This window comes from Hymenobacter ruber (assembly GCF_054783255.1).
The window spans coordinates 2,055,686-2,282,969 of sequence record NZ_BAAGQX010000004.1 but is presented as its reverse complement, the minus strand read 5'-3'; the positions used below and the strand labels follow the sequence as shown (position 1 = coordinate 2,282,969).

The 227,284-nt window shown below is 60.6% G+C and carries 189 protein-coding genes, 3 tRNA genes, 1 other RNA gene and 1 riboswitch (1 of these 194 only partly in view); of the genes, 82 read left to right on the top strand and 111 right to left on the bottom strand.

Annotated features, from left to right (window positions below):
- Positions 1 to 222: 222 nt before the first annotated feature.
- On the bottom strand, positions 223 to 2,481 hold the full coding sequence (gene katG / locus ACYVM5_RS20295; protein WP_460619903.1) for a catalase/peroxidase: 2,259 nt from the start codon (positions 2,479 to 2,481) through the stop codon (positions 223 to 225).
- Positions 2,482 to 2,842: 361 nt separating this feature from the next.
- On the opposite strand from katG, the gene ACYVM5_RS20290 reads away from it, so the two are divergent.
- From ACYVM5_RS20290 to ACYVM5_RS20280, 3 genes are read left to right on the top strand one after another with little or no spacing between them, the layout of a single operon-like run.
- Entirely contained in the window at positions 2,843 to 3,769 is a 927-nt protein-coding gene (locus ACYVM5_RS20290) for a hydrogen peroxide-inducible genes activator (protein ID WP_460619902.1), read from the top strand.
- Positions 3,770 to 3,825: 56 nt separating this feature from the next.
- Positions 3,826 to 4,263: an NAD(+)--rifampin ADP-ribosyltransferase gene (gene arr, locus ACYVM5_RS20285; protein ID WP_460619901.1), complete on the top strand. Its 438-nt coding sequence runs from the start codon at positions 3,826 to 3,828 to the stop codon at positions 4,261 to 4,263.
- A gap of 38 nt (positions 4,264 to 4,301) precedes the next feature.
- Positions 4,302 to 4,967, top strand: coding sequence for a hypothetical protein (locus ACYVM5_RS20280; RefSeq protein ID WP_460619900.1), 666 nt, complete (start codon positions 4,302 to 4,304; stop codon positions 4,965 to 4,967).
- Between the two features lie 78 nt (positions 4,968 to 5,045).
- On the opposite strand, the gene ACYVM5_RS20275 is transcribed toward ACYVM5_RS20280, so the two are convergent.
- From ACYVM5_RS20275 to ACYVM5_RS20265, 3 genes are all read right to left on the bottom strand, one after another.
- Positions 5,046 to 7,286 carry a xanthine dehydrogenase family protein molybdopterin-binding subunit gene (locus ACYVM5_RS20275; RefSeq protein ID WP_460619899.1) on the bottom strand — a complete coding sequence of 747 codons (2,241 nt, stop codon included), beginning with the start codon at positions 7,284 to 7,286 and terminating at the stop codon, positions 5,046 to 5,048.
- A 163-nt stretch (positions 7,287 to 7,449) separates the two neighbouring features.
- Positions 7,450 to 8,475: an FAD binding domain-containing protein gene (locus tag ACYVM5_RS20270; RefSeq protein WP_460619898.1), complete on the bottom strand. Its 1,026-nt coding sequence runs from the start codon at positions 8,473 to 8,475 to the stop codon at positions 7,450 to 7,452.
- A gap of 25 nt (positions 8,476 to 8,500) precedes the next feature.
- Positions 8,501 to 9,094 (bottom strand): (2Fe-2S)-binding protein, encoded by a 594-nt coding sequence (locus ACYVM5_RS20265; RefSeq protein WP_460619897.1) that lies wholly within the window; start codon positions 9,092 to 9,094, stop codon positions 8,501 to 8,503.
- Positions 9,095 to 9,436: 342 nt separating this feature from the next.
- Here ACYVM5_RS20265 and ACYVM5_RS20260 point away from each other — a divergent pair, with 342 nt between their 5' ends.
- From ACYVM5_RS20260 to ACYVM5_RS20240, 5 genes are all read left to right on the top strand, one after another.
- Positions 9,437 to 10,117: a response regulator transcription factor gene (locus tag ACYVM5_RS20260; RefSeq protein ID WP_460619896.1), complete on the top strand. Its 681-nt coding sequence runs from the start codon at positions 9,437 to 9,439 to the stop codon at positions 10,115 to 10,117.
- Positions 10,118 to 10,168: 51 nt separating this feature from the next.
- Complete coding sequence (locus ACYVM5_RS20255) at positions 10,169 to 11,569, top strand: sensor histidine kinase (protein WP_460619895.1); 1,401 nt, start codon at positions 10,169 to 10,171, stop codon at positions 11,567 to 11,569.
- A gap of 181 nt (positions 11,570 to 11,750) precedes the next feature.
- Positions 11,751 to 13,394: a SulP family inorganic anion transporter gene (locus tag ACYVM5_RS20250; RefSeq protein WP_460619894.1), complete on the top strand. Its 1,644-nt coding sequence runs from the start codon at positions 11,751 to 11,753 to the stop codon at positions 13,392 to 13,394.
- A 69-nt stretch (positions 13,395 to 13,463) separates the two neighbouring features.
- On the top strand, positions 13,464 to 13,658 hold the full coding sequence (locus tag ACYVM5_RS20245; RefSeq protein ID WP_460619893.1) for a hypothetical protein: 195 nt from the start codon (positions 13,464 to 13,466) through the stop codon (positions 13,656 to 13,658).
- Positions 13,659 to 13,826: 168 nt separating this feature from the next.
- Entirely contained in the window at positions 13,827 to 14,564 is a 738-nt protein-coding gene (locus tag ACYVM5_RS20240) for a carbonic anhydrase (protein ID WP_460619892.1), read from the top strand.
- A gap of 109 nt (positions 14,565 to 14,673) precedes the next feature.
- Here the strand turns inward: ACYVM5_RS20240 and ACYVM5_RS20235 are convergent, their stop codons facing one another.
- Positions 14,674 to 17,157, bottom strand: a complete 2,484-nt coding sequence (locus ACYVM5_RS20235) for a M1 family aminopeptidase (RefSeq protein WP_460619891.1) — start codon at positions 17,155 to 17,157, stop codon at positions 14,674 to 14,676.
- A gap of 254 nt (positions 17,158 to 17,411) precedes the next feature.
- Between ACYVM5_RS20235 and ACYVM5_RS20230 the strand changes: the two genes are divergently transcribed.
- On the top strand, positions 17,412 to 19,391 hold the full coding sequence (locus ACYVM5_RS20230; protein WP_460619890.1) for a TonB-dependent receptor plug domain-containing protein: 1,980 nt from the start codon (positions 17,412 to 17,414) through the stop codon (positions 19,389 to 19,391).
- A 247-nt stretch (positions 19,392 to 19,638) separates the two neighbouring features.
- Positions 19,639 to 19,730: riboswitch (SAM riboswitch) on the top strand.
- A 232-nt stretch (positions 19,731 to 19,962) separates the two neighbouring features.
- Entirely contained in the window at positions 19,963 to 21,417 is a 1,455-nt protein-coding gene (locus ACYVM5_RS20225; RefSeq protein ID WP_460619889.1) for an amino acid permease, read from the top strand.
- Positions 21,418 to 21,544: 127 nt separating this feature from the next.
- On the opposite strand, the gene ACYVM5_RS20220 is transcribed toward ACYVM5_RS20225, so the two are convergent.
- Positions 21,545 to 22,003, bottom strand: coding sequence for a hypothetical protein (locus ACYVM5_RS20220; protein ID WP_460619888.1), 459 nt, complete (start codon positions 22,001 to 22,003; stop codon positions 21,545 to 21,547).
- A gap of 202 nt (positions 22,004 to 22,205) precedes the next feature.
- Here ACYVM5_RS20220 and ACYVM5_RS20215 point away from each other — a divergent pair, with 202 nt between their 5' ends.
- Together ACYVM5_RS20215 and ACYVM5_RS20210 are read left to right on the top strand one after the other, a co-directional pair.
- On the top strand, positions 22,206 to 22,934 hold the full coding sequence (locus ACYVM5_RS20215) for a hypothetical protein (protein WP_460619887.1): 729 nt from the start codon (positions 22,206 to 22,208) through the stop codon (positions 22,932 to 22,934).
- Positions 22,935 to 23,484: 550 nt separating this feature from the next.
- Positions 23,485 to 26,055 (top strand): type IA DNA topoisomerase, encoded by a 2,571-nt coding sequence (locus ACYVM5_RS20210; RefSeq protein WP_460619886.1) that lies wholly within the window; start codon positions 23,485 to 23,487, stop codon positions 26,053 to 26,055.
- A gap of 12 nt (positions 26,056 to 26,067) precedes the next feature.
- Here ACYVM5_RS20210 and ACYVM5_RS20205 read toward each other — a convergent pair whose 3' ends face one another.
- Positions 26,068 to 27,942 (bottom strand): prolipoprotein diacylglyceryl transferase family protein, encoded by a 1,875-nt coding sequence (locus tag ACYVM5_RS20205; protein ID WP_460619885.1) that lies wholly within the window; start codon positions 27,940 to 27,942, stop codon positions 26,068 to 26,070.
- Positions 27,943 to 28,119: 177 nt separating this feature from the next.
- Positions 28,120 to 29,625 (bottom strand): SDR family oxidoreductase, encoded by a 1,506-nt coding sequence (locus tag ACYVM5_RS20200; protein WP_460619884.1) that lies wholly within the window; start codon positions 29,623 to 29,625, stop codon positions 28,120 to 28,122.
- Between the two features lie 140 nt (positions 29,626 to 29,765).
- Here ACYVM5_RS20200 and ACYVM5_RS20195 point away from each other — a divergent pair, with 140 nt between their 5' ends.
- Entirely contained in the window at positions 29,766 to 30,626 is an 861-nt protein-coding gene (locus tag ACYVM5_RS20195) for a DUF2911 domain-containing protein (RefSeq protein WP_460619883.1), read from the top strand.
- An 89-nt stretch (positions 30,627 to 30,715) separates the two neighbouring features.
- Here ACYVM5_RS20195 and ACYVM5_RS20190 read toward each other — a convergent pair whose 3' ends face one another.
- The 9 genes from ACYVM5_RS20190 to ACYVM5_RS20150 all read right to left on the bottom strand — a co-directional run bounded on the left by ACYVM5_RS20190 (position 30,716) and on the right by ACYVM5_RS20150 (position 38,432).
- A complete protein-coding gene (locus tag ACYVM5_RS20190) occupies positions 30,716 to 32,062 on the bottom strand; it encodes a T9SS type A sorting domain-containing protein (protein WP_460619882.1) in 1,347 nt (448 codons plus the stop codon).
- 75 nt (positions 32,063 to 32,137) lie between these two features.
- Entirely contained in the window at positions 32,138 to 32,896 is a 759-nt protein-coding gene (locus ACYVM5_RS20185; RefSeq protein ID WP_460619881.1) for a slipin family protein, read from the bottom strand.
- Between the two features lie 68 nt (positions 32,897 to 32,964).
- On the bottom strand, positions 32,965 to 33,576 hold the full coding sequence (locus ACYVM5_RS20180; RefSeq protein ID WP_460619880.1) for a hypothetical protein: 612 nt from the start codon (positions 33,574 to 33,576) through the stop codon (positions 32,965 to 32,967).
- A 26-nt stretch (positions 33,577 to 33,602) separates the two neighbouring features.
- Positions 33,603 to 34,958 carry a zinc-binding metallopeptidase family protein gene (locus ACYVM5_RS20175; RefSeq protein WP_460619879.1) on the bottom strand — a complete coding sequence of 452 codons (1,356 nt, stop codon included), beginning with the start codon at positions 34,956 to 34,958 and terminating at the stop codon, positions 33,603 to 33,605.
- A gap of 79 nt (positions 34,959 to 35,037) precedes the next feature.
- Positions 35,038 to 35,526, bottom strand: a complete 489-nt coding sequence (locus ACYVM5_RS20170; protein ID WP_460619878.1) for a T9SS type B sorting domain-containing protein — start codon at positions 35,524 to 35,526, stop codon at positions 35,038 to 35,040.
- Between the two features lie 22 nt (positions 35,527 to 35,548).
- Positions 35,549 to 36,481: an enhanced serine sensitivity protein SseB C-terminal domain-containing protein gene (locus ACYVM5_RS20165; RefSeq protein ID WP_460619877.1), complete on the bottom strand. Its 933-nt coding sequence runs from the start codon at positions 36,479 to 36,481 to the stop codon at positions 35,549 to 35,551.
- Positions 36,482 to 36,705: 224 nt separating this feature from the next.
- Positions 36,706 to 37,071 (bottom strand): c-type cytochrome, encoded by a 366-nt coding sequence (locus ACYVM5_RS20160; RefSeq protein ID WP_460619876.1) that lies wholly within the window; start codon positions 37,069 to 37,071, stop codon positions 36,706 to 36,708.
- A gap of 192 nt (positions 37,072 to 37,263) precedes the next feature.
- Entirely contained in the window at positions 37,264 to 37,959 is a 696-nt protein-coding gene (locus tag ACYVM5_RS20155) for an SCO family protein (RefSeq protein ID WP_460619875.1), read from the bottom strand.
- Positions 37,960 to 37,973: 14 nt separating this feature from the next.
- The gene (locus ACYVM5_RS20150; protein WP_460619874.1) at positions 37,974 to 38,432 is read right to left on the bottom strand and encodes a hypothetical protein; all 459 of its coding nucleotides are present in this window, start codon (positions 38,430 to 38,432) and stop codon (positions 37,974 to 37,976) included.
- A gap of 393 nt (positions 38,433 to 38,825) precedes the next feature.
- On the opposite strand from ACYVM5_RS20150, the gene ACYVM5_RS20145 reads away from it, so the two are divergent.
- Positions 38,826 to 39,818 carry an aldo/keto reductase gene (locus tag ACYVM5_RS20145; RefSeq protein WP_460619873.1) on the top strand — a complete coding sequence of 331 codons (993 nt, stop codon included), beginning with the start codon at positions 38,826 to 38,828 and terminating at the stop codon, positions 39,816 to 39,818.
- Positions 39,819 to 39,955: 137 nt separating this feature from the next.
- Here ACYVM5_RS20145 and ACYVM5_RS20140 read toward each other — a convergent pair whose 3' ends face one another.
- Entirely contained in the window at positions 39,956 to 41,404 is a 1,449-nt protein-coding gene (locus ACYVM5_RS20140; RefSeq protein WP_460619872.1) for a diadenylate cyclase, read from the bottom strand.
- Positions 41,405 to 41,597: 193 nt separating this feature from the next.
- Here ACYVM5_RS20140 and ACYVM5_RS20135 point away from each other — a divergent pair, with 193 nt between their 5' ends.
- Positions 41,598 to 41,858, top strand: coding sequence for a hypothetical protein (locus ACYVM5_RS20135; RefSeq protein WP_460619871.1), 261 nt, complete (start codon positions 41,598 to 41,600; stop codon positions 41,856 to 41,858).
- A 117-nt stretch (positions 41,859 to 41,975) separates the two neighbouring features.
- On the opposite strand, the gene ACYVM5_RS20130 is transcribed toward ACYVM5_RS20135, so the two are convergent.
- From ACYVM5_RS20130 to ACYVM5_RS20120, 3 genes are all read right to left on the bottom strand, one after another.
- Positions 41,976 to 43,220, bottom strand: coding sequence for a BaiN/RdsA family NAD(P)/FAD-dependent oxidoreductase (locus ACYVM5_RS20130; RefSeq protein ID WP_460619870.1), 1,245 nt, complete (start codon positions 43,218 to 43,220; stop codon positions 41,976 to 41,978).
- On the bottom strand, positions 43,217 to 45,004 hold the full coding sequence (locus ACYVM5_RS20125; protein WP_460619869.1) for a chloride channel protein: 1,788 nt from the start codon (positions 45,002 to 45,004) through the stop codon (positions 43,217 to 43,219). Before ACYVM5_RS20125 ends, ACYVM5_RS20130 begins: the two co-directional genes overlap by 4 nt.
- A 187-nt stretch (positions 45,005 to 45,191) precedes the next feature.
- Positions 45,192 to 45,734, bottom strand: a complete 543-nt coding sequence (locus ACYVM5_RS20120; RefSeq protein WP_342295763.1) for a TetR/AcrR family transcriptional regulator — start codon at positions 45,732 to 45,734, stop codon at positions 45,192 to 45,194.
- Between the two features lie 713 nt (positions 45,735 to 46,447).
- Here ACYVM5_RS20120 and ACYVM5_RS20115 point away from each other — a divergent pair.
- The 10 genes from ACYVM5_RS20115 to ACYVM5_RS20070 all read left to right on the top strand — a co-directional run bounded on the left by ACYVM5_RS20115 (position 46,448) and on the right by ACYVM5_RS20070 (position 55,772).
- Positions 46,448 to 47,026: a TetR/AcrR family transcriptional regulator gene (locus ACYVM5_RS20115; protein ID WP_198070351.1), complete on the top strand. Its 579-nt coding sequence runs from the start codon at positions 46,448 to 46,450 to the stop codon at positions 47,024 to 47,026.
- Between the two features lie 2 nt (positions 47,027 to 47,028).
- A complete protein-coding gene (gene paaE, locus ACYVM5_RS20110; protein ID WP_460619868.1) occupies positions 47,029 to 48,108 on the top strand; it encodes a 1,2-phenylacetyl-CoA epoxidase subunit PaaE in 1,080 nt (359 codons plus the stop codon).
- A 60-nt stretch (positions 48,109 to 48,168) separates the two neighbouring features.
- A complete protein-coding gene (gene paaA / locus ACYVM5_RS20105; protein WP_460619867.1) occupies positions 48,169 to 49,119 on the top strand; it encodes a 1,2-phenylacetyl-CoA epoxidase subunit PaaA in 951 nt (316 codons plus the stop codon).
- Positions 49,120 to 49,197: 78 nt separating this feature from the next.
- Positions 49,198 to 49,485 carry a 1,2-phenylacetyl-CoA epoxidase subunit PaaB gene (gene paaB / locus ACYVM5_RS20100; RefSeq protein WP_198070354.1) on the top strand — a complete coding sequence of 96 codons (288 nt, stop codon included), beginning with the start codon at positions 49,198 to 49,200 and terminating at the stop codon, positions 49,483 to 49,485.
- Positions 49,486 to 49,496: 11 nt separating this feature from the next.
- Entirely contained in the window at positions 49,497 to 50,300 is an 804-nt protein-coding gene (gene paaC, locus ACYVM5_RS20095) for a 1,2-phenylacetyl-CoA epoxidase subunit PaaC (RefSeq protein WP_460619866.1), read from the top strand.
- Positions 50,294 to 50,803 carry a PaaD family protein gene (paaD, locus tag ACYVM5_RS20090; protein ID WP_460619865.1) on the top strand — a complete coding sequence of 170 codons (510 nt, stop codon included), beginning with the start codon at positions 50,294 to 50,296 and terminating at the stop codon, positions 50,801 to 50,803. The genes paaC and paaD overlap by 7 nt, the downstream gene beginning before the upstream one ends.
- A 117-nt stretch (positions 50,804 to 50,920) precedes the next feature.
- Positions 50,921 to 51,706 (top strand): Clp protease/crotonase-like domain-containing protein, encoded by a 786-nt coding sequence (locus tag ACYVM5_RS20085; protein ID WP_460619864.1) that lies wholly within the window; start codon positions 50,921 to 50,923, stop codon positions 51,704 to 51,706.
- Entirely contained in the window at positions 51,703 to 52,878 is a 1,176-nt protein-coding gene (locus tag ACYVM5_RS20080; RefSeq protein ID WP_460619863.1) for a 3-hydroxyacyl-CoA dehydrogenase NAD-binding domain-containing protein, read from the top strand. The genes ACYVM5_RS20085 and ACYVM5_RS20080 overlap by 4 nt, the downstream gene beginning before the upstream one ends.
- A 70-nt stretch (positions 52,879 to 52,948) precedes the next feature.
- Positions 52,949 to 55,012, top strand: a complete 2,064-nt coding sequence (gene paaZ, locus ACYVM5_RS20075) for a phenylacetic acid degradation bifunctional protein PaaZ (RefSeq protein ID WP_460619862.1) — start codon at positions 52,949 to 52,951, stop codon at positions 55,010 to 55,012.
- 1 nt (position 55,013) lies between these two features.
- On the top strand, positions 55,014 to 55,772 hold the full coding sequence (locus ACYVM5_RS20070) for an enoyl-CoA hydratase/isomerase family protein (protein ID WP_460619861.1): 759 nt from the start codon (positions 55,014 to 55,016) through the stop codon (positions 55,770 to 55,772).
- A gap of 81 nt (positions 55,773 to 55,853) precedes the next feature.
- Here ACYVM5_RS20070 and ACYVM5_RS20065 read toward each other — a convergent pair whose 3' ends face one another.
- The 3 genes from ACYVM5_RS20065 to ACYVM5_RS20055 are packed head-to-tail and all read right to left on the bottom strand — an operon-like array spanning position 55,854 to position 59,848.
- Positions 55,854 to 56,306: a nucleoside deaminase gene (locus ACYVM5_RS20065; RefSeq protein WP_198070361.1), complete on the bottom strand. Its 453-nt coding sequence runs from the start codon at positions 56,304 to 56,306 to the stop codon at positions 55,854 to 55,856.
- A 10-nt stretch (positions 56,307 to 56,316) separates the two neighbouring features.
- Positions 56,317 to 59,337 carry a PD-(D/E)XK nuclease family protein gene (locus ACYVM5_RS20060; RefSeq protein ID WP_460619860.1) on the bottom strand — a complete coding sequence of 1,007 codons (3,021 nt, stop codon included), beginning with the start codon at positions 59,335 to 59,337 and terminating at the stop codon, positions 56,317 to 56,319.
- 52 nt (positions 59,338 to 59,389) lie between these two features.
- Positions 59,390 to 59,848, bottom strand: coding sequence for a BLUF domain-containing protein (locus ACYVM5_RS20055; RefSeq protein WP_460619859.1), 459 nt, complete (start codon positions 59,846 to 59,848; stop codon positions 59,390 to 59,392).
- 176 nt (positions 59,849 to 60,024) lie between these two features.
- Between ACYVM5_RS20055 and ACYVM5_RS20050 the strand changes: the two genes are divergently transcribed.
- Entirely contained in the window at positions 60,025 to 60,969 is a 945-nt protein-coding gene (locus tag ACYVM5_RS20050) for a DUF3078 domain-containing protein (RefSeq protein ID WP_460619858.1), read from the top strand.
- Between the two features lie 167 nt (positions 60,970 to 61,136).
- Here ACYVM5_RS20050 and ACYVM5_RS20045 read toward each other — a convergent pair whose 3' ends face one another.
- The 7 genes from ACYVM5_RS20045 to ffs form a co-directional block, all read right to left on the bottom strand.
- Positions 61,137 to 62,162 carry a Gfo/Idh/MocA family protein gene (locus tag ACYVM5_RS20045; RefSeq protein ID WP_460619857.1) on the bottom strand — a complete coding sequence of 342 codons (1,026 nt, stop codon included), beginning with the start codon at positions 62,160 to 62,162 and terminating at the stop codon, positions 61,137 to 61,139.
- A 9-nt stretch (positions 62,163 to 62,171) separates the two neighbouring features.
- Positions 62,172 to 63,323: a DegT/DnrJ/EryC1/StrS family aminotransferase gene (locus tag ACYVM5_RS20040; RefSeq protein ID WP_460619856.1), complete on the bottom strand. Its 1,152-nt coding sequence runs from the start codon at positions 63,321 to 63,323 to the stop codon at positions 62,172 to 62,174.
- Positions 63,324 to 63,366: 43 nt separating this feature from the next.
- Positions 63,367 to 64,263, bottom strand: a complete 897-nt coding sequence (locus tag ACYVM5_RS20035; RefSeq protein ID WP_460619855.1) for a glycosyltransferase family 2 protein — start codon at positions 64,261 to 64,263, stop codon at positions 63,367 to 63,369.
- A 31-nt stretch (positions 64,264 to 64,294) separates the two neighbouring features.
- On the bottom strand, positions 64,295 to 64,981 hold the full coding sequence (locus ACYVM5_RS20030) for a cell division ATP-binding protein FtsE (protein WP_460619854.1): 687 nt from the start codon (positions 64,979 to 64,981) through the stop codon (positions 64,295 to 64,297).
- A gap of 4 nt (positions 64,982 to 64,985) precedes the next feature.
- On the bottom strand, positions 64,986 to 65,189 hold the full coding sequence (locus ACYVM5_RS20025) for a fructose-6-phosphate aldolase (protein ID WP_208174678.1): 204 nt from the start codon (positions 65,187 to 65,189) through the stop codon (positions 64,986 to 64,988).
- A 109-nt stretch (positions 65,190 to 65,298) separates the two neighbouring features.
- Positions 65,299 to 65,955: a transaldolase family protein gene (gene fsa / locus ACYVM5_RS20020; protein ID WP_460619853.1), complete on the bottom strand. Its 657-nt coding sequence runs from the start codon at positions 65,953 to 65,955 to the stop codon at positions 65,299 to 65,301.
- Positions 65,956 to 66,050: 95 nt separating this feature from the next.
- Positions 66,051 to 66,148, bottom strand: an RNA gene (gene ffs / locus ACYVM5_RS20015) — signal recognition particle sRNA small type.
- Between the two features lie 218 nt (positions 66,149 to 66,366).
- Here ffs and guaA point away from each other — a divergent pair.
- Together guaA and ACYVM5_RS20005 are read left to right on the top strand one after the other, a co-directional pair.
- A complete protein-coding gene (guaA, locus tag ACYVM5_RS20010) occupies positions 66,367 to 67,902 on the top strand; it encodes a glutamine-hydrolyzing GMP synthase (protein WP_460619852.1) in 1,536 nt (511 codons plus the stop codon).
- Positions 67,903 to 68,074: 172 nt separating this feature from the next.
- Complete coding sequence (locus ACYVM5_RS20005; protein ID WP_460619851.1) at positions 68,075 to 68,860, top strand: type 1 glutamine amidotransferase; 786 nt, start codon at positions 68,075 to 68,077, stop codon at positions 68,858 to 68,860.
- Positions 68,861 to 69,084: 224 nt separating this feature from the next.
- On the opposite strand, the gene dgt is transcribed toward ACYVM5_RS20005, so the two are convergent.
- The 3 genes from dgt to ACYVM5_RS19990 are packed head-to-tail and all read right to left on the bottom strand — an operon-like array spanning position 69,085 to position 73,791.
- The gene (gene dgt, locus ACYVM5_RS20000; protein WP_460619850.1) at positions 69,085 to 70,467 is read right to left on the bottom strand and encodes a dGTP triphosphohydrolase; all 1,383 of its coding nucleotides are present in this window, start codon (positions 70,465 to 70,467) and stop codon (positions 69,085 to 69,087) included.
- Between the two features lies 1 nt (position 70,468).
- Positions 70,469 to 70,759: a hypothetical protein gene (locus ACYVM5_RS19995; RefSeq protein ID WP_460619849.1), complete on the bottom strand. Its 291-nt coding sequence runs from the start codon at positions 70,757 to 70,759 to the stop codon at positions 70,469 to 70,471.
- 20 nt (positions 70,760 to 70,779) lie between these two features.
- Positions 70,780 to 73,791 (bottom strand): M1 family metallopeptidase, encoded by a 3,012-nt coding sequence (locus ACYVM5_RS19990; RefSeq protein ID WP_460619848.1) that lies wholly within the window; start codon positions 73,789 to 73,791, stop codon positions 70,780 to 70,782.
- Positions 73,792 to 73,954: 163 nt separating this feature from the next.
- On the opposite strand from ACYVM5_RS19990, the gene ACYVM5_RS19985 reads away from it, so the two are divergent.
- Together ACYVM5_RS19985 and ACYVM5_RS19980 are read left to right on the top strand one after the other, a co-directional pair.
- Positions 73,955 to 74,389 (top strand): DUF1810 domain-containing protein, encoded by a 435-nt coding sequence (locus tag ACYVM5_RS19985; protein WP_460619847.1) that lies wholly within the window; start codon positions 73,955 to 73,957, stop codon positions 74,387 to 74,389.
- A gap of 75 nt (positions 74,390 to 74,464) precedes the next feature.
- Entirely contained in the window at positions 74,465 to 74,968 is a 504-nt protein-coding gene (locus ACYVM5_RS19980; protein WP_460619846.1) for a DUF1648 domain-containing protein, read from the top strand.
- Positions 74,969 to 75,006: 38 nt separating this feature from the next.
- On the opposite strand, the gene ACYVM5_RS19975 is transcribed toward ACYVM5_RS19980, so the two are convergent.
- A complete protein-coding gene (locus tag ACYVM5_RS19975; RefSeq protein ID WP_460619845.1) occupies positions 75,007 to 75,684 on the bottom strand; it encodes a DUF1361 domain-containing protein in 678 nt (225 codons plus the stop codon).
- Between the two features lie 152 nt (positions 75,685 to 75,836).
- Here ACYVM5_RS19975 and ACYVM5_RS19970 point away from each other — a divergent pair, with 152 nt between their 5' ends.
- From ACYVM5_RS19970 to ACYVM5_RS19950, 5 genes are all read left to right on the top strand, one after another.
- Positions 75,837 to 77,693: an ABC transporter substrate-binding protein gene (locus ACYVM5_RS19970; protein WP_460619844.1), complete on the top strand. Its 1,857-nt coding sequence runs from the start codon at positions 75,837 to 75,839 to the stop codon at positions 77,691 to 77,693.
- A gap of 164 nt (positions 77,694 to 77,857) precedes the next feature.
- Positions 77,858 to 79,156, top strand: a complete 1,299-nt coding sequence (hemL, locus tag ACYVM5_RS19965) for a glutamate-1-semialdehyde 2,1-aminomutase (RefSeq protein ID WP_460619843.1) — start codon at positions 77,858 to 77,860, stop codon at positions 79,154 to 79,156.
- Positions 79,157 to 79,184: 28 nt separating this feature from the next.
- Complete coding sequence (locus ACYVM5_RS19960) at positions 79,185 to 80,087, top strand: hypothetical protein (RefSeq protein WP_460619842.1); 903 nt, start codon at positions 79,185 to 79,187, stop codon at positions 80,085 to 80,087.
- A 142-nt stretch (positions 80,088 to 80,229) separates the two neighbouring features.
- Positions 80,230 to 80,769: a dCTP deaminase gene (gene dcd, locus ACYVM5_RS19955; protein WP_342295817.1), complete on the top strand. Its 540-nt coding sequence runs from the start codon at positions 80,230 to 80,232 to the stop codon at positions 80,767 to 80,769.
- A 132-nt stretch (positions 80,770 to 80,901) separates the two neighbouring features.
- Positions 80,902 to 81,447 carry a hypothetical protein gene (locus ACYVM5_RS19950; RefSeq protein ID WP_460619841.1) on the top strand — a complete coding sequence of 182 codons (546 nt, stop codon included), beginning with the start codon at positions 80,902 to 80,904 and terminating at the stop codon, positions 81,445 to 81,447.
- A 111-nt stretch (positions 81,448 to 81,558) separates the two neighbouring features.
- Here the strand turns inward: ACYVM5_RS19950 and gldC are convergent, their stop codons facing one another.
- From gldC to ACYVM5_RS19915, 7 genes are all read right to left on the bottom strand, one after another.
- On the bottom strand, positions 81,559 to 81,903 hold the full coding sequence (gene gldC / locus ACYVM5_RS19945) for a gliding motility protein GldC (protein WP_460619840.1): 345 nt from the start codon (positions 81,901 to 81,903) through the stop codon (positions 81,559 to 81,561).
- Positions 81,904 to 82,040: 137 nt separating this feature from the next.
- On the bottom strand, positions 82,041 to 83,165 hold the full coding sequence (gene dnaN / locus ACYVM5_RS19940) for a DNA polymerase III subunit beta (RefSeq protein ID WP_460619839.1): 1,125 nt from the start codon (positions 83,163 to 83,165) through the stop codon (positions 82,041 to 82,043).
- 81 nt (positions 83,166 to 83,246) lie between these two features.
- Positions 83,247 to 84,764, bottom strand: coding sequence for an FAD-binding protein (locus ACYVM5_RS19935; protein WP_460619838.1), 1,518 nt, complete (start codon positions 84,762 to 84,764; stop codon positions 83,247 to 83,249).
- A gap of 4 nt (positions 84,765 to 84,768) precedes the next feature.
- Entirely contained in the window at positions 84,769 to 86,502 is a 1,734-nt protein-coding gene (gldG, locus tag ACYVM5_RS19930; protein ID WP_460619837.1) for a motility-associated ABC transporter substrate-binding family protein, read from the bottom strand.
- Entirely contained in the window at positions 86,502 to 87,227 is a 726-nt protein-coding gene (gene gldF / locus ACYVM5_RS19925) for an ABC-2 transporter permease (RefSeq protein ID WP_460619836.1), read from the bottom strand. The genes gldG and gldF overlap by 1 nt, the downstream gene beginning before the upstream one ends.
- A gap of 128 nt (positions 87,228 to 87,355) precedes the next feature.
- On the bottom strand, positions 87,356 to 88,264 hold the full coding sequence (gene gldA / locus ACYVM5_RS19920) for a gliding motility-associated ABC transporter ATP-binding protein (protein ID WP_460619835.1): 909 nt from the start codon (positions 88,262 to 88,264) through the stop codon (positions 87,356 to 87,358).
- A 1-nt stretch (position 88,265) separates the two neighbouring features.
- Positions 88,266 to 88,958 carry an SDR family oxidoreductase gene (locus ACYVM5_RS19915; RefSeq protein WP_460619834.1) on the bottom strand — a complete coding sequence of 231 codons (693 nt, stop codon included), beginning with the start codon at positions 88,956 to 88,958 and terminating at the stop codon, positions 88,266 to 88,268.
- A 27-nt stretch (positions 88,959 to 88,985) separates the two neighbouring features.
- Here ACYVM5_RS19915 and ACYVM5_RS19910 point away from each other — a divergent pair, with 27 nt between their 5' ends.
- Positions 88,986 to 89,783: a GIN domain-containing protein gene (locus ACYVM5_RS19910; RefSeq protein WP_460619833.1), complete on the top strand. Its 798-nt coding sequence runs from the start codon at positions 88,986 to 88,988 to the stop codon at positions 89,781 to 89,783.
- A 20-nt stretch (positions 89,784 to 89,803) separates the two neighbouring features.
- On the top strand, positions 89,804 to 90,244 hold the full coding sequence (locus tag ACYVM5_RS19905) for a GldL-related protein (RefSeq protein WP_460619832.1): 441 nt from the start codon (positions 89,804 to 89,806) through the stop codon (positions 90,242 to 90,244).
- Between the two features lie 7 nt (positions 90,245 to 90,251).
- Here ACYVM5_RS19905 and ACYVM5_RS19900 read toward each other — a convergent pair whose 3' ends face one another.
- Positions 90,252 to 90,983: an SDR family oxidoreductase gene (locus tag ACYVM5_RS19900; protein ID WP_460619831.1), complete on the bottom strand. Its 732-nt coding sequence runs from the start codon at positions 90,981 to 90,983 to the stop codon at positions 90,252 to 90,254.
- 90 nt (positions 90,984 to 91,073) lie between these two features.
- On the opposite strand from ACYVM5_RS19900, the gene ACYVM5_RS19895 reads away from it, so the two are divergent.
- On the top strand, positions 91,074 to 91,805 hold the full coding sequence (locus tag ACYVM5_RS19895) for an MlaE family ABC transporter permease (RefSeq protein ID WP_460619830.1): 732 nt from the start codon (positions 91,074 to 91,076) through the stop codon (positions 91,803 to 91,805).
- Positions 91,806 to 91,826: 21 nt separating this feature from the next.
- Entirely contained in the window at positions 91,827 to 92,642 is an 816-nt protein-coding gene (locus ACYVM5_RS19890; protein WP_198070392.1) for an ABC transporter ATP-binding protein, read from the top strand.
- A gap of 74 nt (positions 92,643 to 92,716) precedes the next feature.
- On the opposite strand, the gene ACYVM5_RS19885 is transcribed toward ACYVM5_RS19890, so the two are convergent.
- The 4 genes from ACYVM5_RS19885 to ACYVM5_RS19870 all read right to left on the bottom strand — a co-directional run bounded on the left by ACYVM5_RS19885 (position 92,717) and on the right by ACYVM5_RS19870 (position 96,054).
- Complete coding sequence (locus tag ACYVM5_RS19885) at positions 92,717 to 93,253, bottom strand: metal-dependent hydrolase (RefSeq protein ID WP_460619829.1); 537 nt, start codon at positions 93,251 to 93,253, stop codon at positions 92,717 to 92,719.
- Positions 93,254 to 93,365: 112 nt separating this feature from the next.
- On the bottom strand, positions 93,366 to 93,998 hold the full coding sequence (locus ACYVM5_RS19880) for a bifunctional nuclease family protein (protein ID WP_460619828.1): 633 nt from the start codon (positions 93,996 to 93,998) through the stop codon (positions 93,366 to 93,368).
- A 214-nt stretch (positions 93,999 to 94,212) separates the two neighbouring features.
- On the bottom strand, positions 94,213 to 95,190 hold the full coding sequence (locus ACYVM5_RS19875; RefSeq protein WP_460619827.1) for an electron transfer flavoprotein subunit alpha/FixB family protein: 978 nt from the start codon (positions 95,188 to 95,190) through the stop codon (positions 94,213 to 94,215).
- Between the two features lie 123 nt (positions 95,191 to 95,313).
- Entirely contained in the window at positions 95,314 to 96,054 is a 741-nt protein-coding gene (locus ACYVM5_RS19870; RefSeq protein ID WP_198070396.1) for an electron transfer flavoprotein subunit beta/FixA family protein, read from the bottom strand.
- 154 nt (positions 96,055 to 96,208) lie between these two features.
- Here ACYVM5_RS19870 and ACYVM5_RS19865 point away from each other — a divergent pair, with 154 nt between their 5' ends.
- From ACYVM5_RS19865 to ACYVM5_RS19840, 6 genes are all read left to right on the top strand, one after another.
- A complete protein-coding gene (locus ACYVM5_RS19865; protein ID WP_460619826.1) occupies positions 96,209 to 96,547 on the top strand; it encodes a tetratricopeptide repeat protein in 339 nt (112 codons plus the stop codon).
- Between the two features lie 253 nt (positions 96,548 to 96,800).
- Positions 96,801 to 97,562: a DUF937 domain-containing protein gene (locus ACYVM5_RS19860; RefSeq protein ID WP_460619825.1), complete on the top strand. Its 762-nt coding sequence runs from the start codon at positions 96,801 to 96,803 to the stop codon at positions 97,560 to 97,562.
- A gap of 140 nt (positions 97,563 to 97,702) precedes the next feature.
- Positions 97,703 to 99,010, top strand: a complete 1,308-nt coding sequence (locus ACYVM5_RS19855; protein WP_460619824.1) for a TolC family protein — start codon at positions 97,703 to 97,705, stop codon at positions 99,008 to 99,010.
- Positions 99,011 to 99,097: 87 nt separating this feature from the next.
- Positions 99,098 to 100,177, top strand: coding sequence for an efflux RND transporter periplasmic adaptor subunit (locus ACYVM5_RS19850; RefSeq protein ID WP_460619823.1), 1,080 nt, complete (start codon positions 99,098 to 99,100; stop codon positions 100,175 to 100,177).
- 113 nt (positions 100,178 to 100,290) lie between these two features.
- Positions 100,291 to 103,449 carry an efflux RND transporter permease subunit gene (locus ACYVM5_RS19845; RefSeq protein ID WP_460619822.1) on the top strand — a complete coding sequence of 1,053 codons (3,159 nt, stop codon included), beginning with the start codon at positions 100,291 to 100,293 and terminating at the stop codon, positions 103,447 to 103,449.
- A gap of 190 nt (positions 103,450 to 103,639) precedes the next feature.
- Positions 103,640 to 106,786, top strand: coding sequence for an efflux RND transporter permease subunit (locus tag ACYVM5_RS19840; RefSeq protein WP_460619821.1), 3,147 nt, complete (start codon positions 103,640 to 103,642; stop codon positions 106,784 to 106,786).
- Between the two features lie 54 nt (positions 106,787 to 106,840).
- Here the strand turns inward: ACYVM5_RS19840 and ACYVM5_RS19835 are convergent, their stop codons facing one another.
- The 12 genes from ACYVM5_RS19835 to pseC form a co-directional block, all read right to left on the bottom strand.
- The gene (locus ACYVM5_RS19835; RefSeq protein ID WP_460619820.1) at positions 106,841 to 108,319 is read right to left on the bottom strand and encodes an oligosaccharide flippase family protein; all 1,479 of its coding nucleotides are present in this window, start codon (positions 108,317 to 108,319) and stop codon (positions 106,841 to 106,843) included.
- An 89-nt stretch (positions 108,320 to 108,408) separates the two neighbouring features.
- Positions 108,409 to 109,719: a polysaccharide deacetylase family protein gene (locus ACYVM5_RS19830; RefSeq protein WP_460619819.1), complete on the bottom strand. Its 1,311-nt coding sequence runs from the start codon at positions 109,717 to 109,719 to the stop codon at positions 108,409 to 108,411.
- Positions 109,720 to 109,802: 83 nt separating this feature from the next.
- Complete coding sequence (locus ACYVM5_RS19825) at positions 109,803 to 111,110, bottom strand: glycosyltransferase family protein (RefSeq protein WP_460619818.1); 1,308 nt, start codon at positions 111,108 to 111,110, stop codon at positions 109,803 to 109,805.
- Positions 111,110 to 112,153: an N-acetylneuraminate synthase family protein gene (gene pseI / locus ACYVM5_RS19820; RefSeq protein WP_460619817.1), complete on the bottom strand. Its 1,044-nt coding sequence runs from the start codon at positions 112,151 to 112,153 to the stop codon at positions 111,110 to 111,112. The genes ACYVM5_RS19825 and pseI overlap by 1 nt, the downstream gene beginning before the upstream one ends.
- A 123-nt stretch (positions 112,154 to 112,276) precedes the next feature.
- Entirely contained in the window at positions 112,277 to 112,921 is a 645-nt protein-coding gene (locus ACYVM5_RS19815) for an HAD family hydrolase (RefSeq protein WP_460619816.1), read from the bottom strand.
- Between the two features lie 115 nt (positions 112,922 to 113,036).
- Positions 113,037 to 115,001, bottom strand: a complete 1,965-nt coding sequence (locus tag ACYVM5_RS19810; RefSeq protein ID WP_460619815.1) for an NAD-dependent epimerase/dehydratase family protein — start codon at positions 114,999 to 115,001, stop codon at positions 113,037 to 113,039.
- Positions 114,973 to 115,566, bottom strand: a complete 594-nt coding sequence (locus ACYVM5_RS19805; RefSeq protein ID WP_460619814.1) for a GNAT family N-acetyltransferase — start codon at positions 115,564 to 115,566, stop codon at positions 114,973 to 114,975. Before ACYVM5_RS19805 ends, ACYVM5_RS19810 begins: the two co-directional genes overlap by 29 nt.
- A gap of 121 nt (positions 115,567 to 115,687) precedes the next feature.
- A complete protein-coding gene (locus ACYVM5_RS19800) occupies positions 115,688 to 116,431 on the bottom strand; it encodes a class I SAM-dependent methyltransferase (protein ID WP_460619813.1) in 744 nt (247 codons plus the stop codon).
- A 108-nt stretch (positions 116,432 to 116,539) separates the two neighbouring features.
- Positions 116,540 to 117,430: a class I SAM-dependent methyltransferase gene (locus ACYVM5_RS19795; RefSeq protein WP_460619812.1), complete on the bottom strand. Its 891-nt coding sequence runs from the start codon at positions 117,428 to 117,430 to the stop codon at positions 116,540 to 116,542.
- Positions 117,427 to 118,161, bottom strand: a complete 735-nt coding sequence (locus tag ACYVM5_RS19790) for a cytidylyltransferase domain-containing protein (RefSeq protein WP_460619811.1) — start codon at positions 118,159 to 118,161, stop codon at positions 117,427 to 117,429. Before ACYVM5_RS19790 ends, ACYVM5_RS19795 begins: the two co-directional genes overlap by 4 nt.
- A complete protein-coding gene (locus tag ACYVM5_RS19785) occupies positions 118,161 to 118,814 on the bottom strand; it encodes a class I SAM-dependent methyltransferase (RefSeq protein ID WP_460619810.1) in 654 nt (217 codons plus the stop codon). Before ACYVM5_RS19785 ends, ACYVM5_RS19790 begins: the two co-directional genes overlap by 1 nt.
- 88 nt (positions 118,815 to 118,902) lie before the next feature.
- Complete coding sequence (gene pseC, locus ACYVM5_RS19780) at positions 118,903 to 120,081, bottom strand: PLP-dependent aminotransferase family protein (protein ID WP_460619809.1); 1,179 nt, start codon at positions 120,079 to 120,081, stop codon at positions 118,903 to 118,905.
- A 619-nt stretch (positions 120,082 to 120,700) separates the two neighbouring features.
- On the opposite strand from pseC, the gene ACYVM5_RS19775 reads away from it, so the two are divergent.
- Positions 120,701 to 122,503, top strand: coding sequence for a T9SS type B sorting domain-containing protein (locus ACYVM5_RS19775; RefSeq protein WP_460619808.1), 1,803 nt, complete (start codon positions 120,701 to 120,703; stop codon positions 122,501 to 122,503).
- 72 nt (positions 122,504 to 122,575) lie between these two features.
- Here the strand turns inward: ACYVM5_RS19775 and pseB are convergent, their stop codons facing one another.
- Positions 122,576 to 123,595 (bottom strand): UDP-N-acetylglucosamine 4,6-dehydratase (inverting), encoded by a 1,020-nt coding sequence (gene pseB / locus ACYVM5_RS19770; RefSeq protein WP_460619807.1) that lies wholly within the window; start codon positions 123,593 to 123,595, stop codon positions 122,576 to 122,578.
- Between the two features lie 232 nt (positions 123,596 to 123,827).
- Between pseB and ACYVM5_RS19765 the strand changes: the two genes are divergently transcribed.
- Both ACYVM5_RS19765 and ACYVM5_RS19760 read left to right on the top strand, forming a co-directional pair.
- Positions 123,828 to 125,300, top strand: coding sequence for an MBOAT family O-acyltransferase (locus ACYVM5_RS19765; protein WP_460619806.1), 1,473 nt, complete (start codon positions 123,828 to 123,830; stop codon positions 125,298 to 125,300).
- Positions 125,301 to 125,302: 2 nt separating this feature from the next.
- Positions 125,303 to 126,232 carry a hypothetical protein gene (locus tag ACYVM5_RS19760; protein WP_460619805.1) on the top strand — a complete coding sequence of 310 codons (930 nt, stop codon included), beginning with the start codon at positions 125,303 to 125,305 and terminating at the stop codon, positions 126,230 to 126,232.
- Positions 126,233 to 126,304: 72 nt separating this feature from the next.
- Here the strand turns inward: ACYVM5_RS19760 and ACYVM5_RS19755 are convergent, their stop codons facing one another.
- Together ACYVM5_RS19755 and ACYVM5_RS19750 are read right to left on the bottom strand one after the other, a co-directional pair.
- On the bottom strand, positions 126,305 to 129,706 hold the full coding sequence (locus ACYVM5_RS19755) for an FG-GAP-like repeat-containing protein (RefSeq protein WP_460619804.1): 3,402 nt from the start codon (positions 129,704 to 129,706) through the stop codon (positions 126,305 to 126,307).
- 48 nt (positions 129,707 to 129,754) lie between these two features.
- Positions 129,755 to 131,074 carry a glycosyltransferase family 4 protein gene (locus tag ACYVM5_RS19750; RefSeq protein WP_460619803.1) on the bottom strand — a complete coding sequence of 440 codons (1,320 nt, stop codon included), beginning with the start codon at positions 131,072 to 131,074 and terminating at the stop codon, positions 129,755 to 129,757.
- A gap of 158 nt (positions 131,075 to 131,232) precedes the next feature.
- On the opposite strand from ACYVM5_RS19750, the gene ffh reads away from it, so the two are divergent.
- The 3 genes from ffh (at position 131,233) to ACYVM5_RS19735 (ending at position 134,486) form a co-directional block, all read left to right on the top strand.
- Positions 131,233 to 132,597 carry a signal recognition particle protein gene (ffh, locus tag ACYVM5_RS19745; protein ID WP_460619802.1) on the top strand — a complete coding sequence of 455 codons (1,365 nt, stop codon included), beginning with the start codon at positions 131,233 to 131,235 and terminating at the stop codon, positions 132,595 to 132,597.
- A 314-nt stretch (positions 132,598 to 132,911) separates the two neighbouring features.
- Entirely contained in the window at positions 132,912 to 133,637 is a 726-nt protein-coding gene (locus ACYVM5_RS19740; RefSeq protein WP_460619801.1) for a cytochrome b/b6 domain-containing protein, read from the top strand.
- A gap of 15 nt (positions 133,638 to 133,652) precedes the next feature.
- Positions 133,653 to 134,486 (top strand): molybdopterin-dependent oxidoreductase, encoded by an 834-nt coding sequence (locus tag ACYVM5_RS19735; RefSeq protein WP_460619800.1) that lies wholly within the window; start codon positions 133,653 to 133,655, stop codon positions 134,484 to 134,486.
- Positions 134,487 to 134,598: 112 nt separating this feature from the next.
- On the opposite strand, the gene ACYVM5_RS19730 is transcribed toward ACYVM5_RS19735, so the two are convergent.
- Both ACYVM5_RS19730 and ACYVM5_RS19725 read right to left on the bottom strand, forming a co-directional pair.
- Positions 134,599 to 134,901: a hypothetical protein gene (locus ACYVM5_RS19730; protein ID WP_460619799.1), complete on the bottom strand. Its 303-nt coding sequence runs from the start codon at positions 134,899 to 134,901 to the stop codon at positions 134,599 to 134,601.
- 91 nt (positions 134,902 to 134,992) lie between these two features.
- Complete coding sequence (locus ACYVM5_RS19725) at positions 134,993 to 135,169, bottom strand: DUF2256 domain-containing protein (protein WP_460619798.1); 177 nt, start codon at positions 135,167 to 135,169, stop codon at positions 134,993 to 134,995.
- A gap of 154 nt (positions 135,170 to 135,323) precedes the next feature.
- Here ACYVM5_RS19725 and ACYVM5_RS19720 point away from each other — a divergent pair, with 154 nt between their 5' ends.
- Positions 135,324 to 136,067 carry a class I SAM-dependent methyltransferase gene (locus tag ACYVM5_RS19720; protein WP_460619797.1) on the top strand — a complete coding sequence of 248 codons (744 nt, stop codon included), beginning with the start codon at positions 135,324 to 135,326 and terminating at the stop codon, positions 136,065 to 136,067.
- A gap of 95 nt (positions 136,068 to 136,162) precedes the next feature.
- Positions 136,163 to 136,591 carry an acyl-CoA thioesterase gene (locus ACYVM5_RS19715; protein WP_233454631.1) on the top strand — a complete coding sequence of 143 codons (429 nt, stop codon included), beginning with the start codon at positions 136,163 to 136,165 and terminating at the stop codon, positions 136,589 to 136,591.
- Between the two features lie 61 nt (positions 136,592 to 136,652).
- On the opposite strand, the gene ACYVM5_RS19710 is transcribed toward ACYVM5_RS19715, so the two are convergent.
- Positions 136,653 to 137,225 (bottom strand): DinB family protein, encoded by a 573-nt coding sequence (locus tag ACYVM5_RS19710; protein WP_460619796.1) that lies wholly within the window; start codon positions 137,223 to 137,225, stop codon positions 136,653 to 136,655.
- 157 nt (positions 137,226 to 137,382) lie between these two features.
- Here ACYVM5_RS19710 and ACYVM5_RS19705 point away from each other — a divergent pair, with 157 nt between their 5' ends.
- Positions 137,383 to 138,786, top strand: a complete 1,404-nt coding sequence (locus ACYVM5_RS19705) for a hypothetical protein (RefSeq protein WP_460619795.1) — start codon at positions 137,383 to 137,385, stop codon at positions 138,784 to 138,786.
- A 71-nt stretch (positions 138,787 to 138,857) separates the two neighbouring features.
- On the opposite strand, the gene ACYVM5_RS19700 is transcribed toward ACYVM5_RS19705, so the two are convergent.
- Positions 138,858 to 139,871: a pyruvate dehydrogenase complex E1 component subunit beta gene (locus tag ACYVM5_RS19700; protein ID WP_460620206.1), complete on the bottom strand. Its 1,014-nt coding sequence runs from the start codon at positions 139,869 to 139,871 to the stop codon at positions 138,858 to 138,860.
- Positions 139,872 to 139,924: 53 nt separating this feature from the next.
- A complete protein-coding gene (locus ACYVM5_RS19695) occupies positions 139,925 to 141,733 on the bottom strand; it encodes a tetratricopeptide repeat protein (RefSeq protein ID WP_460619794.1) in 1,809 nt (602 codons plus the stop codon).
- A gap of 162 nt (positions 141,734 to 141,895) precedes the next feature.
- On the opposite strand from ACYVM5_RS19695, the gene ACYVM5_RS19690 reads away from it, so the two are divergent.
- Positions 141,896 to 142,114 carry a PspC domain-containing protein gene (locus tag ACYVM5_RS19690; RefSeq protein ID WP_198070428.1) on the top strand — a complete coding sequence of 73 codons (219 nt, stop codon included), beginning with the start codon at positions 141,896 to 141,898 and terminating at the stop codon, positions 142,112 to 142,114.
- Positions 142,115 to 142,326: 212 nt separating this feature from the next.
- Here the strand turns inward: ACYVM5_RS19690 and ACYVM5_RS19685 are convergent, their stop codons facing one another.
- The 11 genes from ACYVM5_RS19685 to ACYVM5_RS19635 all read right to left on the bottom strand — a co-directional run bounded on the left by ACYVM5_RS19685 (position 142,327) and on the right by ACYVM5_RS19635 (position 159,605).
- Positions 142,327 to 143,379: a glycosyltransferase family 2 protein gene (locus ACYVM5_RS19685; RefSeq protein ID WP_460619793.1), complete on the bottom strand. Its 1,053-nt coding sequence runs from the start codon at positions 143,377 to 143,379 to the stop codon at positions 142,327 to 142,329.
- Positions 143,369 to 143,707 (bottom strand): YbaB/EbfC family nucleoid-associated protein, encoded by a 339-nt coding sequence (locus ACYVM5_RS19680; protein WP_460619792.1) that lies wholly within the window; start codon positions 143,705 to 143,707, stop codon positions 143,369 to 143,371. The genes ACYVM5_RS19685 and ACYVM5_RS19680 overlap by 11 nt, the downstream gene beginning before the upstream one ends.
- 116 nt (positions 143,708 to 143,823) lie before the next feature.
- Complete coding sequence (locus ACYVM5_RS19675; RefSeq protein WP_460619791.1) at positions 143,824 to 145,380, bottom strand: T9SS type B sorting domain-containing protein; 1,557 nt, start codon at positions 145,378 to 145,380, stop codon at positions 143,824 to 143,826.
- Between the two features lie 578 nt (positions 145,381 to 145,958).
- Positions 145,959 to 147,452 (bottom strand): HAL/PAL/TAL family ammonia-lyase, encoded by a 1,494-nt coding sequence (gene hutH, locus ACYVM5_RS19670; protein ID WP_460619790.1) that lies wholly within the window; start codon positions 147,450 to 147,452, stop codon positions 145,959 to 145,961.
- A 217-nt stretch (positions 147,453 to 147,669) separates the two neighbouring features.
- Positions 147,670 to 149,103, bottom strand: coding sequence for a histidine--tRNA ligase (gene hisS / locus ACYVM5_RS19665; protein ID WP_460619789.1), 1,434 nt, complete (start codon positions 149,101 to 149,103; stop codon positions 147,670 to 147,672).
- A gap of 348 nt (positions 149,104 to 149,451) precedes the next feature.
- Complete coding sequence (locus ACYVM5_RS19660; RefSeq protein ID WP_460619788.1) at positions 149,452 to 151,392, bottom strand: M28 family peptidase; 1,941 nt, start codon at positions 151,390 to 151,392, stop codon at positions 149,452 to 149,454.
- A gap of 222 nt (positions 151,393 to 151,614) precedes the next feature.
- Positions 151,615 to 154,149, bottom strand: a complete 2,535-nt coding sequence (locus tag ACYVM5_RS19655; protein ID WP_460619787.1) for a TonB-dependent receptor domain-containing protein — start codon at positions 154,147 to 154,149, stop codon at positions 151,615 to 151,617.
- 568 nt (positions 154,150 to 154,717) lie between these two features.
- A complete protein-coding gene (locus ACYVM5_RS19650; RefSeq protein ID WP_460619786.1) occupies positions 154,718 to 156,163 on the bottom strand; it encodes a toxin-antitoxin system YwqK family antitoxin in 1,446 nt (481 codons plus the stop codon).
- Positions 156,164 to 156,286: 123 nt separating this feature from the next.
- Positions 156,287 to 157,471: an acetyl-CoA C-acyltransferase gene (locus ACYVM5_RS19645; RefSeq protein WP_460619785.1), complete on the bottom strand. Its 1,185-nt coding sequence runs from the start codon at positions 157,469 to 157,471 to the stop codon at positions 156,287 to 156,289.
- A 149-nt stretch (positions 157,472 to 157,620) separates the two neighbouring features.
- On the bottom strand, positions 157,621 to 158,628 hold the full coding sequence (locus tag ACYVM5_RS19640) for a hypothetical protein (RefSeq protein WP_460619784.1): 1,008 nt from the start codon (positions 158,626 to 158,628) through the stop codon (positions 157,621 to 157,623).
- Positions 158,625 to 159,605, bottom strand: coding sequence for a vWA domain-containing protein (locus ACYVM5_RS19635; protein WP_460619783.1), 981 nt, complete (start codon positions 159,603 to 159,605; stop codon positions 158,625 to 158,627). Before ACYVM5_RS19635 ends, ACYVM5_RS19640 begins: the two co-directional genes overlap by 4 nt.
- Before the next feature lie 229 nt (positions 159,606 to 159,834).
- Here ACYVM5_RS19635 and ACYVM5_RS19630 point away from each other — a divergent pair.
- The 7 genes from ACYVM5_RS19630 to ppk1 all read left to right on the top strand — a co-directional run bounded on the left by ACYVM5_RS19630 (position 159,835) and on the right by ppk1 (position 167,104).
- Positions 159,835 to 159,925 (top strand) — tRNA-Ser (locus ACYVM5_RS19630).
- A 75-nt stretch (positions 159,926 to 160,000) separates the two neighbouring features.
- A tRNA-Pro gene (locus ACYVM5_RS19625) sits at positions 160,001 to 160,074 on the top strand.
- Between the two features lie 19 nt (positions 160,075 to 160,093).
- A tRNA-Arg gene (locus ACYVM5_RS19620) sits at positions 160,094 to 160,167 on the top strand.
- A gap of 296 nt (positions 160,168 to 160,463) precedes the next feature.
- Positions 160,464 to 161,948 (top strand): T9SS type A sorting domain-containing protein, encoded by a 1,485-nt coding sequence (locus tag ACYVM5_RS19615; RefSeq protein WP_460619782.1) that lies wholly within the window; start codon positions 160,464 to 160,466, stop codon positions 161,946 to 161,948.
- 237 nt (positions 161,949 to 162,185) lie between these two features.
- Positions 162,186 to 164,180 carry a DNA topoisomerase subunit B gene (gyrB, locus tag ACYVM5_RS19610; protein WP_460619781.1) on the top strand — a complete coding sequence of 665 codons (1,995 nt, stop codon included), beginning with the start codon at positions 162,186 to 162,188 and terminating at the stop codon, positions 164,178 to 164,180.
- Positions 164,181 to 164,314: 134 nt separating this feature from the next.
- The gene (locus ACYVM5_RS19605) at positions 164,315 to 164,695 is read left to right on the top strand and encodes a RidA family protein (RefSeq protein ID WP_460619780.1); all 381 of its coding nucleotides are present in this window, start codon (positions 164,315 to 164,317) and stop codon (positions 164,693 to 164,695) included.
- 54 nt (positions 164,696 to 164,749) lie between these two features.
- Positions 164,750 to 167,104 (top strand): polyphosphate kinase, encoded by a 2,355-nt coding sequence (gene ppk1, locus ACYVM5_RS19600; RefSeq protein ID WP_460619779.1) that lies wholly within the window; start codon positions 164,750 to 164,752, stop codon positions 167,102 to 167,104.
- Positions 167,105 to 167,160: 56 nt separating this feature from the next.
- Here the strand turns inward: ppk1 and ACYVM5_RS19595 are convergent, their stop codons facing one another.
- The 3 genes from ACYVM5_RS19595 to ACYVM5_RS19585 form a co-directional block, all read right to left on the bottom strand.
- Entirely contained in the window at positions 167,161 to 168,150 is a 990-nt protein-coding gene (locus ACYVM5_RS19595; protein ID WP_460619778.1) for a Ppx/GppA phosphatase family protein, read from the bottom strand.
- A 103-nt stretch (positions 168,151 to 168,253) separates the two neighbouring features.
- Positions 168,254 to 169,477, bottom strand: a complete 1,224-nt coding sequence (locus ACYVM5_RS19590; protein WP_460619777.1) for a BamA/TamA family outer membrane protein — start codon at positions 169,475 to 169,477, stop codon at positions 168,254 to 168,256.
- A gap of 203 nt (positions 169,478 to 169,680) precedes the next feature.
- Positions 169,681 to 173,400: a BamA/TamA family outer membrane protein gene (locus ACYVM5_RS19585; protein ID WP_460619776.1), complete on the bottom strand. Its 3,720-nt coding sequence runs from the start codon at positions 173,398 to 173,400 to the stop codon at positions 169,681 to 169,683.
- Positions 173,401 to 173,512: 112 nt separating this feature from the next.
- Between ACYVM5_RS19585 and ACYVM5_RS19580 the strand changes: the two genes are divergently transcribed.
- Positions 173,513 to 175,009 (top strand): FAD-dependent monooxygenase, encoded by a 1,497-nt coding sequence (locus tag ACYVM5_RS19580; protein WP_460619775.1) that lies wholly within the window; start codon positions 173,513 to 173,515, stop codon positions 175,007 to 175,009.
- Between the two features lie 176 nt (positions 175,010 to 175,185).
- Here ACYVM5_RS19580 and ACYVM5_RS19575 read toward each other — a convergent pair whose 3' ends face one another.
- The 7 genes from ACYVM5_RS19575 to ACYVM5_RS19545 all read right to left on the bottom strand — a co-directional run bounded on the left by ACYVM5_RS19575 (position 175,186) and on the right by ACYVM5_RS19545 (position 182,383).
- Positions 175,186 to 175,737, bottom strand: a complete 552-nt coding sequence (locus ACYVM5_RS19575) for a metal-dependent hydrolase (RefSeq protein WP_460619774.1) — start codon at positions 175,735 to 175,737, stop codon at positions 175,186 to 175,188.
- Between the two features lie 171 nt (positions 175,738 to 175,908).
- Positions 175,909 to 176,151, bottom strand: a complete 243-nt coding sequence (locus tag ACYVM5_RS19570; protein WP_460619773.1) for a hypothetical protein — start codon at positions 176,149 to 176,151, stop codon at positions 175,909 to 175,911.
- Positions 176,152 to 176,228: 77 nt separating this feature from the next.
- On the bottom strand, positions 176,229 to 176,912 hold the full coding sequence (locus ACYVM5_RS19565) for a Sir2 family NAD-dependent protein deacetylase (protein ID WP_460619772.1): 684 nt from the start codon (positions 176,910 to 176,912) through the stop codon (positions 176,229 to 176,231).
- A 173-nt stretch (positions 176,913 to 177,085) separates the two neighbouring features.
- Positions 177,086 to 177,502 carry a pyridoxamine 5'-phosphate oxidase family protein gene (locus ACYVM5_RS19560; RefSeq protein ID WP_460619771.1) on the bottom strand — a complete coding sequence of 139 codons (417 nt, stop codon included), beginning with the start codon at positions 177,500 to 177,502 and terminating at the stop codon, positions 177,086 to 177,088.
- Positions 177,503 to 177,668: 166 nt separating this feature from the next.
- Positions 177,669 to 180,416, bottom strand: a complete 2,748-nt coding sequence (locus ACYVM5_RS19555; RefSeq protein WP_460619770.1) for a fibronectin type III domain-containing protein — start codon at positions 180,414 to 180,416, stop codon at positions 177,669 to 177,671.
- Between the two features lie 249 nt (positions 180,417 to 180,665).
- Positions 180,666 to 181,253: a hypothetical protein gene (locus ACYVM5_RS19550; protein WP_460619769.1), complete on the bottom strand. Its 588-nt coding sequence runs from the start codon at positions 181,251 to 181,253 to the stop codon at positions 180,666 to 180,668.
- The gene (locus tag ACYVM5_RS19545) at positions 181,250 to 182,383 is read right to left on the bottom strand and encodes an AAA family ATPase (protein WP_460619768.1); all 1,134 of its coding nucleotides are present in this window, start codon (positions 182,381 to 182,383) and stop codon (positions 181,250 to 181,252) included. Before ACYVM5_RS19545 ends, ACYVM5_RS19550 begins: the two co-directional genes overlap by 4 nt.
- Before the next feature lie 311 nt (positions 182,384 to 182,694).
- Here ACYVM5_RS19545 and ACYVM5_RS19540 point away from each other — a divergent pair, with 311 nt between their 5' ends.
- Positions 182,695 to 183,516 carry an alpha/beta fold hydrolase gene (locus ACYVM5_RS19540; RefSeq protein ID WP_460619767.1) on the top strand — a complete coding sequence of 274 codons (822 nt, stop codon included), beginning with the start codon at positions 182,695 to 182,697 and terminating at the stop codon, positions 183,514 to 183,516.
- A 161-nt stretch (positions 183,517 to 183,677) separates the two neighbouring features.
- Here ACYVM5_RS19540 and ACYVM5_RS19535 read toward each other — a convergent pair whose 3' ends face one another.
- The 3 genes from ACYVM5_RS19535 to ACYVM5_RS19525 form a co-directional block, all read right to left on the bottom strand.
- Positions 183,678 to 184,388 carry a pirin family protein gene (locus ACYVM5_RS19535; RefSeq protein WP_460619766.1) on the bottom strand — a complete coding sequence of 237 codons (711 nt, stop codon included), beginning with the start codon at positions 184,386 to 184,388 and terminating at the stop codon, positions 183,678 to 183,680.
- Positions 184,385 to 184,969, bottom strand: coding sequence for a nitroreductase family protein (locus ACYVM5_RS19530; protein ID WP_460619765.1), 585 nt, complete (start codon positions 184,967 to 184,969; stop codon positions 184,385 to 184,387). The genes ACYVM5_RS19535 and ACYVM5_RS19530 overlap by 4 nt, the downstream gene beginning before the upstream one ends.
- Before the next feature lie 204 nt (positions 184,970 to 185,173).
- Positions 185,174 to 185,890: a pirin family protein gene (locus tag ACYVM5_RS19525; RefSeq protein WP_460619764.1), complete on the bottom strand. Its 717-nt coding sequence runs from the start codon at positions 185,888 to 185,890 to the stop codon at positions 185,174 to 185,176.
- A gap of 167 nt (positions 185,891 to 186,057) precedes the next feature.
- Between ACYVM5_RS19525 and ACYVM5_RS19520 the strand changes: the two genes are divergently transcribed.
- Positions 186,058 to 186,726 (top strand): HAD family hydrolase, encoded by a 669-nt coding sequence (locus ACYVM5_RS19520; RefSeq protein WP_460619763.1) that lies wholly within the window; start codon positions 186,058 to 186,060, stop codon positions 186,724 to 186,726.
- On the opposite strand, the gene ACYVM5_RS19515 is transcribed toward ACYVM5_RS19520, so the two are convergent.
- The gene (locus tag ACYVM5_RS19515; protein ID WP_460619762.1) at positions 186,727 to 187,557 is read right to left on the bottom strand and encodes a DUF4846 domain-containing protein; all 831 of its coding nucleotides are present in this window, start codon (positions 187,555 to 187,557) and stop codon (positions 186,727 to 186,729) included. It abuts the gene before it with no gap.
- A gap of 101 nt (positions 187,558 to 187,658) precedes the next feature.
- Positions 187,659 to 190,154, bottom strand: a complete 2,496-nt coding sequence (gene topA, locus ACYVM5_RS19510; RefSeq protein WP_460619761.1) for a type I DNA topoisomerase — start codon at positions 190,152 to 190,154, stop codon at positions 187,659 to 187,661.
- 282 nt (positions 190,155 to 190,436) lie between these two features.
- On the opposite strand from topA, the gene ACYVM5_RS19505 reads away from it, so the two are divergent.
- The 7 genes from ACYVM5_RS19505 to ACYVM5_RS19475 all read left to right on the top strand — a co-directional run bounded on the left by ACYVM5_RS19505 (position 190,437) and on the right by ACYVM5_RS19475 (position 199,926).
- Positions 190,437 to 194,831, top strand: coding sequence for a methyl-accepting chemotaxis protein (locus tag ACYVM5_RS19505; protein ID WP_460619760.1), 4,395 nt, complete (start codon positions 190,437 to 190,439; stop codon positions 194,829 to 194,831).
- 41 nt (positions 194,832 to 194,872) lie between these two features.
- Positions 194,873 to 195,403 carry a chemotaxis protein CheW gene (locus ACYVM5_RS19500; protein ID WP_460619759.1) on the top strand — a complete coding sequence of 177 codons (531 nt, stop codon included), beginning with the start codon at positions 194,873 to 194,875 and terminating at the stop codon, positions 195,401 to 195,403.
- A gap of 70 nt (positions 195,404 to 195,473) precedes the next feature.
- Positions 195,474 to 195,860 carry a response regulator gene (locus tag ACYVM5_RS19495; protein WP_198068078.1) on the top strand — a complete coding sequence of 129 codons (387 nt, stop codon included), beginning with the start codon at positions 195,474 to 195,476 and terminating at the stop codon, positions 195,858 to 195,860.
- Between the two features lie 105 nt (positions 195,861 to 195,965).
- Positions 195,966 to 197,606 (top strand): chemotaxis protein CheA, encoded by a 1,641-nt coding sequence (locus ACYVM5_RS19490; protein WP_460619758.1) that lies wholly within the window; start codon positions 195,966 to 195,968, stop codon positions 197,604 to 197,606.
- A 67-nt stretch (positions 197,607 to 197,673) separates the two neighbouring features.
- Entirely contained in the window at positions 197,674 to 198,294 is a 621-nt protein-coding gene (locus tag ACYVM5_RS19485) for a chemotaxis protein CheC (protein ID WP_198068990.1), read from the top strand.
- Between the two features lie 175 nt (positions 198,295 to 198,469).
- On the top strand, positions 198,470 to 199,561 hold the full coding sequence (locus tag ACYVM5_RS19480; protein WP_460619757.1) for an agmatinase family protein: 1,092 nt from the start codon (positions 198,470 to 198,472) through the stop codon (positions 199,559 to 199,561).
- A 26-nt stretch (positions 199,562 to 199,587) separates the two neighbouring features.
- The gene (locus ACYVM5_RS19475) at positions 199,588 to 199,926 is read left to right on the top strand and encodes a phage holin family protein (RefSeq protein WP_460619756.1); all 339 of its coding nucleotides are present in this window, start codon (positions 199,588 to 199,590) and stop codon (positions 199,924 to 199,926) included.
- 76 nt (positions 199,927 to 200,002) lie between these two features.
- Here the strand turns inward: ACYVM5_RS19475 and ACYVM5_RS19470 are convergent, their stop codons facing one another.
- The 4 genes from ACYVM5_RS19470 to ACYVM5_RS19455 all read right to left on the bottom strand — a co-directional run bounded on the left by ACYVM5_RS19470 (position 200,003) and on the right by ACYVM5_RS19455 (position 205,566).
- On the bottom strand, positions 200,003 to 200,887 hold the full coding sequence (locus tag ACYVM5_RS19470; protein WP_460619755.1) for a DUF4349 domain-containing protein: 885 nt from the start codon (positions 200,885 to 200,887) through the stop codon (positions 200,003 to 200,005).
- 148 nt (positions 200,888 to 201,035) lie between these two features.
- On the bottom strand, positions 201,036 to 202,340 hold the full coding sequence (gene murA / locus ACYVM5_RS19465) for a UDP-N-acetylglucosamine 1-carboxyvinyltransferase (protein ID WP_198074137.1): 1,305 nt from the start codon (positions 202,338 to 202,340) through the stop codon (positions 201,036 to 201,038).
- A 124-nt stretch (positions 202,341 to 202,464) separates the two neighbouring features.
- Positions 202,465 to 203,202: a DUF4290 domain-containing protein gene (locus ACYVM5_RS19460; RefSeq protein WP_460619754.1), complete on the bottom strand. Its 738-nt coding sequence runs from the start codon at positions 203,200 to 203,202 to the stop codon at positions 202,465 to 202,467.
- A 114-nt stretch (positions 203,203 to 203,316) separates the two neighbouring features.
- Positions 203,317 to 205,566: an ATP-dependent helicase gene (locus ACYVM5_RS19455; RefSeq protein ID WP_460619753.1), complete on the bottom strand. Its 2,250-nt coding sequence runs from the start codon at positions 205,564 to 205,566 to the stop codon at positions 203,317 to 203,319.
- Positions 205,567 to 205,668: 102 nt separating this feature from the next.
- Here ACYVM5_RS19455 and ACYVM5_RS19450 point away from each other — a divergent pair, with 102 nt between their 5' ends.
- Positions 205,669 to 206,250 (top strand): DUF3109 family protein, encoded by a 582-nt coding sequence (locus ACYVM5_RS19450; RefSeq protein WP_460619752.1) that lies wholly within the window; start codon positions 205,669 to 205,671, stop codon positions 206,248 to 206,250.
- Positions 206,251 to 206,350: 100 nt separating this feature from the next.
- Here the strand turns inward: ACYVM5_RS19450 and ACYVM5_RS19445 are convergent, their stop codons facing one another.
- Complete coding sequence (locus ACYVM5_RS19445) at positions 206,351 to 206,809, bottom strand: peptidylprolyl isomerase (protein WP_460619751.1); 459 nt, start codon at positions 206,807 to 206,809, stop codon at positions 206,351 to 206,353.
- 196 nt (positions 206,810 to 207,005) lie between these two features.
- Between ACYVM5_RS19445 and ACYVM5_RS19440 the strand changes: the two genes are divergently transcribed.
- Positions 207,006 to 207,641 carry a fasciclin domain-containing protein gene (locus tag ACYVM5_RS19440; RefSeq protein WP_460619750.1) on the top strand — a complete coding sequence of 212 codons (636 nt, stop codon included), beginning with the start codon at positions 207,006 to 207,008 and terminating at the stop codon, positions 207,639 to 207,641.
- Positions 207,642 to 207,724: 83 nt separating this feature from the next.
- On the opposite strand, the gene rsgA is transcribed toward ACYVM5_RS19440, so the two are convergent.
- From rsgA to ACYVM5_RS19420, 4 genes are all read right to left on the bottom strand, one after another.
- On the bottom strand, positions 207,725 to 208,696 hold the full coding sequence (gene rsgA, locus ACYVM5_RS19435; RefSeq protein ID WP_460619749.1) for a ribosome small subunit-dependent GTPase A: 972 nt from the start codon (positions 208,694 to 208,696) through the stop codon (positions 207,725 to 207,727).
- Complete coding sequence (locus ACYVM5_RS19430) at positions 208,693 to 209,949, bottom strand: 3-deoxy-D-manno-octulosonic acid transferase (protein WP_460619748.1); 1,257 nt, start codon at positions 209,947 to 209,949, stop codon at positions 208,693 to 208,695. Before ACYVM5_RS19430 ends, rsgA begins: the two co-directional genes overlap by 4 nt.
- A 48-nt stretch (positions 209,950 to 209,997) precedes the next feature.
- Positions 209,998 to 210,582: a peroxiredoxin gene (locus ACYVM5_RS19425; RefSeq protein WP_460619747.1), complete on the bottom strand. Its 585-nt coding sequence runs from the start codon at positions 210,580 to 210,582 to the stop codon at positions 209,998 to 210,000.
- A gap of 163 nt (positions 210,583 to 210,745) precedes the next feature.
- Positions 210,746 to 212,053: an amino acid kinase family protein gene (locus ACYVM5_RS19420; protein WP_460619746.1), complete on the bottom strand. Its 1,308-nt coding sequence runs from the start codon at positions 212,051 to 212,053 to the stop codon at positions 210,746 to 210,748.
- A 172-nt stretch (positions 212,054 to 212,225) separates the two neighbouring features.
- Here ACYVM5_RS19420 and fbp point away from each other — a divergent pair, with 172 nt between their 5' ends.
- A complete protein-coding gene (fbp, locus tag ACYVM5_RS19415; RefSeq protein WP_460619745.1) occupies positions 212,226 to 213,284 on the top strand; it encodes a class 1 fructose-bisphosphatase in 1,059 nt (352 codons plus the stop codon).
- Positions 213,285 to 213,355: 71 nt separating this feature from the next.
- Here fbp and ACYVM5_RS19410 read toward each other — a convergent pair whose 3' ends face one another.
- The 3 genes from ACYVM5_RS19410 to yihA form a co-directional block, all read right to left on the bottom strand.
- Positions 213,356 to 213,985 (bottom strand): DUF5606 family protein, encoded by a 630-nt coding sequence (locus ACYVM5_RS19410; protein WP_460619744.1) that lies wholly within the window; start codon positions 213,983 to 213,985, stop codon positions 213,356 to 213,358.
- Between the two features lie 122 nt (positions 213,986 to 214,107).
- Positions 214,108 to 214,566, bottom strand: coding sequence for an energy transducer TonB (locus ACYVM5_RS19405; RefSeq protein WP_460619743.1), 459 nt, complete (start codon positions 214,564 to 214,566; stop codon positions 214,108 to 214,110).
- An 82-nt stretch (positions 214,567 to 214,648) separates the two neighbouring features.
- On the bottom strand, positions 214,649 to 215,269 hold the full coding sequence (yihA, locus tag ACYVM5_RS19400) for a GTP-binding protein (protein ID WP_460619742.1): 621 nt from the start codon (positions 215,267 to 215,269) through the stop codon (positions 214,649 to 214,651).
- Between the two features lie 436 nt (positions 215,270 to 215,705).
- On the opposite strand from yihA, the gene ACYVM5_RS19395 reads away from it, so the two are divergent.
- The 4 genes from ACYVM5_RS19395 (at position 215,706) to ACYVM5_RS19380 (ending at position 220,448) form a co-directional block, all read left to right on the top strand.
- Positions 215,706 to 217,952, top strand: a complete 2,247-nt coding sequence (locus tag ACYVM5_RS19395; RefSeq protein WP_460619741.1) for an OmpA family protein — start codon at positions 215,706 to 215,708, stop codon at positions 217,950 to 217,952.
- 178 nt (positions 217,953 to 218,130) lie between these two features.
- A complete protein-coding gene (ubiE, locus tag ACYVM5_RS19390; RefSeq protein ID WP_460619740.1) occupies positions 218,131 to 218,859 on the top strand; it encodes a bifunctional demethylmenaquinone methyltransferase/2-methoxy-6-polyprenyl-1,4-benzoquinol methylase UbiE in 729 nt (242 codons plus the stop codon).
- A gap of 5 nt (positions 218,860 to 218,864) precedes the next feature.
- Positions 218,865 to 219,611, top strand: coding sequence for a porin family protein (gene porT / locus ACYVM5_RS19385; protein WP_460619739.1), 747 nt, complete (start codon positions 218,865 to 218,867; stop codon positions 219,609 to 219,611).
- A gap of 90 nt (positions 219,612 to 219,701) precedes the next feature.
- Positions 219,702 to 220,448 (top strand): Rossmann-fold NAD(P)-binding domain-containing protein, encoded by a 747-nt coding sequence (locus tag ACYVM5_RS19380; RefSeq protein WP_460619738.1) that lies wholly within the window; start codon positions 219,702 to 219,704, stop codon positions 220,446 to 220,448.
- A gap of 57 nt (positions 220,449 to 220,505) precedes the next feature.
- On the opposite strand, the gene ACYVM5_RS19375 is transcribed toward ACYVM5_RS19380, so the two are convergent.
- Together ACYVM5_RS19375 and cdd are read right to left on the bottom strand one after the other, a co-directional pair.
- Positions 220,506 to 221,159, bottom strand: a complete 654-nt coding sequence (locus ACYVM5_RS19375; protein ID WP_460619737.1) for an alpha/beta hydrolase — start codon at positions 221,157 to 221,159, stop codon at positions 220,506 to 220,508.
- Between the two features lie 23 nt (positions 221,160 to 221,182).
- Positions 221,183 to 221,683 carry a cytidine deaminase family protein gene (cdd, locus tag ACYVM5_RS19370; RefSeq protein ID WP_460619736.1) on the bottom strand — a complete coding sequence of 167 codons (501 nt, stop codon included), beginning with the start codon at positions 221,681 to 221,683 and terminating at the stop codon, positions 221,183 to 221,185.
- 172 nt (positions 221,684 to 221,855) lie between these two features.
- On the opposite strand from cdd, the gene ACYVM5_RS19365 reads away from it, so the two are divergent.
- From ACYVM5_RS19365 to ACYVM5_RS19355, 3 genes are read left to right on the top strand one after another with little or no spacing between them, the layout of a single operon-like run.
- Positions 221,856 to 223,202 carry a saccharopine dehydrogenase family protein gene (locus ACYVM5_RS19365; RefSeq protein WP_460619735.1) on the top strand — a complete coding sequence of 449 codons (1,347 nt, stop codon included), beginning with the start codon at positions 221,856 to 221,858 and terminating at the stop codon, positions 223,200 to 223,202.
- Positions 223,203 to 223,251: 49 nt separating this feature from the next.
- Complete coding sequence (locus tag ACYVM5_RS19360; protein ID WP_460619734.1) at positions 223,252 to 224,220, top strand: hypothetical protein; 969 nt, start codon at positions 223,252 to 223,254, stop codon at positions 224,218 to 224,220.
- Positions 224,213 to 224,905: an ABC transporter ATP-binding protein gene (locus ACYVM5_RS19355; RefSeq protein ID WP_460619733.1), complete on the top strand. Its 693-nt coding sequence runs from the start codon at positions 224,213 to 224,215 to the stop codon at positions 224,903 to 224,905. Before ACYVM5_RS19360 ends, ACYVM5_RS19355 begins: the two co-directional genes overlap by 8 nt.
- Positions 224,906 to 224,972: 67 nt before the next feature.
- Here ACYVM5_RS19355 and ACYVM5_RS19350 read toward each other — a convergent pair whose 3' ends face one another.
- The 4 genes from ACYVM5_RS19350 to ACYVM5_RS19335 all read right to left on the bottom strand — a co-directional run.
- Positions 224,973 to 225,698, bottom strand: coding sequence for a tRNA1(Val) (adenine(37)-N6)-methyltransferase (locus ACYVM5_RS19350; protein WP_460619732.1), 726 nt, complete (start codon positions 225,696 to 225,698; stop codon positions 224,973 to 224,975).
- 7 nt (positions 225,699 to 225,705) lie between these two features.
- Positions 225,706 to 226,179 carry a ribonuclease H family protein gene (gene rnhA / locus ACYVM5_RS19345; RefSeq protein WP_460608307.1) on the bottom strand — a complete coding sequence of 158 codons (474 nt, stop codon included), beginning with the start codon at positions 226,177 to 226,179 and terminating at the stop codon, positions 225,706 to 225,708.
- 1 nt (position 226,180) lies between these two features.
- Entirely contained in the window at positions 226,181 to 226,741 is a 561-nt protein-coding gene (locus ACYVM5_RS19340) for a MarC family protein (protein ID WP_460619731.1), read from the bottom strand.
- Positions 226,742 to 226,875: 134 nt separating this feature from the next.
- A protein-coding gene (locus tag ACYVM5_RS19335) for an aminotransferase class V-fold PLP-dependent enzyme (protein ID WP_460619730.1) crosses the window boundary here: on the bottom strand, positions 226,876 to 227,284 show its 3' end. It continues 659 nt past the right edge of the window; only the last 409 of its 1,068 coding nucleotides appear in the window; its start codon lies beyond the right edge, outside the window; the stop codon is at positions 226,876 to 226,878.

Genomic DNA, 227,284 nt, shown 5'->3' with positions numbered 1-227,284 from the left:
AATCAAAAAGACTGGTCCTGCTGAGCGCAGCCGACGCACGACGGCCCAATGAATTGCTTACTTAAGCACGAGTGCACCAGTTCGCTCAACGAGAAGCTGCAAACCCGCGGGCGCTAACTAGCTGCTCAGCAACTGATTATCAATAAAAAAGGTGGCCTCTTGCAAGAGGCCACCTTTTTTATTGATAATCAGTTGCAGCTGTTTCAGCAGCGCCAGATGGGATTATGCCTGAGCCAGGTCGAAGCGGCCAAGGTTCATCACCTTGGCCCACACGGCCACGAAGTCCTTCACGAACTTCTCCTGCGAATCGGCGCAGGCGTACACTTCGGCCAGGGCGCGCAGCTCGGAGTTCGAGCCGAAAATCAGGTCAACGCGGGTGCCGGTCCACTTCAACTGGTTGGTTTTGCGGTCGCGGCCCTGGAAGCTGTTTTGCGCATCCGATGTGCTGGCCCAGGTGGTGTTCAGGTCGAGCAGGTTCAGGAAGTAGTCGTTGGTGAGCGCGCCGGCCTGGGTGGTGAACACGCCGTTGTTCGAGCCGTCGAAGTTGATGTTGATGGCGCGCAGGCCACCGAACAGCACGGTCAGCTCGGGGGCGGTCAGGGTCAGCAGCTGGGCTTTGTCAATCAGCAGCTCCTCGGCAGCGGCACGGTGGTGCGTTTTCAGGTAGTTGCGGAAGCCATCGGCGGCCGGCTCCAGGGCTTGGAACGATACCACGTCGGTTTGCTCCTGGGTGGCATCGGCGCGGCCGGGGGTGAAGGGCACGGTCACGTCGTGGCCGGCGTTTTTGGCGGCCTGTTCGATGCCGACTACGCCGGCCAGCACGATGAGGTCGGCCATCGAAACCTGCTTGCCGCCGGTCTGGGCCGCGTTGAACTCCTGCTGAATGCCGCCGAGCTTGTTCAGGATGGTGGAGAGCTGCGCGGGGTTGTTCACTTCCCAGTAGCGCTGCGGGGCCAGGCGCAGGCGGCCGCCGTTGGTGCCGCCGCGCTTGTCGGAGCCGCGGTAGGTGGAGGCCGAAGCCCAGGCGGTCGATACCAATTGCGGCACCGTGAGGCCGGCGGCGGCAATTTTGCCTTTCAGCGCGGCCACGTCCTGGTCGTCAATCATCTGGTAAGTAACGGCGGGAATCGGGTCTTGCCAGAGCAGCTCTTCGGTGGGCACTTCGGGGCCGAGGTAACGCTCCTTGGGGCCCATGTCGCGGTGCGTCAGCTTGAACCAGGCGCGGGCGAAGGCGTCGGCAAACTGGTCGGGGTTTTCGTGGAAGCGGCGCGAGATGGCTTCATAGGCTGGGTCGGCGCGCAGGGCAATGTCCGAGGTCAGCATGAAGGGGGCGTGCTTCACGGCCGGGTCGTGGGCATCGGGGATGGTGCCGGCACCGCCGCCGTTCTTGGGGCGCCACTGGTGCGCGCCGGCGGGGCTCTTGGTCAGCTCCCACTCAAAACCGAACAGGTTGTCGAAGTAGTCGTTGCTCCACTTGGCCGGTGTGCGGGTCCAGGCGCCTTCGAGGCCGCTGGTGATGGTGTGCTCGGAGTGGCCTTTGCCGAAGCTGTTGCGCCAGCCCTGGCCCAGCTCTTCGAGGGGCGCGCCGGCGGGCTCGCGGGCCACGAATTTGGCGGGGTCGGCCGCACCGTGGGTTTTGCCGAAGGTGTGACCGCCGGCAATCAGGGCCACGGTTTCTTCGTCGTTCATGGCCATGCGGCCGAAGGTTTCGCGGATGTCGCGGGCCGAGCGCTCGGGGATGGGCTCACCGTCCGGGCCTTCGGGGTTCACGTAGATGAGGCCCATTTGCACGGCGGCCAGCGGGTTTTCCAGCTGCCGGTCGTCCACGTAGCGCTTGTCGCCGAGCCACTCGGTTTCGGGGCCCCAATACACGTCTTCCTGCGGCTCCCACACGTCGGCGCGGCCACCGGCGAAGCCGAACGGCTTCAGGCCCATCGACTCGAGGGCGCAGTTGCCGGTCAGAATCATGAGGTCAGCCCAGGAAATTTGCTTGCCGTATTTCTGCTTGATGGGCCAGAGCAGGAGGCGGGCTTTGTCGAGGTTGGCGTTGTCGGGCCAGCTGTTGAGGGGGGCGAAGCGCTGCATGCCCGCGCCCGCGCCGCCGCGACCGTCGGCAATGCGGTAGGTGCCGGCGCTGTGCCAGGCCATCCGGATGAAGAAGGGGCCGTAGTGGCCGTAGTCGGCCGGCCACCAGTCCTGCGAGTTGGTCATCAGCTCGAACAGGTCCTGCTTCACGGCGTTCAGGTCCAGCTTCTTGAATTCCTCGGCGTAGTTGAAGTCCTTGTCCATGGGGTCGGTCAAGGGCGAGTGCTGGCGCAGAATGCTGAGCTTCAGCATATTGGGCCACCACTCGCGGTTGGTGCGGCCGCCACCGGCCGTCTGCTTCACCGCGCCGTTGAGGAAGGGGCACTGGGCGGCGTCCGCGTTCAGGTCGTGGAGGATGGAGTTGTCTGCGGGGAGGTCGTGCAGGTTGGCGCTCATCTTGAAAGTGGTTTTGGTGGTCAGCCTTGTAAATGGCCGGGTGAATTAAAAAGTTTGCGGACTTGCCTAAAGCGGTTATCAGGCCAGTGTACGGGATGTAGAGACGCAATATTTTGCGTCTCGTCGTTGAACGATTGGCACTGCGCAAAACCGCACAGAGTAAACAACATCAGCAACGACGAGACGCAAAATATTGCGTCTCTACATCCCGTACACTGATTTGAAATTGCTTTAGGAATCAGTTTGACAGTGTTAGAGCAGCAGCTTTGCACAAAGCTACTTGGTGTAAAAGCATAATCAAAATCGATTTTGTTTATAACTTTATAACCAAAACCTATCAATCGCGCGCTGCTCATTCGCCATGAATCTCCAACAACTCGGCTACCTCGTAGCCCTGGATACGCACCGCCAATTTGGCCTGGCCGCCGAAAAAAGCTTCGTGAGCCAGCCCGCGCTGAGCGTGCAGGTGCAAAAGCTGGAAGAGGAGCTGGGCGTGTTGCTGTTCGACCGCACCCAGCGCGGGGCCGAGCCCACGGCCGTCGGGGCCCAGGTGATTGCGCAGGCCCGGCGCGTACTGCACGAAGCCCAGCAGCTGCGCGAGCTGGTGCAGGTGGCCAAAGGCGAGGTGGTGGGCGAGTTGCGCCTGGGCGTCATCTCCACGCTGGCCCCGTACCTGGTGCCGCGCTTCCTGTTGGGCCTCAGCACGGCCTATCCCAATTTACGCGTTCACATCGAGGAGCTACGCTCGGAAGAAATTATGCTGCGGCTCAAGGACTACCGGCTGGATGTAGGGCTGCTGGTAACGCCGCTCGATGACCGGCTGCTGCACGAGCTGCCCCTGCTGGACGAGCCGTTCCTGCTGCTCGCCTCCGAGGACCACCCGCTGGCCGCCCGCGCCACCGTGAGCCCGGCCGACCTGGCCAGCCCCGGCCTGTGGCTGATGCAGGAGGGCCACTGCTTCCGCAACCAGGTCCTGAACCTGTGCGGCCGAACGGCTTCCACCGGCGCAGTGGCATACGAAAGCGGCTCCATCGAGACCCTGAAAGAGCTGGTGCGCCATCACCACGGCTACACACTGGTGCCCGAGCTGGCCGTGCTGGACGAAGTCGACAGCAACCCGCTGCTCAAGCGCTTCGTGGCACCAACCCCGGTGCGCGAGGTGAGCCTAGTGGTGCACCACGGCTTCGTACGAACGACGTTGCTCACCGCTTTGCGGGAGCTGATTCTGGCCAGCGTGCCCGCCCGGTTGCGCGCGGGGAAGGCGGGGGAGAAAATCAGGTGGCGGTGATGGGTTAAATTTGAAACCACTCAATGATAGGCTCTCGAAACACTGCGTTGCTAAAGATGAAAAACGAAAATACCATTTCTAACGAGCTTGATGTTCTGGATAGCGGCCCCTTTTACCACGGGACGAGAGCAGATTTGCCGATTGGGGAATTGCTGACAGCGGGGTTTAACTCGAATTATCACCCCGAAGTCATCATGAACCACATTTATTTCACCGCCTTAGCCAATGGGGCGGGACTTGCCGCGGCCCTAGCTAAGGGCGACGGGCACGAACGAGTTTACATTGTGGAGCCGACAGGCATCTTTGAGAATGACCCGAACGTTACGGATAAGAAGTTTCCCGGTAATCCGACTCGCTCGTATCGCAGTCAGGCACCCTTAAAAATCGTTGGCGAAGTGACTGATTGGGTAAGAATAACGCCTGAAGAGCTTCAAGTGTGGCGCGAGAGGCTGGCGAAGCTAAGAGCGGATTCGAATGCAAAAATTATCAATTAGTCCTATCGCGTGCCGATTTTATTACCAAAATAAGAATTATGACAATTGAACTGGTACCAGTAATTGAAATCGGGTATAATAATCAGGGCGTAACGGAACCTGAAAAATATCCATATTGGCAATACCCTGATATTTGGGATGCCTATAACGAGCAGAGTTATCAGCGAGCGGGATTTAAAGATAAATTGAAGCCATATGCAGGCGGCTCATCGATTTATAAACTCACTGATATCTCAGATAATAATTTAACAAAATTGACAATTGACCATACACAAGAATTGCGAGATGGAAAATATGAGCGGCAGCAAGCGTCTGCTTTTTTTGGTGGATATGTTCTGCGAGTAGATGGTCACGATACATATTTTCCCCAATGCTGTGGAGATTTAAGCGATATAAATTATTGGGAAAGACTTGCTGATGGCCAAGCTTCTTATTACAACGGGCATCCTGCCCCATATATCAAGTTTGAAGGTATAAATGCCCTACTCGACTTTTCAGTTGATGAATTTGATGAGCCATTTCAACCAATGCCGATAAAACGGATTCTGGCAGTGGACAGAAACGAACTCAAAAGAGCAGTTGAGAAAGCTAAGATGGAACTTCAAGTTTTTGAAGAGAGAATTAATCAAATAAACAAAATTGAAAACCTGAATATTGAGAATATTGGTGGGCTTTTGATTTGGGGTGAGGGGCGCAGCGAATAAGAAAAACAGAAACGCCCCGCAACCAACCAGTTGCGGGGCGTTTCTATGTCACTGCAGTGGCACCAACTGCCGGAGTTTCTACAGCAGCTTGTCAATCGTTACGGGCAGGTCGCGCACGCGCTTGCCGGTGGCGTGGTAGATGGCGTTGGTGACGGCGGCGGCTACGCCCAGCAGGCCCACTTCGCCGAGGCCTTTGATGCCGAGGGGGTTTACTTTGTCGTCTTCCTCGCTCACGAAAATCACGTCGATGTCGTGAATATCGGCGTTCACCGGCACGTGGTATTCGGCGTAGTTGTGGTTCATGTAGCGGCCGAAGCGGTGGTCCATCACCGATTCCTCCATCAGGGCCGAGCTGATGCCCCAGACGACCGAGCCGAGCACCTGGCTGCGGGCGGTTTTGGGGTTGATGATGCGGCCGGCGGCCACGGCATTCACCACGCGGGTAACGTGTACGGTCATCAGGTCGGGGTCCACTTTCACTTCCACGAACACGGCGTTATGGGCATGCATGGAGTATTTCGGCGGCTTCAGCATTTCCAGCTTGGCCAGCACCGTGGAGTTTTCGGCTTCAATTTTGGACTCGCCGCTGGCCTGTACGAGGTCGCGCAGGACTACGGCCTGGGTTTCGTCGGAGCGCAGACGCAACTGGCCGTTGGCAAACTGCACATCGTCGATTTTGGCGTCTTTGAACGCCGGGTGGTCCATTTTCTGGGCCTGTTTCAGCAGGGCTTCGCCAAGCTTGCTGCAGGCTTCTACCACGGAGTTGCCCACCGAGGCGGCCGTCCAGGAGCCGCCTTGCAGCGGCGATTCGGGCAGTGTGGTGTCGCCCAGCACAAAGGTGACGGCTTCGATGGGCAGGCCCATACTTTCGGCCGCAATCTGCGTCATGATGGTGTAGGTGCCGGTGCCGATGTCGTTGGTGCCGCTGCTTACGGTGAGGTGGCCATCTGCGTCGAGGCTGGCTTTTACTACGGCGGGCATTTTGGAGGCATCCCAGATGCCGCCGCCCATTCCCCAGCCCACCAGCATCTTGCCGTCGCGCATAGAGCCAGGCTTGGCGGTGCGCTTTTCCCAACCGAACTTGGCCGCGCCCTCGGCGTAGCACTTGCGCAGGGCTTTGCTGGAGTAGGGGAGGTTCTGGGCTTGGTCGAAATCGGAGTAGTTGCGAATGCGAAATTCGAGCGGGTCGAGGCCGGCGGCGTAGGCCATTTCGTCCATGGCAATTTCCAGCGCGATGGAGCCCGAGGCCGCACCGGGGGCCCGCATATCGAGCGGCGAAAACACGTCGACTTTGGCCAAGCGGTAGCCCAACTCTACGTTTTTGCAGTCATAGAGCGTGCCACTCCAGCCCACCACGTTTTCGGTGAAATCCTCAAACTGAGAGGTTTCGGCCACGGCAAAGTGGTTAATACCAGTGAGCGAGCCGTCTTCGGCGGTGGCCAGGGCTACGTGCTGCAAGGTTTCGGGCCGGTGGCCGAAGCTGAACATCTGCTCGCGGGTGAGCGACACGCGCACTGAGCGTTCGAGCTGCAGCGAAGCCATTACGGCCAGAAACAACTGATACTGCGGCCGCAGGCCGGAGCCGAAGCCGCCGCCGGTGTACTTCGAAATCACCCGGGCCTGGTCCTTGTTCAGCCCGAACACCTTCATTACATACTGTTGGCTGTTGAAGGCGCCCTGCGTTTTGTCGTAGATGTTGAGGTTCTTATCGCCCAACCATTCCACGGTGGAGGCAAACATCTCCATGGGATTGTGGTGCTGGGCGTGGTGCGAGTAGTTCGCCTCCATGTGCGCCACGCCCTGCTTCCAACCTTTGCTAAAGTTGCCGCGTGATTTTGGCGGCTTGTAGCCGGTTTTTCCGCGGCCGGGTTCGTAGGCCTCGTCGATGTGCTTAACCAACTCGGTTTCGTGTGCTGCTTCCTCATATTCAATGTGCAGGATGGAAGCGGCGTAGCGGGCCAACTCAAATGTGTCGGCCACTACCAGCGCTACGGGCTGCATGCTGTACTTAATTTCGGCGTCGTGCAGCGGGCGGAAGGGAGAGCCGCCAGGGGCCACGTCGTCCTTATAGCTGCGGTCGAGGAAGGCGAAGCCGGGCACGTTTTCGTGCGTAAAAACCTCCTGCACGCCGGGCAACGCCAGCACCGGGGCGCTGTCGATTTTCGTGATTTTTCCTTTGGCAATCGGGCTGCTCACCACGTAGCCGTAGAGCAGGTTGGGCACGTTGAATTCGGCGGCGTACTTGGCGGTGCCGGCCACTTTAGCCGGGCCATCGACGCGGTTGGTGGGTTTGCCGATGTAGTCGGTTTGGTGCGTCATGTGATTATTGGATGTAGAGACGCGACACTTCGCGTCTCGGCGTTCGCGTCGCTGAACTTCGTTTGCTGATAGTATTGTGGCTGGTGTCGTTTGACAGGGAGACGCGAAGTGTCGCGTCTCTACATCGTTCGGCCACAGTTCAATTACCCTAACCGGTGGACGGTTAAGGATTCGAGTTTTGGAATGCGTTGGTGTCGAGCACCTGATTCATTTCAGTGGCTTGCTTGAGGGCGCGCACGATAGCACACTTGGCCAGCTCAATCTTAAACGTGTTGGCGCCGTAGCCTTTGGCGTTTTCGAGCACCTTGGCTGCCACGCGGCGGAAGGTGTCGGCGGTGGCGCGCTGACCAATGAGCATGGCCTCGGCCTCCTTGTCGCGCCAGGGCTTGTGCGCCACGCCGCCCAGTGCCAGGCGGGCATCCTTGATGAGGGTGCCTTCCAACTCCAGCGCCGCTGCCACACTCACGAGAGCGAAGGCGTAGCTGGTGCGGTCGCGCAGCTTCAAGTAGCTGAAGTTTTTCTCGAAGCCCTTGGCGGGCAAGTCTAGGCCGGTGATGAGCTCGCCGGGCTCTAGGGTGTTGTCGCGCTCGGGGTGGTCGCCGGGCAGGCGGTGGAAATCCTCGAACTTGATGGTGCGCTCGCCGTTCGGGCCGCTCACGCGCACGGTGGTGTCGAGAGCAGCCAGGGCCACGCACATATCCGACGGGTGGGTGGCGATGCACTGGTCGCTGGTGCCCAGGATGCCGCACACGCGATTATAGCCGCCGATGGCTGAGCAGCCCGAGCCGGGCTCGCGCTTGTTGCAGGGCGTGGCCAGGTCGTAGAAATAGTAGCAGCGGGTGCGCTGCATGAGGTTGCCGCCGTCGGTGGCCATGTTGCGCAGCTGCGGGCTGGCCCCGGCCAGAATGGCCTGGTTCAGCAGCGGGTAGCGTTTTTCTACTTCGGGGTGCCAGGCGGTGTCGGCGTTGGTGGCGAGAGCGCCGAGGCGCAGGCCGCCATCGGACGTGGCTTCGATGGTGTCGAGACCCAGCTTTTTGAGGCCGATGAGGTGCGTGGGGCGGGCCACGTTTTCCTTCATCAGGTCAATCAGGTTGGTACCGCCGCCGATGTAGGCCGCGTCGTCGTGTGCGGCTTTGTCCTGCACGGCACCGGCCACGGCGGTGGCTTGGGTGAAAGTGAAACTATTCATCTTAACTGAAATGAGGAGTGAAGGATTATTTCTTCGGCGGTTCAACCGGGGCCATATCGGGCTTCGCCGCGCCGGCCGACCAGGCTTTGTCCTCAATGATTAATCCTTCGTTACTAAGTACTTCCATCACGGCGCTCAGGATGTTGCTGTAGGCGCCGCAGCGGCACACGTTGCCGCTCATCAGTTCACGCACTTGGGCTTCGGTTTTGGCCTTGCCTTCGTTGATAAGGCCCTGGGCCGAGCAAATCTGGCCCGGGGTGCAGTAGCCGCACTGGAAAGCGTCGTGGTCGATGAAGGCCTGTTGCAGCGGGCTCAGTTTATCCTCGGTACCGAGGCCTTCGATGGTCTGGATGTGCGAGTCTTCGTGCATCACGGCCAGGGAAAGGCAGGAATTCACGCGCTTGCCATCGACCAGCACCGTGCAGGCACCGCATTGGCCGTGGTCGCAACCTTTCTTGGTGCCGGTCAGGTCAAGGTACTCGCGCAGAGCGTCGAGCAGGGTGGTCCAGGGCGCGATTTGCAGGGTGTGGGCCTGGCCGTTAATGTTGAGACTGACGGGCTGGGTGGGGGCCAGGACCACTGGCGGTGGGGCCAGCGGAGCTTGGGTAACTTGGCTCATAATGAAGAATAGCTAGAAGATGGCAGGTACTGTTACTGCCTACGGGCGCTTTTTCCTCCTTGTTCTAGCCGGCGATGCAGTTGACTGCGATGTATTCTCAAGTAAGCACAACCAGGTAAACCAGAAGGGTTGAAAATCAATAATAACGGAGACCGAATGAAAATTCCGGCAATTCATAGAAACTCCTGCCGCTGCTTATATCGCAGCCGTAAAATGGTTGTATTATCGGAAATACAACGTTTTAACCCAGCTTCATTGCCTGCCTATATTCCCCTCATAACGCAGCTCGCCGATGACTGCCCACGCGGCCGGTTTTCCAAAACGGCGCTACCTTCCGGCCCCATGAAAATCCTTTTAGTTGAAGACGAACCCTCGGTAGCCGCCTTCCTGCACCAGGGCCTGACGGAGCAGGACTACACCGTCGACCTCGCCGCCGATGGCCTGCTGGGCCTGCGCCGCGCCCAGGAAAACCGCTACGACTGCCTGATTCTGGACCAGATGCTGCCCGGCCTCAGCGGCCTCGAAGTGTGCCGCCAGGTGCGCGCCCACGACCCCGGCGTGCCCATCCTCATGCTCACCGCGCTGGGCGAAACCGACGACAAAATCCGCGGCCTCGACGCCGGCGCCGACGACTACCTCGTCAAACCCTTTGCTTTCGACGAGCTTCTGGCCCGCCTGCGCGCCCTTGTGCGCCGCCGTACCGAAGCGCCTGCCCCCAAAGCCGTCCTGCATCTGGCCGACCTCACCCTCGACCCCGGCGCCAAGCGCGTGGAGCGCGCCGGCCAGGCCATCCAGCTCACCGCCCGCGAGTTTGCGCTGCTGGAATACCTGCTGCGCAACCAAAACCGCGTGGTTTCGCGGGCCGATTTGCTGGAGCACGTCTGGGATTTGAGTTTCGATACGGGCTCGAATGTGATTGATGTGTACATCAATTTCCTGCGGAAAAAGGTGGACAAGGGCTTTGAGCCCAAGCTGATTCACACGCTGGTGGGAATGGGTTACGTGATGAAAACCGAGGGATAAGCAGCCGCTTGTCATTGCCGCGCTTCGCTCGCAATGACAGACTATTAAAATATGTCCATTCGCCTCCGTCTTGCGCTCCAGTTTGGCTCCATTCTGGCCGTGACGCTGCTGTTGTTCACGCTGGTTATCTACTTCGCCACGCAGCAGTCGCGGCGTAATGAGTTTACGCAGAGCCTGTTCAAGCGCACGCTGGTGGTGGGGCACGCCTACGTAGCCGGTCAGGAAGGCCGCGCCGATGTGGGCGAAGAAGCCTCGTACCGCCGCTACCTGCGCCAGCTCTACCGCACGCTGCCCGCCGAGCAGGGGCGGGTGTATGATGCCCAAAACCGGTTGGTTTTTCGGGAAGGGCAGGGGGATGCCCGGCCCGCGCCGCCGGCCTGGCTGGCCGAGGTGCGCCGCACCGGCCAGGCCGTGCTGGAGCCCGAAACCAACTACCACGAAACCGTGGGCCTGCTCTACCGCGATGCCCGTATGGGGCCGCTGGTGGTGGTGGCCTCGTCGGTGGATGAAGACAGCCGCCAGCAGCTGGACGAGCTGCGGCAACTGCTGGCGCTGGGGTTTCTGGCAGCGGTGGCCGCAGCGGGCGCGGGCAGCTGGTTTTTTGCCGGGCGGGCCCTGCGCCCGCTGCGCCGAATGGTGCGCGAAGTCGACGGCATCACCGCCACCGACCTGAGCCAGCGCCTGACCCGCACCGGCGAAACCACCGACGAAATTGGCCTGCTTACTCAACGTTTCAACCGCCTGCTCGACCGCCTGGAGGCCGCTTTCGTGGGCCAGCGCACCTTCGTGCGCGATGCCTCGCACGAGTTGCGCACACCGCTCACGGCCCTCATCGGCGAGTTGGAAGTGTCGCTGCTGCAAGCCGAGCGGCCGCCGGCCGAGTACCGCCGCGTGCTGCAAAGCACCCTCGATTCGGCCCGGCAGCTCAACAGCCTCACCAACGGCCTGCTGCAGATTGCCCGCGCTTCCGACGACCCCTCGCAAGTGCCCATGGCCGCCGTGCGCCTCGACGAGCTGCTGCTGCAGGCCCACGAGCAGCTGCTGCGCCGCCATCCCACCTGCCGCGTCGACCTTGATTTTGGCGAGGCCGAATCCTTCATCGTGCGCGGCAACGAGGCGCTGCTGCTCTCGGCCGTGCTCAACGTGCTGGACAATGCCTGCAAATTCTCGAAGCAAAGCGGGGGCACCGTGACGGCCACCCTGTCCCGCACCCGCCAGCACCTCTCGCTGCTGGTGAGCGACGAAGGGCCGGGCCTCTCCGCCGCCGATTTGCAGCAGGTGTTCGTGCCGTTTTTCCGAGCGGCATCGGCGCGGGCGGTGCCGGGACACGGCATTGGGCTGCCGCTGGCGGCGCGCATCATGGCGCTGCACGGCGGCACGGTGCGGGTGGAAAGCGAGCTTGGGCAGGGCACGCAGGTGTGGCTGGAATGGCCGGTGCTGGAGCATACCTGAGTAGAACCGTCATGCCTCGGCTGCGCTCGACATGACCGGGCCTTTTGCCATTGCAGGCTTGCAGTCCGGTTTTAATTTCCTTTTAATTTCCCTTTAATTCGACCTTAATAGCGCCTCGGTAACCTTGTATTCAGAATTCCCTCAAAGCCAGGTTTTCGGCTTTGGCTGCACTTACAAGGCTATGACCCAAGTAATTTCTTCGCCGGCCCAAACCGGCACTCCCATTGCCGCTCCGGCGGCTCCCAGCGAGCCCCGGCCAAAGGCGTCGCTGTTTAGCACCATCGGGCAGGATGCGCCGGCGGGGCTGGTGGTATTTCTGGTGGCGCTGCCGCTGTGCCTGGGTATTTCGCTGGCCTCGGGCGCGCCACTGCTGGCGGGCGTGATTGCGGGCATCGTGGGTGGCGTGCTGGTGAGTCTGCTGAGCGGCTCGGCGGTGAGCGTGAGCGGGCCGGCGGCTGGGCTCACGGTGGTGATGCTGTCGGCTATTGCCACGCTGGGCTCGTGGCCGGCGGTGCTGGCGGCCACGGTGGTGGCAGGCGTTATCCAGATTATTCTGGGGCTGGCGCGGGCGGGCATCATTGCCCTCTACTTCCCGGCGGCCGTCATTCGCGGTATGCTGGCTGCTATCGGCATCATTCTCATTCTGAAGCAGCTACCGCACTTTTTTGGAGCCGATGCCGACTATTTTGAGGATATGAACTTCCTGCAGTTCAATGGCCTGAATACCTTTTCGGCCATTGGCGCAGCACTTAAGGGGCTGAGCCCCGGCTCGGTGCTGGTGGGCGTGGTGTCGCTGATTATCCTGCTGCTGTGGAACACGGCCCCCGTGAAGCGCCAGTCCTGGTCGCGGCTGGTGCCGGGCGCGCTGGTGGCCGTGCTGGCGGCGGTGGGCATCAACCAACTGCTGAAAACCGTGGCTCCCGCGCTGCAGGTGCGTCCCGAGCACTTGGTGAAGCTGCCGGTGCTGTCGTCGCTGGGCCAGCTGGCCAGCGAGATGACCTTCCCCGATTTCAACGCCCTGCGCAAACCGGTCACCTACGGCGTGGCCTTCACCATTGCCATCGTGGCTTCGCTCGAAACGCTGCTCAGTGTGGAGGCCGTGGACAACCTCGACCCACAGAAGCGCCACACGCCCACCAACCGCGAGCTGCTGGCGCAAGGCGCGGGCAACCTGGTGAGCGGCCTGCTGGGTGGCCTGCCACTCACGGCCGTTATCGTACGCTCATCGGCCAACATCGCGGCCGGCGCGCAGAGCAAAATGTCCGCTTTCATCCACGGCCTGCTGCTGCTCACGAGCCTGCTGTTCATGGGCGCGGTGCTGAACCTGATTCCGCTTTCGGCGCTGGCCGCCGTGCTGCTGCTGGTGGGCTTCAAGCTGACCACGCCCGCGCTCTACCGCAAGCAGTGGCAGCTGGGCTGGGCGCAGTTCATGCCCTTCATCATCACCATCGTGGCGGTGCTTTTCACCGATTTGCTGAAGGGCGTGAGCATCGGGCTGGTGCTGGGCTTCTTCTTCATCCTGAAAGATAATGCCAAGGCCGGTTCGTACCTGCGTCGCGACGACTCGGAGGACAACGCCGAAGACCCCGCCGCCCCGCTGCACCTGCGTCTGCCCGAGCACGTCTCCTTCCTCAACAAAGCCAGCATCGTGACCACGTTGGACCAACTGCCCGCCGACAGCCGCGTCATCCTCGACGGCACCCGCTCTGATGTTATTGACCACGACGTGCTCGAAGCCATCGAAGCCTTCCGGCAGGCGGCCCCGGCCCGGGGCATTATGCTTGAGTTGCGCGGCATTCGGCAGGTGGCGCTGGGGGCACACTAGCAGCTCCGGCGCTGACATCCTGGTATTTAATCAAGGCATTTGCTGACCTAATCTTAATGCTCATTATTTATGACCGACCAAAGCACCAGCCCGCCCCAGAAGCTGCCCGCTGATGCTCCGGTTTCTGGCCCCGAAGCTGGCATCAGTGGAATGCCCCCGGTGGCGGCCGCCGCGCCTGTGCTCACGTTTTCGCGTGGTACGCGGCCACTTGGCCCCCGCCGCACGGCCAATAACGGGCAAGATTACCGCCGCCGCATTGCCTGAACAGTGCCTACGCTCTCGCCGTAGAATGCTCCAGTAACGAATTCGCAACCACTAATTGGTGCTACCTTGGGCAGCGCCTTATTGCGCCGCCGTCCCACAGGGTTGCGGCGCACAATACGCCCGGCAGCTGTTTCAGCAGCGCAGCCGGCGCTAAAAAAACTCTCAATCATGGCTGGAATCAGCAAAATTCTCGAAAACAACAAGAAATGGGTTTCGGACCGCAACGCCTCGGACCCCAACTTTTTTAAGAATCTGGCCAATGGTCAGAAGCCGAAATACTTATTCATCGGTTGCTCCGATTCGCGGGTGCCGGCCTCCGGCATCACCGGCACCGGGCCGGGCGAGATGTTCGTGCACCGCAACATTGCCAACCTGGTGGTGCACACCGACATGAACCTGCTGAGCGTGCTGCAATACGCCGTGGAAGTGCTGGGCGTGCAGGACATTCTGGTGGTGGGCCACTACGGCTGCGGCGGTGTGGCCGCGGCGGCCGCTAATAAACAGTACGGCCTGATTGATAACTGGTTGGTGAACATCCGCGACGTAATTCGGACCCACGAAGCCGAGTACCTGCGCATTAAGGACGACACCCAGCGGGCCCGCCGCCTGGTGGAGCTGAACGTGATTGAGCAGGTGCGTAACCTGGCCAAAACCAACATCATCCAGAACGCCATGCGCGGCGACAACCCGCCCCGCCTGCACGGCCTCGTGTACGACATTGCCGACGGCGTGCTCAAAGACCTGAACGTGGACGGCGACGACGTGATAAACGAAATGGAGCACATCTACGCGACCGAGGCGGTGAGCTCCGCGCCTGATAAAGATGCCAATTCCTACGAAGGCCCCAAGCACGACCCGGCAAAGGAAGTAGTGGGTGATAAAAAAGCCGTAGCCGAAAAGAAATAGGCTCGCTCCAATCCTTTCGTTTTCCCCGATTACCTACCAACCACCCACAAAAAAGCCCTGCCGCACATTGCGGCAGGGCTTTTTTGCATTCTGGAAGTACGTCACGCGGCTACTTGGCTGCCTGCACGGCGGCCACAGCCTGGTCGACGGCTTGCTGGGTGCTGGCTGCCTGCGGGCGGCCGGCCTGGGCTTTGGCAATGCCTTGCAGATAGTTCAAAACCGGTTTGTCGGCACCATACATTTTGTATTTGATGCCCAAGTCCTTGAGGCGGGTGATGCCTTCGTTGATGGAAGCGGCATCGTCGAGGCGGCCGGTGATGGTGGCCAGCGGCTCCATCATGCTGAACTTGTTTTGCGGGCGGGCGGCGTCAAACTTATCGCGCACGAAGGCCCATTCGGCCTGGCCGCCGGCCTTGGCATACACTTCGGTTACGGATTGGGCTACGGAGCCTTGCGCAGTAGCTTCGAGGGCTTTGGCGCGGCTCAGGGCCTGAGCGGGCTGCACCGCGGCCAGGGCGCGCAGGGCAGCGCCCTGCACGTTGTACGACTGGCTGTTGAGCTGCTTGGTGATGTAGGCTTCGTCTTTTTTATCCTTTAGCTTGGCCATAGCGCCCAGCAGCGAAGCCTGCACCCAAGGTTCTTTTTCGGAAGCGGCGAGCTTGCGCAGGGCGGGAGCAGCCACTTTGGCTACGTCCTTATTATCCAGCTTCAACGCCTCCACGGCGGCCAGGCGGTTGTTGTAAAACTTGTCGTTGATGCCGGCCAGCAGCGTGGCGCGGTTGGCGGCAATGGTCTGGTCCTTGGCGGCAGCGTCGATAGCCTCGCGGCGGTCCACAAACAGGGGTGCGTGGGCGTACTGGAAGGCGTATTCGGCGGCGGTTTTATTGTCGGTTTTCAGCCACAGCGTCTTCTTGTTGGCGTCCACGTTCACCAGGTCGGGCTTGGCCGAAAGGGGCATGGTGAAGGTCTGGGTGGCCTCCGTCATGTTCACGGGCTGGTGCATCACCTTGCCGCCCACGTAGTAGTCGATGGTGAAGGGCAGGCGGAAGGTCTGGCCCGTCTGGGTCTGCTTCACGGTCACAGTTTCGGCCTTTTTGGCCGCATCCCACGCGTAGTCGATGGTTACGATGGGGTGGCCCGGCGCGAAGTACCACTGGTTCCAGAACCAGTTCAGGTCTTGGCCCGACACGGCTTCAAACGCGAGGCGCATCTGGTGCGCTTCGCCATTGCCGAGGGCATTGTCCTTAAGATATTTCTGGAGGCCGGCAAAGAACACGTCGTCGCCCAGATAGGTGCGCAACATATCCATAATAGCGCCGCCTTTCTGGTAGCTCACCAGGTCGAAAACCTCCTCCTGCTCGTCGTAGTGAAAGCGCACGAGGGTTTTGGCGGCATCGCGGGGGCTGGCCAGGTAGCGGCGCAGGTAGCGGTAGTAGTGAGCATCGGCGGCGTCCTTGCCGTACTTGTGCTCGGCGTAGAGGCCTTCCGAGAAGTCGGCCATCGTCTCGTTCACGGTGATGTTGGACCAGCTTTCGGCTGTCACATAGTCGCCAAACCACTGGTGAAACAACTCGTGCGCAATCACCGATTCGGAGCCGTACTCGCGGTCAATCAGCTCGCGGTCGGTCATTTGCACCTGCTCGCCGTGCAGCGTGGCGGTGGTGTTTTCCATGGCGCCGCTCACGTAGTCGCGGGCCACAATCTGGCTGTATTTATTCCACGGATACTCCACGCCGAGGCGGTTGGAGTAGAACTCCATCATGTCGGGCGTGTTGCCGAAAATCTGCTTGGCGAAGGGCGCGTACTTGGGCTCGAGGTAATAATTAACCTCCTTGCCGCGCCAGGTGTCCTTATAAATTTTGAAGTCGCCCACCGCCATCATGAACAGGTAGGGCGCGTGCGGCAGCTCCATTTTCCACACGTCGGTGCGCAGGCCGGGGCCGGCGGGCGTGCTGCTCACCATCCGGCCGTTGCTGAGCGTGACGTACTTAGCGGGCACGGTCATCGAGATTTCCTCGGTGGTTTTCTGGTTGGGGCGGTCGATGGTCGGGAACCAGGCCGACGAGCCTTCGGTCTCGCCCTGCGTCCAGATTTGCACCGGCTTGCCTTTCACGGTCGAGTCGGGGTTGATGAAGTACAGGCCCTTGGCATCGGTGATGGCAGCCGAGCCCTTCACTTTCAGCTCGTCGGGCTTCGACACGTAGTCGATGTAAATCGTGTATTCCTCGCCCGGCTTGAAGGTGCGGCCGAGGTTGATGCGCAGGTTCATGCCATCGGCGTAATCGTATTTGAGCGGCGTTTGCGCGGTGCCATTCATCAGGGCCACCGCGTTGATGTCCATGCCCTTGGCATCGAGGCGCAGCGAGTCGGTGGGGTAGGCGTGGGGCTTGAGGGTAATCCAGGTTTTGCCCAGCAGGTGGCGTTTGGCATAGTCAAAACGCACGTCGAGCTTGGTGTGCACCAGGTCGTTGACTTTGGTGGCCGAGGCGCGGTAGGGAGATTCGGGCTTGGCAGCGGGCGGGGTGGGAGCCTGCGCGAAAGCCGGCGTGGATGCCGCCAGGCTCAGCAGGCCCAGCGCGAAAAGGTGCTTCATAGAGAAACTTCGGGTGAGTGAAAATGGATTTCGCGCGAAGGACACGGCGGCGTGAGCAACGTTGCCTGACGCGAAGGCGAAAGTAGCGCGGACTTTGTAGTCCGCGGCTCGCTGCGCTACGGCGAATGCGAAAACGCAGAATATCTGGGCGATGGCAGTCGGTAATCATTCGCTGCGGGGCAGCGAGCCGCGGACTACAAAGTCCGCGCTACAAGCCCTACCGTAGCTTTGCATCCCCACCAACCCACCAATGAATGCGACTCACGCACTACGCCACCCCACTTTTCTGCACCTTTTTCACCTTTAACGCCCTCGCGCAAAGCACCCCGGCCGACAGCACCCGTGCCCTGAACGAAGTCACCGTTTACGGCACCCGCCTCGACCAGGTAGCCGGCCAGACCGGCCGCTACGTGACCGTAGTGCCCGGCCGCGCGCTCAGCCAGTACCCGGTGGCCTCGCTCGACGACTTGCTGCGTCTGCTGCCGGCCATCGAGATGCAAAGCCGGGGCAACTTCGGCACCCAGGCCGACATTACCCTGCGCGGCTCCACCTTCAACCAGGTGCTGATTCTGCTGGATGGCATGCGGCTGAACGACCCGCTCACGGGCCACTTCGCGGGCTACCTACCTATTACGCCGGCCGAAATTGAACAGATTGAAGTGGTGCGCGGCCCCGGCGCGGCCCTCTACGGCCCCGATGCCGTGGGCGGTTTCGTCAACATCGTCACCAAAACATTTGCGGCCACCCACCGGCCCGATGGCGTGGAAATCGGCGGCACGTTTATGGCTGGCGAGTACGATTTGAAAACCACCAACGCGGGCTTTTATGGCCAGGACAAAGGACTGCGCCTGGCCGGCGGCATCCTCAACAACACCGCCAGTGGCCAGCTGCTGAACCTTCCCGGCGGCCTGCGCAACGATTTCAAGCTAAACACCTATTCGCTTTCGGGCGCTTACCAAATCAGCCCCAAATTCAGCGCCGCCGCCCGCGCCAGCTTCGACCGGCGCGACTACAACGCCCAGAACTTCTATACCACCAATGCCGGCGACCGCGCCCGCGAAACCACCTCGCGCGACTGGTACCAGGGCCAGCTGCGCTACGAATGGAGCGCCCGCGCCCGCACCGAATTGCAGCTGGTGGGCACCAGCAGCACCGACTACTACGTGTACACGCCTACCTCGGCGGCCAGCGACCACCTCATGCACTACCTCAACGTGCAGGGCCAGCACCAGCTGCGCTTTTCCGACAAGGTGCAGTTGACCCTGGGCGGCCAGGCCGACCGCCGCAGCGTGCGCAGCAACGACCGGGGCGACCACGCCGTGTGGCACCAGGGCGCATTTGCCGTGGCCGGCCTCATGCCCACCGCCGGCCTGAACCTGACCGCCGCCCTGCGCCTCGACCACGACCGGGCCTATGGCACCGAAGTGCTGCCCCAGCTCACGGCCAGCCAGTTGCTGGGCGAGAAGCTGACCGTGCGCGCCGCCGTGGGCCGCGCTATCCGGGCGGCGAATTTTACCGAGCAGTACAACTCGGCCATCCGGCCCGGCATCGTGCCTAACGGCTTCAACGTGGGCAACCCCGGCCTCGAAGCCGAGCGCACCTGGAGCTACGAAGGCGGCTTGGACTTCCACCCGCTGCCGGCCCTCGTGCTGCGCGGCACCTACTTCAACCGCTACGGCCGCAACCTGATTGACTACGTGGCCACGCCCGGCACCGAAGTGCAGGCCGGCAGCGGCTTCACCAACCTGAACCCGGCCAGCACCTATCGCTACGCCCAGAACCTGTTTGCCGTGAGCACGCAGGGCCTCGAATTTGAAGCCAGCACCCGCGCCCAGCTCAGCCAAGGCCTGCGCCTCGAAGGCAGCGTGGGCTACACCTACACTCACCTGAACGTGGACGGCAGCATCGTGTCGCAATACCTGAGCAACGTGGCCCGGCAGCTCATCAGCGGCAATCTGAGCCTGGTACACCGCCGTTTCACGGCCAGTCTGGGCGGGGTGTATAAGCAGCGTGCCAGCCAGAACACCGTGCCCAGCGCTGCCGTGAACGACGCCCAGCTCACCCCTGACTACGTGGTCATCAACGGCCGCCTCGACGTGGCGCTGCTGCCCGAGCGCCTGTGGGTGGTGGGCCAGGCCCAGAACTTATTCGATGCGAAATACTCCGACCTGCTGGGGGCCCAGATGCCCGGCCGCTGGCTGATGGCCGGTGTGCGCGTGGCCCTGCGGAAATAACGGCCTTTGGTGTAAAGCCTCACCCCCGACCCCTCTCCATAAGGGAGAGAGAAGCCCGCCGACAATGTTCAAGAAAGCCCTGACTCAATCGAGTCAGGGCCTTTTTTGCTTTATGAGGAAGGCATTATAGCGCCGTTGCAACTCCCCTCTCCCAGTGGAGAGGAGCCGGGGGTGAGGTTTCGCGTTAGAGCTTTTGGCCCGTCCGGCCTTACCTTTGCCCCATCAATTCCTCCTCCCGGAAGGATTGTTTTTATACAGAGGCGCTGAGAGACAGGCTCGACGACGCGCCGGCAACCACCCGCAACCGCGGCCCGGTGCCAATTCCTGACCATATAAAAACAACTGCCGTGCCTGCCGTTTCCGCTGCTTCGATTGCTTTTTCTGGTGTTTTTCGTGCCCGTTTGTTATCAATGGGCCGGATGTTTGCGGGCTGTTGTTGCTGTTGATTTCGGGCAGTAGCGCCGCGTAGCTGAGGCTACGGCCGGCGCGGTTTCATTCCTTTTTACGGGCTTTTTGCTTTGCGGCATGGCCGCTCCGGGTGGAGCGGTGGCGTGGCGCGTTTCCATCTGTTATGTTGAAAAAATCACTGGAGCTGCTCCGCACGGAAGCCGCCGAAACGGGGGCGAACACCCTCAAACGCAGCCTGAACGGCGTGAGCCTGATTGCCATCGGCATCGGGGTCATCATTGGGGCGGGCCTGTTCTCGCTCACCGGCATCGCGGCGGCCAATAACGCGGGGCCGGCCGTTACCATTTCCTTCATCGTGGCAGCCGTGGGCTGTGCTTTTTCCGCGCTGTGCTATGCCGAGTTTGCGGCGCTGGTGCCTGTTTCGGGCTCGGCCTACACCTATTCGTATGCCACCATGGGCGAGCTGTTCGCCTGGATTATCGGCTGGGACTTGGTGCTCGAATACTCGGTGGGCGCGGCCACGGTGGCCATCAGCTGGTCGCAGTACCTCATCAAATTTCTCGGGAAGTACGGGCTGCACATTCCGGCGCGACTGGTGATGTCGCCGTTTGAGTCGGCTACGCTGGCGGATGGCAGTACCGTGAGCGGCTACGTGAATGTGCCGGCCATGCTCATTGTGCTGGCCATCACGGCCATCGTCACGCGCGGCACCAAAGGCTCGGCGTGGTTCAATGCGCTGGTGGTGGCCCTGAAGGTGGCCGTGGTGCTGGTGTTTATCGCGCTGGGCTGGCGCTACATCGACCCTGCCAATTACCAACCCTACATCCCGGCCAATACGGGCACCTTCGGCGAGTTCGGGCTGAGTGGGATTCTGCGCGGGGCGGGCGTTATCTTCTTCGTTTTCATCGGCTTCGACATTGTGGCCACCATGGCGCAGGAAACCAAGAACCCGCAACGGAACATGCCCATTGGCATCCTTGGCTCGCTGGCGGTGTGCACGGTGCTGTTCGTGCTGTTCGGGCACGTGCTGACCGGTTTGGCCAACTACACGGAGTTCAAAAACAGCGCCGCGCCGGTGGCCATTGCCATCGAGAAAACGCCCTACGCCTGGCTGTCCTCGGCCGTGATTCTGGCCATTCTGGTGGGCTACACGTCGGTTATTCTAGTCGATTTGCTGGGGCAGTCGCGAGTGTTTTTCTCGATGTCGCGCGATGGACTGCTGCCCCCGGTGTTCTCGCGGCTGCACCCCAAGTTCAACACGCCGTTTCAGTCCAGCCTGTTGCTGGGCTCGTTCATTGCGTTGTTTGCGGGCTTCGTGCCCATCTCGGTAGTGGGCGAAATGACGAGCATCGGCACTCTGCTGGCCTTCGTGATGGTGTGCCTCGGCGTGCTCATCATGCGCCGCACCAACCCCGATGCGCCGCGCTCGTTCCGCACGCCCTGGGTGCCGGTGGTGCCCATCCTCGGCATCGTGGTGTGCCTGGTGATGATGGCCTCGCTGCCCTGGGAAACGTGGCTGCGCCTGGTGGTGTGGCTGGCGCTGGGCATGGTTATCTACTTCGGCTACGGGAAGAAAAATAGCAAGCTGCGGCTGACGCAGGAGGAAGTTAAGAGTTAAGGGCGTCTGTCATCCTGAGCGTAGCGAAGGACCTTATCACGCTTGAGCGGCTTCATGCAGGCGTGTTGCCAACGTGATAAGGTCCTTCGCTGCGCTCAGGATGACAGACGCTTCTAACGCATAGCCCTCAATGCGTGGTCAGACCGTTGGCGTCCAGCTCTTCATCATCGCGCACGCGGCTGAGGTCGCCTTCCAGGTCAATTTCACCCTCCGCAGCGGTGGGAGTGAGGGGGCGCTGCTTGTACACGTCCACGGCCCCGCAGCGGTCGAGGACAGCGCGGGCCTGCTCGGCTTCTGCGGGCGTGTTGGTTTCGATGGTGACTACTGCGTGCTCGGGGCCGGTGGCGGCAATGTGCGCCTGGGCATCATCGAGCTGACTGCCGCTGAACAGGTCCGTGAAAAACCGCGTCACGCTTTCGCGGAAGGGCTCGGCGGGCGCGCCGGCATCGGGCAGGTTTTGGGCTTGCAGGGTTTGCTGGGTGGCGATGCTGATGCTGCCAGGAGCAAGACCAGCGGTCTGCGCCTGCGTGGCGGCAAACTCCGCTTCGGAGGCGCTGGTAAATAAACCGACGATGATACGGGCCATAGATGATAGGGGAGGGTGTGCCGGTTCTACGGCGGCCCGGGCGGCCGGTTGTGGGGCAGAAGTGCCCGTTCGGCCAGCACTGGGGAGCCGTTGCATAATTTCAGCTAACCATCATCCCCGGCCCAATACCTTTGCCATTGCACTTCCCGCCGAACTTTTACCCCCATTCAAGGAGTTGGCGGCTGAATTCCTGCGCTTGCCCATGAACCCCACTCAATACCCCGGCCTGATACCTTCGTACGAACACGAGCGCCTCGCGGCCCTGCAGCCCTACCAGGTGCTGGGCACGCCGGGGCAGGAGGTGTTCAATGATTTTGTGAGCATCGTGGCCAAGCTCTTCGACATGCCCATTGCCCTGGTGAGCCTGGTGCGGGCCGACGACGTGGTGTTCATCGGCAATGAGGGCCTGCCCGAAGCCCTGGTGGTGAACCGCGAAGACAGCATGTGCTCAGTGGCCATCCTTAGCGACGGCCTCACCGAATACCGCGACATCGCGACTGCGCCCTGCGCCCTCGTCAACCCCTTTGTGGCGCAGAAAATGAACCTCGGCTTCTACGCCGGGCAGGCCCTGCGCACCCCCAACGGGATGGCCGTTGGCAGCCTCTGCGTCATGGACCGCCGCCCCCGCCAGCTCACCCCCTCGGAGGGCCTCCTGCTAAAGGACCTGGCCCAGGTGGCCCAGACGCTGCTGCGCCTGCAGGCCGCCCTGGCCGCCGGCTTTACCGTGCCCGCCGCCCTGCCCACTCGTCTCGATGCCACCGTGCAGCAGTCGCTCACCCGTCTGGCCACCCTGGCCGAGTTGAACGAGTGGGAAACGGCCAACACCGATGAAGCCCACCAATACGCCGAGTCGCGCCTCGACGAAGCCCGCTACCTGGCCCAGACGCTGTACCGCGAGTTGCGGGCGGTGCTGGCTGGGGTGGGGAAGTAAGTCTTTCGTGGAAACCGCGTAATTTGGGGTGATAACGCTACTTGGCCGGCCATGAATACGCTGCCATTGGCCGCTGCTTAAGAAGCTGCGGCTGCCTGTTGTCAGGGCATTTGCTTCCTTAATCATCCATTCAGCTTGAAAGGTGCATTATGATGAAACGTATAGCTTCTTTCCTGCTTGCAGTAGCCACAATGAGCTTCGGCTGGTCTGCTCAGGCCCAAACAGCCCCGGCATCTCATCTCGGCACGCCGCCGGTAAAAGCAATGTCCCACCCCAAAGGCGCGGCGGCTAAGCGCACGGCATACCAGGCGCCCTTCAAAGTGGATACTGCCGCTCTCCGCCGTTCCGGCCGCCCCGCCGACGGAATACGTATTCGTATCCAGCCAAAGAAATAGGAGTCCTGAGCCCCCGTTACTGAGCGTGGGGGTATCAGTGCTTTGCGCGGTTGGTAATTGCTGTACACCCCTAAACCGACCTTTTTCACGGTTATCTTTGTTGATTCCCTACGCCGAAAGCACTTCGGCGCAGCCCCAAAATCAACCCGAATTCCGTGATAGTTTGCATTGCCGAAAAGCCCAGCGTGGCCCGTGAAATCGCCACCGTGCTGGGCGCCACCCGCCGCATGGACGGCTACATGGAAGGCAACGGCTACCAGGTGACCTGGACCTTCGGCCACTTCTGCCAACTCAAGGAGCCCGACGACTACCAGCCCGAGTGGAAGCGCTGGAGCCTGCACAACCTGCCCATGATTCCGGACTCGTTCGGCATCAAGCTCATGCGCCGCGACGAGGGCGTGGTGAAGCAGTTTCACACCATCAAGAAGCTGGTGGACGAGGCCACCGAGGTCATAAACTGCGGCGACGCCGGGCAGGAAGGGGAGGTGATTCAGCGCTGGGTATTGATGGAGGCCAAGTGCCGCAAGCCCGTGAAGCGCCTCTGGATTTCGTCGCTCACCGAGGAGGCCATCCGGCAAGGCTTCCAGAACCTGCGCGAGGCAAAGGAATTCGACTCTTTATATCAAGCCGGCAAGAGCCGCGCCGTGGGCGACTGGCTGCTGGGCCTGAACGCCACGCGCCTCTTCACCCTCAAATACACCACCTACCAGGACAAACAGCTCCTGAGCATCGGGCGGGTGCAAACGCCCACGCTGGCCCTGCTGGTGGAGCGCTGGCACGAAATCCAGAACTTCCGCCCCGAGCCCTACTGGGTGCTAAAAACCGAGTACCGGGGCACCCTATTCAGCCACATGGCGTCGCCGGACAAAGCCAAGGATGCCGACGCCGCGCCCGATACCAAGAGCCGCCTGCGCGCCCTGGGCTATTTCGTGACCGAAGAGGAAGCGAAAGAAGCCCTCGAAGCGGTGCGCCCTGCCCCGTTGCGCGTCACGGATGTGGAAATTAAAAAAGGTCGCGAATCGCCGCCGCGCCTGTTCGATTTGACCTCGTTGCAGGTGCAGTGCAACAACCAGCTCGGTTTGTCTGCGGAAGACACGCTAAAAATTGTGCAGGGCCTTTACGAGAAGAAGGCGGTGAGCTACCCGCGCGTCGACACCACCTTCCTGCCCGACGACCAGTACCCGAAAATCCCAGGCATCCTGCGCGGCATCGGGTATGATGCGCTCACCGGCCCGCTGCTGGCGAATAAGATTCCGAAAACGCCCAAGGTTTTCAACAACAACAAAGTCACCGACCACCACGCCATCATCCCGACCGGCGCGGCCGGCCCCGGCGGCGGCATGGAAACCAGCGTGTACGACATCATTGCGCGCCGCTTCATTGCCGCCTTCTACCCCGATTGCGAGGTGAGCAACACGACCGTACTCGCCGAAGCCGCCGAGCGACCCTTCCGTGTGCGCGGCCGCCAGATTCTGAGCCCCGGCTGGCGCGTGGTCTACGGCGACCCCACCCAGCAGGCCGCCCCCAAGCCCGCGCCCGCCCCAGGTGCCGCCGGTGCCGCCGAAGCCGACGATGATGCCGTTTCGACGGTGCTGCCCAACTTCGTGAAAGGCGAAAGCGGCCCCCACGACCCGCGCCTGGAAAGCAAAATGACCCAGCCGCCCAAGGACTACACCGAAGCCACGCTGCTGCGCGGCATGGAAACGGCGGGCCGCAACATCGACGACGAAGAACTGCGCCAGGCCATGAAGGAAAACGGCATTGGCCGGCCCAGCACCCGCGCCGCCATCATCGAAACGCTGTTCAAGCGCAACTACATCAAGCGCGAGAAAAAGCGCATCGCGCCCACGCCCACCGGCGTGGAATTGATTGGCCTGATTCGGAACCCCACGCTGAAATCGGCCGAGCTTACGGGCCAGTGGGAGCACAAGCTGCGCCAGATTGAGCGCGGCGAGCTGTCGTCGGAAGGCTTCCTGGGCGAGCTCTCGGCCCTGGTGCGCGAGATGGTGGCCGAAGTAAAGAACGACGGCCGCGGCCGCATGGTCACGTCCGGCAGTGCCGAGCTGGCCGTGCAGCAGGCCCAGGCCGGCAGCAGCAAAGTGCCCGCCGGCATGACCGGTACCAAAGCCGCCAAAGCCCCCGGCACGGCTCCGCTGCCCGGCGCCAACGGCCTGGGCTACTGCCCGGCCTGCAAAACCGGCCACGTCGTGCGCGGCAAAACGGCTTTCGGCTGCGTGCGCTTCCGCGAGGGCTGCACCTTCCGCCTGCCCGCCGAAGTGCACGGCAAGAAGCTGAGCGACCCGCAGGTGAAAGCCCTGCTTGCCAAAGGCCGCACGCCGGTGATGAAAGGCTTCATCGGGGCCGAGGGCCAGAAGTTCGACGCCGCCATTGGCCTCGATACGAGCTTCCAGCCCATCCTGCTGCAGGTGGCCGACAGCAAGCCCGGTGCCGCGCCCGATTCGGGCCTGATTCCGTGCCCGGTGTGCAAGCTCGGCACCATGCTCAAGGGCAAGACGGCCTACGGCTGCTCGCGCTTCCGCGAAGACTGTCAGTTCCGCGTGGCCTTCGAGTGGGGCGGCAAGCAACTCACCGAAACCCAGCTCAAGCAGCTGCTGCGCAAGGGCGAAACCAGCGTTATCCGCGGCTTTATCTCTTCTAAAACCGGCAACAAGTACGACGCCGCGCTGAAGGTGGAGGAGGGGCGCGTGGTGCCGGTGTTTGGATAGGGTTTGGCGTTGCTAGCGGTTGATGCGATAGTTCAGCTTCAGGCTGAAGCTGTTGTGCCGCCCCAGGTCGGTAGCAAAATAGGGTTCCAGGCTGAGGGCGGGGCGGCTGGGCAGGCGCAGCAGGGCACTGGCAAACCCCATGCTTGGATTGGGGCTGTGCGGCGAATGCGCGTAGCCCACCAGCAACTGTGGCCCATTCGTAATGCCCAAGCCGGAGCCCAACCCCAGGCGTGAGGTATAGGAACCCAGTGCGTTTTCGGCTCCATAGCAAAAGTCAGCCTGTCCAAAGGCTACCGACGGCTTGCCCATCCGAAGCATGAGTTCCGGCATCACATAGGTACCCTCTTGTGACTCGCCAGCCCCAAAATAGCTGAAATATCCCAACTGGCCCATGTGCAGGCCAAAGCGTGCATCTATGCTGCGCCAGCCGTTTTCCCGGTGAATTTGCCGGTAAATGTGAACATCAAACAGGGCATGGTGGAAAGTAGTATCTCGGTCGGTGATGGGATAACGGCCGTTCGGGTCGGGTAAGGGCTGTGCGTTGATGCGCTGCTGACCCACCCACAGGCCCCCGCCCCAGGTATTGATTTTGTTGGTAGGCTGGCCAAATGCATTGGTTTCTCCGGCGGTTTCAAAAGCTACTTCGCCGCCCACGGCCGCTACATCCTGTTGCAGGGCCAGCCGCTGGCTACCGCTGCAGCCGGAGTTATTCACTAGAATTTTCTCATCCGCATCGTGATGGTTTTCCAGCACGCCCCCGGTCACAGTAATGGTATGAGTAGGGCCGCTAGGGTCCGGGCTTTGCTCCGGAGCCGGGGCCTGTGCAGTTGTGATGGCAATAACACCGATGAGCAGCAGACTGAGTGGCAACCCGGACAAACGAAGTTTGTGGGCATTCGCCACGGGACTCAGGGCCGTCCCCGCTTCCGCAATCAGCACTGCCAGCAGCAGAGCCTTCACGGCCAGTACTTCCGGAAGCGTAAGTACCGCCGGTCCCAGCAAGGCCGTGGTTCCCAGCATACCCGCCACAGTGATGAGCCGTCGCATGGGGTTTGTATTGATGGTGACGGGATTAATTGAAATGGTAATAGTGTTGCCCTGCCGCACCCGCCACGCCCACAGCCCCAGTGCCAGCAACCCCAGCGGCAGCAGCCACAGTTGCAACTCCAGCCACCGGCCACCCAGCACCGTGTGCACATGGCCCGCCACCGGCTCACTGGCCGCATCGCGCCAGAAGCCCTGGGCGAAGCGCCCCAGCAGCAGCAGGCCCGTTTGCAGCAGCAACCACGAGCCCACCGGCCAGCGGCGCTTGCGGGTGGCCAGCAGCACACCGCCCACCGCCGCGCACAGCAGCAGGGCCAGCAATTGCGTAGGCGCTACGGGCAGGCTGTGGGCCGCCGTAACCGGCAGCAAGCCCGCCTGCACCTGTGCCCACCACGGCGGGGTGCCGGCCGCATACGTGAGGCCCCAGGCTGCGTTAGTGGGCTCGCCAAAGCAGCAGCCGGTGAGCACGCAGCCCACGCATTGCACCACCAGGGCCGCGCACAGGGGCAGGGCCAGCGCATCAAGCACGGCCCAGCCCAGGCCCAGCCAGCGCCGCAGGGCCACCACTGCCAGTGCCGCCGCCAGCCCGCCGCCCAGAATGGAGCGCGCCGTGTCGGTGGGGGCGTTCGTGAATAACAGGCTGCTCCATTCGCCCAACGGGTGGGTGATAAGCTTGGTGCCCAAGATGAGGGCCAGGCTGCTGGCCGCCACCAGCGTCAGCCAGGGGCGCAGCGGGAAGCCGCGTCGCCAGCCTTCCCAGAGCAGCAGCAGCACGTTGGTGAGCGTGGCCAGCAGGTAAAACGGCGTGTAGTAGTCGTGGTTTGGCGCGTAAGGGAGCAGCATGGTAGGGCGGTTAGGGCTGCTGTGGATAGCAGCCCCTAAACCTACCTTTCTACCTAAAGCTATTGCAAGCTGATTTCTGCAAGTATCAGACTTTAAAACCAGTTATCTATTGCTTTTATGCATTGACTTGCAATGGGTAATGGTGAATTATTCAGGCTTTAATAGTAGCCGGAAAATTCATGACTGAGCCAGTTCCGGCTGCTGCACTGGTGGCACCGCGCCGTCCCGGTATTCCACCAGATTCTTCACCATGCCCTTGAAAATGATGCCGTGGAAAGGCAGCACCGCGTACCAGTACAGCCGCCCAGCCAGGCCGCGCGGGCGATAGGCGGCCAGTTGCTCCACGGCGTGGGAGCCGTCGGGCTGGTCCACGATGCGGAATTGCAGCCAGGCCTCGCCGGGGAGCTTCATCTCGGCGTACAGCAGCAGGCGGCGGCCGGCTTTATCGGCCACCAGCACGCGCCAGAAGTCGAGCGGGTCGCCGGCGCGGAGGCGGCTGGGCGAGCGGCGGCCCCGGCGCAGGCCCACGCCGCCCACGGCCTTGTCCATCAGGCCCCGGATGCGCCATAGCCAGTCGGTTTTGTACCAACCCCGCTCGCCGCCGATGCGCCAGATATTATCCAGCACCTCCGCCACCGGCCGGGTAAAAGGCATGAGCTGTCGGTCGAAAAACATGCCGTTTTTGGGAATCTGAATGGCATCCATGTAGTTCTGGCGCATCACGCCGGAGCTCAGCGCGTCGCTCCAGCTGCTTACTACCTCGTTTTGCTCGATGCGCTGGAAGGCCAGGGCCAGGGCGGCGCGGTAGTTCATGCACTCGTGCGGAATTACGGCGTCGATGCTTTTGGCGGGGTCGCACACCGTGTCGTTTTTCAGGCTCTCGACCAGACTTTGGGCCAGTGAAAACGTGGTGCTTGTGACCAGATACAGCCACCACGACGACAGCCGGGGCGTGAGCACGGGCACCGTCACAATCCAGCGCCGGTAGCCGCGCTCGGCGGCCAGGCCCAGCAGCATTTGGCGGTAGGTGAGTACATCGGGGCCGCCCACGTCGAAGGCACGGCCGAAACAGGCAGGGTTATCCAGCACGGCGGTGAGGTAAAACATGATGTCGCGGATGCCAATGGGCTGGCAGCGCGAGTTCAGCCAGCGCGGCGTCACCATCACCGGCAGCTTCTCCACCAAATCCCGAATAATCTCAAAAGATGCCGACCCCGAGCCGATGATGATGCTGGCGCGTAGCACGGTGAGCCGGGCGGTAGTGGCCGCGCCCAGCACATTTTCCACGGCGCGGCGGGAGCGGAGATGCACGCTCAGGTCGTGGTCGTTGGCAATGCCGGAGAGGTAGACGACCTGCCGGGCCGTGGTGGTGTTCAGGTAGTTGGTGAAGTTCCGGGCCGACTGCTGCTCCTGCTGAAAAAAGTCCTCGTTGCCGCCGCTCATGGAGTGCACGAGGTAGTAGGCCGCGTCGATATCGGTGGGCACGGCGGCCAGGGTTTTGGGCCGGAGCAGGTCGCCCTTCACCACATGTACCTGCGGGTGCCGGGCTTCGGGCAGCGTTTCGGGCAGGGCGAAGCGGCGCGGGTCGCGCACCAGACAGATGATGTCGTGGCCGGCCTCGGCCAGCAGCGGCAGCAGGCGCTGGCCAATGTAACCGGTGGCCCCGGTGAGCAGAATCTTCATAAGTCCGCAGCGGGGGCGCGGAACGTGCGGCGGCGCTCCCCACTTAGTGTAACGGGCTGGTGGCGCGCTTGTTTGGTCACGGCTGCATTGGCGCGGCACGGAGGCCGCAACCCCGCTCCCGAAACCGCATCTTTGCGCGTATGAAACACGCCTTACACCTCCTCGCCGCCGGCTTACTGCTCACCACCGTGGCCCAGGCCCAGACCAAGTTCAGCATCCCGCCGCTGAGCCCCACCACCCACATCCACCAGAACTTCTCCACTTCCTACATCGACCTGGCGTATTCGCGGCCTTCGTTGCGGGGCCGCACGGCGTTTGGCGGGGTGGCTCCGTATGGTACGGTGTGGCGCACGGGGGCCAATACCATTACCAAAGTGCGCTTTGGCGAGGAAGTGAAAATCAACGGCCAGGTGGTGCCGGCCGGGGCCTACGCCCTGCTCACCATCCCCGATGCCAAGGAGTGGACCTTCATCCTGAACCGCGACACCGCCCAGTGGGGCAGCTACGAGTACAAGCAGTCCCTCGACGTGCTGCGCGTGAAAGCCAAACCCACCAAGCTGGCCGCGCCGGTAGAAACCATGAGCCTAACCGTGGAAAACCTCAAGCCCGCCTCCGCCGACCTCGTCGTGACCTGGGACCGCACTCAGGTGGCGCTGCCCATCATCGCCGACCCCGACCGCGTGGTGATGGGCCAGATTGAGCAGGCCATGAAGGGCGAAAAAAAGCCCTACGTGTCGGCCGCGCAGTATTACTACAACACCGGCAAAGACCTCACGCCCGCCATCGGCTGGCTCGATGAGTTCATTAAAGCCAATCCCACCAGCTACTATGGCTATTACTGGAAGGCTAAGCTGCTCCAGAAGCAGGGCAAAAACCAGGAGGCCATCGCCGCTGCCAACAAGTCAATGGAATTTGTGAAGGACGATAAAAACGAAGTGTCGAAAGCCGAATACACGCACCTGAACCAGGAAGTGCTGACCGCTGCCGGAGCCAAGAAATAGTGCTTCTGTTTCCCGCCGCTGCATTTGTTTCCACACAAAAAAACGCCCCGCAGATGATGCGGGGCGTTTTTCTTAGGGTCAGGCAGAAGTTACTGCACCACTACTTTCTGGCGAGCGGTGCCGCTGGCGGCCTGCACCTCCAGCACGTAGATGCCGGCGGGCTCACGGCTCAGGTCGAGGGCGAGGGGCGTGGTGCTGGTCCAGGCCTGCGTTTGCACGAGGCGGCCGGCCACGTCCAGCACGCGCACGGTGGCGGGGCTGGCCGTGGTGCGGGCAGCTTGCAGCGTGAAGCGGCCGCCCAGGGCCGGGTTGGGTGCTACCGTGAGGCTGGCTTGCAGGCCGGCATCGGTGCGGGTCGCCAGGGCCGTGCCGCTGTAGCGGTTCACCACGCCCGTCACGCCCGAGGACTTAATCTGTATGCCCGCCGACCAGCCCACGGTGGGGCTCACAAACTCGGTACCGATGTGGTTGAAAGTGCTTTCGAGCGCTACCCAGGTCTGGCCATTGTCGCGCGAGAAAGACGAGCCCTGGTCGCTGTTGCCAAGGTCGACACCGGTCGATACGTACTGGTTGGTGCCCGGCACCATGCTCAGGCCAGCGCCGTGCAGCGGGCCGGAGTAAGTAACTGCGGTCCAAGTAGTGCCGCCGTCGGTGGTGCGGTACAGCCCGTGGTTGAGGCCCCCCGTGTCGTCCAGCGTGCAAAGTAGCCCGTTCTGGGCATCGCGGAAGGAGAGAGTGGCCGGGCCGCCCAGGCTGGGGGCGGCGTTGGCTACGGTCCAGGTCAGGCCCTTGTCTGGCGAATGGAACACGCGTCCCGCAATGGTGACAAACCAGATGTGGTTGCCCACCACTGCTGGCGCCGTATTCACCGGGTATTCGCCCCGTGGGGTGGCGGGGCTGGTGGTCACCGGCGTCCAGGTGAGGCCGCCGTCGGCCGTGGTGTACATCTCCATTTGGGTGGCCCCGGGCAGCGGGTCGCCCACGGTCACGCCGTCGGTGGCCGAGAAAAAGTGAATCAGGTCCGGGTAGCTGCTGGGGGCGGCATATACAGTGGCGCTGTTCTGGACGGTCCACGTCTGGCCGCCGTCGGTGGTGCGCAGGATGCGCCCGCCCGAGTTATTGTTCAGAGCTGTGGTAATCCAAGCCGTGGTAGCGCTGATGGCCGAGAGCGCCGTGAAGTCCTCATCCGCACCGGTCTGGATGGGCAGGTTGGTCACGGTCCAGTTCTGGCCGGCATCCGCGGTACGGGCCACCTGGGGTATCGAGTAGGTGGAGCCAATGCCCGTGCCCACGGTCCAGGCCGTGTTTGCATCTACCGCATCGATGTAGAAGGGCGCTATGTCGGCCGCGAAGCCGACGGGCTGATTGACCCACTGGGCCTGGGCCGAGAAACCCAGTAAGCAAAAGCCGAGGCAGGAAAGGAAATGTTTGTTCATAAATATTGAAAGGAAAAAGGGTGATTTCGTCCTGATAGATTGGCAAACCAGTCTGTTGGTTGCCCGGCTTTGCAATTATTTTTCCTGCTGGCCGACCATCTGCGTGAAACTCTTGGCCGCGTTGGTGAATTCCGACGGAATAAGCACCACCGTGGTCGTATTATTGTCGATGCCGATTTCCGACAGCATCTGCATGCGGCGCAGCTCCAGCGCAATGGGGCTTTCTTCCATCTGCTTCGCGCCCTGCGTCAGCTTTATCGACGCCTCCAGCTCGGCCTCGGCCTTGATGATGCGGGCGCGCTTCTCCCGAATGGCTTCGGCCTCGCGCGCCATGGCCCGCTGCATGGATTCCGGAATTTCCACGTCCTTGATTTCGACCAGTTCAATCTTCACGCCCCAGTTTTCGGTGGCGGCGTCCACAATCTGCATCAGCGAGGCGTTGATGGCGGCGCGCTCGCGCAATACTTCATCGAGCTGGTGCTGCCCAATAATATTGCGCAGCGCCGTAACGGACAATTGATAAACGGCCTGGTTAAAATTGGCCACCTTGATGATGGCATCGGCCGGGTTCACCACCCGAAACCACAGCACGGCGTTCACCTTGATGGTCACGCTGTCCTTGGTGATGGTTTCCTGCTGCTCCAAATCCACGGTTTTGGTGCGCACGTCAATGGTTTGCTGGCGCTCGATGAACGGGATTATCCAGTAAATGCCCGGCCCGCGCAGCCCCGTGAAACGGCCCAGCCGAAATACCAGCGCCCGCTCGTATTCCTGCGCCACGCGAATGCCGGAGAGTAGAATAACAACGACAATTAGAACGATGTACAGCGACATGGCGGGTTGGGTTTGGTGAGGTTTTGGGAGATGTATCGCTGCGGTGAGGCGGGCATTACAACCTTCTTCTATTCATTAGCCAGTTCAACAATACGATGGCCTTGATATCCAGAATCAAACTTCCTGGGCTTACCGTTTTGATTGATGGCAAAAACTAGACTTTGTTTGTTAAAGGCAGGTGCTGAGGAAGCATTATAAGGCCTGATAATTAGTTGGAGTTGCTGGGGGGCATTTCGTGATGTGTTGGGTAATAGCGTAATGATGCTGTCGCGCCGTGTGTAAGTGCCGTAGTTATAGGTGCTACCTAGAAAACTCGCATTCTGATAGATATAACGCCCATCTTTTTTTAAGAAAAATTCTTCGAAACCAAAATGCCCGCTTGTAATGCACAAGAAGTTAGTTGCACTTTTAATGTGATTTATCGAGTAGTCATAAATTGCCACTATTGCTGCTGAAGACGCCCATAAATAAATCGGTGCCAGTCGTTTGGTAATTCCTAAATCGGTTCGGTCATAAATATGGAAGCAGGCAATAAAAAATAAGCCAATTGCCAGCAATGCTTCAATTAGTTCAATGACAGCGTCGCCAACTGAATCCTCGTAAATTAATTTATGCAAGTGAAACAGCCTTACAGTAGTTAAGAAACAGCAAACCGAAATAAACCACTTGTTTCCGCTCATCAGTCAACTGAAAAAGAATAAATTAACTATCGGCCCACCACCGGCAGCACGGCCACGCTCTCATGCCCGGCCGCATCGATAGAAGCCACGCCGAAGATGAAATTATCCTTGCTGATGGGCAGGTCGGCGGTAGTGCCCGACACCGGGAAGCGTTGCTGCCACTGCGGGGCGCTGGTTTCGCGCACCAGCACCACGTAGCCGCTGGGTTTGGGGCCGGCGGCGGGGGCCTGCCAGCGCAGCTCGGTGCGGTTGGTGAGGTTGGCGGTGAGGACTTCAACTTTGGCGGGGGCGGCGGGGGCCAGGGCCAGGCCGGCCATGGTGGCGAGGTTCACGCCGGCGTTGCGGCGCAGGTAGGCGAAGTCCACGCCTTCGGTCACGTCGCCGTAGGCGCGGCCTTTTTCAGTGCGAAGGTCCTGGTGCTGGTGGGTGAAATCCTCGTTCATCTCGGTGAAGCGGACGGCGGCGAAGCCCTGCTGGTTGAAGGGCGTGTGGTCGCCGCCGCGCAGGAACCGGTCGGGCCGGTACTCGATGGTGACCTGGTGGCCGTGGCCGTAGAGCTGGGCCATGCGGGCCGCGTAGCGGGCCAGCTGGCGGCTGGGCGCGTCGTTCTCGGAGCTGAGTTGGCGGCGGATTTTGGCCTGGTCGGGCGTTTCGGTGGCCGGCACGCCTTCGCTGAACACGCGCAGGTGCTTGTCGTCGCTGATTTCGGGGTCGAAGCCGTGGGAGTTGCCCACGATGTCGTTGTTGAACATCGCAATCAGGTTCCAGCCTTCTTTTTTGGCGCGTTCGGCCAGGTGGCCGGAGCCGTAGAGGCCCTGCTCTTCGCCCTGCACGGCCACGAACTTGAGGGTGCACGGAAACTTCTGGCCGGCCAGCACGCGGGCCAGCTCCATCACCAGCACGGTGCCCGAGCCGTCGTCGTTGGCGCCGGGCGCGTCGGCGGTGGCGTTCATCACGTCCGAAACGCGCGAGTCGATGTGGCCGCTGACGAGGATGACGCGGGTGTCGGTGGGGTCGGTGCCGGGCAGGGTGGCCAGCACGTTGGCCATCAGCACGGGCTTATTGATGCGGCGGCCGTCGGGCTTCACGGTGAAAGTGTCCATCTCAACGGTCATTCTACCGCCGCCGGCTTTGCTGTATTTCAGAAACTCGTCGCGCACCCAGTTGCGGGCCGCGCCGATGCCGCGCGTGGGGCTTTGCGTGTCGCTCAGGGTGTGGCGCGTACCGAACGAAACCAGCTTGCGGATATCAGCTTCCAGGTTTTTGGCCGAGATTTCATCCACCAGCTTTTGAATGGTGGGGTCGGCGGGCGGCAGGAGCGGGGCGGGCTTTTGGGCGAGGGAGGCGAAGGGCGCGAGGATTAGGAAGGCGGCGAGTTTCATGGAAGCGGGCATAAACGGAAAACGCCTCGAATCTGCATAATTCGAGGCGTTTGGCAAGGTAAGCAAAGAAAATGATTGGCTACGGACAGTTTCCGGCATCAAGATTGGGGTCGAGCAAGTCGAGCGGGATGCAGGAGCAGGCTTTGGATGTTCGCACAATCTTGAGATTACCCCGCAGCGAATAATTATCCAGCGTCACTTCACAGAGGTAATCGCCTTCGGGCAATTCCTGCCCGGCCGAGTCGTGCCCATCAAAATCGTTGCGGTAGTTGGGGTTGTCGTAAACGGGCTGGGTAATGCCAGGGCGCGTAACACGCAGCCGCAACGTGGTGAACGTCGGCGTGATTAGGGGGTTCGATTTCGAGCGAGGAACCACAAAAAAACGGTCGTTGCGCCCGTCGCCGTTGGGACTAATGCCATTGGGCAGTGAGACGTACAAGTCCGGGTCGGTGATATTGCTGTAGCGTGCCGAATCGGGGCATCGGTTTGAAACCGCATCCTTCTTGCCGCAGCTTGCGAGCAGCATCAAGGAACTCAGAAACGCCAGCAACGGAACGCGACAGTTCATGTGTAAACCCGGTTTGGTATGATTAGCCTTTCTGATAAAACGGCTCAATTGTTTTGAAGTACGGGTTCACGCCCTCTTCCGAGTTCATGTCCAGCAGCATCAAATCCACGAACTGATACACATTGGTTTTGCCTTCAAGCACGGGGCCGAGGTCCTGCATGAAGCTGGGGTCGGGGTTGGAGCTAACGAAGGCGAGGAGCAGGCGGGGCACATCGGGGTTGCTGGCCACCTGCATCTGGGCCAGGTAGGCGGCTTCGATGTGGGGCTGGGTGGCAGCCCAGGCGGCAATGGCATCGGCCACGGCCTGGGGGGCTTCAGCGGGCTGGCTGAGCATCACCTGGGCGTCGCCGCCGGCGGGCGAGAGCGGGCCGGTGAGCTGGCCGTTGAGCAGAGCGGCCAGCTCGTCCTTCGGCAGGAGCTTGCCGGCGGGCGAGAAGGGGTTCAGCACGCAGTCCTGGCCCTGCACCATGTTGAAAAAGGCGTGGCCGGGGATGCGCACGTAGCTCACCAGGCCGTTGTCGACGCCGCCATCGGTGAGGCGGGGGGGCGAGGAGAAGATGGGCAGCTTGCCGTCGTTAAGAATCTGGAGCTGGATTTCCTGGCCTTCGGCGAGGGTCACTTCGCCGGTGCCGATGCCTTCCATGGGGGCCAGAATCATCAGGATTTCTTCCTGCAGCAGGGCCTGGTAGAAGGCGGGGCGGGCGTTTTCGTCCGTAGCGGCCAACAGCAGGAGCTGCTCCAGCACGTTCTGGGGCTCGAAGGGCAGGGGCGCCGGCTCGGGCATCTGGAAGGTGGGCACGGCAGGCTCGGGCTCTACCGGGGCCGTGAATTTGGCACCCTGGTAACGGGGGCCACCGGCGGGCTTTTCGGCCGGGGCCGAGGACGTGGCGGGGGTGGCAGGAGCGGCCGGCTTTTCGTCGGCGGGTTTGTTTTTGAGGAAGTCGAGCAGGCCCATGGAGAATTCAGTGTTGCTGGTGGATTGAGGTGCAATCTACGGCGAAAAATGGGTTTGGGGCGGGTGGAATGGGGGTGATTGTGGGTTAAACAGAACTATCGTTTGTCATCCTGAGCGGAGCGAAGGACCTTGTCACGGCTGGGTCGGTTGAGGTTACTGCAAACCGTTCGGCCGTGATAAGGTCCTTCGCTCCGCTCAGGATGACAGACTTTTGCAGCTTCTCCTCAGTGGCACTTGTCGATATCGGCCTGCACCTCACGTATGGTGCGGGGGGCGGCCTCGTTGCCCCAATGGCTTTCGATGTAGTTGAGCAGGTTGGTGAGCTGGGCGGGGCTCAAGCCCTTGTTGCTGGGCATGATGTTGTGGTAGCCGACGCCGTTGACGACGATGACTTCGCTTTGGCCGTTGCGGAGCAGGCAGGCCAGCTCGGCACGGTGGTCTACCAGGTAGTCGGCCCCGGCCAGGGGCGGGATGAGGCGGGCCAGGCCCTGGCCCTGGTCACCGTGGCAGCTGGCGCAGTGCTGGGCATAGAGCTTTTCGCCTTGGTGGCGGTTGTTGCTGAAGCAGCCGGGGAGGAGCAGGAGCAGCAAAAGGCCAGAGAGGAGGTGCAGGGGATGGGGGTGCATGGGCATGCGTGAGTTGTCGCGCAACTGATGAAAAACGACTGTCATCCTGAGCGCAGCGAAGGACCTTATCACGTTTGCTTCAATTTATAGGTCACTGCGAATCGTTTCAGCGTGAAAAGGTCCTTCGCTGCGCTCAGGATGACAGACGATTTCAAGTTACTTCCCAGCTACGCCCTTTTTGCGACCATCAATCTCGGCCAACAGCACCGGGATTTCGGCCATCAGGCGCTGCACTTCTTTGGGATTGAGGCTGTCGTAGAGGCCGCGGATGTGGCCTTGGTCATCCACGAGGGCGAAGGTGCCGTTGTGGGCGAAGCCGCCGGGAGCCTGCTTATCGGGGAGGGCGGCGGTGAAATAGGCTTTGGCCAGCTGGAAAACGGTGTCGCGGGCAGTGGGCTCGCCGTGGGCGCCGGTGGTGGCGAAGTGCCAGCGGTTGGCATCGGTGATGCCGAGGCGCTGGGCGTAGTCCTTGAGGACGGGAATGCTGTCGTGGGCCGGGTCGATGGTGTGCGAAAGAATGGTCAGGCGCGGGTCCTGGCCGTATTTGGCGTACACCTTCAGCAGCTCGGCCTGCATTTTGGGGCAGATGCCGGGGCAGGTAGCGAAGAAGAAATCGGCGATGTAGGCGCGGCCGGCGAAGGTTTGGTTGGTGAGCGTCTGGCCGGCCTGGTCGACGAGGCGGAACCGGGGCACAGTGGCGAAGACGGTATCGGCGGGGCCGCCGTCGGCGCGGGGCTGCACGTCGCGCTCGCCCATGATGGGCAGTTTGGCGGTTTCCTTGGGCGGCTCGGTGCAGGCGGTGGTGAGCAGGGTGGCGGCCAGCGCGGGCCACAACAGCAGGCGGTTGAACATGGGGCGGGGCGGGGTTATTTGGAAGCGGGGGCCTGTACTTCGCCGGCGGCGGGGTGCTCGGTGTGGAAGCGGGTGGCCGAGTCGATGGTGGCTTTGTACTGGCGCTGCACGGCGTCGAGAATCAGCTTTTGCTGCTGGAAATAGGCGAGGCGGGTGGCGGGCGCGGCCGTAGTGTCGGGGGCTTTGTACTGGTGCATCCAGCTCATCATGGCCTTATCGACGGCCAGCAGGCCGTGGATGTAGGGCGCGGGAGCTTCGGAATGGTAACCGGAGAGCTTGGCCTTGAGCTCGTAGAGTTGGCTGGTTTGGGCCATCAGGGAGTCGTGCTGGTTCATGAGGGCCATTTCGGCAGCGCTGGCGGGCGAGGCCGCCCCGTTTTCGGCGATGGGCTTGTTGGGCGAGGAGCAGGCGGCCAGCAGGGGCACGGCGGCTACTACGGCGGCGCGGAGCGCGTTTTTGAAGGAGCTTTTCACGGGGCAAAGGTACGGCCGGCGGGCGTGAGGGAAAGGTGAGGCGGGAGCGCGGAAATGTGGCGCGGGACCGAGAAGAATTGGGGCGGGACCGAGGAAACGCGTGGCGTAGGCGAGGAAACGCGTGGCATAGGCGAGGGAAGCTGTGGCGGGACCGAGGAACATCGGGGCGTAAGCGAGGAAAGCCGTGGCGAGACCGAAGGAGGTTGGGGCGGCAGCGCGGAAAAAAGCGCGAAATCAAAAGACGGAGTCAACCGGTTTGTCATCCTGAGCGTAGCGAAGGACCTTATCACGGCTACTGCTTTTGTGAATACTAGCAAACTGCGCAGCGGTGATAAGGTCCTTCGCTCTGCTCAGGATGACAGATTTAAATTCACCACTCCACCAAACCACCATATGAAAACCCGCCAACTGGGCCGCTCCGGCCTCACTGTATCGGCCCTGGGCCTGGGCTGCATGGGCATGTCCGATTTCTACGCCGGGCAGGACGATGCCGAAAGCACTCGCACCCTGCACCGCGCCCTGGAGCTGGGCGTGACGTTCTTCGATACAGCCGACATGTACGGCCCCTACAAAAACGAGGAGCTGGTGGGCCGCGCCTTCAAAGGCAAGCGCGACGGCATCATATTGGCCACCAAATTCGGCATTCAGCGCGACCCGAACGACCCTACCAAGCGCGGCATCAATGGCCGGCCCGAGTACGTGAAGTCGGCCTGCGAAGCCAGCCTCAAGCGCCTCGGCACCGACCATATTGACCTATACTACCAGCACCGCGTGGACCCCGCCACGCCCATCGAGGAAACCGTGGGCGCTATGAGCCGGCTGGTGGAGGAAGGCAAAGTGCGCTTCCTGGGCCTGAGCGAGGCCGCGCCGGCCACCGTGCGCCGGGCCGTGGCCGTGCATCCCATCGCGGCGCTGCAAACCGAGTATTCGCTCTGGAGCCGCGAGCCGGAAGACGAGATTCTGCCCACCGTGCGCGAGCTGGGGGTGGGGTTCGTGCCGTATTCGCCGCTGGGCCGGGGCTTTCTCACGGGCCAAATCAAGCGCTTCGAGGACCTGGCTGAGGACGATTATCGCCGCCACACGCCCCGCTTCCAGGGCGAGAACTTTCAGAAAAACCTCGATTTGGTAGCTCGCATCAATGATTTGGCGAAGCAGAAGCACTGCACCGCCAGCCAGCTGGCCCTAGCCTGGGTGCTGGCCCAGAGCGAGGACATTGTGCCCATCCCCGGCACCAAGCGCGTGAAATACCTGGAGGAAAACCTGGGCGCGCTGGAAGTAGAACTGACGAAGGACGAGCTGGCGCAGCTGGATGAGATTGCGCCGAAGGGCAAGGCGGCTGCGGGCCTGCGGTACCCGGCGGCGATGATGGGCTCGGTGAACGGGTAATCGGCTTTTGCGCAAACAAGTCTGTCATCCTCATCTGGCGTCCGCGCAGCGAAGGCCCTTCTCACGCAGAACAAGCCGTCAAACGTGAGAAGGTCCTTCGCTGCGCGGACGCCAGATGAGGATGACAGACTTGTTGGTTACGATGGAAGCAAATCAATCCAGCCGTCCTCGCTCACAACCACGGCCAGCACGGGGTACTTGCTGCTATTCACGTAGCGGAGGGCACCGTTGTAACGGGAGCCCCGGGAGGAATCGCCTTTTTCGGTGGCCAGGCCGTCGAGGATGACGCCGATGGCGTGGCACATGGCGTTGGGCTCGATGAGCACGGCCCCGTCGATGTTGGTGACGAGGCGCAGCACGGAGGGCGTCATGATGCGCGGCACCACGCGGAAACTCTGGCGGGTGAGGCGCTTGGCCTCGTTGGCGGCCCCGGTGGTGATAACCAGGATGGTGCCGTTGGGTTGGCTGGTGGCCTGCTGGGCCAGGTCCCAGAGGTATTCAATGCTGTCACGGTCCAGGGCCGGAAACACGATGCGGACGATGCGGGCGAAGTTATCGGCCGCCACCTGGCCCTGGGGCAGGCGCGGCGTGTTGCTCACCACGCGCATGAGGACGTGGCCGGCGTGGCTCACCTCCCAGCTGTAGTGGTTGGTGAAATGCACCGTGACCAGCGGCTCAAACTGGGAATCGGACTCGGGCACGAGCTGGCCCAGGCCGAAGACGTGCGAGGCATCCGAAATCAAGGCGGTATGGCCTTCGCTCAGCTCCAGCAGCTTGCGGATGGAGCGGTGGTCGCGCATGGGCACGGGCGTTTCGAGGGTGAGCACGGGCACCACGGCGGGGTGCTGGCGGCGGCTCACCAGCATGGTGCCGATGCCTTCGTCGCCCTCGTGGCGCAGGGCGGCTACACCGTTGCAGGCGTCGTAGAGGCCGTGGGTGCCGGCGGGGGCCACGCGCAGCATAAGGCGGCGGCCGGCCGAGCGGAGGACTTCGTTGTAGTCGCGGTCGAGGACGGGCTGGTCGTTGTCGGCGGTGTCGGCCTCGCGCAGGGCGCGGGTGCAGTCGTGCATAAACTCCAGCACGGCCGCGTGGGGCAGGTTGGCCGGGCGGCCCGAGCCGGGCTTGGGCAGGGCGTAGTAATTATCGTAGCACTCGGCTGAAAGCTGGAGCACCACCGTCACGAGGTAGCCCTGCAGGCTCACCGGTGTGGAGCAGAACGAGCGGCGGCTTTCGTGGCGGCTGGTGGTCAGGCTTTGCAGGGTGGTTTCAGTGGCCTGGCACATGAGCTCGTACCAGTGCTGCTTCTCGAACCGGTCGTGGTCGTTGGGATGCAGGTGGTACACCGAGCCCTGGGGGCCTTTGTCGGCTTCCAGGGCTGTGGCTTTGAGCTTTACTTCTCGGAAATCGGCGGGCGAGTAGCGTACCGAAGTAGGCTCCAGTACCACGGCATCGGGCTCATCGCCTTCCTTGGCCGACGCAAATCCCAACAGGAAAACCTCGGGCCGCAGGCTGCGGTCGAGGAGATTAAAAACCCCCTCAGCAAAGAGTTGGGCAGATACGCGAAACAGGCTTTGGTGTTCCCACATGGGCAAATACAGAACGGTCGGGACCCGTCGCGGCCCCGGCTTCGCCCCGAACTACGCAAAAAAAAGATGGATAGTGGTGCGCCGAAACAAATTTCCTGCCCAAGTGCTTCAGGCATTTCTCCAAAAGCCGTATCTTCGGTACGCGTCTGCCATGGTAGCCGCTTAGTCCTCACCGCCCCATCCTCGCAAGCTTATGCTCTTCGTCGACATGCTTTTCGTGATGGCGGTGGCCATTTCTTTTATCCCGATTCTGACCGGGTACTGCGCCCATAGCCGGGGCCGGTCGTTCTGGCTGTGGTTTGCGCTGGGCTGGTTGCTGCCGTTGGTTTCGTTTTTCCTGCTGTTCGCCCTTATCGCCCGCGACGAACTGGACCCCGGCCGCCGCTTGCTCGGCGAAGCCCGCGAAATCCTGCGCGAAGCCGAAGAAAAAGCCGGGGTAAGAACGAAGCTGTAAAAGATGTCTGCGTTAACGGCCGCTTGCTGTAGAGACGCATATTTGCGTCTCGTTGTAGGGTAGTTGTGCGTCAAACTGATTCCGTTCAACTCAATGATGAGACGCAATTATGCGTCTCTACATCGTGCTAGCGCCCGGAAGCCAACCTTCGCTGATGGCTCGCGCCACCCACGCCCCGGTGCTGAAGCAGCCTTGCAACAGGTAGCCGCCCGTCGGTGCTTCCCAGTCTAGCATCTCGCCGGCTACGAAGGTGCCCGGCCGCTGCCGCAGCATCAGGTTATCGTCTACTGCTGAGAAGGCGATGCCTCCTGCCGTGGAAATGGCTTCATCCAACGGGCGCAGGTCCGTGACGGGGAGCGGCACGGCCGTAAGCAGCGCTGCCAGGGCTTCCGGTTCTATTACTGCTGCCTCGGGCGCTACTTCGCGCAATAGAGTGGGCACCGGCGGCCCCAGATGCAGGGCCTTTTTCAGAAACTCAGGGAAAGAGGCCTTCCCGCGCGGCTGCCGGAGCTTCTGGAGGAGCGCGGCCGGGGAAAGGTCAGGCTTGAGGTTGAGATGCAGCACCGCTGGGCCACCCGCTGCCAACGCCGCCCGCACCTGCAGGGTGAGGGCGTACACCGGAGTGCCTTCTATGCCGTAGTCGGTGAGCATAAGCTCGCCGCGCACGGCCGGGCCGTGGTTCACGCGCAGGGCAATGTTCTTGAGCGGGGCGCGTCCCACTTTCTCCCGGAAGAAAGCCGACCACGCCACTTCGGCCCCGCAGTTGGCCGGGGCAAATGGCACCACCGGCACACCTATTTCTTGTAGCAACGGCACCCACGCGCCATCGGAGCCGGTTTTGGCCCAGCTAGCGCCGCCCAGCGCCAGCACCGTAGCGGCAGGTTCGATGAGGAACTCGCGGCTGGCCCCGGCGCTTTCATCGCGTATGCGCAAACCCGAAGCCCCCACAAAACCCATCCAGCGGTGGCGGGGCTTGATTCCAACGCCCAGCTCGCGCAGCCGCCCCAGCCAGGCCCGCAGCAAATCGGCCGGCTTGTGCGCCGCCACAGGGAAGATGCGCCCACTGGTGCCCACAAAGGTTTCAATGCCCAAATCGGACGCCCAGGCCCGGAGGTCAGCAGCCGAAAAGTTCTTCAGCAGAGCCCCGAAGCGGGTGCTCTCCGTTCCGTAGCGCCCAGCAAAGGGCCCGGCATCCTCCGCATTGCTCAGGTTGAAGCCGCCGTGCCCGGCCACCAGAAACTTTCGCCCCACAGTGGCTTGCGCCTCAAAAAGCTGCACTTTCCAGCCGCGCTCGGCTAAGCGCTGGGCCGCCATTAAGCCGGCCGGGCCGCCACCCACAATGGCCACAGTTTTCGTACTCACGCCTCGCTCTCCTGAATAAGCTGCTTGCGGTAGCGCGCCAGAATGGCTGATTTCAGGATGAAGCCCAAGTAGCGGCCATCCTCCTCACACACCGGCAGCGCCCAGGCATTGTGCCGGTCCAGCAGGCTCAGGGTGTGTTCCAGGTTATCATTTGGCCCTACCACGGCGGGAGCGGGCTTCATCAGCTCGCGCACGCTGGTGGTGCCGTAGTGGGCATCATCAAAAAGCGCATCGCGCACAGAGTCAAGACTAACCACGCCCAGCAGCCGCCCCCCGGCCGCCACCACTGGGAATAGGTTGCGCGAGGAATGCCTAAAGATTTCCACCAGCTCGCCCAGCGTGGTTTTGGGCCGCACGGGTATGAAATCGGTTTCGAGCAGCTTGCGCGGGTCTAGCTGGGCCAGCAGGCCGCGGTCGCGGTTGGCGTACACGTCCACGCCTTTTAGCGTCAGCTTGCGGGTGTACACCGAGTAAGGCTCGAAGTATTTAGTAATCAGGTAGGAGCTGCTCGTAACCACCATCAGCGGTACAAACAGTGCATACCCCCCGGTAATCTCGGCAATGAGGAAAATTGCCGTGAGCGGCGCGTGAATCACGCCCGCCAGCGTGCCCGCCATGCCCAGCACCACAAAATGCACCTCCGGAATGTGCACCAGCCCGCTCAGGTTGATGAGCCGGGCGAAGAAGAACCCCGCCAGCGCCCCCGCAAACAGCGACGAGCCAAACATGCCGCCATTGCCGCCGCCGCCCACCGTGATACTCGTGGCCACCACCTTCAGCATCATACTAAACAGCACTAGCACCAGCAGCAGCCACGGGTTATTGTCTTGATAAACCGAGAAAATGCTGCCATCCGTAATGTTCTCGGCATGGCCGCGCAGCAACAGCTCCACCGTGTTGTAGCCCTCGCCATACAGCGTCGGAAACAGGAAAATGAGCCCGCCCAGCGCCGCCCCGGCAATGAGCACCTTGCGCCAGTTTAGTCCCGGCCAGCGCTCAAAAAAATGGTCGAACCAATGGTAGGTCCGAATCATATACACCGAGAAAAAAGCCGTAAACAGCCCCAGTAGCACGTAAAACGGCACCGCATCGACCGGCCAGCTGGTTGTGATGAGCACGAATGGCTGGCCCGCGTACAACGCCTTCGAAATCACCGTAGCCGTGGCCGATGAAATCAGCAGCGGGATAAAATATTGCGCCGGCAGCTCCAGCAGAATGGTTTCGACCGCAAACAGCACCCCCGCAATGGGCGAGTTGAAGATGGCCGCCACGCCCGCCGCTGCCCCGCAGCCCGTAAGCAGGCGCCGCCGCCGCCGGTCCAGGTGCAGCACCCGCCCCGCATTGGAGCCAATGGCCGAACCCGTAACCGAAATCGGGGCCTCGGTGCCCGCCGAGCCGCCAAACGTGACCGTAAAAAAAGCCGTGATGAGCTGCGAATACAGTTTCGAGCGCGGCACCACGCTGCCCTCGCGGGCCGTGTTGTATATAATCGGGGCGATGCCACGTCCCAGCTGCCCGCCCAGAAACCACTTGGTAAATAGCACAGTAAGCATGATGCCGATAACCGGGTACACCGAAAGCGCAAACACCCGGTTGGGCTCCGAGATGCCCATGCGCAGCATTTCCTGGCCCCAATGCACCGCGTTCTTGAGCAATACTGCCGCCAGGCCCGCCGCCCCGCCCACCAGCACGCTCAGAATGAGCATGTACATCCGCTCGCTGATGTGGCGTGCCCGCCAAACCAGCAGCGGGCGCAACAAGCGGTGGACGGCGTGATGGGGCATGGGCAAAAAAAGTGGGCGGCACTTTTACCAACGCAAAATTGGGGCCCGTAGATGTAAACGACCTGAAGCTGCCACTCGCCTGCCTTGGCAGCAGCCCGTTCAATTAGAAGTAATTGATGCCAGACATTCTATTAATCAACCAATTGATTGATGCGGGCACGAATCACGTTTTTCTTTGCGCCGCCTTTTACCCGGGTAGCGGCAGGCCCTGCACATAGGTTTTTTTGAGGTGCTCGCCCACGCGCAGCAGGCTTTCATCGTGCTCATACAGCAGGTTGCGCCACAGGCTTTGAATGAGCAGCAGCAGCCGTAGCGTCATCATCTCCGGGTCATCGGTACCGAGCTGCTCAAACGCCTGCTTCAACAGGCTGTCGATGGGGCTCATGAAGCGCTGGAAGTATTTCTGCACCAGCGGCTTGCTGAATTCCTTGTCCTGCACTTTCCAGAAGTCGGGCTCGTCGTGTACCAGCTTGTAGGGCAGGTCGATGGTTTTTTCAATCAGCGCCCGCGGGTCTTTCTCGGCAAGAATGCCGCGGTTGGCTTCCACAATGCGCTGGAAGCCCTGCTTTATCAGGTACTCGAACAGCTTTTCCTTGCTCAGGAAGTACTTGAACAACAGGGCCTCGGAAACCCCGGCCGTCTTTGCGATGAGCAGGGTGGAGGTGTTGTCGTACCCGCGCTCACCGAAGAGCTGCAGGGCCGTTTGTTCGATTTTAGAATGACTGGTCATTGGCCAGACCGGATGAAGATGATGAGGACCCGAATCAAAACTGCTCCGGACAAAGGAAAATACGTGTTTCAGGTAAAGTAACGCCGGCTAGGCGGATTGATACTCCGTCAAATCGAATTATCCCCAAAAGGTACAGCCGGCTAAATCGAAATAGTTCGACTTAGCCGGCTGTAATAGGCTGATAAACTCGTTGTTGGAACCTTCTAGCACGAAGGCAACGTCATTTTCAGCAAATGTTGCCAGACGGGGTGGGAGTTCATCTGGTTAAACAGAACGTGGGAATTTGGCTGCCTGGCAAACGGGTGAGATGTTGTTCGGCAGCGGGACAAAGGTAGAGAAGATTATTTGTTGTAAAATGAGTGTTAGCTCACTATCTGTAAGTGCTTACTCACTGGATTGATAATGAGACTAATAAAATGACGAAACATGAGCCATTAATATTGTGTGAAATAGGAGGGGGCTGATTGACTGGTCCCGAAATGCGAAGGTGGTTCAAAATGTCGGCGTTAATCGTGAATCCAGGGCAGCAGGGCCGGATGGTTAGCAATAACAAACATTTGTTAGTTTAAAGGGCCGCCGTACCTTTGAGCTATCCAATTCCCACCTCCGCCTCCACGTCTCATGCTTCTCAATTCTGATATTGAGCAACTTGCGCTGCATTGCAGCGGGACTACGATGCTCGTGTGCATCAGTGGCATTTGTTTGTTCAACGCATGAGCAAGAAACTGAATAAGCGCCAGATTATTCTGGACGAAGCCGCTAAGCTATTCAAGCTGAAGGGTTTCGGTGGTACGTCGATGCGTGACCTGGCGGGCGAAGTGGGTATGGAAGCCGCCAGCATGTACAACCACATCAAGTCGAAAGATGAGATTCTGGAGCACCTCTGCTTTCACGTTTCCAATACCTACATCGCGCAACTGGCTGAGGTGGAACAGATGGCCGGCTCAAACGGCGACAAGCTAAAGGAACTGCTGCGTCGGCACATCAACCTGATGCTGGAAGACGGTGCGGCCGTATCGGTGGCCAATAATGACTGGAAATACCTGACCGATAATAAGCTGGAGCAGTTCAAGGCTGCCCGTAAGCAATACGAGAAGGGTTTTGCGGCGCTGATTGAGAACGGCATTGCGGCCGGCGAGTTCCAGCCGGTGAATGCCTCGGTGGCGTTGTTTACCATCCTGTCGGCGGTGCGCTGGGTAGAGCTGTGGTACCGGCCGGGCCGGGGCGTTACGGCGCAGCAATTGGAGGAAGATATCATGACCATTCTGCTGAATGGCTTGGCAAAAAACTAATAATGAGCCGTTTCCATAAAGTTAAAATCAAGCGCATTCAACGGGAAACCCCGGACAGCGTGGTAGTGTCGCTGGATGTGCCAGCCGAGCTGCGTGAGACGTTTGCCTTCACGCAGGGCCAGTACCTCACGTTTCGGCGCGAGCACAACGGCGAGGAGCTGCGGCGGTCCTATTCCATTTGCAGCAGCCCGCTGGAAGGCGAGTGGCAGGTAGCCATCAAGAAGGTGCCGGAGGGCCGCTTTTCGTCATTGGCGGTGGATGCTTTGCGGGTAGGCGAGGAGTTGGATGTGATGTCCCCCGCCGGGCACTTCCACACGCCGCTGCACCCGGAGCATGCCAAGCATTATCTGTTTTTCGCGGCGGGCAGCGGCATCACGCCGGTATTCAGCATCATCAAAACCGTGCTGCTGACCGAACCGGCCAGCCAGGTAACATTAGTGTATGGCAACCGGGGGCGCAATTCCATCATCTTCAAGGAAGGCATTGAGGCCTTGAAAAACCGTTTTCTGAATCGCATCAGCGTGTACCATGTGCTGAGTCGCGAGAAGGGAGAATCGGACTTGCTGTTCGGCCGCATTGACCAGGCCAAGGCGGCTGAATTCCTGACCAAGATTGTACCCGCCGCCCAGGTTGATGAGTGCTTCATCTGCGGACCGGAGGACATGATTAACGGTGTCCGCGCCGCGCTTACTGACGCCGGCGTAGCACCTGAGAAGATTCACTTTGAGATGTTTGGCTCTGCGAATGCCGGGGCGGGCGGTGCGGCCAAACCCAAGCTTCCGCCCGTGGGCGAGGACGACAAGCACAGCCGCGTGACGGTGCAACTCGACGGCAATACCCGCGTGCTGGAGATGTCGTACTATGGCAACACCATCCTGGATGCGCTGCTGGAAACCGGCGTGGATGCGCCTTATTCCTGCAAAAACGGTATGTGCAGCACCTGCCGCGCCCGCGTGACGGCCGGGCAGGTGGAAATGGACGTAAACTACTCGCTGTCGGACACCGAGGTGGCGAAAGGCTACGTGCTGACCTGCCAGGCCCGCCCTACCACCGAAACGGTAGCAGTTGATTTTGACCAGTAGCAGCCGATAATATTTCTTACTTTTAACTAACGATTGTTAGTTAAGCTTTGTTGAAAGCGCATGGAAACGTTAGAAATGACCCAGGAAGAGCAGTTTCAGGCCCGTATTGATGCCGACGTGCGCATCGAGCCTAAGGACTGGATGCCCGATGCCTACCGCAAAACGTTGATTCGGCAGATATCACAACATGCTCATTCAGAGTTGGTTGGCATGCTACCGGAAGGTAATTGGATTACGCGGGCGCCTTCGCTCAAGCGCAAATCCATTCTGCTTTCGAAAGTGCAGGACGAGGCGGGCCACGGCCTCTACCTCTACAGCGCGGCCGAAACGCTGGGCACCACCCGCGACCAGATGCTGGCCGACCTGCATTCAGGTAAAGCCAAGTATTCCAGCATTTTTAACTACCCCACGCTAAGCTGGGCCGATATGGGCTGCGTGGGCTGGCTGGTGGATGGCGCGGCCATTCTGAACCAGGTACCGCTGTGCCGCACGTCCTACGGCCCCTACGCCCGCGCCATGGTGCGCGTGTGCAAGGAAGAAAGCTTCCACCAACGCCAGGGTTTTGAAATAATGCAGACGCTGTGCGAAGGTGCACCCGAGCAAAAAGCCATGGCCCAGGAAGCCCTGAACCGCTGGTGGTGGCCCACATTGATGATGTTCGGCCCCAAAGACGAAGACTCGCCCAACACCGCGCAGAGCATGAACTGGCGCATCAAGCGCTTCACCAACGACGAACTGCGCCAGAAATTCGTGGACATGATGGTGCCCCAGGCCGAATTCCTGGGCCTGACCGTGCCGGACGAAAAAGTGAAGTGGAATGATGCCCGCCAGGCCTACGACTTTGGCGAGGTGAACTGGGACGAGTTCTGGGCCGTGGTGAAAGGCAACGGCCTCTGCAACCGCGACCGTCTTGGAGCGCGCGTGAAGGCGCACGAGGAGGGCGCCTGGGTACGCGAGGCCGCCATGGCGCACGCGGCCAAGCGCGCTGAACGTGAGGCGGTAGCAGCGTAACCAGTTGATTGAACGACGAAACAGCACGTCCTGCTGAGCGCCGCCGAAGCAGGACGTGCTGATACAAATACAGGTAACATGAATCAATCCGAATGGCCTCTGTGGGAGGTCTTTATCCGCAGCAAGCAGGGGCTTGACCACAAGCACGTGGGCAGCCTGCACGCGGCCGACGCGCAAATGGCTATCCAGAATGCCCGCGACGTGTACACGCGCCGGCAGGAGGGCATCAGCATCTGGGTGGTAGAGTCGAAGCATGTGCATGCTTCCAACCCCGATGATGCGGAGGCCTTCTTCGACCCAGCCAATGATAAAGTGTATCGGCACCCGACCTTTTATCAGGTGCCGGATTCTATTAAACACATGTAATGCAGGGCGATATGCAGTTTGCTTCTTCGGAAAATCCGGCTTTGGCTACCTACGCGCCGGCGGTGCGGCAGCAGTTGTTTCAGTTTGTGCTGCAGCTGGCCGACACCAGCCTGATTCTGGGCCATCGGCTGAGCGAGTGGTGCGGGCACGGGCCGATTCTGGAACAGGACCTGGCCATGGCCAACATCGCGCTAGACTTGCTGGGCGAAACCCGCAGCCTCTACCAATACGCTGCCGAGCTGGAAGGGCAGGGGCGCACCGAAGACGACCTGGCCTACCTGCGCAGCGCCACCGAGTACCGCAACCCGCTGCTGGTGGAGCAGCCCAACGGCGACTTTGCCGACACCGTGGTGCGGCAGTTTCTCTTCGATAACTTCCACTACCACTTTCTCAAGCAGCTGCTGACCAACGCCGATGAGCGGTTGGCTGCAATTGCAGAAAAGTCGCTGAAAGAGGCTACTTACCATTTGAAGTGGAGCTCGGAATGGATAATCCGGCTGGGCGATGGCACGGAAGAGAGCCGCCGCCGCGTAGAAAAATCAATTGCGGAGCTGTGGCGCTTTTCGGGCGAGCTGACTACCCCCACAGCGCTGGAAAAAACGCTGCAAACGGTAGGGTTGATACCGGATTATGCCGACATTCAGGCCAGCATGGCCGCCCACGCCGAGCGTGTGCTGGCTGAGGCTACGCTTGCTGTTCCGCAACAAGTGTTTATGCTGACGGGCGGCAAAGATGGCCGTCACACCGAACACCTAGGCTACATCCTGACCGAGCTGCAGTACATGCAGCGCACCTTCCCCGGCCTGACATGGTAGCGCCTGCGCCCCCCACCGAAGCCCGCATCTGGCAGTTGCTGGAAGAAGTGACCGACCCCGAAGTGCCGGTGCTCAGCATCCTGGACTTGGGCATTGTGCGGGCCGTGCGCGTGGAGGGCGAGCAGATTACCGTGACCATCACGCCTACTTATTCGGGCTGCCCGGCCATGAACACCATTGCCACCGATATCCGGCTGCGGCTACTGGCCGAGGGCTATACCAAGCTGACAATCAACAATCAACTAAGCCCGGCCTGGACTACTGATTGGATGACGAAATCGGGCCGCGAAAAGCTGGAAGCCTACGGCATTGCCCCGCCAATTGACGGCACGGCCAGCGGGCATGTGCTCAATCTGTTTGGGAAAGACACCGCTGTGCGCTGCCCGCTGTGCAAGTCCGAGCACACGCATCTGGTCAGCCAGTTTGGCTCTACGGCGTGTAAGGCGCTGTACCAGTGCGACGATTGCCGTGAGCCGTTCGATTATTTCAAATGCCACAGTTGATTTGATATGTGAAATGTAGAGACGTGACACTTCGCGTCTCATGTTCGAACTCGTCGCAACGCCGAGACGCGAAGTGTCGCGGCTCTACAATCGTTCAATTTCTGCCTCCTTCCCATTATGCCTGAAAACGACCCCCTGATTTTTTCGCTGGAAAACGGCATTGCCACTATCCGTCTCAACCGTCCCGAGGTATTTAATAGTGTGAATAAGCCGCTGGCGCTGGCGTTTCAGCAGCATCTGCGCGACTGCCAGGCCGATGCGTCGGTGCGGGCTGTGCTCATTACCGGTACCGGGCGGGCCTTCTGCGCGGGGCAGGATTTGGCCGAAATCACCGGACCGGACAGCCCGGAAGTGGCCGAAATCGTGGAGAAGCACTACAATCCGATTATCCTGCTCATTCGCGAGCTGGATAAGCCGGTAGTGGCGGCCGTGAATGGCGTGGCGGCCGGTGCGGGGGCCAACATTGCTTTGGCCTGCGACATCGTAGTGGCCAAAGAATCAGCGTCGTTCATCCAGGCATTCAGCAAGATTGGGCTGATTCCGGATAGCGGCGGAACGTATTTCCTGCCGCGCCTCATCGGCATGCAGCGGGCCAGTGCGCTGATGATGACCGGCGACAAAGTGAGCGCCGCCGAAGCCATGCAGATGGGCATGATTTACAAGGCTTTTGCTGACGAAACCTTCGACCAGGATGTGGCCGCGCTGGTGCGCAAGCTGGCCGCTATGCCCACCAAAGGCCTGGCTTACACCAAGCAGCTCCTGAACAGCACCTTCGCCAATGACGTGGCCCAGCAGCTGCGGGCCGAAGGCGACTACCAGCTCCGCGCCGGCAATACCACCGATTACCGCGAAGGCGTCGCCGCCTTCCTCGAAAAACGTCAACCCAGCTTCACCGGCCAATGAAAACCGTTGGTATAATTGGTTGCGGAGCCATGGGGGCGGGCATCGCCCAGGTAGTGGCCACGGCTGGCCATACCGTGCGCTTGCTCGACCAGCACGCCGGCGCACTGGAGCGGGCCGTTTCCGGCATTCAGGAGAGTCTACGCAAGCTGGCCGAGAAAGGCAAGCTGACCAGCGAAGCGGCTGAAGCAGCCAGCAGCCGCCTCTACGCCACGGCCGACATGCAGGATTTTGCAGACTGCGAGTTGGTTATCGAGGCTATTGTGGAGGATTTGGGCGTGAAGCAGCAGCTTTTCCGCAAGCTCGAAGGTGTGGTTTCGGCCGATTGCGTGCTGGCCAGCAACACCTCGTCGCTGTCGCTGACTTCGATTGCGGCGGCGTGTGAGCGGCCGGAGCGATTTGTGGGCATTCACTTTTTCAACCCGGCTCCCATCATGCAGTTGGTGGAGGTGATTCCGGCCGTGCAAACACGAGCGGGACTGGCCGAAGAAATTAAAGCCCTGGTAGCCAGCTGGAAAAAACTGCCCGTGCTGACGCAAGACACGCCGGGCTTCATCGTGAACCGGGTGGCGCGGCCGTTCTACGGCGAGGCCATCCGCATCATGGAAGAAGGCATCGCCGACATGGCTACCATCGACTGGGCCATGACGGAGCTGGGCGGCTTCCGCATGGGCCCGTTTGCGCTGATGGACTTCATCGGCCACGATGTGAACTACCGCGTGACGGAATCCGTGTTCACCGCCTTCTTCTACGACCCGCGCTTCAAGCCTTCCTTCTCCCAAAAGCGGCTGTTTGAGGCGGGCTATTACGGTCGGAAATCGGGCCGTGGCTTTTACAACTATGCTGCTGATGCCGCGCAGCCCGCGCCCACCCGCGACGAAGCGCTGGGCCGCCGGATAGTGAGCCGCATCGTGGCCATGCTCATCAACGAAGCCGTGGATGCGCTGGCCCTGAACATCGCCTCGGCCGCCGACCTGGAGTTGGCCATGACCAAGGGCGTGAACTACCCCAAAGGCCTTCTGGCCTGGGCCGATGAGCTGGGACCTGCCAACGTGCTGGCCACCCTCGACGACCTCTACACTGAGTACCACGAAGACCGGTACCGTGCCAGCCCGCTGCTGCGCCGCAAGGCCCGCGCCAATGCGATGTTTCTGATAACAGAATCTGTGTTGTAGCTCTTGCTTAGCACGTTCATAACGAAATGATTACCCCGCGCAGGTTAAAGCATGCGCTAACTTCTTTCTCATGACTCCCACCCTCGAAAACTATACCCTCGGCCGCTGGACCACCGGCGGCAATTCGCCCCAGGAATTGCTCGATGCCAGCACCGGCGAAGTCATCGCGCTAGCCAATACGGAAGGCTTCGACTTCGAGAAAATCCTTGATTACGGCCGCCGGGTGGGCAACCCCAAACTCCGGAAAATGACCTTCCACGAGCGGGGCCGGATGCTGAAAGCGCTGGCTTTTCATCTGCAGGAAAAAAAGGAGATTTTCTACGAGTTGAGCTACCGCTCCGGCGCCACGCGGGCCGATTCCTGGATTGATATTGAGGGTGGAATCGGCAACCTGTTTGCCAATGCCTCGCTGCGCCGCAAGTTTCCCGACAAGCCGTTCTATGTGGAGGGCGAGCCGGTGGGCCTGAGCAAGGGCGGCACGTTCATGGCCCAGCACCTGCTGGTGCCGCGCGAGGGCGTGGCCGTGCACATCAACGCCTACAACTTCCCCATCTGGGGCATGCTGGAAAAAATTGCGGTGAACCTGCTGGCTGGCATGCCCGCCGTGGTGAAGCCCGCCGTGCCTTCGGCCTACCTTACCGAGGCTGTGGTCCGCGAAATCATCGCCTCCGGCATTTTGCCTGAAGGCGCGCTACAGTTAGTGGTGGGCTCGGGCCAGGGGCTGCTCGACCACGTTACGTACCAGGATGTGGTGACTTTCACCGGCTCGGCCGCTACCGGTCGCAAGCTGCGGGCTCACCCACGCATCATCGAGGAAGCTGTGCCGTTTACAATGGAAGCCGACTCGCTGAACGCTGCCGTACTGGGGCCGGATGCGAAGCCCGGTACGCCGGAATTCGACTTGTTCGTAAAGGAAATTCGCAAGGAAATGACGGCTAAGTGCGGGCAGAAATGCACCGCCATCCGCCGCGCTATCGTACCCGAAAACCTGTTGGAAGACGTGCAGATTGCCCTCGGCAAGCTGCTGGCGCAAACCACGGTGGGCCACCCCCAGGCCGAAGGCGTGCGCATGGGCGCGCTGGCCGGCCGGGCGCAGGCCGACATTTTCCGGGAACGAGTGCGGCACCTGGCGCAAAACACGCCCATCGTGTACGGCAATCTCGATAATGTGGAGCTGCTGGGCAAGGACCGTGGCGCTGATTACGCCAAAGGTGCGTTCACCTCGCCCATCGTACTGCGCAACGACCAGCCATTCAAGCACCTGGATAGCCACGAAATCGAAGCCTTCGGACCGGTGGTGACGCTGATGCCCTACCACGACGTGGCCGAGGCCGTGACGCTGGCCAATATGGGCAAAGGCTCGCTGGTGTGCTCGCTGGCAACGAATGACCCGCAAACGGCGCAGGAGTTCGTGCTGGGCGCGGCTACGCACCACGGCCGCATCCTGGTGCTGAACGCGGAGATGGCCAAGGAAAGCACGGGCCACGGCTCGCCGCTGCCGCAACTCATCCACGGCGGCCCCGGCCGGGCCGGCGGCGGGCAGGAAATGGGCGGTATCCGGGGGGTGGAGCACTTTATGCAGCGCGTGGCCCTGCAAGGCTCGCCGAGCATGATTACGGCCATCACGGAGGTGTACCAGACCGGTGCAAAGCAGGTGGAATACGACAAGCATCCCTTCCAGAAATACTTCGAGGAGCTGGAAATCGGCGAAACCTACACCACCCACAAACACACGGTGACGGAGGCCGATATCAGTGCCTTTGCCGGTATTTCGGGCGATAATTTTTACGCCCACGTCGATGCTACTTCGCTGGAAGGCACGCTCTTCACCGGCCGCGTGGCCCACGGCTACTATGTGCTGAGCAAAGCGGCCGGAATGTTCGTGGACCCGCGCAAAGGCCCGGTTTTGCTGAACTACGGCCTCGACGAATGCCGCTTCACCAAGCCCGTGTACCCCGGCACCACCATCGGCGTGAAGCTGACGGTGAAGGAGAAAGTGGGCCAGGAAAAGCGCGACGAAAACGACATCGCCAAAGGCATTGTGCGCTGGCTGGTGACGGTGACCGATGAAACCAGCGAAACCGTGGCCGTAGCGACGATTTTGACGATGGTAAAAAAGAAAAATCAGGAATAACATGAGCACCCTCACCGCCGGCCACGTTCTGGCCGAAACCGATGCCGCTGGCATCACCACCATCACCTTTTTTCACCCTTCGCACAATTCTTTGCCCAGCCGCGTGCTAAATGATTTGGCGCAGGCCATCACCCGCGCCGGACAGGATGAGGGCACGAAAGTCATCGTTCTCAAAAGCGAAGGCGACCGCACCTTCTGCGCTGGGGCCAGCTTCGATGAGCTGCTGACGATTGAGACCAAAGAACAGGGCCTGGAGTTTTTTTCCGGCTTTGCGCGGGTTATCAACGCCTGCCGCACCGCGCCGAAAATCATCATCAGCCGGGTGCAGGGCAAGGCCGTGGGTGGCGGCGTGGGCGTGGCGGCGGCTACGGACTACTGCTTCGCCACCCAGCACGCGGCCGTGAAGCTCAGCGAGCTGGCCGTGGGCATTGGGCCTTTCGTGGTGGGGCCGGCCGTGGAGCGCAAGATTGGCACGTCGGCCTTTCAGCAGCTGGCGCTGGACGCGGGCGAATTTCGCTCGGCAGCCTGGGCGAAGGAGAAGGGCTTGTATGCCGAAGTAGTGGACGACGTGGCCGCGCTGGATGCTGCGGTGGCTGCTTTTGCCGCTAAAATGGCGGCTTACGCGCCAGATGCTACCCGGGCGATGAAACAGGTTTTCTGGCAGGGTACCGAGCATTGGGACACGCTGCTGAGTGAGCGCGCCGGTATCAGCGGTACGCTGGTGCTGTCGGATTTCACGCGGCGCGTACTGCGGAAGTAGCGCTATCGAACGAAAGCCTAATAAAAGAAAACGGTCATGCTGCACGCCGCATGACCGTTTTCTTTTGATTTCTTCCGGCCTTTACAGCTCCATAATGTCCTCGTTCCAGAGCGTGGGCTCGGCTTCGATGAACTCGTTCATCATATCCACGCACTCCTGGAGGTCCATATCAACTACCTCCACGCCGTGGCTTTCGAGGAAGGCGCGGGATTCGCCAAAGGTGCGCGATTCACCCACCATTACTTTCGGAATTTTGAACTGTACGATGGTGCCGGCGCACATGTAGCAGGGCATCAGCGTGGTGTAGATAACGGTGTCGCGGTAGCTGCGCTGGCGGCCGGCATTGGTGAGGCAATCCATCTCGCCGTGCTTGATTGCCGAGTCTTCCTGCACCCGTTTGTTGTGGCCCTGGCCGATGATTTTGCCGTCGCGCACGAGCACGGAGCCGATGGGAATGCCTCCCTGCGAGCGGCCCAAACGGGCTTCGTCGATGGCAGCTTGCATGAATTCGTCTTTGGTTTTCTGGTCTTGCATGGGTGGGATGTTAGCGTGCGCAAATGCCTTTGTAGGGGCAGTACTCGCACTTGGTGAAGTCGTCGGTTTTGCGGATGGGCTCGGTGGGGTCGAGGATGCGGAGCGCAATTTTACGCACTAAGTCTTCGGAAACGGCTACGAAGTCTTCGCCGCCCTCGGTGAGAAAGCTGAGGTCGGCGGAGAGCAGGCCTTCGTCGATATTGCGCAGGGATAGGATGGAAGTATCGGCCGTTTCGCGTTGCACCGTGTGGGCCAGCATGAGGCGATAGAGCCAGAGCTGGCGCACCTTGTCGGCGCTGCTGCTGGCTTCATGCAGGAGGCGGTCGATGGCTTCGGCGGGACTGAGCTTGTCGCGGTAGCCGCGCAGCTGGAGGTCGCTCTTTTTTACGAGGCCGGATTTGTAGTCGACCACGCGCAGGCGGCCGTCGGGCAGCTCGTCCACGCGGTCGGCGAAGCCGAAGAGGCGCACGGCTAGTTGCTCGGACTGGCCCGGCACATCCACGAAAACGGTGGCGGCCAGCTCTTTTTCCAGGCCGAATAAGCGCAAGGGCAGCAGCCCGGGCTGTTCGGTCAGGCTTTCCAGCAGGCGCACCACCAGGCGCGTGGCTACCTGGCCGTACACATGGTTCAGGCCTTCATCAGCGCGGGCGTGCTTTTCGGTAGCTTCCTGGCGCAGGGCGCGCTGCACTTCGGCCGGGGCCTGACGGATGAGCTCGGGGATGTCCTCGGCCGTAATCGGGCGGGCATCCTGCTCGAAGGGCAGCATCAGGTTTTCCAGCGCCTCGTGTATCATGGTGCCGAAGCTGCTGGCTTCCAGCGTTTCCTCTACGGCCTCGTTTTCGTGGAAGCGGGCTACTTTCGAGAAGTAGAAGCGCAGCGAGCAGGCCATGAAATCGTTCAGGCGCGAGGGCGAGATGTTGCGCTCCAGCACACCGCGCAGGGCGGCCAGCATTTCGGGGTCTTTCTCCAGAATCAGGTCGCCTTCGTAGGGATTCACACCGACTTCCACCTCCGGGCCAGCTACCGAAACGGTCAAGTCTTCCAGCGTGAGCTGCGGGTTCTGGGGCAGCAAATCATTCTGTAGCTGCAATAAAAACCGGCTGCGCTCACCGCTTTTCATGCCCTCGGCCCCGGGTAGCACGTGCACCAAATCCACGCGCTGGGCCCGTTGCAGCAGGCGCCAGAAGTTGTAGGCCGTGATGGCCTCCGCATCGGCGTAAGTCGGGAGGTTGGCCGTGGTGAGGACGTCGTAGGGAAACAGCGACTGCTGGCGCTTGGGGGCCGGCAGCACCCCCTCGTTGCAGCTGAGGATGATGAGGTGGTCGAAATCTAGGGCACGGGTTTCGAGCAGGCCCATTACCTGTACATCGGCCAGCGGCTCGCCGGAGAAGGGCAGGCGGGTGCGGCCCATCTGCTCATAGAGGAAGCGACGGAACGAGCGCACCGACAGGCGCTGCTCACGGCAGTCGAAGGCCGAATCGAGCTGCTTGACGAGGGTGTAGAACAGGTACAAGTACTCGGCCCCAAGGCTGGCTTCGCGGTCAGTATCGGCCACTTCGGCGGCGTATACCTGGCGCAGCAGGTCGATGACGGTGTAGCAGGCGGCGATGATGTCGTCGCAGTTGTCCCAGGTTTTGAACAGGGCCTCGATGAGCGGGTGGTGTGCGCCGAGCTTCAGCAGTTCCTCGGCGGGCAGGAGCACGGCATTCAGGCGCACGATTTCGCGGCAAACCTGGTCGAGGATGCCGTGGTACTGGGGTTGGTCGGCCTGCTGGTCCTGCCAGTGCTGGTAGCGGCGCAAAAAGGGGTGGCTCAGCAGCTTGCTCACGGCCAGGTGGTGGTAGCGCGGCACGCCGTAGCCGGTTTCCTGGCTGCCCTCGCGGATGCCGGTGAGGTGCACCTCAAACAGCAAATCGACCAGGTTGAACAGGGGCGTGGCCTGAAAGCTCAGGCCCATGGTCACGTTGTAGTCGGGCACCTCGTCGGGCGGCAGGCCGTGGAGCACGGGTAGGAGCAAGGTTTCGTCGGGCAGCACCACGGCCACGGTGGCGTCGGGGTAGCGCTGGCGGGCTTCGGCCAGGAGCTGGCCGGCCAGCTTGCCCTGCATGCTGGGGTTGGCCACGCCCAGGTAGCGGATGTGGTGCGGCATACCGCGCAGGTACTCCACGCCGCCGCCAAAATTATCGAGCGGCAGTTTCCACTGCTCGAAGTAGCGGCGCAGGTGCTGGCCGGCCCGGTTGGGCGAGCCGGCTTCGAGGTAGAACGGGTCGGCATCGAAGCGGATTTCGGCCCGGCCGGCATTCATCAGCAGGCGAATTAGCTTCTCTTCCGACTTCGATAGATTGCCCAGGCCCACAAAAACGTGGCGGGCTGGCGCGGGCCTGGCTGGGTCTTTCAGGGCCTTTTCCAGCTTCTGCACGGCCAGGCGGTAGGCCAGGCCGGGGTAGGCGAGGTGGTTGGCCTTCATGCGGCGCTGCAGCTCGTGGTACACGCGTTCGAGTTGGTTCCAGAAGCTGAACGAGTGCGCGGCGGCCTGGCTTTTGGGCGGCAGCTCGGCCAGGTCCCAGCGCTCCAGGGCCTTGGCTTCGCTCAGGTATTCAAATACTTTATGCGTGTCGGCCAGGTTCTGGTCGAGGTTGGAGAAGTCGCTGAGCAGCATGCCGGCCCAGCCCACGAATTTATCGAAATCAAGCCCGGTGTCAATGCCTTTCAGGATGTCGTAGAGCAGCAATTGCAGGGCAATGGGCTCCTCTACCTGCACGCCGGCCAGCTCCACCATGTAGTCTTCCATGGCGGCTACGCGGGGCGCCCACAGCGGCGCACCGCCGGGCAGGGCCAGCGCCAATTCATTTTTCAAATACACCACGGCGCGGCGCGTGGGCACGATAACCACAATGTCGGACAGCTCATCGAGCGGGCCGGAGCCGTAGCGGTCCAGCAGCTCGCGGGCAGTGGCAGCCAGGAAGGAAACCGGGGCCGCGCCCGGGGTGGGCGGGGCAGCAATGGGGTAGGGGGCAGACTGAGCAGGCATCAGCGTAAAGATACCAGCCCGGCCAGTAGCACGACTGCCCGCTACCGCGCTGCTACATGCGCGGGTGCTCCAGCCAGGGCTCTACCTCGCCGTGCGCCACAAAATCGCGCAACAGCTCCAGCAGCTCGGGGCGGGTGTGGGGGCGTGGCACCAGCAGGGCCGGCGAGTCGGGCGGCACGTAGCCCAGCAGGGTGCGCATATGCTGGGGCTGGGCCACGCGGAAACCCATGCGCCAGTTGGAAAAGGCGCGGTGCCGGCAGGGGCCTTCGCTGAGCACCCGGCAGCTGAAATGCCGCGGGTCGACGGCGATGTGCTGGTAGTAGAGCCGCCGCACGGCCTCGGGCGTGCCTTCCAATACTTGCAGAAAGCGGCCGTCGGGGGTGTACAGCAGCAGGCCGGTGATGTCCTCGCGCAGGTTGTTGGCACGGCACTGGATGAGCAGCGCGGTGAGCTCTGGCGTGTCGAAGGGCACAAGCGACTGGCTCTGATAAATGAGTTGGTACAGGCTCATGCGCTTCGACTGAAGGGTGAAAAAATAATTTCCAATGCCATGAAACAATAGCTGCCTGCGCTTAGGCAGGAAAGATAGAGAAATGGCAGAGTATAACTAATGTTGAGCTTGCGCACGGAGTAATAATCAGCCGCCAAAACGCCGTTATTTACTTCCTCAACCAACCTTCTCCTGCCATGAAACAGCTTGTCCTCCTGGCCTTGGCCGCCCTGGTCCTGGCCACCCCCGCCGCCGTAGCCCAAACCACGCCCGCCGTTATCCCGGCCCCCGCGCCCCCGGCCGTGCCCGACCCCCTCTGGCACAAGTCCATCAAAACCGGCCTCGGTCTCAACGAAGCCCTGCTCAGCACCAACTGGCGCGGCGGCGGCGTCAATACCATCGGCTTCAACGCTCTGTTCAACGCCAAGGCCAACCGCAAAAGCGGCGTGCACAGCTTCGACAACGAAGCCGATTTTCTCTTCGCTTTTTCCCAGACCAAGGGCCTCGGCTACCGCAAGGGCCAGGACCGTCTCTACCTCGACACCAAGTACGGCCGCGCCCTCACCGACCGTTGGGACATGTTTCTGTCGCTGAATCTGCTCTCGCAGTTCGCCCCCGGCTACAAGTACGACACCGACGCCGCCGGCAACGACCGCGCCCAGCTCACCTCCGACTCCTTCGCCCCGGCCTTCATCACGGCCGCTTATGGCTTCGAATACCATCCCACTACCTATTTCCACGTGCGCCTCGCGCCCTTTGCCCCGCGCCTCACGGTGGTCAACCGCGTCGAACGGTTTGTGTCCGCCCTCGGCGACACGCCCTACGGCGTGAACCCCGGCCACAGCACCCGTTTCGAAGTATTGGCCGCGCAGGTGCTGGCCGAATACGACCGCAACATCAGCACCAACGTCAACTTCAAGGCCCGTTACGTAATGTTTGCCAACTACGAGCACCTCAATTTTCAGGAAATCGACCACCGCCTCGACGTGGGCCTCACCGCCAAAGTGGGCAAGTACGTGAACGTGGCCCTCAACGGCATCGCCCTCTACGACTACGACCAAGACCACAGCATCCAGTACTCGCAGGGCCTAACCATCGGCGTAGCCTACGCCTTCCAAAACTTCGTGGATGCGAAGAAGTAACTGGAATGAAGCCTTAGCCGTCGACGAAGCGCCGGGGCCGGGAGGTCCGGGCACTTCGGCGGCGATGCCGATTTATACCCTTTAGCTGCACGTTAGCAGCGCGGTACAATTGTTTCGAGTGGGATTTAATTCGGAGGTGTATGCTATGCAAACGCGAAAGTCAACTGTTACCGCAGCGCGTAAATCCGCTCAATTATCTCCACCACTTTCAGCCCTTCCAGCGCATTGGTAGTGGCGAAGCTGCGGCGCTGCACGGTATCCACCACGTTTTCAATGACCTGCACGTGGTTGGCGGCCGAGCCCTGGAAGGGGCCGTAGTCGTTGGCGGGGCTGGTGGGGGGCAGCGCGGGCAACTGGTAGTTTTCGAGGTGGCAATACTCCACTTTATCCATGTACTGGCCCGCAATGCGCAGGCTGCCGCGCTCGGCCACCACCGTGAGGGAGCTTTCGAGGTTGCGGTCCCACACGGCGGTGCTGTAACTGAGCGTGCCACTGCCGCCGCGCAGCAGGTCGAAGGTGACGAGGCCGCTGTCCTCAAACTCCGTCAGGCCCTCGTGCGTGAAATCGCGGAACCGGGCCGAAATGTTGGTAATGTCGCCAAACACCCAGTACAGCAAATCGACGAAATGGCTGAACTGGGTGAACAATGTGCCGCCATCCAGGGCCTGCGTGCCTTTCCAGCCACCGGCTTTGTAATAGCGTGCATCACGGTTCCAGAAGCAATTTAGCTGCACCAGAAACACCTGGCCCAGGCGGCCCTCGTCGTACACCTGCTTCAGCCAGGCAGCGGGTGGTGAGTAGCGGTTTTGCATCACCCCAAACACCAGCTTGCCCGTTTGCAGGGCCGTGTGCACGATGGTTTCGGCATCGGCCTTGTGCAGGGCAATGGGTTTTTCGATGACGACGTGCAGGCCGTGGCGCAGGCCGGCCACCGCCTGCGGGGCGTGCAGGCCGTTGGGTGTGGCCACGGTGAGCACGTCGGCCGCCGGGCCGGTTTGCAGGTATTCTTCCAGCGAAGCGAAGAAGGGCACGCCCGGGAACTCCGCCGCGAGGCCGGGCTGCAGGTCAGCGCGGATATCAATCAGCGCCGTCAGCGCGGCACCGTCGTGGCGTGTAACCAGCGCCGCGTGGCGGCGGCCAATGTGGCCCACACCGCAGATTACAAAGCGGACTTCAAGGGTAGAATTGCTCACGAAAATGAATTAATTTCCAAAGAAAGCTCCAACGCGCCCGATGACATATTCCTGCTGCTCCACTGCTAGCAATGGGTGAATGGGCAGCGACAGCACCGCCCCGCACAGCCGCTCGGCTACTGGAAACTGCCCTGCCTGGTAACCCAGATAGGCATAAGCCGGCTGCGCGTGCACCGGCAGGGGGTAGTAAATCATGGTGGGCACCCCACATTTCTGGAGAAACAATTGCAGCTCATCGCGCCGCCCAGTTTCCTGCACCTGAATGGTGTACTGATGGAAAACGTGGCTGCTGCGCTGGTCCCGGGTCGGAGTGGTGATGCCGGGCACACCGGCCAGCGCGGCATCGTAGCGGGCGGCCACGGCCTGGCGGGCAGCGGTGTTGGCGGGCAATTGCCGCAGCTTCACCCTGAGCAGGGCGGCTTGCAGCGTATCAAGGCGGGAGTTGAGGCCGATGCGCTGGTGGTGGTATTTGCGGCTCTGGCCGTGGTTGGCGAGCTGGTGGAGCAGGGCCGCGCGGGCTGCATCACGGGTGAGGAGCGCGCCGCCGTCGCCCAGCGCGCCCAGGTTTTTGGAGGGAAAAAAAGACGTGGTACCGATTTCGCCCACTGCCCCGGCGAAGGCCGTTTCGCCGCTCTGAAATTGGAACGTAGCCCCGATGGCCTGGGCATTGTCTTCAATCAGGGCCACACCGTGGCGGTGGGAAATCGTGCGCAACGCCTCCAAATCGGCGCATTGCCCAAACAAATGCACGGCTACTATAGCGCCGGTGTGCGGCGTAATAGCCGCTTCCACCGCGGCCGGGTCGATGTTGAAGGTATCGGGCAGCGCATCAACCAGCACCGGCTTCAGGCCCAGCAGGGCGGCGGCTTCCAGCGTGGCCACGTAGGTGAAAGCGGGGATAATAATCTCGGCTCCGGCCGGCAGCTCCAGGCTCATCAGGGCCAGGGTCAGCGCGTCGGTGCCGTTGGCGCAGGGGATGGTGTGGGCGCCACCCAAATACGCGCCCAGCTCGGCCGCGAATTGGCCCACGGCCGGCCCCTGAATGAAGGCGGCCGTATCCAACACCTCCTGCATGGCCTCATTCAGAGCCGGTTGCAGGGCCGCGTGTTCGGCCGCCAAATCGAGCAGATAAATAGGGGAGGGCGGGGCAGGAAGAATCAAAACAAAGCCGGAAAAAGAGCGCCGCCAAAGATACCGAGCAAACTCAGGCCAGCTCCCGCAGCAGCCAGAAGAGTTTCAGCAAATCGAGCAGCGGCAAACGCGGTGCGGCCGAAAGCAGCTGCCGCTGCAAGGCCGGCTCTGCCGCACCCAGCGTGGCGCGGGCCGCCGGAGCCAAGCCCAACCGGCGCAGGCGCAACGCCAGTTGCAGCAGGCGCGAATCGGTGCCCAAACCGTCCAGGCGGTGCACTTGGGCCAGGTTGCGCACGGCCTGCTCGCTCTTTTGCAGGAACACTGCGGCCGGTTCCAGTCCGTCGTGCAACACCGGATTATCGAGATGCAGGATATCAATACGCGCCGCCGCCAGCTCCACGCCGAATTTAGTGTCTTCGTGGCCGTAGCCGGTTAGCCGCTCATCGAGCGGGAATTGCCGGAAAACATCGGCCCGAATCAACGCATTATTAATGGTGAGCTGGCCGTAGGGCGCGGCCTGGCGCACGGCGGCGGAGCGGGCTTCGCGAACGTGGCCGTAGTGCCAGCGCAGGTGAAGGGCGGGGTCGGCGGGCGGGGTGCTTTCGTAGCAGGTGCCGCCGATGAGCACGGCGGCGCGGCCCAGCGCAGCAGCGTAACGGGCCAAAAACTGGGTATCAGGCAACAGGCTGTCATTGTCGAGCAGCAGCAGCCACTCGTGCTGCGCGGTGGCTGCCAGCTGGTTGCGGATACCGGCGCGGCCCACATTCTGCGGCAGTTCGCGATAGCGCACGCCGGGCAAGTCGGCCAGTGGCCGATTAATCAGGCGGAATTCATTGCTGGAAAAATCATCGAGCAGCAGAACTTCCACCGGGCCGGGCCAGTCGGCAATCTGGGCAAGCAGCGAATTAACCAATTCCCCAACGGCGCGATTATAAACCGGAATTAAAACGGATAAACCGGCTGCTGCCATCGGTAAAATAATTCGGCCTGACGGCAGGAATTTAGGCGCTAAAACGGCGGGCTGAATCCAGCAACTCGCCGTCCTTGCACGTCAGCACGCGGTGCGGGTATTGCTCAATCAGCTGAAAGTTGTGCGTGGCCATCAAAATGGCAGTCCCGGCGTTATTAATCTCGCCAAACAGCTGCATGATGCTGGCCGAAACGTCCGGGTCGAGGTTGCCGGTGGGCTCATCGGCCAGCAGGAGCACGGGCTCATTGAGCATGGCGCGGGCGATGACCACGCGCTGCTGCTCGCCGCCCGAAAGGCGGTGCGGCATGCGATTGGCAGCGCCGCTCAGGCCCACGCGCACCAGCACGTCCGAAATGCGCTGTTGCTTCTGCGACTTGCCCTTCCAGCCCGTGGCGTTGAGCACGAACATCAGGTTTTCGGCCACCGTGCGGTCACTCAGCAACTGGAAATCCTGAAACACGATGCCCAGCCGGCGGCGTAGGTACGGCACCTTGCTGGTTGGCAGTTTCGGCAGCGAAAAGCCGGCCACGGTGCCCATGCCGTTTTGCAGCGGCAGGTCGGCGTACAGGGTTTTCAGCAGCGACGACTTGCCCGAGCCGGTGCGGCCCACGAGGTAGGCAAATGCGCCTTTTTCCAGCGTGAAGCTCACGCCTTGCAGCACCGCCTGCTGCTCCTGCATTATCGTCGCATCGTGCAGCTCAATAACGTTCTCGGTCATATGGTTACAAGCTCAATGGCCGCAATTTGCCAAACTCCAGCCCCGAAATCACGGCGGCCAGCTCCGTCTCCTTGCCTTCGAGGCCGTAGCGGTGCAGGTCCTTCAGCGGCCGGTCGGCCCGGAAGTAGGCGATGAGCACAAAAGCCTCGTCCCGCAGCTGAATGTAGTCGGGGATTTTGGCCTTGCCTTTTACTTTGATGATGTACATTGTAAGAACTTAGATATGAGAGCTTAGAACTTAGATTTTCAAGTCGTTTCGGTAGTAAGCCGAGCCGGTTTTTGAGTTCTAAGCTCTAATTTCTATGCTCTGGTACAAACTACGAATTAACTTTTTTGTGGTCGGCCAAGAACGTCGCTAAACCCTTGTCCGTGAGCGGGTGGTTCAGCAGCGCCATGATGACGTTGAGCGGGCAGGTCACCACATCGGCCCCGATTTCGGCGCACTGAATGAGGTGCGGCACGTGGCGGACTGAGGCGGCCAGCACCTCGGTGGGGTAGCCGTAGTTGCTGAAAATCTGCACGATTTGCTCCACCAGCTGCAGGCCGTCGTGGCCGATGTCGTCCAGACGGCCTACGAATGGAGACACATAGGTGGCACCCGCTTTGGCGGCCAGCAGGGCTTGGCCGGCGGTGAAAATCAGCGTGCAGTTGGTCTTGATGCCCTTATCCGAGAAGTACTTGATGGCCTTCACGCCGTCCTTAATCATGGGAACTTTCACCACGATGTTGGGGTGCAGCTCGGCCAGGGCTTCGCCTTCGCGAATGATGCCATCAAAATCAGTAGCAATGACTTCGGCCGACACGTCACCGTCCACCAGCTCGCAGATTTGGCGGTAGTGGGCCATCACGCTATCGATGCCGCGAATGCCTTCCTTGGCCATCAGCGACGGGTTGGTGGTCACGCCGTCGAGGACGCCCAGTTCCACGGCTTCGCGGATTTCGGCCAGATTGGCGGTATCGATGAAGAATTTCATGCAGTTCGAAGATAAAAAAAGTCGGCCCCAAAGCTACTCATTCGCCCGCCAAAATTGCGGAACAGAGCAGCACCGGGGCCGACCAGAAAAGGCAAAAAAAAGCAAGCCAAAATCGCACCGCTACAACCACCTACCCTTGCTACCTTCCGGTCCTGGGGGAGTTCAGCGGGAGCTGGTCGTTCTGACTTGCCGATGCAAAGGTAATCACGGATTCATCGGATTCGACACGGATTCATCGGATTTTGTGGCCGCCGCGCGCCGACAGACCGGTGCGGGCGCGGGTAAGCGGCTGATTGCATTGGAAATGCCCACTGGTGTGGCCGGGTGAAAAATATTTTGCGGGTCTGCCAATCGTCTACAAAATCCGTGAAATCCGGAAAATTCGCTTAAATCCGTGATTAGCTTTGTGCCATGGAACGACTTATCATCCTTGATTTCGGCTCGCAGTACACGCAATTGATAGCCCGACGCATTCGCGAATTGCATGTGTTCTGCGAAATTCACCCCTACACCCACGCCCCGAACCTCGTCCTTAGCGATGATATTCGGGGCGTTATTCTTTCCGGCTCGCCGTGTTCGGTGCGCGACGCGGACTCGCCCAACCCCGACCTGAGCCACATTCTGGGTCGGGTGCCGGTGCTGGGCGTGTGCTACGGCGCGCAGCTGCTGGCCCAGCAGGGCGGGGGCGAGGTGACGCCCGCCACCATCCGCGAGTACGGCCGGGCGCGGCTGTCGTCGCTCGATGCGGCTTCGCCGCTGCTGGACGAGATGCACGTGGAGTCGCAGGTCTGGATGTCGCACGGCGACACCATCGAGCGCCTGCCGGCCGGTTATAACATCATCGCCAGCACGCCGGAAGTGGCAGTGGCCGCCTTCAAAATTGAAGGCCAGGACACGTATGGCATCCAGTTTCACCCCGAAGTAACGCACTCCACCGAAGGCAAGCTGCTGCTGCGCAACTTCGTGGTCGACATCTGCCAATGCGCCCAGACTTGGACGCCCGACCACTTCGTGGATTCGGCCGTGACGGCGCTGCAACACACCATTGGCCCCGATGACCAGGTGATTCTCGGCCTCTCGGGTGGGGTGGATAGCAGTGTGGCGGCCCTGCTGCTGCACCGCGCCATTGGCCCGCGCCTGCACGGCATTTTTGTGGATAATGGCCTGCTGCGGCAGGATGAGTTTGCCACCGTGCTGAAAGCCTACGAAGGCCTGGGCCTGAACGTGACCGGCGTAAATGCCGCGCCCGAGTTCTACGCCGCGCTGGCCGGCATCAGCGACCCGGAGGACAAGCGCAAGGCCATTGGCCGCACGTTTATTGAAGTGTTCGACCGCGAGGCGCAGAAGGTGAAAGGTGCGCGCTGGCTGGCCCAGGGCACCATTTACCCCGATGTCATTGAGTCGGTGTCGGTGCACGGCTCGTCGGTGACCATCAAGAGCCACCACAACGTAGGTGGCCTGCCCGAGAAGATGAACCTGAAGATTGTGGAGCCGCTGCGCATGCTCTTCAAGGACGAGGTGCGCGAAGTAGGCGCGGCGTTGGAACTGCCCGCCGAGATTCTGAACCGGCACCCCTTCCCCGGCCCCGGCCTGGGCATCCGCATCCTCGGCGACATCACCCCCGAGAAAGTGGACCTGCTGCAGCGCGCCGACGGCGTATTCATCGACCTGCTCAAAAAGCACGGCCTCTATACCCACGTGTGGCAGGCGGGTGCCATGCTGCTGCCCATCCAGAGCGTGGGCGTGATGGGCGACGAACGCACCTACGAGCGGGTGGTGGCCCTGCGTGCCGTGACCAGCGTGGACGGCATGACCGCCGACTGGGCGCATTTGCCCTACGATTTCCTGGCCGAGGTAAGTAATAAAATCATCAACCAGGTGCGGGGTATTAACCGCGTGGTGTATGATATTTCGAGCAAGCCACCAGCGACGATTGAGTGGGAATAAGCACGATGCTTGACGAATAATAGAACGTCATGCTGATTGCAGCCGAAGCATCTCTACCGTGATAGTAAAATCGATTACTTGTGTGGTAGAGATGCTTCGGCTGCAATCAGCATGACGTTCTTCTTTGCCATCAATAACCAAAATGCTCATGCGCTTCCACTGCCTCCAACACATGCCTCACGAGGGCCCCGGCCACGCCGCCGAGTGGCTGGCCGCGCACGGCCATTCGCTCACATTCACGAAGCTTTTTGAGCCGAAGCCGGTATTTCCGGCGTTGGCCGATTTCGATGGTCTGCTGATTCTGGGCGGGGCCATGAGTGTGCACGACGAGGACAAGCTGCCGTGGCTGCGCGATGAAAAAGCCTTTATCCGCGAAGCGCTACGGGCGGGGAAGATTACGCTGGCCATTTGCCTGGGGGCGCAGCTGGTGGCCGAGGCGCTGGGCGGCGAGGTGCGGCCCAACCACGCGCCGGAAATCGGCTTCTGGACGGTGCGGTTTTCGGCGAAGTCGCTGGAGCACCCGCTGCTGCGCGGGTGGCCCGAGAAGGCCGCCGTGCTGCACTGGCATCTGGACACGTTTGCGGTGCCGCCGGGGGCCTTGCGCGTGGGCATGTCGGCGGCTACGGCCACACAGGGGTTTGTGTGGGGCGATGGGGTGATTGGGTTCCAGTTTCACCCCGAAATGACGGTGCCGATGGTGGAGCAGCTTATGGCTGACGAAGGGCACGAGCAGGCCGCGGAAGAAGAATTCGTGCAGACGGCAGAGCAAATTCGCAGTAAGCTGAAATCAGTGTGGAAGGGGCGCAAGCTGCTGGAGACGCTGCTGGAGAATCTGGTGGCGCTGCATGAGAGCGAATATAGATTCGCTGAAAAAGTAAGCCCCAAAATAGTAGAGCATCAAAAGCCGATTCGGGTTACTGAAGCGGCTTTTGATGCATCAATGAAGCAATGTCAATAGAGACGCAATACTACTTGATTCCCGTTGTTGCCTTCGCAACATTTATTCTCTGCATCTGGCTCGCGCACCGTTTTATTAAAGCGCAAACCATAACCTGGGGTGTTCGAATAGCGCTTTGGACTGGCGCGCAACTGCTCAGTGGCGGGTTGTTTTTGGGCTTGGGATTGATAATGTTATTCGCGTTTATGGCTCATCATCCGATGGACCCGCCGATTAAATGACCCTCAAAACCCCTTCGGCAACTCAATCCCCTTAATCGTCTTGTACAAGCTCAGCGCGTTCTGGTCGGTCATGCCCGCTACAAAGTCCGTCAGCAGCAAAATCTTTTCATAAGCTGATACATCCGCCTGGTGGCCTTCGGCGCGGAATTGCTCGGGGAGTAGCAGGAGCAGCTTGCGGCTGCGGTGGCCCTGGCTGTGGTCGAATACGGCGCAGAGGAAGGCGTCGAGCAGGCCGCCGAGGACTTCGAAACCGGCGGCTTCGATTTCGAGTACCGGGCGGCTGCGGTAGAGCTGGTGGATGCTTAGGCGCTGCACTTCCTGCAAATCGGCCCAGCAGCTGAGCTCTTTGATGAGGGACTGGTCGTACGCGCCGCGCAGGATGGCTGGGGCGTGGTGGGCGAAGAGGGCCGCCAGCTCGTTCACCAGCTTGCCGATGAGGCGGGCGCGAACGTAGCCCAGCTCCTCGCGCCAGTCGTGCCACTGCACGCTGCCGACGCGGCCGGCGGGGTCGTTGAGCATGCGTTTGAGTAGCGGCAGGCCGGTTTCGGGGGCGATGAGGCCGAGCTTGAGGCCGTCCTCGAAGTCGATGATGCGGTAGCAGAGGTCGTCGGCGGCTTCGACGAGGAAGGCCAGCGGGTGGCGGTGGTAGAAGCCGGCGGCAGCGTCTTTGGCCAGCAGGCCCAGCTCGGCGGCGACGTGCTGGAAGCGGGCGCTTTCGGTCTGGAAATGGCCGTATTTCTTCTCCGAAACGCCGCCGGTTTTGGCGGAATCAGCCACCAGGCTGGGTTTGGGGTATTTGGTGAATGCGCCCAGCGTGGCGTAGGTGAGGCCCAGGCCGGCGGTGCCGGTACTGTGCGCGGCGTAGGTGTGCGTGAGGATGCGGAACCCCGCCGCGTTGCCCTCGAAATGCTGCAAATCGGCCACTTCGGCGGCGCTTAGCTGCGCCAGATACGGCGCGGCGGCGGGGCTGAGGAAGTAGCTGCTGATGGCGTCCTCGCCGGAGTGGCCGAAGGGCGGGTTGCCGATGTCGTGGGCCAGGCAGGCGGCGGCCACGATGTCGCCGCAGTCCTGGTCAAGGTTGGGGAGTTGCGCGGCTAATTCGGCAACGGCTTCCATTAAATGGCGGGCGGCGAGGCGGCCCAGCGAGCGGCCCACCACGGCGGTTTCGAGCGAGTGGGTGAGGCGGGTGTGCACGAAATCGGTTTCGGGCAGGGGCATCACCTGGGTTTTGCGCTGCAAGCGCCGGAACGCGGAGCTGAACACCACGCGGTCATAGTCCTGCACGAAGGCCCCGCGCACGGGGGCCGTGCTGGCGGGCGGCAGCTGCTGGTCGGGGAAGCGGCGCTGCGAAAGCAGGCGCGGCCAGGACATTGATTTGAAGGCCATTCTATTGTACTGTTTGTACAGTGCGGACGATATTAATCAACATGAAAGCTCCTCGAACCGAAAAAGATGTACACCAGGCGTTTTTCATGCCGACCAAAACTACCGGTTGAGCATCTGCATCAGCAATGCTGCGCGATAACGCTTGTTGTGATGCCATTCCTAGCCCTGGAATATTAAATATGTGCGGCGTCCGAATCCAAGCAGCAAGCGCAATGCTTTCATTTCTGGCCATGACCTGCTCAATATAAGTCCCACCTTTATAGTCGACAATAATCGTGTACAAGCTATCCATTGTTGATATCTAAATCTAGATTACCGCGCCAGCTGCTCGTCGAGCTGCCGGAAGGGGTTGAGCGTATTCAGATTCAAGACAAAGCGAATGCGGTCAGTGAAATCCTGGCGGCTGCTGGGGAAGCCGTTGGCGTATTGCGAGCCGGCCACGGGCAGGTAGAATTGCAAAATGTCGCGCAGCACGGGCACCACCAGGCCGGCATCGTAGTAGAGGCGCTGGGCGGTGCGGGTGGTCGATTCGCTGGTGCGGAAATAGTCGTGGGTGGCCCCGAAATCGGCGAACACGGCTAGACGCGTGACCGGCAAATCGGCTTGCAGGTTGAGGGTGCTGAGCCACTTGGTGTCGGCCACGGGCAGGTAGCCTTTGAACGCGCCATCGCGGTCGTCGGTCTGGTGGAGCTGGGCCGTGACGCTGTGCGAAATCTGCTGGCGGTCGAGGAAGGCGGTTTGGCGGCGGTAGTCGGGGCTGCCGCTCAGGCCGAGCACGAACTCGGGGCTGCTGGGCTGCTGCAAAAACCGGCCGCCAAACAGGCGCGCCTGCACCCGCTTGCCCCGCGAATAAAAGCGGAAGTAGCTGGCGCTGGCCCGCAGCAGCAGGGCCTGGCGGTTGTTGGCGTCGTCGGAGCTGCTGGCAATCATGCGGTTCAGGTCCACGGCGGCGCTCCAGCCCTGCAGGCCGTTGGCGTAGCCCACGCGGTAGTCTATGGCCTGGAACACACCGGTGCGGTCGCGGTCCTCGTCTTTCACAATGGTATTGGCCACGGTGAGGCGCTGCTGCGGGGCCGCCCCCGGCGCGTGGGGCCAGGCAAAGCTCACGCTGGGCTCGTATTTAATGTAGCGCTCGAAGCGCTGTACGCCCATGGCAATGGTGGCCTGCCGCGACAGGTGCTGCGGCAGTACGTTGAGTTGAATTCGGCCGATGCCGTTCAGCTCGTTGCGGCTGAAGCTGTACATGGGCATGGCCAGGTATTGCAGGCGCTTGGGAGCCAGCGGGCTGTTATAAAACGCCGCGCCGAGCATGAATTTATCCGAAGTATTGGCCCCCAGCACCGGCAGCCAGCTGATGGTGGCCTTGTCCCAGCGCTCCACGCTGGCCAGCGGCCGCAAGCGGATGGGAGTGGAGCGGGAAGGATGGTCGGCCACGGTGAGGCGGTCGTTGCGACGGTTGAGCTCGGGCGTGACGTACTGGGCATCCACCACCAGGGCCGCCACGTTGGCGCGCTTGAAATTGAGCTGGCTGGTAGCCTCTTCCTCGGCGTTGGGGTCAGTGTTGCCGAAGGGCGCGGTCCAGAGCGTTTCCAGCACCCGGCCATTGGCATCCACGGACGATACCGGCACGGCCCAGGGCGTGGGCGAGTCGGTGCGGACCAGCACCTTCACCACGTCGTTGAAGCTGGCCAGGGTTTGCAGGTCGGCGTCGTAATGCTGCGTGTTGGTGAGCATGCCCTGGAAAAACCAGCCCAGCTTCTGGCCCGTGCTTTCCTCAAACACGGCCTGCATGTCCTCGGGGTAGGGGTGCTTGAACTGCCACCGCTCGTAGTAGAGGTGCATGGCCGCGTCGAACTTCTCCTGGCCTAAGTAGCCGGCGAGGTACTTCAGCAGCGAGCCCGTTTTCTCGTACACGATGACGGCGGAGTTCACCATTGTGTAGCTGGCCATTGAGGGGCCTTGCACCGGCTGGTCGAGTCCCCGGCTGGCCAGGGCCTGGTAGGGTACCTGGTCGAAAGCCGAAGCCGGCAGCTTTTCCAGCCCGAACGTGCGGGCGATGCGGGGGCTCTGGGCAAAGGCCATCATGCCGCCAGGGTGCAGGGTGTCGCGCTCGCTTACACGGTGCTCCACGTAGGTATTCACGCCCTCGTCCATCCACGGAAAATCCCGCTCATTCGAGCCCAGGATGCCGTAAAACCAGTTGTGGCCCACCTCGTGCACGATGGCGCTGGGCATGGTCACGGTCACCATCGGATACTCCATGCCAGAGCCGGCGCTCAGCGCGCCATCCACCGCCGTGGCGGCCGAGTAGGGGTACTCGCCCACCCAGCGCGAGTAGTAGGTGAGGGCGTCGTTGACGTCCTGGAGGCCCTTTATCCACTTGGTGGCCTCGCGGTTGGTAAAGAGCACCCACGAGGTGACGGTGCGGCCTGAGGGCAGCGTCACGCCGCTTTTCAGCACGTTGAAGCGCTTATCGGCAAACCAGGCGAAGTCGTGCACCCGGTCCTGCTTGTAGCGCAGGGTTTTGGTGGTGGCGTCGGAGGGCGGGAATTTCAGGTCGGTGCCGAAATCCTGGGCGGTTTTCTTGGCGGCGGCGGTGGCGGCCAGGGCGTCCATGCGGGCGCGCTCGTCGGGGTTTTGCAGCTCGCCGGTGGCCCCCACGGTGTAGTTGGTGGGCAGGGTAATGGTGACGTCAAACGAGCCGAATTCGGAATAGAACTCGCCTTGGTCGAGGTAGGGGATGGGGTGCCAGCCGCGCCGGTCCAGCACCGCCGGCTTGGGGTACCACTGCGTAATCTGGTAGCTCTGCCCCACGTGCCCAAACCGTGAAAACGATGCCGGAATCTTCACCCGAAACGGTGTGCTGATGCTGGCCGTGGCCCCCGCCGCCAGCGGCTGTGGCAGCACCAGCTTGGCAATGTCGGCGTTTGCGGGGTCGAATTCCAGCTTGGCCGGCTGGCCGTTTACTTTGAAATCGAGCCCATCAATAAAGCCCCGGTCCTCGGCTTTGGCGAACTGGAACCGATTCTTGCCGTCGCGCAATTGCTGCTTGGCGAATGCAGTCGAATTGTCTTTGTAAGCATTCGGCCACAGGTGAAACCAGATGAAGGTGAGGGCCTCCGGCGAGTGGTTGACGTAAGCCAGTTCCTCGCGCCCGGTGAGGAAGTTGGTCTTGTCATCGAGCGCCACGTCGATGGAATAGTTGACTTCCTGCTGGAAATAGGGGCCGGCGGCTTTGGGTGGCGTGGGCTTGGGCGTGTGGCGCTGGGCCAGGGCAAGGCCGGGTAGCAGGGCCAGGAGGCCGGCGAGTATGCGTTTGGTCATGGTCAGAAGCAAGGGCGGGAGTAGCGCCGCGCCTATGGGACGAAGCTACGGCGCGCCATGCGACTGCGGGGAGGCAGAAGGATGGAAATTGGCTGCAATTAGTGGGGAGTCGTAATTAAAGATGCCCGCTTTCCCAGCAATCCGTTCAGCAATTCGCATTACCATGGCTGCCAAAAACAACCTGCAACGATTCATCGCTGCCCAGTCCTCGTCCTACCAAACCGCGCTATCCGAAATTAAAAACGGCCGTAAGCGCAGCCACTGGATGTGGTTCATCTTCCCCCAAATTCAGGGCCTGGGCCTGAGCGAAACCGCCCGATTCTACGCCGTAGCCGATGCGCAGGAAGCGAAGGATTACCTGGCCCATCCCGTATTGGGTGCACGGCTGCTGGAAATTTGCCAGGCACTGCTTGGGCTGAAATCCAGCGATGCCTACGATATTTTCGGCAGCCCCGACGACCTGAAGCTGAGGTCTTCGATGACGCTGTTTGCGGCGGTGGGCCGCAGTCCGGTATTCCGGCAGGTGCTGGAGAAGTTTTATGGCGGGGCTCAGGACGATAAAACCCTGCGTATTCTGGCTGCGTCAGCGAACTTCTGAGCGGCTTTGTAATGCAGCCCTGACCGCCGCGATAGATGCTTCAGTAAGAAAAGTAGTCCAGCTTTTGACCGGAAAATGGAAGCAAGACCCAAAATCGCCGTGCCCCAAACGGCGGCCGACCAGGCGGCAGAACTATGCGCCTGGAGCGCGCTGGTCTTGCTTTGGGGCCTGACTATCTGGAGTCTGTTTACCCTGCCCGCCACTATTCCGGTGCACTTCAATGGGGCCGGCGTGCCTGACCATTACGGTGAAAAGAGCAGCCTCCTGATGCTGCCGCTGGTAGCTACCGTGCTGTTTGCTGCCCTCACGGCTGCCGGCAAATTCCCCCACGTACTTAACTATCCTGCCGAAATCACGCCCGCCAACGCGCTAAGCCAGTACCGGGGAGCCATCCGACTGACTCGCAGCCTGAAAATCGGGATGGTGCTTGTTTTCCTCCTGCTGGTGTTTCAAACCGGGCAAACCGCCACCGGAAAGACGGCCGGTTTGGGCGCGTGGTTTATGCCCGTCACGTTAGGGCTGCTTTTTTTGCTGCCGGGATTGTGGTACTGGGTTACTGTATCCCGCGCCCGGGCTTGAAAAACGTTTGAAATGCATTGAATTTAAAGCTCGTGCTATTACTCGTGCGGGCGTCCCAGCAGCCGCACCGTGCCGTAGCCTACCAGCAGAAACAGCCCAAAAACCAGCGTCACGCCCCACGTTCCAGGAAAGGAAAAAGGGTGCAAAATCCGGTTCACGATATCGAAAAACAGCGTGAGCGGATTGGTGACTATGTTCCAGGAGTTGAAGCGCAGGTAACGGCCCAGGTAGATGCCGAAACTGCTGAGCAACAGCGCCACCGCGGCAAAGCCCCAGCCGGCCCCGAAGCCCAGGCGCTGCTGCACCAGCCGCTGCATGTCGGACAGGGAAGCGTAGGCCAGCATCAGGCCGTTCCAGGCGCAGCTGAGTATCAGGGCCAAATCGTACCAGAGCGGCACGCCGGGGCGGGTATCGAGGTGAAATAAATCGGTGAGGATGTAGGGCGCGTTGGGGAAAAACAGCAGCCATACTGCCCCCACCGGTACCAGCATGCGCGCCCGCAACGGTCCCTTGGCCGTGCCCAGCATGGTGCTGAGCGCAAAGGGCACAACAGCCAGAAATAGGTTCCAGAGCATAAACAGGAACGTGAGGCGGCCCGTCAGCAACACGCGGCCCGCCACCAGCAGGATGCTCAGGGCCACGGAAGCAGCCAGTGCGAACACCAGCGTGAGCCGCGCGCGGGTGAAGGACTGGCCGGAGAGGGTGGTTACTTGCATAAGGTTAAAGTTAATGCCGAAGCGCCGGGAAGTGGTTACATCGGCGTCGGGCAAACGACAACGTTCGGCCCGGCGGGCTGCGTGTCCGCCGGGAGGCATTTATGGCTAATTTTGCGCGGCTTACCACAGGGGCAAGCGTGTTTTCTGGTTCAATGACGTTCACTCCTTCGCTGCGGCGGCCGCTTCGGTGGCTGGTAGCCAGCCTGCTGCTCACCAGCCCTGCGCTGGCCCAAACGCCTGTTAAGCCTAAGCCAGCTACTCCTTTGCCCGCTGCCAAGCCGCCAGTCGCCAAGCCTACTATCGCTGCGCCGGCCAAGCCGCAGCCGGCTACCACTCAGCCCGCCAAGCCCCAACCCACCAAACCCAAGCCCACCGCCGTGCCGCCCGCCGAAGCCGGCGTGCGCTACCGCAGCGGCAAAACCCAACTCGACCAGGGCAACTACGCCGCCGCCCTCGCGCAGCTGGAGCCGCTGGCCCAGCCCACCGCCCGTTTCGCCCGCGCCGCCGATGCCGCCTACCTGGCCGCCGTGGCCAACGCCCGCCTCAAGCAATGGCCCGAGGCCGAGCAGATGCTCAACCTGCTCCGCACTGAGTACCCGACTTATCCGAATATGCCCGATGCGCTGTTTCTACAAGCGCAGGTTTCCTTCGAGCAGGAGGATTTCGACACGGCCCTCAAAACCCTGACTCAGCTTCCTGCTGATAAGCTAGTAGCCGAGCGCGAGGCCATGAAGGCCACTTACCTGCCCCGCATCAAGGAGCGCAACACCTGGCAGCGCAACCTGCGCCGCTACCCCGACGATGCCACCCTGGCCCGTGCCTACGCCGACCACCTCATTACCGGCGGGGCCTTCACCGATGCCGACCGCCCGCAGCTCGACGAGCTGATTGCCAAATTCAGCCTCGACCCCGCCCGCTACACGCCGCGCCCCCGGCCGGTTTCCGTCAAGAAAACCAGCTACAACGTGGCCGTGCTGCTGCCCTTCGAGCTGGCCGACCCCAGCTGGCAAACCCAGCGCAAAAACCAGTTCGTGACCGACCTCTACGCCGGCCTGCGCCTGGCCCAGGACAGCCTGCAACGCGCCGGCCGCCCCATCCAGCTTTTCGCCTACGACACCGGTGCCGATACCCTCACCCTAAAACAAACCCTGGCCCTGCCCGAACTGGCCGGCATGGACATGCTCATCGGCCCGGTCTATAAATCAGGGGCTAAGCTACTGGGCCGCTACGCCCGCGAGCACCAGATTATCTGCGTCAACCCACTCTCTCAGGACGGCGACTTGGTGCTTGATAACCAGTGGCATTACCTCTTTGCACCCAGCTCGGCCACGCAGGGGCGGGTAGCGGCGCAGTTTGCGCTCAATGCCTTTGGGGCGGGCCGGCCGGGCCTCGTATTGTATGAAGACAGCAAGGACGACGCCGATTTTGCTACCGCCTACAAGGCCACGTTTGAGGAGCAAGGCGGCAAAATCAGCGCCCTGCGCCGCTTCAACCCCGATGTGGACGAGAGCCTCGCCGCCGCCTTTGCCGGGCCGGAGCTGGCCGCCGCCAGCCACGTTGTGGTGGTGTCTGATAACCGCCGTATCGGCCCCTACGCCCTGCGCTTGGTGCAGCAGCAGCCCGCCGCCACACGCCCCGGTGTGCTGGCCCCGGGTTCCTGGCTCGATAACCCGCGCCTCGACGTGAGCCAGCTCAATGGCCCCGCCACCTACTTCATTCAGCCCAAATACTACGACGAGCAGGGGCTGGGTTTCCGTCGGTTTCGGCAGCTGTATTTGCAGCGCCAGCACCTGCCGCCGTCGATGTTTGCCAGCCAGGGCTTTGAGATGCTGCTGTATTTCGGCAACGCGCTATTCCAATACGGCCCGGCATTTCAAACCGGCCTGTCCACCATGCCGCAGGCCACGGGCGCCATCTTTGAAGGCGAAAGCTACCCCGGTGGCGCGCACGACAACCAAGTGGTGCCCATCGTCAAGCTCAGCGGCCTGGAGTATCAGGTGATGCGCTAAGATTCGCCAGCACGGCTACAAAAGCACGTCATGCTGAGCGCAGTCGAAGCATTTCTACCGCTTCGTTGCAGTCGGTATTGATTAGTTACACGGTAGAGATGCTTCGACTGCGCTCAGCATGACCGTTTTCTTAAAAAAAATAGATTTATAACGCTTCCTATTTCATGCTCAACCTCACCACTTCCGCTGCCCTTTTCGAACGTGCCAAAACCCTCATTCCCGGCGGCGTAAACTCGCCGGTGCGCGCCTTCCGCTCGGTGGGTGGCTCGCCGGTATTCATGCAGAGCGCCCACGGGGCCTGGCTCACCGATGTGGACGGCAACCAATACGTCGACTTCATCAACTCCTGGGGCCCGATGATTCTCGGCCACGCGCCCGAAGTGGTGCTCGATGCCGTGCGCCAGGCCCTGCCCAACTCGCTCAGCTTCGGCGCGCCTACGCACCGCGAGGTAGAAATGGCCGAGTTGATTCGGGAAATGGTGCCCAGCATTGAAAAAGTCCGCCTCGTAAACTCCGGCACGGAAGCCTGTATGTCGGCCATCCGCGCCGCCCGCGGCTACACCGGCCGCGCCAAAATCATCAAGTTTGAAGGCTGCTACCATGGCCACGGCGACGCCTTCCTGATTGCGGCTGGCAGCGGTGCCCTCACCGCCGGCGAACCCGATTCGGCTGGCGTAACCCAGGGCGTGGCTCAGGACACCCTCACCGCGCCCTACAACGACCTGCCCGCCGTTGAAGCCCTCATCGCCGCTAATCCCAATCAAGTAGCAGCCCTGATTCTGGAGCCCGTGGTAGGCAACATGGGCCTCGTAGCGCCCGCCGCAGGCTTCCTGCAAAGCCTGCGCGACCTGTGCACCCGGCACGGCATCGTGCTCATTTTTGATGAGGTGATGACCGGCTTCCGCCTTGCGCCGGGTGGCGCGCAGCAGCTCTACGGCATCACGGCCGACATGACGACGCTGGGCAAAATCATCGGCGGCGGCCTGCCCGTAGGCGCTTACGGCGGCCGCGAAGACATCATGAACTGCGTGGCCCCGGCCGGCAAAGTATACCAGGCCGGCACGCTCTCCGGCAACCCCATGGCTACGGCCGCCGGCATGGCCCAACTCCGCTACCTGCACGAGCACCCCGAACTGTATACCGCCCTCGAAGCCAGCAGCGCCCGCCTCGCCGACGGCACCCGCCAGATTGCTGCCGAGCTGGGCCTTAACTACACCGTGAACCGGGTAGGCTCCATGTTCAGCCTGTTTTTCACAGACAAGCCGGTGAATAATTTGGACGATGCCAAGCACTGCGATACCGCTGCCTTCGGCCGCTATTTCCACGCCATGCTGGACCGCGGCATCTACCTCGCGCCTTCGCAATTCGAGGCCCTGTTCGTGTCCACGGCCATCACCGACGAGCTGGTGGAAAAATACCTGACCGCCTGCCGCGAATCGTTGAAAGAAGCGCACAGCTTGTAACGAGCGTTAAACCTGCGACCTTTGCCCGATGCTAAAATTCCGTCTGCTAAGCCTGCTTTTGTTATTTGCGGCGTTTGCCCACGCCGAAACGCCCGCCCAGGCCAACAAGCGCCTCTTCGATAAAACCATCGACGAGCTGAATTTCCGCACCATGGAAACGGTGTACGACAAGTCGTTCACCCGGGGCAAGTTCCCGCTCACGTTGCGCACCGCCGCCGCCCGTCGCGCCTTCGATGGCTTTGGTGATAACAAGGCGCTCAAGCAGCTATTTCTGAACTACAACGGCATTGCCGAGCGGTACAAAAACCGTTTCGGCAACGGCCCGCTCACATTGGCGGAGTTCGATAAACAGCTGAAATCGGTGCTGCTGGACAAGAACTTCGAGTTCTTCATTCACAACCTGCCGCGTGATGAGCGGGTGTCGCTCATCCGGGCCGAGCAGCGCCTCATTCAGCAGGCCAGCGCCCAGTTCAACGACTCCGGCGCGGCGGCCGGCCCCACCGTACCTGTTGCCGATAACGGTGCCCAGCCCGAAGCCCCCGTCACGGCTCCACTCACCACCAACGACGCCGACGGCTCACAAGTGGAAACTACGCCCGCCGCGGCCGATGAAGCCCCACTCACCAGCGCCCCCGTGGTGCCAGCCGGCCCGGCCCCGCACCACGACTGGGTCGACTACCTCACGCTGCTGCTGAGCCTGGCCAGCGCCGGGATGATATTCCACCTCATTACCAACGTACTGCCGGCGATGAATCGCCGCATCAACAATCTCAGCGCCGAACCGGAGCCCGAACCGGAGCCCCGTAGCTTCGCCAGCCGCCTACGGCCCAACCGCAACCCCGGCGGCCTGCGCGAAGACCGGTACGAAGACGATGAAGAAGAGGAAGCCGAAGGCGAGCCCGCCGGCCCGTACCGCCACGACGACGACTGAGGAATTAAATAATCTGGTCGTCATGCAGAGCGCAGCATCTTGCCCGCAGTAAGTAATCCAATCGAATGAATTGGTGGTGACGGGCAAGATGCTTCGCTGCGCTCTGCATGACGTTCTAAAATTTCACATCCTACAATCCCCTATGATTCTTACCGACCAGCAAATCCTCGCGGAAATCGAAAAAGGCACCATCGTCATCGAGCCCTACGACCGCAGCTGCCTGGGCACCAATTCTTACGATGTGCATCTTGGCAAGTACCTCGCCACCTACCGCGATGAGGTGCTGGACGCCCGGAAGCACAACGAAATCGACACCTTTGAAATCCCCGAAGACGAAGGCTACGTGCTCCAGCCCGGTCGCCTCTACCTCGGCGTGACGCAGGAATACACCGAAACCCACGCCACTGTGCCCTTCCTCGAAGGCAAGAGCAGCGTGGGCCGCCTCGGCATCGATATTCATGCCACCGCCGGCAAGGGCGATGTGGGCTTTTGCAACCATTGGACGCTGGAAATCAGCGTGTCGATGCCCGTGCGCGTGTACCGGAATATGCCCATCGGTCAGCTCATTTATTTCACAGTGCAGGGCGATGTGAACACCTTCTACAACCGCAAGGAAAACGCCAAATACAACGACAAGACCGACAAGCCGGTGGAGTCGATGATGTGGAAAAACAAGTGGTAGAATATAGCGTTGGGGCAATGCCGGGACAATAAATCCGAACCGTGCCGCGCTTTTTTGCGTTGAATTCGGTGACTGCGCCGCTCAGGGCTGGCCCGGTCCTTGCGTAAGTGTGCAACTGAAACCCCTACGACGATGACGACGAAAACTGCTTTTGCTTCTCTTTTCCTGGCGCTTCTGGCCGGTTCTGCTGCCGCCCAGCAGGGGCCGAACAGCACCGTGGCCGTGCAGGACAAAACCCAGTCCAGCCCCCGCCTCAACCCCGTGCAAGCCCGTGCCGACCGCCTCAGCGAACAAATGGTGCGCGACCTGCACCTGAACAACTACCAAGCCACTAAGCTCCGCGCCGTCAACGCCGATAAAATCGCCAAGATGGCGGCAATTGAGCGCAAAAATGCCGGCAACCAAAGGTTGATTGATGAGCAGTGCAATGGCGTCTGCAAAGAGCGGGACCAGGAATTCCAGGCCTTTCTCAGCAACGACCAGTACACCAGCTATTTCGGCTCCCGCGGCGTTTATAACAAAACGGACCGCGACTTTGCCAACCAGTCAGCCAGTATTTTGCTCACCAATTCGGTGCAGAACCCGTCGCCGGCCCGCGCCAATGATGCTTCTATTGCCCCGACCAGCACCCGGCCCACCAACCGCCCCTCGGGTAACCTGGGCCGCAACGCTCGATAATGTAATGTCAGCTTTAGCTTAAGCTCCGAATGCAAAAAAGCCCCGCCGGATATTTCCGGCGGGGCTTTTTTATAGAATTTGTGTTCCAGAAAGCACAAGCTATAGCATGTGTTACAGGCGCTCCTGGGTTTGCTCCTGCTTATCGAGGTACTCCGACAGCTCTTTGCAGAGGGCGCGCATCTTGTTGGCCATCTCCTTATCGTCGGTTGCCGTTACGATGTTCTCGGCCATCGAGCCGATGTTGTCGACCACGAAGCGCTTCATCTCGTCCACGGGCATGTCCTTGGTCCAAAGGTCAATTTTCATGGTGCCGACCTGCTCCCGGTCCCACAGCGCAATGTTGATGGCTTTAGCAAAGTGGATGTCCGGTCCTGCGTCGGTAGCCGACCAGCTGATGGCCTCGGGTACTTTGTTATCGTCGAGGGCGATGCTGAAGCGGATTTCTGATTTTTTCATATCGAGTAAAAAGTTGTCATCCTGAGCATTTTGCGCATAAAGCAAAGACGAAGGACCTTATCAAATCAGAACGATTGTCGTTCAGCGGTGATAAGGTCCTTCGCTACGTTCAGGATGACAGTTTTGGAGGCAAAAAGTTAAACGTAGTTGTTCAGCATTACCGGCATCACCAGCATCAGGATGCTTTCGTTGTCGTCCGGGGTGGTGGGCATGAGCAGGCCGGCGCGGTTGGGCGTGCTCAGCTCCAGCGTGATTTCCTCGGAGTCGATATTCGAGAGCATTTCGAGCAGGAAGCGGGCGTTGAAACCGATTTCCATGTCCTCGCCGTCGTACTGGCAGGTAAGTGTTTCCTTGGCTTCGTTGCTGAAATCGAGGTCTTCGGCCGATACCACCAGCTCCGAGCCGGCCAGGCGCAGGCGCACCTGGTGGGTGGTTTTGTTGGAGTAGATGCTGATGCGGCGCACCGAATTCAGCAGCTCGGCGCGGTTGATGATGAGCTTGTTAGGGTTGCTCACCGGAATCACGTTTTCGTAGTCCGGGTACCGCTCGTCAATCAGGCGGCACACGAGGCGCATCTGGTTGAAGGAGAAGAAAGCATTGCTCTGGTTGAACTCCATCTTCACCGGCGTGGCCTCCGAAGGCAGGGTGCCTTTCAGCAGATTGAAGGCTTTGCGCGGGATGATGAGGTTGGCGGTTTGGCCGGCGCCCACGTCCTGGCGGCGGTAGCGGAGCAGGCGGTGCCCGTCGGTAGCCACGAAGGTCACCTGCGAGTCGGCCAGCTGCACCAGAATGCCGGTCATGGCCGGGCGCAGCTCGTCGGTGCTCACCGCGAAGATGGTTTTGTTGATGGCGCGGGCCAGCGACGAGGAGGGCATCTCAATCGGGGCTGAGCCCTTCACCACCGGCACGCGGGGGAAGTCGGCGGCATTCTCGCCGGCCAGCTTGTAGCGGCCGTTCGAGGAGCTGATTTCGATGGTGTACGTTTCCTCGTCCAGCGTGAAAGTTACGGGCTGGTCGGGCAGGTTCTTGAGGGTATCGAGCAGGATGCGGGCGGGCGCAGCAATGCGGCCGGTTTCGCGGGCCTCCACGGGCAGCTCGGTAATCATGCTGGTTTCCAAGTCGGAAGCCGTGATGGTAAGCTTACCGGCCTCAATCTCAAAGAGAAAGTTCTCCAGAATGGGCACCACGGGGTTGTTCGTGACCACGCCGTTGATGCTTTGCAGCTGCTTGAGCAGCGCGGAGGACGAAACAATGAATTTCATAAGAAAGGCCTTGGTTGGGGTTGGGGGAGGGCAAAGATACGCGCCGGGGTTGGCGTTTGGAAGCTGGAATGTAGACCTTAATTATCGGCGTGCTGTTAACGAAGTATCAGCACCTAAAATCCGGTATTGTAGGTAAAACTTGTTTTGAAACAGCTCATCGGGGTCATACTGTTTTTTCTGGCGTAGAAATGCCGGCATCATCGGGTATGCCCGTGATAATTGTGCTGGGGTGGCGTGCAGTCGATAGGGGAGATAATACACTCCATCGAGTTTTATGGCGGCGTCAATCAACTCTTGCGTGAGGGCTTTCATATCCAGTTCAGCCTGCGGAGTGATATCCTGATTGAAGAACATCACAAAGCCAAACATTTCTTCGCGAGCATAGGAAAGGAATGTGTCGTGGTCTGGGTACACATTGCGGAGGGTAATATTCAGCAAATCCGCTTTATGCTTGGGTACGATGCGCTGCAATGCCCGCCGGAAAGCGTCAAAGTTGCGCCTTGGAATGAAGTATTCGTGTAGGATGTCGGTTTGGCCAGCGGTGCGATTCATATACAGCGCCGGATTTTCATTCATAATCTGATTGCGGGAAAACTCGTTGCCAACCTGGGTGCGTGTGAAGGTGCGCTCCATATTCCAGCGTAGCTGCTTGCCGTAGCCATCGCGCTTCGAGCCCAGAAAAATGGCGCGTTTCAGCTCTGCAAGGCCGGGCTCCTGCAGCGTACTGCCTGTGGGCGCTGGCCGTTCGCGCTCAAAGTAATTGAGCATTACGTCTTCAAGAAAATTGTCAGGCGTCACGTTGAGGCGGCCGTAAACCAGCCGAATCCGCGGGTTCATATCAACATGCTCACGGTATTGCGTCAGGTACGAGGATGCCGGCGCGTAGACGCGGTGGTAAGAATAAATTTCATTCGGAACCGTGCGCAGCTTAACCTCCAGTATAATGCCCATCAGGCCGTAGCCGCCCAATGCCAGTGAAAACAGACGCTGGTTTTGCTGTCGGCTACACGTCAGCAATTGTCCATTGGCTATGAGCAACCGCAACGATTCGACCGTAGCTGCAATCGGAGGTTGATTGGGCTGCCAGCCGTGGCAATTCACGCTCAACGAACCACCTACGGAAAACGCATTATCCGATTGCATGGTGGATATGGCGCGGCCGTAACGATTTAAATACGGAATAATTTCAGCCCACAAAGCCCCGCTGCCTACTGTCAGTATATGCGTTACGGTATCGAGTGAGAACTGCCGGAAGGGCAGCATATTTATCCGAATACCATCAGGCGCAAGCGTATGGCCACCCATGCTATGGCTGGCCCCAGCAATTGAAACTGGTAAGTGATGCTGGTGAGCATAGCGTAACAGTTCGCGTAGCTGGCGCAATGCGGCGGCCGTGTCAGTTGCAACGGCAACTTCTTTGCGGATAGCAGTTTGGTTTAACCGACTAACATCGTTGGCTTGCCCTTTGGCCAAGCGAACCAGATTATTAGCATCGTGCTGGCGAGCATGCCAAAGGTGGCTAATCGGGCGAATGAGTAAGCCTAAAAGCAAGCAAACAAGCAACAGCAGGCTTGCGAGAATGACCTGTTTCCGCTTCATTAGCCTACGCCGTTTCAAACCCCGCATACCGCCGCTTGCGCCGCCACGCCCGTACGGCCCCAAACGCCCCTAGCAGCACCAACGGCGCGCCGAGGTTCAGCAGCTGCCAGCGGCGGCGCTGTTCGGCCAGCTTCACTTTATCGAGGGGACGGAGGGTGATTTGCTTGCCGCGCACGGCGATGAGGCCGGTTTCGTCGAGCAGGTAGTCGGTGGCGTTGAGGACGAGCTCGCGGTTGGCAAATTCGGTGTTGGCGAGGCGGTCGAAGCCCAGGCGGTAGGGGTTGCCGGTTTTGGGGTCGATGTCGGAACGGATGAAGTCGCCATCGGCCAGCACCAGGATTTTGCTGGGCTTGGCGTTGGCTGGCTTTTCGGGCTGAAACTGTAGGGTGCCGGGCCGGGCGCGGTTAGCGAAGAGCGAGGTGAACTGGCCTTCGAGCAGGTAGCCTACCGGCTGGAAGCCCTTCTGATAGAGCTTGGGGTTGGGCTCGAGGCGAGCGTCGTTGAAGTTGATGGGCACCGGGGCGGGCAGCAAGCGGGTGTAGCGCGAGGTGCTCAGCAGGGCAGTTTTGCGGATGCCGGTGGCCTTCACCGTGTCGAGGTTGCCCACAAATTTCAGGTACACCGCGTCGAGGTTGCGGGTGATGGGGTGGGGGCTGAACTTGTTGATGAGCGGGTAGAGCTGCCAGGGCATGGGCTCGATTTTGGGCTTGTTGCCCTCCATGCCCGTCACGAGCGGAATCTGGCCGCTGTTGAGGTCGAGCAGCAGGTTGGGGTTCAGGCGCAGGCCGTATTTGAAGAACAGGTCGTCGAGGTTGAGGTTGTAAGGCGTGGCCAGCGAGGCCCCGTTGCGGCTCACGCTGTCGAGGTCGACGCGCAGGGCATCGACGAAAAACAGCGCCCGGCCGCCCTGGGTGATGAATTGGTCGAGCTTGAACTTGTCGTCTTCGGAATAAGGCGTTTTGGGCTGGGCCACCACGATGGCATCGAGCGCGCTCAGGTCCTTCACCTTGCTCAGCGTCACCCGGAACACGTCGTACTGCTGTTGCCACGAGCCGAGCATGTCGCCGGCCTGCACGTTGTCGAGTTCGCCGTGGCCTTCCACCACGCCGATGCGCTTGCGCAGGCTGGGCACCAGCGCCCGGATGGTGCTGGCCAGCTCGTATTCGAGCCCTTCGATGCTTTGGTTGAGGCGCACTTCGGCCGGGGCGGCCTGGTTGCCGCGCAGCAGCAGCACCGATTTGTCGTGCCCGCCCACGCTCACCACGGCGTAAGGAAAAATGATTTTCTCGACGCGCTTGCCGTTTTCGGTGGCGCCGAGATTGGTGGGTTTCAGTCCCTTTTTGAAAAGGGTTTGGTAGAAGGCGTTGCGGGCGGCTTCGGTGCTGCCGGCGCTGGGGTCGATGAAAATGTAGTTCAGGTTGGCCCCGCCGTACACCTGGAATTCGGTCAGCGTCTCGCGCACGCCCTGCTCCAGGCGGCGGAAGGCGGGCGGGAAATCGCCGGTGAGGTACACCGTGATGGTGACCGGTTGCTTCAAATCGCGCAACAATTTCTTGGTCGCGTCCGACATGGTGTAGCGCTTTTCCTCGGTCAAATCGAGCCGGAAAAAGAAGCGCTGGGCCGTGAAATTGAACAGCAGCAGCAAGCCTACTACTGCGGCAAATTGCAGCAAATCACGTTGCTTGCGGGAGGCCGGAACCGGGGCGGCTACCGGGGAGGTCGTCAACGTATTTTCCATTACCAATTACGACTCCGTAGTGCTAAGCGAGTGGCCTGCAAGGCAATTGCCACCAAGCTAAAGAAATAAACTAAATCCCGAGAGTCAATCAGGCCCTTGCTGAGGTCGCGGTAGTGCGCCGCGATGCCGAGCTGACTCACGTAGTAAGCCGAGCTGCCCTGCAGCACCGAGGCCAGCGAATCGAACCCCGAATACACCAGAAAGCAGCCCACCACGGCCACCAGAAAGGCAATAATCTGGTCGCGCGTGAGGGCCGAGGCCAGTACGCCAATGGCCGCAAATACCGCCGCCAGCAACGCCAGCCCCAGGTAGGAGCCCACCGTAGCGGCCGAATCGATGTTGCCCTCGGGGCTGCCTAACTTGTACACCGAGTAGTAGTAGAGCAGCGTGGGCACCAGCGCCAGCAGGGCCAGCAGCAGACAGGCTAGGTACTTGCCGCCGATAATCTGCCCGTCCGTCAGCGGCCGCGTCAGCAGCAGCTCAATGGTGCCGGCCTTCTTCTCCTCCGCAAACGTGCGCATGGTGAGAGCCGGGATGAGGAACAGGAAAATCCACGGGGCCAGGTTGAACAGCGTCTGCAGGTCGGCGTAGCCGTAGTCGAGTACGCTGCTATCGGGAAAAACCCAGACGAACAGGCCCGTCGCAATCAGGAACACCCCCAGCACCACGTAGGCCACGGGGGAGTTCAGGAAAGCGTTAAATTCTTTTCTTAGAATGGTGAGCATTTTTTACCGTTTGTCATCCTGAGCGCAGCGAAGGACCTTCTCACGTTCGCTGGGTTTATAATACTACCTATGGTTCAACTGTCATAAAGTCCTTCGCTGCGCTCAGGATGACAGTCGATTAAATTGTTCTACTTCGTCAATTCCCCAAATACCTCCTCCAGGCTCTGCTGCTCCTGCCGCAGCCCCAGCAGAATCCAGCCTTCCTGCCCGGCCAGGCGCGACACAGCGGCGCGGACATCAGTGCCCGGCGCGGTGCGCAGCAGGACGGCGCCATCGGGCGCGAGTTCGACGTGGCGCACGTTGGGCAATTTGGCCAGTTTGGCGGTGTCCACCGCGCCTTCGAACTCGGCGCGGACTACAGTTTCGCCGGCGGCGCGGGCGGCCAGCTCAGCCACCGGGCTGTCGGCCACCAGCTTGCCGCGGCTGATGATGAGCACGCGGGAGCACAGCGCCGTGACTTCGGGCAGAATGTGGGTGCTGAAAATGACGGTTTTATCCTCGCCCACCTCGCGGATGAGCTGGCGGATTTCCAGAATCTGGTTGGGGTCGAGGCCGGTGGTGGGCTCGTCGAGAATGAGCACGTTGGGGTCGTGAATCAGGGCCTGGGCCAGGCCCACGCGCTGCCGGTAACCCTTGCTGAGCGCCCCAATTTGCTTGTTCTGCTCGCGGCTCAGGCCCACGCGGCGCACCAGCTCACTCACGCGGTTGCGCAGGCCGGCGCCGCGCAGCCCGTGCACTGCCCCAATGAATTCGAGGTACTCGTGCACGTACATATCGAGGTAAAGCGGGTTGTGCTCGGGCAGGTAGCCCACGTGGCGGCGCACTTCCAGGCTGTCGGTAAGTACGTCGTAGCCGGCCACGCGCACGGTGCCGGCGGTGGGAGGAAGGTAGCCGGTGGCAATTTTCATGGTCGTGCTTTTGCCCGCGCCGTTTGGCCCGAGGAAGCCCACTATTTCACCCTTGCCCGCCGTGAAGCTGATGTTGTCCACGGCGTTCTGGGTGCCGTAGGTTTTGGTCAGGTGCTCGATTTCTACCATATTATTTGACTTGCGCCGGGCGCAGCTGAATCTCGGAAATCATTGTCGTGTCCGGCGCTTCGATGGCGTGCACAATGGCGGCCGCAATATCTTCGGGCTGCATCTTGTGCGGGTCGGGCGTGGTACCGGGCTCTTTGCCGTTGAAGTTGGTCTCGACCGAGCCCGGCATGATGCAGGTGACACGAATACCCGCCGGCCGCACCTCCTTAAACAACGCGTCCGAAAATCCTCGCACTGCGAATTTGGTGGCGCAGTAGCCCGACATTCCGGCTGTGCCCGCCGTGCCGGCCAGCGACGCCACGTTCACGATGTGGCCCGCGTGCTGGCGCTTCATTTGCGGCAACACGGCGCGGGTGCAGAGGAAGGTGCCCAATACGTTGGTATCGAACATCGTTTTCCAATCCTCAGTCCTGAAGCCATCGACCTCGCCCATAATGCCCAGGCCGGCGTTGTTGACCAGCACGTGGATTTCGGGGCCTAACTCACGCTGGGTATTGGTGAAGGCTTCGGTGATGGAGTGCTCATCCTGCACGTCGCACTCGAAAAACTGGAACCGGTCGTGCACCAATCCCGCAGGAGCGGAGCGCGCCCAGCCGGCCACGGCCGCGCCACGCGCCAGCAGGGCTTCGACGGTGGCGCGGCCAATTCCTTTGCTCGCGCCCGTGACGATGGCAACTTTACCGGTGAGGTCCATTTATCTTTGGGAAAAGTAAGGCTGAATATGCGCAATACGAGTTTGCGGCCGCAAGTTAGCGGCCTGGGTGGGTTTAGGGTACTGCGCGGCCTGGGCCGCATCGGATTCGGTCTTGCCCTGATGGTTGGTTTGAGCACCTGCGGCTCCGGCCACGGTACCGATTGCCTGAAAAGTACCGGCACCATCGTCACCCAGCGCCGCGACGTAGACGCCGGCCTGGTCACCGTCACGGCCTTCGACAACGTGGACCTGCGCCTCGTGCAGGATACGCAGACCTATGCCGAAGTGCGGGCCGGCGAAAACCTCATCAGCGACATTGTGCTCACGCGCAAAGGCAATGCGCTGGAAATTAACAACACCAGCACCTGCAACTGGGCCCGCAGCTACGACACGCCCCGCGAAGTGACGCTGCACGTGCCGCGCATCACCAATGTGTTTTTGCGCGGGCAGGGCAATACCAGCACCGTGGGCCAGTTTGTGCAGGACACCATCTTCTTTCACCTCATCGGGGCCGGCGACATGGCCCTCAACGTGAAAGCGCGCCAGCTTTATCTCGACCAGTACGAACTGGGCGATATGACGATACAGGGCACCGCCGAGCGGATGGATTTCACGTTGGGCGGCTCGGGGCGGCTGTTTGCCCAGGGCATAACGCCCAAGGTCTGCTATTTTACCCTGACGCGCGACAGCGACGGCGACGCCCACGCGCGCGCCAGCGAAGCCCTGGCCGGTACTGTAGCCGGCAATGGCACCTTGTATTACGGTGGCGCACCCACGGTTACCGATATTAAAGTAACCGGCAACGGCAGCAAAAAGCAGGAGTAGCGTCACCCATTATCCCGCGCATGACTGATTTCCTTGCTACCTGGGCTTCAACGCCGCTGGCTATTTTGAAATGGATGCTGCTGGGCCTGTTGCTCACCAGTAGCGGCATCTGGAACAACACGCGCCTGGCCATCGGGCTCGGCCTGGGGCTGGCCTTGGTGGGCGTAGGCGCATTATTTAAGATTGAGCACTGGGAATTTAGTGACCAATTGCTCCTAGCAGGTGCTTTGGCCGTAGCCATTACCTACGGCCTCTGGTTTCGCGCTAAGTCGCAGCGCGGGCTGCTCGATTACTTAAAAATCGCCTGGGTGCTGACTGCCATGAGTGCCGTGGTGGCCATGTCCCTGTTCCGCCCGTGGCTAAAGCCACTTGCTGGCATTGCCGAAGCCCTGTTCTGGGCTGTGGCACTGCTTTATGTTTATGAGCGCTGGATTCGCCGGCCCGCGCCGGAATCCGAATAGTCCGCGTTTATAAATCGCCCAACTGCGGCCGAATCAGCAGCTCTTCCACCACGGCTTGGGGCGAAAGGGAGTAGGTTGAAAAGACGGCTTCGGCTACGTCCTCGGCCTGCACAAACCGCTCAGCGGGCAGCTCCACGCCGGCCCAACTGGCCGTGAGCGTAGGGCCGGGCAACACGGCCGTAACGCGCACACCGCTGGTTTTCAGCTCCTCCCGCAGGTTTTTGGTAAAACCCAGCAGTGCGTGCTTGGCAATGCCGTAGGAGCCGCCATTGGGGTAAGCCGTGATGCTGGCCGTGGAGCAAACCGTGAAAATATGCCCGTGGCCCTGCGCAATGAGGCCCGGCAGCAGCGGCAGCGTCACGTCGTAAGCACTGAGCAGGTTCACGGCCAACATCTGGCGCAGCTGCGAGCCATCGGCGGGTTCGTCCTGCAAGCGGCCGGGAACGAAGGCCCCGGCGTTGTTCACCAGCACCTCTACGGGCAACCCCAGTCCCAGCACGAAAGCCGCGAAACGGGCGCAGTCGGCCTGCTGGCTGAGGTCGGCGGGCAGGGTGTGCAGCACGGCCCCGGGAACATCGGCCGCCAATTCGGTTGTAAGCGCGGCCAAGTCATTGGCCGAGCGGGCGCAGGTGGCCACCGGGTAGCCGGCCCGCAGAAAGCGCGCCACCACGGCGCGACCAATACCTTTGCTGCCGCCGGTGACGACAATTAATTTTTCGCTCGTTTGGGCTCTGTTCATCTGATTTACGTAAGGTGGCGAAGCCTCTGAAGTTTCGTCTGCGGCAACCGCCGCGCCCAAACTTCGGTTTTTATTTTTCAACAAATTCTTATGCTTAAATCTTTCGGCGCGTTTGTCCTTTTCCTGCGGGGCATGGTGGTGCGCACGGAGCGGTTCAGCGTCCTCTGGAACCGCACCATCGACGAAGCCATCCTTATCGGGGTCGATTCCATTGTCATCGTGTCCATCGTGTCGGCCTTCATCGGGGCCGTTACCTGCGTGCAGATTGCCTACAACCTGACCAATCCGCTCATTCCGCAGTCCACCATCGGCTACATGGTGCGCGAAATGACCATTCTGGAACTGGCCCCCACCATCACGAGCATCGTGCTGGCGGGCAAAGTCGGTTCCAGCATCGCCGGCGGCCTGGGCACCATGCGCATCACCGAGCAGGTGTCGGCGCTGGAAGTAATGGGCATCAATTCCACGTCTTACCTCGTGCTGCCGCGCATTCTGGCCGCGCTGCTCATGTTCCCGCTGCTGGTTATTCTGGCTATGCTGCTGTCCATCCTGGGCGGCTACCTGGCCGGCACCCTCACCGGCGTCATGACGGCCCAAGACTATATCGAAGGCATCCGCACCGATTTTATTCCTTATAACATCGTTTTTGCCCTCATCAAGGCCGTGGTATTTGCCTTCCTGGTATCGGGTATTTCGGCCTTCAAGGGTTATTACACCACCGGCGGCGCCCTCGAAGTAGGCGCAGCCAGCACCGGTGCCGTAACCAATTCCATCATCGCCATCCTCATTGCCGATTTCGCTCTGGCGGCGTTGCTGCTCTGATTATTAGCCACTAGCTACCATATGATTGAAGTATCCAACATCGAAAAATCCTTCGACGGCAATCCCGTTTTGAAAGGCATTTCGTGCGTGTTCGAAACCGGCAAGTGCAACCTGTTGCTGGGCGGCTCGGGCACGGGCAAAAGCGTGCTGTTGCAGTGCATTGTGGGGTTGATGAAGCCTGATATCGGCTCCATCACCTTCGATGGCACGGTTTACACCAACAGTAAAATCGATATCCGCCAGGAAATCCGCCGCAAAATCGGGATGCTGTTCCAGGGTTCGGCCTTGTTCGACTCGATGACGGTGGCCCAGAACGTGGAATTCCCGCTGCAAATGCTGACGCCCGAAATGTCGCCCGAAGAGCGGCGCGAACGGGTCGAATTCTGCCTCAAGCGCGTGGGCCTGGAAAACGCGGGCAACAAGATGCCCGCCGAAATTTCGGGCGGCATGAAGAAGCGCGTAGGCATTGCCCGCGCCATTGCGCCGCAATGTACATACCTGTTTTGCGACGAGCCCAACTCTGGCCTCGACCCCGCCACCAGTATCAAAATCGACAACCTGATTCACGAAATCACCCACGAATACAACATTACCACCGTCATCGTAACCCACGACATGAACTCGGTGATTGAGATTGGCGAGCACATCATTTTCCTGCACCAAGGCAAAAAGCTGTGGGACGGCACCAAGGACGAAATCCTGAACGCCACAGTGCCCGAGCTGCGCGACTTCATCTTCAGCAGCAGCCTGGTGCGCGCCGCCAAGCGCGTCGACGAAGAAACCGAAGGCGGCATGGCCGCTTTTGCCGAAGAAAGCGAATCTGGCGGCGGTATCTAGGCGCGTCCTGCTGCTACGTAAAAAGCCCGTTCGCTGCACAGCGAACGGGCTTTTTACGTAGCAGCAGGACGACGTTATGCTTGGGGTAGCAGCATTTGCAAATGCGCCAGATGGTGCCGCCCGTGCCAGGCGTATAGCGCCAACGCCTGGTCAAGCGTCGATTTGCGCTGGTTGCCGGGGTGGTAGAAGGTGCGCTGCCACTGCGCCTCGGTGAGGTGGTGCAGCAGCGTCACCCAACGCGAATGCAGCGCCTCCAGCAGCGTGAGCGACACCGTGATGGGCGTGGCGGCCACATCGGGCAGTTCGGCCCAGGCCTGCTCGTCGTAGGGGCTGATGGTGGGGTTGTCTTCCGTCAGAGCCAAGCGAAAGCGCACGTAGCTATTGATGTGCGAGTCGGCCACGTGGTGGATTACCTGGCGGCCGGTCCAGCCGCCGGGGCGGTAGGGGCGTTGCAGGCCCTCGCCGCCCACCTGGCGGGCCATAGCTGTGAGTTGGGCCGGCAGTTCCGCCAGCTGCTGGATAAGCGCCGTGCGTTCGGCCGGGGCCAGGGGACCGGTGGGCAGCTGCGGCCGGCCGATGGGGTATTTGAGTGCGTCGAGGTTGGAGTCCATGGCTGCAAAGAAAACAAAAACGCTGCCCCCGATGAAGAGGGCAGCGTTGTGAGCAACAAAGTTAGGAAGACATAATCCGTGAAAACCGTCGAATCCGAGTGAACTCGTGGTTCTAGCCGTTGCGCTTGTTTAGCTCGTCACGGATTTTGGCGGCTTTCTCGTAATCTTCTTTTTCGAGGGCCTGGGCCAGCATTTTGGTTAGCTCATCCAACGAAACCTGGCCGCTGGGTTCGCGGGGCTCGGGCTGGGCCCGGCTGGCGCGCGGCGAGTCCGTGTCGTTGTCGTCATCCTCGTCGTCCTCGTCCTCTTCGGCTTCGCTTTCGGCTTCGTCGAGGTCAGAAAGGATGATACCGGCTTCGCTCAGCACACCTTCAACCGTGTAAATGGGTACGCCAAAGCGCAGGCCAATGGCAATGGCATCGGAGGGACGGGCATCGATATCGAAGGTTGTAGCGCCATCGGAGCACACAATGCGCGAATAGAAAACGCCTTCTTTGAGGTCGGAAATCACCACCTCTAGAATTACCACGTGTACGTGCTCAGCAAAAGACTTAAACAGGTCGTGCGTGAGCGGCCGATTGGGGCTAATCTTTTCTATTTGAATAGCAATGCTTTGTGCTTCAAACATGCCAATGATAATGGGCAAGCGGCGGTTGCCGCCCTTCTCGCCCAGAATCAGCGCGAAGGAGCCAGATTGCGACTGGCTGGACGAAAGCCCCAGGATTTCAAGCTGGATTTTTTTCAAGGGAATAAGGAACTGGATGTCTTGGAAGCGGAAAGGGGGGAAGGGGCCGGGCCGAAGCCGGTAGACAGGATGTACGTGCAAATAAAGAAAAGTCCGGGTATCTGCGGCCAAAACCTACCGTAGAAACCGGAAATGCCGAAAAAAGATTGGGGACCCGGGCCGGGGCTTCTTGCGAAAACCACCGGACCGAGTCCCCAATGCCTGCACGTAATCCTTAGTTAAGGGCCTTCACGGCGGCGGTTAGCTTGGGCAATACGTCAAAAACGTCGCCCACGATGCCATAATCGGCCGCTTTAAAGAAAGGAGCCTCCGGGTCTTTGTTGATGACCACAATCACCTTCGAGCTGTTCACACCGGCCAAATGCTGGATAGCCCCCGAAATGCCGCAGGCAATGTACAGGTTCGGCGAGATGGTGATGCCGGTCTGGCCCACGTGCTCGTGGTGAGGGCGCCAGTCCACGTCCGATACGGGCTTGGAGCAGGCCGTAGCTGCACCCAGGGCTTTCGCGAGGTCCTCAATGAGGTCCCAGTTCTCCGGGCCTTTCATGCCGCGGCCACCCGATACCACGAGCTCGGCCTCGGGCAGCAAAATGCCGCCGGCCTGGTCCTGCATCACCACCTGCGTGGGCGCATCGGCAAAGTCTGCGTCCGACAGCTGGGCGGCGAAGCTGGTTACTTCGGCTGTTTTGCCAGCATCGTGCTTGGCTTCAGTCGAGTTTTTCTTCACGGCGATGATTTTGCGGTCGCCGCTCAGCACCACGTCCGAAAACGCCTTGCCCGAGAACGCGCCGCGCTTCACCGTGAACTGGCCGCCGTCGGTTTTGGGCAGCTCCACCACGTTGGTAGCCAGGCTGGCCTTCAGCCGCACCGACAGGCGCGAGCCTACTGCCGCGCCAATGTTGCTATTGGCCAGCACGATGATTTTAGCCTGTTCCTGCTCAGCTGCCGTGGCAATGAGCTTGGTGTAAGCATTGTTCACAAAATCCTTGAGGCGGGGCTCGGCATCGAACAGCACTTTCGTAATGCCCTGCTCGCCGAGCTTGGCCAGGTTGGCTTCATTGGCTTCGCCCACGGCAATGGCCGTGGCGGTAGTGCCCAGTTGGGCGGCCACCTGCGCCCCGTAGGAGGCAACTTCGAGCGACGACTTTTTTACTTCGCCGTCGGCGCATTCAACTACAACTAATACAGACATGGTTTTTTATTTTTGTCATCCTGAGCGCAGCGAAGGACCTTATCACGCTCGCGCCGCTGAGTTAGTTAGAGCAAACGAAGGGAGCCGTGATAAGACGCTTCCTTCGTCAGCATGACAGACGAATTAGATAACCTTTGCTTCGTTGCGGAGCAGCTTGATGAGCTCGCCGGCATTCTCGGCATCGATGAGCTTTACGCCCTGCTTCTTGGGGGGCAGCGCGTACTCGGCCACGGTGGTGCGGGCGGGCTCGCCCACGGCGGGCACCACTTTCAGGGGCTTGGTGCGGGCCGTCATGATGCCGCGCATGTTGGGAATGCGGGGCTCGCACATGGGCTGCTGGCACGAGGCCACGAAGGGCGTGTTCACGGTCACGATTTCCTTGCCGCCTTCGATTTCGCGCTCCAGCGTGGCGGTGTTGCCGCTCATGTCCAGCTTCATGGCCGGGGCCACGGTCGGGATGCCGAGCATCTCGCCCACCATGCCGTGCACCTGGAAGCCGTTGTAGTCGATGCTTTCCTTGCCCATCAAAATCACGTCGTAGGCACCTTCTTTGGCAACAGCTGCAATCTGCTCAGCCACGAAATATGCATCCTGGGGCGCGGCATTCACCCGAATGGCATCATCGGCCCCAATGGCCAGCGCCTTGCGGATGTTCGGCTCGGTGTCGGCTTCGCCCACGTTGAGGACCGTAACGGTGCCGCTGCCAGCGGCTTCCTTCAACTCGATGGCGCGGGTGAGGGCATACTCATCCCAAGGGTTAATCACGAACTGCACCCCGGCCTTGTTGAACTCCTTGTTATCGGGGGTGAAGGCAATTTTGGTGGTCGTGTCGGGCACGTTGGAAATACAAACCAGAAACTTCATCTAAGCGGGATTAGGGTGGCGAAATCGATTGAAAAAGGCTGCATGCATAACAACCTATAGTAGCTTGCCGGTTTCCGGCAGCCAATCTTTACTAAGGGATATGCGAGGGAAAAGCCGCAATTTTGCCCCAAAGGTAAACAAAACTCCCGCCCTGATGAACACTCCCGCCACGCGTTTGCAACAGTTATTGGCTTTCTACGCCGACGACCCCACCGATGCCTTCACCATATATGCCCTGGCAACCGAATACCGCACTCTGGAGCCGGAACGAGCCTGGGAATTTTATGATAAACTCTTAACCGAGCACCCCGATTACGTGGGGACTTACTACCACGCCGGCAAGCTGTTGGAACAGTTTGGCAAAAAGGACGAGGCCGAAAAGGTGTACCGGACCGGACTAAAAGTAGCCCGGTCCGCAGGCCAGCAACACGCCGCCAGCGAACTGCTGCAAGCGCTGAATAGCTGCCTTGGGCTCGACTATGAGGACGATTAACTAAAAGCAGGGCCGGGACTGGGAGCCCGCCAGCCCGGGCTCCTTAAATGCAGATGTGTGGACAATGCCGGCTATTGTAATTGCTGGCAAGCCGTGCCAAAACCGTAAAAGATGATTTCATTCGGCGGGCAATTATTCAGGTTCGTCGGCGTAAAATTGAGTTTTACCGTGCAGGTGAATTCCATCTCTTTACTGATTAGGTACTTTGCAGTGACACCGAAAGAGAGGTTCTACCACGTCTTACTGTTCTGCTATGTCTGCGTTATTTTCTGCCATTACCCGGGCCTTTCCCAGAGAATTAATTAGCCATTTAGCTGCCCGCCTGGGCGAGGGCGAAAATGGCATGAAGCGCGCCCTGCAAGGCGTGCTGCCCGTGATGATGGGCGGTATGGCCCGGCAAGCCGAAGCCTCGGATGCGCAACTGCTTTTTGAATGGAGCAACCGGGCGTATCTAACAACGCAGTACGGGCTGGGCAGCGTGACCGGGATGCTGGGCATTCTGGGCGGGGGCCGGGAAGCCGGCAGCGCCATGATGCAGGGCGAAACGCTGCTGCTAGTGCTATTCGGCAATTCTTGGCAAACCATAGCCGCTTCGGTCAGCCGCTATGCGCAGGTGAAACGCACCACCGCCAGCACCTTGCTGATGCTGGTGGGCGCGGTGCTGCCGGGCCTGCTGGGCCAGTACGCCGAGCGTAACCGCTTGTCGGCGGTGGCAGTTACGGCAAATCTTATCGGCATCAAGAACCAGTTGAATTCCTTGTTACCCATCGACATGCGGGCTGTTGCTGATGCTCTTGGGCTAACGGCAGCCACCCAGCTAGCGAAGGGCCGCACCCGACAGGGACGAGCTATTTCCTGGGCCTTAATGCTTACCGTGTTGCTAGGTATGAGCAGCGCACGTGCGGGCTTGTTGGCCCATGCACTGCCAGCGGGTTCTACTCAGCTGGTGCAGGGGTGGTGCCTGATGGCTGCGCAGGTTGCCAGTGGGATGACCAGGACCACGCCAGCCATGTAGTAGCCACTCGGATTGCCAGGAATTGGCCCCTTTAAAAATGGGCGTTCACCGAGGTTTAGAGGGCGTTCAAGGGGGAAATGGAACATTCATTTTATCCTCATACAGGTACTGGCACCTTTGTCAGGAAATCAACGCCAATTATGTCCCGCTTCCCTTTTCTGGTTCTTTTTGGGGCGTGGTGCCTGGCCGCTCAGCCGGCAGCCGCCCAAAGCACCCCGGCTGTTCAGGCTACCCCAACTGACACCGTCCGCCTGACGCTGCCCGATGCCGAGCAGCGCTTTTTTCAAAACAACCTGGCCGTGCTGGCCCAGCAATACAACGTGACGGTGGCCCAGGCCCAGGCCGTGCAGGCCCGCCTCATCGATAACCCCACACTTTATGTGGAGCAGGACGTGCTGCGCCGCCGCATTGCCCGGCCCACGGTGCCGGAGGGCACTGCCAGCAGCGAGGCCGTGGTGACGGTGCAGCAGCTGTTTTCGCTGGCGGGCCGGCGCAAGGCCGCTGGCCAGGCCGCCCAGCAAGGGGCCGTGGTGGAGCAATACAACCTGCAGGACCTGCTGCGCAACCTGCGCTATCAGTTGCGAACCACGTTCTACGACCTGTATTTTAAGCAGCGCACCCTGACGGCTTACGCCACCGAAATTGCCTCGCTGACGCGCACCGTGGGCCTGTATCAGACCCAGTTTGAAAAAGGCAATATTGCGCTGAAAGAAGTTATTCGCCTGCGGGCATTCCTCTTCACGCTGCAAAGCGAGCGGCAGAATCTGCTCAACGACGTGGCTTCGGACCAAACCGACTTGCACGTGCTGGTGCGCGATGCGACCGGCACCCAGTTTGTGCCGGTGGTGGACGTGAATAAGACCCGCGACCTGAGCCTGAAAAATTACTCGGAGCAACAGCTGGCCGATACGGCCCTGGTGCTGCGCACCGACCTGAATGCCCGCCGCGCCACCGTGGAGCAGCAAAACCTGAACCTGCGCCTCCAGCAAAAGCTGGCCACGCCCGACCTGGCCGTGGGCTACACCTACGATAAGGCCGGCTCCTACATCAACAATTACAACGCGCTGACGCTGGGCATTGCGGTACCGATTTTCAACCGCAACCAGGGCAATATCCAGGTGGCCAAGGCCCAGATAGCTGGTAGTAAGCTGCTAGTGGACCAGCAGCAGCTGGTGGTGCAGAACGAGGTGCATCAGGCTTATCAGCTGGCCGCCCGCAACGACGAGTTGTTTCAGAACACTGACCGCGATACGGCCCCGTTTGCGCGGCTGATGGTGGGCATCGAGCAGAGCTACGCCAAGCGCATCCTGAGCGTGGTGGAATACCTGGACTTTTTTGAGTCCTACAAGAACAACTTGGTGCAGCTGAATACCTTGCGGGCCAACCGCGTGCGGGCTTTCGAGCAATTGAATTTTGCCGTGGGCAAGCCCATCTTCCGCGCCGAATAGCTTCGGCCCAGCCACAGCGCATCCGTTTTAATCCTGAAAAAATCATAAGCTGCTGGCCCAAGGCCACTGGCTAACACCTACCTGCTGATGAACCGCTCCTTTCTGGCATTGCTGACCGCCGTAACCCTGGTTGGCTGCTCCAAACCCGAAGTCAAAGAAGAAAAGAAGGAGGGCTTCCGCCTTTCCGACACCATGATGCAGCAGATTGTGCTGGACACGGTGCGCCTGCGCCCGGTGCAGGACGAGCTGGTGCTGACCGGCGAAATCGCCACCGACGGCGACAAAACCGTGAAAGTGTACCCGCTGGTGGGCGGCGTGGTGGAGCAACTGAAAGTGCAGCTCGGCGACAAGGTGACCAAAGGCCAGGTGCTGGCCGTCATCAAGTCGGGCGAGATTGCCGACGTGCAGAACCAGACCACGGCCGCCAGTTCCGACCTCGACATTGCCCGCAAGAACCTGGCCGTGGCCGAGGACATGTTCAAGGCCGGCCTGAACTCGGAGCGCGACGTGGTACTGGCCCGCGCGGAAGTAACCAAAGCCCGCGGCACCGTGGGCAAAAACGTGAAGCAGCTCAGCGTGTACGGCATCGGCAAGGATGGCATGTACGAGTTGCGGGCCCCGATTTCGGGCTTCATCACGGAGAAAAACGCGACGGACCACGAGCAGTTCAATAACGACAACGTGGGCAACCTGTTCACGGTGAGCGACCTGGACGATGTCTGGATTATGGCCAACGTGTTCGAGTCGGACATTTCGAAAGTAAAGGAAGGCTACTCGGCCGATGTGACTACGCTCTCTTACCCGGACAAGCATTTCCGGGGCAAGATTGACAAGGTGTTCAATGTGCTCGACCCCGACAGCAAGGTGATGAAGGTGCGCGTGCGCCTCGAAAACCCCGGCTACCTGCTGAAGCCCGAGATGTACGCCCAGGTGCGGGTGGAAAACACGGAAGGAGCGAAGGCCCTGGCCGTGCCCGCCAAATCGGTGGTGTTCGACAAGGACCGCAACTTTGTGATGGTGTACAAGGACCGCACTCACGTCGAAACCCGCCCCGTGACCATCAGCAAAACGGTGGGCGACTACAGCTACGTGAGCTCCGGCCTGAAGCCCGGCGACGTAGTAATTGCCAAAGACCAGCTGCTGGTGTACGACGAGCTGAACGACTAATTCGACAGGGCCGGGATTGACTTTGAGCAAGCGCATTTGCGCCTTGCTCCGGGTCTGTACTGCCTTCTAAATCTACCCGCAATTCACCGTTTCTTCACTGTTAGAAACTGAAAATGAACAAGTTAATTCAAGGTATTATTGCCTTTTCGCTCAAGAACAAGGGTTTCATCTTCCTCATGACGTTGGTCGTGGTGGTGATGGGCGTGGTGAGCTACCGGAACACGCCTATTGAGGCCTTCCCGGATGTGACAAACACCGAAATAACCATCATCACGCAGTGGCCCGGCCGCTCGGCCGAGGAGATGGAGAAATTCGTGACCGTGCCCATCGAAATTGCCCTGAACCCGGTGCAGAAAAAGGCTTCGGTGCGCAGTACCACACTGTTTGGCCTGTCGGTGGTGAAGGTGATTTTCGACGACGGCGTGGACGATGCCTTCGCCCGCCCGCAGGTGAACAATCTGCTGCGCGAGGTCGATTTGCCCGACGGCATCACGCCCGACGTGCAGCCGCCCTACGGCCCCACCGGCGAAATCTACCGCTACACGCTGGAGAGCAAAACCAAAACCGTGCGCGAGCTCAAAACCCTGCAGGACTGGGTAATTGAGCGCAACCTGAAAGCCGTGCCCGGCGTGGCCGACGTGAACAGCTTCGGCGGCGAGGTGAAAGACTACGAAATATCGGTGAACCCCGGCAAGCTACAGGATTTCGGTCTCACGCCGCTCGACCTCTACAACGCCGTGCAGCGCTCCAACATCAACGTGGGCGGCGACGTGATAAACGAGGGCCAGCAGAACTACGTGGTGCGCGGCATCGGCCTGCTGAATAACATTTCCGACATCACCAACACGGTGATTAAGAACGTAAACGGCGTGCCGATTCTGGTGCGCGACGTAGCTAAAGTAACCGAAAGCGCCCTGCCGCGCCTGGGCCAGGTGGGCCGCGGGTTTGAGGACGACAAGCTGGAAGGCATTGTGGTGATGCGCAAGGGCGAAAACCCGTCGGAAGTTATTGCCCGCCTGCACGATAAGGTGGCCGAGCTGAACTCCAAAATCCTGCCGCCTGACGTGAAGATGAAAACCTTCTACGACCGGCAGCAGCTCATCGATTTCTCCACGGAAACGGTGATTCACAACCTGATGGAAGGCATTGTGCTGGTGACGCTCATCGTGTTCCTGTTCATGGCCGACTGGCGGACGACGGTGATTGTGTCGGTGATAATTCCACTGGCGCTGCTGTTTGCCTTCATCTGCCTGCGCTTGCGCGGCATGAGCGCCAACCTGCTCAGCATGGGTGCCATCGACTTCGGTATCATCATCGACGGCGCGGTGGTGATGGTGGAAGGGCTGTTCGTGGCCCTCGACCACAAGGCGCACGAACTGGGCATGGAGCGATTTAACAAGCTCTCCAAGCTCGGGCTGATTAAGAAGTCGGGCCGCGATATGGGCAAGTCGATTTTCTTCGCCAAAGCCATTATCATCACGGCTTTGCTGCCCATTTTCTCCTTCGAGAAAGTGGAAGGTAAGGTGTTCAGCCCGCTGGCCTGGACGCTGGGATTCGCCCTGTTGGGCGCGCTGATTTTCACCCTCACGCTGGTGCCGGTGCTGGTGAGCATCCTGCTGAAAAAGAACGTGAAGGAGAAAGACAACTTCTTCGTGCGCGGCGTGAACAACGGGGCCAACCGCTTCTTCCGCTTCACCTACGCCCGCAAAACGGCCACGCTCGTCATCGCCTTCGTGGTGACGGCTGTGGGCCTGTATTCCTTCTCGTTCCTGGGTTCGGAATTCCTGCCGGAGCTGAACGAGGGCTCGATTTACGTGCGCGCCCAGTTGCCGCTCAGTATCAGCCTGGAATCGAGCAACGAACTGTGTAACCAGATGCGGCGCGACTTTTTGAGCTTCCCCGAAGTGAGCGACGTAGTGAGCCAGACCGGCCGTCCCAATGACGGCACCGACCCCACCGGCTTCTACAACAACGAGTTTCTGGTGCAGCTCAAGCACACGCCGGAAGTCGAGAAAAAGATGAAATCCAAGGCCTACCGTGAGGATTTGGTGGAGCGCATGAAGGCCAAGCTCGACAAGTTTACGGGCGTTGATTTCAACTTCTCGCAGCCGATTACCGATAACGTGGAGGAAGCCGCTTCGGGCGTGAAAGGCTCGATTGCGGTGAAGATTTACGGGACTGACCTAGCTACGCTGGAGGCCAAGGCCCGCGAGGTGTACGAGGTGCTGAAAACGGTGAAAGGCATCGATGACCTCGGCGTGTTGCGCAACATCGGCCAGCCGGAGTTCCACGTCGACCTCGATGAGCGCCGCATGGCCAGCTACGGCGTGAATAAATCGGACGCCAACTCGGTGCTGGAAATGGCCGTGGGCGGCAAGGAGGCCACGCAGCTCTACGAAGGCGAGCGCAAATTCCCCATCCGGGTGCGCTACGAGCCCCAGTACCGCCAGACGCCGGCCGAAATTGCGGCCCTGATGGTGCCCACGCAATCGGGCAAAACCATTCCGCTCTCCGAAATTGCCAACATCGGTTCCGTCACCGGCCCGAGCCTGATTTACCGCGACGACAACCGCCGCTTTGCTGCTGTGAAGTTTTCGATTCGCGGCCGCGACATGGGTTCGACCATTAAGGAAGCGCAGGAAAAAGTGAACCGCCACGTGAAGCTGCCCGCCGGCTACGAGCAGAAATGGACCGGCGACTTCGAGAACCAGCGCCGCGCCCAGCAGCGCCTCACGCAGGTGGTGCCCATCTCGCTGGGCCTCATCTTCTTCATCCTGTTCATCCTCTTCAGCAACCTGAAAGATGCCGGGCTGGTGCTGCTCAACGTGCCGTTTGCCATCATCGGCGGTATTGCGGCGCTACTCATCACGCACACTAACTTCTCGATTTCGGCCGGCATTGGCTTTATCGCCCTGTTCGGTATCTGTATTCAGAACGGCGTGATTCTCATCTCTGTCTTCAAGCAGAACCTGGTGAAGAAGCACACGCTCGACCACAGCATCAACGAAGGTGTGATTTCGCGGGTGCGCCCCGTGGTAATGACGGCCCTGATGGCCACCATCGGCCTGATGCCAGCCGCTATTTCGACGGGCATCGGCTCAGAAACGAGCAAACCGCTGGCCATCGTGGTAATCGGTGGACTGATTACCGGTACCATCCTCACGCTCTTCGTGTTCCCGCTGGTGTTCGAGCGCTTCTACCGCTCGGAGCACACCAAGTATGTGCCCCTGCCCGGTGAGCCCGGTTACCACGAGCCAGTAGCCGCGCACTAAGCCGCAGCTTCACGCAATGCAAAAAGCCCGCTGCCTCATCAGGTAGCGGGCTTTTTCGTGGCCTACACTTCATAAAACCCTCATTGTATTCTCACCAACTTTTCACCAGATTCTCATTTCCTGGCCGCTTTCAATTCAATTCAGCCGGAATAGCAACCGTTCGCTACCCAACTTCCCACCCCGCACAGGCATGAATAAGTTTATTTCTGGCATCGTTGCCTTTTCATTGAAGAACCGCTTCTTCATCTTTTTCATGACGGCATTGCTGGTGGCCGGCGGCACGTACAGCTACGTGCACACGCCCATCGAGGCGTTTCCGGATGTTACGAATACCCAGATGATTATCGTGAGCCTCTGGCCCGGCCGCTCGGCCGAGGAGGTGGAGCGGTTTGTGAGCACGCCGATTGAAGTGGCCATGAACTCGGTGCAGATGAAAAGCAACATGCGGAGCATCAGCATGTTTGGCTTGTCGGTGCTCAAGATAAACTTCGAGGACAATGTGGAGGATTTCTTCGCCCGGCAGCAGGTGAATAACCTATTGAGCGGGGTGAATTTACCGGTCGGGTGCGACTCGCATGTGCAGCCGCCCTACGGGCCGACGGGTGAGATTTTTCGCTATACGGTGCAGAGCCGCACCGGCCGCAGCACCAACGAACTGCTCGCCATTCAGGACTGGACGGTGGAGCGGCAGCTGAAATCGGTGCCCGGCGTGGCCGACATTGCAGCCTTTGGCGGCACACGTAAAGTGTACGAAATCAGTGTGAACCCCGCGATGCTGGCCAAGTATGACATGACGCCGCTGGAGGTGTTCGAGGCCGTGCAGAAGTCGAACATGAACGTGGGCGGCGACGTGATTGAGAAGAACTCGCAGAGCTACGTGGTGCGCGGCATCGGCCTGCTTACCAAGCCCGAAGATATCGGCAACATCATCGTCAAGGACATCAACAACGTGCCCGTGCTGGTGCGCAACGTGGCTCAGGTGACCGAGAGCAACGCCCCCCGCGTGGGCCAGGCCGGGCTGGATGACCAAAGCGACGTGGTGGAAGGCATCGTCATCATGCGCAAGGGCGAAAACCCCGCCGAAGTGCTGGGCCGGGTGAAAGCCAAAATCGCGGAGCTTAACGAAAAGGTGCTGCCCAATGACGTCTATCTCAAAACGTTCTACGACCGTGACGTGCTGATGGACCATTGCACGCACACCGTAATCCACAACCTGATTGAGGGCATTGTGCTGGTGACGCTCATCGTGCTCATCTTCATGGCCGACTGGCGCACCACGCTCACGGTGGGCGTGGTCGTGCCGCTGGCGCTGCTGTTTGCCTTCGTGTGTCTGCGGCTGAAGGGAATGAGCGCCAACCTGCTGAGCATGGGGGCCATTGACTTCGGTATTATCATCGACGGGGCCGTGGTGATGGTGGAAGGGATATTCGTGGTGCTCGACCACAAGGCCCACCAGGTAGGCATGGAGAAGTTCAACAAGCTGGCTAAGCTGGGCATGATTAAGAGGACCGGCGGCGAGCTGGGCAAGGCGGTGTTCTTCGCCAAGCTGATTATTCTGACCTGCCTGCTGCCCATTTTCGCCTTTGAGAAAGTGGAAGGCAAGATGTTCAGCCCATTGGCTTACACGCTGGGTTTCGCACTGGTGGGTGCGCTTATTCTGACCCTGACGCTGGTGCCGGTGCTGTGCTCGCTGCTGCTAAATAAGGACGTGAAGGAGAAGAACAACCCGGTGGTAAATTTCTTCGACAACATTGTGACCAGTGCCTTTGGCTTCACCTACCGGCACAAGCTGCTGAGTTTTGGGGTGACCATGGTCATCGTGGTGGCGGGCCTGTACTCATTCAAGCTGCTGGGTTCGGAGTTTCTGCCGGAGCTGAACGAGGGCGCGCTGTGGGTCGAAACCAAGCTGCCGATGTCGTCTTCGCTGACGGAAACCAACAAGATGGCGGCCAACTACCGGCGCATCCTGCGCTCGTTCCCGGAAGTGACGTCGGTGCTGAGCCAGACCGGCCGCTCGAACGACGGCACCGACCCCTCGGGCATCTACTACGTGCAAGCCCAAGTCAACCTCAAGCCCAAGGAGGAGTGGAAGCGCAACATCACGAAGGAGCAGCTGATTGACGAGATGGACAAGAAGCTGAAGGAGTACCCCGGCATCATTTTCAACTACTCGCAGCCTATTATCGACAACGTGGAAGAGGCCGTGGCGGGCATCAATGCTGCATTGGCCGTGAAGATTTTCGGCAATGATTTGAAGGAACTCGACGGCAAAGCCAACGAGGTGATGAAGGTGCTCAGCGGCGTGCGCGGCGTGAAGGACCTGGGTATTCTGCGCAACCTGGGCCAGCCCGAGATGAGTGTGCGTCTCGACCAGACCCGAATGGCCGCCTACGGTGTACAAACCGCTGATGCCCAAACGGTAGTGGAAATGGCCGTGGGTGGCAAGGCTGCCACCCAGATTTACGAGGGCGAGCGCAAGTTCGACGTGACGGTGCGCTACCCCAAGCAGGACCGCGACACCGAGGCCAAAATCGGCGAGCTGCGTGTGCCCACGATTCGGGGCGGCAAGGTGGCCCTGAAGGAAATTGCCACTATCAAGACTGAAAACGGGCCGGCCTTCGTGTACCATGATAACGGCCAGCGCTTTATCGCGGTTAAATTCTCCATCCGCGACCGCGACATGGGCTCCACCATCGCCGAAGCCCAGAAGAAAATGGACCAGACAATCAAGCTTGGTAAGGGCTACCGCATCGAGTGGGCCGGCGAGTTTGAGAACCAGGTACGGGCTACCAAACGCCTGAGCCAGGTGGTGCCGGTGTCGCTGGTCATCATTTTCATCCTGCTGTTCATCACCTTCGGCAACGGCAAGGATGCCGCGCTGGTGCTAGCCAACGTGCCGTTTGCCCTTATCGGCGGCATCGCGGCGCTGCACATCACGGGTGTCAACTTCTCGATTTCGGCTGGCATCGGCTTTATTGCCCTGCTCGGAATATGTATTCAGAACGGCATCGTGCTCATCACCGTGTTCAAGGAAAACCTGCGGAAGAAGATGAGCCTGGCCGACAGCCTGCGCCTGGGCGTAGCCTCGCGCGTGCGCCCCGTGGTGATGACGGCCCTCATGGCCATGATTGGCCTATTTCCGGCGGCGCTTAGCACTGGCATTGGCTCCGAAACGCAGAAGCCCCTGGCCATTGTGGTCATCGGCGGGCTGGTGACGGCCACGGTGCTCACGCTGCTGATTTTCCCGCTCATCTTCGCCTTCTTCTACCGCGAGATGCATCAGGACGGCCCGGCACCCAAGCGCATGGAGGAGCGGCCGGTATTGGTGGGGGCGTAGGCTAATTAGGAACAAGGTAGAGCCGCAATTGCGCGTCGCTACCTCGTTCAACAGCTACCGCTTGCGCACTCTGTTCAGCAGTGCCATGGCTTCCGGCGCGGTGCCCGTGAGCAAAACCCCTGCTCCGTACAGGACCGTGAGTACGCCGCCGCGCATGAGCAGCGTCAGAAAAGCATTGCCGGTATCAGGCAGCACCCAGGCGATGAAACCGGCGCCCGCGGCCACGGCCAGAATCCGAACCGTGCTGCCATCGAAGGGCTGCATGCCGTAGTTGCGCCACACAAACCACGTCCGCACGGTGTTGATGCTTACCAGCGCAATGCAGTAGGCCAGGGCCGCGCCGGCCAGGTCCATGCGCGGAATCAGCAACCAGTTGAGCACGACTACCGCCGCTGCAAGCGAGATATTAAACACCAAATCAAACCGATACCGGGGCGATGTGGCCACGATAATACCATTGACACCGGTAATGCCGTCGAACAGCCGGCCAGCCAATAGCAGAAGCACCGCCGAAGTGCCCACCGCGTACTCGGGCCGATGAATGAGCCCGTAGATAAAGTTGAGATTTAGGCCGATGCCTAGTGCCAGGTAGCAGCCCAGCAGCGTGTTGATGCGAGTGCTGCGGCGGTAAAAGTCGGCCATTTTTGCCATGTTGCCTTCCTTCCAATATTCGGCAATGAGCGAAAAAGCCGTTTTGTAAAGCGCCCGGAAGGGCAGGACTAGCGCTGTGCTTACATTGGTGGCAATGAGGTAGATACCTGCCGCCGCCAAACTTACTTTGGTGCCCACCATCAGGCTGTCGATGTTGAGCAGCACCGTGCCCGAGATGTTGCTCAGCAGCACAAACGCCCCGAAACCCAGCATCTCGCGCAGCGGCTTGATGCGCAGCGCTGCTCGCGTGGGACGCAGGTGCAGTTCGCCGATGGCGGCCAGGTAAATGGCCAGCAGCACCGCCACCACCGCATAGGCCCCCACATAAGCCAGCACAAAGCCGTGGAAGCTGATAACGCCCTGGCTGTAAGCCACGGCCGCGCCAACCAGCATCAGCCGGAGCAAAATTTCCTGGCAAAACGAGGAAAAAGACGTGTGGTAAAGCGAGCGCAAATATGCATCCTGCAACGAGCCCAGCATGATGCAGCCCGCCAGCGCAATGGCTGCTAAGTAGTGCGGCGAAAGCAGGGCTGCGTCGCCCTTGGCGTACCATTGCAGTAGTAGCGGCTTGCCTACCAACATGGCCAGCGCCACCACCGCAAAGCCCAGCAGCGGCGGCCCCAGTAGCAGCGGAAAAAAACCTGCGTGGTTGCGCCCCTGATTCCGGAAAAACGGAAAATACCGGATGCCCATATTGGCAAACCCAAACGATGCCACCTGCGCTCCGATGGTCGCGAGTGGCAGCAATACACTGGCAGTTAGGCCAATCTGGGCTGGCGAAAGCAGGCGTGGCAGCACCAGAATGGTGTTAGCGAAGCCGATGGCCAGCCCGATGTAGGAAATCAGGGTGTTGCGGATGCCCTGGCGCTGAACGATGCCCAAACGGTAAGTGCGTAAATGAGTAATTGGGTAATGCCTGCTTGCGTCTGCCCCTCACAAAGCCAAAGGTGCACCCACGGCTACTGCGGGCCTCAAAGTTCGGCCACAATCTGGCTTCCGGTGAGAAAAGATGCCCCGCGCTGCTGCAAATAGCGCATGATTTCGGCAAACTGGCGCGGGCCGGTTACGAGGTTAGCCGGGTCGAAATGGTCGTTGTGCCAGAGCACGGTGGCTACCCCGCCAAACCGCTCAATCTCATCAAACATCGGCCGGAGTGCGGGCAGAATTTCCTCGGGCTGAAGCTGTAAGTAATTGGGATGGTGCAAGGTCGCATCCATCACATTGAGCGGAATTTCCAGGAATTTACACGCGGCACCCGCTGAGAAGTTGAAGGGATAAAACGGTAGGCAGTAGGAATGGCGAAAGCCGAAATGCTCGGCAAATCCCAGGGTTGAATCGTAAGCAAAGTTGTCGCTGGCCTCAACCAATGCAGGAGTCGTGCGGGGTTCCCAGCACAGGTAGTGGAAGCGCAGGCCGTCGCAATCCGGCTGCAGGGTTGCTTTTTCCCGGTTCAGTCGGGCCGCCTCCGCAGCAGTGCCGATGCTGCCGTGCAGGCCTGTTTCGAAGCCCTGCTGCTGGAGCCGATGCAGGCGCTGGCGCAGGGCCGTATTAAGGGCGTAGTCGGCATTCGGCGTGCCGTTAGCACCCTTCCGACGCTCGGGCAATACAAAAAAAGTAGAGGCCGCGCCATATTCCGCGACGGTATCGGCCACGGCTTCCAGGTTGTCCCAGGCATCAGGCTGCGTCAGGTGCTTCCACAACTGCTGGCCGAAACGCCCGAGCTGGCCTTGTTTCAGTGCGGCTTTGGTGGGCGCTTTCCATGCGCTGCGCAGGTTGTCGATGTCGTGGGTGATGAAGGCCGCAAAGGGAGCTGAGCAGTTCCAGCGCCGTGCAATCAGCGGCTGACCAGTGACGTGTTCCACCGCCGTTTTCAGCACGTCGAAATAGTAGTTCACCACCGGCAGCGCCACGAAACCGTACTGCTTTTGCACACTGGCCGAATAGGGGAAACGCCCGTGCCGGTCGCGTGCATCGGAGAAGTATTCCTGCCAACCGCTGAGCAGGTAGAAGGCAGCCGAGATAACATCGGCGTGGATGACGACGTGGTCGGTCTGCCGGTTGAGCAACGACTCCTCATTCCTGTTATCAAAGAAAAACGGCACCTGCTGCCCGGCCCAGTTGCGGTAGTTCGGGGCGGCCGGGTAAGGGCTTTGGCCCTGAAAAAAGCCGTCCGCCAGGTCCGCTACTTCAATGGGCTGCTGGCTCCCAGCGTAGCCAATCAGCGCCGCAGGCACATTCACATAGGCCATCCGAAAATGCCGCCACACATAGGCCAGCCGCATTTCGGCAGAAACCGGAACGGCACTTATCGGAGGCAATGCAATAGCCGATGACATGTGTATTTATTTGTAAAAACAACTGTATATCAGATGCCTGTGTCAGCCTGATTCAGCCAATTGTTTAGTATTGCGGCGGTGCGCAATTGGCTGCGACCTTCGTCGGGTGTGCCCAGCGTGGCATTGTAGTATGTCGCCCGTAGGTAGAGGTCGGCGGGTTTGTGTTGGGCGTATCGGCGCAGGGCGGCCGTCAGCTCGGCGGGCGTGTCGGCCCGCTCCACGAGGCCCCGGGCGGCGTAGCCGTAGTAGTCGTTGGTGAGGGCAAAGGTGCCGAAGCGGAAGTAGATGCTGGCCACGTTTAGCAGCGTGGCTTCAAGGTGGGTGGAAGTATCGGCGGCCACCAGCGCATCCTGCCGCAGCAGGAAGTCGAACACGTTTTCCTGGCGGGCGCTTGACCATTGCAGGGCCGGCAACAGCTTCCGCAGCGGCTCAAAGTCTCGGCCGTCGCTGGGGTGCGGGCGCAGCGTGAAGGTGAGTTCCGGCAGCTCACGTAGCAGGTACACCAGCGTATCAACCAATGCTGGCATGGGGTCGTGAATGTTGCAGGCGATACCGACGCGCCGCACGGCGGGCGCAGTATTTTTCTGGTCGAGGTAGGCGTCGGCCTTGGGCATTCCTACTAGCTCCACGCGGCCTTGCACGGGGCCGCAGAGGCGGTATTTGTCCAGCGCGTCCTGGCCTTCCAGCAGGCTCAGGTCGAAGCCCAGGGGCGGGAAGTTGGCACTCACGCTGGCGTGCTGCACGTAGGCGGTGGGCACGCCCTCGGCCCGGCAGGCCAGCAGCAGGGAGCGGGTGTCATCGTTGTGGTCGTTGGAGAAAACCACGGCCCGCGGCCGATAGTGCCGCAGCGCCGTCCGGTATACTTCATAGTAGCCAATGGCGTAAAAAATGAAGTCGAAAAACCGCCACGCCCGGCCGCCATCCGTTTTCAGCAAGCCAAGAAAAGCCAGCGGAAATTGCCAATAATACAGCAGCTTGCTCCGCAGCGAGAGCCGGTTCACCGCCGCGTTATACCGGCCAATATTCTTGCCCTGACCTGCTACCAGCACGGCATCCGGCCGGGCCTTTTGGATGAACTCCAGCGCATCGTAGTTATTGGCACTCACCACGTAGAGCCAGACTTTGCCGTGCAGGTCGTCACGGTTTTTTATCGGCTTAACGATGTTGCCTACTAGTCGCAAGCCTGCGTAGCCCAGCACACGCGCCAGCCGCTTCAGCGGGTTGGCCGGCGAAATATCGGCCAGTGCCGCCGGGGGCAGCCCCGCAAAAATTGCCGTGAAGCGCAGCTGCAAAATGTCGCGCAGGCGCGGGATGAGCGGCAGGGTTCGGGCCGACATTATAGCGCCTCCCAGGTCAGTGGCGTGCCGGGTTTCAGGTCCTTCGCGGCTTTGCGGCCCAGCACCACTTCCCAGTGGCGCGGCCACAGGCCATCGCCGGGCCGAATGATTTTCAGGTTATCCGTCGTGAATTCCTCGCCAGCCGCAATGGGCTTGGCCACGTAAATGCTGCGCTTGTAGAGTCGGCTTTTCTCCTCGCCGGTCTGGATGCAGAGCTGCACCGTGCCCAGCGCCTGGTGGGCGCGCTCGGTTTCTTCAACCAGGCTTTTCAGCTCGTGCGGCTCCAGCGAAAATGCGGAATCTACGCCGCCTTCGGCCCGGCTCAGGGTGAAGTGTTTCTCGATGACGCAGGCGCCCAGGGCCACGGCGGCCACGCTCGCGCCCACGCCCATGGTGTGGTCGCTCAGGCCAATGGGGCAGCCGAAGGTTTCGGCCAGCACCGGGATGGTGCGGAGGTTGGTATTGGCCGGCGAGGCGGGGTAGGTGCTGGTGCATTTTAGCAGCACCAGCTCGCGACAGCCGGCTTCGCGCAACACGCGCACTGCGTCGTCAATCTCGGCCAGGGTGGCGGCCCCGGTGCTCACTATCACGGGTTTACCGGTTGCGGCCACCTTGCGCAGGAGCGGCCAATGAGCGTTTTCGAAGGAGGCAATTTTGTAAGCCGGCACGTCCAGCTTTTCCAAGAAATCCACCGCCGTCTCATCAAACGGCGAGCTGAAGGCCAGCATGCCGTGCTGCCGGGCGCGGGCAAACAGTTCGGCATGCCATTCCCAGGGTGTGTGGGCTTCTTCGTAAAGCTTGTACAAGTTCTTGCCCTCCCACAATGACTGGCCTTCCTCGTCGATGGCAAAGCCGGTGTCCATCGTGATGGTATCGGCGGTATAGGTCTGAAGCTTAAGGGCATCGACGCCTGCGGCGGCGGCGGCATCCACTAGAGCCAGCGCACGGTCGAGGCTCTGGTTGTGGTTGCCGGACATTTCGGCGATGATAAACGGCTTGTGCGCGGGGCCAACCAAACGGCCACCGATGGTGATTTCGGTCATGATTTTTGGGATGCGAATCGGAAGCGCAAAGGTACGTGCGGCAATAGCGCGATGTAGCGCGGACTTTGCAGCCCGCGAACAGGCAAGCTGCAAACGAGCAACTCGTGGACTACAAAGTCCGCGCTACAACTCATCCAGCGAATGAATGCTCCGGTCGGCCTCGTGGGCGGCATCGGCTTCGTAGTGGGCATAGTTGCCTCGCAGAATGCGCACTGTTTTGAAACCCAATGGCTTGATGCCCACAAAGTCTTTGCGCACGTTGTCGCCCACGTAAGTCACTTCTTCCGGCGTCACGCCTTCGCGCCGGCAAATCAACTGGAATACGTGCGGGTCGGGCTTGGCGCGGTGGCGGCCGTAGCGGTTGGTGAGGTAGGCGTGGCGCACCCGGCCGGCCAGGTGCAGCGCGGCTACCTTGCGGGCTTGCACCTCCTTGTGACCATCGGTCACGATGTAGAGCGGCCAGTCGGCGAAGCGGGTGAGGCAGCGCTCGGCATCCGGATACAGGCTCAGCGTGGGCCGGTGCTGCCGGTAGGTGCGCAGGCAAGCCGCCACCAGCGTCTTGCTCCATTTGCCGTGTTCACGCAGCACATTATCAAAGACTTGCCCCCGGCCTTGCACGGCTTCCTCGGCAATCATTCCGGCTGCCAGCGTTTCGGCCGGTACTCCCAGCAGCGGACTCAGAAACTCCGCCACGGCCCGAAAACCGCTGTGCACGTAGCTCAATTCGGGGTACAGCGTGTCGTCGAGGTCGAAAACAAGAACGGGCATGTGGAGTAGGGTGCGGGGCTTGTCCCCGCCCGCAATTGAACCGCCCACAGATGGGGCCATTCGATAACTAAAAATTAAAGTCGTTCCAGCGGCGGGAGGGGGCAAGCCCCGTACCCTACGCCGCTACTACCACATCCGTTGCCATCCGCACCTGCCGCAACGGCCCTGCCACCGGACGGAATGGAAACTGCTGCAAATCAGCCCCCGCCGCTTCCTGCAAGAACCAGAAAAAGGAATCGACCCCCGCCGCGATGCCCAGCGTGGAGGCCCCGCCGAAGCGGCTATTGCATTCGATGATGTGCAGGTCCCCATCTGGGGTGAGCAGCGCTTGCAGCACGAAGGGACCATAGAGCCCCAACTGTTCGACAATGGGCGTAAGGCGGGCCAGCAACTGCGGGTCGTGGAAAGTCGTGGTTATCTGCGACTCGCCGCGCACCACCACGTCGCGGGTGCGCGCCATGAGGCCGTGCACCCGGCCGGCGCGGCTCACGTAGCCATCCACACTGATTTCGCGGCCCTGGATGAAGGGCTGGAAGATGGGTTCGCTCAGCGTTTGGGCGTGGGCCACGGCGGCGGCGTAAGGCAGGTTGAGGCCCAGGCTGAGCGAGCCGGCCCCGTACCGCTCCTTCACCACAAAGGCGGCGTTGGGATTGGGCTGGTCGCCGGCCAGCGTGTCGATGCTGAGGCTGGTGGGGATGATGGGCAAGCCGTTTTCCTGACCAAAGGTGCTGAATTCGAGCTTGTCGAGGCAGCGTTGCACGGCTTCGGGAGGGCTCACCAGCACGGCAATGCCGGCGTCGGCCAGGGCGGCGCGATGCCGACTCCAGAAGGCCAGCTCACCGTCGCGGGTGGGAATAATGCGGGTGATGCCCTGGGCCTGGCACTCGCCGATGATGGCGGGCAGGTGCTCGTCGGTCGTCATGGGCATCACCCAGCTTTCATCGGTGAAGTGAAAGCCCAGGGCCTGCGGATTGAGGTCGCCGCCCACTAGTTTGATGCCGGGGTTCAGGCGTTTGGCGGCATTTTTTACCGCGTGGGCCAGCGGCACTTTGGCCGAAATGCTGCTGATGAGAACGTGGCCCGGCCCTTTGGCGGCCGATGCTTCGGTGGTAGCAAGTGTGTCCTGACGGGCGCGCTCGAAGGCAATGATTTCGGGAATGGCTACTTCAAGCGTAGTTGGGGGTAGCCAATCTATCTGGCTCGACCACAAGGTCATATCAGCCTGGGATGCTTCAAACGGAATATCGGAAGCCACGTACTTGACCCGCATCCCGGGGAAGTTTTGCTGCAGTACTTCGACCACATCGGCCACGCGGCGGGCGCGGCCGGTGCCCAGGTTCACGAGGCCGGTCACGGATTCGGCGGCGGCCAGGCGGAGCAGGCCCTCGGCCGTGTCGGCGGCGTAGAGGTAGTCGAAAAACGACTCGGCCCCATACACCGTGATTTCCTCGCCGGCCAGCAGCATCCGCACCCAGCGCGAAGTGATGTCGCGCCCGTTGCGCCCGTAGCCGCGGTAGATGCGCGGGGCCACCGTGCTGAACTGCTGCGCCCGAAACGTGTCGAGAAAGCGCAGTTCGATTTCGTGGGCCAGCTTGGCCATGCCCGTCAGGTTGCGGGGCAGGATGGGGTCGGTTTCGCGCAGGCTGCGGGGCGCGGCCGGTACTTCCGTAAAGTTGTAGAGCGCCGGGTCGTAGATGAGGTAGCTGGAGGCGAACACCACCCGGCGCAGCGAGGGCAAGTCTTTCTGCACCGTCATCAGGTGGTGGCTGAGCTGCACGTTGTGCCGGAAATTCTCCTCCCAGAAGCCGTAGGTTTCGGTGCTGCGCTCGAAGGTTGCAGCAAGATGGATGAATAAATCAGGCGCAAAATCCGAGATTTCGGCTTCGGTGAGGAAATTCAAATCGCCCTGCCGGTACTGGAATTGGGCCGGGAAGTCAGTCGGGCGCGGCTTGATGTCGCCTACCAATACTTGAATATCCGCATTCAGCGAGGCCAGTCGGCGCGTCATTTCCTGACCAATTACGCCGGCCCCGCCGCTGATGAAAATTCGTTTAAAGGGCAGTTCCAAAGGCTGTGGCATAGTCGGCGGCCAGTTGGCCGTGCATCAGTGAATCGGTAAAAGTACCCGGCGCAAGCTGGATATGCTGACGCAAACGGCCTTCCAGCTGGAAACCGGCTTCTTCCAAAATGGCAATGTGGGCCGGCCGGATGTCGTAGGTTTCGGTAAACAAACGGTTGAATTTCAAGCCCTCGAATGCTACCTGGCCCAGCAAGCGCAAATGGGCCAGGAAATCCTGGCGGTACGTAGCGGCATTTGCCGCCCGTGTGGGCTCCACCAGAAACGAAACTTCGGCGCGCAAATCCGGCCAGGAAAGATGAACCAGGCCGCCGTAGGCAATCAGCTCATCCTCATAAAGAAGCGAGAAGAGCAACTGGCCGGGCTTTTCCTGCTCGAACAGAGGTAACACTACGCGCTGAAAGTAAGCGTCCTGCTGCTCGGCCGTGAGCGGCCCGGCCTGGCGTAGTACTTCTAGTTGGGCATTGCGCCAGGCCCGAATGGGCTCCCGGTCCTCGTAGCGAATGGGGATAAGTCGGTAGGCTCCGTAACGGTATTCAGCGTGCGGGAGGGGGCGGTAGGTGGTCAAGGTCAACGGTAAATGACGGTCATGCTGAGCGCAGTCGAAGCATCTCTACCGCGTAAGTAATTCATTTACTATTGCGGTAGAGATGCTTCGACTGCGCTCAGCATGACCATTTCAAAGAAAATTACACCACCAAATACGAAATCAGTGGGTTGAGCGGGCTGCGGCGCAGGGCGTAATTAGCTACCCCAAAAACCTCATCAAATGCCAGTGTTTCGCCGGGAAACTCGGGGCAGTTCAGCTCATCGAAGGCCACAATCGCGCCTTTGGTCAGGCGCGGGCGGATGGCTTCGAGGCAGGCTTTGGTGGGGGCGTAGATATCGAAATCGAAGTAGGCGAAGGCGATGACCGTTTCGGGGTGGTCGCGCAGGTAGCGGGGTACGGTTTCGGAGGCGTCGCCGGCCACGAGCTCAAACTTGCGCTTGTGCGGGATGGGGCTGTCGGCCTCGTGCAGGGCCAGGATTTGAGTCAGATATTCCTGGTAGTTTTCGGTCACGCCGTAGTCGCCTTCTTTCACCAGTTTGCCATCCTTGGCATCCACCGACGGGAAGCCGCCAAAGGTGTCGAAGCCAATGATTTTGCGGTTGTAGTTGAACGGCTCGTAGATGCCGCGCAGGGCGTGCATCAGCGCCAGGTTCTGGCCCCAGCGCACCCCAAATTCCATGGCCACACCGTGAACCGGGATGATTTGCTGGTAGAGTTCGGTGAAGAACAGCAGGCGCGAAAACGTCTGCCGGTTCAGGTACAGGCCCAGGTTGTTGAGCAGCTCGGTGTTCGGAATTGGCGACTCGCGCAGGGTTTGGGCGAAGCCTTCGCGACGCGACTGCTCGGGCGCGGAGGCCCCGCTGAGCACGGAAATAGGGGACATATTCAGTAGTTAATGATTAACGGTTAGTGGTTAATGATTGGTGTTGTTGCGGTTGAACAGAGCCAATTGCTCATCACTAACCACTAACCGTTAATCATTAACCACTACTTAATCCGGCTGCAAAAATGCAACAATACTGCGGCCCAGCCCAACGCCGGCCAACGCTTCGTAGTAGGCCGCCACGGCCGGCAGGGGGGCGGTGCGCAGCAGGAAATTGTCCTGGACCAAGCGGGATTGGTGGGCACCTTTGCCGGCCGCACGGTCCATTACATAGTTGGTGGCTGGGTTTAGTAGATTGAGGTCAATGGGCTGGTCACCAATAATTTTTGCAACTCGCCAATTGGTGGCTGCTGCCAGATTGCGCAGGCCGGACTGCGTGAAGTACGAGAGGTGGTCGGGTAGCACGACCCAGAAAGGCCGGTCGATTTGGCCGGTGTCCAGCAGGTGTTGTTGCAGGGCAGAAAAATCGTTGGGCACGTCTACTACCAGCACACCGTTGGGCTTGATAAGCTGCCGGCACTGGCGCAGCAAATCGGCTGGTTCCAGCACATGTTCCAGCACGTTATCGAGCCAGAGCACGTCGAATTGCTGGCGCGCTGCCACCAGTTTTTGCACCTGCTCATACAAGTCGCCGGTGCGCAGTTTCTCCCGTAGCGCCGGGTGAAACTTCTCCACGCTGAAGCTGCTGAAATCCAGGCCCAGCACATCCCAGCCCTGCCGCTGGAAGTAGTCCAGCGCCCAGCCCTCGCCGCAGCCGATGTCGAGAAAGGAGCCGGCGCCGCTGGCCGTACCACGCAGCTGCTCCAGCACCCAGTGGCGCAGGCGCAGCTTGCCTTCAATGTGCTCCAGCTCTTCGGCCGGGTACTCGGGCTGGTACGTCGTCAGGTTTTCCTGATAGTAGCGCCTGGCGTAGTAGTCGCGAAGTTCCTCCGGGGTCGGCTTGTTCTTGATTTCGTAGAATCCGAACTCGTTCTGGCGAATAGTATCGGGCAGGGTCATGTAGTTTTTTGCTCGATGTGCGCGTTCAGGGCCATAATTTCGGGGTGGGCTTCGAGCAGGGCCAGCAGGTCGGGCACGTTCAGCTGGTCGGCGTGGTGCTGTTCGATGAGCGCCTTTAGCACGGCATAATCCTCGGCCGTATCCAGCGTGATGCGGAAGCGGCTGAAGTCGCCGCCGGGCCACACCTCGTCGCGGTAAACCACGCGCCCGGCCGTGGCCGGGTTGGCCTTGAGATAGGGCGTGACATGCTCCCGCTCATACGGCAGTGTGGCGTTGGCGTAGGCTTCGGCCAGCATTTCCATCGAGAAAATCTCGAAGTCCAGCCCGCGCGGAAAGGTGCGGACGATGGAATTGGAGCGGTACACCAGCGGATTGCCTTCCTCCAGATATCGTCCCACGGCGGCGCCAATCAGCGGGCCGTCCACCAGCGGGCAGTCGGAGGTGACGCGCACAACCACATCGAGTCCGAACTTCTGCGCCGTTTCGTAGTAGCGGGCCAGCACATCGGCCTCGCTGCCCCGGTGGTAGGGAATCTGATTCGTTTCGGCGTAGGCGGCTAGCACGTCGTCGGCCGGCTCGGTGGTGGTGGCCAGGTAGATGGGCAGGCCGCTTTGCCGGGTGCGGGCTACGTGGTAGTCCAGCAGCGGCCGGCCGGCAGCAGGCAGCAGCACCTTGCTCGGCAGCCGGGTGCTGCCCATCCGCACTTGCGAAATGATGCCGGCGCGTTGCATTATTCGGAAATTTTTTCGAGCAGGTACACCACGTCCTGGTTGCCGCGCTCGGCATCGTTGATGTAGGGGTAGAGCTTCTGCTTCACCAGCCGCAGGTTCGGGAAGTTGTCCAGAAACACCTGTGCGAAGTCGGTTTTCCAGAGAAAGCCCTCGTTGCCACGGTACTTGATGGGCGTGGTTTCGGGGGCATAATACTCGTAGCCCATGATATAGCGGCGCGAGGTGCGCACCATCTCGCTCATGATGCGCGGCAGGTCTTCGGGCGCGATGTGGATGAGCACGCCGTTGGTGCAGGTCACGTCGAAGTAATTGTCCTTGAAGGGCAGGTCGAACCCGCTACCTTGCAGGATGTTCACGCCGCGCACAAAGTCGCGGGCCTTCTCTACGGCATAGTGTTGCAGCTCAACGCCGTACAGGTTGGTGAAGCCGGCAGCCTGCAGGCCCACCAGCTGCATGCCGGTGTTGCAGCCCACTTCCAGAATCCGGGCCTCGCGGGGCAGGTCGCTGAGGAATTCGGCGTTCATTTCCAGCTTGGTGTGGCCGTAGAGGTCGCGGTAAAAGGCGTTCCACTCGTCGAGCGGGCGCGAGTTGCGGTCGGTATATTCGCGGCCGAAATCGCCGGCCCAGAAATCTTCTTGTTGGGTGTGCTGCAAGGTTGGGAGGTGTTGAATGTTACGGGTTGAGTGTTGAGTTGAAGGGTTGGTAATGAGAGCTGGAGCGAGATATTCGCACACTCAACATTCAACTCTGAACACTCAAAAATTCTTCGATGCATGCCACCACGTAGGCTTGTTCCTCGTCGGTGAGCGTGGGGAAGAGCGGGATGCTGAGGCAGCGGGCGTAGTATGCTTCGGCCAGCGGGAAGTCGCCTTCGCGCCAGCCCAGGTCTTCGTAATAAGGCATCCGGTGTACCGGAATGTAGTGGACCTGCGTGAAAATCTGCCTGGTTTTCAGGAAATCGTACAGGCCTTTGCGGTCGGCGACTTCGATGACGTAGAGGTGGTAGGCATGGCCGGGGCGGCCGGGGGCCAGCACCGTGAGGCCGAGCACCTGAGCAAAAGCAGCGTCGTACTGCGCGGCCAGTTGGCGGCGGCGGGCGAGGCCCTCATCGGCGCGGGCGAGCTGGCTGAGGCCGAGGGCGCAGTTGAAATCGGGCAGACGGTAGTTGTAGCCGAGCTCCTGCATTTCCATGTACCAGCCGCCGTCGGGCTCGCGCCGGAGGTCGGCCGGGTCGCGGGTGATACCGTGGGTGCGCAGGCGCAGCAGGTGATGGAACAGCGCCTCGGAGTTGGTGGTAATCATGCCGCCCTCGCCGGTGGCAATGTGCTTCACGGGATGGAAGCTGAAAATGGCGAGGTCGGCAAAATGGCCGTTGCCGCAGCGCTGCTCCTGGCCTTGGGAGTCGATAAAAAAGCCGCCGGGCGCGTGGCAGGCATCTTCAATTATCCAGAGGCCAAACTCGTCGGCCAACTGGCGAGCTTCTTCCAGGTTCACGGCCAGCCCGGCAAAATCAACCGGAATCAACCCGGTAAAATGGCCTTTGGGGTGTGCTTCGAGCAATGCCCTCACTTTCACCAAATCAATCAGGCCCGTGGCCGGGTCGATGTCGGCAAAATGCACTTCGCCGCCGCAGTAGCGCACGCAGTTGGCCGAGGCCGAGAAGGTGAGCGGCGTGGTGATGACGCGCTGCCCGGGCTGCACGTTCAGGGCCAGGGCGCAGAGGTGCAGGGCGGCGGTGCCGTTGCTCACGGCCACGGCGTAGCGGGCCCCCACGTAGGTGGCAAACTGCTTCTCAAACTCGGCCACGGTGGGGCCTTGCGTCAGGTAGTCGGCCTGCAGGGCAGCCGTGACGGCGGCAATGTCGGCGGCCGTGATGTTCTGGCGTCCGTAGGGCAGGGGGCGGGTGAGAGGGGACTGCATAAGCCGCCAAAGATAAAACCAATTGCCGTGCGCAGGCTATGTGGCTGCGCAGCGCTTTGCAGGGGCCGGACGGGACTTCCCTGCTCACATACACTCTTGCGGCCCTGTTGCAAGCAGTTGCAACAAGGCCGTTTTAGTAGCTTTGGGTCTACCCAATTTAAATGAAGTAATGGCTCTCGGGAAATGGAAGGTAACGTGGCAGGCGTTGGCGTTGCTGGTATCGTGCTGGCTGTTAGCGAACAATCAGGTGATGGCACAGCGGCAGTTTTCCAATTGGTACTTCGGCGAACGGGCCAGCTTCACCTTTCTTACCGACCCTGTTTCCGTGTTACTTCAGGGCATTCCCAATTTATTATATGATACGAGCTGCGTCTCGGATAGCGCAGGTACGTTGCAGTTCATTGCATCGGGCCAAACCATCTGGGACCGAGACATGCAGATAATGCCCGGCGGGGACCTCGCAAGCCCCACCGTCGTTGGCTATGAGGTAATGGCCGTGCCTCAACCAGGTCACCCGGGCCGCTACTATGTCTTCGTGCCCCGAAACTGGTACCGGAACGCCAACTCGACTCCTCCGCCCCCCCAGGAACTCCCAAACCTAACATACTTCATCGTCGACATGCGCCAGCGGGGGGGCTTGGGCAACGTGGTGGCCCGGGATAGTGTGCTGACGCTGCCCATTACCCCAAACGTGCAGAGCATGTTCGGGGGCAATGCCAATGTCGGCGGCTACGTGCAGTCGGAGATAGCCGCGGTGCGGCACGCCAATGGGCGGGACATGTGGCTAATCGTCAAAAACGACCAACAGCAATACCTCAGCTTTTTGCTTGACCAGCACGGCGTTCACGCGCAACCGGTTCTTACACCCAACCTCCTCGGCCGGGTATTTCGCGGCGTCAGCCGAGCACTGCTTAAGGCATCGACTGACGGCCGGACGCTGGTCTACAGCAATTTTCTTTTGCTGTTTGCCCCAGGTGGCCCCACTACCAAGCGTTTGTTCTACAACGAAGTGGCTCGCTTTGATGCCCGCTCGGGACGGGTGACCAGTTCCTTCGTCCTTCCCGATTCGGTCAGCCGCCGGGCACCCGCGGGCAATGTCTTTGGCGTGGGAGGCTTGGAGTTTTCACCCGACGGCACCAAGCTGTATTGCGATACCCTTCGGGGCCAAGAAATCTGGCAGTACGACTTGGCCGCTGGCACGCCCGCTGCCGTGGCTGCTTCGCGCACCACGGTGGCGGCCGGCCCTAGCCTGTCCAACTTGGGCGGAAGCGCCGGAAATTTACAGCTTGGGCCAGACGGACGCATTTACCAGGTGGGCTCCCGGTCCAAATGGTTGTCTCGGTTTGAGAAGCCCAATGCCAAGGGGCTGAACTCCGCATTTAAGGATTCGGTGTTGGAATTTCTTGACAGAACATACGTCTATAACGGATTGCCCAAAGCGCCCAATGATTTGGGCATGAGCTCCGTAACTGCAACGGGAGCGGGCAGTGTATCGGTGGGGCCGCAGTGTGTGGGCGAACCCGTTCAATTTACTTCCTCCCTCAGCCCATTCGTGAGCGGGGCCGTTTACAGCTGGAATTTTGGCGACCTCGCCTCGGGAGCCTTGAATACTGGCATCGGCCAGGCCCCCGTGCATACTTACCAGCAGAGCGGGGCGTACACCGTTACGCTGAACATTTCGGGGGCCAATGGGCAGCAATACTCCACCTTTCAGGTCGTCTACATTCAGCCCGCTCCCACGGTTAGTTTTGGAGCCCCGCTCTACCTCATTTGCCCGGGGCAGTCGGTGGCGCTGGTTCCGAGTGCGCAGCCCAGCGGCATCAGCTACCGCTGGCAGGACGGCTCCCGCCAGCCCACGCTGCAGGCCCGGCAGCCGGGGACCTATATGGTCAGTATCACCAATGCCAATGGGTGCACCGCGCAAGCCAGCGCCCGGGTCGATTTCCTGCCCGCACCGAAGGCTTTTCTGGGTAAAGACACCACCATTTGCTTAGAACAGCCTTACCTGCTGCGCGTACGCAGCTCCCAGCCAGCAGGTACAAGCTACCGCTGGCAGGATGGGTCCACCGGAGTATCACAGCTGGTGCAGGCCCCCGGCCAGTATGCGGTGGAGCTAACGGCTCCATCCGGTTGTGTCGACCGCGCCAGCATCACCATTCGCAATGGCAACTGCTCAGTGGTACTGCCCAATATCATCACGCCCAACGGAGACCCATCCAATGAGTTTTTTGTAGTAAAAAACCTGGAAGCTGCGGAGTGGAGCCTGACCGTTTTTAACCGTTGGGGCCGGCAGGTATTTCAACAAACCCGCTACGACAATAGCTGGAACGCCTCCGGGCAACCCGCTGGCGTATATTATTACCAACTGCGCAATCCAGCAACGGGCCAGCAGTACAAGGGTTTGGTTGAGGTGGTGCGCTAGCCCGCACCGGCACCAAAAGCAACGGCCGCCCTGTTTGGGCAGCCGTTGCTTTTGGTGTTTTAGTAAGTGGTTCTAGGCTTCGAAATCGGCATCGACGTGCAGCCTGATTTCCTTCCGAATCTGCTCGGCCGTCAGCCATTCCTCGTTGTTGAACGAGTCGTACTGGAAGCCCAGCGGCACGCGCTTGCCATCGAATTCCTCGATGAACTTATCGACGCTCCAAGTTGGCATCGAGGGCAGGATGACGTAGTAGCGGGCCAGTTCGACGGTACTCAGGGCATCGGTTTCGGTAATCATGGCTTCGTGCAGCTTCTCGCCGGGGCGGATGCCCACGATTTTCTGCTCGCACTCCGGGCCGATGGCGCGGGCCACTTCCGTGATTTTGTAGGAAGGAATTTTCGGCACGAAAATCTCGCCGCCCCAGGCGTGCTCCAGCGCATAAAGCACGAGGTCAACGCCTTCTTCGAGCGAGATGTTGAAGCGCGTCATGTCGGGGTGGGTGATGGGCAGCACGCCGGTGTGGCGCTGCTGCAGAAAGAACGGCACCACCGAGCCGCGCGAGCCAATTACGTTGCCGTAGCGCACCACCGAAAAGCGCAAATCGCGCTTGCCTTTCATGTTGTTGGCCGCCACGAAGAGCTTATCCGAGCACAATTTGGTGGCGCCGTAGAGGTTGATGGGGGCGGCGGCTTTGTCGGTGCTCAGGGCCACCACATCCTTCACGCCGCAATCGAGGGCGGCGTTAATCACGTTTTCGGCCCCGAAAATATTGGTCTTGATGCACTCCATCGGGTTGTACTCGGCGGCGGGCACCTGCTTGAGGGCGGCGGCGTGAATCACGATGTCGATGCCTTCGCAGGCGCGGTGCAGGCGCTCACCATCGCGCACATCGCCAATGAAATAGCGGATGGCCGGGTACTTGGCGGGGCTGAATTCCTGGCTCATCTCATACTGCTTCAGCTCGTCGCGCGAGAACACCACGAGGCGTTTTACCAGCGGAAATTGTTCGAAAACGGTGCGGACGAATTGCTTGCCGAAAGAGCCGGTGCCACCCGTAACTAGGATGGATTTGTGGTTGAGGTCGAGAGCCATGAAAATTGATAAGCCAAAACAGGACTGCAAAAGTAGGACATTCGGGGTTGGCGATTGGGGTTGTTTGTCATCCTGAGCGCAGTGAAGGACCTTCTCATTGCTGAACGACTTGCCGTAACTCACTTGGCATAGGCGTAATAAGGTCCTTCGCTGCGCTCAGGATGACAAACGCCACGCACAAACCGCCCGCTACTCCCGACCTTTGGCCTGCGGAGCTGCTTCCGCCTTGCGAATGCTATTTAATTCCCTCCATTTCCTCGTCTTTTTCCCGGTAGTCGTCGGGCTGTATTATGGCTTGCCGCCGCGCTGGCGCAACACACTGTTGCTGCTGGCCAGCTACTACTTCTACATGAGCTGGCGGGCGGTGTATGCGCTGCTGCTGCTGGCCACCACGCTGCTCGACTACTACAGCGGCTACCGCATGAGCCAGCTGCCCACCAAGCAGCAGCGACGGCCGTGGCTCTACCTCAGCCTGGCCAGCAACCTGGGTACGCTATTTATCTTCAAGTACTTCAACTTCTTTCGGGACGGGATTGTGCAGCTTGCTACGGCGCTACACCTGCCCACTGGTACCGGGCCGGCGCTGGGGCTGCTGCTGCCGGTGGGGGTGTCGTTCTACACGTTTCAGTCGGTGGGCTACATAATTGATGTGTACCAGGGCCGACTGGAAGCGGAGCGGAATTTCGGGCGGTTTGCGTTGTTCGTGGCGTTTTTTCCGCAGCTGGTAGCCGGGCCTATCGAGCGCGGCGGGCACATGCTGCCGCAATTCCGACGAGAGCATGCCTTTGATTATGCCCGCATCGTGAGCGGGCTGCGCCTCATGGCCTGGGGCCTGTTCAAAAAAGTGGTGGTGGCCGACCGGCTGGCCCTGCTCGTCAACCCCGTGTTCAACAACCCCCGCCAACACCCTGAAGGCCCCCTGCTGATACTGGCCACGCTGGCCTTCACCTTTCAGATTTACGGCGACTTTTCGGGCTATACCGACATGGCCCGGGGCGCCGCGCGGGTGCTGGGCTTCGATTTTAACCTGAATTTCCGGCAGCCCTACCAGTCGGCCTCAGTGCCGGAGTTCTGGCGGCGCTGGCATATGTCGCTATCCAGCTGGTTTCGGGATTATCTGTATATCCCGCTGGGCGGCAGCCGGGTAGCGCCAAGCCGGGCCTATTTCAACCTGCTGGTGGTGTTCCTCGTGAGCGGCCTCTGGCACGGGGCCAACTGGACGTTTCTGGTGTGGGGTGGCCTGCACGGCATGTATCTGGTGCTCAGTACCTGGGCGCGGCCCTGGCGCGAGCGGCTGGCGCAGCTCACGGGTCTGGCGGCGCGTCCGGGGCTGCGGCGGGGCGTGGGCGTCTTCATCACGTTCGGGCTGGTGGCCTACGCCTGGATATTCTTCCGGGCCAATACGCTGAGTGATGCCCTGTTCATCAGCCGGCATTTATTCAGCGGCTGGCAGAACCTGCACGGCCGGCAACTCGCCACGCTGCTGCTCGATTTCTCCCAGCACTACCGCCCCGAACTAGCCGTGGCCGCCCTCAGCGTGGGCCTGATGCTGCTGGTAGAATACTTCGCCAGCCAGCGCAGCCCGCAGGGGTGGCTGGCCGCGCAGCCCTTCGCCACGCGCTGGGTGGGCTACGTGGGCTTGGCCCTGCTCATCCTGTACCTAGGCATTTTCAACAGCACTTCGTTCATCTATTTCCAGTTTTGAAAATGTCCGTGCGAACTGCCGTTACAAAGTTGCTGCTGCGCCTGGGGCTGTTGGGCGGGGCGGGGCTGCTGGGCGCTACGTTGCTGGCCCCGGTAGTGCTGCGGGGCGGGGTCGATGCATTTTATGGCCGCTTCACGAGCCCGCTGGCCGGCTCACTTATTCTGGGCACGTCGCGGGCGGCGCAGGGCATTCGACCGGCAGTGCTGGCGGCGCGGCTGGGCGGGCAGTGCGAGGGGCCGCTGCTGAATTATGCTTTCACGCTCACGCACTCGCCCTACGGCCCGGCCTATCTGGCCAGCATCCGGCGCAAGCTGCGGCCCGAAGTGCGCAACGGCCTGTTCATCCTGGCCGTCGACCCGTGGTCGCTGTCGCTCACCGGTCCTGAAGGGACGTTTCCGGAAGACCAGTCCTTCATCGGCCAACTGCATCAGGTTAGCCAGAATCCCAACCTGCCCTACCTCACCCGCTACCAGACCAAGCCCCTTTACCGCCTGCCCCTGGACTACGCCACCGCCACCGAGCGCCTTCATCCCGATGGTTGGCTCGAAGTCAACATCGGCACCGACAGCGCCCAGGTCCGCGCCCGCACCGCCCGCAAACTGCAGGATTACCGCCTGTTGGCCGCCAGTCAGCACCTCTCGGCCGGGCGCTTGCAGGCTCTGCGCCAAACCATTGCATTCCTGAAGCCGCATGGCCGCGTGGTGCTGGTGCGCCTGCCGGTCGGCCAGTCGCTACTGCAACTAGAGCAGATTTATCAGCCTGGTTTCGACGAATTGATGCGCCAGACGGCTGCTGATTTTTCCGTTGCGTACCTGGATTACAGTACCCAACCCTACGCTACCACCGACGGCAACCACTTGCAACGAGCCGCCAGTGGAGCATTCAGCCAGCAGTTGGCGGCAGACCTGGCTGCCAGACTCCAGAAGCAGTAACTCAACATTGTCAGACACAAAAAAGGCTTCCCAAATACTTGGAAAGCCTTTTTTGTGAACTTCATTGGGGATTTACTCTACTACTAACCGCTTGGTTATGGCGGCCGTGCCCAACTGAATACGTAGCGTGTACACGCCTTTGGCTAGGTCAGCTACATCAACAGTTGTGGCCGCGCCGCCGGCCGAGAGCTGAATATTGTCCCGAACCTGCTGGCCCAGGCTATTGAACAAAGTGGCTTTTGCCGGGGTGCTGGCGGTCATTCGGGGAATCAGCACCGAGAAAGTAGCATGGGCCGGGTTAGGGTAAAGCACCACATCGGCCGCCGCCAGCGCCGCGCTGGTAGCTAATGGCCCAGCTGCCGGGCCAAACCGCAATGCAAAGCGTCCAACCTGCGCTTGCGCAGCTTGCTGTGCAGTCACCGCGAAAGAGTAGCTGGCTTGCTGGCGCAGGTTGATTTGCTGGTTGGTTTGAGTGTCAACCAGGTAAGCATCCAAGCCAATGGGGAGGTTGAGCAACTGCTCGCCGCGCAGCGTATAGCTACCTGCGGCGGGCACGCCAATGCTCAGCGGCACAACCGTGGCCGGCGTGAATTGAGGTAGGCCCGCAATGGCCTGGGCCGGACTGCCCACGGCCAGCGCGGCCAGATTCAGCCCGCTGGAATTAAGCAGCTTCACGGCATCGTATTGGGAATCGAGCCCGGAGGTAGCCCCGGTTTCAGCGTACACAAACAGCGCATCGGCCGGGCCGGTGGTGCCTTGTAGCGCAAGCTGTACCAGCGGGCGGGCATCGGCAGTGCCCCGGCGCACGGGCACCTGCGTGGTGTAGCTGGTCACGCGCTGGGCGTTGCGAAACGTGAGACTGCCCGCCGACTGGCCCACGCTCACCCGCACAAAAAAGCCCTGGCTACTGCCAATAAGCGGGCTGCCGCCGACGCCGTTGGCATAGGTGCGATAATTCCCCTGGTATTGGCTGCTGCTCTCGAACACGTACATGGCCGCATCGAGGTTGGGGCGGTCGGTACCGCTTACCAGGCTCCAGTCGAGCGGCGCGGGGTAGGGGTTTCCTACGAAGGCCCAGCCGGCATCGGCGGCGGTTGCGCCCGTGTTGCGGGCCAGCGGCAAAGTCAGGTCACCGGTGTTGAGGGTTCCATTGAAATCAACGGTTTCCGACGCCATGATGTTCACGGTGTAGCCGCGGCCCGGCGTCAGCGCATCGGCAGTACCGGCCGGCGAAAACCAGCCTTTATCAAAGGCGCTGGAGGAGTTGGTCGTAGTGGCCAGGCGGTTCTGGTCGTAGCCATACACCGTGGGGAAGGGCTTAACCGAACCCGGCGTGGGCGAGGTGTTGTAAGCAGGATTCAGCACCGGTGCGAAACCAGACGTTGCCAAATCGGCCACCGTAGTAGCTGCCACGGGGGAACTGTAGTGCCGGTAGCCCAAGCCATTGTTCACGCTGCGGTCGAGGTAGCGCTGCACCAGAGCCGTATTGCCCTGCACGATGCCCGTGCTGCTGTTAACTACCAGTGCCGTGCCCGTCGCGGAAGAAGGCAGCGTCAGGGCGTTGCCGTTGAGCACGAGGTTGCCCGATGAGCCCACCGTGAGCACCTGCATCACCGTTTCAGCTGCATTCAAGGTCACAGTATTGGCATTGGTCGTGGTCAGGTTGCGAACCTGATTCGGTAATGCCCCCCCCGTCACCTGCGCCACGGTACCATTATAGATATAGCTGGCATCATTGCTAAAGCTGCGACTGCCGCTCAACTGCACCGAGCCGACGTTGCCCGTTGCCTCAATCCCCGCTGCATCGCAGATGCCCAGGGTGCCGCCTGCGGCCAGTACAAAGTTGCCCGTACCCGTGAGCGGCTGGCAGTTGGTCAGTAGTGTGCCGCCATCCTGCACCGTGAGGGTGCCCACCACCGTGAGGCCGCCGGTGAGAGTGGCCGTGCCCGCGCCGCCCGTAGCCGGGCCGGTGATGGTTACGTTGCCGTAAGTACCGTTCACGTTCTGGGGCGTGCTCACCACCAAATCAGGCAGGGCAGAAAGTTGATTGAGCCGGACGCTAATTGTAGCGCTGGCGAAGTTGGCCGCCAGGAAGTCCAAATCACCGTCGTTGTCAATGTCGGCCGCTGCCACGCCGTTAGGGTTAGTGCCCACCGAGACGGTGCTGCTGCTACCAAAAACGCCGGTCCCGTTGTTCAGGCGCACGGTTACATTATTCGAATTAAAGTTAACCACGACCATGTCCAGGTCGGCATCCCCGTCGAGGTCGGCGGCTGCGATGCTGGTTGGGCCGGCACCAGTCGAATATTCGGTCCCGCCCCCAAAGCTGCCACTGCCGTTGTTGAAGCGCACGCTGGCATTGTTGCTGCCGAAGTTGGCACTCATCAAATCCAGGTCGTTATCCCCATCAAGGTCACCCAGCGCCACCCAGCGCGGCCGGCTATCCAATATCGGGTCCGAACCGCCGCTGAACGTGCCGTTGCCGGTGTTCAATCGGATGCTGACCGTAGTGCTGGCTATGCCCCAGTTAGCCGTCAGCAGGTCCAAGTCGCCGTCGCCATCCACATCACCGGTTTGAATATTGAAAGGCAGCGCACCAACGCTGATGGTAGAGCCGCCGCTGAAATTGCCCGCGCCGTCATTCATTCGCACCATCACATTGTCACTGGCTCCGTTGGCCACCAGAAAATCGAGGTCGCCGTCTCCATCCAAGTCTGCGGTGGTCACACTCTGGGGCTGGCTGCCTACCGTATAGTCGGTGCTACCACTAAAAGAGCCACTCCCGTTGTTAAAGCGCACACTCACGGAATTGGCGTTGTAGTTGGCCGTCAGCAGGTCCAGGTCACCGTCGCTGTCAATATCAGCAGTCGTCACGCTGCGCGGCTGGCTACCTACGCTGGGGTTCGACCCACCGCCGAAGCTCCCACTGCCATTGTTGAGCCGGACGCTAACCGAAGAGCCGCTGAATGTGGGCGATAGCAGGTCCAGGTCGCCGTCGTTGTCCACATCGGCCACGGTCACATTATAAGGACTAACACCCACACTTGGGTCTGAGCCACCGCTGAAGGTGCCATAGCCGCCGGTTGCCGCCGCCGTAAACTGGAAAAGGCGCGGCGTTGCCAGCGCGCCAACGCTGCTGCGAGCGGCGGTGGTCACGCCTACGCGCACAGTTTCGCCCGGTCGGAAATCATAAGTCGGGGCAAATGTCAACTGGTCGTTGTTGAGAGTGGTGGTGCCACTGGAGTTCGTGCGCAACCCACCGCGCTGGCTGCTAAAAACCCGTAGGGCAGTCTCAGAGCCCGCCACAAGCGGCTGGCTGAATCGAACAGTGGCCGGCGAGGTGCGCACCGCCGCCTTCTGGTTGGCCGCCGGTGAAACTGCTGTTATAGTGGGCTGGGCCGCCGCCGACAGCACCAGCAAACCCGGTAATAGCGTTATTCCCGCAAGTTTGATGTGGTAGAAACGTATGGTCATAAAAAACGAAAGGTGATAAAAATGAAATCAAAGTAAGTGGCTGACAGCTCAATTCCTGCCTGGCTGCACAAGTGCCGCCAACAGGCCCGCCAGCGCCCGGCGCGAGTAGCGCGAATGACTTGCCGCCGGCAAATCAAGGTTTGGATTGATGCGCCACTGCGCCACCAGCGCTTCCAGGGTTTCGCGCATCAGGGCGAGGTCTTCGTAGGGCAGGGCCTGGCCCGCGCCGCATTCCCGGAGCAGGTTATCGGCATCGGAGCCGGCCGGACCTACGCAGAGGATGGGCTTACTGGCCGCCAGATACTCAAACACTTTGCCCGGCAGGATACCGAAATTGCGTGGAACGTCCGGAATGGCCATGAGTAGGGCAGAAGCGCCCAGCAGGTATTCCACCGACTTATCGTGCGGCACAAAAGGAATGTACTCCGTAACTGGCAGGAGGCCGGCCCGCTCAATTTGCTGGCGCAGCTGGGCCGAAACCTGGCCCACAAAGCGCAGCCGCAGCGGCACGTCGGGGTGGGCGGCGGCGCAAGCGGCCACGGCTTCCAGCAGGCGGTTGATGTGGTAAAGCTCGGTGATGGTGCCGGTGTGCGTGATGCGCAGGCAGTCAGTGGGCGGCTGCGAGGGCTGGCGGAAATCCGACTCGTCGTAGCCGTTGGGCAATACGTGAAACTTCGCGGCCGGCACCTCCGGCAGCTTGGCCGAAAACAGCCGCTTGGTTTCGGGCGAAGTCACCAGTACGGCATCGGCCTCAGTCAGCACCTGGCGCTCGTAGCGCGCATCGAGCCAGGAAGCCAATGGCGTGTGGTGCAGGTCCTTGTAGTAATAAATGTCCGTCCAGGGGTCGCGCATATCGGCCAGCCAGCGCAGGCCGTGGCGACGCTTCAGCTCCAGGCCGATGAGCTGGGTGGAATGAGGCGGCGACGACGTGAGCACGGCATCGAACTGCTCGCCGTCCGCCAATAATTTTTCCACAGCGGCCAGCGCGTGGCGGTTCCAGCCCCGGCGCGGGTCCGGAATGAACAGGTTGCCGCGTACGAAGCGCAGGGCCTTCTGCATCAGGCCCGGCTTGCCTTCGTTGGCGAAGCCGCCGTAGGGCACGGCGCGGCCGGTCAGCTTCTTGTAGCTCTCAAACGGCTCCGACGTTTTGGTGCGGATGACGCGCACGTTGGGCGGCACTTCGGTCAGCAGGCTTTCGTCGAGCACGGGGTAGGTGGCCTGGTCCACGGCCACGGTTATCACGGTGGGCTCCACGTTAAAATGGCCCAGGTGCTTCACAAACTTGAGGCAGCGCTGCACGCCGGCCCCGCCCGATGGCGGCCAATAGTAGGTGATAACGAGCAGGCGCAGAGGGCGGGATGATGACACGGCAACCGGAAACAGAAAGCGGGCCGCGAAGGTACGCCCGCTGCCGGTTTTCGGCCTTTTGTGGTTACTTTTGGGGTTCCGTTGCAGCCTGATTTCGAGGGGCCGCCCCGCACCAAATCAGCTTCATCCGTTACAATCAGCGCTAAATCAGCGATTCAATGTTCGATAATCTCTCCACCAAGCTCGACCGGGCCATTAAAACCCTCAAGGGCCAGGGCAGCATCTCCGAAATCAACGTCGCGGCCACCATCAAGGAAATCCGCCGCGCGCTGGTCGATGCCGACGTTAACTACAAGGTTGCCAAAGAAGTAACCGACAAAATCAAAGATTCTGCCATGGGCCGCGACGTGCTCACGGCGGTGTCGCCGGGCCAGCTCATGGTCAAAATCGTTTACGATGAGCTCACCGAGCTCATGGGCGGCGAGAAAAAGGATATTACCATCAAGGGCGACCCGGCCGTGATTCTGCTTTCAGGCCTGCAGGGCTCGGGCAAAACCACCTTCGCCGGCAAGCTGGCCAGCTACGTTAAAAAGCAGGGCCGCAACACCCTGCTGGTGGCCTGCGACGTGTACCGCCCGGCCGCCATCGACCAGCTAAAGGTGCTTGGCGAGCAGATTGGCGTGGAAGTGTACTCGGAAGTCGAGAACAAGAACCCCGTCGAAATCTCACGCAACGCCATCGACTACGCCCGCAAAAACGGCAAAAAAGTAGTCATCATCGACACCGCCGGCCGCCTGGCTGTGGACGAGCAGATGATGCGCGAGATTGAGGCCGTGAAGTCGGCCATCAAACCCAGCGAAACGCTGTTTGTGGTGGACTCGATGACCGGCCAGGACGCCGTGAACACCGCCAAAACCTTCAACGACCGCCTGAATTTCGACGGCGTGGTGCTCACCAAGCTCGACGGCGACTCGCGCGGTGGCGCGGCCCTCAGCATCCGGGCCGTGGTGACTAAGCCCATCAAGTTCATCTCGACGGGTGAGAAGATGGACGCGCTAGACCTGTTCTACCCCGACCGTATGGCCCAGCGCATCCTGGGCATGGGCGACGTTATTTCGCTGGTGGAACGTGCTCAGCAGCAGTTCGATGAGGACGAAGCCAAGCGCATCAACGCCAAAATCCGGAAGAACCAGTTCAACTTCGACGACTTCCTCTCGCAATTGGAGCAAATTAAGAAGATGGGCAACATCAAGGATTTGATGGGCATGATTCCGGGCATGAGCAAGGCCATGAAGGACGTGGAAATCGACGACGACGCCTTCAAGCCCGTTGAGGCCATCATCAAGAGCATGACCAAGCAGGAGCGGGCCAACCCCGACCTCATCAACGGCTCGCGCAAAAAGCGTCTGGCCAAAGGCTCCGGCACTGATATTCAGCAGGTAAACGCGCTGATGAAGCAGTTTGAAGATATGCGCAAAATGATGCGCACCATGAACAAAATGAGCCAGACCAAGGGCGGCATGGCCCAAATGGCCAAGATGATGGGCGGCATGAAAGGCGGCCCCGGCGGCATGATGCGCTAAGTGCTGCGCAGCCATAAAAAAGGGCTCGGACAGTACGTCCGGCCCTTTTTTTATGGCATCAAGCGGTCGATGCAAAAGCAGGTTTCTGTAAAATTTGCGGGCTCGGGAATTTTTTGGTGCAATTCTTGTTAGCCTCCTCGTGAAAGAATAGTTTTTTAAGGTGTTTTGGTATGGAAAGAGGCGTCCCCTTGGGGCGCCTCTTTTTTTTGGTCCATTGCGTAAGGAAGCCGCGCTGCCCACGTCAGGCTGAGAAAGGAGCGGGTGTTGAGGCCCAACGTACCTTGCGTTCGTTCTATTGCACCTTTTGTGTTTTTATGAAGCAGCTTGTCGAAAAGCACCCGCTGGCCATTCGGTGGTTTCACTGGGTCAATTTCCCTGTTCTTGCCCTCATGATTTGGAGCGGCATGTGGATATATTGGGCCAATGACGTGTACCGCCTAGGCTGGGGCAAAACTACGCTGGTCAAGTTTTTTCCGCAGTCGTTCTACGAGGCTTTCCATGTCGACCACAAGCTGGCGCAGGGCATGAGCTGGCATTTCGTGCTGATGTGGGTATTTTTCCTGAATGGCCTGCTGTACGTGGGCTACACGCTTTTTTCGGGCGAGTGGCGCTATCTGCTGCCCACCCGTCACTCCTTTAAAGAGGCCATTCTGGTGACGTTGCACGACCTCGGCCTGTATAAAAAGCCGCTACCGGTGCGCAAGTTCAACGGCGCGCAGCAGATTGCCTACACCTCGGTTATCGTTATGGGGCTGGGGTCGGTGCTCACGGGGCTGGCCATTTATAAGCCCACTCAGTTTGGCTGGCTCACGCAGTTGCTGGGCGGGTATGAGTTTGCGCGCATCATTCACTTCGCGCTTACTATTGGCTACGTGCTGTTTTTCATCGTGCACATTGCGCAGGTGGTGCGGGCGGGCTGGAATAATTTTCGCGCCATGGTGGCCGGCTTCGAGGTGGTGGAAGTTGACCCCGCCACGCATCAGGTAGTGGCGGGCCCAACGGCGCTGCCCGCGGCTGATGCTTCCCTTTCGTCCAAATAATTGCTGCTTTTCGGTATGAATGACCAATCTTCCGCACCCGCGCCGGTCGACCAACCGGGTGCTCCGTTGCAATCCGAAGCGGCGGTGCTGGCCGAGGCCCGTCGCCGCTCGCGCCGCTCATTCATCGGGCTGGGGTTGGCCGGCCTGGCCGGTATTGGGGGCTGGCGCTGGCTGATTTTGCAGCCCGCCGACGAGGGCATTCCGCGGCCGTTGCGCAAGGTGCTCGATTTCAACAGCCGTCTGAGCCAGGCCTATTTTAAGGAAACGCGCCTGGCCCCCGAGTTTGCCCGCAGCCGGGCCAGAACGCCCCGTGAAAACGGCGACGTTGGCCTTGACGGCGAAATAGACCCCGCCACCTGGCGGATGCGCGTGCAGAGTTACGGTACCGGCAAAACCCAGGAATTCACCCTGGCCGACATCAAAGCCCTGCCTAAAGTGGAAATGACCACCGAACTAAAATGCATTGAAGGCTGGAGTGTGGTGGTGCACTGGGCCGGGACGCGGCTCTCCGATTTTCTGGCCCGCTACCCGCTGGCCACCCGCAGCGGCCGCCCCGCCGACCCGCTAAATCCGCCCGCTGACCTGGCGCCCTACGTGGGTATGCTCACGCCCGACGAGAAATACTATGTGGGCCTCGACATAGCCAGCGCCCTGCACCCGCAAACGCTGCTGTGCTACGAAATGAACGGGGAGCCGCTCACCTCCGCTCACGGCGCGCCGCTCCGCCTCGTCACGCCCCTCAAATACGGCATCAAGCACCTCAAGCGCATTGGCACCATCGCCTTTGCCGATAGCCGCCCCAAAGATTACTGGGCCGAACTCGGCTACGACTGGGATTCGGGCCATTAACTGGATTAGCTGAATGGGGGATTATTGGAATGGTGGGTTTGATGTTCTGTTGGCGCACGCTGCGTGTTCTGAACATCAAACCCACCATTGCTCTAATCCATCATCCACTTAATTAATGCACCACGCGCAACTCGTAACGCTCGGGCTGGCTGCCGAGCGCGGGCACGTGCCATGCGCCCACGCGGCTGGGGCCGTAGCCGAGGTTCACTTTCACCCACTCGTCGCGGGTGGGGAGCAGGGCAATGATTTCCTGCTCCAGGCGGGACAAATCGGCGCGCGAATGCTGGGCTGGCTGCGCACCGCTGTTAGGGTCGTGGGCAGCGCGGCGCAACTCCTTCTCCATTTCCAAATAGGCATTGACCTTTTCTTCGAGTGGAATTAGGTTGGGGTTGAGGTAGTCGAGGTTGGAGGCCATAAAAAAGCGGCTGGAAAATCAGCGAATAGGTAAAAGGTGAGGAGCTTTTGAACGCAGCCCCGGGCCCAAAAGATACGGCCGCGCCGGGACGCTACGCTGATGCTGGGCCAGTAGCTCCCGCAGTGGGTTTGTTGCGCTGGCACTTTTCGCCGCAGTATTTTACGTCTTCCCAGTTGGCGCGCCATTTTTTGCGGTACTCGAAGGGCCGGCCGCAGGTGACGCAGATTTTGGTGGGCAACTGGCCTTTACGGAGTTTGGAGGGAAGCATAACAAGGAGTTGGGCAGGGGAGTACTAGCCAAACGTCCGGCCCCGGCGCGAAGTTTTGGGTAATTTTGGCCATTAGCTGGTTGTGAAGCGTCGTTGCCTCGCGCCCCGGTCGTGGTACGGCCCGATTGCCCCCAAATGCGTTTTTAATTTACCTATGACCACAACCACCGCCCCCGACGTGCTGGGCCAGGCCCTGCTCGACTACCACCACGGCAAGGCCAGCGCTACCGTCACCGTGCATTGCAGCGCCGCCGATGACGAGCCGCTGCCCGCCGCCTACTTTTTCCGCACCGTGCTGCAAATGCCGGAGCTGGAGCGTCTGGCCCTCGACGAAAGCCGGGGCCGCGTGCTCGACCTCGGGGCCGGGGCCGGCTGCCACAGCCTGGAGCTACAAAACCGGGGTTTCCAGCACGTAAAGGCGGTAGACGTGTCCGCCGGCTCGGTGCAGGTGATGACCGAGCGCGGCGTGCGCACCGTGGCCCGCCACGACTTATTCGCCCCGCTGCCGCCCACCGAGCTGCCCTACGACACCGTTCTGCTGCTCATGAACGGCCTCGGCTTGACCGGTACCCTCGACGGCCTCGACAAATTCCTGGCCCACGCCCGCACCCTGCTGGCCCCCGACGGCCAGATTCTGGCCACGTCCTCCGACGTGCGCTACCTCTACGAAGACGAGGATGGCGCGCTGCTCATCAACCTCAATGGCCCGTACTACGGCGAAGTCGAGTACACGCTCAGTTACGACGGCCGCACCGGAGAACCGTTCCCCTGGCTGTTTGTGGACGCTGCTCTGCTCAACGACGCGGCCGAAACCGCTGGCTACACCGCCGAATTCCTCAGCGAGGATGAGAACGACCAGTATCTGGTGCGCCTCATGCCACAAGGAGTAAAAGGGTAAATACCAGTTTGCTGACTGTCATGAATTGGCAAAAAAAGGTCTGCCAACCAGCGGCTGAAAATCAGAGTTGAATTAGTAAAACCAATATTGAAATCTTGACCAACGCCATCACCTACCGCACCCGCTGGGCCGACATGGACCCGAACGGCCACATGCGCCACTCCGCCTACGCCGACTACGCCGCCGACCAGCGCCTCGTTTTATTGGCCGAATGGGGCTACGACATCAAGGAATTTGCGCGCCTGCGCCTCGGCCCCATCCTGTTCCGCGAGGAAACCACCTTCCTCAAGGAAATCCACATCGGCGAAGAAATACGGGTGGATAGCCGCCTGCGCAGCGTGAACGACGACGGCACCCGCTGGAGCATTACCCACACCATCTATAAAGCCGATGGCCGCGTGGCCGCCACCGTGGCCGTGGACGGGGCTTGGCTCGACCTCGACAAGCGCAAGCTCACCACGCCGCCCGCCGAGCTCAGCACGGCGTTCCGCGAGCTGCCGCTCTACGAAGCGCCGGTGAAGTAGCCAGCAGCAAAAAAGCGCCCCCCGAATTCACAATTTGGGGGGCGCTTTTTTGCTGCTGGTCTTAAGCCTGGGCATCGGCCCGTACTTTGCTGGCGGGCCGTAGCGCCTTGGTAATACGGTTCAGCTGCTGCTGGTGGTGGAGCAGGTGGTCTACCAGGTGTTCCATTACCTGATAGATGGTGATGCGCCCAGAGCGCGGATGCGGAAAGATGGCCCGGTTCTGCTGTCGGCTCGGAAATTCGTTGAGCAGGCGCTCCAACTGGCGGCGCGACGCCTCCCAGGACTTACGCATTTCGGGCAGGGAGGGCACCTCGCCCGTATCGGTGAGCGTGGCCACCCCACGCGGCGCTTTGAACTTGAGGCCAGGCAGGCGTAGCAGCAGGCGCACCAGTTGCACCCGCAACCGGGTAAAGAAGCTGACTTTGGGCAAAACTTCCTCGGCCTGCAGCTTCTTCTGAATGTATTTCAGGATGTTTTCCTCAATATAGAACAGGTGATGTACCACCTGCACAGCCGACCATTTGCCCGGTGCGGGCGCGGTGTTCTGGTCCGGCCCCAAGGCTTCGGCTGAAGCTAACAGGTGCTCAGTGGCCCGTTCGAGCTGTTCGAATTTGAGGTGAAGGCGATGATTCATGCGGGTGGGGAGGATGAAAAAGAGCCTTACGGCAGTGCAGGCGTAAAAGGTACGGCGACAATTTGATTGGTTTCGCGGCCGGATTTTGGGGGCGTACGCGGCCTCGGAGATTGGCTCGGCGCATAAGCTGCGGCCGCTACCTAGTTTTGCGCCATCCATGCTTATCAATTCATCGTTTCTCTCGGCTCCGTGGCCTGCCCGCTGGCGGGTGCTGGCCGTACTAGTCCTCTACGCCATCTACCTGCCACTGAGCGGATACACGGTTAACCAGTTCCGCTTCGACGCGGCTGAATACTGGGAGCTGTCGTTGAAATTCACCCCAAACGGCCATTTTTCCCTGCTGGCTTTCGATGCACCGCTGCGGGGCTACCTGGGGCCGCTGCTGGTGCTGCCGGCGCGGCTGCTGTGCCACTTCACGGGCTGGTCGATGCTCACCGGAGCGCGGGTGCTGGGAGCGGGCTGGGCGGCGGTGTTGTTCGGAATTGCCATACCGCAACTATGGGTGCAGGCCACGGGCCGGGCCCTGAGCGGCGGCCGGTGGCTGGTACTGCTCGGCCTTTCGTTTCTCTTCTGGCGCGACTACTTCAATTTTACCCTCAGCGATATGCCGGCGCTGGCTTTGCTGCTGCTGGGCCTGGCGGCTCTGGCGCGGCGCAGCTGGGGGTGGGCGGTGTTGGCAGGCTTGCTACTGGCGGCGGCCATCAATATCCGGCCCATTTACCTGGCCAGCGCGCCCGGCTTGCTGTGGTTGTTGCTGCGAAATTCTCCGCGGGCCTCCATCTCGATGATGTGGCGGCGTGGCGCGGCGCTCGCGGCCGGGCTGGCGCTGATGTGGCTGCCGCAACTGCTCATCAACCTGCGCCATTTCCAGCAGCCAACTCCGCTGGTGCTGGCTCGCCTGCCCGGCACCGCGCCACTCTACTTAAAGCAGCTGACCTGGGGCACGGCGTTTCAACGCTACGAATCCAGTCTGGTGCCGGAAAGCCCCCGCTCATTGGTCTACGCCGATTCCGCCGGGCAGCTTGCCCTGCTAGGTGAGCCCGGCCAGCGGTTCGGAAGCTACGGCCTGTACGTGCAGTTTGCGCTGCACCATCCAATTGCCACCAGCGGGCGCTACCTGCGCCACCTGTTCAACGGCTTGGATATCCGTTTCCCGACGCCCTATCCCCGGCAGTTGCACCCGCCCGCCCAGGCGGCACTACGGCTGCTGAATTATGCGCTGCTGGGCTTGGGCGCGTGGCTGGCTTGGTCTGCATGGCGCAACAACCGCCGCGCGACGTGGGAACCTGTTGCCACAGGCACACTCCTGGCGCTGTTGCTGCCGTGCCTGCTGGTGCTGCCCACGCTCATGGAGTGCCGCTTTCTGCTGCCACTGCACCTGCTGGTGCTCGCAATTGTAGCAGGAACGTGGCAGCTGGGGACGTGGTGGCAGACGCTTAGCCCGCCCGTGCGCCGGGTAGCGGCCGTGGCAGTTGCAGCCGGTTGGCTGTGGGGCTGCTGGCACTTATCCGAGGCTACGGCCGGGCAACTGCGCCCACCGAGCGAGGCTCCGCAGGAATAGTGCGGCAAGTAGCATGAAAAAAGCCCCGTCAGCTTTCGCTAACGGGGCTTTTCTGTTGTCAGAATTCAACCTTACACCTTGGCGTAAGTCACTTCCTTCACGGCTTTCACCACGCGGGCCACGTTGGGCAACGAGGCTTCGATGAGGGTGGGAGCGTAGGGCAGGGGCACGTCGGCGCAGGTGATGCGGATGACGGGTGCGTCGAGGTAATCGAAGGCGCGGCGCTGCACGATGTAGGCCAGCTCACCCGAGATGCTGGCCAGCGGCCAAGCTTCTTCGATAACCACCATGCGGTTGGTTTTCTTCACCGAATTGATGAGCGTGTCGTAGTCAATCGGGCGCACCGAGCGCAGGTCGATTACTTCGGCTTCAATGCCTTCCTTGAGGAGTTCATCGGCGGCGGCGTATGCCACTTTCATCATTTTGCCGAAGCTCACCAGCGTAACGTGCTTGCCTTGGCGCACGATGTTGGCTTTGCCGATTTCGAGCAGGTACTCTTCTTCGGGTACTTCGCCCTTGTCGCCATACATCAACTCCGACTCCATGAAAATTACCGGGTCGGGGTCGCGGATGGCCGATTTCAGCAGGCCTTTGGCATCGTAGGGGTTCGAGGGAATCACTACTTTCAGCCCGGGCGTGTTGGCGTACCAGTTCTCGAAGTTCTGCGAGTGCTGGCTGCTGAGCATGCCGGCGTTGCCCGTCGGGCCGCGGAACACGATAGGGCAGGAGTACTGGCCGCCCGACATCGAGTAGAGCTTGGCGGCCGAGTTAATCACTTGGTCGATAGCCACCAACGAGAAGTTGAAGGTCATGAACTCGATAACGGGAATCAGCCCGTTGGCCGCCGCGCCCACGCCGATGCCGGCAAAGCCCAGCTCAGCAATCGGGGTGTCAATCACGCGCTCGGGGCCAAACTCGTCGAGCATGCCCTGGCTTACTTTGTAGGCGCCGTTGTACTCGGCCACTTCTTCGCCCATGAGGAACACCCGCGGGTCGCGGCGCATTTCCTCGGACAGGGCCTCGCGCAAGGCCTCACGGAATTGAATTTGACGCATGGTTTTCTTTAGGGTAAAGTCGGTTTTCAGCCGATAGGCAAAGCTACGACAGGCACGGGCGTTGGGCCAAAGCTAATTGGCGCTTACTTGAGGGCATCGCGAAATACCTTACCCTGCGCGTAATCCTGAAACTCCAGGTCTTCCACGGCACGCTGGGCATAGCTGCGGTCGAGAGCCACAGCTTGCTTGAGGAGGGTGCCCACGGCGGCTTCGTCTTTCTGGCGGGCAGCCACCACGGCCAGGCCGTAGATGGGCGCGGCGGCCGTGGGGCGCAGGGTTTGGGCCAGTTTATACTGCTCCTGGGCCAGCTCGTAGTGCTCGCGGCCCACTTCGATGAGGGCGCGGTTGAGAGCGTTCTGGTAGCTAGGGCCAGCGTATTGCAGGCTGCGCAGAGCCTCGTCGGGCTGGCCGACTTCGATTTCCAGGGCGGCGCGGTCGGAGAATATTTTGCGCAGCAGCGGGCGCGGGCCACCCAGCTTGATGGCGTAGTCGTAGTTCTGGAGGGCTTCGAGGCGGTCGCCGGCGCGGTGGTAGGCGGTGGCGGCGTGGTAGAAGAACTCGGCCGTGGGGTTGCGGTGGGCGGCCAGCGTGAAATTGACGGCTGCGCGGCGGTAATAGGCCTTCTGGATTTTGTCGGTGGGCTCTTTTTCGGCGCGCATCAGCAGCACCACGCCCAGATTGTGGAAGGCTTCCCAGCTGTTGGTATTGGCGGCGGCTACCTCATAGATGCGCTGTTTTTCAGCCAGTAGCGGCGTAAGCGTGGCTGAATAGCGCAGCTCCTCGGGCGTGAGGGCGTCGGTTTCGATTTGCTTCTCGACAATCTTTTTCGAGAGCAGATACACTTCCGAATCGTAACGCTTGGGGGCGGTGTAGGTGACGGCTACGGTGCCGAAACGCAGCACCGGATAGATATACTGCTCGATGTAATCGAAGGAAGAAAGCCGGTGCAGAGCCTTTTCCTTTTGCTCGAAGCTGCCTTTGGTGTCGTTGATAAGGGTGACGACGGAGTCAATCTGGTCGGCTTTCAGGGCCGAGGTCGTGACTTTTTGCAGGAAGGTGTCCCACTTGCGCACGTAAGCCAACGTGTCGTAGTGAATTTCCTCGTTCTTATTGAGATACGAGAAGTTTTTCACCCGCTGCTTGTAGTAGTAGAGCAGCATCCGAACGCGCTTGCTGGCCAGCAGGCGGTTGTGGGCGTCGGTGGAGTCGGGCGAGTGGCCCGCGATGATGAGCACCTGCCGGGTGTGCTGGTTGGCGTCAATCAGGTCTTCGAGCGCGGCCACATTCGTGCCCAGGTAGCCGCGGATAAACCACTTGTCCTCGTCGAAGAAGAAGGGCAGGACGCGGGTGCCGCTCATATTGTTGCTGGCGCGCTCGGGCAGCAGGGCCAGGGCGGTGTCTTCGCGCACCACGAGGCGGGCGGGGTCGGCAATGCCGCGGGCCACGCGCACGTCGGCGGGGGCGCGGAGGATTTTGCCGTTCTTTTTCAGCTCGCGCACCTGGGCGTGGGCCAGCAGCTCGCCGGGGTTGCGGCTGGGCGTGTTGGGCAGGGTAAATTTTTGGGTGGCGAGGAACTGGCCCTTGTGTTCGTCGTCGTACACGAAGTTGCCCGACGTGAAGGTGATGCGGCCGAGGGTGTCTTCGCGCAGGCCGTGCTCATAGCGGTAGCGCAGCAGCAACTCGTAGGCCACGCCTTTGTGCAGGTGGTTGGCGGGCACGCGGGCTTCTACTGAGAAAGGCACGGCATCGCCCGAGGCCGTGAGCACGGCGGGGCGGGCCACCACGGTGCGTCCGGCTTCGGCCTGCTTCAGCACCCGGGGCAGGGTGCAGGCCGAGAAAAATACGGTGGCTGCCAGCAGCCCATGGGCCACTGGCCGCAAATAATTACGCATTAAAACACCTGAGGTGGGAAAACAAAAACCGCCCTTTCTAACGTAAATGACCTGAAATTAGTCGGCTTCTGCTGGGCGAAATTACACCGGGGCCGTTGCCCTTGCCTGGTAAATGCCTTATCTTAGCCCAGAGAAACTGATTTTCGCTAGCCGCTATTTCCCATGAAACGCTTCACCGACTACCTCGAAACGCAGTCTTTCGGCCTGTGCTCGGCCCTGGCGCAGAAGTGGGGCTTCAGCACCCGCAGCGTCCGGCTGTCGTTTGTGTATGCCTCCTTTTTCACGTTTGGCTCGCCCATCGTGCTGTATTTCGCCGGGGCGTTTTGGATGAATGTGCGACGTGCCATGCGTGAGCAGCGCAGCACGGTTTGGGATTTGTAACCGAGTCGGCTGTCATTGCGAGTGGAGTGCCGCACAACGCGGCAGTCCGGCCTGTAAATGCGACCAGCTTTTGAAATGTGAAAAGCCCCGGTTCCAGATTGGAGCCGGGGCTTTTCGTTTGCAAGAACGGCTTGTCACATTATTGAGCTAGTCACTTATGAGAGGACGGATTGCCGCGTTGCGCGGCGCTCCACTCGCAATGACAGAAGGCTTTATTTCAGGCCTAACTCACTGAATTTGCGCTTGCCTTTTCCGAAATAAGCCCAGACCAGACTGCCATTATAAACCCCGGCGCGGTCCTGTACCCGCAAGTGCGGCCGGGCTGCTTGCCGCTTCTTCCGCCAGTAGCCAAAGCTGCCGTAGAAGCTGAAGTGCGCCCGCAGTACGGCCCAGAAATTACCCACCTCTCCACTCAATAAAAACCGCAGACCGGCCACGCCATCCAGCACGAGGCGCTGGAACATGGGGCCATACAGCTCGCCAGGGGCGGCGTTTTTGTAGAGCAGGGCCAGGCCGTTGCGGAAGTTCAGGTAGGTTTTGCGGGGGTTGGATTTGTGCAGGGTGCCGCCGCCGACGTGCTGCACGGCGCTGCCGCCGTGGTACCAGACTTCGTGGCCGGCATTCTGGAGCCGCCAGCAGAAGTCAATTTCCTCCATGTGCGCGAAAAACGCCGGTTCTAAGCCGCCGAGGGCTTGCCAGGCCGAGCGCCGTACCATGAGGCAGGCACCGGTGGCCCAGGCCACAGGGCGCGGGTCGTCGTACTGGCCCAGGTCTTGTTCGAGGGTATCGAAGAGGCGGCCGCGGCAGAAGGGATAGGCCAGGCGGTCGAGGTAGCCGCCGCCGGCTCCGGCGTATTCAAATGACGTAGGGTCGATTTGAGACAGGATTTTGGGCTGCACGGCGGCGATGCGCGGGTTAGCTTCGAGCAGGCCGCGTAAGGGGCGCAGCCAGCCGAGCGTAACCTCCACATCGGAATTAAGCAGCACGAAAAACGGACTATCGACTTGCGCCAACGCCTGGTTGTAACCTTCGCAAAAGCCCCAGTTGCGTTCCAGCAGCAGCAACTCCACGGTGGGAAATTCGCGAGCCAGTAGCTCCACCGAGTTGTCGGTCGAGGCGTTGTCGGCCACGATGACGCGGGCGCCGTCAGCATGGGCGACAACGCCGGGAAGGAAACGGTGCAGGAATTTGGCACCGTTCCAATTCAGGATGACGATGGCCACGTCGGCGCAGGCGCCGGCCGGGGCCGCAGTGTTAGGCCCCAAAACCGCTCAAGTCGAGGCCGGGCACGTTGGGCATCAGGCCGCTGGTTTTGCGCTGGAGCTCCTGGCGGGCCAGCTCGGCGGCTTCGTCGAGGGCCTTATTCACGGCGGCTACCACCAGGTCGGCCAGCATGTCGCGGTCCTGCGGAGTAAGGAGGGTTTCGTCGATTTCAAGCTTGAGGATTTTGCGGTGGCCGCTGGCCGTGGCACGCACCATGCCGCCGCCGGCTTCGCCCGTGGCGGTGAGGTGCTGGATTTCCTGCTGGGCCTGCTGCATCTTGTCCTGCAGCTCTTTCACTTTGCCCATCATGCCGGTGATGTCGAATGCCATGTTGTATTTCAGTTAACAGTTTTCAGTTAGCAGTGAACATCTAAAGGACGCAAAAGGATGCTTTGCGCTGTCGTATTCGGCTAAAATTTCCCGCAAAGGTGGCGGCGGGGCGAGAATTATTTTAGAATGGTGACCGCGCCCGTGGCCGAAAACGGCTTGCCGTCCTCGTTATTCTGCTGGAAGCGCCACACATACGCGCCCAGCACCGGGGCATGACCCTTGATGGTGCCGTCCCAGGTTTCGCTGCGCTGAGTGCCGCGGAAAACCTCCTGGCCATTGCGGTCCACCACCACAAAGGTGTAGTTGTTCAGGTACTTGCCTTTCACTTCGAGCACGTCGTTCAGGCCATCGCCATTGGGCGTGAAGGCCGTGGGAATGGTGAGCGTGAGCTGCCGCGTAACGCTGGCCAGGTTAGAATAGCTGAACGTGCCCGCCGGCAGCCCCGCCCCGCTGATTTGCAGCCGGTAGCGCAGCACCTGGCGGTCGGTGGGCGGCGTGAGGTCGGTGTAGGTATTGCCCGTCACGGCCACGGTGCTCAGCACGGAGCCATCGGCGGCGAGGCGCTGGAGGTTATAGGTGGCCGGAATAGTAGGGTCAGGACCGGTAAAGGTCGTCCAGGTAAGCGTGGCGGTGCTGCCGTCGGCATCGGCAGCACTGGCCGAGAGCAGGACCGGGCAGGTGGCAGAACTAGCGGGCGAGACATTGCCGCAGACATCCACGAGCCGTACCGTGTAGCAGGGCGGGCTGGTTTTGAGAGTGGCCAGGTCGGTGGAATCGCGGCGCGCCCGCAGTGAGGTAGCGGCGGGACCTAAATCGGCCGGTGCGCCGCTACCGACCGTGCGGCTGTAGCGCAGCGAACCGCCCACGGGTAGAGTTGACGTGGCCAGCACGGGCGTCAGTACCACCACATTATTGAGGTTGAAGCTGGCCACCAGGCGGGGCTGCGCCGGCGGCAGGGCTGATACAGTGGTGATGACAACCGAATTGGAAACTGCTACCCCGCCGCCCGGCTGCGTGGCCGTTACCACGTAGGTGTAGGTGTTGCCGCAGAGCACGTCGGTATCCTCCAGCCCGCCGCTGATGGGCACCACGGAGGTAATGGCCGTGCCGTTGCGCGTGACGGTGTAGGTGGTGCCGGGGCCCCCTTTGTCATCCAGCAGCAGTTGGTTGCGGTTGCTAGCCGACGCGCCGGTCAGGCTCAGCGTGCCGATGGCGACCGATTCGTCCGGGCTGCCGCCGCAGTAGTCGGCGCGGATAATGCGGTAGCGGCCGGCCACCGCGCTGGGCACGCTCAGGCTGGGGCTTCCCGGACTCACCGTTACGCCGCGTACATCCTGGAAGCCGGTGCCCGGATTAACCTGCAAGGTGTAGAGGTAGCCGGCCGGCAGGTTGCCCACGGCCAGCGTAGCCGTGCCGTTGGGTGCCGGGGCGCTGAGAGTGAGGCTGGTGAGAACGGGCTTTACCGGGGCGGCCAGCGTGAGCGGCTGCACCGATGGCTGGCTCTCGCACGAGCCGTTGGTATTGTAATGGCCGGTGAGGGTAATAGAAGTGGCGCCGGTTGGTACGGAGACGACGCCAGGTCCCCGGCTAATTGGAGCCGGCCCGGTAGTGCCGGCGGGCGTCTGGAAAGTGTAAGTATAGGTATCGTAACCAGTGTCAGTTATCGTGACCAAGGCTTGGTTGGTAGGGCAGGGGGCTACCGTGAAAGCAGGCGGCTGCGTATCGTGAACTTGATAAACGCGGGTATAGTAACGTTCACCAGCAGCCAGATTATTTAACTCTGAAACGGTTACCATACCCACAGCTTGAGGCGTGTAAGTGTATGGTAGATAATTTGGAGGAAAGCAACGGGGTGTAGAAGTGAGATAAGTTGTCTCTACTCCTGGTAGTACGCCGTAACTAAGCAGGCGCTGGTCCGCACTGGGGTCGGCATGAATAAAATGGACTGGCTGGCCTACGCAAAATGACTCAACCGTTGTGCCGTTTGCATCTACGGCCCTAAAAGCGGTTGGGTCATTTGGTGAGGTTGCGCAAGTAGGTTGGCTCCAGGCCAGATGACCCGGCAGCCACAGCAGGAACAATAAGAAATAGCGGTTTAGCAGCTTCATATTTTATCAGCTTCGTGCGCTTGCAACAGGAATCCTTCGCAACGCAGGATGAAGCAGTATAGCGCCTACGCCAGCGCATTCATTTCCATTTGTTGGAAATGATTTATCGCCAAAATAGTATTCCCAAAGAAAACCAGGCAGCTTTATTGCCAGTCAAACTTACGGACGAAGGCGGCGGCTTTGTGCAAATCCGGGTACAGCACCCGGTCGCGTACCACGAATTTTACTTCCTGCCCGAAGGCTTCCACCACGCGCTCCAGCGCCTCGGAGGTGCGGCCGGGGCGGCGGAAGGCCAGCGCCTGCACCGCCGTGAGCAATTCGATGCCGAGCACCTGCTCCACGTTTTCGATGACGCGGCGGGCCTTGGTAGCGGCGTTGGCGCCCATGCTCACGTGGTCTTCCTGTCCGTTGCTGCTCACGATGCTATCCACAGAAGCGGGCGTGCAGAGCTGCTTGTTCTGGCTCACGATGCCGGCGGCGGTGTACTGCGGAATCATCAAGCCGGAGTTCAAGCCGGGCTCGGCCACGAGGTAGGTGGGCAGGCCGCGCTGGCCCGAAATAAGCTGGTAGGTGCGGCGCTCCGAGATGCTGCCCAGCTCGGCCATGGCAATGGCGAGGTGGTCGAGGGCCAGGGCCAGGGGCTGGCCGTGGAAGTTGCCGCCGCTCAGAATCAGGTCTTCGTCGGGGAAGATGTTGGGGTTGTCGGTGACGGAGTTGCACTCGGTTTCGACCACCTGGGCCACGTAGGCCAGGGCATCGCGGGAGGCCCCGTGCACCTGCGGCTGGCAGCGGAAGGAGTAGGGGTCCTGCACGGCCAGGCGCGGCTGGGTTTGCAGCTCGGAGCCAGCCAGCAGCTCGCGCAGGCGCTTCGCTACCAGCACCTGCCCGGCGTGGGGCCGAATGCGGTGCAGATTTTCATTGAATGGATGCGTGCAGCCCCCGAAGGCTTCCGTCGAAAGTGCGCCGATGACATCGGCGGCGGCGGCCAGGCGCTGGGCACGTAGCACGCCGTCCACGGCGTAGGCCAGCATGAACTGAGTGCCGTTGAGCAGGGCCAGGCCTTCCTTGGCCTGCAGGGTTAGGGGCTCCCAGCTGAAGAGGCTCATGGCGTCTTCGGCGCTGAGGCGGTAGCCTTGGTAGTTCACTTCGCCCAGGCCCAGCAGGGGCAGGCAGAGGTGGGCTAGCGGGGCCAAATCGCCGGAGGCCCCGAGGCTGCCCTGCTCGTACACCACGGGCAGCATTTCGCGGTTGTACATGGCTACGAGGCGCTCGGCGGTGGCCACTTGCACGCCGCTGTGGCCGTAGCTCAGGCTCTGGGCCTTGAGGAAAAGCATGAGGCGCACGAGGTCTTGCGGCACTTCGGCCCCGGTGCCGCAGGCATGCGACATCATCAGATTAACCTGGAGCTGGGTGCGTTCCTGCGGGGCAATGCCCACGTTATACAAGGAGCCGAAGCCGGTGTTGATGCCGTAAATCGGTTGGTCGTCATGGGCCAGGCGCTCGTGCAGATAGGTGTGGCAGGCGGCAATCCGGGCTTTGGCATCGGTGCCGAGCTCGACAGGGCGGCTGTCGGCCAGCAGGGCAGCCAGCGTGGCCAGGGTGAGGGGCTGCGCGGGCGAAATGGTATGGGTGGGCATTAAATGGGGTGGGTGGTGAGGTTGGGAAGGACAAAGAACGAAAAAAAACTCCCCTCCTTACCAAGGAGGGGATGTTTTAGCGAAGCTGAAACGGGGGTGGTTGTGGCGTTGAATGGCCGCCGCACGAACTGCAAACGGCCCGGACGCCATAACCACCCCCGTTTTCGCTGGCGCGAAAACATCCCCTCCTTGGTAAGGAGGGGAGTTTGCCGTTCAATTACTCCACCGTGAGGGCCGCCACCACTTCGCCCAGCGGCAGCACGCGCTCCACGCCGGAAGCCATGATTTTGACCTTAGCCACGCCGGCCGCGATTTCCTCCGGCCCGAGCACGATGACCAGCGGAATGCCCTTGGCATCGGCGTATTTGAACTGCTTTTGCAGCTTGCTCGCGTCGGGGTACAGCTCGCTGGGGATGCCGGCGGCGCGCAGTTGCGCCAGCAGCGGCAGCGCGGCCCGGCCGCTGGCCACGTCGAAATGGGTGATGAGGCAGCGGGTGGGCGTTTCACCCGTTACGGTGAACAAATCCAGCGCCTCCAGGCAGTCGTAGAGCCGGTCCACGCCGAACGAGAAGCCCACGCCCGACACGCCCGGCAGCCCAAAGGAGCCGGTGAGGTTGTCGTAGCGCCCGCCGCCGCTCACGCTGCCCATCTGCACGTTGTTGATTTTGACTTCGAAAATGCAGCCCGTGTAGTAGGATAGGCCCCGCGCCAGGGTGGGGTCGAATTCGAGCCGGTCGAACTGCCGGAAGCCGGAGGCCACCAGGAGGTCGCGCACCTCGGCCAGCTCGGTGAGGCCCCGGTAGCTGGCGGTTATTTCGTCCGTCGCGGCCACGTCTTCGGTGGCGGTGGGGCGGGTGCCGTCGGGCTCCACGCCGGCCGTCACGAAGCCGGCCAGCAGGCGCTGCAGCTTCTCTTCGTAGCTGCCCTCCACCGTGAGCAGAGCAAACAGGGTTTCGATGGTGCCCTCCGAAAAGCCGCGCTCCAGCAGCTCTTTGGTCACGCCCTCGCGGCCGATTTTATCGAGCTTGTCGATGGCCACGAATAAATCCGTTTCGCGGCCCTCGCCGCCCAGCGCCTGGTAAATATTGCGCAGCACCCCGCGGTGGTTGATTTTGATGGTGAAATCGTGTAGGCCGAGGCCGGCCAGCACCTGTGCAATCATGAGCACGATTTCGGCTTCGCAGAGCAGCGAGTCGGTGCCCACCACGTCGGCGTCGCACTGGTAAAACTCGCGGTAGCGGCCGCGCTGCGGGCGGTCGGCGCGCCATACGGGCTGCATCTGGTAGCGTTTGAAGGGGAAGGTGAGCGTGCCGCGGTTCATGGCCACGTAGCGGGCGAAGGGCACGGTGAGGTCGTAGCGCAGGCCTTTTTCGGCCACTTTGGGCAGCAGGGCTTTCGAGCCGGTGGCGAGGTCCTCGGCCGTCACGTCCTTGGCAAAATCGCCGGAGTTCAGCACCTTGAACAGGAGTTGGTCGCCCTCGTCTCCGTACTTGCCGGTGAGAACTGAGAGGTTTTCCAGCGTCGGCGTTTCGAGCGGCGCAAAGCCAAACGACTCGAACGTGCGGCGGATAACGTTGAAAATGTGCTGGCGGCGCGCCACCTGCGCGGGGCCAAAGTCGCGGGTGCCCTTGGGAATACTCGGTTTTTGCATAACGGGGCAAAGGTAGCCCCGCGCCGAAACACAAGCCGCGTGCAGCCCCAGCCGCAGCCCAACGCGCAGCCCCGGCGCTATCTAACGCCTCTCCGTTCCTCCCGAAGTGCCTCCCGGCCCCGCCTAAGCAACGTTCGCCACGCCCCAGGCACTTCCCGGCCCTACCGAAGCATTTAGCGGCCTCACCAAAATACTCCCCGGCCTTCCCGAAGCACTTTCCGGCACGACCGAAGCATTTACCAGAGCTATTTGCGGCATTGCGGGCCAGCTGGGGGCCAGCCGGAAAGCCAAACCCCGCCGCCGGCCTGGCCGATGACGGGGTTTTTCGCAGAAAAAAGAGTAGGTGGATTATTCTTTTTTGAAGGCAAACGTGCCGCCGCCCTGCTTCAGGACAAAGGCGGGCGCGGCCGTATCGAACTCCAAGCGCAGCCCGGCCGGGTCGAACTTGAATACGTCCTTGCTCACGGGCTCCAAGGCGAAAGCGGGCTGGCCGGTGGCTTGGCACTTGAGGGCCGCCCCCTCGCGGGTGAGGGTGATTTTGAGGGGGAACTGGGCGCTGGCATACGAGCCGGCGTAGCGGTCGAGGTCGGTGGGGGCGGGCGTGAAGCTGCTGGGCAGAAACTCCGGTTTTAGGGCCACGCGGGTGTCGCGCTGGGCCAGGGCCCAGGCCGTGTGAAAGATGAGTTGGTCGCGGCGCGTCATGGCCGGGAAGTCGATTTTGTCCACGTCGTCGGTGGCCTTGTGGTAGTCGGCGTGCTCGCCGCTGGTGTAGAAGATGACCGGGATGTTGTGCTTGGCGAAGTTGTAGTGGTCGGAGCGGTAGTAGATGCGCTCGGGGTCGTTGGGGTCGTTGAACTTGTAGTCCAGCGCCACGGGGTTGTACTGCTGGTTGGCGGCTTCGCTCACGGTGTGCAACTCAGCCGAAAGGCGGTCATCGCCCACCAGGTACACGTAGTCGCCCTTGCCCACGTGTGCCGAATCGACCCGGCCCACCATGTCAATGTTGAGGTCCGTCACCGTGTTTTCGAGCGGGAAAACCGGGTGGTCGGTGTAGTATTTCGAGCCGAGCAGGCCCTCCTCCTCGCCGGTATTGGCCAGAAACAGCAGGCTGCGGCGCGGGCCGTGGCCGTCCTTTTTGGCCTGCGCGAAGGCGCGGGCCATCGCCAGCACGCTCACCGTGCCCGAGCCGTCGTCGTCGGCCCCGTTGAACACCACGCCGTCCTTGATGCCCAGGTGGTCGTAGTGGGCCGACACCACCAGCACTTCGTCCTTCTTATCGCTGCCTTCGAGGTAGCCCAGCACGTTTTCGGTGGTGAAGACGTCGGACTTCTGCACCAGCTGCACCGTGGCCGTGGGCGGCGTGAAGGGCGAGGCAATGGCCTTGCCGGCTTTGGCCACCGCCTTGCGGTACTGGTCGAGGCCCTTCGGCGTGGTGCCGAGCAGCCGGGCGCCCAGCTCGGGCGATACCATCATCACGTTCAGGCCGTGCCGGGGCTTGCCGCCCACGAAAGACAGCCGCTCCTGGCGGATGAGCTCGCCAAAGTTGGCCGGCACTTGGGCAAAGGCCTCGGCCGTGGGCATCACCATGATAATGGAGCGGGCCTGCAACGGGAACACTGCCGCCTGCCGCGCCTCAAGGGCTTTCATATTGGTTTGGGCATACGCGCTGGGCTTGCCATCGGTCCCGAGCAGCGACTTTCCCTGGACGTTCAGCGGCTCGCCCAGCAGCAGGATGACGTCCTTGCCTTTGTAGTCCGGGGTGCCGGCGAAGTCCGAATACTTATCCTCCTTGATGCTGTACCCGATGAATACCGGCTGCACGGGTAGGGGCTTGGCAAAGGTGTCATCGGTCGCAAAGGCGTAGAAATCGGTACTGCCGTGGTAGGTTTTGCCGCCGACTACCTGGGTCGAAGCCGGGGCGTCCAGCACCGAGCGGTTCATGTCGAAGTGCTGGAGGTAGGGGTTATCAGAGCCGGCCACTGGCCCGGCCAGGCCGTCGGCCGCAAAGGCTTTGGCGATGTAGTCAGCCGCCATTTTTTGGCCTTTCTTGCCGGTTTCGCGGCCCTCGTAGGCATCCGAAGCCAGTACGCTGAGGTCGGCTTTCAGCCCATCGGGCGTGATGCTGGCGGCGTAGGGCAAAGACCAGTCAGTGGGAGCAGCGGCCGGGGTGGGAGCTGTAGCAACTTCAGTGTGGCCGGGCTTCACCTTGACCTTGATTTTGCCCGATTGGGCCGAAACGGTACCGGCGGCTAGCAAAAGGGCGACCGCGAGGGGGAGTTGTTTTGACATAGAGCGAGGATTAAAAAGGGTTGCAGAAAAAAGTAGGGAATGAATCGCGTCGCCGCGCTGGGCATTACCGGCGCCGCGCCGGATGGGTGTGTTGAGTCAGGTCCCTGTTCAAGCATAAATCCCGCCGGCAGATGTGCTGGCGGCGGGATTTGTTCACAGAGCTTGCAGAAAGAAGAAGGTGAGAAAAGCGGGATGGCAATCAGAAGGGAAACGAGGGGAAACTCAGCCGCCGAAGCCGCCACCGCCCTGGGGCGCGGCCTCGATGCGGCCCGGCTTTGCCTTGCTGGCCCCGATGTACCAGGTGAAGCCCAGCCAGCCCACGCGGCTTTCGTCTTTGGAGTAGCGGGTGCTGCTGAGCACGTCGGTGGCGATTTCGTTGCGGTACTGCTGGGTGTTGAGCAAGTCGGCAATGCGCAGGGTGAGGGCGGCACGGTCCGAGAACAGACGCTGGCGCAGGGCAATGTCGACCTGCCCGGAGGCCAGCTGCCGGCCCTGGGCCGTAAGCTGAGCAGAGCGCACGTTGCCGCTCAGCTGCAAATCGAGGGTGGGGCGGATGGTGAAGTTGTTGGTAAGACGGGCCGTGGCGATGAAGGCCGTGCGGTTGTTGCCGACGCCGTTGCCGGCAATCTGGGCGCGGTAGAGGCTGGTGCTGGCATTCAGGCGCCACCATTTGGCCAGGGGCTGGTTGAGGCTGAACTCGGCCCCGAGGTTGGTGGTGGTGCCCAGGTTGGCGTAGGTTTCGGCCGTTACCAGGCCGGCGTTACCGGCCAGGCGGGTAGCCAGGGTGTCCACGAAGCGCAGGCGCTGGATGGAGTTGGTGGTGATGCGGGCAAACGCGGTGCTGGTGATGGTGGCCTGCCCGATGGTGAGCTGGTGGCCCAGCTCAATGTTGTGGCTGAATTCGGCCTGCAAACGCGGGTTGCCTAAGCGGTAGCTGCGCGGGTCCTGGTAGATGGCTAGCGGCAGCTGCTGCATAAAGCCCGGGCGATTGAGGCGGCGGGCGTAGCTCAGCTGCAGGCGGTTCTGGCCGGCTTCCTTGCCAAAGTCGCGGCTGATGAGGGCCGAAGGGAAGAAGCTCAGGTAGTCCTGGCTCAGGGTGCCGCGCTGGGCAATGCCCGCGCCGCCCTGAATGGAGCCATCCAAATGCGTGTATTCGGAGCGCAGACCAGCTTGGGCGTTCCACTGCTTGCCGAAGCTGTGCTGGGCGGTGACGTAAGCGGCGGGCACCACCTGGTTGGAATTGTAGGTGAGCGAGCGGGCGGGGTCGTCCTGGAAGTCGTTGGGGCGGGTTTCGCTGGTGGCATAGCCGAAGCTGTTGCTGCCCTTATTGGCCTGGCGCTCTACTTTGGCGCCCATTTCGAGGCGGCCTTTGCCGTCGGCCAGCGGGTGCACGTAGTCCACCTGCCCGTACTCAATGTCGGCCAGCAGGTCGAGCAGCTGCCGGGTGCCGGGCTGCGGTACGCTCCCCGAGCCCGCCTCGGCGTACTGCCGCTGCACCACCGGCACGTTGGCGTCAATGATTACGGTGCCGAAGTTGGCCGTGAGCTCGCGGCCCTTGTGGGCCTCCCAGGTGCGGCGGTAGTTGCCGTCGGCTTCCAGCAGTTTCACTTTCACGTCGAGGTCCTGGCGGCCAATAGTCTTTTGCACCGGGCCGCTGTTGGTTTGCTGGGTCAGGTCCTGGCTTTCGCCTTCAATGTTGCGCTCCATTTTGGGGCTCACGTTCAGGCTCAGGCTCTGGTTTTTGGGCAGTTCCAATTCCACGCCCATCTCCAGCGAGTGGTTGCGGTGGATTTCGTTGCCCACGCCTTGCTGGGTGGTGCGCACGGTTTCGCCGGGGCCGAGCAGGGCCGTTTGCTCGCTGTGGCCGTGGTTGAGGTAGGTCACGTCGCGGCCATTGTAGCCGGCCGTCCAGGTGGCTTTGCCCACTTTGCGGCTCAGGTTCAGGTTGCCGCTGTATTTGTCGGCGGTGCCCAGGTTGAAGGCGGCGGTGCCGTTGGTGCCGGTGCGGGTTTCTTTTTTGGTGATGAGGTTGATAACCCCGCCGCCGCCGGCCGCGTCGTACTTAGCCGAGGGGTTAGTAATCACCTCAATCTGGGCAATGCGCGAGGCCGGAATCTGGTCGAGGCGGGGGCCGCCGGTGCCACCGTTGCTCACGCCCGCCGGCTTGCCATCAATGAGAATGGTCACGTTGGACGTGCCGCGCATGCTCACCGTGCCATTCACGTCCACGCTCACCGAGGGCACGTTCTGGAGCACGTTGGCCGCCGTGCCGCCCACGCTGCCCAGGTCTTTGTCGACGTTAATCACGCGCTTGCCCAACTCTTCTACCACAGCCGCTTTCTGGCCCGTCACCACCACTTCGCCCAGCTTGGTAGCCTTGGCCGCGCTCATCTTCAAGCCCGATAATTCCAGCGAAGGCGCGGCGGCCGTGAGTGTGAAGCGGCGGCGCAGCACGCCGTAGTTCAAATCCTGCACCCGCAGCAAGTAGGTGCCCAGCGGCAGCGCAGCCGCTTTAAAAGTGCCCTGCTCAGTAGTCTGGGCCACCGCCACAAACGTGGAATCGGCCGAGCGCAGCAGTAGCACATCGGAGAAAGGCACGGCCTGGCCGGAGCCAGCCTCCACCAGGCTGCCGCTCACGCGGCCGGGGCCGGCCGTTTGGGCCATGGCCGCCCCGATGGGCAAAAACATCATCGTGGCCGAAGCAAGCAGCAGATGGCCAAAGCAGAAACCAGTGAGTGGCGTGAAAAAGGTTTTCATGGTGCAGCGAAAAAGATGAGGTCGGGCGAGGGGCGGCTCAGGTCCGGCAGCGGCCGCGGTTCCGCTGGGGAGGTGAGGGGTCCGGGGCCCGAATCCCCGGTGAGTGTGAAGCCACGCCGGGTAGCGGGCCGTCTTTGGTACACGCTGACGGCAGCTACTAGGCGTTGTATGGAACAAATGTAAAGCAGGTACTTTGTAAAACAAGGTACTGGTAAAATAAATTTCTGTTAAGCAAAGCTTTTGAAATTGTTACCAGCTGAAATTCAGATTGTAAACGCCAGAAAAATAATTTTGGCGTACGAGCCTCGAAGGGGTTTGCGGAGGAATCGGGTTCGAAGCGTTAGATGCCGGGTTGCTTCGTGCGGTTGCCTGAGTTGCTTAAAGAATCGAGCCAACAGCATAAAAAAGCCCCGCCTAATAGGGCAGGGCTTTCATCACAGCTGTAAAAGAATGGTCATGCAGAGCGCAGCGAAGCATCTTTATCGCGTAACGCAATTCAATAATTATGCTTAGCGACTGCGGGCAAGATGCTTCGCTGCGCTCTGCATGACCGACGTGTGTCCAAGCGCTACTTGCGTTTCAGCGGCGGGCGTGGCTTGGCTTTGGGCTGTTTGATGGGGTCAGTCACCTGTTGGCCGTTGCGGTAGGTCACCGTGCGGTCTACGGTGGTGCCGTCCTCTTTGTAATAGGTCCACACGCCGCTCTGGCGGCTGTTGCGGTACTGGCCGCTCACAGCCACCGTGCCATTCTCGCGGTATTCTTTAAATGCCCCCTGAATCTGGCTGCGCACGTAGGTGGTTTCCTTGCGCAGCTTGCCCGAGGCAAAATATTCCTGCCCCACGCCGCCCAGAAAGCCGTTCAGATACGGCTGGCGGGTTTGCACCTGGCCATTTTCGAAGTAGGTAAGCCGGTCGCCCACCAGCCGGCCGCTGGGGCCGTAGGTTTCCTGCTTGCGCACGGCTTTGCCGTCGGGGTAATATTCGCGCCAGGTACCGGCGGGGCGGTTGTTTTTGTACTGCTCTTCGGCCTGCACCACCGCGGGCGCGGCGTCCTGGTAGCGCACAATCTTACGGTCTTTGCCGGAGTTGCTGTAGTCGGTTTCCTCGTGCAGGTGGCCGTTTTCGAAGTATTCCAGGCCGTGGCCCGTGGGGATGCCGTTGCGGTAAGTGAGCTTGCTCTTGATTTGGCCGCTTTCGTAGTAGCTGGTGGCCGGGCCGTCGAGGTTGCTGGTGCCGGTGGGCGGGGCCACGCGCTTGGTCAGGTCGTCGCCGAGCTGGTTTTTTATCGGGCGCTGCACCAGCGGGGCGGGGGCGTAGGTGCTCTCGGTCTGCAGCTTACCGCTCTGGTAGTAGCTGCGGTAGCGGCCTCGCCCGTTCTTGTCGGCCAGCACTTCCACCTCAATCTGCCCGTTTGGATAATACGTTTTGTACGGCCCCGACAACAACCCGCGCGTGAAGCTGCCTTCGCTCTGCACCGCGCCGTTGGGGTAATAGAATTTCACCGCGCCGTTGGGCTGGCCGTTTTCGTAGTTCACCTCGGCCTGGGTCTTGCCATCGGGGTACACGGCCTTCAGCGGGCCGTTGGGCTGGCCCTTCACCAGTGTGGTTTTCAGCCGGATGGAGCCGTCGGGGTGGTAATAGGTCAGGTCGCCGTTGGGCTCATCATCCACGAAAAAGCCGGCCTGTGCTACCTTGCCATCGTCGTAGTAGGTTTTGAACGGCCCTTGCCGGATGCCGTCCTGGTAAGTGGCCTCCAGCCGCCGCGTGCCGCTGGGATGAAATTCCACGTAAGCCGAATCGCGCTTGCCCTGCCGGAAACTGGTCTGTTGCTCAAGCTTGCCGTTGCGGTAAAAGCGCTTGTAGCTGCCGTGCGGCACGGTATCGGCCGCTACTAGGGCCGTATAAACCTCGCGCTTGGTGGTTTTCAGCGAGTCGTAATAGGTGATAAATCGTTTCAGCCGCTGCCCGTGGGAGGGGAGGGCCAGCAGCAACAACAAAGGCAACAAATATTTCATAGGCGAAAGAACGCAGGAATTGCTATTTCCGTGCAGAAGAGGCTTCTTGCTAAAATTCGGGCCAAAAAAAGCCCCGCCGGATTAAAACGGCGGGGCTTTCTGAATGCAAGGATAAAGAACGGGCTATAGCGCCTCCACCACAATGGCGCTGGCCCCGCCGCCGCCGTTGCAGATGCCCGTCACGCCGATTTTGCCGCCCTCGTTCTTAAGCACGTTCATCAGCGTGGTCACGATGCGCGCGCCCGAAGCGCCCAGCGGGTGACCCAGGCTCACGGCTCCGCCGTACTTGTTCACCTTGCCGCCGTCCAGGTTCAGCAGCTTGTTGTTGGCCAGCGAAACGACCGAAAAAGCCTCGTTGATTTCGTAAAAATCCACGTCAGCAGCCGTTTTTCCAGCGTTTTTCAGCGCTTTCGGAATGGCCAGCGCGGGCGAAGTCGTGAACCACTCCGGGGCCTGCTCGGCATCGGCGAAGCCCAGGATGCGGCCGATGGGCGTGAGGCCTAGGGCTTCGGCTTTCTCGCGGCTCATCAGCAGCACGGCGGCGGCGCCGTCGTTCAGGGTCGATGCATTAGCGGCCGTCACGGTGCCGCCATCTTTGATGAAGGCGGGCTTCAGGCCAGGCACTTTGGCAAAATCAACTTTGGTGTATTCTTCGTCGTCCTCAATCACCGTGGTTTTGCCGCGGCTCTCGATGCTCACGGGCACAATTTCATCCTTCTTCTTACCTGCCTTTGCGGCGGCAGCACTACGGGTGTAGCTCTCGATGGCAAAAGCGTCCTGCTGCTCGCGGGTGATGCCCATTTCCTTGGCCGTGTTTTCGGCCGCGTTGCCCATGGCGTAGTCGTGGTACGGGTCCCAGAGGCCGTCGCGCACAAGGCCGTCAATCATCTGGCCATGACCGTACTTAGCTCCAAAACGAGCCTTGTCGAGGTAATAAGGCACGTTGCTCATGCTCTCCATGCCACCGGCCAGAATCACATCGGCCTGGCCTAGCATAATGGTTTGCGCTGCCATCATAATGGCTTTTGAGCCCGAGGCACACACCTTGTTCACGGTCGTGCACTCCACAGAGTCGGGCAGGCCGGCTTTCTTGGCCGCCTGGCGGGCCGGAGCCTGGCCCAGGTTGGCCGAAATCACGTTGCCCATAATCACCTGCTCCACTTCGGAGCCCGCCACGCCGGCTTTCTCCAGCGCGCCTTTCAGGGCAATAGCGCCCAACTCAGTAGCCGACAGCGACGACAGTGCCCCGCCAAACGAACCAATCGGCGTGCGAACGGCCGAGATGATGACAACTTCTTTAATCTGCATAATTCAGGAAACTGAAAGGGTTGGGGTGGGAGGTTGAATCAGGCCGCAAAAGTACGGATTTACTACGCCCCAACCACCGGCCTGCCTAACAGTTGTTAGCACTGAAGAAATTGCGACAGAAAATGACTTGCTGAATCAGGCAAAAAATCTTACCAGGTTGGCTTGCCGGGGTCGGATTTCTGCGCCGCCGGGCGTGTGAGCTGCTGCAAATACTGTTGCTCCTGCGCCCGTAGGGTTTCCAGCAGCTGCCGAGCCTGGGCGGGGCTTAGGTTCATGGCCTGCAAGCGCTCGCGCTGGGTTTGCAGGCTGAGGTCGGCAGCCGTGGCAGCATCGGAGCCGGGCCGGTTGCTGCGCCCACCAGCTGCCGGGCCGGCCGTAGTGCTGGTGCGGTCCAGGCCGCGCTGACTACCGGGCGTGGCACCACTAGCCACGGGCTGCTCCGGACCATTGCCGGGAGCGCGGCCGCCGTTGGCGGCGTTGCCGGGGAGGGCGGTGGGGCGCTGGTCATCCGGCTGGCCCGCCGCGTCGGGCCGACTGGCCTGGGGCGCAGTCGGGGAGGGCGGGGCCGGCTTGTTATCGTCGACTTCGCCTTTGCGGTCCGTGCCTGCTTTCTCACCCGGCTTATTTTTCTCGGGTGCGTTCTTCTCGTTCGAATCTTTGGGTTTACCGGGAGCCGGCGCTTTCGGCGGGGCCGAAATCTGTGGGCTATTGGGCCGGCGGGCCAGGTAGTCGCTCACCGCTTCATAATCAAGCCGCGCCCCGGCATTGGTGGGGTCGAGCAGCAGCGCCTGCCGCAACAGGCTCAGTGCCTGCGCCAGTTCGCCCCGCTGTGCCGCCAGCACCGCTAGCTGCTGCCGGGCAATACTGCCCAGCCGGGCCGGCGTGCCCGTCAATAAGCGACCATAAGTAGCCTGCGCAGCTCCCGGCTGGTTGGCCAGCACTTGGGCATGGGCCAGGTTGAGCACCAGGCGCGGGTCCGGGCTCTTCTGGCGTTGGGCCGCCAGCGCCGCCGCAAATGCCTGTGCCGCGCGTGCCGCATTGCCCCGGGCATACGCTGCCGTAGCGTCGGCCACCGCTACGTTTCGGTCGCGCACCCCCGTCAGCAGGTGCCATGCCGGCCCCCCCAGCACCAGCAGAATTAATACGAGCTGCTTCATGGCCGTATAATGGTGATGGTAAGCGCCACATCCAGCGCCAGCAGCAGCAGCGCCGCCGCCAATGGGTAGCGGTAGCGGTTGTCGGCCACGGCCACGGTACGCACCTGTTCGGCGGTGCCCTGCATGGCCCGCAACGAGCGCAGCAGCGGCCCAAACCCATTCTGCTGGTTGGTTAGCTCTGCATACTGCCCGCCGGTTTGAGCGGCCAGCTGCAGCAGCGGGCCTTCACGCAGGCGGGTTTGCACGGCCCGGCCCCGGCCGTCCACCACGAAGCTGCCATTGGCTTTGGGGATTTTGGCCCCCGCCGCTGTGCCCACCCCTACTGTATATATACGGGCCCCGGTGCGGCCCAGGGCTCGTAGCGTGGGTTCCAGGTTCTCGCCAAAGTCCTCGCCGTCGCTCACCACCACCAGGGCCGTGGCGCGGGGCGGAGCAGGGCTACCGGCGTTGGGAGCCACCGTCAGGCGGCTCAACAACAATTCCAGCGGTGCCTGTAGTGTGGTGGGGCCAGCCGGCAGCAGACTGGTGCGCAGCGTAGCAATAAAGGTCTGCACCGCCGCCTGGTCGTAGGTGAGCGGACATTGTACCACCGCCTCCGCCCCAAACACCACCAGTCCCAGCCGGTCGGCCGGGAACTGGGCCACCAGGTCCTGCAATTCGGCCTGCGCGCGCAGCAGGCGGGTAGGGGCCACGTCGGTGGCATCCATCGAGCGCGACACATCCACCAGCAGCCACACGTCTTTGCCAGCCGTTCGCACGGGCTGCTGGCTCACCCCTAGCGACGGGCCCAGCACGGCTGCCAGGAGCAGGCTGCCCGCCACTATACGCAGCAAGGCCTTCCAGCCGCGGTGCCGCGGCCGGCTGCCCAGCAGGTGCGCCAGCCAGCCGCCGCGCCGCCAGTGCCACACCAGCAAGCCCAGCACCAGGCCCAATGCCAGCGCCGCCGCTATAAAATCAGGATAAGCCCAGGTCAGCACGTCTAGTCAAAATGAGCACCAATATTACTACGTGAGGCTGGGTCGCCCATTTTTTTGCATTCAGCAGCCGGTGCCATCCAGCGTCCTAATGGCCTGAGCTGATTGGCAGATAGCCCCGCGTGGCGCGCATCGGCTTTTAGCGGCGAAGAGATTTTTTTTCGCAAAAGCATGGCTCTTTCACTTCGGCCCGTATATTTGCACCCGCTTCAGACGGAAGCGAACAACAGCCGGAGAAGTGGGTGAGTGGCTGAAACCAGTAGTTTGCTAAACTGCCGTAGCTCTAAAGGTTACCGGGGGTTCGAATCCCCCCTTCTCCACCATAATGTTGGGTTGCGAAAGCAGCTCGTTGGGGCTCCAACCAACAAGTCGTTTTCTTAACTCAACATTATTTTTTTCGGGGTGTAGCGTAGCCCGGTATCGCGCCTGGTTTGGGACCAGGAGGTCGTAGGTTCGAATCCTGCCACCCCGACATTTTTTTGCCCCGTTTCGACCCCGTAGCTCAGCTGGATAGAGCAACTACCTTCTAAGTAGTCGGTCTTTGGTTCGAATCCAAACGGGGCCACTGTACAAGGCCCTCCCCGAAACGGGGAGGGCCTTTTGCATTTTGGGCCAAGCTGGTGGCAAAACAAAGGCTGGCAAGAACAGCGAAGCCTCGGATATGAGCTTGGAGCAACATTGCCAATGCCATTTTCTGCGAAACAAGTCGGTTATTTTGCGGTGAAATCGACATCCCTGCTTATCTTGGACCCCGAAAACAAACTCTTTCGTTTAGTGCATAGCTAAACGATGGCAGTTGCCTGTTCTTTTTAGCCACCCGTTTTTAAACCCAACATCCTCCTCAAATTTCACCCAGTTGCCATGAAAAAATCCTTACTCTTTTTGGGTCTGCTCGGGTTTGCCGGTCACGCCAATGCGCAAACTAACCCCTGGACGATAGTTAACGTCCCCACCAGCAATATCCTGGGCCAGTCCAACGTCGTTAACCTCAGCACGCTTTCGCCAACGATGGTGTGGGGGGTAACTTCCGATAAGGTAGCATCAACCGCTCCTGCTTCTATTCCAAGAAACTTTATCCGCAGCAACAACGCCGCTGGTGACCAGTTCGATTGGGGCGAAATTTCCGTAACCTCCGGCCCCACCAAAAGCTCTACGGTCGGCAATATTTCTGGTATAAACGCCACTACTGCGGTAGCGTGCTCCTTCCCGGGCAGCACTTTCGATGGTGCCGCTACCTATGGTGGCGAGATTGTGAAAACCACCAACGGTGGCCAGTCCTGGACTAAAGTAACGACGGCTGCACAGTTCGCCGGCGGGTTCTGCAACTGGGTGCACATGTTCGATGCAACTACGGGCGTAGCCCTGGGCGACCCTACCAATGGTGCTTTTGAAATTTTGCGTACCACCGACGGCGGCACTACCTGGAACCGTTTGACCAGCAACGTGCCTGCTCCCCTCGCAAACGAGTACGGCAATGCCGGTGCTTACTTCGCGCTGGGCAACACCATTTGGGTTGGCATGGCTTCTTCGAGCCAGACTTCGCAGGTTCGGGTGTTCAAATCGACCGATAAAGGCTTGACCTGGACGGCTTCGGCTCCCACCCCGATTACTTATCTGATTGACAAGGTTGCCTTCAAGGATGCCAACAACGGCATTGCTTTCGGCTATAATACCACCGCTGGTGCTATTTCGTCGGTAACCTACGCCCGCACCAACGACGGCGGTGCCACTTGGACACAGATTACCCCTAACAATACTACTTCCGGTAACTTCTATCGCAACGACCTCGACGCCGTGAACGGGGTGTACTATAGCACCGGCCCGCGTTTCCCCGTGCCCGCCACCAATCAGGCTCCGGAAGACTTTGGCTCGTCCTACAGCACCGATGGTGTGAACTGGACGACCATTACGCTCTCGGGTACTACCCTGAATGCCCCCGGCTATTTCTTTAGCATGGACTTGATTCCCGGCACCACGCCTGGCACCACGGTTGGCTACAGCGGCTTATACACAGATGTTAACGGCGTGGGTGGCATCTACAAGTACGCCGGTACCATCACGGCTACCGCAACCCGCAATGCTGCCCTGCAAAGCGCTCTGAACGTGTACCCCAACCCCAGCGCTTCGGGCGTGTTCAACGTGGACCTAGGTTCGGAGCTGAAAACGGGCGCCGTGCTTACCGTTTCGGATGCCCTGGGCCGTCAGGTGAAGTCGCAGACCCTGAACGCAGCTGCCATCGGCTCGCGCAAAATCAACCTCGACCTGAGTGGTGAGAAAACCGGCGTGTATACCCTGCAAATCCGCACGGATGCCGGCCTGGCTACCCAGAAGATTGTGATTGACTAAGTAGCTCGCCTGCTTTTGTAAAAGGGCCTTTCTCTACGGAGGAAGGCCCTTTTTTATGCCGGTTTGCAGACGCTTGGAGCCCCCGCCACGTCTCCTTTTTCGGTGGCCGGAGAAATGAAAAAATCCGAGGATAAATACCGCAAAAAATACTCAAAATGGGATTAAATATGTACTTTTGAGTGTTCAGTACCTAGCCGCCCGTGGGGCGGTTTTATGACCTGATTTAATCCCGCCCTCATGAGCGAAACAACAGCAAAGATTCCCCAGTCGGACTATTCGGCCGACAGCATTCAAGTACTCGAAGGATTGGAGGCCGTGCGCAAGCGGCCCAGCATGTACATCGGCGATACCGGCCTGAAAGGCCTGCACCACCTGGTGTGGGAGGTGGTCGATAACTCGATTGACGAAGCCCTCGCCGGGCATTGCGACCTGATTAACGTGACCATCAACGAGGACAACTCGGTGACCGTGCGCGACAACGGCCGTGGCATTCCTGTTGACTGGCACGCCAAGGAAGGCAAGTCGGCCCTGGAAGTGGTGCTGACTGTGTTGCACGCTGGCGGCAAGTTTGATAAAGGCTCCTACAAAGTATCAGGTGGCCTGCACGGCGTGGGCGTGAGCTGCGTGAACGCGCTGAGCACCGACCTGAAAGTGACCGTGCGCCGCAATGGCCACAAGTACGAGCAGGAGTATAAAATTGGCTTCCCGCAGTATCCAGTGAAGGAAGTGGGCGACACCGAGGAGCACGGCACCGAAGTACAGTTTCTGCCGGACGCTACCATCTTCTCCGAAACCGAGTACCGTTACGACACCGTGGCCTCGCGCCTGCGTGACCTTTCGTACCTCAACAAAGGCATCCGCATTACCCTCACCGACCGCCGCGAGAAGCTGGAAGGTGGTGAGTTCCGGGGCGAAGAGTTCTACTCGACCGGCGGCCTGCGCGACTTCGTACAATACCTCGACGGTGAGCAGCGCCCCTCGCTGCTCTCGGAGCCCATTTACGTGGAAAGCGAGAAGGGCGGCACGCCGGTGGAAGTGGCGTTGCAGTACAATACCTCGTACCAGGAAAACGTCTATTCCTACGTCAACAACATCAATACCATCGAAGGCGGCACGCACGTGGGTGGGTTCCGCTCGGCCGTGACGCGGGTGCTGAAAAACTACGGCGACAAGAACAAGCTGTTCGAAAAGGCCAAGGTAGAAATCACCGGCGATGACTTCCGGGAAGGCCTCACGGCCGTTATCTCGGTGAAAGTGGCCGAGCCGCAGTTCGAGGGCCAGACCAAAACCAAACTGGGCAACTCGGAAGTGAGCGGTGCGGTGAACTCGGTGGTGGGCGAAATCCTGACGCAGTACCTGGACGAGAACCCCAACCAGGCCAACAAGATTATGGAGAAGGTGATTCTGGCCGCCAAGGCCCGCATCGCTGCCCGTAAGGCCAAGGACATGGTGCAGCGCAAGGGCGTGCTGTCATCGAACAGCCTGCCGGGCAAACTGGCCGACTGCTCGGAATCGGACCCCGAAATCTGCGAACTGTACCTGGTCGAAGGAGACTCGGCTGGTGGCACGGCCAAACAGGGCCGTAACCGGGCGTTCCAAGCCATTTTGCCGTTGCGCGGTAAAATCCTGAACGTGGAGAAGGCCCAGGAGCACCGCATTCTGGAAAACGAGGAAATCAAGAACATGATTACCGCGTTGGGCGTGAGCTTCAACGAGCGCAAGTCGCTGGCCTTTACCACCGATGAAGAGGGCGCCGAAACCGGCCCGCTGAATTTCGACAAGCTGCGCTATCACAAGGTCATTATCATGACCGACGCTGATATCGACGGCTCGCACATTCGGACCTTGATTCTGACCTTCTTCTTCCGCTACATGCGCGAGCTGGTGGACCGGGGCATCATTTACATCGCCCTGCCGCCGCTCTACCTCGTGAAGCGTGGCAAAGAGGAGCGCTACTGCTGGACCGAGGAAGAGCGCGCCCAGGCCCAGGAAGACCTCGGCCGTGGCAAGCCCGAAACGGTGAACGTGCAGCGTTACAAAGGCTTGGGCGAGATGAACGCCGAGCAGCTCTGGACCACCACCATGCAGCCCATGACCCGCACCCTAAAGCAGGTAACGGTAGAATCGGCCGCTGAGGCTGACCACCTGTTCTCGATGCTGATGGGCGACGAAGTGGCCCCGCGCCGCGACTTCATCGAGCGCAACGCCAAATACGCGAAGCTCGACGTGTAATCTGGACCGCAGATTCTGTGAATTAAACAGATTTAACTGATTGAAGAAGGGCAGCCGTTTGCGGTTGCCCTTCTTTTTTGGCTTGCTTTGTATGGCTGGGCTTCGGGTGAAGCCTGAGGGAACTTAAGGAACTGATGCGACAACTAATTTCTTCCGGCGCACCTTGGGAGGCAGTGGTGGGCTATTCGCGGGCCGTGCGCGTGGGCAACGTGGTGGAAGTGGCCGGCACCACGGCCCAGGACGGCGACGCCGTGACCGGCAGCGATGCCTACAGTCAGACCAAGCGCGTGCTGGAGAAAATAGGGGCGGCACTTAATGCTGCCGGCGCATCGTTTGATGATGTGGTGCGCACGCGCATGTTCGTAACCGACATCTCGCAGTGGGAGGAGGTGGGGCGGGCGCACGGCGAAGTTTTCGCGACAATCCGGCCGGCAGCGTCCATGTTAGAAGTTAAGGCGCTGATTGACCCGCGATTGTTGGTCGAAATTGAAGCTACGGCTATTATTTCCGCGTAGAGTGTTATTCCCGGGGCATCTTTCACGTATTTTGTCCTGTCATCCTTATCCATTATGAAGCTCTTCAAGTCCGCCGACCTTATCCGCAAAAGCAAGTACATCAGCCGCGATTTGAGTTGGCTGCGGTTCAACTACCGGGTGCTCGACCAGGTGCAGGACGCCAGCCGGGGCCTGTTTGATAAGCTCAAGTTCCTGGCCATCACCAGCTCGAACCTAGACGAGTTTTTCATGATTCGGGTAGGCTCGCTGTATAACTACCTCGATTACGGCAAGGAGCGGATTGACTACTCGGGCCTGCGCGAGCTGCCGTTTCGGCGCAAGCTGCTCGATTTTGCGCACCGGTTTGTGAATGACCAGAGCCTGACCTATTTGAATGAGCTGAAGCCGAACTTTGAAAAGAACGGCTTCAACATTCTCAAGATGAGCGACCTGACGGAACTCGAAGTGAAGAAGGCCGACGGCTACTTCAAGAACACCGTGTTTCCGCTGCTCACGCCGATGGTGTACGACTCGTACCACGGTTTCCCGCTGATGATGAACCAGATGCTCATCTTTGGGGTAGTTACACGCATTGGCAACGGCATTGCGGTGGGGCTGGATGGCGAGGCTGAAAAAGGACAGGAGCGTCTCACCTTCGTGCAGATTCCGCAGAACCTGACGCGGTTTTTTGAGCTCACGCGCAAGGACAAAGTCATTTTTGTGCCCATTGAGGAAGTGGTGCGCGAGTTTCTGCCGCGCCTGTTTCGCAACGTGGAAATTGTATCGGCCGACCTTTTCCGCATCACCCGCAACGGGGATTTCACCCTAGAAGAATCCGATGATATCGACAACGACTTCATCAAGGAAATTCAGGTGGGCCTGAAAACCCGCAAGCGCGGCCGCGTGGTGCGCGTGGAGGTGGAGCCCAACGCCTCGTTGGTGCTGATGAACGTGTTGCGCGAGCGGTGGAATATTGATAATGGTAACGTATTTGTTATCAATTCGCTGATTGATTTGAAAGGCCTGTGGCAGATTGTGCGCCACCCCAATTTCCGGGGACGTGCCGCCAAGACGCCGGCTTCGGTGCAGCCCCTGAGCCTGCCCGATGGCGCCGACGAAAACCTGTTTGAATACCTCAAGCACCACGATGTGCTGCTGCACCACCCCTACAACAGCATCGAGCCAATGGTGCGGCTGCTGGAGCAGGCGGCTGTGGACCCGCACGTGCTGGGCATCAAGCAAACCATTTACCGGCTGGCCGATGATTCCCGCGTGTCGGCGGCGCTGCTGAAAGCGGCCGAGAACGGCAAGCACGTGTCGGTGCTGTTTGAGGTGAAGGCCCGGTTTGATGAGGAGAAGAATATTCGGGAAGGCGCACGGCTGGAAAAGGCCGGGTGCTTCGTGATTTATGGGGTGAGCAAGTACAAGACGCACACCAAGTTGCTCATGATTATCCGCAAGGAGGGCGAGAAGGTGACGCGCTACGTGCACATCGGCTCGGGCAACTACAATGAGCAGACCTCGCGCCTTTATACCGATGTTAGCTTGCTGACTACCAATGATGTGTACGGGCACGACGTGTCGGAGTTCTTCAACGTAATCACCGGCCACTCGCAGCCGGATGACTACGAATACCTCATCACGGCGCCGAAGGACATGCGGCAGCAGCTCATCCATCTCATTCGGGAGGAAGTGAAGCACGCCAAAAAAGGTCTGCCCAGCGGCATTGTGATGAAAATGAACTCCTTGGAGGATAAGGAGATTATCGACGAGTTTTACCGCGCGGCTAAAGCAGGCGTGCCCATCCGGTTTATCGTGCGCGGCATTTGCTGCCTGCGGCCGGGGCGGCCGGGGTTGAGCGAGAACATTGAGGTGCGCAGCATTGTGGGCGAGTACCTGGAGCACACGCGGCTGTTTTACTTCCACAACGGCGGCGATGCCAAGGTGTATGCCGGCTCGGCCGACATCATGGTGCGCTCGTTCGACCGGCGCATTGAGGCTTTGTTCCTGATTGTGAACCCGCAGCTTAAACGGGAGGCCATTAATATTCTGATGATGAATATGATGGATAATCAGAATAGCTACGTAATGCGGGAGGACGGGGCCTATATCCGGCAGCATCCGGCTCCCGGCGAGCCCGTGGTGAACGTACACAAAGACTTTTTCAAGCGCGATGAGGCTCAGCTGGCCACCGCCACGCCCGAGGGCCTGCTGGCGCTACTGGGCGTACAGGACCAGCGCCGCCTCGACGTGGCGGCGGCACTGGAGGCCTCGGAAGCGGCCGCCGCGCTCAGCGTGATGGATTCCATCGAAGCCAATGCACGGGATGATTCATTTGGTGAAGGCGGCGAGCAAGATGATGCGTGCGAGGATGACGCAACGCCCGTGGGGCATATTGACGAAGCGGCTGTGGGAGCGGCGAAAGTGTAACCGGACCGCTCGCAATGACAGGTGGGCGCTTCACTCGCACCATAACAGCCCACCCGTTATTCCATTTCGGCGGGCTGATTCTGCACGTCGGGGACGGGGAGGATGGCGGGGTGACCGCCTTCGGGGCTTAGCTCGTCGAAAAACTCCTCGAATAGGGCTTGGAGCATGCCATCTTTCAGGCCAATGTCGGGCACAACCATGGTGTTGACGTTGGCCCACTGCATGGCCGAGAGGTAGATGTGGCCGGCGGGAATGATGACGTCGGCGCGGTCGGGGTTGAGCATGGCCACGTTCACGCGCTCGGTCATGCTCAGGCCGGAAAGGCGCTTGAGCGTGGTTTCGATGGCGCGGCGGGTGATATGCTTATCGGGGTCGGAGGACGTGAGGCTGTAGATTTTGTTGATGTTGCCGCCCGTGCCGATGGCGCGGGTGACGTGGTACTTGCGGGCGTTGGCGCGCACCCAGGCTTCCATGCGGGTCCAGAGCTCGGCTTGGGCTTCGGTGCCGACTTCGCCGCTCTCTTCCTGCTGCATGCGGCGGATGGAGCCGATTTCGAACGACTGCGCGGCAACCTTGCGGCGGTCGTGGTAAATGTTGAACTCGGTGCTGCCGCCGCCCACGTCGATGTGCAGGTAGTGGCGCTTGTCTTCCAGCACGTGCTCGATAACGCGGTTGATGTAAAACGCTTCGTCCTGGCCGTCGATTACCTTGATTTCCATGCCCAGTTCCTGCCGCACGCGGGCGGCAATGGCCGCGCCGTTGGCGGCCGAGCGCATGGCTGAGGTGGCGCACACGAGGTAATGAGCCACGTCGTGCACTTCCATCAGCAGGCGCAGGGAGTGCAGGAACTTGACGAATTTCTCCTCCTTGGCGGGCGAAATCTCGCCGCTGGCAAACACGTCCTCGCCCAGGCGCATGGGAAAGCGCACGTACTCGACGCGCTTGAGGCGGTAGCGCCCTTCGTAATACAGCACGGCCGATATCTGACAACGAACGGCGTTGGACCCAATATCAATGGCGGCGAGCTTGCGAAGGGGGAAATTCATGCAGGAGCGAGGGATAAGTAAAGTCCAAAGGTAAGCCGCCAGACGGGGCTTTGGGCATTGGTTTTGGCTGCTGGGCGGGTAGCTTTGCTAAATCCCTGCTTACTCAAAAAACCTCGCCCAGGTTCAGCGACAAGCCATTGGAACCGTCGGCCCCAAAACCATAGTCGATGGCCAAGTTGGTGTTGGAAACCTTGTTGAGGCGCAGGCGCAGGCCGGCTCCGGCGGCGGGCACCACTTTCTCGAAGCGCCGACTTTCCTGCTCGGTCACGCTCTGGGCATTGGCGAAGACCACGCCGCCCAGCAGGTGGTTGCGGGTGATGCCGTAGCGGTATTCGACCTCCCCGTAGAGCAGGTCATCGCCCCGGAAACGACCCTGGATGAAGCCCCGGCCGGTGTTGCTGTACGTGTCCCAGCCGGTGCTGGGCAGGTCGAGGAAGGGCGGATTGCCGGCGATGGTGATGGCGTTGTAGGACCAGAACGCCAGGATATTGGTTGAGCGCGGCGAGGGGTGCAGGTAGGTACGGGCGTCGATAAGCAGCATGTCGGAGGCAGTGGTGCTGCCGAAAGCCTTCAGGTTGGTGCGTAGCTGGGTGCTGAGGTAGTCGCCGCCCTGTGGGTTGATGGCGTTGGCGCGGCTGTCGTGCAGCAGCGACAAAATCGGCCCCGACGATATCGACGTGCCTTCAACCCCGAAACGGTAGCGCGAAATCCGGCTCACCTCGCGGAAGCTGTTGCGGCTCACAATGCCCCAATGGTAATCGAGCTGGTAGCCCAGGCCCGCGTACCAGGCCGGGGCCACGCGCCGCAAGGCACTCTCGTAGACGCGCAGGTAGTTGTAGTTCATGCTCACTACGCGGTCGGTGGTGCTGGTGTACATGCCCAGGCCGTAGGTGCTTTGGGGGTAGCGCATCAGGCGCCAGTCGCCCACGAAGTACCAGCGGTTGTCGGGCAGCCAGATGGAGGACGTGGCCGTGATGATGAGCTGGTCGTTGGCGGTGTAGGCGGCCCCGGCCAGCACGGTTGAGACGTTGGCCGCCGGGCGGGCGAAGGCCAGGCTGAAGGCCAGCTGCGCGATGCCGCCGGTTTGCTGGGTGTAGCCAAGCACGGGCACCACCAGCAGCGCTTTCTGGCCGCGTTGCATGGAGAGCGAATCGTGCGCAGGCAGGCGGGGAAAAGCCAACCGGGCCACGTCTACCATATCAGCGGAGGCCGGCAGGGGCGGGGTATCCTGCGCTTGCGCGGTTAGCGCACTGCTCAGGGCGAGGGCCAGCCCGATTGCCGGAAGCTGCTGGCGCCGCAGAAAAAAGGCCCGTAGCCAAGATAACATAGTGGTGAAACCCAATGAGACCGGACTGGTTTCAGCCGGTTGTGTTGGCATAGACCCCGAAATTACCGGAAGGTTACATCGAACTACTGGCTACTCGTCCAATGGTCGGTACGGGTCGACGGTGCGGTAGCTGGGACCGTCAAAAAAAAACAGGCTGGCATGCATCAAGGATGCGTGCCAGCCTGAAGACTGTTTAGTGCCAATTACTTATCCAGCCGGAAGCCCAGTCCGAACTGAATCAGTGAGCTTTCCACCGATTTCTGATAAGACACGGCAAAGGCCAGCGTTTCGACTACCGGGGCGATGTAAAAGCCCGCGCCGTAGCCGGAGTGCCAGCCGCCGGGCGAGGCATCCTGGTAGTACACGCGGCCCTGGTCGTAGAAACCGAACACGCCGTAGTAGAAGGGAAGGAAGCCATTTTTGACCTGGCCGAGGGCGAGGCGCAGCTCGGTGTTGTAGTACAGGCTGGCATCACCGCTGAAACGGTTGCGGTAGTAGCCGCGCAGGCCTTCGTTCTGGCCCAGACTGGCAAATTTGTAGAATGGAATGTCGCTGTCGGGGCCGTAGTTTTTGGCGCCGCCGCCCTTCAGCACCAAAGTAACGGGGATGCCAACTTTGGCGGTGCCGTAGTATTCGGCAAATCCTTGAGTGAGGCCGAAGTTGCTTTTGGTGCTGCTGAGCTGGCGGTAGCTGTCGTGCTGCACGCGGATGCGGACGCCACGCTGGGCGAAGCTGGGGCGGTTGCGCAGGTCGAGGTCGAACACGCCGTTGAGGCCCACCAGGCGCTGGGCGGCGGTGTTGGGGCGCACGTCGGCGGGGCGGGTGTCGATGGTGCCGAGGTAGGTGTTGCCGGCGAAGTCGCTGGTGTAGTTTTCGAATGTGGGGCCGACGCGGATAACGCTGCGCTGGAGGAAGGTGCGCTCCAGGAAGGCATTCACGGTGTAGCCCTGGTAGCGGGCGTTGTAGAATTTGTTGTCGTAGAGCGTCTGGTCGAAGCCGGTGTTGTTGCCCAGCCCGAAGAAGCGATAGAAGGGGAAGTAAGCGCCGTAGCTGGCCGAGGCTCCCACGTCGACTTTGCCGATGGCGTAGCGGTGCCGGGTGCTGGCCGTGAGCTGGAACAGGCCGTTGATGCTGCCCTGCACGTCGAACGAATACATGTTCTTATACCCCGGCTTGCGGAAGCCCTGGCGCAGGAAAGTGATGCCTGCGCTGGCCCCGAAGCCGTCGTTGGCGTTGTAGAACAGGCCGATGCTGGGGCGGTATGAGTTGAATTCGAACTGCTCGCGGTCGTACTCGTTCACGCCGGGGCGGGTGCTGGTGCGGTTGTCCGACTCGGGGCCGAGCTGCATTTCGGTGTCGGGTAGGTCGTAAATTTTGGTGCGGGCGCGCAGGCCGCTGGCCGTGGAGTTGTCGCTGATTTTGTCCTTACCATCCCCGCCAATCACGCGCACCAGAATGCTGTGCTTGCCGCCATCACCGGTCACGGTGAAAATATCCTTGCCGCCGAGGCCGTAGAGGCACACTTCCTCGGTTTCGTTGGGCTTGAAGGTGCGGTCGAACAGCGCCGCGCCCTTGGGGTTTTCGGTGTCACCGGCGCGGTCAAACATCTGCACGCGCACCTGGCCGTCGGGCATCCGGTTCACCTGGAAAACCTCGCCTTTGTTCGAGCCTACGACATCGACGCGGCGCGCCAGCAGCAGGTAGTATTCGTCAATAGCTTTCGGTAGCTCCTGAATGCGGGCCTTCAGCTTGCGGTTGATGTCCTGGGCCGATAAGGACTGGATTTCGGCTGGCAGCTGTGCCGTGGCTCCGTCGATAACGGCGGGGGTGATTTTGGCTTGCAGGTACTTGGCCGTTTCCTGCCACTGCTCGCGGGTGAGGTCCTGGAGCAGGAAGCGGTCGAGGTGGCGGGCGGGCCAGTTCAGGCTTTTCATGTCCTGAAATTCGGTGTTGAAGCCTTCGATGCTGGGCACGGCCCACTCGCGGTTAGCGAGGTAGGTTAGGAAGCCGTTCCAGAGGGTGAAGCTTTGGTCGCGGTCGCGCGGGATGGGGCGGTAGAGTGTGCCGCCGTCCTTCTGCTTATAGCCGGCCCATTTCCAGTTGTCCTCGTGCTTGCCGAAGTCGGCCACCAGCATGTCGAAGGCGCGGGCACGCGCCAGGGCGGGGGCGTCCACCTTATTGTCGTGGTCCTTGTAGAGCTTGCGGAACAGGCCGAAGCTGCGCGTCACCTCATCGGAGCCGCCGAAGCCGGGCAGGTTGGCTTTGGGGTCTTTGGGCGAGTCTTCGAGGGTGCCGAGCAGGTTGGCGTATTCCTCGCGGTAGGGGCCAAGCTGCTGGTTGTCGGGCAGGCGAAACAGGCGCGGCCGGGCGTGCAGAATGTCTGTCTGGTCCAGCATGTAGCTGATGGGCAGATTGCTATACGGGTTGGCCGTGGCCGTCACGTCGCGTAGCACATCGGAGGCAATGGAATTGCGCAGCTCGGGCGGCAGAATTTTGGTTACGTCCTTATCTACCGAGCGGAAAACGTACTCCGAGCTATCGGCCGCAATGAGCTTGAGGGAAGTCGTCTGGCGTCCTCCTCCCTTGCCAGTAGGGCGCAGGCCGCCTTTCTCGGTGTTCAAATCCAGCGTTTTAACCGTCACGGGCTGCAGCCACGACGAGCGGTAGATTTTGCCAATGAAGAAGTCGCGGCTGCCGGTGGGCTTGTACTCCGGGCCCGGCACTACGGTGGTCGTGGCTTGGAACGGCGCGTCGGGCTTGGCTTCGGCTACGGTTTTGGTAGCGCCGGGGCAGTTGGTGATGAACGGGTTAGCGGGCGCTTTCTGGTCGCCTCCCTCGGCGCAGGCCGAGCGGAAGAGGGTGGCGGTATAAGCGTCTTTGGCTGCCGTGCCTTTGTCGTCAAAAGTGAAAACGTGCGTCTTCACGGTGCCATCGGCAAAGTATTCGAGGGTGGTGTAGCCTTCTTCGCTTTTGCTGTAGAGCGACTGGCCTTTCGCTCCGACGTGTTCACTTTCAGCAAAGCTGCCGCTCACCACGTGGTAGTTGCCCTGGAAGGGCGTGATTTGCAGGCTGAAATCGTGCGCGGCGGCGTAAATCACGCCGGGGTTGCTCTGCAGGGTGTTCAGCAGCTCCTTTTTCAGCTCCTGGTAGCGCGGGTTGGCGAGGTCGCGCGGGGTGCCCACGTTCTGGCGGTAGGCCGCGTAGATAGTGCCGAACACCGGCGGGCTGAGGTGGCGCGAGAGCGGCTCGTGGCCGCCATATATGCCGTTGGTGACGACCGGGTGGTGGCCCAGCAGCAGCACGTTCTTGTTCTTGGTGTCGTCAATCAGGTCCTGTATCTGCTCGCGGAATTCCTCTTTGGTGAGGGTCTTGCAATCGGTGTCGGGCGCTTCGGGGCGGTCGAAGGGGTGCGTGAACCAGGGGGTGTTGATGGCCACGAGGCGGACCAGCGGGGCCACGTCCACCACTTCGGGGCCGGGGCAGCCATTGGTGGGGATGAAGGCGTTCTGGCCGGGCAGCTGCTTCTCGATGTACTTTTCGAGGCGGCGCACGGCCTTCAGGCCGGCGGGGCCGGAGTTGGCCCAGTCCTTATCGCCGGGCAGGAAGTAGATTTTGCCCTGCGGCAGGCCTTTTACCAGCGCGATTAGCTGGTCGGCGCGGTCGCGCTCGGCCTGGGCCAGGGCGGTGTCGCCTTTGGCCACGAGGCCGGTATTGCCCACAATGTCGCCAAGGTGCACCACCGTAAAAGGGCCGGTTTGCTGTTCCAGCGTGGACCTCAGTAACTTGAGGCGCGCGGCGGGCAGCTCGGCCTGGGCCGTGTTGCCCAGCAGGAAAACGGTGTGGGCCGGGGCCTGGGCGAAACCGGGAGCCGAAGCAGTAAGAAGTAGCCCCGTGAAGAGGGCGCGAATGTAGCGAAAAGGCATAAGCGAAGAAGGTATAGCCCTCTTCTACGGCAGAGGAGTAGGGTGCGGTTATTTCCGGCGGCCTGAATGTCACATTCGACTATATTTACCGGTCAACCTGCCGACTTCGCCGATGAACCCAACTGCTGCTAACGTGCTGATTGCCGGGGCTGGCCCATCGGGGTTGACGCTGGCGCTGGAGCTGTGCCGCCACGGCGTGCGCCCCCGCATTATCGACCCGCTGCCCGGCCCGTCGCCCCTGAGCCGGGCTCTGGTGATGCACGCCCGCACCCTGGAGCTGCTCGACCGCCATGGGCTGGCCGAGCAATTCATCGCGCAGGGCGAAATCGTGCGCGGCGTCGCCTTGCGTCGGAAAGGCCACGTAGCGGCCAAGCTGCCGATAGGCCGCATTGGCGAGGGGCTGAGCCCATTCCCCTTTGCCCTGATGCTGTCGCAGGACCAGACCGAACGGCTGCTACGCGAGGCGCTGGTGCCTTACGGTGTGGCAGTGGAATGGAACATCAGCCTCACGGGCCTCACGCAGGATGCGGGCGGGGCCATCGCCACGTTGCAAGCCCCCGGCCAGCCGCCCGAAACCGCGCATGTGGCCTATGTTGCGGGGTGCGATGGGGCCCACTCGGCTGTGCGGCACGCGCTGGGCATTGGCTTTCCGGGCGGGACGTATGAGCAGGTTTTCTTCGTGGCCGACACCGTGACCGAAGGCCTGGACGAAGATGCCCGGCTGGGACGGATGCTGGAAGTGTCACTGGCCCCGCGCACCTTCAACGCCTTCTTCCCGATGCCGCAGGGGCGGATGCGCGTCATCGGCCTGCTGCCCGATGGGCTGGCCCCGGAGGATGCCACCTTCGCGGCCGTGCAGCCCGGGCTGGAAGCGGCCGAGCACGTCCGGGTGCAGTCGGTGAGCTGGTTTGCGACCTACCGGGTGCACCACCGGGTGGCCGACCACTTCCGGCAGGGCCGGGCGTTTCTGGTGGGTGATGCGGGCCACATTCACAGCCCGGCCGGTGGGCAAGGCATGAACACCGGCCTCGGCGATGCTGTGAATCTGGGCTGGAAGCTGGCCGCCGTGCTGCAGCAAGCCGCTCCCGAAGCGTTACTCGATACCTACGAAGCCGAGCGCATTCCCTTTGCCCGGCAGCTGGTGGCCACTACCGACCGCGCGTTCACTGGCGCCACGCGGGCCACGGCCTGGGCCAGCTTCGTGCGCAGCTGGGTAGCGCCGCTGCTGCTGCCGCTGGCCGTGCGCGTGCCCGCTATTCGCCGACTGATGTTTCGCACCATCTCCCAGATAGGCATTAAGTATCCGTATTCCCCCTTGAGTGGCGGGCGAGCCGGAGGCGTGGCGGGCGGCCAGCGGTTGCCCTGGGCGGCCGGGCGCTACGAGGCGCTACGGCCGGTGGGCTGGCACTTGCTACATGTTGGCTCGGTGCCGGCCGCGCGGGCGTGGGCGTCGGCGCGTTCATTGGTCGCCACGGAAGTTGCGCCTGCCGCTGCCGAAACACCGGGTACCGTGTACCTCGTGCGGCCCGATGGCTACGTGGGATTGGTGGCGGCTGCGTTTGATGAGGCGGAATTTACCGCCTACGCCCGGCATTGGCTGGGGCGGTAGGACGCACTCAAAGCGGTTCACACGTTGAACGGTGTAGGGGCGGGGCTTGCCCCCGCCCGCCCATTCGCATCGTTGCAACGATTCCATTCAACGACGGGCGGGGGCAAGCCCCGCACCCTACTTCCACATAACCTAATACACGAGCTAGGATGCCAGGACAGCTTTCTCACCTAGTGCTACACAGCTTTTTCCTCGCTCCGACCCATCCCAAAAGACTGCCAGGCCAGCAGCAGCAGGCACGGCAGGCCCACCCACAGGGCTTCGCTGGCCAGCACCCGTAGCCCTTTGGCCCCGAAGAAACCCCGGATGCTCAGGGGCGATACTTTGATGGGCCGGAAAGGAAAAAAGTAGCGCTCCAGGTGCCAGGGGCTGAAGAATGCCACGCCCAGGCCGCCGGTGGTCAGGGCATCGAGCAGGCCGTGCGAGGCGGTGGCCAGGAACAGCAATAGCGCCAGCCGCCCGGCAGCAGGCCGATTACTTGAGCGGGCCAGCCGGCCCAGCAGGGTGCCTATGGCGGCTACCACGGCGGCGGCCAGCAGTGAGTGCGTGAGGCCCCGGTGGCCCCAGAGGCTGTCATACGGTACGCCCAGGCGGTAGCCGACCGAATCCACATCGGGCAGGGCAGCGCAGAGGGCCGCTGCCACCCAGTAGGGCCAGTGCCGGCGGTCGGGGAGCAGGAGCTTGCCCAGGGTGGCCCCCAGGGCGGCGTGGCCAAATGCGGAAGCCATGAGAGTAGGACGGGGGAAAACGCGACTGGTCCGCCTACCGGGGGCAGGCGGACCAGCGCGAAAAGGGTTTACCAGCGGCGGATAATGCCGTAGTGTTCGAGCAGCCAGAGGGCGGCCACGATGGCCACGATGATAAGGGCTTTGGGCCAGAATTCGCCCCAGAAACCGCCCTTAGAGGGGGGCATCCTCGGGCTGCCAGGTCATGACCATGTGGTGCACGGGCAGCACCACAAATTCGGGGTGGTGGCGCAGGTCTTCGTGGTTGCTCAGGGCCCAGTCGAAGGCAGCCTGCTCGGTTTCGAAGGCTTCAGGTACGCCCGCAACCGGCCTAAGCATCATGTGGTTGTGTTGGTGGGCGGCGTCGTGTTCCTTGCGGAGGCCGAAAAGTTGGTATTTGGTGACGAGTCTGTACATGGCGCTAAGGTAGAAAAGAGAAGGTGTTTGGTGAAGGAAATTTTGTGCAGATGGTCATGGCAGGGCAATGACACAAATTACCCCGCCAGCTCCCTCAGCACCTTGGGCACGCCGGTGCTGGCGGCTTCGGCCACGTAGCGGACGCCGCGCCGGCCGGCTTCGGGCTGGTGCGGGTCGATGACGAAGACGGGGCAGGTGGCGGGGGCGTAGTGCAGCAGGCCGGCGGCCGGGTACACTTGCAGGGAGGTGCCTACGATGAGCAGGGCATCGGCAGTGCTCACGGTTTCGGCGGCTTCTTCGATGGCGGGCACCAGCTCGCCGAACCAGACGATGTGGGGGCGGAGCTGGTGGCCGTCGGGGGCGAGGTCGCCCACGTGGATGTCCCCGGGGCAGTCGTAGGCGGTGGTTTCATCGGCCACGGAGCGCATCTGGTTCAGCATGCCGTGGAGGTGAAGCACATCGGTGGAGCCGGCGCGCTCGTGCAGGTCGTCCACGTTCTGGGTGATGATGCTGACGCGCCAGTTGGGTTCTTCCTCGAAGCCGGCCAGGGCCAGGTGGGCGGCGTTGGGCTGCACGGTGCGGGCCTGGGCGCGGCGCTGGTTGTAGAAATCGAGCACCAGGGCGGGGTTGCGGGCAAAGCCTTCAGGGGAGGCCACGTCTTCAACGCGGTGCTCTTCCCACAGGCCGTTGGTGTCGCGGAAGGTGCGGATGCCGGACTCGGCCGAGACGCCGGCGCCGGTGAGGACGACAAGGTGTTTCATGATTTTTGGGTAGGAGTAGGAAGGTAATTGGGAGACCAGAATGCGCAAGGTTGTCATCCTGAGCGCAGCGAAGGACCTTTTCACGTTTGCGCCGAGATGGATTTACTGCAAAATGTTCAGCGGTGAGAAGGTCCTTCGCTGCGCTCAGGATGACAAACGTAGCGAGCGCGCCCCTACAGCGTCACCTCACCGTCTTCCTCGCCGTGCCAGAACTTGATGCGCTTGGCCTGCACGCGGATGAGCACGATGCCGGGCGTATCGATGCCATCTTTGAACCAGCGCTTGAGCTCGGGCAGCCAGTGCTTTTCCAGCGTGGCTTTTTGGCGGATGAGAGTGGCGGTGCCCACCACGGACACATACAGGTAGTCGGGGCCGGAGAAACCGAGGCTGACGTGCGGATTTTCTTCAATATCCGAAACGGTGCGGGAACCTTCGTAGGTGAAGTAGTAGGAGTTGCCGTCGTATTCCACGTCGCCGTTGTTGCTCATGGGGCGGGTGCTGAGGTGGCCGCGGCTGGTGTGGGTGGTGAGCAGGGTGATGTCGAGCTTTGCCATTTTGGCGGCGACGGCTTTGAGGGTGGTTTCGGCCATGATGTTTGGGGCGGGAATGGAATGAGGGCGGAGTACGTGAGGGCGGGAGCGGTGGTTCGGATGCAGGCCGGGCCTGAACGCAAAGAAGTTGAGCCGGCAAAGCCCACTGGGCCTGCCTGCTCAACTTCTTTACCTCGGCGGGTGCCGAAGGGCGGCTCCGCAATGCTTACTCGCGGCTTACTTTCAGCTGGTGCTGCTGGCCGTTTTGCTCGATGGTGAGCAGGTAGATGCCGGGGGCGAGGCGCTCGGTGCCATCAAGGGCCAGGTTCTGGGTGCCGATGGTAGCGTTAGCAGTCTGCTGGAGCAGGGTGCGGCCCCAGGCGTCGCGCAGGGTGAGGCGGGCGGGGCCGGCGGTGGTGGCGCGCAGTTGCACGGTGAGGTGCTGGCGGAAAGGCACGGGGAAGGCGCTGGCCTCGAATGCGGCGCCGGACTGGGCGGCGAGGGCTATGGAGCGCACCGGCGAGAAGCTGGCGGTGCCGTCGGCATCGACTTGGCGGAGGCGGTAGTAGACGGTGCGGCTGCCGTACTCGGCCAGGCGGGCATCGCGGAACTCGTAGGTGGAGGCCTGGGTGGTGGTGCCGTGGGCTGTCACTTTATCCACGGGGCGGAAGGTGCGGCCGTCGGGGCTGGCTTCGATGGCGAAGTAGGCGCTGTTTTTCTCGGTGGCGGTGGCCCAGCGGAGCAGGGCGGCGGGGCCGGCGGCTTCGGCGGTGAAGCGGGTGAGCTCGACGGGCAGCGGCGTTTCGGTGCTGCCCAGCGTCCAGACGGAAAGGTGGGTGAGGCCGGCCACGGTGAGGGTGCTGGCGGCATCGGCGGTGAGGGGGGCCTGGCGGGTGGCGCCGGGGCTCAGCTGCCAGGGGCCGCCGGGGCTGGGGGCGCTGTAGAGGCCGAGGTCGGCCGTGGCAATGCCGTTGCGCTCGTGGTCGAAGTACTGGAAATTCATGGTGAGGTCGAGGTCGGTTTCGCCGTCGGCTTCGAGCACGAAGGAGCGGGTGATGCCGGCGCGGGTGCCCACGCGCGGGGCGGCGGTGCCGGTGCGGCGGGTGAATTTCAGCCCGCCCGGCGTGTTGCTGGCGTTGGCATCAGAAGTGAGAGTGAGGCCCAAGCCGTTGAGCTCGGCGGGGGTGCCGTAGTCGACAAAGCTCTTGCCGTAGACTTCGCCGATGATGTAGCTGCTTTCCTTTTCAGAAACCGAGGCCGTGCTGAAAAACTCGTTGTAGGGGTTATCGCCGTACAGTTCTACGCTGGTGTTGCCGGTGCTGAGGACGCCCTGCGTCATGCTGATGCGGTCAATCAGGCGCATGGGGGTGGTGAGGGTGGCCGGGCCGGTGCCGTTCATGGTGAGGTCGTACACTTCGCTCAGGCCGGTGACCTGCTGGGGGCCGGTGCCGCGCAGCTCAATGTTGCCGCCGATGGTGAAGGTGGGGTAGTTGTTGAAGTCGGTGTAGGTGAATTCGGCGTAGGAGGAGTGGTTGACGAGGTTGCCCGACACGGCCAGGGTGCCGGCCGTGTGCGTGAAGCTGGCGTATTTATCGATGGTGAGGCTGCGGACTTCGGCGGTGGCGCTGGGGGTAGTCAGCTCGGGGTAGGTGCCGCTGGGCAGGTTGGCGATGTGGGCGTTGGTGGCGGCGGTGGGTACGCCGTTGGTCCAGTTGGTGGCCGCGAACCAGTCGTGCGAGGTGCCGAGCCATTCGGTGAGGGGGGCCGCGTCGTCGGTGGTGGCGCAGAGGGTGAAGTCGCCTTTGGTGTAGTTGCCGTTAGCCCACACGCGCACGTAGAGGGTGGCGCCGGGCGTGAGGCCGGTGAGACGGGCGTAGGAGGTGTAGCCGTGGCCGCTGTTGTCGTCGCAGGTGAGGGCGGTGAGGTTGCCGCACGTGCCGCTGTACACGGCTAGGCCGGTATTGTAGACGCGGCTGTTGGTGGCTTCACCAGTTTCGAGGGCCAGAATGCCGCTGGCGGGCACCACTACGGAGTACCACATATCGCCGCCCTGGTAGTCGGCGCAGGTGGGGTCGGGCACGCTGGTGGAGGGGCCGGCGTCGAGGTTGGAGATGAGCAGCGGGGTGCAGGCGGTGCCCACCGTGAGGGGCAGGGCGCCGCAGGGCTCGTCGTTGGCCGGGGCAGCCGTGGTGGTGAAGGTGAGGGTGGCCGAGGGGCCGGTGAGGCTGCCGCCGCAGGTGCTGGCCACGGTGGCGGTGTAGGTGGTGCTGGGCAGCAGGTCCTGAATGGTGATGGGCGAGCGGTCGTGGGTGGCGGTGAGGGAGGGGCCGCCGCCGGCGGGGGCGTAGGTTACTTCGTAGTCGCCGTTGGTCAACTCATTTTCGGTGAACGTGATGTCGGCTTGGCGGGCGTGCAGGTTGGCCACGGCCAGGTGGGTGGGGGCGGCGCAGGGCAGCACCTCGCGGGCGCTGAGCTGGTAGGCTCCCAGGTCGGTGTTGTCGAACACCCAGGAGCGCACCAGCAGGGTTTGGCCGGGCGTCTGGTCGCGCAGCAGCAGGTCGGCAAACCAGTCGTCGCTGCTGCCATTGCGGCAATCCACATCGACCAGGCTGCCGCAGGTGCCGCTGTACACGGCCAGGCCGGTGGCGTAGACGGGGCTGCCCGCTACGGCGCTGGCCCGCAGGCGCAGGTTGCCGCTGGCCGGCACCGTGACCCGGAACCACACGTCGCCGCCGGAATAAACAGAGCAGGTGGGGTCGGCCACGCCGGCCGAGGCGGTGGCTCCCACGTTGGTGGTGACCAAGGGCGTGCCGGTGGTGGGCAGCAGCGTGGCCCCGGCGCAGTCGTCGTTGGCGGGGGCCTGGGCGAAGGCAGAGGCGCTGCTCAGCAGCAGGGTCCCGGCCAGGGCCAGGGTGCGGCGGAGGCGGGTGCCTAAATGGGTAAGGAAGGAGGAAACGGGTAAGCGGAAAGCCATCGAAAAAGGGTGAAAATGGACAGAAAAAGGGGCGTGCGGGAGAAGGACGCTGCAAAATTAGCCCGACCCTGAGAGGGGTGCCAAATGCGCTGATACCCCCAAATGGGGGTATCAGCGCATTTTTTTTGTGGGGCGAAGGGCGGGCGGTCGGGCCAGCCGCCGGGCATAAAAAAAGCCCGCTGCCGAAGCAGCGGGCGGGGGAATTATTCGTCAATTGGCAAACGAATTAGAAGACCCAATGGCTATTAACTAGCTCTTTATTGTCATCATATACAAAACGACTTGCTGATGGAACGCCCGGAAACTAACTGATGCCTCAAGCAGCCAAGCGACACGGTCTATGTCGATAGTAGCGAGTAGTTCATTCACGATAGCATTGTGGCTTTTGGTGCGGTCGGCATAAAGCGTCTGCTTCGTTTGGTCGTTGGGTTTGCGTTCCAGAACTTCTCTACTTGGGTATTGAGCTAAATACAAAAGCCAATGTTCGATGCACTGAACGGGTAAAAGAAGTAACGTGCGGTGTTGCCATTTGTCAGGGATTTTGGCCCGTAGCTCTTCGATTTTATCCTCATAGTGAGTGAGGTCGAATGAATCAATGTCGCGGCCAATAAATAACCAGTCAAGCAGCGGGTACCCAAACACAAATGCTGCTTTGCAGGCATCGGTACAACGCCGGTCAACCACCTTATTATTCATCTGCCCAAACTGCTTGCCAAAGTAGGGCACCGGCTCAAACGCAATATCTAATGCATCGCTGCCACAATGCGGCAGGTAAGCATCCAAGAATTGGCTTTGTCCGGCATCCTCGCCGAAAAACCCATAACGCACCACACTCATAACGGTACACCACCCAAAAAGCCCGAAACCCAATATTCTCCCAACGCATCGGTGTAGTGAATTTCTTCCTCGCCGGCTGCCTTCAACTTATCGTTGGTTTCCTTGATTATATCATCAGCGTTACGAATCACCGTTTCCCCATTCTCGTCTCGGTCAAATACCGAAATACATTCGGGAATGTCCTTGAAATGGTCCACCACATACGGACTGTGCGAAGTGAGAATAATTTGAATATCCCGCAGCCGCGCCAGCTCAAAAATAAAATCCATCACCTCCTTAATGCGGCGCGGGTGAATGCCTTTCTCCGGCTCTTCCAGCAGCAGCAGTTTCGGTGGGTCGGGCTGGTGGATAATGCAGAGAAGCGCGAGGAAATAAAGAACTCCTTCGGAGACTTCATCGGCCCAATACGAACTGCCCGATGCATCAAAAAATTTGAGTTTGAGAAAGCCTTTTTCAAGTGGGTCAGCAGGAGTCGATACACTATTTAAACTGCCTACACATTTTCTGAAATCATTTTCAAGCCTTTGAAAAAGCTCTTTATGATTTTGTGAGAGATTGAATAAAAAATTGTTTATATTATTGCCATTTGCATCAAATCTTTCTACAAATAGAAGTGGGTTATTCGCTGCGAATTTGGCAGGGTCTGGTTTGTAAATAATAGAATTCTGTAATAAGTTTTTCAATAAATAAGATGTTTCACCAAGGAGTGCCTGTCTTTCATCATAACTCATAGAGCTCTCAAATAAATTATGGGATGATTCATTCTCAAACTTATTAGTATTGGCATAAATTAAATTTCTTCCACGCCTAAGAAGAATATCGGTTTTAGGTGTAAGAAATGGTGAAGTTGAATTGAATAGGAATTCAGCTTCTATACTTTTTAAGTTTTGGCGCTCAAGAGGTAATAATAACTCATTATTGTTTACTTGAACAAGTGGGCGGGTAATAAGCTGGTCAAATTCTGACTCGCTATACTTCTGTCCAGATATCAATTTTCCAGCGAACTCAATCCCCTTCAAAAAATTCGACTTCCCCGAGTTATTCGGCCCGATAAATAAATTCACCTGCCCCAGCTTCACGGAAGCGTCGCGGATGCTGCGGAAGTTTTGGATACGGAGGGAAGTGAGCATGGGAATCGAAGTCGGTGATAAGGCGAAGATAGGCGGCTAGGTAACACTGTGGCCAGTTGAATGAGAAACGCGCCGCCGCTCCCGTAAACGGAGCGGCTGCGCGTTTTTGGTAGGGCGGTGATGAGCTGCGCTAGACCAACAGGCACAGCGAGCGCGCTCATATATGCGGTTGCTAGTGAGGAAATAGATAATATTTAGGAAACATTATATTCTGCCGCCTGGCCATTAGCTTTACGAGACAGGGCGGCCGGGTGGCATACCGACGCCGGAGCCCTGACACCTTTCCTCACCTTATTTTCTGCTACATACTTATGGCAACTTTCACGGTAAAAGACGGGACTGAAATCTATTACAAGGACTGGGGCAGCGGCCAGCCGCTGGTGTTTCACCACGGGTGGCCGCTGTCGAGCGACGACTGGGATGGGCAGTTGATGTTCTTTCTGAACAAGGGCTACCGGGTTATCGCGGCCGACCGCCGGGGCCACGGCCGCTCCACGCAAAGCGCCAACGGCCACGACATGGACACCTACGTGGCCGACATCCTGGAGCTGGCCGACCACCTCGACCTCAAGGATGCCGTCCACATTGGCCATTCTACGGGTGGGGGCGTGGCCATCCGCTACGCCGCGCGTGCGGTCCAGGGCCGCGTGTCCAAGGTGGTGCTCATCAGTGCCGTGCCGCCCCTCATGCTGCAAACCCCCGCCAACCCCGACGGCGTGCCCATGGCAGTGTTTGACGAAATCCGGGAGAGCACGGCCACCAACCGGGCGCAATATTTCCAGGATTTCACCCTCCCGTTCTACGGCTACAACCGCGAAGGCGCGCAGGTGAAGCAGGGCATCCGCGACAACTGGTGGCGGCAGGGCATGAGCGGCGGGGCCAACGCCCACTACCTCGGCATCAAGGCCTTCTCGGAAACCGATTTCACCGAAGACCTGAAGAGCGTGGCCGTGCCCGTGCTGGTGCTGCACGGCGAAGACGACCAAATCGTGCCCTTCGCCATCAGCGGTGCCAAATCCATCAAGCTGCTGCAACACGGCAAGCTGATTTCGTACCCCGGCTTTCCCCACGGCATGCCCGCCACGGAGGCCACCACCATCAACGCCGACTTGCTGGCTTTTATTCAGGGGTAGGCATCGGGTTTCGGTTTGTGATGCAAAAAAAGCTGCCCTGGTATGGGGCAGCTTTTTTTGTTGCTATTGATGATAGACGGTAGCTGTGGGACAGTAGCGCGGACTTTGTAGTCCGCGAGTCAACCAATTCATTCGCGGACTACAAAAGTCCGCGCTACTGCCTAGTGGTTAATCGGGCACTCAATGAGCAGAAACCGCGTACCGGCTGCCGCTTCGATGTTCACGCTGTCCGTTTCCCAAATGCCGAGGCTGTCGCGGGTGCCCACTTCCTGGCCGGCCACCGTCACCGAGCCGCTGATGACGAACAGAAACAGCAGCTTATTCAGCGGCTTGAAGCTATAATCTACCGTCTGCGCCTCGGTATAGTAGCCGAGCGAGAGCTTGGCGTTCTGGTTAATCCAGCAATGGGCCTGGCCTTCCTCGTTGCTCACGATGGTGGTGAGCTGGTTGGCGCGCTGGGCTTCGGGGAACTGGCGGCGCTGGTAGCGCGGGCCGATGTTCTGAAGCTTGGGCTCAATCCAGATTTGCAGGAAATTCACGTCGGTATCGCCCACGTTGTGCTCCTCGTGGCGCAGGCCCGAGCCGGCGCTCATGATTTGCACCCAGTCCTGGTGCACCACTTCGGTGTAGCCGAGGGTGTCTTTGTGGTTCATGCTGCCGGCCAGCATCACCGAGATGATTTCCATGTTGGCGTGCCCGTGGATGCCGAAGCCGCCGCCGGGCTGCACCACGTCGTCGTTGAAGGTGCGGAGCAGGCCGAAACCGCTGCGCTCGGGGTCGGCGTAGGGGCCGAAGCTGAGCGAGAGGTGGCTTTTCAGCCAACCGATGTCTTTGAGGCCGCGGTCGGCAGCGCGGGTGAGGCGCGTTTTCATTGGGCGGCGGGCAGCTCGTTGCGGAAGGCGAATTCTGCTACCGGCTTGCGGGAGCGGGCGGCTTTCTCGCGGCTCAGGAAGGGCTCTTCGAGCTGCTCCGCTTCGCCGATGTAGCCCAGGGCCATTATCACGGCCGGCGTGAGGTTGTCGGGTAGGCTGAACTCGCGGCGGGTTTTGTCACGGTCGAAGCCGCCCATCACATGGCCGTGCAGGCCCAGCGCGGTGGCTTCGAGGAAGAGCGTGGCATTGGCGGCGCCCAGGTCGTGCATGGCCGCACCGTTGGGCTGGCCGTCGGCATTGGCCGTTTGGGCCAGCGCGATGATGAGCACGGGCGCGTTTTTGGCCCAGGGCTGGTTGCCGGGCACCAGGCAATCGAAGATTTTCTGGAAGGCTTCGGTATCGGCTTTGTGGGCGTAGATGTACTGCCAGGGCTGCAGATTCATGGCGCTGAAGGCCCAGGAAGCAGCTTCAAAAACCTGATTCAATTTCTCCTGCTCCACGGGCTGGGCCGCGAAGGAGCGCGGGCTCCAGCGGTTGCGGATGAGTTCGTGAATGGGGTAAGTGGTGGGGGCGGGTTTCATATGGTGGGGTTGGTACTTGGTATTGGGTAGTCAGTCGTCAGATTCGTTTTGATTAAACCTGTCATCCTGAGCGCAGCGAAGGACCTTATCACGGTTTAATAGTTTGCATTAATTAAGATGGCGCAAACGTGATAAGGTCCTTCGCTGCGCTCAGGATGACAAAATTTCACAGTTCATGCTCACTACCGACTATCAACTTAAAAGTTAAAATTCCATCGGCACTTCCATCAGCAGCAACTCGGCGTTGCTGTCGGCGCTGATGGCCAGCTTGTCGGTGTCCCAGATGCCGAAGCCGTCGCGGCGGTGCAGAGCCTGGCCGTTGATGGTCACGTCGCCCTCGAGCACGAAGGCGTAGACGCCGTTGCCGGCTTTCTTCACAGCGTAGTCAGTGCTGAAGCCCTTATCAAGGTTGCCGATGTGGAACCAGGCATCCTGGTTGATATGCGGGTTGGTGCCATCGCCGGCGGGCGACACTACTTGCAGCAGCTGGTTGTGACGGGCCTCCGGGGCGAAGGTTTCCTGGCCGTAGTTGGGCTTGATGCCACGCTCTTTCGGAAACACCCAGATTTGCAGGAATTTCACTTCCTGGTGCTGGTTGTGGTTTTTCTCGGAATGGGCCACGCCGGTGCCGGCGCTCATCACCTGCACATCGTTTTGGCGGATGACGGTTTTGTTGCCCATCGAGTCCTGGTGCTCCAAATCGCCGGAGAGCGGGATGGAGATAATCTCCATGTTGTCGTGCGGGTGCTTGCTGAAGCCCATGCCGCCGGCCACAGTGTCGTCGTTCAGCACGCGCAACGCGCCGAAATGCACGCGCTCGGGGTTGTTATAGCCGGCAAAGCTGAAGGTGTGAAAGGAATTGAGCCAGCCATGATTGGCGTGGCCCCGGGTATTGGCGAGGTGCAGAACGGTGTTAGCCATGATAGGGGCGTTGGTTAGAAGCGTTGATGACACAAATGTATGTACATTTGATGTATATACATCATTTATTGGAAAAAAGTTTTCCCGCTTTCATTTTTTGCGACGGGAGCGGGGACGGACAGCCAGCCGGTACCTTTGTCCGTCCCTATTCCCCTGTTCCAGGTTTCATGATTCGCACGGTAATCTTCGACATGGACGGCGTCATTATCGACACCGAGCCCATTCACCGCCACGCTTTCTTTACGCAGTTTGCCGAGTTGGGCATTCCCGTTTCGGCCGCCGAGTACGCTACTTTTCTGGGCAAGTCGACGCGCAACGTCTTCCAGCTACTTAAGCAGCAATACGGCCTCACGCAGGACGTGGAAGCCATGGTGATGCGCAAGCGCGAGCTGTTCAATAAGTCCTTTGACGAAGATGCTGCCCTCGACCTGCTGCCCGGTGTGCGGGTGCTCATCGAAGACCTGCGCCGCCACGACGTGCAACTGGTCGTAGCATCTTCCGCCTCCAAAGCCACCATTGCCCGGGTGTTCGGCCGTTTCGGGCTGGGTGAGTACTTCACCCACCGCATCAGCGGCGAGGACTTTGCCGAATCCAAGCCCAACCCGGCCATCTTCCTGCGCGCCGCCGAACTGGCCAACACGCCCGTCACTGCCTGCATCGTCATCGAAGATGCCGCCAACGGCGTAGCCGCCGCCAAGGCCGCCGGCATCTATTGCATCGCCTACCTCAGTCCGCATTCTAAAGGGCAGGACCTGCACCAGGCCGACCGCATTATTCGGAGTTTCGATGAGTTGAGCGCGGTTAGCATCGAAGCCATTGTGCCGGTTGAAGCGTAGCTATTCAAACCGCTTCAGCTCCGCGCGGGCAAATGTCCATTCCGGCGTATCAAACTCAGCATCGGCCGGGCCGGGTACGGCAAACCATGCCCCAAGCGCGGGAGCGTCAACATTGCGCAGCACATGGATGCTCTGCGCCGGCATGTAGCTCTGGGCCAGCAGCACGTATTTCTGGTGCGAGGCCGGGTTTTCGGCCACATCCACTACCAGTACCGCGTGCCCGGGCGCGCCCCCGTGGATGAGCACATCGCCGGGCTGCACCTGCGGCAGCGGCACCGGCCGCAGCTCCCGGCTCAGCGACTTCGTGCCCGCGTAGCCGAACGTGGGCACTAGGTAGCGGGCCAGCGCCGCGTGAGTAGGCGCTTCCGCTGGCCGCGTAGCCGGCAGCACTTCCTCGTTCGCCACCCGAAATGTTCGGCCCGCCACGAAATCCGAAAACCAGAAATCATAGCCCGTGGTGAGGTGAAAATGCACCTTGTTCGGGTCGTGGCTGAACACGTATTCGGCCCGCAGCCGAATCACGGCATCGGCGCACTGCTGCAAATCCTGGGGCGGCACGTCGATGTTGACCACCGCCGCTACCACGTCTTGCCGGTCCTTCAGTTGGCCGTTGTAGAGGCGCGCTTTGGTACCGGCTGGCTTCAGGGGCAACCAGCGGAGCCACTCGCCCCACGAACTGGCGGTCACGGGCACTCGCTGGCTGCCGAGCGGAGGCACAAAGCGGGCCGCCACAGTCTGGCCCACCGGGGCCGATGCCTCCAGCCACGGGTAGACAAGGCCAGCTGGACGCCCCTCGGGTGCGGGCGACGCGCTCACAAGAATAAAGGGCAAAGCAAGTGGAAGCAACAAGCGACTGAGCAGCATAGGCGAAAAGCCAAAAAAGCCCGCGAAGTGCGGGCTTTTTGGATGGTCTGAACGCCAGGGCGCAAAAATTATTTTGCCTTAGCGGCGGGCTTTTTAGCGGCGGTAGTTTTTGTAGCCGGCTTCTTGGCGGCGGGCTTCTTTTTTGCCGCTGGTTTTTTGGCGGCGGCGGCTTTGGCGGCCTTTTTGGCCGGTGCATCCGCGTCTTTCTCCTCCTTGGCGGGAGCAGCTTTTTTGCCGAAGCGGCCACCTTTGGGCTTTTCGGGCGTGGCGTCAGCCAGCTCGATGCAGCGCTCCAAAGTCAGTTCCGTGGGCTCTTCACCCTTGGGAATCTTCACGTTCTTCTTGCCTGCCACGATGTAAGGACCGAAACGGCCGTTCAGCACCTGGATATCGGGATTTTCGGGGAAGCTCTTGATGAGGCGCTCGGCGTCGGTTTTGCGCTTGTTCTCAATCAACGCCACGGCTTCTTCGGCCGTGATGGTGTGCGGGTCCTGCTCCTTGGTGAGGGAGAAGAACTTGCTGTCGTGGCGGATGTAGGGGCCGAAACGGCCCAGCGCAGCCGTCATCGCCTTGTCCTCGAACTCGCCCACCACGCGCGGCAGCTTGAACAGCTCCAGCGCGTCTTCGAGCGTGATGCTTTCGATAAACTGGCCCTTGCGCAGGTTGGCGTAGGCCGGCTTGGTTTCGCCTTCGGTGTCGCCCAGGGCCACGTAGGGGCCGTATTTGCCCAGGCGGGCCGAGATGCGCTCACCCGTTTCGGGGTGCACGCCCAGCTCGCGGGTGCCGCCCACGGTGCTGCGGTCAATGTCCTGCCCGGCCTCGATGGTCGCGTGGAACTTACCGTAGAAACCGGTCAGCATCTGCGTCCAGTTTTCGTGGCCGTTGGCAATCTGGTCAAACTCGTCCTCCACCTTGGCCGTGAACTGATAGTCCACAATCACCGGGAAGTGGGCCACCAGAAAGTCGTTCACCACCATGGCCGTATCGGTGGGGAACAGCTTGGCTTTCTCCGCGCCGTAGTTTTCGGTTTTTACCTCGGTCTGCACCGTGTTGCCGTCCAGCGTCAGCACGTGGAACTTGCGCTCCTTGCCCTCGCGCGAATCCTTCTCTACATAGCCGCGCTTCTGCACAGTGCTGATGGTTGGGGCGTAGGTCGAAGGGCGGCCGATGCCCATTTCCTCCAGCTTTTTCACCAGCGAAGCCTCGGTGTAGCGCGCCGGCGGCGATGAAAACCGCTCTGTGGCGCTCAGGCGCTGCAAGGGCAGGTTCTGGCCCACGCTCAGCGGCGGCAGGCCGCGCGAGAAGCTGCTTTCGCCGTCTTTAGCGTCGTCCTCTTCCTCCTCGTCCTTGCTCTCGGCATACACTTTCAGGAAGCCTTCGAAGGTAATCACCTCGCCCGTGGCCGTCAGCGTAACGCCCGGCTGCGTGCTGATGCCGATAACCGCCGTGGTGCGCTCAATCACGGCCTCTGCCATTTGCGAAGCCATGGCCCGTTTGCGGATGAGGTCGTACAGCCGCTGTTCCGAGGCATCTGAGCCCGCCTTCACGGCGCTGAAATCCGTGGGACGAATGGCTTCGTGCGCTTCCTGGGCCGAAGCCGACTTGGTTTTGAAGGTGCGCGTGTGGTGGTATTCGGCTCCGTAAGATGCCGTGATGGCCGCTTGTGCGCCCGCCAGCGCTTCCTGGCTCAGGTTCACCGAGTCCGTCCGCATGTAGCTGATTTTACCCGCTTCGTACAGCTTCTGCGCCACGCTCATCGTCTGCGCCACCGAGAAGCCCAGCTTGCGCGAAGCCTCCTGTTGCAACGTAGAGGTGGTGAACGGCGCGGCCGGGCTGCGCTTGCCGGGCTTCTTGTCGAGGCTCTCAATCTGGTACGATGCCCCCACGCAACGCTGCAAGAAGGCCTCGGCTTCTTCGCGCGTTTTGTAGCGAGTAGGCAGTTCGGCTTCCAGCACGGCGCCGCGGCCGGCATCGAAGCGGGCCACAATGCGGTAGGCGCTGGCCCGCAAAAACTGGCTGATTTCGCGCTCCCGCTCCACCACCAGCCGCACGGCCACGCTCTGCACGCGGCCGGCGCTCAGGCCGGGCTTCACCTTTTTCCAGAGCACCGGGCTCAGCTCGAAGCCCACGAGGCGGTCGAGTACGCGGCGGGCCTGCTGGGCATTCACCAGGTCCTGGTTCACCGTGCGCGGGTCGGCAATGGCTTGCAGAATGGCGTTTTTGGTGATTTCGCGGAATACGATGCGCTTGGTTTTGGCTTCGGGCAGGTTCAGCGTTTCGGCCAGGTGCCACGAGATGGCTTCGCCCTCGCGGTCATCGTCACTCGCCAACCAGACGGTTTCGGCTTCCTTCGAAAGTTTTTTTAGCTGCGCGATGAGCTCGCGCTTGTCGGCCGAAACCACGTAGGTGGGCTTGAAACCGTTGGCAATGTCGATGGCATTATTGTCCTTCGGCAAGTCGCGGACGTGGCCGTAGCTGGAGCGCACCACGAAATCCTGGCCGAGGTAGCCTTCAATGGTTTTCGCCTTGGCCGGCGACTCGACGATAACTAAATTCTTGACCATGTGGGCGGGTAAGGAGTGCGGCAGTAGGAGAGGAGTGGCTGTGGAGGTGAAACGACCAGCTGCGACGAAAAGTTAAAATTGGCCGCAAAGATGCCGCTTAATTCTTAGCAGCCGCATGGTGCTGCAATAATCCGGCCGGAGCCGCCTCGGGGGAACGAGTCGGCGGGCCGGCGGGTTCAGCGCCGTAGCGGGCGGCGTTACCTTTGCTTATTCGCGGCTAACCCCCGTACTTCGCCCTCCCGATTAGCTTTCCCCTTCCTGAATCGATTCCCATACTATAATATGGCTTCCCCCCAGAATCCGCGACCCAAGGCTCGGCGTGCTGCTGCAACCGCTACGGATGTTACCGACGTTGCCAAGCCGGACGCCGGCGCGGTTTCGGCGCTCGACGTGGTGCGTACCAATAACGACCTGACCCGCAAAAAGGGCGGCTCACGCGGCTCCGTCGACACCCAGGACCCGGGCTACGTCAACGACCAGCTCAACCGGGTGCTTTACGCCCTTGATGCCTTTAAGAAAGGCGACGTATCGGTGCGGCTTACCAAGCAGAACGACGACATCTTCGCCGAAATCGCGGAAGCCTACAACTCGATGGTGGACATGATTGCCGGGGTAGGGGGCGAGGTGTCGCGCATCTCGAAAGTGGCCGGGGTAGAGGGTAACCTCAAGGCACGGGCTTCGGCCGACGGCGCCGCCGGCTTCTGGCGCGACATGATTAACAACATCAATGGCTTGGTGGACAGTATCGCCGTGCCGGTGTTGGAAGTGGGCAAGGTACTGAAGAACATCAGCCGCGGCAATCTGGACGAAAGCTTCCAGATTCCGGTATCGGGCGACTTTAAGTTGATGGCCGAAACCATCAACAAAACGATTGATAACCTGAACATCTTCGCCGGCGAGGTAACTCGCGTGGCGCAGGAAGTAGGCACCGAAGGCAAGCTCGGCGGCCAGGCTTCGGTACCCAACGTGGGCGGTATCTGGAAGGACCTGACCGACAACGTAAACAACATGGCCTCGAACCTCACCGTGCAGGTGCGGGACATTGCCAACGTAGCCACCGCCGTAGCCAAAGGCGACTTGTCGCAGAAAATCACCGTTGATGTAAAAGGGGAATTCCTGCAGCTGAAGCAGAACCTGAACCAGATGGTGGACTCGCTCAACCTGTTTGCCGGCGAGGTAACCCGCGTGGCCCAGGAAGTGGGTACGGAAGGAAAACTCGGCGGCCAGGCCAGCGTGCCAAACGTGGCCGGCGTATGGAAAGACCTGACCGACAACGTAAACAACATGGCCAGCAACCTGACTTCTCAGGTGCGGGACATTGCTAACGTGGCAACCGCGGTAGCTAAAGGCGACTTGAGCCAGAAGGTAACCGTTGATGTAAAAGGCGAACTGCTCCAGCTGAAGCAGAACCTGAACCAGATGGTGGACTCGCTCAACCTGTTTGCCGGCGAGGTAACCCGTGTGGCCCAGGAAGTGGGCACCGAAGGCCGCCTCGGCGGTCAGGCATCGGTACCCAGCGTAGCCGGCGTGTGGAAGGACCTGACGGACAACGTAAACTACATGGCTTCGAACTTGACGAGCCAGGTACGAGACATTGCTAACGTGGCTACCGCCGTAGCAAAGGGTGACCTGACCCAAACGGTTACCGTCGATGTAAAAGGGGAATTCCTGCAGCTGAAGCAGAACCTGAACCAAATGGTGGCGTCCCTCAACCTGTTTGCGGGCGAGGTAACTCGTGTGGCGCAGGAAGTGGGTACGGAAGGAAAGCTCGGCGGCCAAGCCAGCGTGCCAAACGTGGCCGGTGTGTGGAAAGCCCTCACCGACAACGTAAACGACATGGCCGCGGCTCTTACCTCGCAGGTACGAGACATTGCCAACGTGGCAACGGCGGTAGCCCGCGGCGACTTGAGCCAAAAGATGACGGTGAACGTGAAGGGCGAAATCCTGGAGCTGAAGAACATCCTCAACCAGATGGTGGACTCGCTCAACATCTTCGGCGACGAAGTAACCCGCGTGGCCCGCGAAGTAGGTACCGAAGGCAAGCTCGGCGGCCAAGCCGTGGTGCCCCGCGTAGGTGGTACCTGGAAAGAGCTGACGGACAACGTAAACACAATGGCCAGCAACCTTACCTCGCAGGTACGGGACATTGCCAACGTAGCCACGGCCGTATCGAAAGGTGACCTTTCCCAGAAGATTACGGTGGATGTAAAAGGCGAGCTGCTGGACCTGAAGGACAACCTCAACCAGATGGTGGACTCCCTGAACATCTTCGCCGGCGAAGTAACCCGCGTGGCCCGCGAAGTGGGCACGGAGGGTATCCTCGGCGGTCAGGCCAATGTGCCCAAGGTGTCGGGTACCTGGAAGGACCTGACGGACAACGTGAACACGATGGCCTCGAACCTTACCTCGCAGATGCGGGACATTGCCAACGTAGCAACGGCCGTAGCTAAAGGTGACCTTAGCCAGAAAATCACGGTGAATGTGCGCGGTGAGCTGCTCCAGTTGAAGGAAAACCTCAACGAAATGGTGGACTCGCTCAACATCTTCGGTGACGAAGTAACCCGCGTGGCCCGCGAAGTAGGTACCGAAGGCAAGCTCGGCGGCCAGGCTAAAGTGCCCAACGTGCGCGGCACTTGGAAAGACTTGACGGACAACGTGAACACGATGGCCAGCAACCTGACTTCTCAGGTACGGGACATTGCCAACGTGGCAACCGCTGTATCGCGCGGTGACTTGAGCCAGAAGGTGTCGGTGAACGTCAACGGTGAGCTGCTGGACCTGAAGGACAACCTGAACCAGATGGTGGACTCGCTCAACATCTTCGCCGGCGAAGTAACGCGTGTGGCGCAGGAAGTGGGCACGGAAGGCAAGCTCGGCGGCCAGGCCTCCGTACCAAACGTGGCCGGCGTGTGGAAAGAGCTGACCGACAACGTAAACTACATGGCCTCCAACCTCACCACGCAGGTGCGGGGCATTGTGAAAGTAGTAACCGCGGTATCGAAAGGTGACTTGACGCAGAAGCTGACGCTGCAAGCTAAAGGCGAAGTAGCTGACCTGGCCGACACCATCAACAGCATGGTGGATGACCTTAACCGCCTCGCCGTCGAAGTTAGCCGCGTGGCTAAAGTGGCCGGTGTGGAAGGCAAGCTGACCGAGCGCGCCACGGTAGGCGGCGTATCGGGCAGCTGGAAAGAATTGGTGGACACGCTCAATGCCCTGCTCGAATCCATCGCCTCGCCGGTTCTGGAAGTGGCCCGCGTGGTGCGCGCCATCTCGGAAGGCGACCTAACCCAGCGCGTAGACGTGCCAACCACAGGTGACATTCTGGCCATGGCCGATGCTCTGAACTTGGCTGTCGAAAACCTGAACGAGCTGCTCGGCGAAATTAACGACTCGTCGCAGATTGTGGGTACTTCTTCGGAAGAAATGGCCGGCAAAGGTCAGGAAATGAGCCGCGTAACCGTCGATGTGGCCTTGGCCATGCAGCAGATGGCCGAAGGTGCTCAGAACCAGGCTTTGAAAACTGACCAGGCCTTCAAGCTGATTGAAGAAATCATGCAAGCTACCAAGGAAACGGCCAACAAGGCCGACGTCGTGAACAAATCGGCAATCCTTGGTGAGCAAACCTCGCAGCTCGGTCTGAAAACGGTGGCTGAAGTGGTGAAAAACATGGAAGAAATCTCCAGCGCCGCTTCGCAGACCTCGCGCACCATCGAAGTACTGAGCACCCGTTCGGGCGAAATCAGCAAGTCGTTGGGTGTAATCACTGACATCGCCTCGCAAACCAACCTGCTGGCTCTGAACGCCGCCATCGAAGCTGCCCGTGCTGGGGAAGCCGGCCGTGGTTTCGCGGTAGTAGCCGAGGAAATCCGGAAGCTGGCCGAAAGCTCCCGCCGTTCGGCCAACGAAATTGCCACGCTGGTTGACGACGTAAAAAAGGATACGACCACGGCAGCCACGGCTATTTCGACCATGGAAAACCGGGTATTGAAAGGCAAGAACGCCACGTTCGAAGCCAGCTCGGCCTTTAAAAACATTGCCACCAGCTCGGGCGAAACGCTTCGCACTTCGCGCGACATTCTCACGGCTACTGAGGTACAGAAAACCTCGATTGGCGACGTGGTGAAGTACGTGGAAGAAGTGGTAGCCATTGCCGAGCAGACGGCTACCGGCACGCAGCAGGTAGCCGGCACGGCCAAGCAACTGTCGACGGCCATGCAGGAGCTGACCACCAGCTCGCAGCGCCTCACCGACATTGCCGACGACCTCCAGGCCGGCCTCGAAACCTTCCAGCTCAGTTCCTACGAGCCCGAGCCGGAGCCGGAACCCGTGCGCCGCGGTGCCCGCGATACCTACCGCGCCCGCGAATCGTATGCCGTGCCACAGCCGCAGAATGGCATAGCCGCTCGCCGCTCGCAGAGCCGTGCCGAAGCCGCGCCAACTGCTGAAACCAGCCGGCAGCCCAACCACCGCCGCGTCCGTTCGGAAGCAGCAGCGCCGGTAGCGGCATCTGCCCCTGCCCGCCGCGAGCGTCCGGCCCGGGCACAAGCCGTAGCCCAGCCAGCGGAGTCTCAGCCGGAAGCAGCCGTGAATGGCAAGGCCGCCAAAAATGGTCAAGCTGCTAAGAATGGCCAGGCTAACAAGGCTGCTGCCAAGTCGAAAGCCAAAACCAAATAGTTCTCAATCCATTCGTTTAGCCCTTTTTCGACTAATTCCGCATGGCTGAGACCGAAATAACCGCTCCCATCGCAAAGACCGAACGCGCTAAGCCCGCCGAACTGGTGCAGCTTATCGTGTTCCGGCTGGGCGATGAGGATTACGGCATTCGCATCGAGCAGGTGAAGGAAGTGACCGTCACGCCCGAAGTGGCGCGCATGCCCAAAACCCCGCCTTTCATCAAAGGAATTGCCAACCTGCGCGGCGATATTATTGCCATTCTGGATTTGGAAGAGCGTTTTCGGCTGCGGCCGGCAGGCCGGCCAATTCCTGAGCGCAGCTACACCATTGCCGTCGAAGCCGCCGACTACGTATTGGGGCTGATGGTGCGCGAAGTACCGCGGCCGTTCACCATGCCCCTGAGCCAGATTGAGCCGGCCCCGGAATTCGTGCAGGATTCCAGCACCCGCGACAAGTATCTCGAAGGCATCGCTAAACTGCCGGAAGGCGGTATCATCATTGTGCTGGACATGCGCAAGCTTCTGACCCCAAGCGAAGTGATGCGCCTGCCGGGCAAAACGGCATCTTCGTAGCCCCGGCCCCGTACAAGAGTAGCCCGCAACATTGCTCGGCCACCCGTTAAATCTCACGTTCCCCAATTCCATGAATAAGCGCATCCTCATCGTCGACGACTCCTTTTATATGCGTACGATGCTCAAAAACATGCTCACCGATGCTGGCTACGAAGTAGTGGGCGAGGCAGCAAACGGCGCGCAGGCGGTGGAAATGGCCGCTTCGACTTCCCCCGACCTCATCACCCTCGACGTAATTCTGCCCGATAACACTGGCTTGGATGTGCTCAAAAGCCTCCGCCAAATTCAGCCCACCGCCAAGGTGGTGATGTGCAGTGCAGTGGGCCAGGAGGTTATCGTGACCGAAGCCATCGAAAACGGTGCTCTGGCTTACATCGTGAAGCCGTTTTCGGAAGAGAAAGTGCTGGAAATTGTGGGTGCGGCGCTGCAAAACGACGCTTCAGAACAAGCTGCGTAAGGTGCTGCGACAACGTTCCGTCGCCTTGCTGCATTCCTTCGGAAACGATGGGATGTGTCTGTGCGCGCCGGAAAGTTGGTTTATCAACTCAATTTCTCAGGCCTAATGAAAACGCGCGACCAGGAATACCGGGAGCTTTTCATGGCCGAAGCGCTGGAGTATTACGACTCCATGAGCCGCCATTTGAGCGAGCTTGAGCGCAACCCCAATGCCGGCCCAGCGCTGAATGAGCTGTTCCGGCTCATGCACAACCTCAAGGCCAATGCCCGCGCCATGGGCTTCACCGATTTGGGCGAAGTGGCGCACCACCTCGAAACGCTATTTGGGCTGATTCGGGACCAGGAGCGCACGTTCAGCGGTTCGCTTATCAAAGTGGTTTTTGCCGGTGTTGATGCGTTGGGCAACATGATTCGGGCGGTGGGAGCCAGCCAGCCACTGCCGGATGCCACGATGTTGCTCGATAATCTCGACCGCTTGGTGCGGGGCGAAGAGCCAATTCTGGAAGAAGCCGAAGAGGTAGAAACAGAAGGGGAGTCGGGTAAGAAAATGGAGCTTTCTGACCTGGTGTATATTCAGGTTAAAAAGCTTGATAATCTGCTGAATCTGGTAGGGGAGCTGGTGATTGACCGTGACCGGATTATGACGCTGGCGCAGGAGATAGGCAACCCCGCGCTGCTTGCCACCGCCCAGCACCTGTTCCGCATTTCCGATGATTTGCAGTACAGCGTGATGGATGCCCGCTTGGTAGGCGTGGGCGTGCTGCTGAATAAGTTCCCCCGTGTGGTGCGCGACGTGGCTTCCGCCGAAAGCAAAGAAGTTGAGCTTACCCTCAGCGGACAGGATGTACAGATTGACCGCAACATCCTACAAATCATTACCGACGCGCTGCTGCACTTGGTGCGCAACGCCGTCAGCCACGGCCTCGAAACCACGGCCCAACGGGCGGCGGCTGGCAAATCTGCCGTTGGTCACCTCACCCTTTCGGCCCTGACCGAGCGCGACGATGTACTCATTCAGGTGCGCGACGATGGCCGGGGCATTGACACGGAAGCCGTGCGCCGCAAGGCCGTGGAGCGCGGCCTGACCACGGCCAGTGCGGCCGCCAATCTGGACGAGCAGGCCGTGTGGGCTTTTCTGTTCGAGCCCGGCTTCTCAATGGCCAGCAAGATTACCGACATTTCGGGCCGCGGCGTGGGGCTTGATGTGGTGAAGCTGGCCCTCGACTCGTTGGGCGGGCAGCTGCGGGTTGAATCGCAGTTGGGTGTGGGCACCACGTTTACGCTGGTGCTTCCCACGTCGATTGCCGTGAAAGGCGCGCTGCTGATTGAAGTAGATGAGCGTCCCTACGCCATCCCGCTGATGCACACTGATACAGTGCTCGCCCTGCAACCTGACAAAATTTCGGTGGTGGGCGGCGTGCTGGTTACGCACGTGCAGGGGCAGGCCGTGCCGCTGATACCGCTGCGGATGCTGCTGCACGACGAAGGCGACGAAATGCTGCCCTTAGCCGATAAAGCTGACATGGCCGGTGCCCAACAGGTACTGGTTGTGAACTACAATAACCGCCGGCTAGGCTTGCTGGTTGACCGGTTTATCCGGCAGCAGAACATTGTCATCAAGCCCCTTAGTAAACCGTTGGATACCATCGACCTGTTTGGTGGAGTTACCCTGCTCGGCAGCGGGCAAGTGTGCCTAGTGCTGGATGTGCCGGCCCTGACTCGCCTGTTTCTGACCAAACGCCCTTAATTTTCCTACTTTCACCCCAGTCCTCGCAGCTGCACTTTCCCCTATCTTTGACGTTATGGATTTATCGATGACTGAGTTAGAGCGTGATATAATCCGCGAGATTCTTAACATTGGCCTGGCTCGTGCCGCCGATTCATTCGCCGTTATCGCCCAGGAACGGGTGTTACTTGAAGTGCCGAATATTGACTTGCTGATGAGCGACGATATTCTGCACCGGGTGCGCGAATACCAGACCCGTCACGTGCCCATTCAGTCCGATATCCGGGGTGATTTCAATGGCACGACGCTCATGTTCTTCTCCGGACAGCACGTGCAGCGCCTCTCGCGGGTATGTCTGCGCATGCAAACGCCCGAAACATTAGAACTGAACGAGTTACAGGAATCGCTGCTACTTGAAATCAGTAATATTATTACCGGGGCTTTGGTAACGCAGCTGGCTAACATTCTCAAAGCCAATATCTATGGGGCGCCACCCGTGGCCCCCAAAGGAGATATTGCGGAGAACCTGCAGAGCCTGTTGCCGGCGCAACAGCTGCAACCGCTCATCTTCTCGGTTATCACGCAGTTTTCGGACCGCGACAACACGGTGGAACTGCCGTTGATGTTGTTTTTTGACCGCGTGACGTTCCAGAAAATCCTGGAAATCATTCGCAGCTACGACTTTCTGGGTAGCCAGATGTCGGCCTAACAGCTTTTTTAGGAATGCTTAACTGCGTTCCGGCCCGTCATGCCGCGCCGGCCGTTGCAACTCTCCCGCGAGCCCGTTCGCTGAACTGGCTGGCGGGCCTGGGACTGCAACTGCCGGCGCGGCATGACGTTCTTTTTCGCATTCAACCTTACTGTTTACCTACGCACTAATTCCAATGTCTAAAGCGGACGCCCTCGCCCAGAAAATAGCTTCCTTTGACCCCAACGCGCCCGGCGATGCGGACAGCGGCCTGTTCGGCCTGCCCTTCACGCCCGAAGAGGCGCAGGTAGTCGTTGTGCCCGTGCCTTGGGAAGTGACAGTGAGCTACCGCGCCGGCACGGCCGATGGTCCGGCCGCCATCCGCGAAGCCTCGTTGCAAGTAGACTTGTACGATTCGGACGTGCCCAATGCCTGGAAACTTGGCCTGGCCATGGAGGAGGCGGACGAAACCATTGCCGAAGCTAGTCGCAATCTGCGCCCGCTGGCTGCCGATTATATCGGCTGGCTGGAAGAAGGGCAGCCCGAAGCCGACCGCAAAAAACATGAAAAGGTGCCCGCTCAGGCCACTGCTGAGGGCGATAAGATGCTGGCGTGGCTGAAAGCCAAAACCGGTGCCCTGCTCGATGCCGGCAAGGGCGTGGTAGTACTGGGCGGCGACCACAGCACCCCGTTGGGCTACCTGCACGCGCTGGCTGAGCGCCACGACGAATTTGCCATCCTGCAGTTCGACGCGCACTGCGACCTGCGCCCCGCTTATGAAGGCTTCAAATACTCGCACGCCAGCATCATGCACAATGCGCTGGAGCTGCCGCAAGTGAAGAAGCTCGTGCAGGTAGGCATCCGGGATTTTTGCCAGCAGGAAGCCGACGTCATCGACCAGTCCAATGGCCGGGTGGCGCTGTTCAGCCAGCGGTTTCTGAGCGACGAGAAGTTTGCCAAAAAGTCGTGGAAGAAGGTGTGCGGCAAAATCATCGCCCAACTCCCCAAAAAGGTGTACATCAGCTTCGATATCGACGGCCTCGACCCCAAGCTGTGCCCCGGTACCGGCACGCCCGTGCCCGGCGGCCTGGAGTTTGAAGAGGCCACTTACCTGCTGCGCGCCATCGTGCGGGCGGGCATCCAAATCATCGGTTGCGACCTGAACGAAGTAGCACCCGGCGACACGGAGTGGAACGCCATCGTGGGCGCACGCCTGCTCTACCAACTTTGCAACTGGATGGCCGTATCGCAAGGGCGGCTGGCTGCTAAGGGCATGCACGCCGAGTAAGCTTCTTTCACTTTAACCCTTTTGCCATGATAGGATTCATCCTGAAATTCATTCTCACTGCCGTGCTGGTGTATGGCCTCAGCATGGTGCTGCCGGGCGTGGTGCTGGGCGGCGTGGGCAGCGCAGCTATATTGGTCATCGTGCTGGGCATTCTGAATGCCATCGTGAAACCCATTCTGCAAATTTTGGGCTTTCCCATCACGGTGCTCACATTGGGCCTGTTCCTGCTGGTTATCAACGTCATCATCGTGAAGCTGGCCGATTTCCTGATGAGCAGCTTCGATGTGCACGGCTTATTGAATGCACTGTTGTTCAGCTTGGCGCTGTCGGTGGTGAATGCTGTGGTGGATTTGGTGATGGATTAAATCCGGCGTCGTTCTGAAACAAAACTCCCCGCCGCGGTACCATTATCGGTACTGGGGCGGGGAGTTTTGGTGTTCTTTAGGCTTGGGCAATGCTTCGCCGCCAGCGGCGCACGGCCCACCACCCAATTCCCCCAAGCAGCAAGAAGGGCCAAATAGCAACCATGCCAATCAGTAGGCTGGTAATCAGGGTCCAGCCGGTGTAGAATGACTCTACCAAACGGCTGGCAAATGACACGACCGGTGCTTCGGGTACGGACTGGGGCAGGGACTGGTAACAGGTAAGGGAGATGGTAGAATAGGCCACTTCATCGTTGAGCGTTTTGAGGCGGCTTTCGGTGCTTTCGATTTCTTCGCGCACCTCGCCGATTTTGCCTTCAACTTCCAGCACTTCGCTGATTTTGCGGGCGCGGGCCAGCAGGTCGATGTAGCGCTTTTCGACGGCCCGCTTGGTGGCAAGACGGGCGGCCACGTCGGCGTGCTGGGCCGTGACATCGTCGGTGGTCAGCTTTTTTTCTTCCACGGTGCCGAGGCCACCGAGCGCGGCCATCAGCGGCTCAAAGCGAGATGGGACCACACGAATGGTCATAGCCTGACGCCATTCGCCGTCGGCCCGTACCTCGGTGGCCGCACTGAGGTAGCCACCGTTGCGGTGCACAAGGCTGTCGAGGCGGGCACTGGCTCGAGGCAGGCTGGCCACTTTCAGGCGTAAATCAGCGTGGTAGATGAGCAGGCGGGAGGGAGCCACGACGGATTCGATGTAGGGCCGGGGACCCGGAATCACGTCGGCCGTAGCCTCCTTATCGTCCGAATCCGGGCTCTGTGGGGGCGCGGCCGGCGCACTCATCATGTATTGCGGAGCCACGTCCACAACGGCGGCTTCTTTGGCGACTTCTTTTTTAGCGTGGCTGCAGCCGCACAGCAGGACTGCCAGCCCAATAGCAATGCTGAGGGAGGATTTCATGATTCATTCCGTAAAAAGTGAAACCAGAAACAGTAGCTGCGCAGCTCCTTTTATGCCAAAGCACAACCAGAAGTAACCCATATAGCCGGCAATAAAAAATGCCCGGCGGAAGGGCCGGGCATTTTTAGGAATCGATTAAGCAGTTCTGCTACAAGCGCCGAATATCAGCCCCCAGCGCCTGGAGGCGCGTGTCTATGTTCTGGTAGCCGCGGTCAATCTGCTCCACGTTTTCGATGGTGCTTTTGCCTTCGGCCGACAGAGCGGCGATGAGCAGGGCCACGCCCGCGCGGATATCGGGCGAGGTCATGGTGATGCCGCGTAAGCGCGTGCGCTGGTCGAGGCCGATGACGGTGGCGCGGTGCGGGTCGCAGAGAATTACCTGCGCGCCCATGTCGATGAGCTTATCGACGAAGAACAGGCGCGACTCGAACATCTTCTGGTGAATGAGGACCGTGCCCTTGGCCTGACAGGCCACCACCAGCACAATGCTGAGCAAATCGGGGGTGAAGCCCGGCCAGGTGTGGTCGCTCACCGTCAGGATGGAGCCGTCGAGGTAGGTGGCAATTTCGTAGTGTGCCTGAGCCGGAATGAAGATGTCATCACCCCGGAATTCCAGCTGAATACCCAGCTTGCGGAAAGTGTCAGGAATGAGGCCGAGCTCCGGAATCTGACAGTCCTTGATGGTGATTTCGGAGCCCGTCATGGCCGCGAGGCCGATGAAGGAGCCGATTTCAATCATGTCCGGCAGCATGCGGTGCTCGGTGCCGCCCAGCTTCTCCACGCCCACGATGGTGAGCAGGTTGGAGCCAATGCCTTGGATGTTAGCGCCCATGCGTACCAGCATGCGGCAGAGCTGCTGCAAATAAGGCTCGCAGGCGGCGTTGTAGATGGTGGTGGTGCCTTCGGCTAGCACGGCGGCCATCAGGATGTTGGCAGTGCCGGTTACTGAGGCTTCGTCGAGCAGCATGTGGGTGCCCGTGAGCTTGCCGTCGACCTTGATGCGATAAAAGTCGGTGCCTTCGAGCGTGAGCTTACCACCCAGCTTTTCGAGGCCCAAAAAGTGCGTATCCATCGGCCGACGGCCAATTTTATCGCCGCCTGGCTTGGGCAGCTGGCAGCGCCCGTAGCGCCCCAGCATCGGGCCGAGAATCATCACCGAGCCGCGTAGCGCGCCGGCCTGGGCCACAAACTCGGGCGTATCCATGTAGTCGAGGTTCACGTCCTCGGCCTGGAAAATATAAGTGTCGGAAGCCAGCTTGCCCACTTTCACACCCATGTCGCGCAGCAGCTCGATGAGCTTGTTGACGTCGCGGATGTCGGGAATGTTGCTGATGGTGACGGGTTCCGGGGTCAGCAATACCGCGCAGAGAATCTGGAGGGCTTCGTTTTTGGCGCCCTGGGGCGTGATTTCGCCGCGCAGTGGTTTGCCGCCGCGTACTTCAAATGCAGCCATATAATTTAAGGGTAAAAGTCTGTCATCCTGAGCGCAGCGAAGGACCTTACCACGCTAGAACAAAACGTTCACTCATGATAAGGTCCTTCGCTGTGCTCAGGATGACAGGAGGTAAAAGAGAAAACTATTGAGGGGGCTGCTGGGGCTCCTGGCTACGGCCTTTTTTGCGCTTCTTGCCGTTTTTGTTGCCGAAGCCATTGCCCCGGTTGTCGCGGTCACGGCCTTCGCGGCGGTCGCGGTTCTGGCCTTCGCGCTGCTGGGGCTGGGGCACGATGAACGGCTTGGTTCCCGCCGGAGCAGCCGGCATTTCAAACAGGTTTTCGCTGTCCACCACGGCCGGGTCGAGCTTGAGCTGGCCGCCCGAGAGCTCGCTCATGTGCCGCAGAATGGTCATGTCCTTGGCGTTTTCCTTGTTGTGCTGGCGGTAGAGGAACTTCATCGTCCGGCCAATCTGGATGGTGGCCTGCTCGCGCTCGGCGGCATCTTCCAGGGTGAGGGCTTTCGCAATGAGGGCTTCGATGGCGGCGCCATACGCACGCAGCTTAGGAGCGGTGCGGGGGTAGGGTACGCGGCCGGGCTTTTCGGTGCGCACCGTGAGGCTGCGCAGGGCCACGGGCGCTTCCAGAGCTACGTCTTCGCCGGCCATGGCGTGCAGGTGGTTCCAGAGGCGGGTCTGGATTTCGGGCAGGTCGCGCAGGGCCGGCTGCAGACGCAGCATGAGCTGCACAATGGCCGAGGCGCGTTTGGTACGCTCGGCCACGTCCTCAATGTCTTTGAGGCCCTGGATGAGTTGGTAAGTGCTGTGCCCGTATTCGCGCACCAGCAGCTGCAGGTGGAAGGGCAGGGAATTAATATCGGTCATAAAAAGCAGGAGAGAGGCCGCCAGGGGCGGGGCTCAGGCCAAAGATACGGCGTTGGGGCCGTCGCGTAGTGCAGAAAAGCACGACGTGCCAGAGGTAGGTTTATGCAGCGTTTGCTAATGTACCCGCAGCTTGGCAAAGCTCAGCAGCAGCACTTTCTCGCCCACTTCCTCAAACTGAATGGTGGCTTTGGTAGTGCCCTGTTGCGTTTCGAGTGCGCTCACTGTGCCGAAACCGAACTTAGCGTGTTCCACGCGCTGGCCGGTTTGCAGCTTCGAGGTGTCGGAAGGCGCAAAGTCGGCCGGGGCTACGTATTTGGTGGCCTGCACTTTGCGCGGCGGCGTCGGAATCAGGTTTGAGCGGCGCTCAAATACGTGTTGGAACGGCGAGCCTTCGCCCGCGCCCGGCCCGGCGGCAAATTTAAAGTTGACGTATTGCGGGTCAATCTCGTCCAGAAAGCGGCTTTTTTCGCAGCTGCGCAGGTTGCCCCACTGGTAGCGTGAAGTGGCATAGCTCAGCGTGAGCTTCTTCTCGGCCCGCGTGATGGCCACGTAAAACAGGCGGCGCTCCTCTTCCAAATCGGCCCGTGAGGTAATCATCATCTGGCTCGGAAAGAGGTTTTCCTCCATGCCCACGATGTACACGTTGCGAAATTCCAGGCCTTTAGCCGAGTGAATGGTCATCAGCGTGACGGCTTCGCCCTCCTGCGCGGCATCTTTCAGGTCCGAATCCGTGACGAGAGCAATGTCCTGCAGAAATGCGCCGAGGCTTTTGTCCTCACGCTCGGGGTCATCCACGTACTCTTTGATGCCGTTCAGCAATTCCTGGATGTTCTCGTAGCGCGAAAGGCCTTCGATGCTCTTATCCGCATAAAGCTCCTCCAGCATCCCGGAGTTTTTGGCGATGAATTTGGCTGCTTCGAATGCATCCTCCTTCTCGGCAATTACGATGTAGCTCTTGATTTTTTCGGCAAAACCTACCACCGGATTGCTCACGCGGGCCGGCATGAATTGGTCGGCATTAGCCACTACTTCCCACAGCGTATGGTTAGCTTCGTCGGCCGTCGTTATCAATTTGCTGATGGTAGTATCACCAATGCCGCGCTTCGGATAATTAATTACCCGGCGAATGGCCTGCTCATCGTTTTGGTTGACCGTGAGCCGCAAATAAGCCACCAAATCCTTGATTTCTTTGCGCTGATAAAACGACAGGCCACCAACGATTTTGTATTTGATATTTAATTTTCGCAAGGATTCTTCCATCGCACGACTTTGTGCGTTGGTACGGTAGAGAATGGCAAAATTGTCGTAGGACAAATGCCCGTTCATCTTGTCCTCAAAGATGGAATTGGCCACTAATTTGCCTTCCTCGTTGTCTGAGGCGGCTTTTATTACTTCAATCAGTGTGCCGTCCTCGTTTTCCGAAAATACGTCCTTGCGCAATTGCGCCTGGTTGTTTTTAATTACCGAATTAGCCGCCCATACAATATTTTTCGTGGAACGGTAGTTCTGCTCCAGCTTAAATACTTGTAGTTCGGGATAATCTTTTTCGAAATTCAGAATATTGGAAATATCGGCACCCCGGAAAGCGTAAATACTTTGCGCATCGTCGCCCACCACACAGATATTTCGTTCTTTTGCCGCAAGTTTGCGGGTGATTAAATACTGTGAATAGTTGGTGTCCTGATACTCGTCCACCATCACGTACTTAAACATGTTCTGGTACTTATTCAGAACATCGGCGTGGTCGCGGAAAAGGACGTTGGTGTTAAACAGCAGGTCGTCGAAATCCATCGCGCCGGCCTTGATGCAGCGCTGGAAATACTGCTGGTAGATGACGCCGATTTTGGGCCGCAGTGCCGCCTCGTCGTCGGCCTTGATGGCGGCATCGTTCAGGTACTGATTGTGCGAAATTAGCTTGTTTTTCGCGGCCGAGATGCGGCCCAGCACCAAGCTCGGCTTGTAGAGCTTGTCATCCAGCTCCAGTTCTTTCACAATCTGCCCAATCAGGGTTTTCGAGTCCTGCGTGTCGTAGATGGTGAAGCTGCGGGGAAAACCAATTTTATCGGCCTCGGAGCGCAGGATTTTAGCAAAAACCGAGTGGAACGTGCCCATCCACAGATTGCGGGCGGCGGGGCCGACCACTTTTTCCACGCGGGCACGCATTTCTTTGGCGGCCTTGTTGGTGAAGGTGAGGGCGAGGATGTTGAATGGGTCGACGCCTTTTTCGAGCAGGTTGGCGATGCGGTAGGTGAGCACCCGGGTTTTGCCCGAGCCGGCGCCGGCGATAATCATGCAGGGGCCTTCGGTTTGCATCACCGCGGCGCCTTGCGACGGATTCAGGAGGGAAAGATAATCTAGTGCCATGTGCGAAATAAGCCGCCTTTTGGGCGGGTTTACAAAGGTACGGAGCCCCGGGCAGGGGCGGGCCATCATTTCCGGCCCACGCCGCCGGCGTTATCTTTGTGAATGATTATTATCCAGGAAACGGTCATTTCTGACGACATCGCCGACAACTTTTTCGTCTGCAACCTCGATGCCTGTAAAGGCGCCTGCTGCGTGGAGGGCGACCTCGGCGCCCCACTCGAAGAACCCGAACTGAAGATTCTGGAGCAGGAATACGCCAATATCAAGCCCTTCCTGACGGAGGCCGGCCAGGCCGCCATCGAGGCCCAAGGGCTCTACATCAAAGACTGGGAGGGCGACTTCAGCACAACAACGATTGACGACAAGGAGTGCGCTTATGCGCTCTACGACGAGCGCGGCATCCTGAAATGCGGCATCGAGCAGGCCTATCTGGCCGGCGCTACCACGTTTAAAAAGCCCATCAGCTGCCACCTGTATCCGATTCGCATCACGAAGTACGAAGGCTTCGACGCGCTGAACTACGACCGGTGGAACATCTGCAATCCAGCCTGTGACTTCGGCGGCAAGCTGGGCGTGAAAGTGTACCAGTTTCTGAAAGAGCCGCTGATTCGCAAGTACGGCGAGGGCTGGTACGGGCAGCTGGTGCAGGAAATTGAGAACCCGTCGCCGGAAGGGAAAAAATAAAACTGTCCTCCTGAACGCAGTGAAGGACCTTATCACACAAGAACAAGCCGTTCTCGTGTGATAAGGTCCTTCACTGCGTTCAGGAGGACAGAAGAAACGATTATGCCTCCGTCACCACAATTTTCTCAATTTCGTCGTTGGGCTGAATCTTGTCGATAACGTCTACGCCGTCAACTACTTTTCCGAATACGGTGTGCACACGGTCGAGGTGGGCGGTGTTCTGGCGGTCGTGCACGATGAAAAATTGCGAACCGCCCGTGTTTTTGCCGGCGTGGGCCATGCTCAGCGCGCCGCGCTCGTGGTACTGGTTGCCGCCGCTGGTTTCGCAGTCGATTTTGTAGCCGGGGCCGCCGGTGCCGGGCATGCCCTTGGCGCCTTCGCGGGTGTTGGGGCAACCGCCCTGAATCACGAAATTCGGGATGACACGGTGGAATTTCAGGCCGTCGTAGTAGCCTTTTTTGGCCAGGTCGGTGAAGTTTTTAACGGTGTTCGGAGCGTCCTGCTCGTAGAACTCAACTTTCATGACACCTTTTTTGGTGTGGATTTCGGCAGTTTTCATGAATCGCGGATTTTTAGCGGGTTAAACAAGTTTTCCGGCAGTAGCTACTGCATTGGGCCGGCGAAGGTAAGAATTTGGTGGACTTACGAAACATCCGGGGCAAGCTGTTACTTCGTAAGCTCACAGCCGTAGGGACATTTACGCCGTTAATGATTTTTCACTTACCTGTTTTTCTTCTTTCACACTCATCCGTTTCATGAAAAAATCTTTTGCTCCCCTGTTGGTTGCCCTTGCCACCTCCCTCATGCTGGCTAGCTGCGGCAACGACAAGCCTGCTACTACCGAAACCGAAACCGTCAGCACCGTAAACCCCGCTGATTCCATCGCCGCCGTCGCCGGCGACTCGGCCCGCATGGCCAAGCCCGAAGGCGTGATGGTGGACGGAGTGGCCATGACGGCCGATAAAAACATTGTAGCCAATGCTTCCGGTGCTAAAAGCGTAAGCACCCTCGTGGCTGCCGTTAAGCAGGCCGGTTTGGTGGAAACCCTGAGCGGTACCGGTCCCTTCACCGTATTCGCACCCACCAACGCGGCTTTCGATAAGCTGCCCACCGGTGCCGTAGCGGGCCTGATGGACCCCGCCAGCAAAGCCAAGCTGGCCGGCGTGCTCACCTACCACGTCATCCCCGGCCGCCTCGTGGCTGCCGACCTGAAAGACGGGCAGGAGCTTACCACAGTGAACGGCGAGAAGCTGCACATTTCGGTTAAAAACGGCCAGATTATGGTCGGCAATGGCAAAGACACCCCCGCCACCGTACAGATTGCCGACGTGATTTCGAGCAATGGTGTGACCCACGTAATCGACCGGGTAGTCCTGCCAACGGCGAAATAGGTTGCTTTGCTTAAAGCAGAACGAGGGATGGAGAATTACCCAAGTGGTAATTCTCCATCCCTCGTTCTGCTTTAAGCAAAGCATTAGTGCCGGTTGTCCTCGCCGGCCAGCATGCTCAGGTAGCTGTCGTAGCGGGGCAGGGCGATGCGGCCCTGGTCCACGGCTTCACGCACGGCGCAGCCGGGCTCGTGGGTGTGCTGGCAGTTGTGGTAGCGGCACTGGCCCAGCAAGGCGCGGAATTCGGGGAAATAGCCGGCCAGCTCGGCCGGCGGCAAATCCACGAGGCCCAACTCTTTGATGCCGGGCGTGTCGATGATGAATGTGCCGGGGCGCACTTCCAGCATCTCGGCGAAGGTGGTAGTGTGCACACCTTTATCCGAAAACTCGCTGATTTCGGCGGTTTTCAGGTCGAGGTCGGGCACTAGGGCGTTGATGAGCGTGCTTTTGCCTACGCCGGAATGGCCGGCCAGCAGGCTCACTTTGCCATCCAGCAGCTGGTCGATTTCGTCCACGCCCTCGCCGGTAGTGGCGGCGCAGGTGCGGCTGGGGTAGCCCAGGCTGGCGTACATGCCCGCAATCTGGGCCTGATACTCGAAGCCGTCCTCGTCGTACAAATCCGTCTTATTAAACAGCAGCGTGACGGGAATGTGGTAGGCCTCGGCCGTGACCAGAAACCGGTCGATAAACCCAAACGACGTGGCCGGTGATACCAGCGTAACCACGAGCAGTGCCTGGTCGATATTGGCCGCTACAATGTGAACGTGGCCGGTTTTGTGCACCGACTTGCGGACAATGTAGTTGCGGCGCGGCGCGATGTGCGAGATAACGCCCGCGCCCTCGGTCTGGGCTTCAATGCTGAAATCGACCAGGTCGCCCACGGCCAGCGGGTTGCTGGCTTTCAGGCCTTTTATCTTGAATTTGCCGCGCAGGCGGCAGCGGTACAGCTGCCCGGTTTCGAGGCCGCGCACGAGGTACCACGAGCCCGTGGATTTCACCACGATGCCGTGCAGCAGGCCGGTGGGGCCATCGGGGAGGTAGGAATCAGCGGTTTTCATCGGGTGGCAGGGGTGAGGGTGCGCAGGGCGGCCATGATGGTGCGCGTGGCCCCGGCCTGGTCGTGTACGTAGTCAAGAATCGTGTCCTGGAGCCGCAGACGGGCCGCGTCGTCATTCCACAAAAAGGCGAAGGCGGCAAGCAACTCGGCTCCATCCCGCACCGGAAATGCGCCCTTCAGCGCCACCAATTCCACCGCTTCCTGAAACTTGCCATAAGTCGGCCCGAAAAACAGCGGCAGACCGAAGGCGGCGGCTTCCAGCGTATTGTGCAGGCCCTTGCCAAAGGCGCCGCCCACGTAAGCATATTCCCCAAAACGGTAGAGCTGGCTTAGCAAACCCACGTTGTCAAACAACAGCACGCGGGCCTGAGCCACGGTGGCCGTATCGGCCAGCGAATAGCGCTGCACCGGTCCCAGCAGCGTGGTTTCGACCAGGCGCAGGTTGGTTTCTGTCACTTCGTGCGGGGCGATGAGCACGCGCAATTCCGTGCCGTAGCGCTGCAGCAGCGGAAGCAGTACGGGCAGGTCTTCGGCCCAGCTGCTGCCCACGACCAGCACCGGCGCGCCATCGGCCACGAAAGCATCGACCAGCGGCAGGTCGCGGGCCGGGGCCAGCGCCGTCGCCACCACGGTATCGAAACGGGTATCGCCGGCCACGCTCACTTTATTAATTCCTGCCTCACGCAGCAGTTGGGCCGAGGTTTCGTTCTGCGTAAAAATGTGCGTGAAGCGCGTCAGGATTTTTCGGAAAAAGCCGCCCCAGGGCTTGAAAAACACCTGCTCGGGCCGGAAAATGGCCGACACCACGATGGCCGGAATCTGCCTTTGAAAAGCTTCGTTCAGGAAATGATACCAGAATTCGTACTTCACAAATACCACTAGCCGGGGCTGCACCACGTCCAGAAAGGCGCGGGCGTTGGCGCGGGTGTCCAGCGGCAGGTAGAAAATGTAGTCGGCGCCCGGCCAGTTTTTGCGGATTTCGTAGCCCGAGGGCGAGAAAAAGGTGAGCACCACTTTGGTGCCGGGGTGCGCCTGTCGGTAAGCCTCAATGAGCGGGCGGCCCTGCTCAAATTCGCCCAGCGAGGCGCAGTGGAACCACACGCGGGGCGCGGCATCGGCCCCAATGGTCTGGCGAACGTGGGCCAGCAGCCCGCGCCGGCCCGCCACCCAGGCCGCAGCCTTGGGCACAAACGGCGCTAACAGCCGGAGCAGCAGGCCATACAGGCCCAGGGCGATATCGTAGAGAAAAAGCAAGCCCCAAAATTACGCACTCCGCGCCCAGTCGATGGTTCGGACCATGAATTAAACCCCTTTATCGGCCTCCCAATCCACGGGGCAGGCCTCGCCGTTGTTCTCGTAGTATTGCAGCGCATCAATCATGCGCAGGGCTTCGGTGAGGCTGCGGCCCAACGGCCGGTCGTTCACCAATTGGTGCCGCACGATGCCGTCCTTATCAATCAGAAACAGGCCCCGGTAGGCCATCGGCGAGCCCACGAAGGTCATTTCGGCTTGCTCGGTGTAGTCGTAGTGGCCGCCCAGCACGTCGTAGTTGGCCGAGATGGTTTTGGTGGCATCAGCCACCAGCGGGTAGGTCACGCCCGCAATGCCGCCCTTGTCGCGGGGCGTTTCCTGCCAGGCTAGGTGGGCGTAGTGCGAGTCGGTGGAGCAGCCCACCACGGCCACGCCGCGCTGCTCAAACTCCGCCAGCCGGTCCTGAAACGCCAGGATTTCAGTGGGACACACCCGACTAAAATCAGCAGGGTAGAAGTAGAACAGCACGTGCTTCTTGCCCAGGTAGCGGTCGAGCGAAAACTCTTCTTCGGTCTTGCCGTCAATCACGGCCGTGGCCTTAAAGGAAGGGGCGCGCTTGCCCACGAGAACTGCCATGCGAAGGGGAATAGGGATTGGTTATTCAAACAATTTGTCATCCTGAGCGGAGCGAAGGACCTTCTCACGTCAGCACTTCGCTGCTCAACCGTAAGAAGGTCCTTCGCTCCGCTCAGGATGACAAACGCTTTATCTACTGCCTGGGTTGGCTCAACTGCCCGCCTCAGTCCTGGCACACGAACTGGAACGTGTGCCGTGTGCGCTGCTCCAGCAGCAGGCGCTTGCCGGCCGTGAGCCGCGCAATGCTGGCCGCGTCGTAGTTCTTGATGGTAAACAGCGTGAGCCCGGTATTATAATGAAGCGTGAACTGCTCGCGCAGCAAATCGAGCAGTTGGTGCACCCGCCGCTCCGAATAATCGACGCACACCGAGAAGCTGATGGCCGAGTTCTGCATCACGTTAATCTTGAGCTTGGCCTGCGCCAGCCCCGCAAAAATCACCGCCATGTTCTCCTCCGAGATAAACGAAAAATCCTTGCTCGCGAAGGATAGCAGCACTTGGTTGGTCTTCCGAATGAAGGCCGGTGCCAGCGCCGGATGCTGGCAATCGTGAATAAGCGTGCCCTCCGCCGCAGGGTCCAGAAACGACTTCACCCGCAGCGGAATGTTACGGTCGGCCAGTGGTTTCAGCGTTTTGGGGTGGATGACGGACGCGCCATAATACGCCATCTCAATGGTTTCGCGGTAGCTGATTTCGGGGTAGCGCACCGTATCGGGGAAGATTTTGGGGTCCGCGTTCAGCAGGCCTGCCACGTCTTTCCAGATGGTCACCGACTCGGCCCGCAGGCAGTAGGCCAGGATGGCGGCCGTATAATCGGAGCCCTCGCGGCCCAGGGTGGTGGTGCGCTCCTTATAAATGGTTTTGGATGGGTCTTGGATAGTGGGCACGCCGTAGCTGGTGCCCCCCAAAAAGCCCTGAGTAACAACAGGCCCTTCAAGTAACAATTGCTTCAACGCATTCTGAACGGCCACTTCGGTACGGTACCAATCTACCCGGGCTTCGCGCCAGGAATTATCGGTTAAAATCAGCTGCTGACTGTTGAAGCTCTGAGCGCCGAGCGCATGCGCCACCAGTTGCGAGGCGAGCATTTCCCCAACGCTGACTACTTGGTCATAATACTCGTCATAATTATTAGTGGGCTTTATTTTCGCTAAACGCTGCCGCAGTTGCAGCAGCAGCTTATTGAAATACCAGCCTATTGCTGATTCAGAAGTCAAGTTCAGCTCAGTAGCAGCTTTCTGATGAAATTGCTCCACTTTCTGAAGTGGTACCTCATAATTCTGCTGCTTATACGCCAGCTCATAAATCTCCTCCAGCGCATTGGTCGTCTTGCCCATCGCCGACACCACAATCACCAGCGGCCCCTGCGGCCCAAAGTCCCGCACGATGCGGCAGAGGTTGAGAATAGCCGCCGCATCCTTCACCGATGCGCCGCCGAATTTGTACACCTGAAGTCCCTGTGCTTTCTCCATAGGCCCCAAAAGTAGCGCCGCCGGCTGCAAATGCGGTTTTTTAAGTCGCGCGTCACGGTTTTGAATCAGTGACCCAGACCTTGCATTTAAACGCAACCGATTGCACTTCGCCCCGGCTAGAGTAGCTTTGTTGGGCATTCCCGCTACCTCAATTCGATTCCCAATTCGCTATATGGACCACAATAAACTGGCCCTGCCCGTCGGCACTACCCTCGACCGTTTCATCATGCGCAAGCAGGAAGATTTCCCCTACGCCACGGGCGAACTCTCCCAGCTGCTGCGCGATATCGCCCTGGCTGCCAAGATAGTTAACCGCGAAATCAACCGCTCCGGCCTCATTGATATTGCCGGCGCCTACGGCAGCCAGAACGTGCAGGGCGAGGACCAGCAGAAGCTCGACGTCATTGCCAACATCCGCTTCATCCGTGCCCTGCGCAACGGCGGCGAAGTCTGCACCATCATCTCCGAAGAAGACGACGAGATGATTCAAACCGGCAACAACCAAGGCAAGTACGTAGTGGCCATCGACCCGCTCGACGGCTCGTCGAACATCGACGTAAACGTGAGCATCGGCACCATTTTTAGCATCTACCGCCGCGTGTCGCCCACCGGCCGCGAGGGCACCGCCGCCGACTGCCAGCAGCCCGGCACCCACCAGGTGGCCGCCGGCTACGTCATCTACGGCTCCAGCACCATGATGGTCTACACCACCGGCAATGGCGTCAACGGCTTCACCTACGAGCATTCCCTCGGCGAATTCTTCCTCTCGCACCCCGACATCATCACGCCCAAAACTGGCGCCATCTACTCCATCAACGAGGGCAGCTCCGATTCCTTCTCGCCCGGCGTGGCCGCCTTCGTGCAGCAGTGCAAGGACCAGAATTTCTCGGCCCGCTACATCGGCTCGCTGGTAGCCGATTTTCACCGCAACCTGCTCAAAGGCGGCATCTACATTTACCCCGCCACCGCCAAAAACCCCAGCGGCAAGCTGCGTCTCATGTACGAGTGCAACCCCTTGGCCTTCATCGTGGAGCAGGCCGGCGGCAAAAGCAGCAACGGTCACCGCCGCACCATGGAAATCGAGCCACAGACCCCGCACGAGCGCTGCCCGGTTTTCATCGGCAGCAAAGAGCTGGTAGAGCAGGCCGAAGCCCTCATCGCCCAAGCCCAGCAAGCCCCCAAAGAGCAGCCCGCCAAAGAGCCCAAAGCCAAAGCCGACACTGCAAAATAAGCTGGGCATTCATAGCAAAAAAGCCGCTCCTAAAATCAGGAGCGGCTTTTTTGTTCGTAATCAGGTCGAAACTACTCGGCCTTTTTGCGGCTTTTCTTGGCCGGGGCGGCGGCTTCTGGATTGCCTTTGGCGGCCGGGGCAGCATCTGCTGCGCCAATCACGCCGCCGGTGCTCAGGGGCTCGTTGGCGCTGGGCTCGGTGGCCGCCGCTTTAGCAGCTTTGGTCGATTTGGCTTTGGCTTTCGGAGCTTCTTCGGCTGCGGGTGCGGCCAGGGTTTCCTCCTTAGCAGTTTCAGTGGCGGCCGCTTCCTGATAGGGGCGGTGCTTGCTCACGATGCCGTACCAGGAGGCCAGCTTCTTGATATCGGACAGGTACACCCGGTCGCGGTCGTAATCAGGAATCACGCCGGCCAGGAAATCGGTCAGCTCGCCTTCGCTCGACTTCGCCGTCACGGGCGAAGCCGCGCCGTGCTTCTGATAAATGCGCTCGAATACTTCCGTCAGCGGCACCGTTTCTTCGGGGTCCTGGGTATAGATGGAAATCTCCGACAGCAGCGACACTTTGTTGCGGGCCGGGGCCAGCGTGCGGGTTGCTTTTTCGTCGAGGCTTTCGACCAGCACGCCGTGGCGGGCGGCGCGCACCAGGCGGTACAGGCCGGGCATGCCGCTGATGGCGGCCAACTCTTGCAATTCGTAGGGCATTTTTGGGAATATTGAGAATGAAGAATGAAAGAACAAAGAATGAGGAATGAAGCAAGAAACGCCGTGGGGCCATTTCACCAGCTTCATTCCTCATTCGTCCTTCTTCAGGGCAAAACTACGGATTATTGCGCATCCAACGCGTTCGAACCCGTCACGCCGAGCTTGAACACAATGGGCAGGCTGGCCCGAATGGGCAGTTCCGGCTTTTTAAACTTCAGCAGGCGCACCACGCGCAGTGCTTCTTCGCCCGTGCCGCCGCCCAACTGCTTCACAATCCGCAGGTCCTGCATCGTGCCATCGGCATTCAGCTGAAAGCTGATGATGCACTGGCCCTGAATGCGGTTGCGCTTGGCCAGCGGCGGGTAGTGCAGCTCCTTGGCAATAAACTCGTACATGGCCGTCTGGCCGCCTTCGTAGTACTCAGCCACCGGAATGGACTTGCCCACCGAGCCAATGCCGGTGCCTTGCTCCGTCTGGGATTTCGGTGGGGCAGTATTAGGCGTGGTTTGGGCAGCGGCCGGCGCGGCCGCCACCAGCAACAGGCCCAGGGCCAGCTGCGGAATGGAAATGTTTTTGGTCATGATGTTAATAAATGGGCGGAGGAAACAAGGATTAAAAGCAGCCCATACGGGCCAGTGGGCGGTTGGCAATTTAGGGGCCAATCTACGCATTGGCGGCGGCATCCGCCTTCCACTCATTGTTCACCTCCGCAATAAAGTCCAGCACTTCGTCGCGGCCCAGCCCGGTTTCGGCCGAGGTCAGGAAATAGCGCGGCAGCTCGTCCCAGATTTCGCTCATCTTGCGCAGGTAGTCGGTCACCAGCGCCTTGGTCTGGGCCGTCGATTGCTTGTCGGCTTTCGTGAATACCATTACAAACGGAATGCCTTCCTCGCCCAGCTTTTCCATAAATTCCAAATCGACCGCCTGCGGCGCGTGGCGCGAATCAATCAGCACGCACACGCACATGAGATTGGTGCGGTTGCGCAGGTAGTAATTAATCATCTTGGCCCATTCGGCGCGCGAAGACTTGCTCACTTTGGCATAGCCATAACCCGGCAAATCGACCAGAAACCAATTGTCATTGATGACGAAATGATTAATTAATTGCGTCTTGCCCGGCGAGGACGACGTTTTGGCCAGCGCCTTACGTTCCGTCAGCATATTAATGAGCGACGACTTTCCCACGTTGGAACGGCCGATAAATGCGTATTCGGGCAGCGTAGGAGCGGGGCACAAATCGGCCCGCGAATTACTGGTCAGAAAACGCGCGTCGTGAATAATCATGGATAAGGCAGGGAATAAACGGGAAATTAACGAGCCGCAAAATTACGCCGGAATGCAACCCGATGATGAATAAATAAAAATGAAGCAATGAATGGCTATTTCATTGGTGCTTCTATATTTGCGCGGCATGCCAGCCAAACCAGCAGGCCGCTGCCGCCGCACTCGACCACACCCAAATGGCCGAAATTTTGCCAAAAACCGCTTTTCGTAAGCAAACAGTCTATCTTTGCCCGCTGTTGGCGGTGCCATGACGGGGCTACCTGTGGGCTTTTACGCCCGAAAGTCGGTTACCTTCTGCGCAAATGCGCATTAAAGCCTAACCCTATCGTGGTTTTTCAGTATAAGCCCAAAATATAGTTTCCTGCTGCTGCCTCCGGTGGCGCAATCTGCACTTACAATCCCTTCAGAAATTTCTTTTTTTCAAACCTCTCCTCCAATGGACAACTTATCCAGAAGGTTACTGCAAGCGTCGTGCGCCGTTGCCCTCACCGCCACCATCGCCTCTCCGGCACAGGCGCAAAGCACGCGTAAGGACCTGAAAACCGGCAACAAGTTCTTCGAGCAGGAAAACTACCGCGCTGCCCTGCCTTACTACGAAAAGGTATTGGCCAAAGACCCGAACAACGCCAAAGCGCTGTTCAACGCCGGCATTTCCTACATGTCGTTCGACAAGGAGAAGGCCAGCGACTACATCTACAAAGCGCAGAAGCTGAAGCCGAAAGTTTCGAAGGACGTGGAATACTGGCTCGGCCGGGTTGACCACCTCAACTACAACTTCGACGAGGCCGTAGCCCACTTCCAGGCCTATAACGCCACGCTGAAGAAGAACGACCAGCGCAAAGAAGAACTCGCCCAGCTCATTCAGCATAGCAAGAATGCCAAGGTGCAGTTCAACTCGCCCAAGGACATTTTTGTAAAAAACCTGGGTCCTACCATCAATACGCAATTCTCGGAGCACAGCCCCGTGATTTCGTCGGATGACAAAATTCTCATCTTCACCTCGCGTGGCGAAGCCGTAACTGGTGCTACCGGTAGCGTGAGCGACAAGAAGAACAAGAGCGTTGCCGCCGACGGTGAGTACTACGAAGACATCTTCGAAGCCACCCGCGTGGATGACGAGAACTGGCAGAAGCCCCGCTCGCTGAGCGGCGTGCTGAACGGCAAAGGCCACGACGCCTCCATCCAGCTGTTCGACAACGACACCAAGATGTTGATGTACCGCAACGACAACAACGGTGACATCTTCGTAACCGATAAGAGCGGCGGCGACTGGACGGCTCCTAAAGCACTGGACGGCAACATTAACTCGAAAGCTTTTGAGTCGGATGCTTTCATCACGCCAGATGGCCTGACCATCTACTTCTCGACTGGTAAATACTCGGAAGACGGTACGCTGGACCTCTACACCGCTACCCGCACCTCGACGGGTTCGGACTGGGGTACGGCCCGCTCGCTGGGTGCCAACATCAACACCAAGTACGACGACGACAGCCCCTACCTGAGCAAGGACGGCAAGACGCTGTACTTCTCGTCGCGCGGCCACAACACCATGGGCGGCTACGACATCTTCAAATCGGAGTACGACGAAGCTGGCCGTAAGTGGGGCCCGGCCCAGAACATGGGCTACCCCGTGAACACGCCGGACGATGACTCCTACTACCGCCTGAGCCCCGACGGCTCGTATGCTTACCTGAGCTCGTACCGCATTGGCGGCTACGGTGAAAAGGACATCTACACCATCAACTACATCAAAAACGCCAACATCGTTGGTAAGGTGTTCTCGTCGAAGGACAGCACTACGGTAATCCCGGGTGTGGAGCTGGTGTTCAGCGGTTCGCAGGCTGATAAAACGGCCCTGAGCTTCCGCGACATTACCAAGCCGGATGGTGCTTATCAGGTAGCTGTGCTTTCGGGCCGTACCTACCAAGTAGCTGTGAGCAAGGACGGTAAGCCGATTGAGACGCAGGAATTTGCTGTGCCGGTTTCGACGAACGACTCGACGACCATCACGAAGAATTTCTACATCAACTATGTAGATACGACTCAGACGAATATGTTCGCTACCAAGAACATTTACTTCGATACTGACAAGTATAAGCTGCGTCCGGAGTCGATTACGACGCTGAATGAAATCAGCCAGGTGCTGACGGCTAACCCCGGCATCAACATTTCGGTAGAGGGCCATTGCGACTCGCGCAATACCGACGAGTACAACATGGTACTCGGCCAGAACCGCGCCAACGCCGCCTTCAACTACCTGAAGAAGCAGGGCATTGCTGAAGCTCGTATGACGACTGTGAGCTACGGTGAGCGTCGTCCGGCCGCGCCGAACGATTCGCCTGAGAACATGCAGCTTAACCGTCGTGACGAGTTTAAGGTGGTGCTGAAGGAAGGCGAAACCATGCCGACCATGAACGCTCCGACCAGCACGACCGGCAGCGGCATGGGCGGTTCTTCGACCACGACCACCACGACTGCTCCGCTGAGCCCCGGCAAGAGCAAAGTGAAAATGGCCGACGGCACCAAGGTGAAAACCAAAGTGGACGAGGACTCGGACAAAGTGAAGGTGAAAACCAAAGGCTCGGCCGGCGACAAGTCGAAGACCATCACCAAAGACGGTGAGCTCGACGCAAAAGCCAAAGACGCCAGCGGCGAAAAAACCAAAGTGAAGGCCAAGAACTAATTATTGTTCAGGCTACTAAGTTGGGAAGCGGGCCGGGCAATTTGTCCGGCCCGCTTTTATTATCACGCGTTCAGAAGTGCTGCCATTCTTTTCTGGTGGCGCCTGCTAACAAACCAGCCCGATTGGGCGTTGGGAGAGAACAATTTTCCCGCTTCATTAACGTTCTTTGCGCCCGCACATGGCCGTCGTACCCTACAAAGACAATTCCGCCGATAAGAAATCGCAGGTTGCCCAGATGTTTAACTCCATCGCGGGTAAATACGATTTTCTCAATCATTTCCTCAGCGCTGGCACCGACATTTACTGGCGGCGCAAAGCGGTGGACGAGCTGAAAACCCTGCGTCCGGCCCGCATTCTGGACATTGCCACCGGTACCGCCGATTTCGCCATCGAAACCCTGCGGGCCGCCGCACCCGATGCCCGGGTAACGGGGGTTGACATCTCGGAAGGGATGCTGGAGGTGGGCCGGCGCAAGCTGGCGGCCAAAGGGTTGGGCCACCGCATTCAGCTGGAGCTCGGCGACTCGGAAAACCTGCCGTTTGAAGACAATGAGTTCGACGCGGTGACGGCTTCGTTTGGTGTGCGCAATTTTGCGCATTTAGAAAAAGGACTGGCCGAAATGCGGCGGGTGCTCCGGCCCGGCGGCAAGCTGGTGGTGCTGGAGTTCAGCAAACCAACTGCTTTTCCGCTCAAACAAGCGTATAATTTTTATTTCAGTCGGGTGCTGCCGGTTTTTGGCAAGATGATTTCCAAGGACCAGTCAGCATATACGTACCTGCCCGAATCGGTGCAGGCCTTCCCCGACGGCCCCGATTTCTTGGCCATTCTGGCCAAAGTTGGCTTCAAAGAACCTGCATGGCAACCACTCACCTTCGGCATAAGCTCCATTTACACCGCGCAGAAATAAAGCGCTTGCTGCTGCTGGGCTTGCTGGCGCTGCTGATGCCCACGGCCGCGATGGCGCAGCGTAAAGCCCAGTCGCGGGCCAACCGGGGCAAAAACGGCACCCTCAAGTCCATCACGGTGAACAACCTGCCGGGCTACGATGACCGGTGGTTTCATCCGGGCATGTATATCAGCGGCTCGGCTTCGCGGTTCGTGATTGAGCAGTCGAGTTCATACATAAGTAACCAGTATGTGACGGCCAATTCCATCTACAGCCCAAGTTTGGGCGTGGGTTTTATTGGCGACGCGCGGATTGGCGGGCCTCGCTCGCCGTTTATTTTTCGATTTGCGCCGGGGGTTAATTTCCTCACGCGCAAAGTGGAATTTACGCCGCGTAATTACCCGGTGCCAGACTCGGTGGTGACGCAGGAAGTGACCTCGACAGTGGTGCAGTTTCCGCTGTTGATTAAGTACCAGTCGGACCGGCGGCGCAACTCGCGGATGTACATGATTGCCGGTATCAACCCCAGCGTCACGGCCAGCAACCGTCGTAGCGACCCGTTGCGCAATCAGCTTCAGGCGCTCGGCAGCGACCTGACGCTGGAGTATGGTGTGGGTCTGGACCTGTTCTACCCGCTGTTTAAGCTGGCCCCGGAAATTCGGTTTTCGCATGGGCTGAAAAACCTGCTGGTGGGGCACAATGATGTATTCAGTAATAGCCTGCAAAGCATCAGCACCAATTCGGTGACGCTGTACATCAATATTCAAAACTGATTTTCCAGTAGTCGGCATTGGGTAGCCAATCGTTGGACCATGTTGTTCCGGCAATTGACTACCCAATGCCGACTTTTCATTTCAACCTATATGAAAACTGCTTTTGTAACCGGCGCTTCGTCGGGCATTGGCCGGGCTACGGCGGTGGCACTGGCCAAGGCCGGCTACCAATTGGTGGTAACCGGGCGGCGGCGCGAACGGCTGGATGAACTGGCGGCGGAACTGGCCCCGGTGCCGGTGCACGTGCTCGTGTTCGATGTGCGCGACCGGCCGGCCGTGGACGCGGCCGTGGCCACGCTGCCCGAGGCACTGCGGGCGCCGGATGTGCTGGTGAACAACGCTGGCGGCGCCCACGGGCTGAATCCCATTCAGGCGGGCGACCCGGCCGACTGGGATGAGATGCTGGATGCCAATGTGCGCGGCCTGCTGAACGTGACCCACGCGCTGCTGCCGGGCATGACGGCCCGCAAAACGGGCTTCATTCTGAACATTGGCTCCATTGCCGGGCAGGAAGCCTATGCCAACGGCAACGTGTACTGCGCCAGCAAAGCCGCCGTGCAGATGCTCACCAAAACCATGCGCCTCGACCTGCTGCCTACCGGCGTGCGCGTGGCCGAAGTAAACCCCGGAGCCGTGGAAACCGAGTTTTCGCAGGTGCGGTTTAAAGGCGATGAAGCGCGGGCGGCGAAGGTGTACGAGGGCTTCGAGCCGCTGAAGCCGGAGGATATTGCCGAGGTAATTGTGTTTATGGTGACCCGGCCGCCGCACGTAACCATTGCCGAGGTGCTGGTACTGGCCGGTGCGCAGGGCGCAGCTACCACAATTAACCGGAAGTAGGTTGCGACAACTGAAAAGCCCCGTCGGCTGCGCAAGAGCGCAGTTGGCGGGGCTTTTCTATTGCCCTGAAATGGCTAGTTTCTCCAGAATAGCGCGGTTCAATTCGTGCTTTCCGGCGAAAGTGAGTAATTGAGCTTTGGCCCCTGATTGCTGTAGTTGCTGGCATTGTTGCTCAGCCTGAACCATGGAAATGTATTCGTCATCGGAGCCAATGACAACGGAAAGCGGCAGGCCTTGCAAGAGACTTTCGGTAGCGCTGGGGGTAATATCATCAGGGAAGCCGCCGGCCCAGAGGACGAGGTGCGCGGGGCGAAATGCGGCTTGAGCCAGCCAGCGCCCCACAGTGGCCGTGCCCTGCGAAAAGCCCAGCACGGTGACGTGCACATCGGGTGGGCACTGCGGCAGCACAGCGGCGGCCAGCTGGTTGAGAAAGTTAACGTGGTCGTCGATTTCGTGCAGGCGGTCCTCGCGGGTCATCCAGCTGGCGCCTACGCGGCCACCGTTGCCGCTGAGGTAGAAGCGCGAGAGGCCCTCGGGGGCGATGATGACGGTGGCCGGGTCGGCCTCGGCCAGAAAGGCAAAGTGGCGAATGAAATACGCCGCCAGCTGCCCATAGCCGTGGCAGACGAACCAGATGCGCCGCGTTTGGGACGATAAATGGCCCAGCTGTTGGTAGCGGGCGGTACGGGCAACGGTGATATGGCGCTCCATGAAACCGTGGGGCCGGCTACTGTCTACCCAACGGGCGGCAGGTCGTCGGGGGAGAAGCAAAAGGGCATGAGGGCGCTGAGCGTGCTGAAGCGCAGGATGGTACCATCGCGGCCGGGCAGGAGCAGGGGGATGGGTTGGCCCTGGCGGCTTTCGTATTCCAGCATTACCTGGCGGCAGGCACCGCAGGGGAGGGCGGGACCAAAATTGCCGTGGCGGGGGCGGGCGGCCACAGCCATGCCCACAATGGGCGCGTGGCCGGGCTGCGCGGCGGCGAGGCCAAACAGGGCCGTGCGCTCGGCGCAGAGGCCGCTGGGGTAGGCGGCGTTTTCCTGGTTGGTGCCCTTGAAAATGGTGCCATCGGCGAGGAGCAGCGCGGCCCCGACGTGGAAGCCGGAATAGGGGGCGTAGGCGTGCGCGGTGGCATCGCGGGCAGCCTGCCAGGTGGTGTGCTCGGCGGGGGTGAGGTCAGTAGCGGCGTCCAGCTCTTCGAAGTCAATAAGCTGCTGGCGGGAATTGCGGGCCATGCGGATGGGATTAGGGGGCGGCGAAGGTAATACGGAACAGGGGATAAGGGATAGGAAATAAGGAAGAAGTAACGGGAGACAGGGGAAAAGGGAGTCGGTGCAGGATGAATGGCTTTGCTTAAACAAGGCACCTGTGCCCTGTCCCTTATCCCTTATCCCCCATATTTGCCGCATGACTTCCCGCCTTTTGCTCCTCGGGGCCGGCCGTTCGGCCTCGTCCCTCATTCAGTACCTGCTGCGCCACGCGCCCACCGAAAACTGGTTCCTGACCGTGGCCGACGTAAACCCGGCGCATTTGGTGCCGGTGCTGGCCGCCCACACCGAGTACGCCCGTGCCGTGCCGTTTTCCACCGATAATGAGGCGCAGCTGGAAGAGCTGGTGAGCCAGGCCGATGCCGTGATTTCGATGCTGCCGGCCGCCCTGCACCCGGTGGTGGCGCGGGCCTGCGTGCGCCACGGCCGCCACCTGGCCACGGCCAGCTACGTAAGCCCGGAAATTCGGGGGCTGCACGACGAGGCCAATGCTGCCGGGGTAACGCTGCTCATGGAATGCGGGCTGGACCCCGGCCTCGACCATATGTCGGCCATGCGGGCCATTGCCCATATCCGGCAGCGTGGGGGCATCATTACGAGTTTCAAAAGCTACTGCGGCGGCCTGCTGGCCCCGGCCGCGGAGGGCGATAATCCGTGGAAATACAAGTTCACCTGGAACCCGCGCAACGTGGTGCTGGCGGGCCAGAGCACGGCCAAGTTCCTGGAAAATGGCTTGCCGCGCTTCATCCCGTACCAGCAATTGTTTGCCCGCACCGAAACGCTGACGGTACCCGAATACGGCGATTTTGAAGGCTACGCCAACCGGGATTCGTTGAGCTACCGCGCGCCGTACGGGCTGGAGAATATTCCGACTATTTTGCGGGGTACGCTGCGGCGGCCGGGCTACTGCGCCGCCTGGCACGCCCTGGTGCGCCTGGGCCTCACCGATGATGCGGTGAACCTCGACAACCCCGAAACCATGACCTGGGCCGAGCTGGTGGCCGCCTACCTGCCGGTATCCCACATTCCGCACCTCGACCTGGCTCAGCGCACGGCCACTTATCTCGGCCTGAACCCCGCTGGCGAAGAAATGGACCGCCTAAATTGGCTGGGCCTGTTTTCGGACCGGCCCGTGGGCCACGCCCACGCCACGCCCGCCCAGCTGCTGGAGCGCCTGCTGGCCGAAAAGTGGCAGCTCCAGCCCCACGACCACGACCTGATTGTGATGCAGCACCTCTTCGAGTTTGAGCTGCACGGCACCACGCATCGCCTCACCTCTTCGCTGGCCGTGGAAGGCGACGACGCCACCCACACCGGCATGGCCAAAACCGTGGGCCTGCCGCTGGGCATGGCCGTGCGCCGCCTGCTGCGCGGCGAAGTGCCCCAGCGCGGCGTGCTCATTCCGGTGAATGCCGACCTGTACGAGCCCATTCTGGACGAGCTGGCCATGGACTACGGCATCCGCTTCCACGAGGAAGAAGCGTAGTGGAGGTGGCCGGACAATAAGCGGCGGGCGCCGGGCGTTACCTTGGCCCATGATGCCACTTCGGGCTTATTTGAGACTGCGCGTCCGGCTGCTGGGCCGGCTGCTGCGCGAAATTGGGGTGTTGCGCCTGGGGCTCTTGGCTCCCGTGCTGGTGGCAGCTTTGGGGCGGGGCTTAGTATTGGGAGTCAATCACCCGTGGGGGCAGTGGGCAGTACCGGTTCTGATTTTCCTGACGCTGGCCTCAGCCCACCGGCAGCGGGCCGATTTGCGCTTTCTGTTTATCAGTGCGCCGCACTTTCGGCGCTGGCTGGCCACGGAGTACCTGCTTTTGGCTTTGCCCGTAGCGGTAGCGCTGGCTATTTTCAATGACTGGGGCGCGGCCCTGCTGACGCTGGCACTGCCCGCCACGGCGGCGCTGCTGCCCGCGGCCCGCGATAGCCGCAGCACGCAGCACCGCGCCCGGAGCCCGTTTCGAACCGAGGCGTTTGAATGGGTGAGTGGCATGCGCAGCGGCGGGCTCTGGGCCTGGCCGGTGCTGCTGGCCGGGGCCGTGTGGCAGCACGCCTCGCCGCTGGGGCCGGGCGTGGCGCTGGTGGCATGGCTGCTGGTGCTGCTGGCCTGCTACGGCACGCCCGAGCCGGTGACCATGCTGGTGCTGGCAGCCCGCACGCCGGGGCCGTTTCTGCGGCGGCGGCTGGGGCTGGGTGTGGGCTACGCGGCGCTCACGGCCGCGCCGTTTTTCTGGCTGCTGGCGGCGGGGCCGGCCGGTGGGGGCGGTGCAGTGGCGGTGGCCTCGTTTTGGCTGGGGCTGGTGGCGTTGCTCATTCTCACCAAGTATGCGTTTTACCCCAATGCCACGCACATTCGCACCACGCAGGCGCTGGTGGTGGGCGTGGCGCTTACCTTGTTTGCCCATCCGGTGTACCCGGTGCTGCTGCTGGTGGCAGTAGGCGGCCTCATCTGGCAAAGCCGGCGGCGGTTACGCACTGTGCTGGGACAATCCGAAAACCATGCTTGAAATCAAGAACCTGCGCAAAGCCTACGGCTCACACGTCGTGCTGCACGGCGTCAGCCTGAGCTTGCTGCCCGGCACCATTCACGGGTTGGTGGGAGCCAATGGCGCGGGGAAAACCACGCTCATCAATTGCCTTTACGGGCTGGAAAACGACTTTGCCGGCACCGTTCGCAGTACGGCCGGCCCGGCGGTGCGGGAGCAATGCGGCCTGCTGCCCTACGAGCCATATTTCTACCCGCGCCTCACGGGGCGCGAGTACCTAGAGTTCTGCCTGCAGGCCCGGGGCCGGCCGGTGGTTGATTTCACCGGCTGGAATCAACTATTAGAATTGCCCCTGGACCAGTATGCCGATGAGTACTCGGCTGGCATGCGCAAGAAGCTGACCCTGCTCGCGCTACTGGTGCAGCAATTTGACTACCTCATTCTCGACGAGCCCTTCAATGGCCTGGACCTCGAAGCCAACCTGCTGCTGAAGGCCATTCTGAAGCGCCTGCGCGACCGGGGCACGGGCATTCTGCTCACCTCGCACATCCTGGGTGCCCTCACCGAAACCTGCGATGAAATCTCGGTGCTGGTGGACGGACGGGTGCAGCGGCACTACGCTGCCAGCGAGTTCGGCACGCTGGAGCATGACTTGCTCGATAGTCTGCACCGCGAAAAGCTGGGCTTGTTGGCCGGGCTGGTGTAGCGTGAAGTAGCGCGGACTTTGTAGTCCGCGAATTAAACGAGTTCACTTGCGGACTACAAAATCCGCGCTACAGCGCCAGATAAAACCCCGCCAGCAGCGCCCGAAACTCCGCCGAATATTCCGCGTCGTTTTCCGCTGTACGGATGATAAGCTCCGTTTCCCGTACCTCTATTGCCTTCCACCTAAAGCCTGTGATGTGCCGCAGCGGCCGGCTGCCGGGCCGGTGCCGCACCACCAGGCGCGTAGCCGGCCGCAACCCAACAGCGGCGGCTACGCGCTCAAATGCCTGCATTTCGGGCGGTGGCAGCAGCACGGTTAGCAAGCCGGTGGGCAGCAGAAACTCCGCTGCAAAAGCCGCCAGTGCGTCAAAAGAAAGCGTATCGGCGGCCTCGTGGCGGGCCGTGGTGCGGGCCGCATCGGGCGAGCGTAGCGACTGCCGAAAGAAGGGCGGGTTACAGATAATGTGACTGAATGGCGCGGGCCGCGTGGCCGCAAACGCCGCCAAACCCAACGCGTGCACCCGAATGCGCCCGGCCCACGGGCTGGCCGCTGCATTGGCCGCGGCTTGTGTGGCAGCTGCTGCGTCAATCTCCACCGCTTCAACTGCCACAGTGGCGTGGCGCTGGGCGGCCATAAGCGCCAGCAGGCCGGTGCCGGTTCCGATATCCAGCAGGCGGGTGGACCCGGTGAGGTCGGCGGCTGCGCCGAGCAGGCAGGCATCAGTGCTCACCTTCATGGCGCAGGCCGCTTGCTCGATGCGAAACTGCTGGAACTGGAAGTAGTCGTTGGGCATGAAACAGCTACAGCAGCGACTTAGTGGCTTCGATAGCCTCGTAGCCCTCATCTACCAGCAAGCCTTTGCCCAGCGCGCTTTGCACGGCCAGTACGTCGCAGCGCTCATTTTCGGCGTGGCCGGCGTGGCCTTTTATCCAGTGGAAGGTGACTTTGCGCTGCTTGTAGATGCGCAGGAAGCGCCGCCACAGGTCCTCGTTAGCCTTCTTGCCGAAGTCGGGCTTCTTTTCCCAGCCGAAAACCCACTTTTTCTCCACGGCATCGACTACATACTTGGAATCGGATACGACGCGGATGGGCAGGTCGGGGCGGGTCACGGCTTCGAGGCCGACTATCACGGCCAGCAGTTCCATGCGGTTGTTGGTGGTGCGGCGGAAGCCCTGGGTGAGCTCCTTCTCGTGGGGGCCGTAGCGCAGAATGGCCCCGTAGCCGCCCGGACCGGGGTTGCCGCGCGCCGAGCCGTCGGTGAACAGGTGAATCATCTTAAAAATTAGCCTTGAATAACTTGATAGCGATGGCCAGCAGAATGACGCCAAACACGCGGCGCAGCACGTCCTCGCCGGCTTTGCCGAGCTTGCGCTCAATCCAGGGACTGGTTTTGAGCACGGCATACACGAACACAAGGTTGAGCAGGATGCCGACCAGGATGTTGGGCAGCGTGTAGGCGGCACGCAGCGAGAGTAGCGTGGTCATGGTGCCGGCCCCGGTGATGAGCGGAAACGCCAGCGGCACAATGGAACCGGTGCTGGCCGTGAGGTCGGAATGAAAAAGCTGGATGCCGAGTATCATTTCCAGCCCGATGAGGAAGATGATGACCGCGCCGGCCAGCGCAAAACTCTCATTATCTACCCCAAATAACCGCAGAATGCTCTGGCCCAGAAACAGGAAGGCCACCATGAGGCAGCCTGCCACGAAGGTGGCCAGCTCGGCCTTAATCTGCCCCTCGCGCTGCCGAATCTGGATGATAATCGGGATGGAGCCCACGATGTCAATCACCGCAAAAAGCGTGAGCGTGACGGAGAATATTTGCTGGATATTGAGCATAATGGAGGGATTGTTTCGCCTGTCATCCTGAGCGCAGCGAAGGACCTTGTCGCGTTTGCGCCGGTTGGATTACTGCAAACCGTTGAGTCGTGAGAAGGTCCTTCGCTGTGCTCAGGATGACAGCCATTAGCACGTTACCCCGGGTATTCTTTTGCGAAAAACTGTACCAAGGCCTCCATGGCGGCGTCGGGCACGGCGGGGAAGTTGGCGATGCGGATGGTGGTGTTTTTGAGCGGGCCGTAGCCGCTGCCCAGCTGCAGGCCGGCTTCCTTGGCTTTGGCTTTGATTTCTTCGATGAGCGCAGGCTCGCCGCGCAGGCCGATGACGGTGGTGGAGCGGGTTTCGTAGTTGTGAACGAGGGGCGAGAGCGGGGTGGCCTGCTCGAAGAAGGCGTAGAGCTTTTCGGCGCGGTCGGCCAGGTGCTGGTGTACGGTTTTGATGGGCTCGCGGTCGGCCAGCACGCGGCTCATGAGATAAATGCCCAGCACGTTGGGCGTGTAGTTGGTCTGGTAGTTCAGCATCTGGCTCAGCAGGGCGGGCAGC

What these genes read in the sequence shown, in the direction of transcription:
- katG (WP_460619903.1), bottom strand. Translation starts at nt 2,481, where the DNA reads ATGAGCGCCAACCTGCACGACCTCCCCGCAGACAACTCCATCCTCCAC.
- ACYVM5_RS20290 (WP_460619902.1), top strand. Translation starts at nt 2,843, where the DNA reads ATGAATCTCCAACAACTCGGCTACCTCGTAGCCCTGGATACGCACCGC.
- arr (WP_460619901.1), top strand. Translation starts at nt 3,826, where the DNA reads ATGAAAAACGAAAATACCATTTCTAACGAGCTTGATGTTCTGGATAGC.
- ACYVM5_RS20280 (WP_460619900.1), top strand. Translation starts at nt 4,302, where the DNA reads ATGACAATTGAACTGGTACCAGTAATTGAAATCGGGTATAATAATCAG.
- ACYVM5_RS20275 (WP_460619899.1), bottom strand. Translation starts at nt 7,286, where the DNA reads ATGACGCACCAAACCGACTACATCGGCAAACCCACCAACCGCGTCGAT.
- ACYVM5_RS20270 (WP_460619898.1), bottom strand. Translation starts at nt 8,475, where the DNA reads ATGAATAGTTTCACTTTCACCCAAGCCACCGCCGTGGCCGGTGCCGTG.
- ACYVM5_RS20265 (WP_460619897.1), bottom strand. Translation starts at nt 9,094, where the DNA reads ATGAGCCAAGTTACCCAAGCTCCGCTGGCCCCACCGCCAGTGGTCCTG.
- ACYVM5_RS20260 (WP_460619896.1), top strand. Translation starts at nt 9,437, where the DNA reads ATGAAAATCCTTTTAGTTGAAGACGAACCCTCGGTAGCCGCCTTCCTG.
- ACYVM5_RS20255 (WP_460619895.1), top strand. Translation starts at nt 10,169, where the DNA reads ATGTCCATTCGCCTCCGTCTTGCGCTCCAGTTTGGCTCCATTCTGGCC.
- ACYVM5_RS20250 (WP_460619894.1), top strand. Translation starts at nt 11,751, where the DNA reads ATGACCCAAGTAATTTCTTCGCCGGCCCAAACCGGCACTCCCATTGCC.
- ACYVM5_RS20245 (WP_460619893.1), top strand. Translation starts at nt 13,464, where the DNA reads ATGACCGACCAAAGCACCAGCCCGCCCCAGAAGCTGCCCGCTGATGCT.
- ACYVM5_RS20240 (WP_460619892.1), top strand. Translation starts at nt 13,827, where the DNA reads ATGGCTGGAATCAGCAAAATTCTCGAAAACAACAAGAAATGGGTTTCG.
- ACYVM5_RS20235 (WP_460619891.1), bottom strand. Translation starts at nt 17,157, where the DNA reads ATGAAGCACCTTTTCGCGCTGGGCCTGCTGAGCCTGGCGGCATCCACG.
- ACYVM5_RS20230 (WP_460619890.1), top strand. Translation starts at nt 17,412, where the DNA reads ATGCGACTCACGCACTACGCCACCCCACTTTTCTGCACCTTTTTCACC.
- ACYVM5_RS20225 (WP_460619889.1), top strand. Translation starts at nt 19,963, where the DNA reads ATGTTGAAAAAATCACTGGAGCTGCTCCGCACGGAAGCCGCCGAAACG.
- ACYVM5_RS20220 (WP_460619888.1), bottom strand. Translation starts at nt 22,003, where the DNA reads ATGGCCCGTATCATCGTCGGTTTATTTACCAGCGCCTCCGAAGCGGAG.
- ACYVM5_RS20215 (WP_460619887.1), top strand. Translation starts at nt 22,206, where the DNA reads ATGAACCCCACTCAATACCCCGGCCTGATACCTTCGTACGAACACGAG.
- ACYVM5_RS20205 (WP_460619885.1), bottom strand. Translation starts at nt 27,942, where the DNA reads ATGCTGCTCCCTTACGCGCCAAACCACGACTACTACACGCCGTTTTAC.
- ACYVM5_RS20200 (WP_460619884.1), bottom strand. Translation starts at nt 29,625, where the DNA reads ATGAAGATTCTGCTCACCGGGGCCACCGGTTACATTGGCCAGCGCCTG.
- ACYVM5_RS20195 (WP_460619883.1), top strand. Translation starts at nt 29,766, where the DNA reads ATGAAACACGCCTTACACCTCCTCGCCGCCGGCTTACTGCTCACCACC.
- ACYVM5_RS20190 (WP_460619882.1), bottom strand. Translation starts at nt 32,062, where the DNA reads ATGAACAAACATTTCCTTTCCTGCCTCGGCTTTTGCTTACTGGGTTTC.
- ACYVM5_RS20185 (WP_460619881.1), bottom strand. Translation starts at nt 32,896, where the DNA reads ATGTCGCTGTACATCGTTCTAATTGTCGTTGTTATTCTACTCTCCGGC.
- ACYVM5_RS20180 (WP_460619880.1), bottom strand. Translation starts at nt 33,576, where the DNA reads ATGAGCGGAAACAAGTGGTTTATTTCGGTTTGCTGTTTCTTAACTACT.
- ACYVM5_RS20175 (WP_460619879.1), bottom strand. Translation starts at nt 34,958, where the DNA reads ATGAAACTCGCCGCCTTCCTAATCCTCGCGCCCTTCGCCTCCCTCGCC.
- ACYVM5_RS20170 (WP_460619878.1), bottom strand. Translation starts at nt 35,526, where the DNA reads ATGAACTGTCGCGTTCCGTTGCTGGCGTTTCTGAGTTCCTTGATGCTG.
- ACYVM5_RS20165 (WP_460619877.1), bottom strand. Translation starts at nt 36,481, where the DNA reads ATGGGCCTGCTCGACTTCCTCAAAAACAAACCCGCCGACGAAAAGCCG.
- ACYVM5_RS20155 (WP_460619875.1), bottom strand. Translation starts at nt 37,959, where the DNA reads ATGTTCAACCGCCTGCTGTTGTGGCCCGCGCTGGCCGCCACCCTGCTC.
- ACYVM5_RS20145 (WP_460619873.1), top strand. Translation starts at nt 38,826, where the DNA reads ATGAAAACCCGCCAACTGGGCCGCTCCGGCCTCACTGTATCGGCCCTG.
- ACYVM5_RS20140 (WP_460619872.1), bottom strand. Translation starts at nt 41,404, where the DNA reads ATGTGGGAACACCAAAGCCTGTTTCGCGTATCTGCCCAACTCTTTGCT.
- ACYVM5_RS20135 (WP_460619871.1), top strand. Translation starts at nt 41,598, where the DNA reads ATGCTCTTCGTCGACATGCTTTTCGTGATGGCGGTGGCCATTTCTTTT.
- ACYVM5_RS20125 (WP_460619869.1), bottom strand. Translation starts at nt 45,004, where the DNA reads ATGCCCCATCACGCCGTCCACCGCTTGTTGCGCCCGCTGCTGGTTTGG.
- ACYVM5_RS20120 (WP_342295763.1), bottom strand. Translation starts at nt 45,734, where the DNA reads ATGACCAGTCATTCTAAAATCGAACAAACGGCCCTGCAGCTCTTCGGT.
- ACYVM5_RS20115 (WP_198070351.1), top strand. Translation starts at nt 46,448, where the DNA reads ATGAGCAAGAAACTGAATAAGCGCCAGATTATTCTGGACGAAGCCGCT.
- paaE (WP_460619868.1), top strand. Translation starts at nt 47,029, where the DNA reads ATGAGCCGTTTCCATAAAGTTAAAATCAAGCGCATTCAACGGGAAACC.
- paaA (WP_460619867.1), top strand. Translation starts at nt 48,169, where the DNA reads ATGGAAACGTTAGAAATGACCCAGGAAGAGCAGTTTCAGGCCCGTATT.
- paaB (WP_198070354.1), top strand. Translation starts at nt 49,198, where the DNA reads ATGAATCAATCCGAATGGCCTCTGTGGGAGGTCTTTATCCGCAGCAAG.
- paaC (WP_460619866.1), top strand. Translation starts at nt 49,497, where the DNA reads ATGCAGTTTGCTTCTTCGGAAAATCCGGCTTTGGCTACCTACGCGCCG.
- paaD (WP_460619865.1), top strand. Translation starts at nt 50,294, where the DNA reads ATGGTAGCGCCTGCGCCCCCCACCGAAGCCCGCATCTGGCAGTTGCTG.
- ACYVM5_RS20085 (WP_460619864.1), top strand. Translation starts at nt 50,921, where the DNA reads ATGCCTGAAAACGACCCCCTGATTTTTTCGCTGGAAAACGGCATTGCC.
- ACYVM5_RS20080 (WP_460619863.1), top strand. Translation starts at nt 51,703, where the DNA reads ATGAAAACCGTTGGTATAATTGGTTGCGGAGCCATGGGGGCGGGCATC.
- paaZ (WP_460619862.1), top strand. Translation starts at nt 52,949, where the DNA reads ATGACTCCCACCCTCGAAAACTATACCCTCGGCCGCTGGACCACCGGC.
- ACYVM5_RS20070 (WP_460619861.1), top strand. Translation starts at nt 55,014, where the DNA reads ATGAGCACCCTCACCGCCGGCCACGTTCTGGCCGAAACCGATGCCGCT.
- ACYVM5_RS20065 (WP_198070361.1), bottom strand. Translation starts at nt 56,306, where the DNA reads ATGCAAGACCAGAAAACCAAAGACGAATTCATGCAAGCTGCCATCGAC.
- ACYVM5_RS20060 (WP_460619860.1), bottom strand. Translation starts at nt 59,337, where the DNA reads ATGCCTGCTCAGTCTGCCCCCTACCCCATTGCTGCCCCGCCCACCCCG.
- ACYVM5_RS20055 (WP_460619859.1), bottom strand. Translation starts at nt 59,848, where the DNA reads ATGAGCCTGTACCAACTCATTTATCAGAGCCAGTCGCTTGTGCCCTTC.
- ACYVM5_RS20050 (WP_460619858.1), top strand. Translation starts at nt 60,025, where the DNA reads ATGAAACAGCTTGTCCTCCTGGCCTTGGCCGCCCTGGTCCTGGCCACC.
- ACYVM5_RS20035 (WP_460619855.1), bottom strand. Translation starts at nt 64,263, where the DNA reads ATGGCAGCAGCCGGTTTATCCGTTTTAATTCCGGTTTATAATCGCGCC.
- ACYVM5_RS20030 (WP_460619854.1), bottom strand. Translation starts at nt 64,981, where the DNA reads ATGACCGAGAACGTTATTGAGCTGCACGATGCGACGATAATGCAGGAG.
- ACYVM5_RS20025 (WP_208174678.1), bottom strand. Translation starts at nt 65,189, where the DNA reads ATGTACATCATCAAAGTAAAAGGCAAGGCCAAAATCCCCGACTACATT.
- fsa (WP_460619853.1), bottom strand. Translation starts at nt 65,955, where the DNA reads ATGAAATTCTTCATCGATACCGCCAATCTGGCCGAAATCCGCGAAGCC.
- guaA (WP_460619852.1), top strand. Translation starts at nt 66,367, where the DNA reads ATGGAACGACTTATCATCCTTGATTTCGGCTCGCAGTACACGCAATTG.
- ACYVM5_RS20005 (WP_460619851.1), top strand. Translation starts at nt 68,075, where the DNA reads ATGCCTCACGAGGGCCCCGGCCACGCCGCCGAGTGGCTGGCCGCGCAC.
- dgt (WP_460619850.1), bottom strand. Translation starts at nt 70,467, where the DNA reads ATGGCCTTCAAATCAATGTCCTGGCCGCGCCTGCTTTCGCAGCGCCGC.
- ACYVM5_RS19995 (WP_460619849.1), bottom strand. Translation starts at nt 70,759, where the DNA reads ATGGATAGCTTGTACACGATTATTGTCGACTATAAAGGTGGGACTTAT.
- ACYVM5_RS19990 (WP_460619848.1), bottom strand. Translation starts at nt 73,791, where the DNA reads ATGACCAAACGCATACTCGCCGGCCTCCTGGCCCTGCTACCCGGCCTT.
- ACYVM5_RS19985 (WP_460619847.1), top strand. Translation starts at nt 73,955, where the DNA reads ATGGCTGCCAAAAACAACCTGCAACGATTCATCGCTGCCCAGTCCTCG.
- ACYVM5_RS19980 (WP_460619846.1), top strand. Translation starts at nt 74,465, where the DNA reads ATGGAAGCAAGACCCAAAATCGCCGTGCCCCAAACGGCGGCCGACCAG.
- ACYVM5_RS19975 (WP_460619845.1), bottom strand. Translation starts at nt 75,684, where the DNA reads ATGCAAGTAACCACCCTCTCCGGCCAGTCCTTCACCCGCGCGCGGCTC.
- ACYVM5_RS19970 (WP_460619844.1), top strand. Translation starts at nt 75,837, where the DNA reads ATGACGTTCACTCCTTCGCTGCGGCGGCCGCTTCGGTGGCTGGTAGCC.
- hemL (WP_460619843.1), top strand. Translation starts at nt 77,858, where the DNA reads ATGCTCAACCTCACCACTTCCGCTGCCCTTTTCGAACGTGCCAAAACC.
- ACYVM5_RS19960 (WP_460619842.1), top strand. Translation starts at nt 79,185, where the DNA reads ATGCTAAAATTCCGTCTGCTAAGCCTGCTTTTGTTATTTGCGGCGTTT.
- dcd (WP_342295817.1), top strand. Translation starts at nt 80,230, where the DNA reads ATGATTCTTACCGACCAGCAAATCCTCGCGGAAATCGAAAAAGGCACC.
- ACYVM5_RS19950 (WP_460619841.1), top strand. Translation starts at nt 80,902, where the DNA reads ATGACGACGAAAACTGCTTTTGCTTCTCTTTTCCTGGCGCTTCTGGCC.
- gldC (WP_460619840.1), bottom strand. Translation starts at nt 81,903, where the DNA reads ATGAAAAAATCAGAAATCCGCTTCAGCATCGCCCTCGACGATAACAAA.
- dnaN (WP_460619839.1), bottom strand. Translation starts at nt 83,165, where the DNA reads ATGAAATTCATTGTTTCGTCCTCCGCGCTGCTCAAGCAGCTGCAAAGC.
- ACYVM5_RS19935 (WP_460619838.1), bottom strand. Translation starts at nt 84,764, where the DNA reads ATGAAGCGGAAACAGGTCATTCTCGCAAGCCTGCTGTTGCTTGTTTGC.
- gldG (WP_460619837.1), bottom strand. Translation starts at nt 86,502, where the DNA reads ATGGAAAATACGTTGACGACCTCCCCGGTAGCCGCCCCGGTTCCGGCC.
- gldF (WP_460619836.1), bottom strand. Translation starts at nt 87,227, where the DNA reads ATGCTCACCATTCTAAGAAAAGAATTTAACGCTTTCCTGAACTCCCCC.
- gldA (WP_460619835.1), bottom strand. Translation starts at nt 88,264, where the DNA reads ATGGTAGAAATCGAGCACCTGACCAAAACCTACGGCACCCAGAACGCC.
- ACYVM5_RS19915 (WP_460619834.1), bottom strand. Translation starts at nt 88,958, where the DNA reads ATGGACCTCACCGGTAAAGTTGCCATCGTCACGGGCGCGAGCAAAGGA.
- ACYVM5_RS19910 (WP_460619833.1), top strand. Translation starts at nt 88,986, where the DNA reads ATGCGCAATACGAGTTTGCGGCCGCAAGTTAGCGGCCTGGGTGGGTTT.
- ACYVM5_RS19905 (WP_460619832.1), top strand. Translation starts at nt 89,804, where the DNA reads ATGACTGATTTCCTTGCTACCTGGGCTTCAACGCCGCTGGCTATTTTG.
- ACYVM5_RS19900 (WP_460619831.1), bottom strand. Translation starts at nt 90,983, where the DNA reads ATGAACAGAGCCCAAACGAGCGAAAAATTAATTGTCGTCACCGGCGGC.
- ACYVM5_RS19895 (WP_460619830.1), top strand. Translation starts at nt 91,074, where the DNA reads ATGCTTAAATCTTTCGGCGCGTTTGTCCTTTTCCTGCGGGGCATGGTG.
- ACYVM5_RS19890 (WP_198070392.1), top strand. Translation starts at nt 91,827, where the DNA reads ATGATTGAAGTATCCAACATCGAAAAATCCTTCGACGGCAATCCCGTT.
- ACYVM5_RS19885 (WP_460619829.1), bottom strand. Translation starts at nt 93,253, where the DNA reads ATGGACTCCAACCTCGACGCACTCAAATACCCCATCGGCCGGCCGCAG.
- ACYVM5_RS19875 (WP_460619827.1), bottom strand. Translation starts at nt 95,190, where the DNA reads ATGTCTGTATTAGTTGTAGTTGAATGCGCCGACGGCGAAGTAAAAAAG.
- ACYVM5_RS19870 (WP_198070396.1), bottom strand. Translation starts at nt 96,054, where the DNA reads ATGAAGTTTCTGGTTTGTATTTCCAACGTGCCCGACACGACCACCAAA.
- ACYVM5_RS19865 (WP_460619826.1), top strand. Translation starts at nt 96,209, where the DNA reads ATGAACACTCCCGCCACGCGTTTGCAACAGTTATTGGCTTTCTACGCC.
- ACYVM5_RS19860 (WP_460619825.1), top strand. Translation starts at nt 96,801, where the DNA reads ATGTCTGCGTTATTTTCTGCCATTACCCGGGCCTTTCCCAGAGAATTA.
- ACYVM5_RS19855 (WP_460619824.1), top strand. Translation starts at nt 97,703, where the DNA reads ATGTCCCGCTTCCCTTTTCTGGTTCTTTTTGGGGCGTGGTGCCTGGCC.
- ACYVM5_RS19850 (WP_460619823.1), top strand. Translation starts at nt 99,098, where the DNA reads ATGAACCGCTCCTTTCTGGCATTGCTGACCGCCGTAACCCTGGTTGGC.
- ACYVM5_RS19845 (WP_460619822.1), top strand. Translation starts at nt 100,291, where the DNA reads ATGAACAAGTTAATTCAAGGTATTATTGCCTTTTCGCTCAAGAACAAG.
- ACYVM5_RS19840 (WP_460619821.1), top strand. Translation starts at nt 103,640, where the DNA reads ATGAATAAGTTTATTTCTGGCATCGTTGCCTTTTCATTGAAGAACCGC.
- ACYVM5_RS19830 (WP_460619819.1), bottom strand. Translation starts at nt 109,719, where the DNA reads ATGCGGCTGGCCTATGTGTGGCGGCATTTTCGGATGGCCTATGTGAAT.
- ACYVM5_RS19825 (WP_460619818.1), bottom strand. Translation starts at nt 111,110, where the DNA reads ATGTCGGCCCGAACCCTGCCGCTCATCCCGCGCCTGCGCGACATTTTG.
- pseI (WP_460619817.1), bottom strand. Translation starts at nt 112,153, where the DNA reads ATGACCGAAATCACCATCGGTGGCCGTTTGGTTGGCCCCGCGCACAAG.
- ACYVM5_RS19815 (WP_460619816.1), bottom strand. Translation starts at nt 112,921, where the DNA reads ATGCCCGTTCTTGTTTTCGACCTCGACGACACGCTGTACCCCGAATTG.
- ACYVM5_RS19810 (WP_460619815.1), bottom strand. Translation starts at nt 115,001, where the DNA reads ATGCCACAGCCTTTGGAACTGCCCTTTAAACGAATTTTCATCAGCGGC.
- ACYVM5_RS19800 (WP_460619813.1), bottom strand. Translation starts at nt 116,431, where the DNA reads ATGTCCCCTATTTCCGTGCTCAGCGGGGCCTCCGCGCCCGAGCAGTCG.
- ACYVM5_RS19795 (WP_460619812.1), bottom strand. Translation starts at nt 117,430, where the DNA reads ATGACCCTGCCCGATACTATTCGCCAGAACGAGTTCGGATTCTACGAA.
- ACYVM5_RS19790 (WP_460619811.1), bottom strand. Translation starts at nt 118,161, where the DNA reads ATGCAACGCGCCGGCATCATTTCGCAAGTGCGGATGGGCAGCACCCGG.
- pseC (WP_460619809.1), bottom strand. Translation starts at nt 120,081, where the DNA reads ATGCAGTCCCCTCTCACCCGCCCCCTGCCCTACGGACGCCAGAACATC.
- ACYVM5_RS19775 (WP_460619808.1), top strand. Translation starts at nt 120,701, where the DNA reads ATGCGCCAGCGGGGGGGCTTGGGCAACGTGGTGGCCCGGGATAGTGTG.
- pseB (WP_460619807.1), bottom strand. Translation starts at nt 123,595, where the DNA reads ATGGCTCTCGACCTCAACCACAAATCCATCCTAGTTACGGGTGGCACC.
- ACYVM5_RS19765 (WP_460619806.1), top strand. Translation starts at nt 123,828, where the DNA reads ATGCTATTTAATTCCCTCCATTTCCTCGTCTTTTTCCCGGTAGTCGTC.
- ACYVM5_RS19760 (WP_460619805.1), top strand. Translation starts at nt 125,303, where the DNA reads ATGTCCGTGCGAACTGCCGTTACAAAGTTGCTGCTGCGCCTGGGGCTG.
- ACYVM5_RS19755 (WP_460619804.1), bottom strand. Translation starts at nt 129,706, where the DNA reads ATGACCATACGTTTCTACCACATCAAACTTGCGGGAATAACGCTATTA.
- ffh (WP_460619802.1), top strand. Translation starts at nt 131,233, where the DNA reads ATGTTCGATAATCTCTCCACCAAGCTCGACCGGGCCATTAAAACCCTC.
- ACYVM5_RS19740 (WP_460619801.1), top strand. Translation starts at nt 132,912, where the DNA reads ATGAAGCAGCTTGTCGAAAAGCACCCGCTGGCCATTCGGTGGTTTCAC.
- ACYVM5_RS19735 (WP_460619800.1), top strand. Translation starts at nt 133,653, where the DNA reads ATGAATGACCAATCTTCCGCACCCGCGCCGGTCGACCAACCGGGTGCT.
- ACYVM5_RS19730 (WP_460619799.1), bottom strand. Translation starts at nt 134,901, where the DNA reads ATGGCCTCCAACCTCGACTACCTCAACCCCAACCTAATTCCACTCGAA.
- ACYVM5_RS19725 (WP_460619798.1), bottom strand. Translation starts at nt 135,169, where the DNA reads ATGCTTCCCTCCAAACTCCGTAAAGGCCAGTTGCCCACCAAAATCTGC.
- ACYVM5_RS19720 (WP_460619797.1), top strand. Translation starts at nt 135,324, where the DNA reads ATGACCACAACCACCGCCCCCGACGTGCTGGGCCAGGCCCTGCTCGAC.
- ACYVM5_RS19710 (WP_460619796.1), bottom strand. Translation starts at nt 137,225, where the DNA reads ATGAATCATCGCCTTCACCTCAAATTCGAACAGCTCGAACGGGCCACT.
- ACYVM5_RS19705 (WP_460619795.1), top strand. Translation starts at nt 137,383, where the DNA reads ATGCTTATCAATTCATCGTTTCTCTCGGCTCCGTGGCCTGCCCGCTGG.
- ACYVM5_RS19695 (WP_460619794.1), bottom strand. Translation starts at nt 141,733, where the DNA reads ATGCGTAATTATTTGCGGCCAGTGGCCCATGGGCTGCTGGCAGCCACC.
- ACYVM5_RS19690 (WP_198070428.1), top strand. Translation starts at nt 141,896, where the DNA reads ATGAAACGCTTCACCGACTACCTCGAAACGCAGTCTTTCGGCCTGTGC.
- ACYVM5_RS19680 (WP_460619792.1), bottom strand. Translation starts at nt 143,707, where the DNA reads ATGGCATTCGACATCACCGGCATGATGGGCAAAGTGAAAGAGCTGCAG.
- hutH (WP_460619790.1), bottom strand. Translation starts at nt 147,452, where the DNA reads ATGCCCACCCATACCATTTCGCCCGCGCAGCCCCTCACCCTGGCCACG.
- hisS (WP_460619789.1), bottom strand. Translation starts at nt 149,103, where the DNA reads ATGCAAAAACCGAGTATTCCCAAGGGCACCCGCGACTTTGGCCCCGCG.
- ACYVM5_RS19660 (WP_460619788.1), bottom strand. Translation starts at nt 151,392, where the DNA reads ATGTCAAAACAACTCCCCCTCGCGGTCGCCCTTTTGCTAGCCGCCGGT.
- ACYVM5_RS19655 (WP_460619787.1), bottom strand. Translation starts at nt 154,149, where the DNA reads ATGAAAACCTTTTTCACGCCACTCACTGGTTTCTGCTTTGGCCATCTG.
- ACYVM5_RS19650 (WP_460619786.1), bottom strand. Translation starts at nt 156,163, where the DNA reads ATGAAATATTTGTTGCCTTTGTTGTTGCTGCTGGCCCTCCCCTCCCAC.
- ACYVM5_RS19645 (WP_460619785.1), bottom strand. Translation starts at nt 157,471, where the DNA reads ATGCAGATTAAAGAAGTTGTCATCATCTCGGCCGTTCGCACGCCGATT.
- ACYVM5_RS19640 (WP_460619784.1), bottom strand. Translation starts at nt 158,628, where the DNA reads ATGAAGCAGCTCGTATTAATTCTGCTGGTGCTGGGGGGGCCGGCATGG.
- ACYVM5_RS19615 (WP_460619782.1), top strand. Translation starts at nt 160,464, where the DNA reads ATGAAAAAATCCTTACTCTTTTTGGGTCTGCTCGGGTTTGCCGGTCAC.
- gyrB (WP_460619781.1), top strand. Translation starts at nt 162,186, where the DNA reads ATGAGCGAAACAACAGCAAAGATTCCCCAGTCGGACTATTCGGCCGAC.
- ACYVM5_RS19605 (WP_460619780.1), top strand. Translation starts at nt 164,315, where the DNA reads ATGCGACAACTAATTTCTTCCGGCGCACCTTGGGAGGCAGTGGTGGGC.
- ppk1 (WP_460619779.1), top strand. Translation starts at nt 164,750, where the DNA reads ATGAAGCTCTTCAAGTCCGCCGACCTTATCCGCAAAAGCAAGTACATC.
- ACYVM5_RS19595 (WP_460619778.1), bottom strand. Translation starts at nt 168,150, where the DNA reads ATGAATTTCCCCCTTCGCAAGCTCGCCGCCATTGATATTGGGTCCAAC.
- ACYVM5_RS19590 (WP_460619777.1), bottom strand. Translation starts at nt 169,477, where the DNA reads ATGTTATCTTGGCTACGGGCCTTTTTTCTGCGGCGCCAGCAGCTTCCG.
- ACYVM5_RS19585 (WP_460619776.1), bottom strand. Translation starts at nt 173,400, where the DNA reads ATGCCTTTTCGCTACATTCGCGCCCTCTTCACGGGGCTACTTCTTACT.
- ACYVM5_RS19580 (WP_460619775.1), top strand. Translation starts at nt 173,513, where the DNA reads ATGAACCCAACTGCTGCTAACGTGCTGATTGCCGGGGCTGGCCCATCG.
- ACYVM5_RS19575 (WP_460619774.1), bottom strand. Translation starts at nt 175,737, where the DNA reads ATGGCTTCCGCATTTGGCCACGCCGCCCTGGGGGCCACCCTGGGCAAG.
- ACYVM5_RS19570 (WP_460619773.1), bottom strand. Translation starts at nt 176,151, where the DNA reads ATGTACAGACTCGTCACCAAATACCAACTTTTCGGCCTCCGCAAGGAA.
- ACYVM5_RS19565 (WP_460619772.1), bottom strand. Translation starts at nt 176,912, where the DNA reads ATGAAACACCTTGTCGTCCTCACCGGCGCCGGCGTCTCGGCCGAGTCC.
- ACYVM5_RS19560 (WP_460619771.1), bottom strand. Translation starts at nt 177,502, where the DNA reads ATGGCCGAAACCACCCTCAAAGCCGTCGCCGCCAAAATGGCAAAGCTC.
- ACYVM5_RS19555 (WP_460619770.1), bottom strand. Translation starts at nt 180,416, where the DNA reads ATGGCTTTCCGCTTACCCGTTTCCTCCTTCCTTACCCATTTAGGCACC.
- ACYVM5_RS19550 (WP_460619769.1), bottom strand. Translation starts at nt 181,253, where the DNA reads ATGAGTGTGGTGCGTTATGGGTTTTTCGGCGAGGATGCCGGACAAAGC.
- ACYVM5_RS19545 (WP_460619768.1), bottom strand. Translation starts at nt 182,383, where the DNA reads ATGCTCACTTCCCTCCGTATCCAAAACTTCCGCAGCATCCGCGACGCT.
- ACYVM5_RS19540 (WP_460619767.1), top strand. Translation starts at nt 182,695, where the DNA reads ATGGCAACTTTCACGGTAAAAGACGGGACTGAAATCTATTACAAGGAC.
- ACYVM5_RS19535 (WP_460619766.1), bottom strand. Translation starts at nt 184,388, where the DNA reads ATGAAAACGCGCCTCACCCGCGCTGCCGACCGCGGCCTCAAAGACATC.
- ACYVM5_RS19530 (WP_460619765.1), bottom strand. Translation starts at nt 184,969, where the DNA reads ATGAAACCCGCCCCCACCACTTACCCCATTCACGAACTCATCCGCAAC.
- ACYVM5_RS19525 (WP_460619764.1), bottom strand. Translation starts at nt 185,890, where the DNA reads ATGGCTAACACCGTTCTGCACCTCGCCAATACCCGGGGCCACGCCAAT.
- ACYVM5_RS19520 (WP_460619763.1), top strand. Translation starts at nt 186,058, where the DNA reads ATGATTCGCACGGTAATCTTCGACATGGACGGCGTCATTATCGACACC.
- topA (WP_460619761.1), bottom strand. Translation starts at nt 190,154, where the DNA reads ATGGTCAAGAATTTAGTTATCGTCGAGTCGCCGGCCAAGGCGAAAACC.
- ACYVM5_RS19505 (WP_460619760.1), top strand. Translation starts at nt 190,437, where the DNA reads ATGGCTTCCCCCCAGAATCCGCGACCCAAGGCTCGGCGTGCTGCTGCA.
- ACYVM5_RS19500 (WP_460619759.1), top strand. Translation starts at nt 194,873, where the DNA reads ATGGCTGAGACCGAAATAACCGCTCCCATCGCAAAGACCGAACGCGCT.
- ACYVM5_RS19495 (WP_198068078.1), top strand. Translation starts at nt 195,474, where the DNA reads ATGAATAAGCGCATCCTCATCGTCGACGACTCCTTTTATATGCGTACG.
- ACYVM5_RS19490 (WP_460619758.1), top strand. Translation starts at nt 195,966, where the DNA reads ATGAAAACGCGCGACCAGGAATACCGGGAGCTTTTCATGGCCGAAGCG.
- ACYVM5_RS19485 (WP_198068990.1), top strand. Translation starts at nt 197,674, where the DNA reads ATGACTGAGTTAGAGCGTGATATAATCCGCGAGATTCTTAACATTGGC.
- ACYVM5_RS19480 (WP_460619757.1), top strand. Translation starts at nt 198,470, where the DNA reads ATGTCTAAAGCGGACGCCCTCGCCCAGAAAATAGCTTCCTTTGACCCC.
- ACYVM5_RS19475 (WP_460619756.1), top strand. Translation starts at nt 199,588, where the DNA reads ATGATAGGATTCATCCTGAAATTCATTCTCACTGCCGTGCTGGTGTAT.
- ACYVM5_RS19470 (WP_460619755.1), bottom strand. Translation starts at nt 200,887, where the DNA reads ATGAAATCCTCCCTCAGCATTGCTATTGGGCTGGCAGTCCTGCTGTGC.
- murA (WP_198074137.1), bottom strand. Translation starts at nt 202,340, where the DNA reads ATGGCTGCATTTGAAGTACGCGGCGGCAAACCACTGCGCGGCGAAATC.
- ACYVM5_RS19460 (WP_460619754.1), bottom strand. Translation starts at nt 203,202, where the DNA reads ATGACCGATATTAATTCCCTGCCCTTCCACCTGCAGCTGCTGGTGCGC.
- ACYVM5_RS19455 (WP_460619753.1), bottom strand. Translation starts at nt 205,566, where the DNA reads ATGGCACTAGATTATCTTTCCCTCCTGAATCCGTCGCAAGGCGCCGCG.
- ACYVM5_RS19450 (WP_460619752.1), top strand. Translation starts at nt 205,669, where the DNA reads ATGATTATTATCCAGGAAACGGTCATTTCTGACGACATCGCCGACAAC.
- ACYVM5_RS19445 (WP_460619751.1), bottom strand. Translation starts at nt 206,809, where the DNA reads ATGAAAACTGCCGAAATCCACACCAAAAAAGGTGTCATGAAAGTTGAG.
- ACYVM5_RS19440 (WP_460619750.1), top strand. Translation starts at nt 207,006, where the DNA reads ATGAAAAAATCTTTTGCTCCCCTGTTGGTTGCCCTTGCCACCTCCCTC.
- rsgA (WP_460619749.1), bottom strand. Translation starts at nt 208,696, where the DNA reads ATGAAAACCGCTGATTCCTACCTCCCCGATGGCCCCACCGGCCTGCTG.
- ACYVM5_RS19425 (WP_460619747.1), bottom strand. Translation starts at nt 210,582, where the DNA reads ATGGCAGTTCTCGTGGGCAAGCGCGCCCCTTCCTTTAAGGCCACGGCC.
- ACYVM5_RS19420 (WP_460619746.1), bottom strand. Translation starts at nt 212,053, where the DNA reads ATGGAGAAAGCACAGGGACTTCAGGTGTACAAATTCGGCGGCGCATCG.
- fbp (WP_460619745.1), top strand. Translation starts at nt 212,226, where the DNA reads ATGGACCACAATAAACTGGCCCTGCCCGTCGGCACTACCCTCGACCGT.
- ACYVM5_RS19410 (WP_460619744.1), bottom strand. Translation starts at nt 213,985, where the DNA reads ATGCCCTACGAATTGCAAGAGTTGGCCGCCATCAGCGGCATGCCCGGC.
- ACYVM5_RS19405 (WP_460619743.1), bottom strand. Translation starts at nt 214,566, where the DNA reads ATGACCAAAAACATTTCCATTCCGCAGCTGGCCCTGGGCCTGTTGCTG.
- yihA (WP_460619742.1), bottom strand. Translation starts at nt 215,269, where the DNA reads ATGATTATTCACGACGCGCGTTTTCTGACCAGTAATTCGCGGGCCGAT.
- ACYVM5_RS19395 (WP_460619741.1), top strand. Translation starts at nt 215,706, where the DNA reads ATGGACAACTTATCCAGAAGGTTACTGCAAGCGTCGTGCGCCGTTGCC.
- ubiE (WP_460619740.1), top strand. Translation starts at nt 218,131, where the DNA reads ATGGCCGTCGTACCCTACAAAGACAATTCCGCCGATAAGAAATCGCAG.
- ACYVM5_RS19380 (WP_460619738.1), top strand. Translation starts at nt 219,702, where the DNA reads ATGAAAACTGCTTTTGTAACCGGCGCTTCGTCGGGCATTGGCCGGGCT.
- ACYVM5_RS19375 (WP_460619737.1), bottom strand. Translation starts at nt 221,159, where the DNA reads ATGGAGCGCCATATCACCGTTGCCCGTACCGCCCGCTACCAACAGCTG.
- cdd (WP_460619736.1), bottom strand. Translation starts at nt 221,683, where the DNA reads ATGGCCCGCAATTCCCGCCAGCAGCTTATTGACTTCGAAGAGCTGGAC.
- ACYVM5_RS19365 (WP_460619735.1), top strand. Translation starts at nt 221,856, where the DNA reads ATGACTTCCCGCCTTTTGCTCCTCGGGGCCGGCCGTTCGGCCTCGTCC.
- ACYVM5_RS19360 (WP_460619734.1), top strand. Translation starts at nt 223,252, where the DNA reads ATGATGCCACTTCGGGCTTATTTGAGACTGCGCGTCCGGCTGCTGGGC.
- ACYVM5_RS19355 (WP_460619733.1), top strand. Translation starts at nt 224,213, where the DNA reads ATGCTTGAAATCAAGAACCTGCGCAAAGCCTACGGCTCACACGTCGTG.
- ACYVM5_RS19350 (WP_460619732.1), bottom strand. Translation starts at nt 225,698, where the DNA reads ATGCCCAACGACTACTTCCAGTTCCAGCAGTTTCGCATCGAGCAAGCG.
- rnhA (WP_460608307.1), bottom strand. Translation starts at nt 226,179, where the DNA reads ATGATTCACCTGTTCACCGACGGCTCGGCGCGCGGCAACCCCGGTCCG.
- ACYVM5_RS19340 (WP_460619731.1), bottom strand. Translation starts at nt 226,741, where the DNA reads ATGCTCAATATCCAGCAAATATTCTCCGTCACGCTCACGCTTTTTGCG.